The organism is Zhongshania aliphaticivorans (assembly GCF_902705875.1).
In the GTDB taxonomy this organism is placed as follows: domain Bacteria; phylum Pseudomonadota; class Gammaproteobacteria; order Pseudomonadales; family Spongiibacteraceae; genus Spongiibacter; species Spongiibacter aliphaticivorans_A.
Genome location: NZ_CACSIK010000003.1, coordinates 173015 through 366780, shown reverse-complemented (window position 1 = coordinate 366780; position 193766 = coordinate 173015). Strand labels below are relative to the sequence as shown.

Below are 193766 nucleotides of genomic sequence, written 5' to 3'. Positions count from 1 at the left end.
CCACCTGACCCCATCCCGAACTCAGAAGTGAAACGTGTCATCGCCGATGGTAGTTTGGGGTTTCCCCATGCGAGAGTAGGTCATCGCCAGGCTTCTAAATAAAAATGCCCCAGCCGAATTCGGTTGGGGCATTTTACTTTGTGGCGCAGAAAACGCTGGGCAGCTGGCGAAGACCAACGGCAATGATTCGCGCCGCTGGCGATCACCCTTCGGGCAGCGTTAGGCTGTCCAAACCTGCTGCACAGGTTTGTCGCCAGGCTTCTAAATAAAACACCCCGCTCAGCTTTGCTGTGCGGGGTTTTTTATTTGGGATGCGATATTTGCTGTCACTACAAAGGTCCCATGCGACAACCCTTGCACCGACAGGTGCGGGTTGGGGCGCCTCAGGCGTCGCGAATCGATTGGAAGCATTGCTTCCACCCAATGTAGGTCATAACCAAAGCGCTAGCTACGATTGCGGGGCAGGTTTTGATTCGCGCCGGTGGTGCCTTCGGGCAGCCCTAGGCTGTCCAAGCCTGCTGCACAGGTTTATCGCCAGTACCGACGGCGGCCCCTATTAATTTAAAATGGAATGACTGTCGATAGGTCTCTTTTACTTATCTGTCTGCGTTGTGTTATCTGGACCTAGGAATAGCCCACTCTAGGTAGCTAAAGAGCTATGATAGAGGGATGTAGCTTATCGGATATATGCTGTAAGTCTTGTGGGGACGGTGCGGAATTTTACATATTCGTAGTGAGTGCCTTAGCTTGGGGCTATCCTATTGTTGTGTGCCTGAGGCTCTCTATTACTTCTGTAAAAACCCCGTGGAATGTCCGTCGGGGTTTTTGGGTACGCTACAACTCTGTTAATACATGTGGCTAATTGTGTGCTTGTTATGTATCTAATTCGCGTACATCAATCGATTTAACGTCTGAATTTTTTCTAATAATTTCAACGATTCGATAGATCATAGTTACTTCTCCCACGCGACCGGAAATAGAAATATTCCCATTGTGACCGTCAATTTCTACCAAGCCTGACAATTTGCTATCACTTTTAATTTGGGACATGAGGGTGCTAACTAATTGCTTGTCGGTTTCTGAATACTGATTAGAATACAAGCTGGGCCGTACCTGGATGTTGTTGTCATGACTACTACTGGCTATTGCTGCGCTGTTAATGAATATAAAAAAGACTGCACTGACTGCGATTTTTGTTATGTTCATGTGAAATTACCCCATTGAATATATTTATTTTTTAGTACGTTGCTTAAATGCGTAGCGATCAATATCGGTTGCGGCAATAGCAGCGATTTAGATCATCGCAAATATGTCAATAAAGAGGGTAGCTGCAGAACTCAGCTTGTCAATTTTAGAGTTGCGACCGAAAAACAAATATTCTGATATTATGCTATGCATAAACGTATATAGGTGTGTTGCTCTGGTGGAAGTACTTAAAATATTGGCAGATGGTGAATACCATTCAGGCGAAGAAATAGGGCGTGATCTTGGGGTGAGTCGGGCCGCAGTGTGGAAACAGCTACAAAAGCTTGAGGCCTTAGATCTTGTTATCGAATCGGTTAAGGGTCGAGGTTATCGTTTGTCCGGTGGTTTGGATCTTTTAGATGCTGAGCGAATTAGAGCGCTATTATCACCAGAGGCAGGTTTGGCGCTTGGCGAGTTAGAACTTTTGTCGCAGGTGGACTCAACAAATAATGCGGCGGCTACAGCTATTAAGGAAGGGCGGGATAAAGGGTATAGCTGTCTTGCGGAACAGCAGACAGCGGGGCGTGGTCGTCGAGGTCGTGAGTGGAAAAGCCCATTTGGCCGCAATATATACATTTCTCAGGTTTGGCGGTTTCAAGGCGGGGCGTCAGCACTTGAAGGTTTAAGTTTGTCGGTGGGTTTGGCTGTTGTTCGAGCGCTGGGTAAGTTTGGTGTAACCGACCTAGGCTTAAAGTGGCCTAATGATGTGCTCCACAATAATAAAAAGATATCCGGTATATTGCTTGAGATGCAGGGTGATCCTGCGGGTATTTGTCAGGTAGTTGTAGGTGTTGGGGTAAACGTTGATATGTCGCTTAGTGATATGTCTGATGTTTTACAGCCATGGACTGATTTGGTAAGTGCTGTTGGCATTGTGGATAGGAATGCTATTGTTGCCGAGTTAATGTCAGCATTGCATGTAGTTTATAAAGAGTTCTCAGCTTCAGGCTTTCTAGCTCACAAAGAAGAGTGGAGCCAATATGATGTTTTTGCTGGGCGAGCAGTGCGGGTACAGCTTGGGGAGCATTATATCGAAGGCGTGATGAAGTGTGTCGATCAAAGTGGTGGCTTGGTATTGGTAACCGCAGACGGCGAGCAGGTTTTTAATGGCGGTGAAGTCAGCTTGCGGAGTGTATAGTCAGTGCGAGTTGTTGAGCTTGATGTTGGTAATACTGCGATTAAATGGCGTTGCATACAAAACGGGCAGCATGTTGCTAAAGGTAGAGTAGAAGGGGCGGTTGATGGTTTGAAAGCGCTGCCTTTTGCTGGGGTGAGCGCGGTGCGGATTGCTTCTGTTGTTGGTGGTAGTAGAGAAAAAGAAGTAACAGCACTGCTAGATCACTTGGGGTTAGATTATGAAATGGCCACATCCCAAGCGGAGTGTGTCGGTGTTAAAAATGCCTATGCTGATGTTGGTAAGCTGGGTGTCGATCGCTGGTTGGCAATGCTAGCTGCTTATACAAAAAGTCAAAGTGCCTGTATTGTGATAGATGCAGGTACCGCGCTGACTATTGATATTGTCGATAAAGATGGCTGCCATCGCGGCGGTTATATCTTAGCGGGTGCGAGTTTAGTGCTGAAAGTGCTGAGCGAGGCGACAGGAAAGGTGCGCTTTGGTAGTGAGTCAGCTAAAGCTTTGTTGCCTGGTTTGAGTACGGATGAGTGCGTGCATAATGGAAAGTGGATAGGTTTGGTGGGGGCTGTAAGGGCGGCAATTAACGAGGCTGAGTCCATCATAGGTTGTCATTATCAAGTTTTTATAACCGGTGGTGATGGTATGGTGTTAAATGAGTTGGCGGGGGGCGCTGCAAATTCGTGGTGCTATTGTGAAGATTTGGTTTTGGACGGCTTGGAGCCGGCATTAAGCAAAGCGTAAGCAGGGAGAAGTGGGTGCGTTGGTTGTTCTTGTTTTTTCTGATTGCTAATGTCGCTGTGTTTGTTATCCGTGGGCAGGATGATGGTTCGCAAGAGTTTGCCTTTACTGGGGAAGAGCAGCTGGGTGGTCTTGTTTTATTATCAGAGAGTAAAGCCGTTTCTGAATCGGATATGTCTCCAGTAGTTGAAAGTGAGGGTGGCAAGTTGGTGGAGGCGCCTTTAGGGTGTCTAGTGCTGGGACCCTATAGGAATATAAGTGAAGCAAGGGGTGATAGGGAGTCGATATTAGGTAGCAGGTTGTTACTTGAAAGCTACGAGCGTAGCGCTGATTATTGGGTGTATCTTGGGCCGTATGGTTCGGCGTCGGAAGCAGCTAAGATAGGCGCTTCGTTACGCATAAAACGCATAGATAATTTTGTAATTAGAAGTGGTGAGCTGAAAAATGCGATCTCCTTAGGGGTGTTTACTTCAGTGGAGAGGGCAAATATCCATGCTAAGGGGTTGCGGAAGAAAAAATATGAAGTTTCGGTTAGGCGGGTGGGGAAGCTGGCAAAGCGCTACTGGTTGGCGTATCAGGGGGGAGAAAATGCACCGCTCTATCTTGAAGCGAAGAGTAAAATGCAAAAAAACACAGACAATAACAAAAGCTTGGAGAAAAAAAGCTGTAATCTGATTGCGTCTTACAAAGAGTTAGACTAGAATGCCGGCCTCGTTTGGAAGCGACGTGGTAGCTTAGCTGGCGTAGCTCAGTTGGTAGAGCAGCTGACTTGTAATCAGCCGGTCGGGGGTTCGACTCCTCTCGCCAGCTCCACATATTTTCTAATGAGCCAAATTGTAGTTGAAGGTTTAGTCGAATTAAAGCTAATAACTATATGGCTCAAAAGAGAAAATTCCGTTCTCTTGGGGTGGGGTTCCCGAGTGGCTAAAGGGATCAGACTGTAAATCTGACGCGCGAGCTTCGGTGGTTCGAATCCACCCCCCACCACCATTATATTGTAAGACTTGCCAGCAGATTGAAGTTTCAGCGGGTATGGTTCAATGGTAGAACCTCAGCCTTCCAAGCTGATGGTGCGGGTTCGATTCCCGCTACCCGCTCCAATTTGAGCAGGTTTGTAAAAGAGATTTTCGGTGCTCATGTAGCTCAGTCGGTAGAGCACTTCCTTGGTAAGGAAGAGGTCACCGGTTCAAGTCCGGTCATGAGCTCCATTAAAATTTGGCGACAAAAGCTGATTAGGTGGCTTTTGTCTTTTTGTAGTGGCTTGACGAAAATAGTGACTTGACGAAAAAGTCCGCTAGGAGACTGTCGCAATGGCTAAAGAGAAGTTTGAACGTAATAAGCCCCATTTGAATGTGGGCACCATTGGTCACGTTGACCATGGTAAAACCACGCTGACTGCAGCACTGACGCGCGTATGTGCAGAAGTATTTGGTGGTCAAGCAGTCGCGTTTGATGGTATCGATAACGCACCTGAAGAGCGTGAGCGCGGCATCACTATCGCGACCTCGCACGTTGAGTATGATTCATCAGTTCGTCACTATGCTCACGTCGACTGCCCAGGTCACGCTGACTACGTTAAGAACATGATTACTGGTGCTGCACAGATGGACGGCGCTATTTTGGTATGTGGTGCAACTGACGGCCCAATGCCGCAGACGCGCGAGCACATCCTGCTATCTCGTCAGGTTGGCGTACCTTACATCGTTGTCTTCCTGAACAAAGCTGACTTGCTAGCTGAAGATTGCGGCGGCGTAGGCAGCGAAGAATACAACGAAATGTTGGAATTGGTAGAAATGGAGTTGCGTGAGCTACTCGACATGTACGAATTCCCAGGCGACGACACGCCAATCATTGCTGGTTCTGCGCTGATGGCGTTGAATGGCCAAGACGACAACGAGCTAGGAACAACTGCCGTTGCAAAATTGGTTGAAGCATTGGATACCTACATTCCACAGCCTGAGCGTGCGGTTGATCTGCCGTTCTTGATGCCAATTGAAGATGTATTCTCAATCTCTGGTCGCGGTACTGTTGTAACAGGTCGTGTAGAGCGCGGTATTCTGCGCACCGGTGATGAAATTGCCATCATTGGTATCCGCGAGACAACAAAAACTACCTGTACTGGTGTTGAGATGTTCCGCAAGCTGCTTGACGAAGGTCGTGCAGGTGAGAACGTAGGTGTGTTGTTGCGTGGTACAAAGCGTGATGACGTTGAGCGTGGTCAAGTATTGGCTAAGCCTGGTTCAATCACTCCGCATACTCGTTTTGAAGCAGAAGTGTACGTGTTGTCCAAAGAAGAGGGTGGTCGTCACACGCCATTCTTTAAAGGCTACCGTCCGCAGTTCTACTTCCGTACCACAGACGTAACAGGTGCTTGTGAGCTACCTGAAGGTACTGAAATGGTAATGCCTGGTGATAACGTGAAAATGGACGTGACATTGATTGCGCCAATCGCGATGGAAGAAGGTTTGCGTTTTGCAATTCGTGAAGGTGGCCGTACTGTTGGCGCCGGCGTTGTTGCTAAAATCGTAGAATAAGCCCGGTTTTTAATGGGTGTAAGTCCGGGCTCGTCCCGGCACTTGTAGGCCAGTAGTTCAATTGGTAGAGCACCGGTCTCCAAAACCGGCTGTTGGGGGTTCGAGTCCCTCCTGGCCTGCCATTTACGTTAACACCGCTTCGCGTAATGCGTCGTGGTGTTTTGCGCTTAGCAAAAAAGGATATGAGTAAACAATGAGTGCTAAGGCGGAAGACGCTAGTCGCTTTGATGGCCTAAAGTGGAGTGTAGTTGCTCTGCTGGTTGTTATCGGTGTTGGCGGCAATACGTATTATTCTGGCGAGTCCTTGCTTTATCGCGTCATTGCCTTGTTGGTTTTGGCGTCTGTAGCGACTTTTATTGTGTATCGCACAGAAAAAGGTGCGGCATTTTTTGAGTTGTTGAAGGGCGCGCGTACGGAGATCAGAAAGGTAGTCTGGCCGACGCGCCAAGAAAGCACGCAAACAACACTCATTGTAGTGGCGTTTGTTGTAGTGGCGGCATTGATTCTGTGGGGCTTAGATACTCTGCTGGGTTGGCTGGCATCCATGGTTATCGGCTAGAGGTAGGGCATGACAAAGCGTTGGTATGTTGTACACGCCTATTCTGGGTATGAAAAGAAAGTGGCATTGGCGCTCAAAGAGCGTATTGAACTTTCGGGCTTTGCTGAGCGTTTTGGTGAAGTGTTAGTGCCGACAGAAGAAGTTGTAGAGATGCGTGGCGGGCAAAAGCGGAAAAGTGAGCGCAAGTTTTTTCCTGGCTATGTGTTAATCGAAATGGATCTTGGCGACGACACTTGGCATTTAGTGAAAGAAACGCCACGGGTCATGGGGTTTATTGGTGGTAAGGCGGATAAGCCTGCGCCGATTACTGAAAAAGAAGCACAGGCAATATTGCAGCGGGTTGAGAGTGGTGATAAGCCCAAGCCTAAGACGCTGTTTGAGCCTGGAGAAATGGTTCGCGTTATCGATGGTCCGTTTAATGACTTTAACGGTGTTGTCGAAGAAGTGAATTATGAGAAGAACCGCTTGCATGTGGCGGTATTGATTTTCGGGCGGTCAACGCCTGTAGAGTTGGACTTTGGTCAGGTAGAGAAAACCTAAGTTCACTATTTTTAGGTCAGCGTCAGCTGTCGAGGGGAGCTTCGTTAAATCGGAGCGTTATCACCCATTTGGAGAGGTAATATGGCTAAGAAAGTACAAGCTTATATTAAGCTACAAGTTGCTGCTGGTGCAGCAAACCCAAGTCCACCGGTTGGTCCTGCATTGGGTCAGCATGGTGTGAATATCATGGAATTCTGTAAAGCATTCAACGCTCAGACGCAGAGTCTTGAGAGTGGTATGCCAATTCCTGTTGTTATCACAGTGTACTCTGATCGCAGTTTCACTTTTACTACCAAAACACCTCCTGCGTCTTTCTTATTGAAAAAAGCAGCGGGCGTGAAAAGTGGTTCAGGCACGCCTAACTCAAAGAAAGTGGGTAAGGTAACTCGTGCGCAACTAGAAGAAATTGCAACTATTAAAATGGCTGACCTCACTGCATCTGACATGGACGCCGCTGTGCGCACCATCGCCGGTAGTGCTCGTGCCGCTGGTATCGAAGTGGAGGGTGTGTAATGGCTAAGCTAACTAAGCGCCAAAAAGCGATTCGTGAAAAAGTAGTTGCTGGAAAGCAATATAGCTTTGAAGAAGCCGTGGCATTATTGAAAGATGTTTCAGTTGTTAAATTTCCTGAAGCCATCGATGTAGCAATTAACCTTGGTATTGATGCACGTAAATCGGATCAAGCTGTTCGTGGCGCAACTACCTTGCCAAACGGTACGGGTAAAACAGTACGTGTTGCTGTGTTTACTCAAGGTGAAAATGCAGAAAAAGCAAAAGCTGCTGGTGCAGATTTTGTCGGCATGGATGACCTTGCTGAGCAAGTCAAAGGTGGCATGATGGACTTTGACGTTGTCGTTGCATCGCCAGACGCAATGCGAGTTGTTGGTCAGTTAGGTCAAGTTCTTGGTCCTCGTGGACTAATGCCTAACCCTAAGACCGGTACCGTAACTGCTGATGTAGAAACCGCAGTAAAGAATGCTAAAGCGGGGCAAGTACGCTACCGCACAGATAAGAATGGCATTATCCATGGCGCGATTGGAACAATCTCTTTCGAAGCTGGCGTGTTAAAAGAAAACTTAGAAGCCTTGTTGGGGGATTTGCGTAAAGCGAAGCCATCATCAGCTAAAGGCGTCTATATGAAGAAGGTTACGCTTTCTTCGACAATGGGTCCTGGTATTGTTATCGATCAGGCTAGCCTAGCGTCAAAATAATTTTTGAGCGTTATGCGCTCAGAATAAAGCGCCTTTTTCGAAGGGTGCTTTCTGGCTTTGTGGTCTTTGACAGCTGACCTACTGTGTCAAAAGACAGAGACCATCAAAGACCGTAGGTGGGATTGGGTTATTTAAACCTGAACCCTTAATAGGTGTGTTGACTTGTCAACGTTACCGGCACCGGCCTACGCAGATGGTGGATTGGATTTGTTCACCAGCAAACGACTTTGAAGCTAGTATTTAAAGTCTACGGTAATTAACTGACAAATCCAGGAGTTATCCAAGTGGCATTAAGACTCGACGACAAAAAAGCGATTGTAGCTGACGTTAACGAGACTGCCGCTAGTGCATTGTCATTGGTTGTTGCTGACGCCCGCGGGTGTACAGTTGGCCAAATGACAGAGCTTCGCAAATTGGCGCGAGAGTCCCAAGTGAACGTACGAGTAGTGCGTAATACTTTGGCTAAAATCGCGTTGAAAGGAACTGACTTCGAATGCGCAGAAGAGGCCTTTAAAGGTCCTTCTCTGTTAGCTTTTTCGATGGAAGATCCCGGTGCGGCGGCTCGTATCTTCAAAGATTTCGCGAAAGAAAATGCGAAGTTTGAAGTGAAAGCACTTGCGGTTAGTGGCCAATTGATGGGTGCAGATCAGTTGGATGTATTGGCTAAGCTGCCGACCCGCGACCAAGCGCTATCTATGTTGATGAGCGTTATGTTAGCACCGGCAACCAAACTGGTACGTACAATGAACGAAGTCCCAGGAAAATTGGTTCGTACATTAGCTGCTGTTCGCGAGCAGAAAGAAGCTGCGTAAGCGGCGTTAAATTTATTTAGTAATTGACACAGTAGGGAGTTTTACATGGCTCTGTCACAAGAAGACATTTTGAATGCAATCGCTGAAATGAGCGTTATGGACGTAGTTGGTCTAATCGAAGCGATGGAAGAGAAGTTTGGCGTTACTGCAGCCGCTGCAGTTGCTGCAGCACCAGCTGCCGCTGTTGAAGGCGGCGCTGCTGCTGAAGAACAAACTGAGTTTGACGTTGTTCTGACTGGCGCTGGCGAGAAGAAAGTAAACGTGATCAAAGCAGTACGTACGATCACTGGCTTAGGCTTGAAAGAAGCTAAAGAAATGGTTGATGGCGCACCATCTACTATTAAAGAAGCTGCTTCTAAGGCTGATGCAGAAGCTGCTAAAACAGCACTTGAAGAAGCTGGCGCAAGCGTCGAGCTTAAGTAAGTTGCTTGTTGACCTGCTTGCAGGTCAATCTCAAGCGAGGCTGGTGGGTTAAATCCCGCCGGCCTTTTGTTGTTTGAGAAATTACAGTCGGAGCCCAAACGGGTCTGACCAGCGACAGATGAACTGTCGCACTAACGACGTCGTCGCCGGTCGTGGCGAGGTCAAGAGATGATGCTGAGGAGTACTGATGGCTTACTCATACACTGAGAAAAAACGTATCCGCAAGGATTTTGGCAAGATGCCGCACGTCATGGACGTGCCTTATCTCCTTGCGATTCAGCTGGATTCCTACAAGAAGTTTACGCAGCAAGGTATTCCTGCTGCTGAGCGCGGCGAGCACGGTTTGCATGCCGCCTTTAAATCTATATTCCCAATTGTTAGTTACTCTGGGAATGCTGCGCTTGAGTACGTCGATTACGTACTTGGTTTACCGGCATTTGATGTGAATGAGTGCCAATTACGCGGGGTAACCTATTCGGTGCCGTTGCGGGTTAAGGTTCGCTTGATTATTTATGATCGTGAATCGGCTAATAAAAGCATTAAAGATATAAAAGAGCAGGAAGTCTATATGGGGGAAATCCCCCTGATGACGGAAAACGGTACATTTGTTATCAATGGTACTGAGCGAGTAATCGTGTCTCAGTTACACCGGTCACCGGGTGTTTTCTTTGATCATGATCGTGGTAAAACCCACTCTTCGGGTAAGCTCTTATACTCCGCTCGGGTTATTCCATACCGTGGTTCATGGTTGGATTTTGAATTCGATCCTAAAGACCAAGTTTTTGTTCGTATTGACCGTCGTCGTAAATTACCGGCAACGATTTTGTTGCGTGCACTGGGCATGGTTGCTGAAGAGATACTCGACCTTTTTTACGACGTAAACACGTTTAAAGTGGCGGAAAAAGGCGGCTTCACCATTGAATTGATCCCTGAGCGTTTACGGGGTGAGGTGGCTACGTTTGATATTTGCGCTAAAAATGGCGAAATTATCGTAGAGACTGGTCGGCGTATTACTGCACGGCATATTCGTCAGATCGAAAAGGCAAATCTTACCGAGCTTGAAGTACCTGTTGAGTATCTTGTTGGTCGTGCGTTGGCTAAGGATATTATCGATAAGTCAACGGGTGAGGTTTTATTCCCATGTAATACTGAAATTACAGCGGAAATACTCACCACATTGGAAGAGGCTGGTGTCGAAGAAATTGACACACTGTACACCAATGAATTGGATTGCGGTCCTTACATTAGTGATACTTTACGTGCCGACCCAACTAATAGTCAGCTTGAAGCGTTGGTCGAAATTTACCGAATGATGCGCCCGGGTGAGCCGCCGACTAAAGAGTCTGCTGAAAACCTATTCCAAAATCTATTCTTCTCTGCTGAGCGTTATGACTTGTCGACCGTGGGTCGGATGAAGTTTAACCGCCGTATTGGCCGCGAAGAAATTTTGGGCTCAGGCACATTAGATCAAAGTGATATTGTTGCGGTTATGAAGATGCTGGTTGGCATTCGTAACGGTAAAGGTATTGTTGATGATATCGATCACCTAGGTAACCGTCGTATTCGTTCGGTTGGTGAAATGGCTGAAAACCAATTCCGTGTTGGTTTGGTTCGCGTTGAGCGCGCAGTAAAAGAGCGTCTCTCAATGGCCGAGAGCGAAGGCCTGATGCCGCAGGACTTAATCAATGCGAAACCTGTTGCGGCTGCGGTGAAAGAGTTCTTTGGCTCTTCACAGCTTTCTCAGTTTATGGATCAAAATAATCCGCTGTCTGAAATCACGCACAAGCGTCGTGTTTCTGCGCTTGGGCCCGGCGGTTTGACCCGAGAGCGAGCTGGTTTTGAGGTTCGTGACGTTCACCCAACACACTATGGCCGCGTTTGTCCTATTGAAACGCCGGAAGGGCCAAACATTGGTTTGATTAACTCATTGGCGACCTATGCGCGCACCAATGAGTATGGCTTTTTAGAAAGCCCTTACCGCAAGGTATTGGATGGCCAAGTAAGCGATGATATTGAGTACTTATCTGCAATTAATGAAGCAGAAGAGGTTATTGCTCAGGCATCGGCTGCAATGAATGACAAAGGTGAGCTAACCGACGAAATGGTTGCGGTTCGTCACATGAACGAATTCACCGTAATGCCCCCGGAAAAAGTAACCTACATGGACGTTTCGCCCAAGCAGGTTGTTTCGGTGGCGGCATCTTTAATTCCATTCTTAGAGCACGATGACGCTAACCGGGCACTGATGGGCTCGAACATGCAGCGTCAGGCTGTGCCAACGCTAAAAGCCGACAAGCCTTTAGTTGGTACAGGCTTTGAGCGTTACGTAGCTTCTGACTCAGGGGTTTGTGTTGTTGCTCGTCGCGGTGGTGTGATTGATAGTGTGGACTCGTCGCGCATTGTTGTTCGTGTTAATAACGATGAAGTTCAGCCTGGTCAGCCTCCTGTTGATATTTATAACCTCACCAAATACACACGTTCTAACCAGAACACCTGTATCAACCAGCGTCCGATAGTCAGCGAAGGTCATGACGTTGTTCGTGGTGATATTCTGGCTGATGGTCCGTCTGTTGATTTGGGTGAGCTTGCGCTTGGCCAAAACATGCGTATCGCGTTTATGCCTTGGAACGGTTACAACTTCGAAGACTCTATTTTGGTGTCTGAGCGTGTTGTAAAGGAAGATCGTTTTACGACTATTCATATCCAAGAGTTAACGTGTATTGCTCGCGACACTAAATTGGGGCCAGAGGAAATTTCGTCTGACATCCCCAATGTTGGTGAAGGTGCATTAGCTAACTTGGATGAGTCTGGCATAGTTTATATCGGTGCTGAAGTGGGCCCCGGAGATATTCTGGTTGGTAAAGTTACGCCTAAAGGTGAGACTCAATTAACGCCAGAAGAAAAGCTATTGCGAGCTATCTTTGGTGAAAAGGCTTCGGATGTAAAAGATACCTCGCTGCGTGTTCCAACGAGCACTAAAGGCACGGTTATCGACGTTCAGGTCTTTACGCGTGACGGTTTAGAGAAAGATAAGCGCGCGTTGGAAATCGAAAAAATGCAGCTTGATCAATTCCGTAAGGATTTGAATGAAGAGTACCGCATTGTAGAAGAAGCAACGTTTGTGCGTTTGGAAAGTGCTTTAGTTGGTCAGAGCATTCTTAGCGGCCCGGGTATGAAAAAGGGCGATGAGTTGTCTGTTGATGCTCTTCAAGAGCTGAAGAAAGATGACTGGTTTAAGCTTCGTATGGCTGAAGAGCCATTGAATGCTGCGCTTGAAGATGCTGACAAACAATTAGTTGAGCACCGCAAAACCTTAGAAGAACGTTTCGAAGATAAAAAGCGCAAGCTGACAACGGGCGATGATTTAGCGCCGGGCGTTTTGAAGATAGTTAAAGTGTATTTAGCAATAAAACGTCGTATCCAGCCAGGTGATAAAATGGCTGGGCGTCATGGAAACAAAGGGGTTATCTCGGTGATTATGCCGATAGAAGATATGCCTTTTGATGAGACGGGTGAGCCAGTCGATATCGTATTGAACCCGCTTGGTGTTCCCTCGCGGATGAACGTTGGTCAGGTACTTGAAACTCACCTAGGCTTAGCGGCTAAAGGTTTAGGTCGCAAAATTGATGAGATGATCCGCGAGCAGCGCAAGATGGCTGAATTGCGTGCATTCTTGGGTGAAATCTATAACGACGGCGCTGGTCGAAATGAAGATCTCGATAGTTTCAGTGATGAAGCCGTTATGGAACTGGCCAAAAACCTGCGTGGCGGTGTGCCAATGGCCACTCAAGTATTTGACGGTGCTAATGAAGGGGAGATTAAAAACCTCTTAACGTTAGCGGGCTTGCCTGATAGCGGTCAGTTAAAATTATGTGATGGTCGTACCGGTTTAGAGTTTGATCGTCCGGTAACCGTTGGCTATATGTATATGTTGAAACTGAACCATTTGGTTGATGACAAAATGCATGCACGTTCAACGGGTTCGTACAGTTTGGTTACACAGCAGCCACTAGGCGGTAAAGCGCAATTCGGTGGCCAGCGTTTCGGGGAGATGGAAGTTTGGGCCTTAGAAGCTTACGGCGCCGCTTACACCCTGCAAGAAATGTTGACGGTTAAGTCGGATGACGTAAATGGCCGTACCAAAATGTATAAGAACATTGTTGATGGTGATCAGCGTATGGAGCCGGGCATGCCCGAGTCTTTCAACGTGCTGGTTAAAGAGATCCGCTCACTCGGTATTAATATCGAGCTGGACACGGAATAAACATCGACAACGACTATGGCAAGGGGCGCTCGATTAACTTGAGCGCCTGATGAATACCCTTGCGGAGGAACGGCCTTGAAAGATTTATTGAATCTATTGAAACAGGGACAACCGAATGACGAGTTTGACTCGATTCGTATCGGTTTGGCGTCACCGGAGCTGATTCGCTCGTGGTCTTTTGGCGAAGTTAAAAAGCCTGAGACTATTAATTACCGTACGTTTAAGCCTGAGCGAGATGGCTTGTTCTGTGCGAAAATTTTCGGACCCGTAAAAGACTACGAGTGCCTATGTGGTAAGTATAAGCGCCTCAAGCACCGTGGTGTTATTTGTGAAAAATGTGGCGTTGAAGTTGCGCTTGCCAAGGTACGTCGTGAGCGTATGGGTCATATTGAATTGGCTAGCCCAGTTGCCCACATTTGGTTCTTGAAGTCATTGCCAAGCCGCATAGGTCTGTTGCTTGATATGACCTTGCGTGACATCGAGCGTATTCTTTACTTCGAGTCTTATGTTGTTACCGATCCAGGAATGACTACCCTAGAAAAAGGGCAGTTGTTAAGCGACGAACAATTCTTTGAAGCGATGGAAGAGTTTGGTGACGATTTTGTTGCCAAGATGGGTGCTGAGGCAATCATGCATTTGCTGATTGAATTGGACCTTGTTGCTGAAATTGAGCGTTTGCGTGAAGAGATTCCCGCGACGAATTCAGAAACCAAAATTAAGAAACTGTCTAAGCGTTTGAAGTTGATTGAAGCGCTGGCTGACTCAGGTAATAAGCCTGAGTGGATGGTAATGAAAGTATTGCCAGTTTTGCCGCCAGACTTGCGTCCATTGGTGCCATTGGATGGTGGTCGCTTTGCGACCTCTGATCTTAACGACTTATACCGCCGTGTTATTAACCGTAACAACCGTTTGAAGCGTCTATTAGACCTGAATGCGCCTGACATCATTGTTCGCAATGAAAAGCGTATGCTGCAAGAGTCAGTTGATGCTTTGCTCGATAACGGTCGTCGCGGTCGTGCAATCACCGGGTCTAACAAGCGTCCGTTGAAATCACTTGCTGACATGATTAAAGGTAAGCAGGGTCGTTTCCGCCAGAACTTGCTAGGTAAGCGTGTCGACTACTCTGGTCGTTCGGTTATCGTTGTTGGTCCTACACTACGCTTACACCAGTGTGGTTTGCCTAAGAAAATGGCCTTGGAGTTATTCAAGCCCTTCATCTTCGGTAAGTTAGAAGCGCGTGGTTTGGCAACAACCATCAAAGCAGCTAAGAAAATGGTTGAGCGTGAGCCGCCAGAAGTTTGGGATATTCTTGCGGAGGTTATTCGCGAGCATCCAGTTATGCTTAACCGTGCCCCAACACTTCACCGCTTAGGTATTCAGGCTTTTGAGCCCGTGCTTATTGAGGGTAAAGCGATTCAGCTTCACCCCTTGGTTTGTGCGGCATATAACGCTGACTTTGATGGTGACCAAATGGCGGTACACGTACCGCTAACAATCGAAGCTCAGTTAGAAGCACGCGCTTTGATGATGTCGACAAATAACATTTTGTCGCCAGCTAATGGTGAGCCGATTATTGTTCCATCTCAAGACGTTGTATTGGGCTTGTATTGGATGACGCGTGAGCGTGTCAATGGTATGGGTGAAGGTACTGCTTTTGCCAATCCAGAAGAAGTTCATCGTGCCTACGTTGGTGGTAAGGCGCATTTACAGGCGCGTATTAAATGCCGTTTAGTCGAAGTGAGCTTCGATGAGAGCGGTGAGCGCAGTGAAACCCGTAGCATTATCGATACCACCGTTGGCCGTGTCTTGTTGTGGCGGATAGTCCCAGAGGGTTTGCCCTTTGAGATGGTCAACCAAAACATGTCCAAGAAAGCGATTTCACGAATTCTTAATGAGTGCTATCGCCGTGTTGGCCTAAAGGCCACGGTAATTCTTGGCGACCAATTGATGTATACCGGTTTTGAGTATTCAACACGCTCAGGTTCATCTATTGGTGTTAATGATTTTGAAATCCCTGATGCAAAAGCGCGTATTGTTAATGCCGCTGACGCTGAAGTGGTCGAAATTGAAAAGCAGTATGCTTCTGGTCTGGTAACCCAGGGTGAGAAGTACAATAAAGTTATCGATATTTGGTCCCGTGCAAATGACATGGTTTCCAAGGCGATGATGGAAGGTTTGTCTAAAGAGCCTGTTATAAACCGCGAGGGTGAGGAAGAGATGCAAGACTCTTTCAACTCGGTTTATATCTATGCCGACTCTGGTGCGCGGGGTTCTCCAGCTCAGATTCGTCAGCTGGCTGGTATGCGTGGTTTGATGGCAAAACCTGATGGTTCGATCATTGAAACCCCCATCACGGCTAACTTCCGTGAAGGTTTGAGCGTACTTCAGTACTTCATCTCGACTCACGGTGCTCGTAAAGGTTTGGCTGATACGGCATTGAAAACAGCAAACTCGGGTTATCTAACTCGTCGTTTGGTTGATGTTGCGCAAGACTTGGTTATTACTGAGGATGATTGTGGTACAGATCAAGGTCTGACCATGAATCCCGTCATCGAAGGTGGTGACATCATCGAAACATTGGGTGACCGGGTATTGGGTCGTATCGTTGTTCGTGACGTTTTCCGTCCAGGTACAGATGATATAGCCGTTGCTGCTGGTGAGATGCTCGATGAGAAGCGCGTTATTGAATTAGAAGAAATGGGTATTGATGAGATAGAAGTGCGCTCACCAATTACCTGTGAAACACGTCATGGTGTTTGTTCTGCGTGTTACGGTCGTGACCTGGCTCGTGGTCACTTGGTTAACCGCGGTGAGGCAGTGGGTGTTATTGCTGCTCAGTCGATTGGTGAGCCGGGTACTCAGCTTACCATGCGTACCTTCCATATCGGTGGTGCGGCATCGCGGGCAACGGCAGTCGACAATATTCAGGTTAAGCAAGACGGTAAAGCACGTTTGCATAACTTGAAATATGTTGAGCGTGAAGATGGCTTCCTCGTCGCCGTTAGTCGTTCTGGTGAATTGGCGATTACGGATAAAAGTGGTCGTGAGCGTGAGCGCTATAAGCTCCCATACGGCGCCTTGATTAAGGTTGCTGACCGGGCCGAAGTAGCTGCTGGTGATATTGTTGCGACTTGGGATCCACATACTCACCCCATCGTGACGGAAGTTGCGGGTATCGTGAAGATGTCCGGGATGGAAGAAGGTATCACCGTTAAGCGTCAAACGGATGAGCTTACTGGTCTAAGCAGTATTTCTGTTATGGATCAGGGTGAGCGTCCCGCTGCAGGTAAGGATATGCGTCCAGCGGTAACCTTGGTTGATGCGAACGGAGACGAGCTTTGCTTGGCGGGCACCAATGTGCCGGCGCATTACTTCCTCACTGAGAATGCAATCATTTCTCTTGAGAATGGTGCAGAAGTTAAAGTCGGTGATGTTATTGCACGTATTCCGCAAGAAAGCTCTAAAACACGTGATATCACAGGTGGTCTGCCACGCGTTGCTGACTTGTTTGAAGCGCGTAAGCCGAAAGAGCCCGCAATCCTTGCCGAGATATCTGGAACAGTGAGCTTTGGTAAAGAAACCAAAGGTAAGCGTCGCCTGATCATAACGCCTGCCGATGGCAAGCCTATCGCCGATGGTTCGGATTACTACGAAGTGCTAATCCCGAAATGGCGTTTGCTAACCGTGTTTGAAGGTGAGCAAGTAGAGAAGGGTGAGATTGTTTCTGAGGGCCCATTGAGTCCGCATGATATTTTGCGCCTCAAGGGTGTGGAAGAATTGGCGAAATATATTGTCAATGAGATCCAGGACGTTTACCGCCTACAAGGTGTAAAGATTAACGATAAACACATTGAAGTTATCGTTCGTCAAATGCTTCGCAAGGTTAATATCCTTACCTCGGGTGATTCATCGTTTATCAAAGGTGAACAAGCTGAATACGTACGGGTTGTTGAGGAGAATGAAATCCTTGGGAACACGGATAAGATTTCGGCCAGCTATGAGCGTGAGTTGCTTGGTATAACTAAGGCATCTTTGGCAACGGAGTCGTTTATTTCGGCGGCCTCGTTCCAGGAGACAACCCGCGTTCTTACCGAGGCGGCAGTCACTGGTAAGCGTGATCACTTGCGCGGTTTGAAAGAAAATGTGGTAGTTGGCCGTTTGATTCCTGCAGGAACAGGCTTGGCTTATCACAATGATCGTAAGATCAAGAAGGAAGAGGCAATGAAAACCGTCTCGGCACAGGATGTCGAAGCGGCACTGTCAGAGGCGCTTAGCGAAAATAGCTGAGTAAATTTGACTACTTGACGGGAGTGGAGCGCATCTTTAGAATTCGCGCTCCACTTTTTTTATCAGCTATCGGCGGTATCGATAGTCAGTTGGCTAGCACATTGGTGTGCAAGCTTTAGTTTTGGAGTTAATTAATGGCAACGATCAATCAGTTGGTTCGTCAGCCGAGAAAGCGTAAAGCGGCTAAAAGTGACGTACCTGCATTGCAGGCATGTCCACAGCGTCGCGGCGTATGTACTCGTGTTTACACCACTACACCTAAGAAGCCGAACTCGGCACTGCGTAAAGTGTGTCGTGTACGTTTGACTAACGGCTTTGAAGTTTCATCATACATCGGTGGTGAAGGCCACAATCTGCAAGAGCACAGTGTTGTGCTTATTCGCGGTGGTCGTGTTAAGGATTTACCAGGTGTGCGTTACCACACTGTTCGCGGTAGCCTTGATACCTCTGGTGTTAATAATCGTAAGCAAGCCCGTTCTAAATACGGTACTAAGCGTCCTAAGTAGTAATTAAACTTAACGCTTAAAATAACCTTAAGTAAGGCCAAGCCATCGTCTACTCGCTGTAAGGCGACCCGGTGTTTGGATTTACCTGAAGAAATAGGAATAGAGATATGCCAAGAAGACGCGTCGCCGCCAAGCGGGAAATCCTACCGGATCCAAAATTCGGTAACCTGACACTGGCCAAGTTCATGAACCACGTTATGGTAAGTGGTAAAAAATCAGTCGCAGAAACCATCGTATATGGTGCTCTGGATCTGGTTAAAGAACGTTTAAATACTGATCCTCTAGAAGCTTTCGATACCGCCCTAGAAAACATTGCGCCAATGGTCGAGGTTAAGTCTCGTCGTGTTGGTGGTGCTACTTATCAGGTTCCAGTAGAAGTTCGTCCTAGTCGCCGTACTGCGTTGGCAATGCGCTGGTTGGTGGACTATTCACGTGGCCGTGGCGAAAAGTCCATGCGTCAGCGTTTGGCTGGTGAAATCATCGATGCATCTCAGGGCAAGGGCTCTGCTGTTAAGAAACGTGAAGACGTGCATCGTATGGCTGAAGCCAACAAAGCGTTCTCTCATTACCGTTTCTAGGTTGGTGTTATTGATTTCAGGTTCGGGAGAACATTGTGGCGCGTAAGACTCCTATATCCAGATATCGCAATATCGGTATTTGTGCCCACGTTGACGCTGGGAAGACCACGACTACTGAGCGCGTGCTTTTTTACACTGGTCTATCTCACAAGATAGGCGAAGTGCATGATGGCGCGGCGACTATGGACTGGATGGAGCAGGAGCAGGAGCGAGGGATTACCATCACTTCTGCTGCTACAACCTGTTTTTGGGCTGGAATGCAGCAACAGTTTGAACAGCACCGCGTTAATATCATTGATACTCCGGGGCACGTTGACTTCACGATAGAAGTTGAGCGTTCTCTGCGGGTTTTGGATGGCGCGGTTGTTGTGCTTTGTGGTTCATCAGGTGTGCAGCCGCAAACAGAGACGGTTTGGCGTCAAGCGAATAAATATGAAGTTCCGCGCATGGTTTTTGTTAATAAGATGGATCGTGCGGGTGCGGATTTTGAGCGTGTTATAAGTCAGTTGCGAACACGCTTGGGGGCGAACGCTGTCCCTATGCAAATGACCATTGGTAGCGAAGACGAGTTTCGCGGCGTGGTTGATTTGATCAAAATGAAAGCCATTATCTGGAGCGAGGCTGATCAGGGTATGACCTTCGTGTATGAAGACATTCCTGCTGACTTGTTGGATACATGTAAAGATATGCGTGAGTTCATGGTTGAGGCTGCGGCTGAATCCAGTGATGAGCTTATGGAAAAATACCTCGAAGGCGAAGAGTTGAGCGAGGAGGATATCAAAGCGGGGATTCGTAAGCGGACCTTGGCGAACGAGATTATCCCTGTATTTGGCGGTTCTGCTTTTAAAAATAAAGGTGTGCAGGCGGTACTTGATGCCGTCATTGAGTACATGCCATCGCCGGCTGAAGTTAAGGCGATTGAAGGCACGCTAGATGATAAGGATGAAACACCTGCAACACGCGCAGCTGATGATAATGCGCCGTTCTCTGCCTTGGCTTTCAAGATAGCGACAGATCCTTTTGTGGGTACGCTGACATTTTTCCGGGTTTATTCTGGGAAATTGGAAAGTGGGACTGCGGTTGTTAATTCGGTTAAAGGTAAGAAAGAGCGTGTTGGTCGGATGGTGCAAATGCACGCCAATGACAGGCAGGAGATTAAAGAGGTTTTGGCGGGCGACATTGCTGCAGCCATAGGCCTTAAGGATGTTACAACAGGTGATACTTTATGTGATCCGGCAAACGTTATTGTCTTGGAGCGCATGGAGTTTCCAGAGCCGGTAATTTCGGTTGCTGTTGAGCCTAGAACCAAGGCTGATCAAGAAAAGATGGGTATCGCACTGGGTAAGTTGGCCCAAGAGGACCCTTCATTTCGCGTAAAGACCGATGAAGAATCGGGGCAGTGCATTATATCCGGTATGGGTGAGCTTCACTTGGATATTCTTGTTGATCGCATGCGTCGCGAATTCAGTGTTGAGGCTAACATTGGTAAGCCGCAAGTTGCTTATCGTGAGGCAATCAGGAATACATGTGAGATTGAGGGTAAGTTTGTCCGTCAGTCTGGTGGGCGTGGTCAGTTTGGTCATGTGTGGATACGGTTTGAGCCCGGCGAAGATGCAAATGCAGAGGGTTTAGAGTTTGTCAGTGAAATTGTTGGTGGTGTTGTTCCTAAGGAATATATCCCTGCGGTAGAAAAAGGGATTGCCGAGCAGATGCAGAACGGTGTGCTTGCTGGTTATCCGTTACTGGGTTTGAAGGCAACTGCTTATGATGGCTCTTATCATGATGTCGATTCAAATGAGATGGCATTTAAAGTTGCGGCCTCTATGGCGACAAAGCGTTTGGCTGACCTTGGTGGTGCGGTGCTTTTAGAGCCAATAATGAAGGTGGAGATTGTTACCCCAGAAGAGAATATGGGGGATGTGGTCGGGGATTTGAATCGTCGTCGCGGAATTATTCTTGGTATGAATGAAAGCGTGTCAGGAAAGGTAATTGATGCAGAAGTACCGTTAGCGGAGATGTTTGGTTATGCAACCGATCTGCGCAGTGCAACCCAGGGTCGTGCAACATTTACGATGGAGTTCGAAAAGTATTTCGAGGCGCCGCGTAATGTTGCCGAAGAAATCATGGCTAAGAACAGAGCTTAATTTTTAATAACCTTTATGCGAGGAATATCCCGTGGCTAAAGAGAAGTTTGAACGTAATAAGCCCCATTTGAATGTGGGCACCATTGGTCACGTTGACCATGGTAAAACCACGCTGACTGCAGCACTGACGCGCGTATGTGCAGAAGTATTTGGTGGTCAAGCAGTCGCGTTTGATGGTATCGATAACGCACCTGAAGAGCGTGAGCGCGGCATCACTATCGCGACCTCGCACGTTGAGTATGATTCATCAGTTCGTCACTATGCTCACGTCGACTGCCCAGGTCACGCTGACTACGTTAAGAACATGATTACTGGTGCTGCACAGATGGACGGCGCTATTTTGGTATGTGGTGCAACTGACGGCCCAATGCCGCAGACGCGCGAGCACATCCTGCTATCTCGTCAGGTTGGCGTACCTTACATCGTTGTCTTCCTGAACAAAGCTGACTTGCTAGCTGAAGATTGCGGCGGCGTAGGCAGCGAAGAATACAACGAAATGTTGGAATTGGTAGAAATGGAGTTGCGTGAGCTACTCGACATGTACGAATTCCCAGGCGACGACACGCCAATCATTGCTGGTTCTGCGCTGATGGCGTTGAATGGCCAAGACGACAACGAGCTAGGAACAACTGCCGTTGCAAAATTGGTTGAAGCATTGGATACCTACATTCCACAGCCTGAGCGTGCGGTTGATCTGCCGTTCTTGATGCCAATTGAAGATGTATTCTCAATCTCTGGTCGCGGTACTGTTGTAACAGGTCGTGTAGAGCGCGGTATTCTGCGCACCGGTGATGAAATTGCCATCATTGGTATCCGCGAGACAACAAAAACTACCTGTACTGGTGTTGAGATGTTCCGCAAGCTGCTTGACGAAGGTCGTGCAGGTGAGAACGTAGGTGTGTTGTTGCGTGGTACAAAGCGTGATGACGTTGAGCGTGGTCAAGTATTGGCTAAGCCTGGTTCAATCACTCCGCATACTCGTTTTGAAGCAGAAGTGTACGTGTTGTCCAAAGAAGAGGGTGGTCGTCACACGCCATTCTTTAAAGGCTACCGTCCGCAGTTCTACTTCCGTACCACAGACGTAACAGGTGCTTGTGAGCTACCTGAAGGTACTGAAATGGTAATGCCTGGTGATAACGTGAAAATGGACGTGACATTGATTGCGCCAATCGCGATGGAAGAAGGTTTGCGTTTTGCAATTCGTGAAGGTGGCCGTACTGTTGGCGCCGGCGTTGTTGCTAAAATCGTAGAATAAGATCGATACACCGTTCGGTGTAAGAGGTTAGTAAGGGGGAGGCTTGGGCCTCCCCCTTACAGTTTTGATATGCCCTTTGCGGTATTAAGTTGTGGTTGTGGCTTTGTTATGAAATATCCGAAATATTAGGTTGACAATATCTCGGTATATCATTAACATTCCGCTTCCTTTTTTCGGGTTACTTCACGCGAACGTCGCGGTGGGCTCGGATTTATTTGGGATGGGAGTTTGGTCAGGTGCAAAATCAACGGATTCGAATTCGTTTAAAGGCTTTTGATCACCGTCTCATTGATGCGTCTACGCAAGAGATTGTAGACACTGCAAAGCGTACTGGTGCGCAGGTTAGAGGCCCGATTCCTCTGCCTACTCGCAAAGAGCGTTTTACAGTGCTGGTTTCTCCACATGTAAATAAGGATGCGCGTGATCAGTATGAGATCCGCACCCATAAGCGCATGTTGGACATCGTAGAGCCTACAGAAAAAACTGTAGATGCATTGATGAAGTTAGATTTGGCGGCTGGTGTAGAAGTTCAAATTAGCCTCGGCTAGTTAAACATGTAAATACTGAATTATTTTCAGACCCGCTCGGGGGCTGGCCCTGGGTTGTGTAACGCGCTTTACCGCGCGGCCATAGAGGGTGTTAGCCCCGTACACTGAGAGGTTGGAGCAATGACTATTGGTTTGGTCGGTCGTAAAAGCGGCATGACGCGCGTTTTTACAGAAGACGGCATATCTATTCCGGTAACGGTGATTGAGGTAGATCCTAATCGCGTTACTCGTGTCAAGGCGGATGACGTAGATGGTTACAGTGCGATCCAGGTAACAACTGGCGCGCGTAAGGCATCACGCATCTCTAAAGCAGAAACAGGTCACTTTGCTAAAACTGGTGTTGAGGCTGGTCGTGGTTTGTGGGAATTTCGTTTGGAGCAAGGTGAGGTGAGCCCTGAAGTAGGTGCTGAGCTGACTGTTGCTGTTTTCGAAGCTGGTCAAAAAGTTGACGTGACTGGGCAGTCTAAAGGTAAGGGTTTTCAGGGCGGTATAAAGCGCTGGAATTTCCATATGCAAGATGCCACTCACGGTAACTCGTTATCGCATCGTGTACTCGGTTCTATCGGTCAGTGTCAGACGCCAGGTCGCGTTTGGAAAGGCAAGAAGATGGCCGGTCACATGGGTGCTGAGCAAGTAACAGTTCAGACTCTTGAAGTCGTGCGAGTAGACGCGGATCGTAACTTGATTTTAATCAAGGGTGCGGTTCCAGGTGCTCCAGGTGGTGACGTGTTTGTGCGTCCCGCTGTGAAAGCTAAAAAATCCTAGGGGGCCATGCAGTGGAATTAAGTATTGCGAAACCCGGTAACGGGGCTGCGGCGGGAACGGTTCAGGTATCTGACGTTACGTTTGCTCGTGAGTTTAACGAAGATTTGGTGCATCAAGTGGTAGTGGCCTATATGGCTGGTGCGCGCCAAGGTACTCGGGCTCAAAAAACACGTTCTGATGTTAGTGGTGGTGGTAAGAAGCCTTGGCGTCAAAAAGGTACGGGCCGTGCTCGTGCTGGAACGATTCGCTCGCCGATTTGGCGTGGTGGCGGTGTGACGTTTGCTGCTAGTCCGCAGGATCACAGTCAAAAAGTAAACCGCAAAATGTATCGTGCTGCTATTTGCACGATCTTGTCTGAGCTAGCTCGTCAAGAGCGCTTGGTTGTGGTTGAAGAATTTGCTTTAAGTGAGCCGAAAACAAAATTGCTAGTTAAGTCGCTTGGTGAATACGGCCTTAAAGGTGCGTTAGTAGTGACTGAAGAAGTAAATGGTAATTTATATCTTGCAGCGCGCAACCTTCATGATGTCGATGTTCGCGACGTTAATGGTGTTGATCCAGTTAGCTTGATCGGTTACGAGAAAGTGGTTGTTACTGTTGCTGCATTGAAAAAGTTTGAGGAGCTGTTGGGATGAATACAGAGCGCATCTATAAGGTACTGCTCGGCCCGCACGTTTCTGAAAAAAGTGCAGCCAGCGCTGAGCTAGGTAATCAGGTAGTGTTTAAAGTGCTGCCTAGTGCAAGCAAGCTTGAAATCAAAAATGCGGTTGAAAAACTTTTTAAAGTTGATGTGTTGGGTGTTCGCACAGTCAATGTAAAAGGCAAAGTAAAGCGTAACCGTTTTGGTTTGAGCAAGAAGTCAAACTGGAAAAAGGCGTATGTTAGCCTTGCGCAGGGTCAAGATATCGACTTTGCGGTCGCTGAATAAGTCTGGAGTTTAGTCAAATGGCAATAGTTAAAAGTAAACCGACTTCTCCCGGCCGTCGCTTTGTCGTCAGGGTTGTTAACCCCGATTTGCACAAAGGTGCACCGCACAAGGCGTTGCTTGAGAGTCAGTCGCGCAATGGTGGTCGTAATAACAACGGCCGTATCACTACTCGTCACGTTGGTGGTGGTCATAAGCAACATTATCGCTTGATTGACTTTAAGCGTAATAAAGATGGTATTCCTGCGCGTGTTGAGCGTCTTGAATATGATCCTAACCGTACTGCTTTCATTGCCTTAGTAATGTATGCGGACGGCGAGCGTCGCTATGTAATTGCGCCTAAGGGTATAGCTGCAGGTGACGAAATTGTATCCGGTGAGTCATCACCTATTAAGCCGGGCAATACACTGCCTATTCGCAATATCCCAGTGGGTAGTACTATTCACTGTGTTGAAATGAAGCCAGGTAAAGGCGCGCAATTAGCGCGTAGTGCGGGGACTTCTGCTCAGCTTGTTGCGCGTGACGGCCAGTACGCAACGATTCGTTTGCGCAGTGGTGAGACGCGTAAAGTATTGTCGGAATGCAGAGCAACATTGGGTGAAGTGTCCAATAGTGAGCATAGCTTGCGTAAATTGGGTAAAGCGGGTGCATCGCGCTGGCGTGGTGTTCGTCCTACCGTTCGCGGTGTGGCAATGAACCCGGTTGATCACCCACATGGTGGTGGTGAAGGTCGTACTTCTGGTGGTCGTCATCCCGTATCTCCTTGGGGTATGCCGACTAAAGGGTATAAGACCCGTAAAAATAAGCGTACAGACAAACTAATTGTCCGTCGTCGCGGCAAGTAAGTCGCCAGATGCCAATTAGAGTAAAGAGGATAAGCTTGTGCCACGTTCATTAAAGAAAGGTCCGTTTGTCGATCTTCATTTGTTGAAGAAGGTTGAAGTAGCGGTAGAAAAAAACGATCGTCGCCCCATTAAAACGTGGTCGCGTCGCTCCATGATTCTGCCTGAAATGGTGGCGCTGACTATCGCTGTTCATAACGGTCGTCAGCATGTCCCAGTGATTGTTACTGAGGATATGGTAGGCCACAAATTGGGTGAATTTGCCGCGACTAGGACCTATAAGGGTCACGTGGCCGATAAAAAGGCCAAGCGTTAAGCTTGCGCCGGGAGAGGCTTTTAAGATGGAAGTAGCGGCACGTTTAAAAGGCGCAAGAATTTCTGCTCAGAAAGCACGTTTGGTTGCTGACCAAATACGCGGAAAGGGCGTTGAGGAATCGCTGGATCTGTTGACGTTCAGTTCTAAGAAAGCGGCGAGCATTATTAAGAAAGTGCTTAACTCTGCAATCGCCAACGCTGAGCACAATGAAGGCGCTGATGTTGATGAGTTAACGGTTTCCACGATTTTCGTTGATGAGGGTTCTACTATGAAGCGCCTTCGTCCACGTGCAAAGGGTCGTGCGGATCGAATTCTTAAGAGATCTTGTCATATCACGATTAAAGTTGCAGACGGCGAAGGCTAGGTAGGAGAGACCACATGGGTCAGAAAGTACACCCGACCGGCATCCGGCTGGGAATCGTAAAAGAGCATAATTCTGTTTGGTTCGCTAGCGGTAAGAACTACGCGGATAACTTGGTAATGGATCTGGAGATTCGCGAACTGCTTGAGAAGAAGCTAGCGAGTGCATCGGTAAGTCGAATCGTTATTGAGCGTCCGGCACAAACCGCGCGTATCACGATTCACACCGCACGTCCTGGTATCGTTATCGGTAAAAAGGGCGAAGATGTCGACAAGCTCCGTAAAGAGCTTTCGGTAAAAATGGGTGTGCCAGTTCACATCAACATCGAAGAGATTCGCAAGCCGGATCTAGAAGCGAAGTTGGTGGCTATGAATGTCGCTCAGCAACTAGAGCGTCGGGTCATGTTCCGTCGTGCGATGAAGCGTGTTGTTCAAAACGCAATTCGTCAAGGTGCGGAAGGTATCAAGGTACAGGTAAGTGGTCGTGTCGGTGGAGCAGAGATTGCTCGTACTGAATGGTATCGCGAAGGTCGTGTGCCATTGCACACACTGCGCGCAGATATCGATTATGCGACACACGAAGCAGCTACGACTTACGGCATCATTGGTGTCAAGGTCTGGATATTCAAGGGTGAAATCTTGGGAGCCAGAAAAGAAGCGGTCGAAGCTAAGGCTAAGAAAGGTTCAGAGTAAGGGTTACGCAAATGTTACAGCCGAAGCGCACAAAGTTTCGCAAGCAACACAAAGGTCGCAACCGTGGTCTGGCAGAGCGCGGTAGCCGGGTCAGCTTTGGTGATTTTGGCCTGAAGTCTGTTGGTCGCGGACGTATTACAGCTCGTCAGATAGAGGCGGCACGTCGTGCTATGACTCGCCATATCAAACGGGGTGGAAAAATCTGGATTCGTGTTTTCCCAGATAAGCCTATTACTGAAAAACCTCTGGAAGTTCGTCAGGGTAAAGGTAAGGGTAATGTTGAGTACTGGGTCGCACTGATACAACCTGGCAAGGTATTGTATGAAGTAGAAGGCGTCTCTGAAGAATTGGCGCGTGAAGCATTCGCCTTGGCGGCAGCAAAGATTCCTGTGCCAACCACATTTGTTAAGCGGGTGGTAATGTGATGAATGCTTTAGAATTACGCGAAAAGTCAGTTGACGATCTGAATGCCCAACTGGTGCAGCTCCTTGAAGATCAATTCAAGTTGCGCATGCAAAAGAGTACGGGCCAGTTAGCGCAGACACATTTGCTGAAGAAAACCCGTCAGGAAATTGCACGCGTTAAAACTGTGCTCCAGGAAAAGGCAGGTAATTAAAATGTCAGAAGTTGCAAAAAGTGCTCGTACAGCTACCGGTAAAGTCGTCAGCGACAAGATGGATAAAACCGTTACTGTTCTGATCGAGCGTCGGGTAAAACACCCGATTTACGGTAAGTACATTACGCGCTCATCGAAAGTTCACGCTCATGATGAAAAGAATGAGTGCAAAATTGGTGATGTAGTGACAGTTTGCGAAACACGTCCAGTCTCTAAGTTAAAAACTTGGGCTTTGGTTAGTGTTGATGTAACGGCTACCCAGGTTTAATTTCACCGGCGGCCCTTGTGCAATCGCTTGATGCACTGTTGACTGGTTTGGAGTAAGAAATGATTCAAACAGAAAGCTATTTAGAAGTTGCAGATAACAGTGGCGCTCGCCGTGTTATGTGCATCAAGGTGCTTGGCGGCTCTCATCGTCGTTACGCACGAGTCGGTGATCTGATCAAAGTCACTGTCAAAGAGGCAATCCCTCGCGGCAAAGTGAAAAAAGGTCAGGTAATGACAGCTGTTGTAGTTCGTACTAAGAAAGGTGTTCGTCGTGGTGACGGTTCACTGATCAAGTTTGACGATAACGCTGCAGTGTTGCTAAACAATTCAAATGCGCCTATAGGCACTCGTATATTCGGGCCTGTAACGCGAGAATTGCGTGGCGAGAAGTTCATGAAGATTATCTCTTTGGCACCGGAAGTACTATAAATTACTGGGTGTGAAGAGAAGGCTGAGGTCAGGTTATGCGTAAGATTAAGCGTGAAGACGAAATTATCGTCTTAACCGGAAAAGACAAAGGTAAGCGCGGTGTTGTTCAGAAGGTTATGGACAATAACAAGCTACTTGTGTCTGGCATTAATATGATTAAGAAACACCAGCGTCCAAACCCACAGTTGGGTGTTGCTGGCGGTATCGTCGAGAAAGAAGCGCCGATCCAGGTTTCTAATGTAGCGATTTATAATCCGGCAAGTAAAAAAGCGGATCGCGTGGGCTTTAAAGTGGCCGAAGATGGCAGTAAGACCCGTATCTTTAAATCCAGCGGCGAAGCGGTTGACGCGTAGGGGTTAGTGAAAAATGGCACGATTAGGTGAACTATACCAAAACGAGTTACGGGCTAAGCTGATTGAAGAGCTGTCTTTAGCTAACCCTATGGAAGTTCCTCGCATCACTAAAATCACTCTTAATATGGGTGTTGGTGAAGCGGCTGGTGATAAAAAAGTTCTTGAAGCTGCGCTGACTGATCTGCAAAAAATTGCGGGCCAGAAGCCGGTGGTAACAAAAGCGCGTAAATCAATTGCTGGCTTTAAGATCCGTGATGGCTGGCCGATTGGTTGCAAAGTAACTTTGCGTGGCGCTCACATGTATGAATTTTTGGATCGCTTAGTAAGCGTTGCAATTCCACGAGTTCGAGATTTCCGAGGCGTAAGCCCAAAATCATTCGATGGTCGTGGTAATTTTGCAATGGGTGTTACTGAGCAAATTATATTTCCTGAAATTGATTACGATAAAGTTGATACACTGCGCGGTCTGGATATCACTATAACCACAACCGCTCGTAATGACGATGAAGGTCGCGCGCTTTTAAAAGCGTTTAACTTTCCGTTCAAAGGTTAAGGGGTAGGGATTATGGCAAAGCAGTCTATGAAGGCGCGTGAATTAAAGCGTGCCCAAACTGTTGAAAAATTCGCTGCAAAGCGTGCTGAACTGAAAGCTATTATCATCAGTGCAACAGCTAGCGACGAAGAAAAATGGGATGCGCAGGTTAAACTGCAAAAGCTGCCTCGTGATGCGAGTCCTTCTCGCCAGCGTCGTCGCTGCCAGATCACTGGCCGTCCACACGGTGTTTACCGCAAGTTTGGTCTTTGCCGTAACCAGCTCCGTCAAGCCGCAATGCGCGGTGATGTCCCAGGCTTAGTTAAGGCTAGCTGGTAATATTGAGAATTTTGCTGTCGCTGGCATTAGCCGCGGCGTTTAACGGGAGCAAAACATGAGCATGCAAGACCCTTTAGCGGATATGCTAACACGCATCCGCAACGCTCAGATGGCAGGTAAAACTGCTGTTACAATGCCGTCATCTAAATTAAAAGTATCGGTTGCCAAGGTACTTGAAGATGAAGGTTATGTCGCCGGTTCGCGGGTGGATGAACAAGGTGGCAAGGCAGCACTGACGGTAGAGCTTAAATACCATCAGGGTAAGCCAGTTATCGCTGAAATCAGTCGCGTTAGTCGCCCTGGTCTCCGCGCTTACGCAGGTAAAGATGAACTACCATCAGTACGTGCAGGGCTGGGTATCGCTATTGTTTCAACCAGTCATGGTGTAATGACTGATCGTGCAGCACGAGCTGCCGGGGTTGGCGGCGAAGTGCTTTGCACTGTTTTCTAAGGCGACGGTTTAAAGAGTTCTTAACATGTCAAGAGTAGCGAAAAGTCCAGTGACTATCCCTTCAGGGGTTGAAGTCAAGCTCGACGCCAGCAACATCTCTGTGAAAGGTAAAAAAGGCACGTTGGTTATGTCTTTGCACAAATCAGTAGAGATCAAGCAGGAAGACGGGTCTTTAGTATTTTCAGCGCGTGAAGGCGCGAAAGAAGGTTGGGCAATGGCGGGTACAACTCGTTCACTGACTAACAATATGGTTGTCGGGGTAAGCGAAGGCTTTCAGCGTAAGCTGATTCTTAATGGCGTTGGTTACCGTGCAAAAGCAAATGGCAAGTCAATAAACTTGGTGCTGGGTTTTTCGCACCCTATTGATTATGACTTACCAGAAGGTGTAACTGTTGAGACCCCAACGCAAACAGAAGTTGTGTTGAGTGGTACCGACAAGCAGGTACTTGGTAAGGTAGCGGCCGAAATCCGCGCGTTCCGTCCACCAGAGCCTTATAAAGGTAAAGGTGTTCGTTACGCGGAAGAAAACGTCCGTCGTAAAGAAGCGAAGAAAAAGTAAAGGCAAGGTTATGAGCGATAAGAAAGTTTCAAGATTACGTCGTGCCCGCCGTGCTCGCTTTAAGATGCGTGAGCTACGCGCCGTACGTTTGAGCATTCACCGCACACCACGTCATATGTATGCACAGCTTATTGCTGCATCTGGTGACGTCGTGTTGGCGAGTGCATCTACGCTAGACAAAGATTTGCGTGCTGGTGCGACCGGTAATGTCGCTGCAGCAGCTAGTGTGGGCAAGTTGATCGCTGACCGTGCGAAAGCCGCAGGCGTGACAAAGGTCGCTTTTGATCGCAGTGGATTTAAATTCCACGGGCGAGTCAAGGCGCTGGCAGATGCTGCCCGTGAAGGTGGTTTGGAATTCTAAGGTTTTAGGCGATGGCGTATAACGATCAGAAAGACAAAGCAAACACAGAAGGCCTGCAAGAGAAGCTTGTTCAGGTAAACCGTGTTGCCAAAGTGGTCAAAGGTGGCCGTATTTTTAGCTTCACTGCATTAACTGTAGTGGGCGACGGAAGTGGTAAAGTCGGTTTTGGCCGTGGTAAGGCTCGTGAAGTGCCTGTCGCGATCCAAAAAGCGATGGAAGCTGCACGCCGCAATATGGTTCAGGTAGATATTAAAGGTGATACCATTCAGTACGCTGTAAAAGGCCGTCATGGTGCCTCTAAGGTCTACATGCAGCCTGCATCTGAAGGTACTGGTGTCATCGCAGGTGGTGCGATGCGTTCTGTACTGGAGATTGCCGGTATTAATAACGTATTGGCTAAGTGCTACGGTTCTACAAACCCAGTAAACGTGGTTCGTGCAACTATTAAAGCACTTGAAAGTGTTTCCTCTCCAGAAGACGTTGCTAGTAAGCGCGGTAAAACTGTAGAAGAAATCTTGGGCTAAGACACAGGCAGGATTTGCTATGAGCAAGATTAAAGTCACACTAGTTCGTTCTGTTGCAGGACGACTAAAGTCGCACAAGGCCTGCGTTGCCGGTCTTGGCTTGCGTCGTATTCGCCACACTGTAGAAGTAGAAGATACTCCATCGGTGCGCGGTATGATCAATAAGGTCAACTATTTAGTACGTGTTGAGGGGTAAGTGATGAGCGATATGCGTTTAAACACGCTGAGCCCGGCGCCTGGTAGAGTTAAAGAAGGTAAGCGGGTTGGTCGTGGTATCGGTAGTGGCTTGGGTAAAACCGCAGGTCGTGGTCACAAAGGTCTGAAGTCACGTTCAGGTGGTAGTGTGCGTCCAGGTTTTGAAGGCGGTCAAATGCCTTTGCAAAAGCGTTTGCCAAAGTATGGTTTTACTTCGCGTTTGTCACGTGTCACTGCACAAATTCGTACCTCTGAGTTAACCTCAGTGAATGACGATGTAATTGATTTGGATGCGCTTAAGCGTGCCGATTTGATTAGCAGTAACATTGAACGCGCAAAGATCTTTCTGTCTGGTGATTTGAACAAAGCCGTTACTGTAAAAGGTTTAGCAGTAACCAAAGGTGCCCGCGAAGCTATTGAAAAAGCGGGCGGCAAAGTCGAGGAATAAGGCGAACTCAATGGCGAAGCCAAGTCCACAAACTGCTGGAAAAGAATCCGGAATGGGCGAGCTTATGGCTCGCCTCCGTTTTTTATTGTTGGCAATAATTGTTTATCGTATTGGTACTCATATACCTGTGCCAGGGATTAACCCGGATCAGCTCGCTGCGTTGTTCAATCAAAATCAAGGAACGGTTCTTGGTTTGTTCAACATGTTCTCTGGTGGTGCATTGGAGCGCATGAGTATTCTGGCGCTTGGTATCATGCCTTACATCTCTGCATCTATTATTATGCAGTTGATGTCTGCTGTAAGTCCGCAGCTGGAAGCCTTGAAGAAAGAGGGTGAGGCTGGACGACGGCAGATAAGTCAGTACACGCGGTATTTGGCTGTAGTATTAGCCTTGTTGCAGGGTACTGGTATGACAGTTGGCCTTGCCAATCAGGGTCTAGCTTACAGTGCTGATTTTAGTTTTTACTTTGTGTCTGTGGTTTCTCTCGTTACCGGCGCAATATTTATGATGTGGCTTGGTGAGCAGCTTACTGAACGCGGTGTTGGTAATGGTATATCCATGCTGATTTTCGCAGGTATTGTTGCAGGTTTACCCTCTGCTGTGGGTCAATCTTTAGAGCAAGCGCGTCAAGGTGAATTGAACATTCTCGTCTTGCTAGCAATCTTGGTTCTTGCCATTGCGGTTGTGTATTTGGTGGTATTTATTGAGCGTGGACAGCGGCGTATCACGGTTAATTACGCCAAGCAACAGCGCGGTAATAAAATGTACCAAGCGCAATCTAGCCATCTACCGATGAAAGTGAATATGGCTGGTGTTATTCCTGCTATCTTCGCAAGTTCCATTTTGTTATTCCCTGCGTCTATTGCGCAGTGGGTAGGACAAAGTGGCGAGGGGATGGAGTGGTTGCAGGATGTGGCGTTGGCAATCGGTCCCGGTCAGCCTTTGAATATTCTGCTTTTCACAGCATTAATAGTATTTTTCTGCTTCTTCTATACAGCGTTGATGTTTAACCCTGATGAAGTCGCCGATAACCTGAAGCGTTCAGGAGCATTTTTACCTGGGATTCGTCCTGGTAAGCAAACTGCGAACTATATAGACGGTGTATTAACCCGCTTAACCATGTTTGGTTCTTTGTATATTGCCGGTGTGTGTTTGTTGCCGCAGTTTTTGGTCGTGATGTGGAATGTACCATTTTATCTTGGTGGCACCTCATTGCTGATTGTTGTAGTGGTAGTAATGGATTTCATGGCACAAGTTCAGTCTCATCTGATGTCTCATCAATATGACTCTGTCATGAAAAAGGCTAACTTAAAAAATTACGGCGGTGGTGCGCGCTAACGCTCACTAACCAAATGGCTTGTTTGGAGTATCACAATGAAAGTACGTGCATCGGTAAAGACAATTTGCCGGAACTGTAAAATCGTTCGTCGTAAAGGTGTGGTTCGGGTTATTTGTAACGTTGAACCGCGTCATAAGCAGCGACAGGGCTAAGCAATACGGTAACGGGGTTGCTTTGCAACCTTAGTGCGGGTAGACTACTGCGCCTTTCGTGCGGTGGTCATCCGTTTTCCGGTGATTGTTTGGCGTTAAAAAGAATTGGGCTTAATTGGAGTAACCTGAATGGCTCGTATTGCAGGTGTCAACATACCAGATAACAAGCATGCTGTTATTGCGTTGACCTATATATATGGCATTGGCCGCACTAGCGCTAAAGCGTTGTGTGCCAAAACTACAATAGCTGAAGACGCTAAAATCAGCACTTTGTCCGAAGAGCAGCTTGATGCACTTCGTGGCGAAATAGCGAAAATGTCCGTAGAAGGTGACTTGCGTCGCGTAGTTTCTATGAACATCAAACGCTTGCTGGATCTGGGCTGCTATCGCGGTCTGCGTCATCGTAAAGGTCTGCCGCTTCGCGGTCAGCGTACTAAGACTAATGCGCGTACGCGTAAAGGTCCACGTAAGCCGATTCGTAAGTAATCAAAGGCAGTAATCCTTTAGTGTAGCTACACCACTTGTGTAGTGTTGATATTAGAGATGGAAATAGAACATGGCCAAACCAGGCAAACAAGCTCCACGTAAAAAGGTCAAAAAGACCGTCGTGGACGGTGTTGCGCATATACATGCGTCGTTTAACAACACCATTATCACAATTACAGACCGTCAGGGTAACGCACTAAGCTGGGCAACAGCGGGTGGCAGTGGTTTCCGTGGCTCTCGTAAAAGTACACCTTTCGCCGCACAGGTTGCTGCAGAACGCGCCGGTAACGCTGCGAAAGATTACGGTTTGAAAAATCTTGATGTTGAAGTTAAGGGCCCAGGGCCAGGACGTGAGTCTGCTGTGCGTGCTTTGAATAACTGTGGCTACAAGATTACAAACATCACTGACGTGACACCAATTCCACATAATGGTTGCCGTCCTCCCAAGAAACGTCGCGTTTAATTAACAGTTGAGGAATATAGAAAATGGCTAGATATTTGGGCCCAAGCTGTAAATTATCCAGACGGGAAGGTACCGACCTGTTCCTGAAGAGTGGTGTTCGTCCTCTGGATTCAAAATGTAAAGCTGAAACAGCACCTGGTATGCACGGTGCTCGTCGTGGTCGTCTTTCAGACTACGGTGTTCAGTTAAGAGAAAAACAAAAAGTACGTCGTATGTACGGTGTACTAGAAAAACAATTCCGCGCATATTATACAAAAGCTGCACGCCGTAAAGGCGCTACAGGTGAAAACCTGCTTCAGCTTTTGGAAGGGCGTCTAGACAATGTGGTTTACCGTATTGGTTTTGGCTCAACCCGCGCAGAAGCTCGTCAATTAGTGTCACATAAGTCTGTACTGGTAAATGGTAAGACAGTAAATGTCCCCTCTTATCAAGTTCAAGCTGGTGACGTTATTAGTGTTCGTGAGAAATCTAAGACACAGTTACGCATTCAATCTGCAATTGCACTTGCTGCGCAGCGTGGTGATATTTCTTGGATTGATATTAATGCTACTAAAATGGAAGGCGTTTATAAGAGCGCGCCAGATCGTAGCGACTTACCTTCTGAGATTAATGAGCAATTGATCGTAGAGCTTTACTCGAAGTAAGTTAAACTCCGGACAAATCACGATAGGTGAACTATGCAAAGTGCTGTCAATGAATTTCTAACACCACGTGTTATCCAGGTCCAAGAACTTGGTCAAACTCGTGCGAAAGTGACGCTAGAGCCGCTAGAGCGTGGGTTTGGTCACACCTTGGGTAATGCTTTGCGTCGTATTTTGCTTTCTTCTATGCCGGGTTGTGCGGTAACCGAAGTTGAGATTGACGGCGTATTGCATGAATACAGCGCAATGGAAGGTGTACAGGAGGATGTCATTGAGATCCTGCTTAACCTTAAAGAAGTTGCGGTGATCATGCATGGTAAAGACCAGGCGACATTGGTTCTTAACAAGAAAGGACCTGGTTTAGTAACTGCTGGCGATATTCAAACTGATCACGAAATTGAAATCGTGAATACAGATCACGTTATTGCTAATCTCAATAGTGATGGTGAGATCAATATGCGTCTTACCATCGCTCGTGGTCGCGGATATGTCCCGGCTGATTCTCGTGATAATGCTGAAGAAGAATCTCGTTCAATTGGCCGCTTGCAGTTAGATGCGAGTTACAGCCCGATCAGTCGTGTTAGTTACGTGGTTGAAAGTGCCCGTGTTGAGCAGCGTACGGATCTGGATAAGTTGGTTTTGGATTTAGAAACTAACGGAACAATTGATCCTGAAGAAGCTATTCGTCGTGCAGCAACTATCCTCCAGCAACAACTTGCCGTATTCGTTGATCTGGAAAGCGAAGGTGAAAACGAGCCTTCACGTGAAGAGAATGAAGTAGATCCTATTCTGTTGCGTCCTGTAGATGACTTAGAGCTCACCGTCCGCTCGGCTAACTGCCTTAAAGCGGAAAATATCTACTACATCGGTGACCTAGTTCAGCGCACTGAGGTTGAATTGTTGAAAACACCAAACCTTGGTAAGAAGTCGCTAACAGAAATTAAAGATGTATTGGCGTCACGTGGGTTGTCTTTAGGTTTGCGCCTAGATAACTGGCCGCCAGCAAGTCTTAGAAACGACGACCGAGTGCTTGCGTAATTTCGCGAGTACTTTTGAATATTTTTTGCTGAGATAGCAACGTTTATTAAAGGAAAAAGCCATGCGTCATCGTCATAGTGGCCGTCAATTAAACCGTAATAGCTCTCATCGTAAAGCGATGTTCCGCAACATGACGGCGTCGTTGGTTGAGCACGAAATGATTAAAACTACCCTACCTAAAGCAAAGGAACTGCGCGGATATGCAGAACCTTTAATTACGCTTTCTAAGGTAGATTCTGTCGCTAACCGTCGTCTTGCATTTGCACGCCTACGTAGTGATTCTGCTGTTGGCAAGTTGTTTTCTGACTTGGGACCTCGTTATGAGGGCCGTCCAGGCGGCTACATTCGCATTATGAAATGTGGTCTACGTTCTGGAGATAAGGCGCCGATGGCATATGTTGAATTGGTAGATCGCCCTGTCATTGAAGAAGATGACGACGAATAGTCTAGCAATTAAAAAGCCGGCTTATTAGCCGGCTTTTTTTTGACTAAATTTTAATCCCTTCGGATAGCTTTATTTCTCAGCTACCGTTTTCATTGCGGTCTTTACTGGGAGAAGCTTAGCAAGAAAATGACCGGTATGAGATTGTGGCATTTCTGCAATCTGTTCTGGTGTCCCCTCTGCGATAATTTGCCCACCGCCACTGCCGCCCTCTGGCCCAAGGTCAACAACCCAATCTGCTGTTTTAATAACATCGAGATTATGTTCAATAACAACAACGGTATTACCGTGGTCTCGTAAGCGATGAAGGACGGTAAGTAAAAGTTGGATATCTTCGAAATGAAGACCGGTTGTCGGTTCATCTAGAATGTAGAGTGTTTTTCCTGTGTCGCGTTTAGAGAGTTCTCGTGCCAGTTTTACTCGTTGAGCTTCACCGCCTGATAGCGTTGTCGCTGCTTGACCCAAGCGGATATAACTTAAACCGACATCCATCAAAGTTTGTAATTTTTTACTGATGCTAGGGACGTTTTCAAAAAAAACATTGGCATCTTCTATGGTCATATCTAAGACTTCGTGAATATTTTTACCCTTGTAAGTGATTTCAAGAGTTTCACGATTGTATCGTTTGCTCCCGCATACTTCACACGCAACATAGATATCGGGTAAGAAATGCATTTCAACTTTAGTGACACCATCGCCTTGGCATGCCTCACAGCGACCGCCTTTAACATTAAAGCTAAAGCGACCCACCTTGTAACCACGTGAGCGCGCTTCTTGTGTGCCAGAAAATAATTCGCGTATTGGTGTGAAAATGCCTGTGTAGGTAGCAGGGTTTGACCGAGGAGTACGACCTATCGGGCTTTGATCTATATCGATACATTTGTCGACTTGATCTAGACCAGTGATGGCAACGTGCGCGGCAGGGGTTAAGGTCGTCGCGCCATTTAATTCTGTGGCCGCCAGTGGGTATAGTGTGTGGTTAATGAGTGTAGATTTACCTGAACCGGATACACCGGTTACACACGTCATGAGCCCCAAAGGCAGGCTTAAATTTACATTCCTTAAATTATTTCCTGATGCACCAGTTATTGTGATTGTCTTATCTTTAACAAAGGGGTTGCGTTGCGTTGGTATGGCGATGCACTTAGCGCCAGACAAATATTGTCCAGTTGAAGAGTTGGGTGAATTTAGAATATCTTCAAGTTTGCCTTGTGCTATAACGTTGCCGCCGTGAACACCGGCGCCAGGGCCGATGTCTATTATGTGGTCTGCGGTTCTGATGGCATCTTCGTCGTGTTCAACAACGATAACTGTGTTACCAATATCACGTAAATGTCTTAATGTTTTAAGTAGTCGATCATTGTCACGTTGATGTAAGCCTATTGATGGCTCATCAAGAATATACATAACACCTACTAGGCCGGCGCCAATCTGGCTGGCCAGTCTTATTCGTTGCGCTTCACCGCCAGACAGCGTGTCAGCGCTACGGTCAAGTGTTAAGTAATTGAGGCCGACATCGACTAAAAAGCGGAGGCGATCATTAATTTCTTTAAGTATTTTTTCGGCAATTTGAGCACGCCTTCCATGAAGCTTCAGCGAAGTGAAGTATTCTCTTGCGGCGCCTACCGGCATCGCTGCAATTTCAGGCAAAGTTTTGTCTATTATAAATACATTGCGAGCTTCTTTACGGAGGCGAGTGCCATGGCAGTCAGGGCAAGACTGGGTGTTTAAAAATTTACTAAGTTCCTCGCGTACTGTTTGTGATTCAGTATCTTTATAGCGCCTTTCCATATTTGGAATTACCCCTTCGAAGGGGTGCTTTCGTTGGAAATTGTCGCCGCGATCATTGATGTAGGTAAAACTGATTTCTTCGCTGCCGCTTCCGTAGAGGATTTTATTGCGATGATCCTCACTAAGTGATTCGAAAGGTGCATCTACATCAAAGCCATAATGATCTGCGAGTGAGGTGAGCATGTGAAAATAATAAACACTGCGACGATCCCAGCCGCGAATAGCACCAGTAGATAGGCTTGCTTCAGGGTGTTGAACAAGGCGGCTGGCATCAAAAAATTGTTTAACGCCGAGCCCGTCGCAGCTGCTGCAGGCACCAAGAGGGCTGTTGAAAGAGAATAATCTGGGCTCTAGCTCGGCTAAGCTATATCCACAATGGGGGCAGGCGAACTTAGAAGAAAAAACTAATTCAGCAATACTATCGTCTTCCATGTGGGCAACGCGTGCCACGCCATCGGTGAGTTCCAAGGCCGTTTCAAATGACTCTGCTAGGCGTTGTCCCAAGTCTTCGCGAACTTTAAAGCGATCTACAACAACGTCTATTGAGTGCTTTTTGTTTTTGTCCAAACTTGGCAGATCATCAAGGTCGGTAACAATTCCGTCGATTCTTGCACGCACAAAGCCCTGGCTACGTAACTTGTCAAAAGTGTGTAAATGCTCACCTTTTCGGTTGTGAATGACGGGGGCGAGCAGCATCATTTTGCTGCCTTCGGGCAACGCTAAAACGTTATCGACCATTTGGCTGACAGTTTGTGCCGAGAGGGGCGTATTATGGTCTGGGCAGCGGGGCTCACCAGCGCGAGCGTAAAGTAATCGCAAGTAATCGTATATTTCGGTAATGGTGCCAACGGTGGATCGTGGATTGTGAGATGTCGACTTTTGTTCTATTGAGATTGCTGGTGATAAGCCTTCAATATGATCAACGTCGGGTTTTTCCATCATGGAAAGAAATTGACGTGCATAGGTAGAAAGTGATTCTACGTAGCGACGTTGACCTTCTGCATAAAGGGTATCGAAGGCGAGAGAGGATTTTCCCGAACCAGATAAGCCGGTGATAACAACCAGTTTGTCACGGGGAATATCAAGGTCGATGTTCTTTAAATTGTGGGTGCGGGCACCGCGAACGATAATCCGATCCATAGTATTCCCCAGCGTGGTAAACCAACCATTATACGATGCGCATATGCTGAGGCGCAAAAGAAGCTTATGAAATAGAACAGTGGTTTTTAAGGGGCTGTTATGCTGATAGAATCGAGTTAATTAAGTTAATCGTTTTTGGGAATCCACCTTGAGTCTGAACGCAATGAGTGCGGCAGAGCGTCGCTCTGTCGCTTCACTGGCAACTTTGTATGCATTTCGCATGCTTGGGTTGTTTATGCTACTTCCAGTTTTGAGCTTATACGCCAGTGAATATGACCACAGTACACCGGTGCTTGTCGGTTTGGCGTTGGGTATATATGGCTTGGGTCAAGCTGCATTACAAGTGCCGCTTGGCATGTTGTCAGACCGGATAGGCCGTAAACCGGTTATTATTGCTGGTTTGATTTTGTTTGCTGCTGGGGGCGTTGTTGCCGCAAGTGCGGATAATATTGTTACGGTTATTATTGGACGCCTTTTGCAGGGCACAGGAGCAATAGCGAGCACATTAACTGCGTTGCTTGCCGACTTAACGCGGGAGCAGCATCGTACAAAAGCAATGGCGACGATTGGGCTTAGTATCGGTGTGTCTTTCGCTGTAGCGATGGTGCTTGGGCCGTTAGTGGCTTCTGAGGTTGGTGTTTCTGGATTATTTTTGTCGACTTCTATCTTAGCCGTGATTGGTGTATTCATAACATTGTGGTTGGTGCCAACACCAAGCACGGCCAGTGTCAATGGCGATAGTCAATCATTGCGGGGCCTGTTAGTGAGGTGTTTACAAGATCGCAATTTGATGAGATTGAATATTGGTATTTTTTCTTTACATGCCATGCTTATGGCGATATTTGTGATTGTGCCAAGTTTGTTGGAAGAGCAGGGGTTGGTAGCCAATGATCACTGGAAAATGTATCTTCCAGTTATGGTGCTGGCGTTCATTGCCATGGTTCCGTTGATTATATATGCGGAAAAATATAATGGCATGAAGACCACCTTTTTGTCGGCCATCGCAGCATTGGTTTTGACATTATTTGCCTCGGCTTGGCTTGCTCAAGAGTTTTGGTATTTAATTTTGATGATAGCGTTGTTTTTTACTGCGTTTAATTTACTAGAAGCATCTCTACCCTCCTTGGTGAGCAAAACAGTATGCCCTGGTGGTAAGGGTACGGCGATGGGAGTGTATTCTACCTTCCAGTTTTTTGGGGCTTTTTGTGGCGGCGCCATCGGTGGCGGGCTGCTCGGTCGCTGGGGAGTGTCGGTATTGTTTGTGGGTGCGGCAGTACTTGGCGGTATCTGGTTGATTGTTGCCTGGGGAATGGCCGTACCGCCAAAATCAGAGAATATGATTTTACGCTGGAATTTCGGGGATTGGGATGCTGTAAATTTGCGTGATGAAATGTTATCTCTGCCAGGCGCGGTAGATATTACAATATTAGAAAGTGAGCGGCTGGCGTATTTTCGTGCGGGCCCAGATTTTAATCCCGCTACCTTGCCTGATGGTATACAGCTCAGCAGCTAATAAGGTGGGAATCCGGTATAGTTAATCTTTTGCGAGAAATACATTCGCAGTATTAGAAATAATTGGAGGTGGCGCATGGCGCGAGGAGTGAACAAAGTTATTCTGGTGGGAAATTTAGGCCAGGATCCTGAAACCCGTTATATGCCATCTGGTGGTGCTGTAACTAATATCACCGTGGCGACAAGTGAGACTTGGAAAGATAAGCAAACAGGTCAGCCGCAAGAGCGAACTGAATGGCATCGAGTTGTATTTTTTAATCGTCTTGCGGAGATTGCTGGAGAGTATTTGAAAAAAGGCTCAAAGGTTTACCTTGAAGGTTCTCTACGCACTAGAAAGTGGCAAGACCAAAGCGGACAAGATCGCTATACCACCGAGATAGTTGCGGCAGAAATGCAAATGTTAGACGGTCGTGGAGACTCGGGTTCTGGTGGTAATTACAATGATGGTGGCTATTCGGCGCCGTCTCAGCCCCAAGCTCAAGCGGCACCTGCACAGCAACCAGCTCGCCGTGCACCACCACCTCCGCCGCAGAATCAAGCGCCAGCACAAAGTGCGCCACCGGCCGGTGGGTTTGATGACTTTGACGATGATATTCCGTTCTAAAAAACAATTAATAGATTTTAAATTCTTTAAAGGCGCCCTTCTTCTGTAGGGCGTTTTAGTTAGCGCTTAACCATTTGTATTTTAATTCCTTGTGAATATTGGGGGCATTGAGTACTGTTGATGGGGTAAGCCATCTTTGTATGCTGCTACTCAGTTAGTGTAACTTTCTTACAACGTGTGAATGCTTTTGTGAATGTAGTTTTAATTTCTCCATCAAGTTCTTTGAGCGACGCAATCTGCAATCAATTACATTTGCGGTTGCGACCATTTATTGCCATTTCTCCAGATGACCTGCCTTCATTGGATGCGAGCCTGTTAGTAGAGGCAATTGTTGTAGATTGCCAAGCTTTGGTGGAGTTTCAGGGCGCGGATGGCATTGCTGAAAATAAGCATGCCCAGATGTTAGAGCGACGTGAAGTGTTATTGCAGTTTTGTCAGGAGGCGTGTGTACCGTATATTTTGCTCAGTGATGGCCGGGTCTTTGATGGATTTGACGCGCCGCATAATGGTTGCGTGGAGAATGACGGTGTTACAGCGGCGAGTCTGGCGGGCAGGCAACTGGCGGAGTTAGAGGTTTTATTAACTGAATTTTCGGGCCAAGGTATAGTGTTACGCACGGGGCCTTTAATTGCGGTAGAGGAAGGGGGTTTTATCAGTGACTGCCTAGTGACTGTTCGCGGAGGTAAGGTACTGCCGTTAAATGATGCAATATTGAGTTGCCCAACGCCGGTATCTGATCTTGCAAGAGTGGTGTCGGCGATGGTCGATCAGCTTAGTTGTGGTGCGTTGTGTCGAGGTGTTTACCATTACAATAGCAGTGGTTCGACTAGCGCTTATGAGTTTGCTGAAGTTGTCTGTGCGTTTGCTTCGCAGTTTGTTGCACCTGTTGCGGAAATCACGGCAGATGATGACGGCATAGGCTGGGTGCCGAGTGTGCCGGTACTTTCTTGCGATAAAATATTGCAGGATTTTGGTGTTAAGCAGCTGCCGTGGCGGGCCTACCTGCCTAGGATGGTGCGTGCAATTTGTGAAGGGGCAAGTAAATGAGCGGCGATGATAATTTTATACCGCTGGATGTGGCGGTATTAACTGTCTCAGATTCGCGGGATGAAAAAAGTGATAGTTCGGGTAAGTTTTTTGTTGATGCGCTTGAGTTGGCGGGTCATCAGCTTGCGGACAAGAAAATAGTAAAAGACGATATTTATCAAATACGTGCTGTGGTGTCAGATTGGATTTATCGTAGTGATGTCCAAGTGGTATTGATCACGGGAGGAACCGGGTTTTCCGGTCGAGATTCAACACCTGAAGCAGTTTCGGTGTTGTTTGATAAGGAGATTGATGGTTTTGGTGAGGTATTTCGTGCGGTTTCATTACAGGAAATAGGCTCCTCTACCATTCAGTCTCGCGCAATAGCGGGTTTGGCAAACAATACGGTGATCTTCTGCGTGCCTGGATCAACTGGGGCATGTAAGACCGCATGGGAAGGGGTTATTAGTGAGCAGCTTGATAGTCGGCATCGCCCTTGTAACTTTGTTGGCGTGTTAAAAACTCGTCGGAATGCGGGGGGTTAGTGTTGGGTTTGCGCGCTGTTGATGATGTTTTGCACTATATTCTTTCTGACGCTCCAATTGGGTGCGTTAAGAGCGAGGTGTCGGCACTGTATTTGGGCGCAGTGCTTGATGGCGACGTGTTTGCTGAGCGAGATGTTCCGCCGGCTGATAACAGTGCTATGGACGGCTTTGCATTTAGGTATGAAGACTTATTGTCGGGTAAATCCTTGCCTGTTAGTCAGCGTATTCCCGCAGGAATAGTAGGCGAGGAGCTGCAAGAAGGCACCGCAGCGCGAATTTTTACTGGTGCGTTTATTCCGCCTAATGCAGATACGGTTGTCGCTCAGGAAGACTGCGAATTATCAGGCAATCAGGTAACTGTTAGCGCAGGCGTAAAAAGGGGGCAGCATATTCGCCCTCGTGGCCAGGATATCTCGGCGGGCCAATTGTTATTTGAGGCGGGGCACCGATTGCAGGCGGCGGATTTGGGGTTGCTGGCGTCCTTGGGTATATCGCGGCTCTCTGTGTCTGCCCCTATCCGCGTGGCGTTAATGTCTACTGGCGATGAATTGCGAGAGCCGGGAGAGTCCTTGTCTGCAGGGCAAATTTATAATTCTAACAGGCCCATGTTGGCGGCGATGATTCGTTCGCTGGGTTGTGAGGTAGTTGATTTGGGGATCATCCCAGATAACGCCAGCGCTACTAAAGCTGCGCTTCTCGATGCCTCTACACGCGCTGATGTTGTGATTAGCAGTGGCGGAGTATCCGTGGGCGAGGAGGATCACGTAAAAGCCCAAGTTGAGGCGCTGGGGGAGTTACAGTTGTGGAAGTTGGCCATCAAGCCGGGTAAGCCGCTGGCTTATGGTCGTTTGGGTGCTGCGCCATTTTTTGGTTTGCCTGGGAATCCGGTGTCGAGTTTTGTCACATTCTGTCTTTTTGTTCGGCCTTATCTGTTGAAAATGTTGGGTGTGGCAAATCCTGTCGTGGCGCAGTGGCCGGCTAATGCTAATTTCAGTTGGCCCAAGGCGGGCAGTCGTCAGGAATATTTGCGGGCTAGAGTGACGCCTGGCGTATCGGGTATGCAGGTAGATATTCACCCTCAGCAGAGCTCTGGGGCATTAACGTCAGTGTCGTGGTGTAATGCGCTGGCCGTTATCCCTGTGGGTGTTACGTTGCAGCGAGGCGATCACGTTGAGGTAATCTTTTTGCGGGATTTATACTGAAGAGTTAACGCGCCAGCCATCGTGTAAATAAATCGCTGGCGCGTATTGTTTAAGCTGTGTAACGCTTAAACACAAGGCTGGCATTGGTGCCGCCAAAGCCGAAACTATTAGACATAATTGTATTCAAGGTGACATTTTCTTGCTTGCTTGTCACGATAGGTACGCCTGCCGCTTCGTCATCTAGCGTGCTGATATTAGCGGATGCGGCAATGAAATTATGTTTCATCATGAGTAAAGAAAAGATCGCTTCTTGAGCGCCTGTTGCGCCCAATGAGTGGCCCGCCAGTGATTTGGTAGAGCCAATAGCGGGGATCTTTTTGCCTTCATAAGCTTGCTTGACCGCTTTTAATTCTTGCATGTCGCCAGCAGGTGTCGATGTGCCGTGAGAGTTGATGTAGTCAACATCGCTATCAACGCCGGCTAGCGCTTGGTGCATACAGCGAGCCGCACCTTCTCCGCTGGGAGCAACCATGTCATAGCCATCGGAAGTGGCGCCGTAACCAACCAGCTCGCCGTAAATTTTTGCGCCGCGTGCTTTGGCGTGCTCGAGTTCTTCTAGCACTACCATACCGGCACCACCGGCAATTACAAAGCCATCACGCTCTGCGTCATAGGGACGTGAAGCGCACTCAGGGGTGTCGTTGTATTTTGTTGATAGGGCGCCCATTGCATCAAATAAGCAGCTTAGGGACCAGTGCTCTTCTTCGCCGCCACCAGCAAAGACAATGTCTTGTTTGCCAAGTTGGATAAGCTCTGCGGCGTTGCCTATGCAGTGTGCGCTGGTGGCGCAAGCTGAAGAAATTGAATAGTTTACACCTTTGATTTTGAAGGGTGTCGCAAGGCATGCAGATACGGTGCTGCCCATGGTCTGGGTGACACGGTACGGCCCAATGCGCTTCACGCCGCGTTGGCGTAACGTGTCAGCCGAGTCGATTAGGTTCGCAGAAGATGCTCCGCCAGAACCGGCAATAATTCCTGTGCGGACATTGCTAACTTGATCTTCTTGAAGACCTGAGTCTGCGATAGCTTGCTGCATAGAAAGGTAGGCATAAGCGGCGGCGTCGCCCATAAAACGGAATTGTTTGCGATCAATTAGCGCTTTAAGGTCAAGGTTTTTAATGGAGCCTGAAACATGGCTGCGAAAGCCCATTTCTTTGTAGGTCTCGTTGAGCGCAATACCCGATTTGCCTTCCTGTAGCGAACTTAATACTTCAGCTAGATTATTGCCTATGCTGGAAACAATCCCCATGCCGGTCACGACAACACGTCTCATCGAATACCTCTTTTAATGTTTAATGGTAAATGGAGTTAGTAAAAGTTTTAACGCTTACTAGAAGCTGGCGTCGTCTTTAAACAGACCTACGCGCAAATCTTTTGCGGTATAGATAACTTTGCCGTCGACGGCTACTTCGCCGTCGGCGATGCCAAGCACTAACTTGCGCTCTATTAAGCGTTTGTAGTTTAGCGTGTAAGTGACAAGTTTGGCGTCGGGAAGAATTTGGCCTGTGAATTTCACTTCGCCAGCACCGAGTGCGCGTCCCTTGCCGCTATTACCACGCCAGCCCAAATAAAAGCCAACGAGCTGCCACATGGCGTCTAGGCCTAGGCAACCGGGCATCACTGGGTCGCCAATAAAATGACAATCAAAGAACCAAAGGTCGGGATTGATATCCAATTCAGCAACGAGTACGCCTTTGTTATGCGTACCACCCTCGGTGCTGACATGGGTGATGCGGTCTACCATAAGCATATTGTCTACAGGTAGTTTTGGATTGCCGGGGCCAAACAACGTGCCGTTTCCGCAATCAATTAACTCTTGTTTAGTAAAGCTATTTTGATGAATTAAAGACATGAGGCAGAATTATCAGTTTGAGAATGTTGCTTGCCATCTTAGCACGAAGGGTTTGTATGGCACATACAAAATGTAAACATTGGCCTGAACATTGCTGTAACACTCCTGTAACTAAGAGACAGTAAAAGAGCTGTTCTTGCTAAGTGGGCGCGCTAAAGGGAAAATAGCTGCATATTGCCTAGTTTTTTAATGGAGCTGGATTTTGGTCCAGATTAATAAAAGGAAACATCATGATTAGAAAATGTTTATTCCCTGTCGCCGGTTACGGCACACGTTTTTTGCCTGCAACAAAATCTATGCCTAAAGAGATGCTGCCCATCGTGAATAAGCCGTTGGTGCAGTATGGTGTTGAAGAGGCGATTAACGCTGACTTAAATGAAATTGCCTTGGTTACTGGGCGTGGTAAGCGTGCTATTGCAGACCATTTTGATATTAGTTATGAGTTGGAAAATCAGATTGCAGGTTCTAGCAAAGAGCGTTATTTAGACTGTATTCGTAATGTGCTTGAGAAAGGTACCTTCATGATGACGCGTCAGCGTGAGATGAAGGGCTTGGGGCACGCTATTTTGACTGGTGAGTGCCTCGTTGGCGATGAGGCGTTTGGGGTTATTTTGTCGGATGATTTGTGCCTCAATAATGAAGATGATGAAGGCGTTATGGCGCAGATGGTTAAGCTCTATAACCAGTTTCGTTGCAGCATCGTCGCTATCCAAGAGGTGCCATTGGAAGAAATTGAAAAATATGGCGTTATTGCCGGCGAAGAAATGGGTGATGGTTTATTCCGTGTTAGCTCCATGGTTGAAAAACCGAAGCCAGAAGATGCGCCAACCAATATGGCTGTTATTGGTCGTTATATTTTAACGCCAGATATTTTTGACATTTTACGTGAAACGCCTCCTGGCAAAAACGGTGAAGTACAGCTAACTGATGCATTGATGACGCAGGCGCAAAATGGTTGCGTTCTCGCGTATAAATTCCGAGGCAAGCGTTTTGACTGTGGTAGCGTACCTGGTTTTATCGAAGCCACTAATTACGTCTACGAAAACATTTATGCCGAGGGTTCATCGTGAGCAGCAGTGAAATAACATGTTTTAAAGCATACGACGTTCGCGGTCGTATTCCTGATCAATTGAATGAGGATATTGCTTATCGAATTGGCCGTGCTTTTGCTGCTGTTATTAAGCCTAAAAAAGTGGTTGTTGGCCATGATATACGTTTGAGTAGCGAAGCGATTAAAGCGGCATTGACGAATGGCCTGTTAGACTCTGGTGTGGATGTTTATGACATCGGCTTATGCGGCACGGAAGAAATTTATTTTGCCACGGCGCATGCGGAGATGGATGGTGGAATCGCGGTAACCGCCAGCCACAACCCGAAAGACTACAACGGCATGAAATTCGTGCGGGAGGAGTCTAAACCTATCAGTGGTGACACAGGGCTTTTTGATATTAAAAAGTTGGCTGAGCAAAATGAATTTGCTGAGTCTGCCGAGCGTGGCAAATTGCAGTCATTAGATACAGCGTCTGCTTACGTCGAGCATCTGTTGAGTTACGTGGATGTTGCTTCATTAAAGCCATTAAAGATTGTGGTTAATGCCGGTAACGGTGGTGCGGGCAGGGTCATCGATTTATTAGAGCAGCATTTGCCCTATGAATTTATTCGAGTCCATCATGAAGCGGACGGTAATTTTCCTAATGGGGTGCCCAATCCATTGCTGGTAGAAAACCGCCAGCCCAGCATTGATGCGATTAAGGCGCATGGTGCTGATTTAGGGGTTGCTTGGGATGGTGATTTTGATCGCTGTTTCTTCTTTGATGAAACGGGTGACTTCATTGAAGGCTATTACGTTGTTGGTTTGTTAGCCGAAGCGTTTCTATTGAAAAACCCTGGCGCCAATATTGTTCATGATCCGCGTTTAACTTGGAATACCGTTGCGATTGTGGAAGAGGCTGGCGGTAAGGCTGTGCAGTGCAAAACGGGTCACGCCTTCATTAAGGAGCGTATGCGCATTGAAAATGCAGTGTACGGTGGCGAGATGAGTGCACATCATTATTTCCGAGACTTTGCTTATTGTGATAGCGGAATGATTCCTTGGCTGCTGGTTACTCAGCTTATGTCAGTTAAATCCGCGAGTCTGTCTTCGTTGGTAGAAGAGCGAGTGGCGCTGTTCCCCTGTAGTGGGGAAATTAACCGTGAGGTAGCTGACGCGAAAACCGTAATCGCCCAAATTGAGGCTAAATATAAGCCGTTGGCGGCGGCAGTCGATTTTACTGATGGTTTAAGTATGAGCTTTGAGGGTTGGCGTTTTAATGTGAGAATGTCAAACACTGAGCCCGTTGTTAGGCTGAATGTTGAAAGTGATGGTAATGCCGCGCTAATGGAAGAGAAGACCGCTGAATTACTGGCGATGTTATAAATTTTTCTGTCGGTGAAAGCGCCTGCGGGCGCTTTTTTTATGGCTGGGTGTTTTTGTTGTTGGCTTGCGTTTGGTGCCTTGCCCCAAGTAATGCTGCCCTTAATGAATTTTGATGGCAGCTTGGGTGGCGGGTTAGCTTAGCTGCGTCTTGATAGTGCGATAGTGGTTAGTTTTTCCAGCGCGCGACGACAGGGGGAGTCCTCGATAGGCTTAAGCGCCTCAAGAGCGGAGTCGGTATACTGTTTGGCTGCATTTCTACAGTAGGTGAGCGCGCCGCTACTGGTCACTGCGGCGACAATAGCGTCAAGCTGCTCGGCAGATTTGTTGCTAATGGCATCGCGTACTAACTGTTTCTGAGTTTCGTTGCCATGTTGTAAAACATAAATTAGCGGCAGTGTTGGTTTGCCTTCTGCGAGATCGTCGCCAACGTTTTTACCGGTTTCTTCTGGCTTGCCTTCATAATCAAGGATGTCGTCAATTAATTGGAAGGCAATACCAAGGTTGAGTCCGTAGTTGTAAAAAGCGGTTTGGTGCTCACTTGCATGGCTGATAATGGCTGCGCCTTCGCAAGCGGCGCCAAATAAGACGGCGGTTTTACTGCGAATAACGTCGTAATAAGTAGACTCACTGGTATCTGCATTACCTGCGCGGCTCAATTGCAGTACTTCACCTTCTGCCACGGTATTGGTGGTACTGGAGAGTAGGCCCATCAGTGGAAGGCTGCCAATTTCTACCAATATTTGAAATGCGCGCGAGTAAAGGAAATCGCCTACTAGAACGCTTGGAGCGTTGCCCCAGTTAGCGTTGGCGGTGGGGCGTCCGCGTCGAAGTGCTGAAATATCGACCACGTCATCATGCAGCAGTGTGGCGGTATGTATGAACTCAATAACGGCGGCTAACTGAACATGCTGAGAGTCAGTTTTGCCGATGGCACCGGCACACAAAAGTGTTAGTAAGGGGCGGAGGCGCTTGCCACCTGCATCGACAATATAGTGGCCAATGTTTTCGACAAGGGGCACATTCGAGTGAAGTTGTTCTATGATGAAGTCGTTGACCGCAGCAAATTCGCTGTCAACGATCTGGCGGATCTGTTGCATGATTACGGCAATACGTCTGGCAGAGTCGGTTGGCATCGTATGAGTGAAGCCGCGGACTGTCAAGCGTTCTGCGGTAACAGGTTTTAGGGTGTTGTTTATTTTTCTAAAACTGCGTACAATTCGCGCCCCTGAAAGCAAAACCGTGCGGCCTCTTAATGGTTAAGTGGTGGTGACGGTGCCTGGACTTGTCCCGGCGTAGACTGTGATAGCAGAAAGCGCTCGGCCGAAATACATTATTGCAAGCAGGCTCTTGGAGATTATGCCCATGTACGCAGTTATTGAAAGCGGTGGTAAGCAACACCGTGTTATTGAGGGTGAGACCCTTAAGCTAGAAAAAATCGAAGTTGCCACTGGCGAAAGTGTAACCTTTGACAAAGTGTTGATGGTTAAAGCTGGTGAAGAGCTAAAAATTGGCGCACCTTATGTAGATGGTAGCAAAGTGACTGCGGAAGTTGTTTCGCAAGGTCGTCACGCCAAGGTTAAAATTGTTAAGTTTCGCCGTCGGAAGCACAGCATGAAACAAGCTGGTCACCGTCAGTGGTTCACCGAAGTGAAAATCACTGGAATCAGTGCTTAAGAAATTTAGGAGAGACTCATGGCTCACAAGAAAGCTGGTGGTAGTACTCGTAACGGACGCGACTCACAGAGTAAGCGTCTGGGTGTAAAACGTTTTGGTGGTCAAGTTGTTAGCGCGGGCAGCATTATTGTTCGTCAGCGTGGCACACGCTTTCACGCAGGTGAAAACGTAGGATGCGGCACCGACCATACATTGTTTGCAAAGGCAGATGGTGTGGTGAAGTTTGAAGTTAAAGGTCCAAAGAGTCGCAAATACATTAGTATTGTTGCGGCCTAAGCCTTCTTCGTGACGTTTAAAGCCTCGTCTGTTGACGGGGCTTTTTTGTTTCTGTAGATAGGTTTTATCCACACTCCTTTTTAGGTTGGCACGGTAATGAAGTTTGTTGATGAAGCGGTAATCAGGGTAGAGGCGGGGCGCGGCGGAAATGGCTGTCTGAGTTTCCGTCGTGAAAAGTTTATACCCTGGGGTGGTCCTGACGGTGGCGACGGTGGCGACGGTGGGAGTGTTATTTTGCGCGCCGAGGCCTCAATGAATACCTTGGTTGATTTTCGCTTTGTTAAAGCTTACAACGCGCGTGTTGGTGAGCCGGGTCGAGGTGCGAACTGTCGTGGCAAAAGTGCGGATGACTTGATCTTGAATGTGCCAGTTGGGACAACGGTGATCGATGAGGATACTCAGGAGGTGCTGGGTGATCTTGTGGCGGCCGATGATACCCTTAAGGTGGTGCAGGGTGGTTTTCATGGCTTGGGTAATACTCGCTTTAAATCGAGCACGAATCGTTCGCCGCGTCAGTTTACTCGGGGCAGTGATGGCGAGGTCCGTAACCTGCGTTTAGAGTTGAAGGTCTTGGCTGATGTAGGTTTGCTGGGAATGCCTAATGCGGGTAAGTCGACGTTTATTCGTGCAGTTTCCGCAGCTAAGCCAAAGGTGGCTAACTACCCTTTTACAACCTTGGTGCCCAACTTGGGGGTGGTGCGAGTACAGCAGCACCGCAGCTTTGTTGTTGCTGATATTCCGGGGTTGGTTGAGGGGGCCTCGGATGGTGCTGGCTTGGGGATCCGCTTCCTTAAGCATTTGACTCGCACGCGTTTGTTGCTGCATTTGGTTGATATGGCGCCGTACGATGGTGTTACTCCGCAAGAGTCTGTGTCGATTATTGCTAAAGAATTGTCGCGTTTTAGTCCAACCTTGGCAGGGCGTGAGCGTTGGTTGGTGCTTAATAAGTTGGATATGTTGCCTGAAGATGAACGTGAAGCGCGCTGTCAGGAGGTGGTTGATGCTTTGGCGTGGACGGGACCGGTTTATAAAGTGTCGGCGTTAACTGGCGAAAACACCAAGGCTCTGTGTAATGATGTGCTGCAGTTTGTTGAAGAGCAGTCGGAATTATTGGCGGTGGATGCTGATGCTGCGGAGCGTGAGCGCGACATTCAGGACGCGATGCAGGCGGAGGCAAGGGAGCGAATACAGGCCCTAGCGGATCAGCGGCGCTCGGCGCGTCGCGCTGAGGGTGGTGCGGATGATTACGACGATGAAGATGATGATGACCATGATGTTGAAGTGGTCTATCGGCCTTGAGGTGAGATGATCTTGTCTGAGAGTAGGCGGAGATTAACCGCGTGTAAGCGTGTTGTGGTAAAGATCGGTTCAGCGCTGCTGACAAATGATGGTCGCGGTCTTAATGCTGAGGGCTTGGATGCCTGGGTTGCGCAGTTGGCTGCGCTAAGGGCGGCTGGGCGAGAGGTGGTGTTGGTTTCGTCTGGGGCTGTTGCAGAGGGAATGACTCGTCTGGGTTGGCGTGAGCGGCCAGATGATTTGCATAAGCTACAGGCTGCGGCTGCCGTTGGTCAAATGGGTCTGGTTCAGGCTTATGAGGCGCGGTTTCGGCTTCATGGTTTGCAGACCGCGCAGATTTTGCTTGGTCATGATGATATTTCGGCGCGAGATCGTTATTTGAATGCGCGTAGCACCTTGTTGACGCTGCTTGACTTGGGTGTGGTGCCGATTGTTAATGAAAATGACACGGTTGTTACTGATGAAATACGTTTTGGTGACAATGACACGTTAGCGGCGTTGGTCGCCAATTTGATTGATGCTGACGCGCTGGTGATTTTGACTGATCAGCGCGGCTTGTTTGAAGAGGATCCGCGTGCTAACCCCGCTGCAAAATTAATTTCTGAGGCCTCTGTAGAAGATCGCGCCTTGGATGTAATGGTGGGTGGCGCTGCTGGATCGCTGGGGCGTGGAGGTATGTTGACCAAATTGCGCGCAGCGCGTTTGGCTTCCCGTTCTGGGGCGAATACAGTGATTGTAGGTGGGCGCGAAGATCGAGTATTGGATAGGGTATTTGCTGCTGAGGATGTTGGTACATTGCTGCTTTCTAAGGAGCCGCCGATTACAGCTCGGAAAAAATGGTTGGCCGGGCAGTTGCGCTTGCGTGGCAGTGTGGTGATTGATGAGGGTGCGGTACGTGTATTGACGCAGCAGGGCCGCAGTCTGTTACCTGTTGGGGTAGTGGCGGTTGAGGGGCAGTTTTCCCGTGGCGACCTTGTTAGGTGTGTTGATGCCCATGGTTGTGAGGTGGCTCGGGGTTTGATTAATTATTGCGCGGATGATGCAAGGCGTTTGCAGGGTGTGCCAAGCCATAAAATAACGGAATTGCTGGGCTTTGCCGGTGAGCATGAGTTGATTCACCGAGATAATTTAGTCGTGGTTGCTTGATGTAGGCGACATAAAAAAACCCGCAGAAGCGGGTTTTTTTATGTCGCAAAATAAAGCGAATTACTACGCAGCGGTAGCCATTGCTTTAATTTTGCTGTTTAGCCGGCTCTTATGGCGAGCGGCCTTGTTCTTTGTCACGATGCCTTTGTCGGCCATGCGGTCAAGAACGGGTACTGCAGCAACGTAAGCAGTTTGAGCTTCTGCTTGATCGCCTGATTCGATAGCTGACACAACTTTTTTCAAGTATGTGCGAACCATGGAGCGCAGACTGGCGTTGTGCGTACGACGTTTTTCCGCCTGGCGTGCGCGTTTTTTAGCTTGTGGAGAATTCGCCACCCTTATAACTCCTTGAAACCTAGCACTGAAAATTTAGGCCGGGAATTATTCATGTTTAGCGAGTTATTGTCAAGACCATTACCCGCCTAAAGTGGTTTTTATTTGAGGGGGCGTTAATTTAGTAGGAAGCGTTCAACTGCGATCATGCCCCAGCAGCTTAGGCAGAGTAACAGGCTAAGCATGACGGCGGCTGAACCGATGTCTTTTGCTTGTCCTGATAGGGGGTGGTGATCGGTGCTGATGCGGTCGACGACGGCTTCAATGGCAGAGTTAATAAGTTCTACAATGACGACTAACACGACCGTAGCAATTAATATTGATCGCTGGCCGGCGTTGCTGCCTAACCAGAGCGCAGCAGGTAGCATGATGAGTGCTAGAGTGCTTTCTTGACGAAAGGCCTCTTCGTGTTGCCATGCGGCCCGCAACCCTTTGAGGGAATATTTTGATGCGTCAAGAATACGAGCGGGGCCGGTGCGGCCGGGTTTGTTCATCATGGCGGGGTTGTCATTCTCCGAGTTAACAAAAAAGGTTAACGCCTTTTACTAAGATATAAGGGGTGTGCAAATGCTGATCTCGGCTAACCGTATGTGTTAAACAGTGTACAATGCGGCACTTCGCACCGAGCTATTTTGGCTGCGGTTCCAGCATCGAAAATGTAGCAATAGTGTAATGCAATCAGATGACAATTGAGAGACAACTACTTAACCCGACTCACTGGCCTTCATGGTGTGCCGTGGCTTTACTTTGGTTACTCGCCCATTTGCCGAGGCGGCTGAGTTATGCCTTGGGTGCGGGGGTGGGCAATTTATTTTATTTTTTTGCCAAAGATCGTCGCCATATCTGTGAGACCAACTTGCGCTTGTGTTTTCCTGAATTAACAGAGGCCGATCACCGAGTGTTGGTGAAGAAGACCATGCGCAATCAAGGCGTGGGTTTGATGGAAACCTTGAGGGTATGGTTTATTGCGCCCGAAAAGCTGGGTGTAGAGTTTGAGCTTTTGGGAAAGGAGCATCTTGAGGTGGAGGAAGGGGGCCCGGGTATCATTGTGATTGGCACCCATTTCACCACATTGGATTTCTGCGGTACGCTTATTGGTCTGCAATACCCATCGGATTCTTTTTACCGTAAGCATAGAAACCCAGTATTTGAGTTTATTCTCAGTCGTTCACGGGCGCGCTATGGCGAGCCTATCCACCGTCGAAATATTAAGCGCGCACTCAAGTGTCTTCGTGACGGTCGGCGGTTATTTTATTTGCCTGATCAAGACTATGGTCGAAAGTCAGCTGAGTTTGTGCCGTTTTTTGGCATACCTGCGGCGACCACAATTGGTACGAGTACCTTGGCGCGGGGAGGCCGGGCAAGGGTAGTTTATGCAAATCAGCGGCGTTTAGATGGCGGTCGTCGATATCGGGTTGAAATAATACCTATGGATAATTTTCCGAGCGGTGACCCTGCTGTGGATGCTCGCGCTATTAATGCGATCCTTGAGGAAAATATACGCAGTGTGCCAGATCAGTATATGTGGGTGCACCGTCGCTTTAAAACTAGGCCTGTTGGAGAGGCCGGGTTTTACGAATGAGTATTCGTCGAGTCTGGGTGATTACTGATGGGCGTTTAGGGCACCTTAATCAGTTACGAGGCTTGGCGGCTCGCTTGCAAAGCAAAACGGGGGTTGAGCTGCATTGGTTTGACTTGGCGGCAACGAAGTTTGCCTTCACTGGTCGCGAGGGGTTAAAGCGTCAGTTTGGTAGTGAGCAGGCACCGGATTGGATATTGGCTGCAGGAAACAAAACACACATCCCATTGTTGTGGTGTAAGTGGGTAATGGGCGGCAAAGCCATGGTCCTTATGCGGCCGTCGTTGCCACTGCGTTTATTTGATGCCGTTTGCATGCCTTTTCATGATTCCCCCCCCAAGCGTCGCACGGTGCTTGGTACTTACGGCGTGATAAATCATATTGTGCCGCAGGATGGGCAGCGTCATCAGGGGCGTGGCCTTATTTTGATAGGTGGTGTGAATACTCATTTTCGCTGGAATAATGAGACTATTCTTGGGCAAGTAAAACGTATTGCTTCTGCGATGCCAGAGTGTGAGTGGGTGGTGTCGGACTCTCCGCGAACGCCCGTTGGGTTGCTTAATGAAGTTGCTGGGCTGGGGCTGGAGAATCTGTCCGTGCTACCTTATAGCGATACTGGCAAGGGCTGGCTCCCCAAAATATTGGCCGAAGTTAGTCAGGTTTGGGTAAGTTGTGACAGTGTGTCTATGGTTTATGAGAGCGTGAGTTCGGGGGCGCCGACGGGGCTACTAGAGCTAGAGCCCAGTCGCGAGTCACGAGTGACAAAGAGTATGGCCCAGCTGACCGAGAGCGGTTTGGCAACACGATTTACCGATGCAGATTTATCCTCACCGTTGTCACCCGCTGCGCGTGCCCTTTGGGAGGCGGATAGAGCGGCGGATTGGTGGCTGCAAATAGACAGCGAAATGCAGTAATGGCGATGAAATTTTGGGCTCCCTATGCTTAATACGAAAAATGTAGCTACTGACGCCGGCGGCCCGCTTAAAGTGGTGCAGGTTCTGCCCGCCTTAAACTCCGGTGGTGTTGAGCGTGGTACGGTTGAGTTGGCGAGAGAATTGGTGCGCGAAGGGCATACGTCGGTAGTGATTTCATTTGGGGGGCGCTTGGTTGATGGTTTGGTGGCCGACGGAAGTGAGCATATTACTTTTCCTGTGCATCGAAAATCGCTTTGGTCGCTCTTACAGGTTCGACCAATGAGGCGGCTGTTAGAAGGGCTGGCTGCGGATATTGTGCATGTGCGTTCCCGAGCACCGGCGTGGATTGTTTGGCTGGCCTGGCGACGGATGAATCCAACAACGCGTCCACGGCTGGTAAGCACCTTCCACGGCATGTATTCGGTTAATTTTTATAGCGCGGTAATGGCGCGTGCAGAGCATCTTATTGCCATATCAGATTGTGTAAAAAATTATATTGTCAGTAATTATAAGGCGAGTGAAAGTCGTATTACCTTAATACCTCGAGGGCTCGACCCTGCGGTATTTAATCCTCGCGCGTGTACTGACCAATGGAAAAAAACGCTTTTTGAGCAATATCCACAGTTAAAAGATAAGCACCTCATTTTAATGCCGGGCCGGTTAACACGCTGGAAAGGGCAGGAGGCATTTTTGGACATGATGTCGCGTTTGCTAAAGCTTCGTCAGGATTGTCACGGTGTTGTTGTTGGTGACGCCGAGCCAGGTAAGCAGCATTATGAGGAGGAATTGCTTGCCAAGCGTTCTGCGCTTGGTCTTGATGAGGCTGTCACCTTTGTGGGGCATCGTAGTGATATTGCTCAGTTCTATGGGATAGCTGCCATTACCTGCCATATGTCCAATAAAGAAGAGCCCTTTGGCCGCACTGTGCCAGAATCTTTGGCCAGTGGTACCCCCGTGGTTGCCTATGATCGAGGTGGCGCTAGTGAATCGCTAAATGTCGGTTTTCCACAGGGCTTGGTGGCAGCCGATGACGTTGTCAGCTTTGCGGTAAGGGTGGATGACTTAATTGACGCTGATGCAGAGATTACCCTGCCGCAAAGTTACTATTTAAGTAGTCAGTTAGCGAGTACGCTTGCTGTGTATAGGCGATTGCTAGCAGAATAATTTAAACATGTAGTCCTGTATGGGTATCGCTAAGAAAATAGCGTTATTTGTAAAAAAACAGATATTAAATCCGTTGAGACAATGATGAGAATACTTCAAGTAGATACCCAGCAGTTGCGACGTTATGGCCGAACGAGAGTGAGCTGGGCGCAAAAATTAGGTTTTGGCTTGATCAAAAATGATCACTATTTGCAAAGCTTTAGTGATCGCGACGTGGCCGCATTTGAAGCGCCGTTTGGTATCCGTGATCTCGGTGTTGGCAAGGCAAATAAGCGTTTACTTGAAATGGCTGATGCGATGGAGCCTGATCTCGTTATTGCGGGGCATTGCGATACGATAAGTAATGAGACCCTAAGTGAAATAAAACGTCGCCGTCCTGCATGTGTCATTGCGCATTGTAATAATGATCCTTTATTTGTACCGAGTAATGTAGAGCGGATTCGATCCCGGGCGGGGGTGGTTGATGCTGTGTTTGTTTCAACAGGGTTAAGGGAGTTAAGGCAGTTTGAGGGGCTTGGTGCTCGTATTTATCATATGCCAAACCCTGTTGAGCCGTCAGTTGAGTGCTTAGATAATTCAAGGCGTACAGATTTAGACATTGATTTATTGTTTTGTAGTAACAGCACCGATTTTACCAAGCGTTTAGAAATGGTCGGCAATATTAAAGAAGCTGTAAAGCAGGAAATGAATTTTAAAACCTATGGCAGCTTTGGTGAGGCGCCGGTTTGGGGGCGAGATTACGATCGCGCCTTGGCGAAGACCAAAATGGGACTAAATTTGAATCGCCAAGAGGGCGATTATTGGTATTCGTCGGCGCGTATGGCGCAGCTCGCGGGTAACGGGATATTGCTCCTTACCAGCAGTGCTCCTCGCTTTGATGAGCTTTTACCGCCCGAATCAGCGGTGTATTTTGATGACGAGTCTAGCTTAATAGCAAAAATTCGAGAGTTTCAGGCAGATGATGCCAAGCGGCAGCATTGGGCGTCTCGTGCCCGTGAATTTTTTCATAAAGAGATAAACTCAAAGCTCTATGCGCAATTTATTGTCGAGGCGAGTTTAGAGATGGGCTTTAGTCATGATTATGTCTGGGCTCAAGATGTGATGGCTGGCGAGGTTGGTCAGTGAGCATAAAGTTAACGGCAGAGCGGCCTTTTTCTCGGGGAGGCAACCGCCTTTGCTTTATTCACCCCGATCATCCTGATCGCTGTATTAAAGTGCGGCGGCCTGAATTTACACTGGAAGATTGTCGTCGCAAAAAGGGCTTCCCCAAGACGTTGTTGCCATTGTCGGCCTTTGATGACAATGCCGAGGAGTTTCGAGTTCTTCGTGATTTTCAAGAAAATTACGCAGATTCTATTTTCGATCATATTAGTCGCAGCTACGGAATGGTTGAAACAGACCTTGGTTTAGGAATGTGCTCCGAGCTTATTCTGGATCACACCGGTGATATATCCATGTCGCTAATGTTATACCTGTGGCACTTTGGCTACACGGATGAATGTAAGGCTGCGCTTGAAAAATTAAAGACGCACTGGCTGAAACACGCGGTGCCTTCGAGATCAATCCTGCTTCACAACATAGTGGTTGAAAAACGATTGCAAGGTGATGATGAGTTCATTAACCGTCTTGTTGTAATAGATGGTTTAGGAGCTACGGGTATTGCATCACTCCCATTTTTGCCTCAGCGGCTTCGTCGCTATTTGGTGGGGCGCAAAGTTAAAAATCTAGATCAGCGTTTGACGGATTTTTTTGAGAGTATTAAAAACGGCAAATACCCTGGCCCCAATGGGCTCCCAATGAAAGATGGCAAACCCGACATTCCCAAGCCACGCTAGTGGCAAACGTGTTTTTCTCTTAACGTGAATGGTAAAAATGTGGCATTAGCTATTGGTGCTGAGCGCCAGCAGTCTATTGGCTATTTGCTCCCATTGTAGTTCTGTTTGCGCGCGGTGCTGTGCGTTTTGCCCCATCACTTTAAGTGCTTGTTTGTCATTAAGCATTTTGGTGATGCTTTGATAAATGTCATTTTCATTGTCTCCATCACACAGCAAGCCCGTGTGACCGTCTATAACAGCATCGCCTGCGCCACCGATTCGTCCTGCAAGGCTCGGTAGGGCAAGCATGGCCGCCTCAATGTAGACAATCCCAAAGCCTTCAACAGAGTCGCCAACAGCACGACAAGGCATCGCAAATAGGTCGGCTTTTTGGAGTAGGGCAGTTCGTTGACCATCACTTACCCTACCGCAAAAGATAACATGGTCAACTATGCCTAATTCTTCAGTGCGGTTTATTAATGTACCTTGCAGGGGGCCGTTGCCGGCAATGACATACAATAGTTGCGGGTGGTCTTGTAATAATTTTGGCAAGATCTCAATGATTTTATCTTGGCCTTTGCGCTCCTCTAGGCGACCAACGGTGAGGAGTACGGGGGAGCGGTTGGCGATTAATTGTGTGATTTTAGTGACATCGTCCTCTGACGGTGGGTGTGCTTGGCCTACTCCGGGGTGGAGTATTTGGATGTTAGAGGTATTTTCTACATAGGGGTGGATGCGGCTTGCCGTGAATTTTGAGTTTGCCAGAATGTGTGTGGCTGTTAACAAGGTATTACTAATACGTTTTTGTTTTTTTGCTGTTGTTTGTTTGGGGAATTCCATGCCGTGGGCTATGCAAACGCATGCAAGGAGATGGCGTTTTTCAAGCTGTAATAATTCAAGGCTCTTCCAACTGTCGCAAATAAGTAATGTAGGATTCGTACCACGAAGATATCGTGTAATCCGTTGCGCTTTACGGAAGCGACGAATGAGCTTTGGCCCATTGATGCGTTCAATAGAAAAGGGCTGGCTGGCATCAAATTCTTGCTGTCCTGCTGTTGCGTGGGTATCGCAAATAACACGCACATTATGGCCAAGGTGATGTAATGCATTGGCTAGTTCATACATATAATTTTGTATGCCGCCTGCTTCTGGCGGGAAATTTTGGGTGTTAATTAATATGTTAACTGCTTGCATTGCTGGGTAGTCCAAAAAACTAGTGGTTTACAGCCCTTGCTGCCACGAGGCGAGGGGCGACAGTTCTATGAGTAGTATATTGAATGTTACACTAAGCAAAGGTATTACGCTGCGAAAGGCGTTTAGCCCAAGCCTTAGTGCTAAGGCTGAGTCGTTGCAATGTATATTGAGGTATATGAGTGGTGGAGATAGCACGATTAATTTCGGTCACTAAACGTTTTGGCTGCAGAATCGGGCTTGTTACGGCATTTACTTCACGCAGGACTTGGTTGAGGGTGTATGGATAAAAACTATCTGTGTCGCGTTATTAGTCTTGATAAAGAGGCTGAGAACACTCGTAAGCTATTGGCTGACTTAGAGGCTCAAGGTGTTGCGGCAGATGTATATGCCGCTGTGGATGGCCGTAAAGATAGGCCAGCTCTGCAGCAGGGGGAGTACTTTCGCGATACTTTAGCGATGATTCGGCACGGTAAGCGACTGACCAATAGTGAGCTCGGTTGTTACTTGTCACATTATAGAGCGGTAAAGGACGCCTATAATCGAGGTTATGAATATCTGTGTTTATTTGAAGATGATGTGGTTGTAGAGCCGCAGTTTGGTGATGTATTCAGAGTGTTGCTCGATAAAAACTTAGACATGGTGCGGTTGATGTCGCTTAAATTACGCCGACGGAAAGTGCTTGAACCTTTGGCTGAGCCTCATTGCTTGGTGCGTCAAGAACGTGGGGGTCTCGGAGCACAATCATACCTGTTAAGCCGAATAGGGATGAAAAAGTTCATAGACTATGGCTGTGCGATCTATGAACCAGTAGATAAAGTGTTTGATCATTTCTTTTTGTTTGATTTGAACGTGTTTGCTGTAGAGCCGCATGTGGCTTATGAATTGATGCATGAGACCAGTGTTGCCAAACGCGCGGATATATTAGTTGCTGGTCCAAGCCTCCTGCATAAGTTGGCTTTTCATCCCGTAAAACTGTGGTTTAGTCTGTGTCGTCATATTTATTTATTTCGTCATCGGCATGCATTTAGCGGCGCAGAAATGGCGGATGCGTCAGTAGGAAAAACAACACGGAAGCACTAACTTTCGTGTTTAGTCGGCACTTAGTTACCTATTAATACTATTGTTACGTGCAGAAATTAATTGCGAACTGTCATTTGTAATCAACTTGGCTGCACATAGTTAGTATTTGGTTTTTTTGAATTCATTTTTGTTAATTTTACAGAGTTGTTTATGTTCTTACTTTCAAAGAAAGAAGATTGGCTAGGAAATATCCGTGGCGATATCCTAGCGGGTTTAGTTGTTGCTTTGGCATTAATTCCCGAGGCAATAGCTTTTTCTATTATTGCCGGCGTTGATCCAAAAATAGGTTTGTATGCCTCTTTTTGTATTGCGGTGGTGACGGCGATTGTTGGTGGTCGTCCGGGAATGATTTCTGCAGCTACCGGTGCAATGGCATTGCTGATGGTGACCTTGGTAAGGGATCACGGCCTGCAATATTTATTGGCGGCAACCTTGCTTACGGGCGCACTCCAAATAGTTGCGGGGTATTTCAAGTTAGGGCAGTTGATGAGTTTTGTATCACGGTCAGTGGTCACTGGCTTTGTGAATGCCCTCGCTATATTGATATTTATGGCGCAGTTACCTGAGCTAACTAACGTGACATGGCATGTGTATGCTATGACGGCGGCTGGGCTCGGTATTATCTATTTATTCCCTTTATTACCGGTTGTGGGCAAGGTTATTCCTTCACCTCTAGTGTGTATTCTAACTTTGACGGTGATCAGTTTGATCATTGGCCTTGATATTCGCACGGTTGGGGATATGGGGGAGTTGCCAGATACATTACCCATTTTTCTTTGGCCTGATGTCCCATTAAATTTTGAGACACTTGGTATTATCTTCCCGTATGCAGCGGCGATGGCAGTGGTTGGTTTATTAGAGTCGTTAATGACGGCGACTATAGTTGACGATCTAACCGATACTGGCAGTGATAAGAATCGTGAGTGTAAAGGGCAGGGGATTGCTAATATTTTTTCTGGCTTATTAGGCGGCATGGCCGGTTGTGCGATGATTGGTCAATCGGTTATCAATGTTAAATCTGGCGGTCGAGGTCGTTTGTCGACCTTTTTTGCCGGAGCAATGCTGCTGACCATGGTTGTCTTTCTGAGTGACTGGGTGTCACTTATCCCCATGGCGGCACTGGTTGCGGTCATGATTATGGTGTCTATCGGTACCTTTAATTGGGCCTCGGTTACTGGCTTAAAATCTAACCCTTTGTCAGCAAATATCATTATGTTGGCAACGGTAGCGGTCGTCGTTTGGACGCATAACCTTGCTTACGGTGTTTTTGTTGGGGTGTTACTTGCTGCACTATTCTTTGCGAATAAAGTCAGTCACTTTATGTATATCAGCAAAGAGTTAAGCGAAGACGGAAGTGTACGAAGTTATCGCGTTATTGGTCAGGTGTTTTTTAATTCCGCTGAACGATTTAATGCAGGGTTTGATTTCAAAGAAGTGGTCGATAAGGTGGTGATAGATTTAAGTCGAGCGCACTTTTGGGATATTTCAGCGGTTGGCGCTTTAGATAAAGTTGTCATAAAGTTTAGGCGTGAGGGCGCAGAAGTTGAGCTAATAGGCTTAAATGAAGCGAGCGAAACAATTGTGGACCGTTTTGGTATTCACGATAAGCCAGAAGAGATTGAAAAAGTAATGGGAGGCCATTAATGAATAATAATTATGTATTGGCGTGCATTGATGGCGCAAGTCTAAGCTCAGCTGTGTGTGATTACGCTGCGTGGGTCGCTGGCAAGGCAGGGGTAGGGGTTAAATTATTACATAATATTGAACACCGCCCTCAAGCTGCGGTGGCAGATCTTAGTGGTAGTATCGGTCTGGGAAGCCAGGAAGAGTTGCTGGAGGAACTAACGCGCGTTGAGCAGCAGCGTAATCGTCTGTTGATGCAAAAGGGAAAACTGATGCTAGACGCCGCGAGCGAGCGTGTAGTAAAGCATGGCGTTGCAGATACAGAGTCGTGGCAACAGCACGGTAGCTTGCAAGAATCTTTGGTTGAGCTGGAATGCGATATTCGTGTTCTTGTCATGGGGGTTCGCGGCGAAGAACATCGAGAAGGGCAGCTGGGAACACATTTAGAAACCGTGATCAGGTCATTACATAAGCCTGTATTAGTGGTGAACACTGAATTTACGGCACCTAAAAAAATCATGCTGGCTTATGATGGCCACGACGCTTCTCGAAAAGCCTTAGACATGGTGGCGTCTAGCCCAGTATTTAAGGATATTCCCTGCCACTTGGTCTATGTAGGTGATGAGGCGACGGCCGCTGATGTTCTGGGTGAAGCGGCGGCGGTATTGAAAACCGCAGGTGTAAATCATGAATTGGTTAATTTACCGAAAGGTAAAAGTGACGAGCAATTGTGTCAGTACCAGGCAGACAATAATATTGATTTAACGGTTATGGGTGCTTACAGCCATCATCCCTTGCGAGATATGTTGCTGGGTAGTTTTACCGCTAAGATGTTGCAGAAAACCAAGCGACCATTGTTATTGCTACGTTGATCGCGATGGTAAGGGTTGTGTTGATGGGGCCGGCCGTTTGCTTGATGAATAATCATCAAGGGCAGGCTTTAACAGGGTTGTTGTCCGTCTCGGCAGGTATGCTGGCCGCAATTAACGATTCGTAAAGTGTGAGTGTTTTGTCAGATAAGAAGCTGGCGTATTTATCACTGATACTGTCCGCTGCTTTGCTGGCGTCAAACGTTTTACCACCATAGCGTGTATTGCGTTCTGGCGCTTCAAGCATTTGAGGGTGGTACTCTAAGCCGATCTCCAAACAAAGTTTTTTAAGAGTGGCCTCGGGTGATGCCACCAGTTTTTCGAAATTAATAATAATGGGTTTTTTGAGATTTTCTTGTTTGGGGTGTTCATCTAACAGTTGCTGAAAGAAATTAACACAGCGGGACCAGCGATAAGCGGCCACCTTGGTTTTACGTCGCTCGCGTTTAACGATTGAGGAAATAACCGAGTCTGGATTTCTGAGAATACAAATAGGCTGTACTGGGCTGCGTTTTAAGTAGTCGGTCATGCTCAGGCTTCCGCAGGGCATGAGGTTGTAAAGCATACTTTTTCGCAGATAGCCGCTGAAGGCAAATAACTCATGCCACCATTGATGGTGCTTGTCCCATTCGAGTTGATTGGGTACACAGAGCTTATTGCCACGGAATTTACCGCCGGTAACGTGAAAAACGGCATCGCCAAATTCTTCATCTAACATAGCAACAGCGGGGTGGGCGCCTAGCGCGGCGGTAATAAGCGTGGTGCCGCCTCGAGAGGTACCAAGGACTAAAAGGGTGGTGTTTGGATCTAAAGTATTGCTCACGAAGCCTGATTCCATACAAGTAGCATATTACGGTAAATTCAGTGCTGATAGGTTGGGAGCAAGTATACCTGAACCTCTCACGAGTTAAAGTCAGCTAGGTTTAGTCACTTCCTGTCAGGAATACCTTGGTGGTCGTTATTTAACCCAAGACGGTTTTCGTTTCTCTAGAAAAGCGGAAAGCCCTTCTTTGCCCTCTTCAGAGCCGCGAGTTTCAGCAATTCGTCGGCTAGTGTCGGCGATCAGTTCGGCGTTGATTTCTTTATCAGCAATATCCAGTACTAAGCGCTTGGCCTCCGCGATGCCGTTAGGGCTATTGCGCAGCAGCTGTTTTGTTATGTTTGCAATCGTGTTGTCTAGCAGGTTGTCATCAACAAGTTCTGATATTAGTCCGAGAGACAGTGCTTGGTCAGCACTGATTTGCTCCGCCGTGGTGAAATAACGGCGCGACGCCCGCTGGCCAATGGCGTGAACGACATAGGGGCCGATGGTAGCGGGAATGAGGCCAACCTTGACCTCGCTTAGGCAAAAAGTGGCATTGGGCGATGCTACCGCAATATCACAGCAGGCGACCAAGCCGACACCGCCGCCGTAAGCTGGGCCTTGCACTCGGGCTATGGTTGGTTTGGGAAGGTAGTTTAAGGTGCGCAACATTTCGGCAAGTAAATTTGAATCGCGTAAGTTTTCTTCAAAATTATAGCCCGCCATACGGCGCATCCAGTTTAAATCACCGCCAGCGCAAAAACTTTTACCAGTAGACGCTAGAATCACAAGCCGTACTGCTGGGTCATTACCGGCTTGTTGAAATGTATTGGTTAATTCAGCGATAACAGCGTCATCAAAGGCATTGTGAAAATCAGGGCGATTAAGGGTGATAGTGGCAATGCCTTGCTCGTTTAATTGATACTGAATATGCTGATTGTTCATCCTCTGCCCTTATACATTACGACTTATTGTTGATGGCTATAATAGGATTCTCTATCGCGAATTAACAGCAGATGGTGCAACATTTTGATTGTTAAATAAGTTGCGTTGAATAGCCTTGGTTTTGTTGGAGGCTATATAAGAACGATTAGAGTTAAATAAAGTTTGCAGAGGCTGTCACTGGGAGTAGTAATTTAGGTCGTGTGAGATAATCAGTATTTAATGATAATAGGGTCAGACGAGGTTCGAAACTCGGCGGTGAAGTTGGATTACGTTATATTCTGGCTTTTGTAATGACGGGGACGGTATCCATCATATTTCACCGCGTGATGTGGTCTATATTCTCCGTGGGCAAGATCAACAAATTTGGAAGCTTCGTATTTTAAATTATTACAATGAGGCGGGTGAGGCCGCACACTATCAAATTGAATTCTACCCATTAAGCGCTAACTAAGCGTTTAATGGGTACGGTCTTGGCTAGATTGATTTTCGCTGTAAAAATTATTTATCTGACTTTGGTGGGCGGCCATTCTCAGGTACACACAGTAATTTGTCTTCGCCACGAGGTGGCTTTAGACAGCTGCCACTAATGTTGTCATCGCCAATGCTGACACTGCATGCCTGATTTTCACTCAAGTCTGCGCAGGCAGTGAAGGCTTCTTCTGGTGGCCGGCCGCGCTCACCGCCTTGTTGACCTCCGGGCTGAGCCTGGACGCTGCTGGCACCGATTGCCGCGCTGATGATGAATGCGTTAATGCTACGTTGCAAAAAAGGTGTCATGATTTTCTCCTCAGTATTGTCTTTGTATGACTTTATATTGCTCGCCATTTGCGTATTGAGCGGGGAGAAAATGTGAAGGAAATAAGAAGAAATTTGACGAGCAACGGTAGGAGTAAATCGGCTTCTGATACTAATCTATTTTATAGCCAACGCCATAAATCGCACGAATATTAACATCGCTCTGATCAACTTTTGCGAGCTTGTTTCGCAGGTTTTTTATATGGGTGTCAACGGTTCTGTCATTCACAATACGCCGATCTTTATAACAGCTGTCCATTAGTTGCTCGCGAGAAAATACCCGTCCAGGCTGAGCAATCAGAGTATAAAGTAATTGGAATTCAACGGGAGTAAGGTCAATAAGTACATCGTTGGCGGCGCATTCAAATCGCGCTAAATTTAAGCGGATATTATGATGGATTAGGGTGTCGTCATTACCACCTTGTGGTGTCTTAGGCGTATTCTGACAGCGACGTAATATCGCCCGGACTCTGGTGACAACCTCTCTAGGGCTAAAGGGCTTGCAGACATAATCATCGGCCCCTAACTCAAGGCCCAGCAAGCGATCAATTTCGTCTATCTTTGCGGTGAGCATCATAATGGGAACGTCTGAAAATTGACGCACACCGCGACAGATACTAATACCATCACGACCGGGTAGCATTAAATCGAGAATAACAAAATCGGGTTGTTGATTGCGAATAAAGGTTTCGGCGACGTTGCCATCATGCAGCATGCTCACCGTAAATTGATCGCGCTCAAAATACTCTGCCAACAGTTGTGCAATCTTGACTTCGTCTTCCACAATTAAGATGTGTAGTTTACTCACGAGTGAATCTCACGATTAATAGGTAGTGTTATTTCTATATCTATGCCGCCGGTATTAGACGGGCAGGCGGAGATGTGGCCGCCGTGGGCTTTCACAATATTTCGGCATATGGCCAAGCCAAGGCCTGCGCCACCACTGCGACGGCTACGGGAGCTGTCTGTGCGAAACAAGGGGTCAAACAAGCGTTGGCATTGATCATTCGTGACGCTGGGTGCGCTGTCAACAATATTAATTTTAGCGTTACCGCCCGTCTCTACCAAGTTGACCAAAATGCTGCCTGGTGCATCGGTGTAAGCAATGGCGTTAGTAAGTAAATTTGAGAATAACTGCTGCAAGCGTTGTGGGTCAGACAAAAGTTCGACATGGCTCAACTGCTCGCTAAGCTGTATTCCTTTTTCCGTGGCTTGATGCTGAAAGCTGCCACAGCAGCGTGAAATAACATCATTAAGATTGGTGTTCGTAAATTCGTATTTTAAACCGCCTAGGTCAGACACCGAGAGTTGGTAGAGGTCGTTGACTAAATGGTGTAAACGCTGAACCTCTTGATCGAGTGAGAGTAGTTGCTCGGTATTAAAGTCTCGTACACCGTCTTTCAATGCTTCAATTTCGCCGCTAAGGATGGTCAGCGGGGTGCGTAACTCATGGGAGATATCGGCAAAAAGCCGCTGCCGAGTGTGCTGGCTTTCGCTTAAAGTTTGGCCGAGATGATTGATGTTGCGACCTAGTTGAGCCAGCTCGTCAGTGCCACTGTTAACGGTTCGCATTGAATAGTCGCCGTTAGATAGTTTTTGCACATTTTCAAACATGCGTTTGATGGGGGTGAGAAAATGGCGTGATAAAAACAGCGAAATACCAATAGCGACAAGTAAACATAGTACGCCGATAAGCCAGCTGGTGATTAATTGTTGTTGTGAAAACGCTGTTTCTGAGGGGGATTGAAACTCAGTGCGGGGTTCGCTGCGTAATTCGCCAACGCGTTTGCCTTCTACCATGATGGGGAAGCGCATTAGTCGTGTCGAATCATCACTGAGCTTTAAACCGGCGATGAGCTTGTTGTCATTGTCATAAAGTGCGGTTGGTGCGCCAGATGGCATTAAGGACCGAACAGGGCTGGCCTCTTCGAATTCATGTCTTGGCGGTGGTGGCCGCGAGCTAAAGCCTGTGGGCGGTGGTGCGGCACTATTGCCAAGTGCTTCTGGGTGGCCATTCATAGCTGATTGAAGTATGAGCATACCAAGCTGGCGGTTGTTTATGCCGCTCCAGCTGTTGCCGCTGGATTGGTATGTCGCTGCTAATGCCGTCTGTGCCTGGCGAAGGCGAGCTTGTTCTTGGGCGTTCACATAGTTGAGAAAGCCTTGGTTAAAGCTCCAGCGCGCCAAACCCAATGTCGCCACTAATGTTGCGAGAGCAAGGCCAACAAAAGCAATGTTGAGTTTTTTGGAGATAGTTAACATGAGCGGCATTACTGGAATATAGCGGGGCAGCAAGGATTGGGGAAGTACCTAGCTGCGGTAATTTTTAAGTGGGATGCAAGATCGCTTGATATCGGGTATTTCTTGATCATTTTAATAAGCCAGTGTGTTAGTGGGGACTGCTTACCGGGAAGCTTTCAAACCTATGTTTGATTAACTGGGTGTCCGCAGGCGTGATGAACAAGGTGGCGATAATGGGTTTGTCTTGGTAGGTCCAATATCGGTGACAGTGATTGTTAATGCTAACGCTAATTTGGTTTATTCCAGGCTGTAAGGCGCTGTCGGGTATATGTGCAACGGATGCATATAAACGCTGGATTTTAACGCTATTAACGTAAAGGTGGGCGTGTCCTGTTAGTTGGCTGCCTTGAGCATCGTCAGTGCAAGCACCGCTGGCCATCATGTTTTTCATGGCGCTTTCGTCATTTTTGCCTTGCGCATAATCGGGCGGCGGTATGAGAGTAAAGCTATCACTAAGAAGAGTGAGGTTATAACCTGATATCGCATCCTTCACGATCTTCAGGCTTAAGGCCGGTGGCAAGGCCGTATCAGGGACCGCAATCGGCGTATGGGAGTGATCCATATCTTGAGCAGCGACGGGCAAGGCCAGCAATAACAGAGGGGTTATGAGCAAGTTGCGTCTTATTGCTTGGCAAGCACGTATCATATGCTTGCCTTGTCGCTTGAGGCGCTGGGTAAATGTCTTGTGCATCATTCTCTCTTGCTTGTCTTCTTGGAGCGCAGTCATCGCGGTGTTACCACGTAGGGTGAGCGGTAATTAAAATAGAAATAACGGTGGGCCTCCGTCTCCAGGGCCGCCCGGTGTGGTGGATTCACAGCTGCGAACCGCATTATCTGGCAGCTCGCCGTAAAATGTCGGGCCAATGGTATAGGGAAAAGCGGGTGACAGTTTTCCTGAGTCTGAGGTCAGTGTGATGTGGTAGTGATAGCCGCGACCGTCATTGTTGTCGTGGCCATTATGTTCATCGAGTTGCGCGCCATTGGCTGTCGCTTGGGCGTAGTAGTAATCCTCAAGATAGTAACCGTCCACTGCAGCTAGGGTATTGCCGGAAAGAGTTGATACGTTTTCGCCGATGTCTGGGCCAGCGGTAATATTGTAATTCACCCCTTGGGAAACGTCATAAACATCATTGAGTATGCAGCTGCGTTCACCGGGGGTGTTGCAGCCGCCCTCGCTCTCACTGGCGCTGTAATCGCGTATTTTCCAAGCACTTATGGCAAGTTCATTGTTGTTTTCCCATGGGCCGTATACGGGATAACCATCGGCGGCAAACCCATAAATTGGGGAGTGCTCGTCGCCGTTGTCACTGACTAGGTCGGCTAAACAGCTGGTGTAAAAGTGGTGGTGGTATTCGCCATTTGCCGCGTGGCCTCCACAGATATCCACGTCATATTGCTCGGCAATCGGGGCAAGGTTATACCAAATGTTTTGCCCCCAGCTCATGCCGTCGCCCCAGTCAAAAATGGCGCTGCCATTGACCATTAATCCGATGGTGCCCAGCCCCGTTGAACAATTAGAATCATTGCTGGCTGGGGCGGGTTCAGCGGTAAAATATTCACCTCGTTCAAGGCTGGTTGGGCATCCCGGTCCTGGCGGCCAATACCCTGAGCCTCCAGTGTCGCTACAATTTTCAGTGCTGCTGTTGTAGCCAATATGTTCGCCAAAAGTGACGAGGTCGCCAACCGTTGCCGTGGTTGTGCCGGCGTCGAAATCACTGTTTGCAAGGGGGCGGTTGTTCAGGGCGTCAATCATATCTTGCGTCATAACGGTATCGTATTTTGGAATGCCATTGGTTTCGATATAGGTGTATTCGACACCGTCAATGGTTTGCGCTTCTGCCAGCTGAACATCTTCTAGTACGCCCACGCTGCTACCGCTAGATTCAAAAATCTGTGCTGAGCGGGAGCTCGTATTTATCATCCACGTAGCCAGTGACTCGTTAGTGTCATCGTTATCGCTATTACTCGGTATGCTGCTGTCATCATTGTCGGAATCTGTTGATGTGCTGGAGCTACCGCCTCCACAGGCAATTAATATGCAAGACATGGCCAGTAGGGTGAGGGCTAAAAGAGAAAACTGTGGGTTGAACATGGCAGGTCACCGGTTTGTTACCTATTTTTAGAAAGTATGGTGATTAATGTTGAAGTAAATAAGGAGGAATTGGGGAGATGGAAGTGTAGGCGTCTTAATTGACGTAACGGAGGATGCTAAACCTGGCTCCCCACATTCTGATTAGGGTAGTCAATTGGAGTTTGATAGTGGATTAGTCATACAGGGGTGACGATAAGCTGATATTATCCTCACAATAGAAAAACTGATATTGAGTGCAGCCTCCATAACGTTGTTGCTGGCGGTGAGTGTGCGGGTAGACACGGGGAAGGATAATAATGAAAAGAGTATTTTTTGCTTTTATTACAGCACTGCTACTGACTAACTGTGCTCAGGTAAATGAATTCTCGGGGCTTTCTCAATCTTATTCCGGCCCTGTTGCCCACATAAATGATAGCAGCAGCAAAGTATCACTGATCAAGCAGCATTTTTATGAATTAGCTGCCGTTAATGATAAGCATGTTTACGCTAGCTCCACCTGTACTCAAGATGGCGGCAATGCAAATCAGCAAGGCCTAAGCCTATGTTCTCAGCGTCATGAGGTGCCTGCCGGAAAGCAGCGTTTGAATATTCGAGCGGTGAATTATGTTACGGTGCCATTCTTCTCCTTTTTTAATAATATCTATAAGGCCGAAGGCAGTGTCCTGGTCAATTTGGAGGTGGGCGAGGAGTATTTTGTTAAAGGCAATATTGACGGAGACAAGGCTGCTGTGTGGGTGGAAGATGCGCGGGGTGACATGGTTTCGGCAAAGATTGAATCGCGATAGTTTGTTCAGCGCGACGTATCCAAAGCCACTCACGGTGGTGAATTCATTGGTATAAGCAGAGCGGCAATGAAAGATAATAATACACATTCTGTTTTTGGCCGCTTTCTTAAATTTTGGCGCGGCGTGCATGGCCTGAGCCAAGAAGAGTTGGCAGATCGTTTGGATAGTTCACCGCGCCATATAAGTCGTTTGGAAAACGGCAATAGTCGGCCTAGCGAAACCATGGTCTTGGATATTGCAAACGTGATGGCGTTGGGTCGGCGTGATTTGACTCATTTGCTGATTGCAGCCGGCTATGCGCCGCGTGAAGAAAAAATTGATTTTAACTCGCCGGAATTAAAGTGGCTTCGCAAGGCGCTGCAGATGAATTTGCGCGCATTAGATCCTTTCCCAGCCTCGGTCGTAGATAGCTCGACAAATATTCTCATGGTTAATCGAGGGTGGGTAAGTTTTTACTCGCGCATTGTCAGTGAGCAAGCGCTGGCATCGGTGACGAATTTTTATGACTTTATTTTCAGCCATTCTGGCGCGGGAAATATCGTCAGTGATTGGCCTGATACCTTGTCTGCTATTTTAATGTCCATTCAACAGACCGCCCTGTTTACCGGCGATGAAACGGCAAACCAGACCGTTGAGCGTTTAAAGGCGTATCCGAGTGTACCTTCAGACTGGCGGCAGCGCGCGGCGCGCACCGAACCCATGGCAAGCTTCCGAGTTCAGTTGGATATTGATGGTGAATTAAAACGGTTTTTTAGTGTGGGAAGCATGGTTGGTGCTTTGGGGCCTAGTGCGTTTGTCTCTGAGCCCAAGCTAAGTATTGTGACCCTCTATCCAGAAAATGAGCAGGACACCTTCGGCGACGTGTCAAATCAGCAGCTTTCTCACCCCTTGCTATTTTATTAGCGTCAAAAACGTGTGTGATTGCAGCTAGACATTCGGTGTCGTGGTGGCCAAAACCGCATTTCGACAGAATGCACCCCTACTTTGCATTGAGGTTAGGTGATTATGACGGCAGCAATACTCTCTGAACGCGATATCCAATTCATGCTTTATGAGCTATTTGATGCTGAGAGCTTGATCGAGCGCTCGCGTTATGAAGACCATTCTAAGGAAACCTTTAATGCGGCCATCAATACCGCCCAGCAAATTGCTGCCAAGTATTTTGTGCCTATTCGTAAAAAAGTTGATGAGCAGCAGCCGACCTTTGACGGCAAGAAAGTCACCATGATTCCGGAAATCAAAGTGGCGGTTGACGCTGCCATTGAGGCCGGTTTCGTGTCGTCAACGGCAGATTATGACTATGGCGGCATGCAGCTGCCCCTGATGATCTCCACTGCCGCCAATGCGTATTTGTCGGCTGCTGGCAGTACAACGATGGGTTATATCGCGCTGACCTCAGCCAATGCCAGCCTGATTGAAAATCATGGTTCACCGGAGCAGATAGAAAAATGGGTAAAGCCCATGCGCAGTGGTCGCTTTGCCGGCACCATGGCCATGACCGAGCCAAGCGCGGGTTCTGGGCTTGCGGATTTGCTGACGACGGCGGTTCCAGCAGAAGACGGCACTTACCGTATTAGCGGGAGTAAAATTTTTATTTCTGGCGGTGATCACGATCTCAATGACAATATTGTTCATTTGGTCTTGGCCAGAATTAAGGGGGCTCCAGCCGGCGTCAAAGGGATATCCCTTTTTATTGTTCCTAAAGTACTTGTCAACGATGACGGTAGCTTGGGTGAGCGCAACGACGTCGCCTTAGCCGGCTTGTTCCATAAAATGGGTGGCCGCGGCCATACCTCAACGGCATTGAGTTTTGGTGAGAAAGACGGCGCCGTTGGCTACTTGCTGGGTGAAGCGAATCGTGGGCTCAGCTATATGTTTCATATGATGAACGAAGCACGCATCATGGTGGGCACTAATGCAGCGTGTACTGCCTTGGTGGGTTACCAATATTCCTTGGATTACGCACGTGAGCGTTTTCAAGGGCGCTTACCGTCGTGCAAAGACCCGTTGTCACCTCCCGTTAGTATTATTGAGCATGCCGATGTAAGGCGTATGCTGCTCACCCAAAAAGCGTATTCCGAAGGTGCTTTCGCGCTGTGCTTATTTGGCGCAAAACTGGCTGATGACCGTCACACCGCAAACAGTGACGAAGAGCGACAAAAAGCTAATACGCTGCTGGATTTCTTAACGCCCATTATTAAGAGCTGGCCTTCTGAATACGGCCCTAAGTCGAATGATTTAGCCATCCAAATACTGGGTGGTCACGGTTATATAAATGAGCATCCAGTGGAAATGTTCTACCGGGATAACCGCCTTAACCCGATTCACGAAGGGACCACAGGTATTCAGTCCATGGATTTATTGGCGCGGAAACTGCCCATGAATCAAATGGCGGGTTATCGCGCATGTCTAGCAGAAATTCAACACGATATTGAAGCCGCCAAGCTAGCTGGTCTGTCTAAAGCGGCAGAGCAGTTGAGTGTCGCGGTGGCAATACTCACTAAAACCACAGATCATTTACTAGGCTCGATGATGGAAAAGCCCATTGATCTGGTGTTGGCAAATTCCGTGAAATACTTAGATATGTTTGGTCATGTGGTGATCGCATGGTTGTGGCTGCGTCAGGGTGTAGTGGCACAAGCGGCATTGAACGCTGAACCTCACCAGACAGAGCAGGATTTTTATCGCGGTAAGTTGCAAGCAATGACATATTTTTTAAATTTTGAACTGCCTCTGCTAGAAGCGTGGTCTACAAACTTGATTAACCTCGATGCAACTTTTTACGACATGGAAAACAGCTGGTTTTAACAATAATTACGGAGAGTATTTATGACGACATTAATCGAAAAAGATCAAATTCAAAACTATATTGGTTTTGAATCAGAAGCGACAGATTGGCTGACAATAGATCAAGATAGGATTAATCAATTTGCTGATTGCACCTTGGATCATCAATTTATTCATGTAGATCCTGAGCGTGCAAAAGAGACCCCGTTTGGTACTACTATTGCCCACGGATTTCTGAGTTTATCTATGCTGTCGTATTTTTCTGAACAGTATAGCGTGGTCATAAACGGCGTTTATATGGGCATTAATTATGGCTTTGATAAAGTTCGTTTTCTTGCACCGGTAAAAGTGGGTAGTCGTATTCGTGCTAAGGCAAAAATTTTAGCCATTGATGAAATTAAGCCCGGGAATTTTCGGGTAAATACAGAAGTCACTATAGAGATAGACGGTGAGACAAAACCCGCTCTTGTGGCTGAGTGGATCGGCGTACAAATGGTTGCATAAACATTCCGGTCGGGAAATTGCCTTTACTAACATAGAAGGAGATAAAAATGAGTATACGTTTTGATGGTCAGGTAGCGATAGTGACAGGTGCCGGAAATGGTTTGGGGCGCAGTCATGCCTTAGCGCTGGCAGCGCGGGGCGCCAAGGTTGTGGTCAACGATTTAGGCGGTGCAAGAGATGGCGCTGGGGCATCTTCTGAAGCGGCGAAAGCCGTGGTTGCCGAGATCGTAGCCAGTGGTGGAGAAGCGATCGCACATGGCGCTAATGTGGCGGTCATGAGCGAAGTTGAAGACATGGTTAAGCAGGCGGTAGACGCTTGGGGCCGAGTTGATATTCTGGTTAATAACGCCGGTATTTTACGTGATAAATCCTTTACTAAAATGTCCTTAGACGATTTTAAATTAGTGATGGATGTTCATCTTATGGGGTCGGTAAATTGCACCAAAGCAGTTTGGGACTTAATGAAGGAGCAGCAGTATGGCCGTATTGTGATGACAACCTCATCCAGCGGTATGTATGGCAACTTTGGCCAAGCAAATTACGGCGCTGCCAAAATGGCGGTTGTGGGTTTGATGAATACCCTAGGGCTGGAAGGTGCCAAGTACAATGTTAGAGTGAATTCTTTAGCGCCTACCGCAGCAACACGGATGACAGAAGATTTGATGCCAGAAGAAATTTTGGCCATGTTGGTGCCAGAAGCCGTTACAGCTGGGGCACTATTACTTTGTCATGACGGTGCGCCTAGTCGTCACATTTTATGTGCCGGTGGCGGTGGCTACGCAAGCTCCAGAATTTTTGAAACGGAAGGGGTGTATTTAGATCCTAGCCAGCAAACACCCGAAGCTGTTGCCGAGCACTGGGACGAAATTTGTAACACCGACAGGCAGGCACCCCTAGAGAATGGCGCTAAACAGTCAGAAAAATTCTTGTTAAAAGCGCAGGCATTTTTACAGCAAAATAATGCGTAATTTAATCTGCAAAACGAGCATCAATACAGGACATTTATTATGAAAGACGCAGTGATTGTATCAGCGGCGCGCACCCCAATTGGCAAGGCTTATCGTGGTGCCTTTAATAATTTAGAGGCACCTTCGTTGTCAGCCGTAGCGATTAAAGCAGCGGTAGCGCGTTCGGGAGTTGATCCTCAAGAATTAGACGACTGCATTATGGGCGCGGCTCTTCAGCAGGGCAGTCAGTCAATGAACTTTGGTCGCAATGCGGCAATGGCCGCTGGCTTGCCAGTAACTGTTGCTGGTATGACGATTGACCGACAGTGCTCTTCTGGCCTAATTACGATTGCAACCGGTGCCAAGCAGATAATGACAGACGGTGTACCAATGTTGCTGGCGGGCGGTTGCGAATCTATTTCTTTAGTACAAAACGAGCATATGAATGTGCATCGCGCTGTAGATCCTAAAGCGGCAGCTCATGCTCCAGCTTTGTATATGGGAATGCTAGACACCGCTGAGGTTGTTGCCAACCGCTATAATGTATCTCGCGAAGCTCAGGATGAATACGCATTGCAATCGCAGCAGAGAACCGCTGCGGCTCAAGCTGCGGGTAAATTTGATGATGAGATCGTACCCGTCACCGCCACTAAGCTTGTGATGAACAAGGAGACCGGCGAGGCTTCAGAAGAGCAAGTAACCTTAAGTAAAGATGAGGGTAATCGTCCATCAACCACCTTAGAAAGTTTGTCGAGCCTTAAATCGGTTCGCGAGGGTGGCAGCATAACCGCAGGTAATGCTTCACAGCTTTCAGATGGCGCGGCGGCGGTGGTGCTCATGGATGGTAAATTAGCCGAGCAGCGTGGTTTGGCGCCGCTGGGTATTTACCGTGGACTTGCTGTTGCCGGTTGTGAACCTGATGAAATGGGTATTGGTCCGGTGTATGCCATTCCTAAGCTGCTTAAACGCGCAGGCTTAAAAATGGATGACATTGGGCTGTGGGAATTAAACGAAGCGTTCGCTGTGCAGGTGATTTACTGCCGTGACAAGCTGGGCATTCCTAATGATCGTCTAAACGTAAATGGCGGTGCTATTTCCATTGGTCATCCTTATGGAATGAGCGGCAGCCGTATGGTTATGCATGCATTGTTAGAAGGTAAGCGTCGAGGGGTTAAATACGTGGTTGTCACCATGTGTGTTGGTGGCGGCATGGGTGCGGCGGGCTTATTTGAAGTTTGCTAGCTTTAAGCTGATAGCGCGATATGTAGTGTGACAGTAGCACCTTGTTTTTTTAACTTAAAATTTCAAGGTGCTATATTCTTATATATATAAAATAAACAGACTATACCTGTTGGTGATTTTTAGAATACTTCCAAGCGGCCAGTAAGATCCCGATAGCAAATACAAAACTCAGTGTTACGCCGGGGTAAAAAAGGAAGAACGCAAGGGCATTCATTAAATTGGAATTCTCGTCAAATATTAGGCCCCGTGCATTTTCAAATAGAGGGTCGATCGCAGATGCAATAATGATGGTCCAAGAAATAATCAGCGGTGTTATTGTTAGCCATCGTATACTTTTAACAAAAGTTAAAAATACCGGAAGCAGTGCTGCAATTAGCCAGAGCATTAAGCCATTAACAATACATTCCATATGAGCCATGCGCCAAGCATCATAGGTTCCGGGTACTTGGTATTCGATCTTGCCGGGAATAGGGAATAGACTTATTTCACCGGTAATAAAGAATAAAAATCCAAAACCAATAATAAAGCCGATGAGTAATATTAGGGTGCCGTTAATCACTAATATGCGTTGATACTTTAGTATTTCTTCGTTCATTTCTTCTGTCCTTATACTATTGGATTTATTAAATTGTTGGTGTCTAGGTAAGCTAAATTTTCGCTGTTATTTTTGTGAGCATGAATCCAGTCAACACTCCATTGGGGATCTTTTATATCGCTAGGGTGATGCCAGGGTAATAATGAGTGAAGCAGCTTAGGAGCTGTGCCAAATAAAAAGCAGAGATTGTATTTTATGATGTTTAGGCGTTGTCCTATTTTCCGCCAACCGCCGTCTTTTTTCATCATAATGATATATCCACGTCGGCTAAATTTCATCACGTGTAGTGCGGCGAAAAAAGTACCGTAAACGCGATGCCAGTAACTTCCATAGGCGGCTTGATATGCATCGTAGGCTGCGCATTTGTGTTCTATTTCTTCAACAAAATGCCAGAGGATCAAGGAGGCAACGTGTGGGTCGGAGCCGCCAAAAAGAGACTCACGATGTTTTATTAGCCAGTGACCCACCGCTAACGCCATTGATTCAAAACCCGCTGCATAGGCAAGGTTGAAGCGCAGGCTTTGGTGTTTTTCTAGCGCGCTATATTCTTTGAGCATTTGCTCCTCTAGGGCATTAAGTTCTTGGTAGCCTTTCGATTTTATTAAATCGTTGAATTTTCTGTGCTGCTGATAGTGCTGCGCCTCTTGGCCAATATAGTCTTTTACTTCTTGAATAAGTGCTGGGTCCTTGAGCTTAGGAAGCGCTTTCTTCATGGTGCGTATAAGGTAGGGTTCTAAATAAGGCATGGCCAGTGACGCACCGTTGACCATATAGCTCCACTCTGGCTTGGCGCGATTCCATTGCGCATCAATGTCGTCGTTAAAAACAAAGGGCATTCGTCTTACTACTAAAGTGCGTTCACTAGTGTGATGCTCTGGCATATTGGCCTCGGAGATTAATCGCTGATTTTGATTGCACTCTACGTAGAAAGGCAGCGCTTGATACCACCCGTTTTGAGAATTCTAATACGCCACCTATTTTGGTGGTGGTTCTCTACCACCGCAATGAAGCTAGGGCGTACTGGAAGAAGGGGGTGGCGTCGACTTTGCCGACAACATCCGTCTGGCAAATGCCAACACCATGGGTCACGACAATCACTTCGTCAGTGGGGAGTGGCGCAAAGTCATTGTTCTGCAGTTGAGCGCTTTCTATATCGCTTTGGGCAACCCCGCGCTTGCGGTTAATGGTTGAGACATGGGCTGCTCGCTATTTTTAAAATTCTAGGCGAACAATAAAATCGTGTAAGGGTTAGTGCACCACCAAAATTGATGCGATGTGTTACCACAAGAAATTGATGCGTTTAAAAATCGGCGTGAAATTGTGCACAAATTGGATGGCAGTGCGGTCAGTATATCGAATGAATTGAGAGGCGTTTATTGGCGGCAAAGACTAGGTGATGTTGGTGACGATTTACTGCTCATTTATGTTCAATCCACAAACATCGCTGTTGCTGTTAGTTTGATTTAACGTATCTGAAGGTTTAGTAGCGCCTCAGCTTAATAAGGCATCCACTATTTCTGGTATGTATACCCACCACCATAAATAGTGGTTGTTTAGTGGCTGCACTCGGGTTAGCTTCCACCTAAAGCTTTCAATGGTACGCTGCTGATGGGTTTGTATACTCGGTGTTTCTGGTGGCTAGCCATGGGTGCATATGGTGGCAATAATAATTCTAACAGGTATTTTTCATGCAGTTTTCAGTAGCGCGGCTTTCGCATTTCAAGCCATTGTTGGACGTGTCTCAGCTAGTTACGCGAGAGTGCGGGCAAGACGTGCTCAATGCCATACTGGAGTCGGGTAAAAAACTGACTTATTTGGAGTCCGCGCCTGGTTACGGAAAATCCTGTGTGATGACGCAGGCATATGAACTGGTCTCCCAGCAGCGGAAGTCAGCTTGGTGTGCATTTTCTCCAGAGCATCGTGAGCCTCTGGTGCTGCTGCGGCTTATTTCGCAAGCGTTGCAGCGAACCGTGAGTGGTGTCGGCTCTGTAACGGAAGCGTTGATACAGTCCATTGATGGTGTTGACGTTAACATCGTGACGGCGATGCTCATTAATGAATTACATACTGCGGATAGTGATGTGGTGTTGTTCTTTGATAATGTCCATCAGTTATCCACTACAGATGGTTTAGAGCTTATTGCCGATATTATTGAGAGTAGCCATCAGCGAATTAAATTTGTTGTTGCTAGCCGGGCTAGTTTGCCTGCACGATTTGAATTTTTACTCCCACTGGGTCAGCTTTGCCATATTCCCCAAGAGGCATTTCGTTTAAGTGTTTTGGAGGCATCGGCGATATTAAGTCAGCGCTTTGGCGTTGAGCTAGCTGGCGATCAAGTTAATGCCTTGCTGTCACAAATTGATGCGTGGCCAATCGCGTTAAATCTAATTGGTGAGTATTTCGATGGCGATAGTTCTTTTGCGCCAGAAATTTTTATGCAGGAAAAATACCTGACTCCGTGTTATCGATATTTCGACGAGCAAGTAATGGCAGGCTTGAATGCAGCGCAGCGTAAAAGTTTATTCGAGCTGGCACAGTTAAATACGATTACTGAACCGTTGGGTGATTTCTTTGACCCAGCTTGCCAAGAGACACTGACATTATTACGCAATGACAATTTGTTTTTATTTACGATGGAGGTTGATCACAGCTACCGACTTCACAACCTCTTTCATCAGTATCTTTTAACTCGTTCTCAGGAATTACCGCAAAGCCGCATAGTAAGTATTCATCAGCAGGTATTTGAGTGGTGCTTTAATGTGGGTAATTATCAGGAGGCGGTATTTCATGCTCTGGCGATTAAAGATTGGCATCGAGTTGTTAGTGTTGTAGAGCGCTTCCGCATAGAAATTATGACCCATAATCAATTGCGCGCAGCGGCGGGGTGGATAGAGTCGCTGCCGAGTGACTTGGTGAAAACGCGGCCTAAATTGCTTTTGATCTTGAGCTGGTGTTACGCCTTGCAGGGTGCTAGAGAGAAAGCGGTACATTATCTTTCTGAGATTGATGAGGCGGGGTTGGCGTCACTACATGAAACGGAAGCGCATGATGTTGCCCTGGAATTAGATGCGCTTAATTGTGTGATTATGATGTGTCGTGGCCGTTATGATGAGTTAGAAGTGCTTTGCGAGCGTTACAACCATTTAGAAATAGACGCTTCAAATATTTTTAAAAATGTACAGGCAGCTGGCTTAGTGTATGCGTTATTTAACACCGGACATCACGATCAGGCGCATCGTCTTGCGGTAAAGCTAGAGTCTGGTGGCGATCAAACAAATTTGCTGGCACTGGTATATCGACACATATTTCGCGGCATGGCTTATCGTCTAGACGGCCGCTTACAGCAAGCGAAGGCAGAATATGAAAAATCAATTATTATTGCCGCCGATATCATTGGCGACCCCTTGTTACGGTTTTCTGTATCTGATGCCTTGCTGTCTGAAATATATTACGAGTGGGGCGATGTTAGTAACGCTAAGCGATACTTGCCGCTGCAAGAGGTATTAGGAAAAGACTCAGTAACAGTAGAGCCAATTATTGCGGCCTATCTGACGTCAGCGCGGATCGCCGCCGACGAGGGCCAAAATGAAACTGCCCTCGATATTTTAGCGCAAGGTGAATCTTACGGTTGCCGGGAGGGCTACGACCGAGTTGTGGCGAATATGTTGGGAGAGCGAGTGGTGGTTTTGCTCAAGCAAAATAAAACTGATGAGGCCAAGTCTTTGGTCGCAGAGTTAGACAGCTTGGCTGAGCGGAGAGCTTTGCGAGGGAATGCGGCGGCGGTGTGGTCTGACATTGAATATTGTCGCGGGGTGAGTGCAACCTTGCTAGAGCAGAGTGTGGGTAGTATTGATGTCAGTGCGTCATTGCATGTTTTGTCTGTGTTGGCGGAGCAGGCGACACGGGCAAATCGAAAATCAGAGCTTATCAAAATTACTCTGCTAGAGGCGGTGACGTATGATCAATGTGGAAAACACAAAACCGCCCTCCGAAAAGCAACACAGGCTATTGCCTTGGCATCAAGCGGCTTGCTACTAAGTAGTTTGTGCGGCTTAAGCAACAAGGTAGTGGTGTTGCTCAGAAAAGCTCTTAAGAACTGGGATTCAGAAAAGGCGTCAGTTCCTTGGTCTGGCGATCAGAGCTATATATCGCGTTTAAAACAACATTTTGATGTGCCAGAGCGCGATGTTTTGGAGCAAGTGGGGGGTAAAGGCGCAATTGAAGCGCTGAGTGGTAAAGATACCACCTTGCTTCAGTATTTGGGTGAGGGCCTAAAGAATCGGGAAATCGCTGAGGCGATGTCACTCAGCGAGAATACCATTGCTTGGCATTTGAAAAATCTCTATGGAAAGTTGCACGCCAGCAATCGCACGTCAGCGGTTAATATTGCTCGACAGCTTCGCTTAATTTAATGTCGGTTTAGCTAGGTATACAAACTTTAGGCTAACAAACGCTGATTAAAGAGCTTGGTATTGTAGTTAAAGAGAATTGTCAGAATCTGTGTATTGGGTTCGATAGGCGTTTGGGGTGCAATTATTAAGTTGCCTATAAGCGCGCCTAAAGTTTGCCGCATCTTGGTAACCCAGTTGCGCCGCTATTGCGTCAATACTGTATTTGGTTTCGCTCAGATAGTGGTTGGCCCACTCGTTGGTAACGGTATTGAGTAACTTGCGGAAAGTGGTGTCTTCTTCTGCGAGGCGGCGACTTAATGTTCGCTCAGATAGCGTTAGGGTTTGGGCAACACTGCTAAAAGTGGGCATGGGTAATGTGTGCGAACGAAGTATGGTAAGAACGTGGTGGCTATAAAGTTTCTGGTCGGCAGCATTGAATTCTTGGGTAAGTTTAATGAATTGATTACGTCCCGTTTCCCATTGGTTTAGATCATAAAAGGGAGACGGTGAATCGCCAAGATGGTGAGGCACGTTAACCCCACTAAGGGCTTGGTTAAAAAAACAGGGTGAGTTGAAGTGCTCGGCATATTGATCAAAATAGTCAGGCTTGTCGTATGCAAAAAGATAGCTTCCTTCAACAAAAGGGCGCCCAATAATAAGCTCGACGGTATTTTGAATAATAAGGACAAAAACTTCGTGTTGGATGCGTCTGATCGCGGGCTCGAGGTAAATCTGCTCGCGGCATCTGATTTTCAAGGCGTCACCAACTACTGTTTCATACAGCATGTAGTCACTTGTCAGGCGGCTGAATGCCATGAGTGAGCGCAGGCATTGGTGTAGATTCGGAGCCGAAAGTGAGATGGCGCCAGCTTCGCCTACCGCTAGCGCATCCGCGTGGCGACCAAATTTTAAACCAAGCGCTAAGTCGCCACTAATGTCCAGTGCATTGTTAAGCAGGGTATTAAATTGACTCAGCGGCATGTAATTCTGCTGGTGAATACTGTTGCTAGTTTGGCGGGTGTTTTTTGTAAGTTGCGGCCAGCTCTCCGCGGTTAAATTTAACTCGCGAACAATAAGTCGGGCGATAACATTCGAAACAATTTGCATGCAAAAAGCGCCTATGTGGCGGAAAATGACACTCTGTTGGCGAATAGTACCCTGCGCTTAAGGGAAAATGCAATGTAGGATGTGTCAACATGTTAGTCTAATCAAGATAATAAAAATGTTGATCAGCACAAATACGCCACTTAAAAATCCGCCAAAGGATTATTCGCCCACGGGCTGTGAGCATTGGTATGTGCTCAAGGATGGCTATGATGCGGGTAAAACGATGTTTTACTACGATTTTACTATTGGTGATGGCGAGCCAGCTGCGACCCTTTTGATGGTGCATGGTAACCCGGAAAGCTCATATACCTATCGCCATATACGAGACTATCTGACGGGTGCGGATATAAACCTGCGGATTATTGCAATGGATCATATTGGTTTTGGGCTTTCAGACCAAGCTGATTTTGAAATGATTGATATGCACCATGCTGCGAACCTGATTCAACTAGTGAGAGAGCTGCAGTTAGAAGATGTGACATTACTTGTGCACGATTGGGGTGGTCCAATCGGAATAGGGGCGTTGCTCCAAGATCATTGGCGGGTGAAAAACTTAGTGGTGCTTAACACTACAGTTTTTCCTATGCCGGAAGAGGGGCTGACCTATAAAAACTTCCCTATAACGTGGCTGCCGTGGTGCAGAGTGCCAAAGTTGGTGCCAAATAGATTGTGGGGCGGTGTTGCGGGTTATGTCGTTTCTCATGCTAAGCCGCAAAGTAATTTTAAATTTGTGGCTGGTGTACTCACAAAAACAGCGCAGTTTGGTCTTGGCGCTATTCCTAAAGGCAGCCCTGATTACGTTTGGTCAGAAAGTTTACGCAGCGTAGCGAATGCGAAAAGCTCCAAGCGGAATGTACAGAATGCCGAAGTGTGGGGGCACGGCTATAGCTACCAAGATAAAAAACATGGTCGCCAGGATAACCATGATTTTTGTCAATTTATCCAAACCGAAATAGTGAAGCACTGGGGTGTGGATGGTCGTAATATTTCAGCCTGCGGTGTGTTTGGGCAGTGGGATGCCTGCGGTAAAGATGAAGTGATTATGCAATGGCAGCAGGCGCTACCAAGTATGAAAGAGCGGACCCTAAAATTTCCAGAGTCCGGCCATTTTGTTGAAGAAAGTAATGGTGACGATATCGCAGAGGCGGTCTTGTCATTGCTGGCAGAGGCATAGCTTGTCTTGCTGGTGTGAGCTAATTTCCATCAGATATGATGGGCGAGCTATAAACAAAATTGGGTAATAACCAGTAGTTTAAGTGGCGGTAATGTATTGCAAATACAACGTTAAGTTTAGCGTTTGTGATGACAATAACGAATACCGTATGACCAGAATTAATAAGGCGCTTGCTATGCCGTTTCTTGAGCTGTATTTGATTCGCAAAATGTGAAAGATAAAGTAAAAAAATTGACGATTAAATTTTGACTCAGAAAATAAAAATATATTGGCCAAGAAGCACAGAATTATCGACAGACTTTTCAAAGTTTGAACTAGAGCGCAGTGAGGAGTTTAATTTAGCGTATGCTGCTGGTTTTTGATCGATGATATTTGGTGTTGGAAAAAAGCTTTATCACACATTAACACCTTATCATAAACTCTTGGGTGTTGCTGGCCCAGAATTGAGTGGAAAATAGGTAAAAGAATATGAATCTAATAAAGATAAATTTGTGTATTTGGATACAAATAATCTTGTGAAACCAGTTGGAGATTTATAGTAGGAGGTTGCCAACGCATACATACTGATAATTTTAATCATATAAAAATTATCTATAATTTTAATCATATAAAAACGGGCCCGGGCTTATGGTAGTTAAAAAGAAAAAGTTGTCGGTGATGCTGCGTGCATTACCCTTTCTGGCAGTCTCCGTCGCTGCTAATTCACAACAATTGGAAGAGGTGATTGTTACTGCGCAAAAAGTGTCAGCGAGTACGCAGGACACGCCTATTGCGATAACCGGGATGTCAGAAGGCGCCTTAGAAAAATTCGGCTTTTCTAATGCTAATGATATTGTCGCCCAAGTACCTAATATGCAGGTAAGCGGTCCCTACGGTGAAGTGCAGCCCATCTTTGCTATCCGTGGTGTGAGCATGTCTGATTACAGTTCGAATCAGGCTAGCCCCATTGGTGTGTATGCAGATGAAGCTTATATGGGTGCGGTTTACACCCACGGTATGAGCTTTTTTGATGTTGAGCGGCTTGAGGTTTTGCGTGGACCGCAAGGCACTCTATACGGTAAAAATACCACCGGTGGTGCCATTAATATTGTAACTAAAACCCCGATGATTGGTGATGATTTTACTTTTAGTTTGAAGCAGGGGTTAAGAAATTATAATGGTCACACAGGTGATTACGGTGTACAGGGCACGGTAATTGAAGATGTTATGGCGGCGCGTTTGTTCTATTCGTATTCTCGTCGTGACGGCTTTTATGAAAATCAGCTAGGCGGCCCAGATCTGTCTCAGCAAGATTTTCAGGCAGCGCGCTTGGTGTTGAATTTTAACTTAAGTGACAAAACCAATATGGTGTTGAAGTACACCACGGGTCGCAATGATTCACTCGCTAGCCCAGCTCGTAGTGAACCACGCGGCGATTTGTCCAAAAACCCAGGGTTAGTGACGGCTCTAAGTGCAACAGGTGTAGGTACAAGCAGTCACCCTAATAATGGGTTTATTGATAACACCGGCTATTCACGCCCTGCGCAAAACTTAGGCCGCTTTGAAGTACAGGATAACGGTACCGGTGAGCTGATTGTAGAATCAGATATGTTAGTGAACAAAATTGAGTATATTGATGATGCGTATACCTTAACGGCAATCACGTCATTTGCCGATTCGTCTTACAGCCAGCTTCAAGATGTTGACGGTGGTCCAGACAGCTTACTGCATATTAATTGGGGTGTTGATACCCAAGCCTTTAGTCAAGACTTCCGTTTTTCTACAACCTTTGCGGATGATTTCGACCTTATTGCTGGTGCGTATTACGCAACGGAAGATATGCAGCTGCACAATGTGTATAGCATATACGAAACTCCGCCAGACACTCGTGTAGCGGCCACCTATCCTCAATTGACCGGCTATTATCCGTATTTGCTGGACTTCGGTTCTGTAGATCATAAGATGGATACTGAGAAAACCAGTTACGCAGCTTACTCCCAGCTTAGATGGAACATCTCTGCCCGCTTGGGAATGGATATAGGTATTCGCTACACCCATGACCGCGTGAAACTCACTTACTTAAACGCGTCGAGAGTGGGATATGACGGTAGCCCAAGAGGAACCTATACACCTGGCAATACCACGGGTGTAGATAATATCTTTGTTCCCGTCAACGTTGCCGGACAAAGTCCATTAGAGCTTGGCGAATTGCTTAATGGTTTATTGAGTGGCCGCATTGGTTTGGATGATATTCTGTTAACGACTCAAACGGGTTACACCCATGGGGCATATACTCAAGATTCAGTCGAGCCGCAGGAAGCGAATGAGCGCGAGTGGACGGGTAAGATTGGCTTAGATTACCGCTTCAGTGATGACCTGATGGTATACGGTGCATTTAGCCGTGGCTTCCGTGCAGGTAGCTTTAATGCGGGTGTTTATTATGAGGAGCGTGAATTTGATGATGCCTATGCCGCACCAGAGTATATTGATGCTTATGAAGTCGGTATGAAGTCAGATTTGTTTGACCAGCGTGTGCGAATCAACGCTGCTGCGTTCTATTATGATTACACCAATCAGCAATTCATCAACGTTGTTGGGGTCTCGAATTTCCTTGAAAATGCGGGCGGCTCGACAATTTATGGTCTTGAATCAGAAATGGCATTTGCTGTGACTGAAGCGCTGACTATTCAGGTTGGCATAGGGCTGCTGAAATCTGAGTACACCGAACTCGTGTTAGCCAATGTGGAAACTATTAATAACGATGACGACTTTGTCGATCTAGCGGGCAATGAGCTTATCTCTGCGCCTCAGATCAGCATGAACATGTCTATCGACTACGAGTTGTTTGCCACTGATACCGGTTACATGAGTATGAACCTCAATGGTAACTACCAAAGTGAGCAGTGGTTCAGCGCCTATAACGATAAAAATGGTTACGAAAACATCCGCCAAGATGCCTACGCACTTGTGAACGGGCGTCTGTCTTGGTACAGCAATGATGGTAGCTATACGGTAGCGTTATGGGGTAAAAACTTAATGGAAACAGAGTACGACGGTTACGCGATTAACCTTCAGGGGACTTTTGGTTTCGATTACTACCAACAGGGTTCGCCACGTACTTATGGTTTAGAGATGAGCTATCGTTACTAAATAATTTGTTTAAAACGTGTGGAATAGGATGATATTTAAAAGGTCTTGACGATTTCCTTTCCCGGCACCCTGCCACTACTTGGGGTGTCGGTTTTTTATCATCGAAGCGATTGTTTATTTGTTTTTCATTTTAAGATAATAAAATTTGGAGTAATTTATGAAACTTAAAAGCATTAAAAAACTTGCCATGATTGGTTTGATTTCTTGTTCTGCAAGTGCCGTCAATTCCGCTGAACTCCCTATCATTGGAGTGCTTAACCTAGGTGGTGAAGAGAGCGGTCTTTTGGGTGGTCTAGGTAGTGCCTTGGGCGAAATCCCTGTAGTAGGTGGCTTATTAGGTGGCGATTTATTAAACCTAGGTTCAGAGGGTCTGCCATTACTTGGTGACTTGTCAATACTGGGTAGTTTGCCGCTAGTAGATGGTCGTGGATTGCCTGTTGTGGGCGGATTGGATGGCGCCTTGACGATTGTGACCGCTGCTGTCCCCGTTGTTTTGGGTAACCCTAATTTGAATGGTCGCTCACCTGTAGATGGAATACTGTTGCCAGTCGTAGATATGTTGGTTAATGGTGGGCCAACTTTAGACTTCCTAGCTTTAGATTTAATATTGCCACTGTAAGGGAATATGAAAAAGTAATGCATGGCCTTGATTGTTAAGGGGTGTGCCGCTGCTTTGAATTATAGAATTGATGCATTACTTGGTTGCGAGGGATGCGCGAAGTAAGATTTAGGGCGCTCTCTGTTACATTCCCGCCGGCCTGGTGCGTTGCCGGTGAGAATGACTTAAATCAACTGAATAAGTTAGAAAATCTTTAACGAGCTGCTGATCTGAACGTTAAGCCTAATCTGCTTATTACCACTTTTGCATTCAAGCTGCGGCCTTTGTTGTTACCCTGTTCTTTGTCGCTTTGCTAAATGTCAAAGCACTGTTGTTGATAGGTTCATCTAGCAGCATTTTCTTATCGCGGCCATAATGCATTAATACCTGCCAAGGAAGTTTGCTACCTTGACGTGGAAGGCTGTATTTTCCTCTTTGCACATAACCGGCTTGTAATGAATCCATGATGCCGTCGTCTAGTGCGCAATTGTCTCGGTCTTGAGGAACAACCACGTTAACGTCATTCTGTTCCATATATTTGAAAAGACGGCAGAGATACTTGCCGGAGATTTCTGATTTCAGAGTCCAGGGTGCATTTACATAACCAAAAATCCAAGCCATATTGGGTATGTTTTCGACAAGTATGCTCTTGTATGTCAGCTGCCCTTCTAGTGGTCGTGGCTGTTGATCTACCGACATCTTTAAGCCGCCGAGCATCTGCAAATTTAAACCTGTTGCGGTAATGATGATATCAGCTTCAAGCTCTTTGCCCGACTTTAGCAGAATGCCTTTTTCGGTAAATGTTTCAATGTGGTCGGTCTCGATACTTGCCTTACCTTCACGTAACACCTTGAATAAATTGGCGTCGGGAACTGCGCACAGGCGTTCGTCCCAGGGCATATAATTTGGTGTGAAATGGCGCATATCAATATCTGGGCCAAGGTGTTTTCTTACTTGTGACAGTAATACTTTTTTCATCGCTTTTGGCCAGCGACGACAGGCGAGGTATAGGGCGCGTTGAAAGAAAATATTGCGTTTGCGTGCTATGCCATAAGCCCAATTTTTAGGCATTAATTTACTGAGCACCTCCGTCATTTTGTCGTAACCCGGTAGGGAAAAAATATAAGATGGCGAGCGCTGTAACATAGTGATGTGGGCAGTCTCATCAGCCATGGCTGGGATAAGGGTTACGGCTGTTGCACCGCTGCCAATGACGACAACGCGTTTGTTGCTGTAGTCGAGATTTTCAGGCCATTGTTGTGGGTGTATGGTTATACCTTTAAATCGTTCTTCACCGGGGAAGTCGGGGCGAAATGCCGTGTCGTGATTGTAGTAGCCGGTACAGCTAATAAGATAAGAACAGGTGTATTCACGAGTCTCGCCACTGGCCTCGTGTTGTGTGGTTAATAACCATTGGCCGTCATTCGTTGACCAGTCTGCGGCGATCACTTTGAGTCCAAAATGGATTTTATCCCGAACGCGATACTCCTCTGCGGTATCGGAGATGTAATTGCGAATGGCGCTGCCGTCGGCGAGGGTATTTAGCTCGTTCCAAGGACGGAATTTATAGCCAAAGCTGAGCATGTCGGAGTCTGAACGTATGCCGGGGTAACGAAATAAATCCCAAGTGCCACCCAATGTTTCGCGACGCTCTATAATAGCCAAGCTTTTGTTTGGGCATTCATCGGCAATGTGGCAGGCTGTGCCAATGCCTGATAGGCCCGCGCCAATAATTAAAACATCAAAGTGATTGCTCTTATTCATATTGCTGGTCCCTGCTGTGTATATTGAATCATTTTTGTTATTTAGTGAGCTTAATTTACGTATTTACCTAGCCAATATATTGTCGAATTGCGACAGTTTGTTATCATTAACCGACAGTGGTGAAACACAATAATAAGTGAATATAGTTTGGTATTCGCATTATAGAAAGCCAAGTGTGGTGGGTTTATGGGAAGTTTAATCAGGGCCAGTAACCTTCGGGGCTACCATGAGTTAGTCGAAATGCTGGGTGGTGATCCCGCTAAGTTATTGACGCGGTTCAAAATACCCGTTGATGTAACGGAAGATGATCATGCCTTTTTAGCTTATAGAAATGCTGGGCTTCTGTTAGAAGCAAGTGCGCGTGAGCTTAACTGCCCAGACTTTGGGCTGCGATTAGCAAAATGGCAGGGCTTGGATATTCTTGGCCCGGTTGCCGTCATTGCCAGAAGTGCCAGTACGGTATTAGAGGCGCTAGGGGCGATTTCACAATTTCTTTACCTTCATAGCCCAGCGTTGAAATTAAAAGCTGCAGCCGCTGAAACTAAGGGTGTGCTTCGGTTTCAGTACGAAATCCTAGAAGCTATTCGCCCCCAGCAGTGTCAGTCTTACGAGCTGAGCTTGGCAAATGGTTTAGGCATACTTCGTTTATTGGCCGGCCATCAATCGACATTTACGTCTGTTCGATTCACGCATAAGCAACAAGCTGCGTCGTCGGTATATCGTGAAATTTTTTCTTGCCCCGTCTACTTTGAGCAGTCCTGGTGTGGGTTTGAGTTGACCGAAGAGCTTGCGCTTCAGAGTATTGATTCTGCGGATGCCGAAACCCGTCATCTGGTAGCTGAGTATTTAGAGCCGCAATATATGCTCGGAGCGGCAAGGTTATCCGAGCGTGTCGCAGAATTAATACGTCGCTTACTGCCAACGGGACAGTGTAATGCCAATGCTATCTCCGAACATTTAGCGATGCACCCCCGTACCTTGCAGCGACGATTAGCCGAAGAGTCAACACGCTATGATCTATTATTAGATAAGGAACGCCGCAGCCAAGCGGAGCGCTATTTGGCCCAAGTCGATTTACGCTTGAACCAAATAACAGGCTTACTGGGTTACGCTGAACAAAGTACGTTTAATCGTTCTTGTAAGCGCTGGTTTGGGCTTACCCCAATGCAATTCCGCCAAAAAATGGCAGAATGAGCTTAGTGGGATGTGATGGGTTCAGCCGTTACTACTGCTAGCGTGATAGTACTTAGTGTTGGCTAGTTTCGTGTTAATACGCAGCTTAAAAGATAAAGCCTATTGTGCCACCTTAATCGTTTTACCGGCGAAGGCCTCGTCAATTTGTATTTGGCAGCCTAGGCGTTGTGTACCTGAGTCATCACCGGCAAATTCAATAATATCGAGTTCATCTTGTTCTGGGCTAGAAATGTGTGTCAGCGTTGAATCTAGATGAATCCGGCAAGTACCACAGGCACAGCAGCCGCCACAATCCCCGTCGATCCCTCTGATATTGTTATTCGTTGCAATACTCATTAAGGTTTCGCCAGAGGTGGCACTGACAGTGTGCGGATCTCCATTGCTATCGATAAATGTAAATTCAATGCTATTACTCATTCTTGCTTTTTCCTAATTAATTTTCGAGTTCTGATTACTTGTTAAATACTGAGTCTATGTTGATCAAGCAGGTTTAGTGTGAAGGTTTTGCTATACCCATAATTCTGGCCATTTTGTCATGGTCGATAGAGAGCACATCGCCGCCTTCATGTTCAAACCGGCGCCAGGCAATTTGAATCGCATTCTTTTTACCGGTTACTAGTTTATGATTACGCGGGTGGTAGTCTTTTTTGAATACGGGTAAGGCGTTGTATAAAAAGCGGCATAACATATACACGCAAAAGCCCATTTTTTTAATGCCACGAAACGGATTTCGCCAATAGCCTTCTACAACGGTCATGGTTGTGTAGCACTTTAGTGTTTCGCCTGCGATATGAACCAGCGCGGCCAGTACCATCCACTTTCGATACCACTCGTCATCACCGTATAAATCTTTATAAACTTCAAAGGCGACTGCCCCGTGTTCAATTTCTTCAACTTGGTGCCAAACCCAAAGTGCTTTCATGACGGGGTCGCTGCGTTTCATCCAGCGATCATAGTTTTCTAAAACAATAAGCCCGGCGAGAAAGGTAAAAGTTTCATAGCCAGCGGTATAACCTACTTTCCGCTTAAGTGAATCCTGCTTCCCGTGCGAAACAAAAAAGTCTCGCGCCTTGTTTTCTAAAGTGGCAATTTTGGGATAACGTTTCGCCAACCATTTGTTGTAGTGAAGGAAGTTTTTTGCGTGATGCGCTTCCTGTCCGGTAATGGCAGACATATCTTTTTTTAATTTTTCATCGCTCACTTTTGACTTGGCTTCTATCATGGTTTTAACCAGATAGCGTTCAAAGTGAGGTACGTGAACGCCTAGTGCATTAATGACCATAGAGAAGTCACGATTGGATTGACTCCACAAAGGATCTTTTAGTTGGATGTCGTCAAAATTGAATTCAAGTTTTCTAACCGGAAACTTGTCCATGGGATGTGCATCACTTTGAAATTCGCCTTTGTCTTTCATAAAAATCACCTGCATTAGTGAGTGTTGCGATGGTTGGTCGGCGCGCGTCAACGGCGTTGTTTGATGATGTCGACTTCGGCAGTTTCGACATCATCGTTTCCGAGCTATAAACATTTCAACCTACGCTATGTTGATTATTGATAGCGGTAGGTAAATTCTAGCCCGTAGGTTCTTGGTGGTCCTTGTTGAAAATAATCAAAGCCAAAACCCGCCTGAAGATTAATGGCGTAGCCATCGTATTCTTCGTCCATTAAGTTCTTGGCCCATAGCGACAGTGAATAACTGTCGTCACTGACGTGCCAGCTTAGGCGGGTATTAATAAGGGCGTAGGGGTCTTGCTTGATGTGTTCGTAACTCGCGTCGTCATTATAGGCGCTATACCACTGTTTGCTTTGATAGTTAGCGTTGACATTTAAGATGAGGTCGCCACTTTCTAATCTTAATACATCGTAGTCTAAGGAGATGTTGCCGCTGATTTGTGGTGCAGAAATCAGTTCATTACCAGAAAGGTCAACGGTGTCATCGGGGTTGTTTAAGGTGCGGGTGTCCGAAAGCTCAAGCTCTGTGTACTCTGTTTTTAGCAAGCCTATACCAAGGTTGAGCATGAGCCGATCAGAGAGCGCCATAGTAAATTCTGCCTCAGCGCCCAGTATGGTCGAGCCACCTGCATTTTCTAGAAAATTAGAAACACCGACGACATTGATAAACTGCTGATTGGTGTAGTCATAATAAAACAGGGCGGCATTAAGGCGTGCCGAGCCGTCGAGCAGGTCAGATTTAAAACCTAGCTCATAGGCGTCGATGAATTCTGGTTCTGCATAAGCATTTTCGAAATCACGCTCTTCGTAGTATACGCCGCCATTAAAATTGCCTGCGCGGTAGCCTTTACTGAAGCTGGCGTAAACCATCAGGTCACTGTTCACGGCGTAATCTACGCCTAACTTCCCGGTTATCTCTTGTTCTTTGGCCGCCTGCTGGGTTGCTGAATCTGTGGTGTAAGGGCCGTGGGTATAGCCGACAAGCTGTCCAGATGGGACGAGGTCGCTTACTCCTACGCTGCCATTCAAAATGTTACCTAATAACTGGGCGAGTTCCAGTGGGCCGCTGCCACCAATACTCGGTGCGATAAAGGGCTCATCCGAACCACTGGTATTGCCGGGCACCCAAGTGCCAATGGGGTCGCCGTCATAATTTAGTCGGGATACGTTTAAATATTCAAGATCGACTTCATCAACGGTGTAGCGCAAGCCAAAATCAAAACCGAGCTGATCCGTGGCGTCAAAGCGAAATTGTGAATAGGCGGCATAGCTCGTTTTGTCAGTAATCATTTTTTGGTCGACGCCACCAAAGTCTAATAAGAAGGGATAAAACGCGGCAGCGCCAGGAAAGGTGACGGCAACGCGAAGGTCGGGAGCCGTCTCATAAATTTCATAGATATTATGCATATCTTGGAATTCAGTCGCGTAGTAAAGCCCGGCAATAAAACTGACGGGACCACCAAAATCGCCGGCAACCCTAAAGTCTTGACTGAAGGCGTCGGTTTCTACTGCCCAGCGAATGTGTAGTAAACCATCGGGGCCACCGTCGGTATTTTGTTTCTGGCTATAATCGGCTTCGCTATAACTGGTGGTGCTGGTGAAAGTGTAATTATCGGTAATATGGTCTATGCGTAAAATACCCTGTTCATTATCGACAATTAAGGCGCCGGTGTAGTCGTCTTGGACTTCGTGCCGGTCAAGATTGTTGGCCGGGCGGGAGTAGCCGGTGTTATCGATATAGCCATTATCAGGATTGTTGTAAACGCCCACCCCAGCTGTTTCTAATGCGGCTACTGTAATGGGGTCATTGTCGAGGTTGCCGCGAGGTTCGTTGCGTGAAGCATTGGCGCGTGAATCATTGCCGCTGTTGGTGTATTTAAATGTAACGGTGGTTGCGTCACTAGGTAGCCATTCAAGTGAAAGGCGTGCACCTTGAAAGTCTAGCTGGGAAAGGTTTGGGCCACCCAGTGCATTTTCAACATAGCCATCATTGCGGGACGATGAATAACCCAGTCTTAGCGCTAATACATCGTCTATGATGGTGTCTTCAACGCCAAATTCGCCAGTGGTGGCACCGTAATTTCCGACCCCTGTCTTTAAATTAAAACCAAATTCATCACCAACATTGGCCGTGTTAGTAATAATGTTCACTGCACCGCCAGTGGTGTTTTTACCGTATAAGGTACCCTGCGGGCCACGTAGAACTTCTAGGCGTTCTACGTCAAAAAAGTTCATGCCGTGGGTATAGGTGGCACCCATATACATTTCGTCGGTGTAAACGCCAATCGGGCTGGCTTGATTTGAGCTGTAGTCAGACATGCTGACGCCGCGAATAGCAAAAATGGGTTGAACATCGCCGTAGGGGCCGCTGACCTGCATATTAGGAACTTGGGCTGAAATGTCATTGGCATTTTGAAAGCCAAATTTTTCAAGTGAATCAGCGGTCATGCCGGTTATGGCAATGGGGGTGTCTTGCGTACTTGCCGAGGTTTTTTGGGCAGTAACAATCACTTCTTCTAATTGCTTTGAATGCGCGATATTAGCTGCGCTTAGTAAAGCGGCAATGACTGAAATTAAAGGGATAGTGGGTCTTTTTTTTATGAACATTATTATTTTCGCCTTAAAATAGTATTTATTAAAATTAATTATTTTTATGTAGTGCTTACCGCATTAATGACTTAACCCGGTAAGTTTTTTCAGTAAGCAAGTTGCTTATTATTTCTTCGGTTTAGCTTGTTGTTTATCCTCCCATCATAGTAATTAACCGCCGGGCTAAGGGGCCATAGGGCGGGTAGAGTAGTTTTAAGCCGGTAAATCCGCCTATGCCTTTCTGGGTGAATACTGGTTTCATGTGGGAGAAGGAGCGAAACCCCTCCCAGCCGTGGCAGCTGCCAAAGCCACTGCTGCCAGTGCCACCAAAGGGTTGCGAAGGTTGTAAAAACTGCAGCAATACATCGTTAACGGTTACACCGCCGGAGTGAGTTTGGCGCAATAATTTTTCTTGTTCTGCGGGAGCGTGGCCGAAGTAATACAGTGCAAGGGGGCGGCCACCCGCGTTGATACGGGCAATTGCGTCATCAAGGCCGTCAGTTTCAATAACCGGCAGCAGCGGGCCAAAAATTTCTTCCTGCATAATTCTGCAGTCGCTACTTGGGTTGATAACAAGAGTGAGGGGGAATTTACGTTTCTCTTGGCTGGATGTGCTGTTTTGTTCTAAAGGAATAACCGTGGCACCTTTGCTGATGGCGTCATCCAAAATGGCGATGAGACGATTGTAATTACGCTGATCAATAATGGATGTGTAATCTTGTGAACAAGCGCCTTCAGGGAGTCTGTCTGCGTATTTTCGGCTCATCCACATGGCAAAATCTTCAGCTTTACCTTTGGGTAGTAATATATAGTCTGGGGCGACACAGGTTTGCCCAGCATTGACTATTTTACCGAAGGTGATTCTGCTGGCAGCCTCTTCCATGGGGTAGTCTTTATTGATAATAACTGGACTCTTGCCACCTAGTTCAAGCGTTAGTGGGGTGAGGTTTGGCGCGGCTGCAGCCATGACTTTTTTGCCAACCGCGATTGATCCGGTAAACATTAGGTGATCGAAGGGGAGTTTAGAAAACTGAGCAGAGGATTCAGCTTCGCCGCCAAATACCGCGATTTCGGATTCATCAAACTCTTTAGCCAGAATGGTTTTGAGTACCTTTGTTGACGCTGGGGTGTACTCCGACATTTTAATCATTGCCCGATTACCCGCGGCCAGTGCCGAGGTTAAGGGCGCAACAGCCAGGTTAATTGGGTAATTCCATGGCGCCATAATGCCGATCACGCCGGCTGGCTGGGCTTGAATATGGTTGCTGCCGGGTAAAAACCAGATAGAGGTAGCGCGCCGTTGGGGGCGCATCCATTTGGCAAGATTTTTTCGTGCGTAGCGAATATGCGCCACCGTGCTGCTAATTTCGGCAATACGTGTTTCGTCGGCGCTGCGGTGGCCAAAGTCTTCGTGTAGGGCGGCAATAATGGCGTCACGATTGTCGAGCAGTAGGTTTTCTAAGGCTTTAAGTTTGTTGTGGCGACTCGCGTAATCGGGGTATTTGCTGGCGTTAAATGCGGATTTTTGCGCATTAAAAACCGCTGAAAATGCCGTGTCATCAGGGGCTATATCGACGTATTGTTGTGCACTCGTCATAATAATCTCACGTATAGATAAGTTAGTATTGTTGGCGTTGAGCTAGTTGTTTGCGGATTCGTAGGTGGGTTCAGCAAACAACATGACAAACACGGCCCAAATAGACACTACGGCTGCGAGGATGGCGGGAATATAGGCCAATGCACCGGCGATACTGGCTTCGCCAAGTCGGTTGGCTTCAATACTCAAGCCGTGATTGGGGGCAAACATGCCGAATAGATAAAAGCTAAAGTTTCCCCAAATAGCGAGTGCAAAGCAGATGAATATTGAGCGTGAGCGACCGTCGGTTAAGTAAACCGTACGCATAACAAGGCCAATAGCCAGTGCCATGATGCCGTTCATGAGTGTGCCTACGTGCAGAATTCGCCAACCGGCATTGGAGCCGGGGAGTTCGAACTGGAAAAATACGGGTACTGGGCTTAGTGACATACCACCTACCATCGAAAAGCCTAGCAGAAAGCCGCCAAAGAGCCCGACTAGCATCGCTGCTAGGCCATGTTTAATTAATCTATTGGAGTAGTACGCTCGCATTGCCTTGTCCTCTGTTATTATTACTTGCCTATAATGTTGTGCTGCCGAAAATGGCTTGGCAGCATATCTAATAAAAAGGGAAGCCCCTCAGCCATCTAGAATAAAATACCAAGTGGGTGGGCGAACCGATCTTTAGTACGGTTCTTTCAGGGTGGCCAGGATTGGCTTGGTATTCCGCTAAGCGCGCGTTACTTGAAACGTGGTGAGATGAGGTCTAATTGACAGATATTATCGAAACAAAGTTGAGCCCGCCCTATATTCGTCATAAGCGAATGAGTCGAGCCACGATAGTTTCAAGGGTTAACCAAGTGCTCGATGATGCGGTGCGTTTGGTTACCGTTGTTGCGCCGGCGGGGTCGGGTAAATCGACACTGTTAGTTGAGCTCTATGAGCGATACCGGCTAGAGGGCTATGCCTGTAGTTGGTTGAGCCTTGAACCGGGTGATGATGATCCTCGGCGTTTTGCACGTTATATTGTGGCGGCCATTGCCGCTATTGATAAAGGGTTTGCAGAGCAACGTCTTGCTGTTTTACGGTCTAGCTCGGCGACTGATTTAAGCCCATTTTTTGATTCTATTATTCAGTATCTCGCTGCGACAGACCGGCGTTTTGCCCTCTTCGTCGATGATTTTCATGCCATAGAAAATCCAGTTATTTTGCAATTTTGGACACGCTATATTAGCTATATGTCGGCGAGCTGCCGAGCGGTGATTGCCTCAAGGTTTAAAGTTTCTCTGGATTTAAGTCGATTAAAATTAGCCGGCGGGCTCGTTGAGCTCGGTCAGGTAGATCTAAATCTGAGTATGCAAGAAACCGGGCAGTTTATGAAAGAGCTGCATAATGTTGAGTTGCCCGCGGCTGTTTTGCAATTACTCCATGACCGAACAGAAGGTTGGATGGTGGGGCTGCAACTTGCTGGCATGACGATGAGTAATTCCAGTCAAAATAAAGAAGACATTGTTCGCAGTTTTTCTGCCCGAGACCGAAATTTAAAAGAATATTTATTTGAATCCGTGTACGGCTTGCAAGACGAAGCTACTCGCCATTTTTTATTGCACACCGCACCGCTTAATCGTTTTTGCGCGGAATTGTGCGATGTTGTGACCGCGACGGTTGATGGTGAAGATAGGCTTGCCCAGCTAGAGGCGGCAAATTTATTCATAATTCCTTTAGATAGAGAAGGGCGCTGGTATCGCTATCACCACCTGTTTTCTGAGTATCTTGAAAACCAATTGCAAAGATTAGAGCCTGGCGTTAATAAAACGGTTTGTGCTCTCGCCGCCGACTGGTGTATTGCCGAAGGCTATGTCCTTGAGGCAATACAATATTGCTTAGATGCAGCTGATTACGAAAAAGCCACAGACTTAATTGCCGATCATGCTCAAACAGTGGCGATTGGTGAGGGCAATCATTCAATTGTTTTTGAGTGGATGAGAAAGCTCCCCAAGGAGTACCAGTATCGTCGTCCAGAAATCATGTTACACCATGCTTGGTCGCGGGTTTTTACTCGGGATGGTGTTGGTGTTGCGGTAGCGATATGCGATGAGTTTACAGCCTTACTCGACAAATCTGAGGCGAATTACTGGGTACTAACGGAACAAGAGGTTCAGTCGTTAGCGGGTTTGTGCAGTGTCATTCGCTGCATAGCGTCGGCCTGCATTGAGGAACTAGATATTTGCATTGGCCGCTCTAAGGCCTTACTCACAGAGCTGCCGAAAACAGAGACGGCTTTGATTGCCTCGGCGGCGGTTGCCAATGCTTATGCGCATTATTTGAATAAGGATCTGGCCTCGGCGCTTAGCTCGGCAACCGATGCCTTTGTATACGGGCGTCGAGGAGGAAGTGCCTACGCGGCTATTTGGGGGGATTTTGTTGCCAGTATGGCAAATGCCGAGCTAGGCCATATTCAAGCCGCAGAGGACAGTGCGGCACGTGCTGCACTCTCGGTTGCCGATGCGATGGATGGTGGGCAAATGGCCGCATTGGCGGCGTTGGCTAAGGTTGAAGTGGATTGCCAGCGCTGTGATTTTACGCGTATTGAGCGCAGCTTGAATGATAATAGAGTGATTTCTAGGATTTCCAGCTCTCCAGAACCTTTACTGGTTGCGCGCTGTGCTGAGGCGCGTTACTTGGTTTGGGCCGGTGAGCTAGATGCTGCGCTAGCGCTGCTGCGACAGAGCCAAGATATGGCGGTCACCATGGATATGCCGCGATTGTATTTTGCCTTTATTGCCGAGGAAATTGAGCTGCTATTACATAAGGGTGATATTCAGGCTGCGCGAGAAACTGTCAGGCGAACAGATATGTTAAATCGTCAGCATCGTTTTATTGATAAGCAAAATCGATCCGCGGTTTTGTTGTGTATTGATCTAAGTGAGGCAAGGCTCTCCCTTGCGGAGAATAAAGCCAGCGAAACTTTGCGGCAATTAAGCCCGTTGATAAAAGTGGCGCAACAACAGCAACGCATCGCTCTAACGCAACAGTTATGTGCAATGAAATCTCTTGCCTTATGGCGTGTGGGTAAAGAGGCCGAAGCAGTACGAGAATTGGCCAAGGTTGTTAATCATGCCGCGCCAGAATCACATATATACCCTATCTATCGTGTGGGTTCGGGCTTGTTGGCGATATTACAACGGCTCCATGCCTCATCGATATCAACGAGCTCTGATCAAGCCCAGGCTGTGCAATATCAATGTGAGATACAATTAATCGCCTTATTTAATGGCGGCCTAGCACCAGAAAGTGAGGTCTCTTTTGGTGAAGAACAAGTACAGAATGCAGTACTGGCCGAACCTCTGACCGACCGCCAATTGGAAATTTTAAGGCTGATTGGCGGCGGCCTAGGGAATAAAGAATTGGCTGAAGCGCTGCATATAAGTTTGTCGACCGCCAAATGGCATGTTCATAATATTTTTGAAAAATTAGGTGTGCGCAACAGAACCTCTGCTGTTGCTTACGCGCGAAAAAATAATCTACTTTAGTGTGAGCTGGCGCGCTTTGCGTGTGGGCCTTAAGTCACAAATTATTGTTTGATGGCGGTCGCCATTTTAAACACATGAGTCTTCTGATTTTTGATCTTTATCCTGCGACACTAAATCAGTACTTAGTGGGGCCGCCTGACAGAATATTAAGTGTGTGAACTTCTGCAGTGAATGGATAAGCAAAGACTGAGGGTCTCTCAGTCTTTGCTTGTTTGATTGTGCCCCTGTGTTTACTCCTGTGCTTGCGTTTGTGGGCCAAGTAATTCCTCTAAAGCTGCGCGATACGCTTCGGGTTCTAAGTCTTCCGGCGGATAGGCAGCATAGGCGGCGATGGCCGCTTTTACTCGTGCATTGAACTCGCTGATGGTGTCGTTATCACTGCCAATAGCGGGAACGATGTTTGGCGGTTGACGGTGTTTAGTGGCTTGCTCGTAATCGTAAGCAATACCAATGCCGGTGCCTTCGTCAAACTGGCGAACAAAGATTTCCATGCCGCGGGGAACGCCAACGGAATCGTCAAATCCAACGGGTACCACAATGGAGCCCATTTGGGTTGTAGAGCCAAAATCACAGGTTCTGCCGCCGGTGGGGCCGGGCGAAAAGAGAAGGGCATCAACGCTTACTGTTCCGCCATTTGGCGCAATAAGGGGCTCACCGTTTAGGTCTTTAACAACGTCCATTTCTCCTGTTACATATGCACGCATGTCGACAATCGCTTGTAGCTGGGCGTCGGTTGGTGCTTGGTTGGCATCACCCAGTGCCGTGAGTGCGAACAACCCAGCTGTTCTTGGACCAACACGTGCAGTCTCAACAATACCTTCAATGCCGTAGCACTGATTGTCGCGGTCGTGGGCGGATTCTACGCCGTCAAGTGCAATAGCTGTGCTACTTACACAACGGCGGGCACTGGTGCCACCTTCTGACTCAAAGACGGCAAAGTATTCGTTCATATCGTAATGACTTGAACCTGCGCTAAGTGAAGCGTAGTTAGGAAGGTAGACGTCGTAGACCGTTGCACCTAATTCTTCCATTTTTGCTACAGCGGCAGCAATGAGTTCACCCTGAGCTCCGGTACCCATGGCATCAGTGTTGCCGCCAAGATCACGCACCACACCAATAGCGCGTCCAGCTAAGCCGTATTGCTCGCGATCGAGGAATTGGGCGTAACTGTCTGGGCGCTGCTCAGCAGGGTAGGCGGCGGCCTTGGGGTCGCGCTCGTCATACTTACCCATGGCGGTGAGCATTAAGGCTGAGTCGGTTACTGAGCGAGTCATTGGCCCGCCGGTATCTCGGCTGTGCGCCAGTGGATAAATACCGTGTTGTGATACCACACCAAGACTGGGTCTAATGCCGACTAGGCCACCAACTGATGACGGGTGCCTAATTGACTGACAGGTGTCTGAACCAGTGCCACCTAGGGCAAAGTTGGCCGCTAAAGAGGCGCCGGTACCAGACGATGAACCTGCTGGGCTTTCTGAGGTGTTGTACGGATTGCTAACCTGAATCGCGCGGGCGGAAAAGCCCGTTGTAAAGAAAGCAAATTCATCTTGGTTGGCTTTACCTAGGATCAGGGCGCCGGCTTCACGCAGTCCATCTACTGAATTGGCATCAACACCAGCTTGATGTCCCAGCATTGAGTAGGAACCTTGTGTTGATGGGTAATCAAAGGTGTCATAGTTGTCCTTTAATAATACCGGCATGCAGTGTAGGTAGCGTTCTCCAACGCCGCCATCGTTTGCGTATAGTTCATCTAAAGCTGCTGCTTGCTCTAGGGCATTTGGCATAATGGCCAGTACACCAAAGATAGGCAGGCCGCCGTTTGGCTGAGGGTTGTCGTTATAGGCAAGGATACGATCAATATACTGCTGAGTGATCGCCACACAGCTTAATGTGTTGCCATCTTCGTCGACCAGCTCCCCAGCCAAGGCAGAGTGCACGTCTGCCATGGTGGCTTCTACAAGTACAAACAGATCATCACGTACGCCATCGTTATCGTCGTCAATATCGGCATTGTCGCCAATACCGTCGCCATCAGCGTCAGCAGTTTCGGAGCTGTCGTTAGGGAAGGCATCGGCGTTATCGCCCACACCGTCGCCATCTGAATCGGCAGTTTCAGTGCTGTCATTGGGGAAGGCGTCGGCGTTATCGCCCACACCGTCGCCGTCTGAATCGGCAGACTCAGAGCTATCACTGGGGAATGCATCGCCGTTATCACCGACTCCGTCGCCATCTGAATCCGTAGTTTCAGTGCTGTCGTCAGGGAATGCATCACTGTTGTCGCCAACACCATCACCATCGGTGTCTGCTGATTCGGAAGCGTTGTTGGGGAAGGCGTCTTGGTTGTCAGAAACACCGTCATTATCCGAGTCGGTATTTAGTGGGTCGGTACCATTAGATTGCTCATCGGTATCACTTAGGCCGTCGCCATCGTCGTCTTCATCGCTGTTGTTACCCACTCCATCACCGTCAGTGTCGGTTGTTTCGCCGCTGTCGTTCGGGAATGCATCTGCATTGTCGCCAACGCCGTCAGCGTCGGTATCTTTAGATTCAGAAGGGTCTTCAGGAAATGTATCGCTATTATCGCCAGTACCGTCGGAATCGGTATCAGAGGATTCAGTAGGGTCGGTGGGGAAGGCATCTTGGCTGTCAGAAACACCATCATTATCGGAGTCAGTATTCAGTGGGTCGGTGCCTGCAGTCTGCTCATCGGCATCACTTAGACCGTCGCCGTCGTCATCTTGATCGGCATTGTTGCCAGTTCCGTCGCCATCAGTGTCAACAGTTTCAGTGCTGTCGTTAGGAAATGCATCGGCGTTATCGCCAACACCATCACTGTCACTATCTTTTATTTCTGAGGGGTCTTGGGGGAACGCGTCGCTATTATCGCCGACACCATCGCTATCGGTATCAGCGGATTCAGTCGGGTCTGTGGGGAAGGCGTCTTGGCTATCTGAAACGCCGTCACTGTCGCTGTCGGCGCGTTGTGGATCTGTGCCTAGGGCTTGTTCGTCGGTGTCGCTCAAACCATCATTGTCGTCATCCTGGTCGGCGTTGTTGCCAATGCTGTCGCCATCGCTGTCTTGGGTTTCGGTGTTATCAGTGGGAAAGGCATCATTACCATCGTCAACGCCATCCGCATCGGAGTCAGCAAGGAGAGGGTTTGAGCCGTTATCTATCTCATCGCTGTCGAGGAGGCCATCGTTGTCGTCGTCGAGATCACAGGCGTCACCGCGAGTATCATTGTCGGTGTCTAGCTGGTCCTCATTGGCATCAGCAGGGCAGTTGTCATTGCCATTTTTGATGCCGTCGGCGTCACTATCTTGCTCTGCTTCTTCGAGGGCGCAGCCGTCTGCGTCAACACTTAAACCGGCCTCAGTAGAAGGGCAGGCATCGACGGCGTCGTTCACGCCATCGTTATCTGTGTCAGCTCCGCCATCAAAATCAAAGCTACCATCGGACAGATCTTTTCGGGTTTTTTCTAAGTGAGCATCAGCTTCGGCGGCGGTGACTAAGGGGCGGTTATCTTCATTGGCCGCTTGGGCAAATGCGCTGGCATCGCTTTCTTCAAAATTAGCGGGGTCGACCTCTAAGTCAGTCAAGGTCATGTTGAGCGTAAGGGTTTTGTCGATGACTGCAGGGGAAAGGCTAATGCCATTATCCGGGTTACTGTCTTCATCTAGGGTGAGTAGAACCCGCGCTAAATTTGTTATGGCGTTGCCGCTGCCAAGTAAGTCATCTAGGGTAATCGCTGGCTGAGCAATAGCAGAGCCAATCTTTAGTGAGCCCAAAAAGAACGAAATTGTTTGCCCTTCTAGGTATTCGAAGTTGCCTAGGGCGTCAGTCAGAGGCAGGTTTGCACTGGCTGTTTGACTTGGGTCTACGGAGTAAAATATACCCTTTACTGGTGAGTCGATAAGTTGACCGGTGGCCTCGGGGCCATAATTTGAATTATCATCTTGAGGCGTGGTGTTTGAAGATCCACCGCTACCACCACAGGCTGATAATAAAGCACTTAAGCAGCCAACAACTAAAATATGGCGCATTTAATTTCTCCGTAATACATAACATCGAAATGCAAGATAAAGATACTTGCCATGATTTGTTGGGCATTGAAGAAAGCAATCTTTACGCCATGTAGGTGGTGGATGATTCTGTCGGGATGTTTTTAACGGGATAACAGGGCTTCTAACGGTTTACTTATAGCGCAAAGTGAAATTTACAATAATGTAATGATGCGGTGGGAATACTAGTAAATTTTTATGAATGAATATGATTCTTATTACGTGCGATACCGAGGCGCACCCTCTAAGTGCGACCGTTAGGTTCTTGCACCACGGTGCATCAAAGGGAGTTGAGGTACTGTGCTGCTTAAAATATCAGGTTGAGATTGAATGAGCTTGTCGCAGTAGCCCAATGATCTAAGGGGTGGAAGAAGGGAGTGATAGCTAAAATAACAAGCTTGTTGTCTTGAAATGAATGGTTTTAGTCCAAAAATGATAACGCCAACCCCGTTACGCTAATCACAGTAAGCATTGAGACAAAATAATGATAAGGAGAAGAAGCTGTGATTAATCTAACGTTTGTTGAGTTTAACGGTGAAGAGCACCGGGTAAGCGTTCAGCAGGGTTCTAGCCTAATGCAGGCTGCCATAGAGAATTTCGTACCGGGTATCGATGCGGATTGTGGTGGTTCCTGTGCCTGTGGCACGTGTCATGTAAAGCTTGATCAGGCGTGGCTGAGCAAGGTCGAAACGCCAAGCGAGAGTGAATCGCTGATGCTAGAGATGACGCCAGAACATGATGAGTGCTCTCGCCTAGCATGCCAAATCACGGTTCAGGCCGATATGGATGGCATGATCGTGAAACTACCTGAGTTTCAAATGTAAAACACAATAATAATTGGAGTAAAGCGATGATAGACCCAGTATTGACAGATGAACCTAGCTTAGCTGATGCGTATAGCTTGCCGTTAGAAGATATCAATCTAAGCGATCCCTATTTGTTTTCACAAAATCGATGGGAAGAATATTTTCAGCGCGTACGAGACGAGGATCCTGTTCATTATCTAAAAGACAGTCCCTTTGGTCCGTTTTGGTCAATAACTCGTTTCGAGGATATTGTTGCAGTAGATACCAATCACGAGGTGTTTTCGTCTGAGCCATTTATAATGATTGGTGATCCAGACAAAACAATACCCATTACGAATTTTATTTCCATGGATCCACCCAAGCACGACGAACAGCGCGCGGCGGTGCAGTCTGTGGTCGCGCCGCGAAACCTTGCTGCAATGGAGGACCTGATTCGTGAACGCATTAGTGCGATTCTAGATCAGCTCCCGGTAGGAAAAAGCTTTGATTGGGTGTCGAGTGTGTCTATGGAGCTTACATCACAAATGTTGGCAACCATTTTTGATTTTCCCTATGAAGAACGTCACAAACTGGTTTACTGGTCAGATATGGCCACGGGTGCACCAGAGCTTTCAGGGGGGACCGCTGAGCCAGAAGAGCGTTTTGCTGCATTGAACGATATGGTCAATAGCTTTACCACGTTGTGGAAACAAAAGGCGGCGTCGCGCAAAGCCGGAAGTCCAGTCAACTTTGATTTAATTAGTTTAATGGAATCCAATGAAGACACGCGGGATATGATAACGCGCCCCGAAGAGTTTATGGGTAACCTCGGATTGTTGATTGTGGGTGGTAATGATACGACCCGAAATTCAATTACTGGTAGCGTGTTGGCAATGAATAAATTTCCTGATCAATTTGCCAAATTACGTGCTAATCCAAAACTTATTCCCAATATGGTATCGGAAATAATTCGCTGGCAAACGCCATTGTCGCATATGCGCCGCATTGCCAAGCGTGATATTGAGCTAGGCGGAAAACTGATCAAGAAAGGCGATAAAGTGGTGATGTGGTATGCCTCAGGAAACCGCGATGAACGTGTTATTGATAATCCTAATCAAGTTATTATCGATAGAGCCAATGCGCGTCATCACCTCTCCTTCGGTTTTGGTATTCATCGCTGTATGGGTAACCGTTTAGGCGAGATGCAGCTACGGATTACCTGGGAAGAAATATTGAAGCGTTTTGACGATGTTAAGGTTATGGAGGAGCCAGAGCGGGTACACTCTAATTTTGTAAACGGTTATTCGTCAATGCAAGTTAAGCTCACCCCTAAAGCGGCGTAATTATAATTTATATGTTACGACAAAGGCTCCTGGGTAGGCCTTGTATTGCTCAAGAATTGGATGGGTATATATGAGGTTTACCGAGGGGGTGTTTATCGCTATTGATTGCTTCTGAATTGTTTTGGGGTTTGCCCGCTGGCGCTTTTAAAAGCGCGTGAAAAATTAGAATCATTATTATAGCCGCAAATTTTTGCAATCTTACAGATTGGATATTCGGTGTTTTCTAAAAGTAATTTGGCATAATTAAAAGAAACCTGTTGTTTGATTTCTGCAAACGAACTGTCTTCTTGATGTAAGCGCCGAGCCAGGGTGCGCTCGGAAATGTTCATTTGTTCTGCAATCTGGCAAATGCTGGTCGATAGACCATCTGCTAGGCGTAGTTGTAGACTCTTCCGTACTTTACAGCTTGTTGTTAACTCTGAGGGTGAAGTAGCCGCGCCTTTTAGGTTGCAATAGACCTCGTTGAATGTGGCTTGATTGCGTGTGTGGAGCAGTTGTGTCAGGTGATGCTTTTCAAAAATAATGCGAATCGACTTTTTAGAAAATAAATATTTTGCCTGAAAATGATTTTCGTATGCGCTGGTATCGCCAAGCGGTTCGTGGGTAAGGTGAACTTGAATAGCGGGATCACTAAAATGGGTGAAATGCCTAAGATTTAATATGTAGCCGGACACCGCTTCGTCAAGTAAATATTGGGTGTCGCCAAAGTCTATGGCGGGCTTTAGAATCACATGGTACTGATTGCCGACATTTAACCCTTCAAAGTGATAGGCGGGCATGACGGTGTGGGCAAAATCAATGACAACTTCTAATGCGTGATTTATATCTTTCGCAGTAAATAACGCTAAGCCAAACATGCCACCGGGGAGTGTGATGGGGATGAATTCAGCAAGCTGTACTGATAGTGGTAAGCCAGGATGAGCAATGTCTTGACAGCAACGCAGAATCTCTCGAAATTGCCATTCGGAAATATGTAGCTCAGCGCGGGAAATTTGATCAGCGTTGATTTTGCAGCGCTGGTAAAGTGCCGATTTATTTAGCTTTCGACTGGCGTAATAATTTTCGGCCAAATCCAGTAAGGCTATCGGAAATATGGGTGCTTGTAAGGAGCGTCTCTCTTCGGGTCCGCTTGTCATTGATATCAATCTGCGTAACGTAAAGTTTTGATTTTTATTTTCGCAACCACCGCTAGTTAAGATGGTGAAAAGCTCTGGTATTTATTGTTTTGGTGGTCAGTATCTAAGCTATACCTTTGAATATACCGAGTGGATAAAGCTTCGTCTATAGCCCACGGTCATAACTCACAGGCATTAATCTTATTAACAGGCAATATTGTTAGTTTGAGGCTGATACGTGGTTATTTGGGGTAATTGACTAGGGTGTTAGCTGTCGCGGTTGGATAGTCGGTAATCACTTGGTGAGCCACCATTCCAGCGCCGAAACGCTCGGGTAAAGCTGCTGGTGTCGGTATAGCCCAAATGTGCAGCGAGTTCTTCAAGTTTCATGTCACTATCGGTCAACAGCTGATAGGCCATTTGCTTGCGTTCTTCTTCGACAATAGCGCGAAAGCTTGTCTGTTCAGCGTCCAATTTGCGACGAAGCGTACGGCTAGACATGATGAGAGCCGCTGCGGCATCGTCAAGGGAGGCGCTTAAACCTAAATTGCCTAAAATCTGTTGTCTAACACGTTCGGCGGTGCCGCCTGATTGGCGTTGGCGTAGTTGGCGGGCGCACTGATCAGTGAGCATTCTTGCAAGGTTGCTATCGTAGGTGGGGAGCGGCTTATCTGCGTATTTGCTGGGCAACTTAAGGGCATTCATTGTGCTTTGAAATCGCGGTGTGGTGTTGCACGTTGCCGCTATAAATTCAGTCTCCTCAATTGGTGCACCAGTAAATTCAATATTAATAGATTGCACTTCATTCAGGCTAAGCTCTTTTACGATGGCGATGCTAGCAGCCATATCTCGTTCCAATAGAAATTGTCGGAGATGAGAGGGAATCGATTGCGGGTCCATTTGCAGGTAGAAATAACCGTCTTGTTTAAAAGAGCTTAATTCGCAATAGGCAGTGCTCAAGGGTAAAAAACGCAGCGCGGTGTGAAGGGCATCTTGCAGTGTTCTACAGGTGCGAAGAGTAAAGCCCCATATGCCAAATGTTGCGATTGAGTAGCTGAGGCCCATTCTAAATCCCAATGTTGGAATATGAGGTAGGGCTAGCATGAGGTTTTCTATAAGCCGCATTTCCTGCTCGGTTTCGATTAGTGCGCTGCCATCATTCAGCATGTCTTCTGTGATGCCGGAGCCGAGCAAGCAGGTATCTAGGTCTACCCCCTCATTGGTAGCAAAGTTAATCATCACTTTACTGATAGCGACGGGTCTAAGCAGATTTCTGGTATTGCCCATCATATTGCCTAATTTGTTATTTGTTGTGCGGTGAAGAACCTTATGGCCATATTTGCCGAGCTAAAGGACAAAGCGGCCCTGATGTGCTTTGCAGCGATGCCGTACAGTATTGCTAAATAATTCATTCGGTCAATAGTGATAAGGTAAAAACGATGAATGCAGAACTGAATCGAGAAGCCCTCGGCATTGCGAGGAATTATATCGGAAAAATGGCGTGGTTGACGATAATACTTACCCTACTTGTTTGCGGCCTGTTTATCGCGGTTTTGGCGCTTTTTGTTAATGGTGTGATGTCTGCGTGGGTAGCAACACCAATCATTGCTATTCTGACTTATATGTCTTACACGCCGCTTCACGAGGCGGTTCACGGTAATATTCATGGTAGTAATCCAAAGCTACAGTGGATAAATAACGCCTGTGGTTATCTTGTTGCGCCTATTATTGGCGTGCCGTACAACTCACATAAGCATGAGCACTTTACTCATCATCGTTTTACTAATATCGAGGGGCAGGACCCTGATTTCATTATCAGCGGTATGCGAACCGGTTTATGGGGTGTCATAGCCACAACCTTTAAGTTCTTTTATGTACAGAATGCGTTTTTTCTAATAAATAATTGGCAGTCTGCGCAAATTAAAGAGCGAATTACTTATATTGTGGAGGTGGCGATATCGATTTCTTGGCGGGTGTTAATCATTTCATTGATTGATCAGCCAGGTATTGCGACGGTGGTTCTTCTTGGTTATCTCGGTGGTGGTATGTTTACCGCGTACTGGTTTGCCTACCGCCCCCATTTTCCTTACGACAATACCAAGCGTTATCAAAACACCAGTAGCTTGATTATGCCTATTTGGATGCGGCCTTTTGAGTGGGTCTGGTTGGGGCAGAACCTTCACTCCATTCACCACCTTTTTCCTCGGGTGCCGTTTTATCGCTACCATACTTTACACAGAGAAATTGAACCCATTCTTCGTGCTCAAGATACCCCAATAATTGGTATTTGGAGTCGACGCCCCATTGAAGCGATAAATGGATGAGCATTTTCAATGCGCTGCGGTTAGCAGCGCATCATTATCTGTCTACCATCAATTTCTTCGTAATTGTAAGGTGGACAGGCGTACAAAATGTTACATTGTGAGCTTATAAAATATTAATAATACATAATTCAAGCGGGGATCAACGTGTCATTAACATCTACAGTAGAAAGTGAAATTAATATTGCTGAGAAGGCGGTGATAAAAAATCGTTTGTTTAAGTCGGCGATGAGTGAGCAGCTTGCAGATAAGCACAATGCACCCACAGAAGAACTGATTAAGCTTTACGAGGCTTGGGCAAAAGGTGGTACCGGCTTACTTGTTACTGGTAATGTCATGTTAGGCCGAGACGCTTTGGGTGAGCCACGAAATGTGGTGTTAGACCAAAGCTCAGACTTGTCTTTGTTTAAGCGTTGGGCTGTAGCCGGAACGCAAAACAATACACACCTTTGGATGCAGTTGAATCACCCAGGTAAGCAAGTGCCGAGCTTTTTAAGTAAAGAGCCTGTTGCTCCCTCTGCGGTGCCACTTGGTAATGGTTTAGAGAGCGGTTTTAAATGTCCTCGTGCTTTAACAGAAGCAGAAATCCTCAATATTATTTCTCAGTTTGCCTGGGCTAGTGGCAAAGCGAAAGAATGTGGGTTTACTGGTGTTCAAATTCATAGTGCGCACGGCTATTTAGTGAATCAATTTTTATCGCCGCATCATAATCGTCGCGACGACCAGTGGGGTGGTAGTCTAGAAAATCGTATGCGATTTTTATTGGAAATTTACCGTGCAATACGTGCTACCGTCGGTGACGATTTTGCCGTTGCAGTGAAGTTAAATTCTGCCGATTTTCAAAAGGGTGGATTTGATGAAGGCGACTCGATAGAGGTTATTAAAGCGCTGCAAAGTGAAGGCATAGATTTAATCGAGATATCTGGCGGCAACTATGAAAATCCCAGTATGGTTGGGGAAGGGGCGTCGGAAAGCACATTAAAACGTGAGGCTTACTTCTTAGATTACGCCGAAAAAGCTCAACAGCTTATGAGTGTACCGCTTGTGGTAACTGGTGGTTTTAGATCTGCCGCCGCCATGAATAGTGCTATTGCGTCTGGCGCAGCAGATATGATTGGTATCGCAAGACCCTTGGCCTTAGACCCTGATCTTGGGAATAAACTGACTGCCAGCGATAAGCATGCGATAAAACTCCCAACCCTGAGTACTGGGATTAAAGCCTTAGATGCGATGGTTATGCTGGATATTACCTGGTATGAGCATCAGTTAGAACGCATCGGTAAAGGTAAATCCCCGAAACCGAATCTTTCTGAATGGATATCGGTACTGAAAACCTTTGGTTCATTGGGGTCGCTCGCGTTTCAAAAGCGACGGGTATAAGCCTACACTGGCGCGGTGTCTCTAGCTACTCACAGTGTTTATTGCTGCGGTAGCTAGTTACTGAAAGATGGTCACAGACGAAAATGTCGCGCGACTGTTACTGCTGCGGTTCGATTGTCAACATGGAGCTTCGCATATAGATTTTTTAAGTGCCAAGCAATTGTGTGTTGGCTAACACTCATTTCTAACGCCAACTCTTTATTCTTTAGCCCTTTAGCTAGTAACTTTAATAGGTCAAGCTCTCTTGGTGTTAGCGGCTCAATATTATTGATATCAGTGCTAATTTCTTCTGCCCCAGTTGGGTTTACTCCGAACTTATCCATTAAGGTTGCTAAGTACTGTTCGCCTTCAGGGGTGTTGCTAAGCGTGTCATCATTGGGCCACCGCGCTAGGGTTTTCTGGAAGAGCTCGTGGAGATTTGGGTCTGCTTCTAAAAAAGTCTGTAGAAATGATCCGTTACCACCAAGTTGAATTGATTCTGATAGGCGATTAATTGCGCTACGCTCTTTGCCGAGTTTGTGGAGAGCGCTGGCTTCGGCAAGTAAAATCTTTATTAGGTGGCGGTGTTGGTTGTGTTTTCTGGCCATTGAGGCCTGTTTGGTGAGGTGCGGTAGTGCTTCCTCAGGTTTGTTGGAGCCAAGAAGGTAAAGACTGGCGCCCATATCGATATAGTACAGAAGTGCCGACCAGTGCTCCGGTGATGTGCCAACCTGTGTTTTGTTAATTGGCTTAAGCTTCTTAAGATCGAGATAGGCGGTTGCAGCGGCTTCAAATTTGCTACTTTTTGTTAATAACCTTACTCGTTCGCAGAGCATTGCGGCAACAAGCCGGTCGTACTGACCTTGTTTTCCTAGCGCCTCACCCTCTGCCAGAGATTGCAGGGCTCCCTCAATATTGCCATTTAACATGGCAAGCCTAGCAGCTACTTGAAAATAGCAAATTAGAGGTTCTATAACGGAGGCCTCTTGTTTAACAACGGCGCAGTTTTGAATACACGCCGTCGCTCGATCAAAATCACCCCATTCGTAGTAAATTTCCGCAGATAGAGCGCTAGGAACTGCAAATGGCATCCATTGATCTATAAATCCTTTGCCGGCGACTAACTGTGCTTTTTCATATTGTTCATTGGCTTGCTTTAGATGACCGGATAAACGATAGCCAAGGCCCCTAAAAATGAGAATATAAACAGTTGCCCGAAAATTATCGATACCCCCAGCAACTTCATTAGCTACAGCTAGTCGATGCCCTTCGTCAAATCGGCCTTGATGCATAAAGGCGTAAACTAATGCGGCAATATAAGTGTTATAAAAGAAGATGTGTTCTTTTTGAATATCGATATCACCTGAATTAGCGAATTTGGAAATCTCTATTTCATTATCGCTAACAACGGTAATAACGCCGGTCTGAGCATTTATATTGCTTTGGATTTTGTTAAGAGTTTTGGGATTAGAGGTGAACTCATTACAGGTTTTTTTTAATAACGATTTAGCTTTAGCGTGATGAGAAATCGCATTAGGGAAGTCACGTTGAAGAATTTCAACCCACGCTAAGCCAAGTTGAAAGCCTGGGCTTTCTTGGATATATTCTTTAGGTAAGCTGTTAATCCAGCTGCCAAGCGTTGCAAGCCGGTTTCTAGATAGCAACATTTCTAGACCGCTTTCGATTGCTGCTGCCGCCGAATCCCAGTCCTCTACTATTAGCATATGATTGATAGCTTCATGTAGAAGGTTGTTGCTTAGGCACCATTTATAAGCTCTACGATGAATTTGATGTAGATCACTTTTAGTTCTTGATGACATTTTCGCTTGTAAGAAAGTGCGAAAAATATGGTGATAGCGATAGCAGGCGAGCTGTTCATCTAGTGTGACAATAAATAGGTTCATGCGACGTAATTGTGTCAGTATCGATTCACTGTCTTGTTGTTGGGTAATGGCGTCACAAAGTTCAGGCGTTAATATTTCTAATATGGAAGTTTCAACCAAGAAGTTTTTAATGGAATCTGGGAGTTGTGAGAAAATATCGTGTTCAATATAGTCTGAAAAATCAGATTCTCGGCCGGTAAATCGACGAATGTACTCGTCAATATCACTGTCTTTTTTTAGGGAAAGTGCAGCAATATGTAAGCCATTTATCCAACCATCTACTCGTTCTAATAAAGTGCCAATATTCTCATTGCTAAGGCTGGGAAGAGATTTGTCGGAAAGGATTTTTACCGCTTCGGAATAACTAACTTTCAAGTCATCAGCAGTAATGTCAATCAGGTTTTTTTGTGCGCGTAGTTTTCCAAATTTTGAAAAGGACGTACGACTAGCAATAATTATTCTAAGGTTGTGTGGGCCGGCCCCGAGTAACTCGACCATAATATTCTCAACATCGGGAGAATTTGCACGATGTAGGTCGTCCAGAATCAGCGTGATGGGATCGGAAAAGGAAAGTAATTCATTCATCAGCGTTGTTAGAATAACACGATAAGATAATACCATGCCTGAGCCGATGAGTGCTTGTGAGGCAACGCCAATATTTTTTCCTAATGATTGAAGTGCATAAGAAATACCTGCTAGAAAATGGATGGGGTCAGCATCACTTTCCGACACAGAAAGCCAAGCGGCGTGTTTTTTATCATCTTGTAATAAATTGAAATATTGAACTAGTAGGCTGGTCTTGCCGAACCCTGCAGGCGCAGAAATTAAGTAATTTCCTTCGCCGTTGTGAGCTTCTTGTAATAGGGCAAGACATTGCCGTTCAATAAGCTCTATAGAACTTTTTGGGGGGCGAGTTTTGGCAAGATTGACGATACTGCGGTGGTTTAATTCAGTCACGTTAGAGGCTTCGTAGTAGGCTTATAATTAATATTATCAGTGCAATTAACAATACACTTTAGATTTTATTTTCTCAAGCATAGGTTTTAATGTATTGAGTCGCAGTTAGAGAATTGCCAATGCTAGGTGTCTTAAACTCAGCTTGGGTAGCTCTTATTGAGTGGCAACTAAGTGATTGGAAAAGCCTAATGGGAAGCAAGAGAAGTGAATTTTATGCTTCGCCTATCCCGTTCTTAAATGCTCTAAACTGCGTGTGTTGGGCACCCTCACTGATATTAGTGCCGAAATATGGGTTTTCTTATTCCAGCCCCCCCCCCCTTGGATTAGTGGCATAAATTTTACCTGCATTAGTGGTTCGTATTGCTAGTTTGATGAATAGGATAGCTACATCGAGTGATGGCGGGTGAATATCTAGGTATTTACTTGCTCAATAATTATACAGGCGAATAACAATGATAAAAGGAAAGGTAGTCATTATTACGGGTGCTGGGTCAGGAATTGGCAAGGGTACAGCCCTAGTTATGGCAAAAGAAGGCGCAAAACTTGTATTGGCAGATATTGACCGCGAGGCAGTTGAGGCGGTGTGTAAAGAGGTAAATGGAATAGATGGGGATGCGACCTTTATACAAACTGACGTTACCGATGTTGAGCAAGTTGAAGCCATGGTTGACCACGCTTTAAAAACATATGGTCGCCTAGATTGTGCCTTTAATAATGCCGGTATTGAGGGGCAATTGGTGCCATTGGACGAGATTGATGTTGCAGACTTTGATCGCACCATGTCTGTGAATCTGAAAGGTGTATTTTTATGCATGAAATATCAGATTAAAGTGATGGAAAAAAGTGGTGGCGGTTCAATTGTTAATAATTCATCCGTTATGGGTATGGTGGCTTCACCACTTATATCTACCTATTGCGCAAGTAAGCACGCAGTTATTGGTTTAACTAAAAGTGCGGCGCTTGACTACGTAAATAAAAATATTCGTATCAATGCGGTTTGTCCCGGTGGTGTAGAAACACCTATGGTGACACAAGTGCTAAAGGAAACACCAGATGCGCTAGAAGATGTTCTCGCTGCGGTTCCTGCCAAACGTCTGGCAAGTCCAGAAGAGCTTGCTGAAGCTGTGATTTGGCTCTGCTCTGATCGTTCGAGTTTCCTTACTGGAGCAGCGGTTCCAGTGGATGGCGGTTATACCGCTCAATAAGTTTGCCAAATTGTTCAGGGTTGGAAAAAAGATTATGGCGTTTGATAAGCGTGAGCTACGAAACACACTAGGGCTGTTTGCAACGGGCGTCACTATTATGACAACCGTCAGCAAAGCGGGAGAGGTGGCTGCAATGACGGTGAATTCATTCACATCTCTGTCGCTGAGCCCGCCGTTAGTGATTTGGTCTGTTGATCTGGGTTCTAGTTTATTTGATGAGTTCAATGTGGCAGAGGGATTTGCAGTCAATATTTTGGCTGAGTATCAGCAAGAGATATCAGATCTGTTTGCGCGGTCAGAAAATGACCAAAAAGATATGTTGGCATCGTTTGAAATTAGCGAGTTAGGGAATCCCATATTAAGGGGGTCTCGGGCAGTTATTGAGTGTGAGATTAAAGATAGGATTACCCAAGGCGACCACCAGATTATTATAGGTAGCGTGATGGGTTTTAGTGGAGATGCATCAAAACAACCTTTGGTGTTTTCTTGTGGTAGGTATTATGAATTAGGCGCTCAGCTTGGTTAAGTGAGGTATATATCGTGGTGAAAGTAACATTTGTATCTGTTGATGGTCGCGTCATTGAAGCTGAGTGCGAAGCTGGCCGTACATTAATGGAATGCGCGACCGATAACATGATAGCTGAAATTGAAGCGCAGTGTGGCGGTGGATGTGCGTGTGGAACTTGTCATTGCTATCCGCGTGAAGAGTGGTTGAAAAAAATACCCGCAATGGACGATCTCGAGGAGTGCACATTGGAGGGCGGTATGGCTGAGGTCAAGCCCACGAGTCGCCTTGCCTGTCAAATAATACTAACTGAAGAAATGTCTGGATTAGTGGTTGATTTGCCCGAGTTGATGTAATTAAAAAATCTAAAAAAAATATTTAAATTTAGGAGATGAAAATGGAAAAGATTGGCTTACAAATTATGTTTCAAAACTACGGCAGTCAAATATCTGATGTAGAGCATGTCAAAGACGAAATAGCGATAGCGGAAATGGCTGAACCAATGGGGTTTAATGAAATATGGCCGGTTGAGCATCACTTTACTGATTATTCGGCATGTCCAGATAATACGCAGTTTTTATCTTATTTAGCGGGTAGGACATCAACAATAAAATTAGCCACCGGTGCCGTTATATTGCCTTGGAATGATCCGCTTAGAGTCGCGGAGAAGATTACCTTTTTAGATCACTTAAGCAATGGTCGTGCAGTTTTCGGTGTGGGTCGTGGGCTTGCTCGTTGTGAATATGAAGGCTTTGGTGTTGACATGGAAGAGTCTCGTGGCAGGTTTGACGAGTCAGCGGCTATGATTATCGCTGGTTTAGAAAGTGGTTACGTCGAGGGTGATGGTGAGTACTACAAGCAGTCTCGGGTGGAAATTCGTCCACGAACAATATCTGGCTGGAGAGACCGCTTTTATTCTGTTGCCATGTCTCCTGATTCTGTTCTTCAGGTGGCTAAACTTGGCGCGCAAATGATTCTGTTCTCAAATAAAACAGATGAGAAGTTGAAAGAGTCTATCGATATTTACAACGCCGAATATCGTAAGCATCACGACGATGAACCTAAACCTCCACGCTTGTGTGACTTTGTCGTCTGTCACGAAGATGCTGCAGAGGCGAGAAAGCTTGCTAAGGCACATATCGGTGGTTACTTCGCATCGGTTATGGATCACTACGAGTTAGCGGGAGATCATTTTAAAAATAGTAAAGTCTACCAGTCATACGGTGATGACATAGATGTTTATGAGAAGACCGATTTCGAAGTGTTGATGGATGCGTATATTGATTGCAATTTGTATGGAACCCCCGAGCAAATTATTGAACGCGTAGAGCGTCGTCGCAGCATTATTGGTGATTACGAACAGAATATATGCGTTAAATTTGGTGGTAATACACAGGCGTCGGCAATCAATACAATGGAGCTTTTCATGGGCAAAGTCTTGCCAGCATTGAGAGCGAAATAGCGAAGTCGTTTAACTAAATCGTAGAGGTGTATCTATGAATTTTTGTCAAGTGTGTGGCTCTTCGGTGGTTTTAAAAGTACCTCCAAATGATAGTTTACCTCGTCATACTTGCACCTCTTGCGATCAAGTGTATTACAGCAATCCTATCGTTGTGGCGGGCTGTATACCATTCTGGAGGGGAAAGGTATTGCTTTGCAGGCGAGCAATCATGCCTAGCTACGGAAACTGGACTGCGCCAGGCGGTTATGTGGAGTCAGGGGAAACGATTGAGCAATGCGCCAAAAGAGAGGCGTGGGAAGAGGCCAATATTAAAGTTAAGCTTGGCCCAATTATCTCGGTCACGAATGTACCTGCGGCTAATCAAGTACACATTTTTTTTCGGGCAGATATGCTCAGCGGTGATTATGGTGTAGCTAGTGAATCGTTAGATGTGAAGCTCTTTCATCCACGTGAAATACCTTGGGATCGAATAGCATTTTATAGTGTAGAAGAAACATTGCGGAGAATGGTTGGTGATGGCTGGGCAATGTCTACTAGCAAAAATATACCGTTGAATTTTACCTCGCAACGGCCACCTCGACGAAACGCGTTTGAGCTATCGATACAGGCAACGGGTGTTGTATAAATAGGGAGTATATGAGTAGCGAACACTTTTAGTAATTTTATTTATAGTGCGTTTGAATGGTTGACCTTTAATAAGAATAACCGAAATGGTGGTAATTAGGTGAAATATGAATAATGGAATGTTCTCTGTTGACGGGAAAATAGTACTTGTGACCGGAGCATCTTCCGGAATTGGGTACGCCCTTTCTAAAGGATTGGCTGAGCATGGCGCTTACGTTATCGCTGCAGCACGGCGTGTGGATAAGCTAAAAAGCCTTTGTGATGAAGTTGAATCAAATGGCGGTAAAATTTTCACCATTAAGATGGATGTCAGTGATCGCGCTAGTGTTGTAACCGGTTTTGATCATGTTAATAAACATGTCGGTGTCATAGATACAGTGGTGAATAATGCTGGAATTGCTGCGCCTAGTAGCTTTGTAAAGATTGATGAAAAAACTAGAGATGCCGTTATGGGCACTAACTTTAACGGTGTATGGAATGTGGCGCAGGAGGCTGCACAGAGATTGATAAAGTCTGAAAGGCCCGGTTCAATCATTAATATAGCATCAGTTCTAGCTCTAGGCGTTAAGCCTGGGCAGTCAGTGTATTGCGCATCAAAAGGTGCTGTTGCTCAATTAACAAGAGGAATGGCGCTAGACTTAATTAAATACGGTATTCGATCTAATGCTATTGCGCCAGGTTGGTTTAAAACTGAAATGAGTGATGACTTTTTCGAGTCTGATGAAGGCTTAGCATATATTAGCCAAATGCCAGCGAAGCGTTTAGGTACTTTAGATGAATTAATTGGCCCTGTTATTATGCTTGCTAGTGATGCTGCTTCGTTTGTTAATGGTGTTGTGATACCGGTTGATGGTGCTTTAAATGTCGTCACAATATAAATGAAAAAGTTATATTATTTTCAGACGGGTTGTCGAAGAAAATTATAATAAGGATGCGCGAAGGAAGCTTGATATCGCAGCATGTGTATGAAAATAATCACAATAAGGAGTTATGAAATATGAAAAAAAGAATGAAAATTGCCTTTGCCATTACAATACTAGGTGTGTCTTCATTAACTGTGGCAGGCCCATTGTCTCCAATAGTTGAGCTGCTAGGTCAACTGAATGGTCAACTTGCAAATATTGGTGGTGGGGGTGCTGGATTAGACACTCCTCTAGAGTTGTTGGGAGGGTTAACTGGTTTAAATAACGATTTATTATCTGGTGTTGAATCTTTGCTTGGACAAGACTTCTCTCAAGGTAATAAAAATGTTAATGGTCCTAGTGTTGAGCTACCTTACAATCCACTTCCATTAGCGCTTGATCTGATCGGTAGCTTGCCTCATATAGATTCGTTACCTGGTACACAAGTCATTGTGCTTACGCTTGATTCACTTGATACCGTGCCCATTTGAATACTTGTAAATAGTATGTTGAGTGTTGTGTTCTGACTATATAATAAACGATGTGTTCCAAACTTAGGATTTGATAGTCGTGATTTTCCGCTACTCATTATATGAGTAGCGGAAATCTTCTAAGGTTTTAGTATTAATTTACCGAAGTTACCACCGTTGAAAAGAAGATTGAAGTAATCGCCAAAGTTTTCTATACCGTGGCGAATGTCCTCTTTGGATTTAATCTGACCTTCATTCATCCATTTGACTATTTCCTTGACGCCTTCGGAATAGCGGTGGTAGTAGTCAAGTACAACAAAGCCTTCTAATCGTGCACTATTGAAGAGTATCGGTATATAGTCAATCTCGGCGTGAATGCTAAGTCCTGCTGCATTGTATTGCGATATAGCGCCACATACAGTGATTCTGGCTTTGTGGTTTATGTGTTTGATGGCTGCATCAAGAGTGGGACCACCAACATTGTCAAAGAAAACATCTATACCCTTTGGACAGCTTTTCGCAATTGCTTCGTTTAAATCAATATTACTTTTGTAATCAATAGCGTCATCAAACCCAGCTTCTTCAATTAAATAGCGGCATTTATCTTCTCCTCCTGCAATGCCGATAACCGTACAGCCCTTTATTTTTGCAATTTGACCGGCGATACTTCCTACTGCGCCTGCGGCGCCAGAGATCAGAACGGTATCATTGGCCTTAATCCTTGCGACATCGGTCAATCCGAAGTAGGCGGTCATTCCCGGCATGCCTAATGCGCTTAAAAATATTGAGGTGTTAATGTTTTCAGCGGTGTTGTCAATTTTCTCAATGGCATAGTCGCTATTTAATTTGCAATATTCCTGGACGCCAAACATGCCAGATAGTAGATCACCCTTGTTAAATTTTTCATGTTTAGAATCTACTACCACGGCCAAGCCTAGAGCTCGCATTGTTTCATTTATTTGTACAGGGGGGATGTATGATTCAACATTATTGATCCAACCGCGCATGGCTGGATCAATTGATATTGAATCAATTTTAACGATAAATTCACCAGGGTCAATATCACCATTGATCTCCTCATGAACTAATTTCCAGCATTCGGTTTTAACTTCACCGTTAGGGCGTGAGGTTAAGACAATTTTTTTGTTTTTTATCGATGTCATGGGAATTTCTCCAAATAATTATTCACCTTTACTATATCTCATTTTTTGTATTCTCCACCTATTACTTTTGATGGGGGGGGAGGCTACTTAATGTGATGGTTTGCTGTTGGCTTTGTGACGCTATTATGAGTCAAATAAAGATTTAGCGTTGTGATGGATGATCTTGCCGTTAAAGATTTTTCGATAATGATTTGTTTAATAATTCTGTTTAATGCTTTTTTAATCTTTAATTTATATAAGAAATATAAATATTAATGATCGATATTTTTATGTGTTTGAAATTTAACCGTTTAATAAAAAGGATAAGATGTATGAGAGTAGCGCATAGCAATTTTTCAAAAAACGTATCCTGTGTTTTAACAATTGGTGTGTCAAGCTTGCTTAGTTTTCCGTCATTTGCCGAAACAAATACAAGAAATAGGATGTTAGAAGAAGTTGTCGTGACAGCACAAAAACGAGAGGAAAACTCACAGGAAGTGCCTATAACTATGGCGGCCTTGGGAGGTGAGAAGCTCGAAGCATTTGGTATTGAAGCTACAGCGGACTTAGAGAAAATCGTTCCAGGGCTAACTTTTACCCAGCAGTACGGCTACACCGTAATCTACCTCCGTGGCGTTGGTAGTGAATCATTTCTACCTAATTCGGAGCCAAGTATAGCGTCTTATGTCGATGGTATTAATATTGCTTCGGCGCATGGTAAATCAGATGCCGTCGGACCTGTAGAGCGGATCGAAGTATTAAAAGGCCCTCAGGGGACTTTGTATGGCCGTAGTGCAACAGGGGGGGCAATAAACATCATCTCCAAACCAGTACCGACCGAAGGTTATGAGGGGTTTCTAACCTATGGTGCTGGAAATTATGATGATCGTCATATACAGGGTTATTTCGCGGCTGCATTAACCGATCGCACGGGGATGAGTTTTTCATACTATAAGGATCAGCGGGATAATCTTAACGTGCGAACGATTAGGGGTGAGGTTCAGCATGATGATAAGCAGGATTTTTCAGAAAGCTTTCGTTTAAAAGTTACTCAGACCATTGGAGATAACATTAGCATCACTGGTATTGCCCAAAAAACGGATGTACAACTCGCAGACGCAGACAAGAAAGCCAATATTCACCCTTCAGGGCTTTCTATTGGGGCCGACCCACAGGAGCCTGGTCGAATTGTTGAGAATGACAAGCAGGGCCTTATGCGGACAGATGCTGAGCTATATGGTTTGATATTTGAGTGGGATTTGGATGCTGTTGCTTTTAAGTTTGTTTACTCGGATCAAGAATCGTTGACGTTTGACAGAACGACTACTGATTACGATGGTACGAGCTTAAATAAAGTGAGCTTCTTCACTTATGATGAGCCAGTATTTCAGGAGACATACGAGTTTCAGCTTAGCTCTACTGATAATAGCTGGATGTCCGATAAATTGACATGGGTGGCGGGCTATTACCATCTTGAAGGTGGTGGGGGGTTTGAGCGTATATTCTTTGAACTTTCTCCGGAACTTGCTACAGGCCTTGTTACAGGTTTGGCTGGTTCAATTGGTGATTTATTAACTGGTATTTTATCGCCGGTAACCAGTACGCCTGTATTTTTAGAGGCAGGTGGTAAAATAACTATTGATTCTGACTCTGTATTTGCCGAGGCTACATATTCGATTACCCCTGATTTAAATTTAACCTTGGGAGCGCGATATCAAGAAGAGACTCGTGGATTAATAAATAGTTATTTTGATGTGATAAATCCACTATTTGGAACGCCTTCAGAGGAATATTTAAGCGGTAGTGACCAGAGCAATAATATTCGAGTTGCTACTTATGAAAATCCAGATTTAGAAGATACATCTGTTGCACCTCGTTTAGCGATTCAGTGGTTTCCCTCTGAAAGTGTTCAGATTTATTCTTCTATTGCGAAGGGATTTAAGAGTCAGACCTATAATGTGCTTAATTTCTTTTCTGCCCCCGATGAGGTCGACAAGTCTGAAACTACCTCTGTTGAGTTGGGTTTTAAATCTGACTTGCTTGATAGTGCTCTACGTCTAAACGGGGCTGTGTTTAATACTGTAACAAAAAATCCTATTTCGGCTTTTGTGGGTTTGACCTCTGGTGGTGTTGTTAACTATTTTAATGCAAAAGAATCTACTACCAAGGGCGCTGAAATAGACTTTTTGTTTCAACCAATGCCTAGTATGAATCCAGGCTTAGTATTGTCAGGTGGTGCTTCTTATATCGAAGCAGAGTTCACGGATTTTGAAGATGGTCGTGGTTATGACGAAGAGACCGGTTTAGCATATGGTCCTGGTGCAATCACCTTATTGGGTGCACGTGACTTTACTGGTAACGATGTGCCTAGAACCCCAAAATTTAGTTCTAATATTGCACTTAATCAGGCAATAGAGTTGGGTGATTTTGGTTATCTTGAATTGGCCGTGGACTATGCCTTTAAAGACAGCTTCTTTTATACGGCATCGAATACTCCGCATGCTAAGCAACCCCAATATGAACTGTTTGGTGCTCGTATTAGTTGGATGTATGATCCCAAGGGCATAACCCTAACCGCTTATGTTAACAATATTAAAGACGAAGATTATTTTGTGCAAATGGCAGAAAATGATTTTGGTGTTTCTGCAGCATTGGCACCACCGCGTTTATATGGTGCAAAAATCAAGGTTGAATTCTGATTCTGAGGTTATAATACCTTACCAGTTAGTAATAATTGATCTGAGTTAACTGGATTTTTTTACCTACCCTTGGTACTTGGTGCACTATTCGTGCACCTTTTTTTATCTATTTTTTTTGCATTTTTATGTGGGTGGAAAATTGTTATTTATTTTCCACTTTTTTTCCTTATATCGGTTAATAATAGATTGACGCTAGGTGAATGATTTATGCATTTTAAATGCATAGGATGGGAATGATTTTGTGGTTTGAAGTTGGCGGTGTGATTAAAAATACTGATACGGATGGTGTTCGGTGTGGAGGTGGAAAATTGAAAATGAGTTTGGCTGGGAGTTATATTAAGCTCCCAGCCACTGCGTCGGTTTTGAAGATGTTTAAGATGAGGATGAGGTAAATTTTTCAAATTGGATCCGTAGATCCTTCTTGCTAACTTTGCCTGTTGCAGTGTGAGGAAGCTTGTCGACAAAAGCGACCTCTTCCGGAATCCACCATTTGGCGACCTTACCTTCTAAATATGCAATCAATTCTGTCGCGCTAATATTTTTGTCTGGCGCTTTAACTGCAATCAATAATGGCCGCTCACTCCATTTTGGATGTGGTATGCCTATGACGGCTGTTTCATGTATGGCGGGGTGCCCTATGGCGGCGTTTTCCAGCTCGATAGAGCTGATCCATTCCCCCCCAGATTTAATGACGTCTTTTGTACGATCTGTAATATGCATGTAGCCTCGTTGATCGATACAGGCAACGTCACCGGTTCGCAGGTAACCTTTGTTGTCATGGCTATCGCTTCCTTCTAATTTGTAATAGCTTTTACAAATCCAGTTACCTTTTACTCGAACTTCGCCAATTGACTCACCATCCCATGGCTGTTCGCTCCCATCGTCGGCGACAATGCGTAGGTCTACGCCAAATACAGGGCGTCCTTGTTTTAGACGAATTTTATTGAGTTCGTCCTGTGATAGATTTTCCATTCCAGCTTTGGGGCTATTGAATACCCCAAGAGGACTGGTTTCTGTCATCCCCCATGAGTGGTGGGTATAGATATTATGCTCACGTTCGAACTCTTCCATTATGGATAATGGACAGGCGGCACCACCAACAATGACGCGGTTTAATGAAGGAACTTTTTTACCACTGTCGCGTAAATAGTTGAGCAATGCTAGCCAGACGGTGGGGACACCTGCTGAGAGTGTTACTTGTTCACTGTTTATTAGGGTCTCAAGTGTTTCACCGTCCCCCATTTTTGAACCCGGAAACACGATCTTTGCACCAACCATGGCGGCGCAATAAGGTATGCTCCATGCATTTACATGAAACATGGGTACAATGGGTAAGATTACATCTTTCGAAGAGAGGTTCATCGTGTCAGGTAGCGCCGCTGCATAAGAATGTAATACGCAGGAACGATGACTATAGAGAACGCCTTTTGGATTTCCAGTTGTTCCTGAGGTGTAGCACAGTCCACTTGCTGTATTCTCATCAATCTCAGGCCAGTCAAATTTATCAACGTAATTCGAGATGAAGTCTTCGTAGTTGTCAATATTTTGAAGCGTAGTTTGCGGCATGCTGGCAGCATCGCTCAGCACGATAATTTTTTGTACTGTCGGTAATTTGTGTTGTAGATTTTCGAGCAGCGGTAAGAAAGTGGGGTCGGTGAAAATTATTTTATCATCAGCATGATTGATTATGTACTCTAGCTGTTCAGGAAATAAGCGCGGATTTATCGTATGACACACGGCGCCAGAGCAAGGTACGGCGTAGTATAATTCAAAGTGTCGATAATCATTCCACGCTAACGTGGCCACTCTGTCTCCGGTTTGTATGCCGAAGGCTGCAAGGGCATTTGCTAACTGACGTGCTCGTTTGAATGCGTCTTTAAGTGTGTATCGGTGTCGTGGATTATCTGCAGTAAACGACACGACCTCTACTTCTGGAAACACGCGATCGGCGAATTGCATTATAGATGTGATAGTGAGCGGTTGAGTCATCATCTGACCGGCTAGCATGAGATTTTACTCCTAACATTGTTATTTATTAATACGAAAAAAATACCTGTGCCGAAGGAGGTCAACACAGGTATCTGATTACGTATAATGTTTAAGAAAAGGTAACGGGGTAGTTACCCATAACGCGGAAGAACGAGGGAGACCAAACTATTTCGCCCGGATTGATTTTTAGATTTTTTGTGCGTTCCGCTAGCTGAGTAAATGAGTGTCGGGCTTCCATTCTTGCCAACTGATTACCAAGGCAGAAATGAGCGCCACCGCCGAAAGATACATTGGTATTTCGCTCCCTTTGAATGTTGAATTTTTCAGGATCGTCAAAGCGCAGTGGGTCGTGATTTCCTGATGCCATATGGAGCCACAATACCGCATCTTTAGGTAGTAATTTTTCACCGAGCTGAAGTGGTTCGGTGAGAACACGCCAGATAAAATGGATGGGCGCGTCATAGCGTAGGCCTTCATCGATAACCGCATTGACACGGCTGGTATCTTCACGAAACAGGGCTAATTGATCTGGGTGTTCAATCAAGGCGCGGCAACCATTACCGATTAAGCCAATGGTTGTTTCAAAGCCGGCAACAATCACACCGATGGCTTGAACGGCGAGTTGTTCGTCGGGAATAATGCCATCTTGATCGGCTGAAATAATCAGCTGGCTTACTAGGTCATCACCGAGGCTTTTGCGGCGTTTTGCCACTAATTTTTCAAAATAGTCGGCGATATCTATTCCTGCTTGTCGCAGTTGTTGTTGTACTTCTAGGGGTAAAAAGCGACCAAAGAATCCATTGGTTCGCAGGGCGGTGAGTCTGTCGAACATTTCACGATCTTCTTCTGGTATACCCATTATGGCGCAGACCATGCGTGATGGAACTACCATGGCGAGGTCTTTGATAATGTCCAGGCCGCCGTCAGCTAGCGCTTTTTTCATCACTTCGTCGACGGTTTCGATTACGGAGCCTTCCATGGCTCGTACAGTCTTCATATTTAGGGAGCGAACGATCATTTGTCTCAGTCGAGCATGTTCTTCGCCATCTTTATTAAGAACAAACTCCAAAAAACTACCGCGTTTATCAAGTGGGTCAAAGCCGGGAGATAAACCGTTTGCTAAGGTTTGGCTGGTTTTTGCACTGCGCAAAACTGTTTGTATATCATCGAATCGATTGATTCTCCAAGTGTTAACAGGTGTTAAATTTACAGGATCTGCTTCTCGAAGAGCGTTAATTCCGGGATAGGGGTTGACGCGATAATTAGGGTCGAAAGGATTAACGCCTAGCCAATCACCTGGGCCGCCGTTGGCTGCAATATTTTCGTCAAACATGGTGTAGTCAAGTTTTACGCCGTCCATATTAATTCCTTGTGCATGTTTTGGTCTGTGGACGTCACAACCGTTTTTGTTCATTGTTAGTGACGCCGTAAAGTTGTTGTTATGGCCTAAGATTGATAACGCTTAATGAAGTCGCACAATTCAGTGATGGCTGAGTTTGCTTCAGGCAGGTAAGGCGCAAATGCGTGCCAAACATGTACCATGTCTTGGTAAGCACTCAATTTTCCTTGGCCACCGCTCGCTAAGTGTTTTTCCATAAAAATGCGTGAGTCATCAAAAAGCACTTCGGTGCTGCTGGCTTGCATGAGCAAAGGAGGCAGGTGTTCAATTTGCGCCAATAATGGTGAGATCTCAGAGCTACTTGGAGCAAGACCGTCGGCGTAAAGTGCTCCGGCAGCCAATATGGCCGGAGCAGATAGCAGCGCATCGGTGCTTTGGTTTTCAGACATGGAGTCAGACTGAGCAGTGAAATCAGTCAGCGCCGAGAGGGTGACCACCGCACTTGCCTGTATCTTTAGGCTGCTGCGACGATGTAGTAATGTTGCTAAAACAAGCCCTCCACCGGCAGAGTCTCCAACCATAAAGAGCTGTTCTGCTGCACTAGTGCCATTTGGTGAGTTTTGAGCAAGCCAATTTAAGGCTGTGACACAATCGTCAATGGCTGCAGGGTAAGGCTGTTCAGGAGCCAGTCGATAATTAATCGATAGTACCGAGCATCCGGTTAAGGCAGCAATTCTTGACGCTAAGGCTCTGTGGGTGGCAGCTGATCCCGCGAGACCACCGCCGCCATGAATATAAAGTAGTCGCTTATTGGGCATTGCGTTGCTATGACTAAGCCACTCACATGACATGTCGCCAATTTTTATCTGGCTGACTTGTACGTCAGGGTATACCTCGAGCATAGGCAGCATGGCAAGAGGCTTGTCCTCGCTGCTAGTAAATATGCGTTCCACCGTATTTCTTAGGCCAGCAACAAAATCTTCAGGTTTACCTTTGGCGAGCTTTGCCGCTTCACTGCGCATATACGCTTCTACAATATTGGCTTCTGGGGATCTCACGAGCGTTTCTCCAGTCAATTTACATTAAAGGACTTTGAAAATGTCGTATACGACCTTGCCACCGCCAAATGTACGCAGTTTGCCTATAAAGACATATTCGTTTAGCCACGCGTATTTTTCTGAGTTGGTTTCGATGTAAGGTGCTGAGCGGAAATATATTTCGTCGCCGGTAATGGTTTCGCCTGCGGCGATTCTGCTTTGGAAATTTTCATCCATATGCACAACACCACTGTAGTTAACATACGCTGGGTAGCCATCGTCTAGCTTGATGGTGAATCGCACGTCTAGACGCCAGTAACCATTGGGCATGATCTGTATCCAATCGCCCGCTGGCTGCTGCATTTCACCCGAAATTCCTGGTCCGTCGAAGGTGCCGCGTAGTACATTGAAGATTAAGCGGTTGTTGATGGGGGTTGGTTCGCCGATCTCGCCTTCAAGTGTCATTGCGTATTCGGTTTTTACATTATCGACCATAGACTTATCCTCGTTTTGTTATCATTGAGTTAGCATGCTCGGTTAATTTATGTCTATGCGCCCCCCCTCTATTAGTGGCTACCATCACCCCTAGTATTTTTTTGTGGCGCTGTAGTTAATTTTAAAATTTTTGTGATCCATGATAATGACGGAGTTTGTTGTGTGCGGGGTGACGGCTTAAGCGGTAAAAAGGTCGCTTGATCAGGTAATTGTTAGGATGATGTCACTGGGCGAGGCGATAAAGAGTAGGAAGCTGGCTTGCCTAATTACATCAATATTCCTTTCTGTCTTTTAGGCTAAAGATATGATTATCTAGGTAATTAATTTAGCGTATTAGAAGGCGGTTTTAATAAGTATGGCAGTGGCTAATTCTTGGGAGTACAGATGAAGACAATCGTTGGCGGTGGCCCCAAAAAGCTTTTATATACCCTGAAGACGGCCAGTGGTATGGGTTTGCTGAATTCTGCCAAGGCCTTAAATGCAAAGAATGCATGCAAGGCCTGCGGCTTGGGTATGGGTGGCCAGCGCGGCGGCATGATCAATGAGCTCGATGAGTTTCCCTCGGTCTGCAATAAAAGCGTGCAAGCGCAGTCTACGGATATCCAAAAGCCTATCCCTGCTGAGGTGTTTGCTCATGATTTGGCTGCGTTTCAAGCATTGTCGGCGTATGAACTAGAACATCTTGGTCGCTTGGGTATGCCGGTATTCAAAGCTGCCGGCGAAGATCACTATCGAGACGTCGAGTGGGATTGGGCGCTTGAGCGAGCCGCCGCAGGGCTGGCCAAAGTTGAGCCCGGCCGTAGTTTTTTTTATAGCTCTGGCCGTTCATCGAATGAGGCCGGGTTTCTTTTACAGTTGATGGCGCGTTTATATGGCACCAACAATATCAGCAACTGCTCTTATTATTGCCACCAGGCAACGGGTGAAGCCCTGGGCAATACTGTTGGCACAGGAACGGCAACGGTTGAGCTAGATGATATTGCCCACAGCGATTTGTTTTTCTTAATTGGCGCTAATCCCGCCTCCAATCACCCGCGGTTACTGCATAAGCTGATTGGTCTGCGTCGGCGGGGCGGCACGGTGGTGGTTATTAATCCATTGCGTGAAGCCGGCCTAGTGCAATTCGCGGCGCCAAAAATGATTAGCTCCATGATTAAAGGCGGTGACGAGGTAGCAAGTATTTACTTGCAGCCCAAAACCGGTAGCGATATTGCGCTATTTACTGCAATTGCTAAAGCAGTGCTTGAGAAGGGCGGCAGCGCGCAAGACTTTATCCAACAATATTGCAGCGGTTTTGATGAATTTGTTACTCATATACAGGATCAGTCTTGGTCGTCCCTGCTGGATGAGTGCGGTATAGCCAAAGCGGATGTCGAGCGGGTTGCCGATATTTATATTCAATCTAAGCACGCTATTTTTGCCTGGGGCATGGGCATGACCCACCACCAGCACGGTGTTGATAATATTGAATGGATTAGCAATCTTGCCCTGCTGCGCGGCATGGTCGGCAGACCCTACGCAGGCTTGTTGCCGCTCAGGGGGCATAGCAATGTGCAGGGCATTGGCACCATAGGCGTAAAGCCCGTCTTGCCCGCCGAAGTATTTGACCGCATAGAGTCCAGCTACCAAGTTGCGTTGCCAAAAGAGAAAGGCATGCATACCTTGGCGTCGCTAGAGGCAGCCTATAACGGTGATATTGATGCGGCATTGATGTTGGGAGGTAATCTGTATGAGGCCTCGCCAGACAGTCAGTGGGCAGCAAAGGCCTTAGATAATATTGGTTTAAAGATTTTTTTGACCACCACTTTAAATCGTGGCCACGTTGTGGGTGTGGAGCAGGGAGAGTCACTGATATTTCCGGTCTGCGCCCGTGACGAAGAGCCTGAACCAACCACCCAAGAATCGATGTTTAACTACGTGCGCCTAAGCGATGGCGGCATAGAACGTATCGCCTCTGTGCGCTCAGAGGTGGCCATTCTGGCGGATATTTCCGCAAAGTTGCTGCCGAATAGCACAATTCCCTTTGAGGAGTTTAAGCGCCATCAAAAAGTCAGAGAAGCGATTGCCAGGCTGGTGCCGGGCATGGAAGATCTCGCCGATATTGATGTCGCAAAGCAGGAGTTTTTTGTCCGTGGCCGTTTAAAGCACAGCCCCGAGTTTAAGACCCCGGACGGTAAAGCGCACTTTGTGCTGCCCCATACTATCGCCGCAACACCAGAGTCCGCTCGACCTTTTACCATGATGACCATTCGTAGCGAGGGGCAGTTTAACTCTATAATCTACGAGGAAAATGACAGCTACCGCGGCGTTGATAAGCGCTGGACGGTCTTGCTCAATCAGCAAGACGCGCTAGAGCTGGGAGTGTTAGAAGGTGAAACAGTGGATATTTGTTCTGATTATGGCGAGATGAAAAACGTCGCTGTTAAGTTGTTTAATTTACCGAAAGGCTGTGTTGCTGCGTATTACCCCGAGGCTAATATATTAAGCTCTCGTCTCACCGATCCGCGCTCCCATACACCTCAGTTTAAGTCTATTGCGGTGTCAGTTACGGCGAAACGTTTGGCTTAAGGCGGTTAAGGGACAACTTGAGTTCAGCTGATATTGGGTTTTGGTGGCGGTCTGTTTACACTTGCCAACTGTGTTTTTAAATGTAATTTAGTGAGTTGTTATGAGTATTGATGATCAAAAAGCCGGTGAGGTAATTCGCCGTGAAGTTATGGGTACAGCCCATGTTGATGCCTCATTGGGGAATGCCTCAGACTTTGATATGCCACTGCAAGAGGCGGCCATGGAGCATGCCTGGGGTGGTGTATGGACGAGAGATGGTTTGGAAAGAAAAACACGCAGCATCGTCACCGTATCTATGCTGATTGCCTTGCAGGCTCACGGAGAGCTGAAGGGCCATGTGCGCGGTGCGCTAAATAATGGTGTTAGTCCAGAAGAAATTCGAGAAATTGTTATGCATGCCGCTGCATATTGCGGCTACCCAGCCGCTTTGTCTGCGATGCGGGTAGTTAGAGAGGTTGTCGATACTTATGCCGACTAGCTTAGTAACAGGATCGTGGGCCTGTAGGCGGTCAAGCTCGGAGCGGCGAGCGCCTAGGCGATTTTGCTAGGCAACTAGTTTAAGAACCACTTGTGATGTTACAAAGCAGATCAGGAAAAAGACGATCATTGCCGATACGCCGGAGAATACCACTGGCATGGGGTTGGTTTCGGCTAAGTCCATCAGTCTTTTGCGGCCAGACTTATTCTGAAGCGCAAATAGTAAGGAAATACCCTGTTTGAAGGTTTCAAAAGCACTAAGTGGTTTTTGCTCGGTATTTGTCATTTCTTGTCTCGTCATCGCTAATTCGCGGCTGTAGTCTATCACATCAACGGCAATTTATAGCTATAAGGGAAAGTCGGGATGAGTTTGAAGAGCGGCGTTGCAAATTACCCGTGAAGGGTTAGCCTTTAATTAATTTCTACGTGTATCTGAGGGGTATCATAACGCTATGAATATTAGTAAGTTTTTAATAAATATTACGGCCAGTATTTTTACACTTTATGGCGTGGGATTTATCTTTTTCCCAGTAGAAATTTCATTGTTAATTACTGATTTTGCGCCAACAAATGCTACCGCTTTAACTGATATGAGGGCGACCTATGGCGGCATGTCTGCGGCGATAGGTCTTGTGTTATTTGTGCTCGCCTCTAAGCCGCAATGGGAAAAACTTGGGGTTTTTGCTGTTTTAGTGTTTATGCTTGGAATGGCAATTGGCCGCATAGTTGGCTTGTTCGTTGACGGTTCTACAAGCGCTGTGATGTACGTTTACCTAGCGTTAGAAATTGTAGCGTTTATCCTTAGTTCCTATTTGCTAAGTAAAGATCAGCCTCAGTAAATTTTGATTAATCATTAAAGGTGAGCGGGTAATCCTTTACCCGCTGGTTGTGTCACTTGCTAGGGTTGATAAGGAATTTTCTGCCGGTAGCTTGTTGGCTATAAGCGGCAACAATATCTTTATCTAATGCCTCGGTGAGCGAGATCTCATCGCTGTAGTGGCTTGCAAAGGTTGTTTGCAGTTCATTGGCCACTCGTTGACGCAATTCCAGCATTTTTTCCATTCCCACTTTTTGGGTGAATGGCGTAAGCAGCCAGGCGTTAACACCCCAGCTAAAGCCGAAGTTGCGGTTGATAATAGTCGGCGACATATCTAGCCCACCGTAAATGTATAACTGTTTATAGGTATTGGAGCCATAAGGACCAGGTAGCTCAGTGTCTTTTAAAGCAGCACGCTCCATGCAGCTTAAGATGCGACTGCCAAGGTCTCCACCGCCGGTGGCGTCAAAGGCGACATAGGCGCCGGTTGCCTCTATTGCAGCGGTTAGGTCGTCCATAAAGCTATCATCGCTTGAGTTGCAGATATACTTAGCACCTAAGGCCTTCAATATATCGACTTGTTCTTGTTTACGTACAATATTGATTAAGTCGATGCCATCGCTGATACAAATTCGGTTGAGCATTTGCCCCAAGTTTGAGGCTGCGGCAGTGTGAATAATGGCCTTAAACCCTTCGGAACGCATTGTTTCCACAAAGCCAAGCGCCGTTAGTGGATTGACAAAACAAGACGCCGCGTCTCTGGCAGAGGTGCCTTCATTTAATGTCATACACTGCATGACATTAACTTTGCGGTATTGGCAATAAAGCGCGCCATCCATAACGGCTACGGTCTTGCCTAGCAGGGCTTGTGCGGCGGCACTACTACCCGCTTTTACTACCGTGCCTGCACCTTCATTACCAATGGCGAGTGGCTTGCCAATTCGGGGTTTTACACGGGCTTCCATGCCAGCACGTAATGAGGCAGTGTAAGTGGTGTCAGCGCCGCTGCCGGTAGTTTCGCCGGTAGTAACGTCAGCAGGCATAATTAATGTTGCTTGGTCTGAAGGGTTAATGGGTGTGGCTTCAATGCGAACCACTACGTCATTTTCACCGGGCTCTGGGACTGGCGCAGATTTAAGTAGTAATTTTAATTGCCCTTCTTCGGTAACAAGTGATCGTAACTGTAGACCGGTACTTGGTGTTTGTTCTGACATCTGTTTCTCCCCGTCAAAAATCTAGATTTATTATAGTAGTCGCTAATTGATGAATTGCTTGGTTTTGCCGTTAGCGGTAATCATATAAATCATCGCTAGTTTTAATGGCCCTCGCTGCTTTAGGCTGCTCCACCATTAACGTGGTGGGCAACCCTGAAAGCCTAAGGGCTAGTTACTATAGTTGGCTTATATTTTCTTGCGTGAAGGGTTTTAGCTCATCAAGTTGCCCTGCTTTTACTTTGTTTACCCAGTCTGGGTTTGCAAGTAAGGAGCGGCCAATGGCAATGAGGTCAAACTCATTGCTGTTCATTTTTTCAAGTAAATTATCAATATTGGCAACACTGGCACCCTCGCCTTGAAAGGACGTAAGAAACTCCTGGTCAAGCCCAACACTACCTACACTGATAGTCGGTTTGCCGGTGATTTTTTTGGTCCAGCCTGCCAAATTCATGTCTGAGCCTTCAAATTCAGGCTCCCAGAAGCGGCGTTGGCTGCAGTGAAAAATATCGACACCGGCATCACTTAAAGGTGTTAAAAATTCAGCTAATTCTTCTGGCGTTGTGGTTAAGCGGGCGGTGTAGTCTTGCTGCTTCCATTGTGACCAGCGGAATATAATAGTGAAATCGCTGCCGCAGCGTTCTCTGATAGCTTTGATGATGTCGATGGCGAATTGGCTGCGGGCCTGTAAACTGCCACCGTATTGATCGGTGCGTACATTGGTGTCAGCCCAAAAGAACTGATCTATCAAATAACCGTGAGCGCCGTGAATTTCTACCCCATCAAAGCCAATTTCTTTGGCGTCATAGGCGGCCTGTGCGTAGGCGGCTATCAAAACGTTTATTTCATCGAGACTTAGCGCCTCAAAAACTTTTTTATCTTTGCTAACTAGGCCTGAGGGTGAGACGCTGGGTGCGTCGGGAACAGGCCCAGTGCCGGGGCGACGAGTGGCGCCAACATGCCAGATTTGCGGTATGATTTTACCGCCTGCAGCGTGCACGGCGTCGACCACTTTTTTCCAGCCGGCAAGGGCTTCTTCACCGTAAAACGACGGGTAGCTGGGGTCGCCAGATGCAGCGGGATGATTGATGAGGGTGCCCTCGGTAATAATAAGGCCGACACCACCTTCGGCGCGTTTGCGGTAGTACTCTGCCACAGCGTCAGTGGGAACGCCGTTTGGCGAAAAGCCACGGGTCATTGGTGCCATTACCGTGCGGTTCGCGAGTTTAAGATTACCCAGTTCGAACGGGGTGAAGAGTGCACTGGTGTTCATGTGTTTACCTCAAAATATGAGTTTTACGGTATTTGGTTTCCAGCCTAACAGTATACTTTTACAAAAACAGAAGATAATCGGCTAGTATTACGAAATACTTTTGCTGGAATTGCAATAATGGATAAGCTTAAAGCCATGTATCACCTCTGTTGTATTGCTGAGGTGGGAAGCTTTAGCGCGGCAGCTAAGTTGGCCGGCGTGCCGGTTTCCACGGTGTCGCGGAGTATTCAGTCTTTAGAGTCCGAGTTGGGCGCGGCGCTGTTAAAGCGCAGTACTCGGCATGTTGCGCTAACAGAGATAGGTAAAATATACCTTAATGAATGCAAGGATATATTAGCGGCGATAGATAGGGTTGAGGGCAGGGTGGGTAGTTATCAGAATGCCCCGTCTGGTGTTTTGCGGATTAGCGCCCTGCCACATTACGGCGAATTCAGGTTGCTGCCATTACTAGAAGAGTTTCAGCAACGTTACCCAAAAATTGTGATTGATCTTGAACTGTCCAGTTATGCAGCAGATCTTCAGCGCGATGGAATCGACATAGCTATTCGCGGTGGTCGCGAGCCCGATGGACGGGTGATTGCCCAGCGCTTAGAAGACAATACACATCGTTTATGTGCTTCGCAGTCGTATATTAATAAGTTTGGCATGCCGCACAACTTGAGCGAGCTTGTCCGTCACCGTGCCATTCTCTACCGAAGCCCCGCTCAGGTATTACATTGGCATGTTGAGTCGCAAGGTGGGTGGCGACGAATTGATATCGACACCGCTCAAATAAGTAATAGTTTGCGGGTAATTCGTCAGGGCTTATTAACTGATCAAGGTGTCGCGATGTTGCCGAGTTGGAGTATTGAGGACGATATTGCCGACGGCCGCTTGTGCTGGATTCCAATCCAAGAGACTTTATCTGTTATCGCTGATCAACCTGTTGGTAGTGTGTATATGTTGTATCAACAGCCGCAATACACCATTCCGAAAATTAAAGTGGCTGTCGATTTTTTTAAAAACGCTTTTAGTGGGCGTTAGCTTGGTTTGGTTGATGAGTGCTCGTTAACCCAATTAATGATTAGCTCATTAGTCAGTTCAGCGTGTTCTAAATGAGGAAAGTGACCGGCATGGTCTATACGTTCAAAACGCAGACCTTGGGGAAAGTCCTCTGTGTGCATCATTTTTTCAAAGGTCTGTGAATCTATGCACCCATCTTGGCCGCCAGAAATAGCCAAGGTGGGTACGGCCACTTTAAATAAGGCTTCTTTTCTTGTCGACGGTGTGAATGCTTTTAACGTTAGTACTTGCTGATAGTATTGTAAGGCTGAACTGAGCACGCCAGGCTGCTGGAACGTTTCTAAAACTTTTTCAATATGCGCGTTAGGTGCCGTCCAGTTTGGACTCCAGTTTTTCCATAGCGAACGAATAAATTGGAAGTTATTGCGTTTTATCTTGGCCTTAGCAACAAAGCCTAATTGGAAGAAGAAAATATACCAAGACAGCTTTATTTGCTTGGGGTAAAGAATCATTTCATTAATAAAACGCCCGGGGTGGGGTAGAGCCAGCGTTGTTAAACTGTGTAATTTTTGTGGCGCTAAGCTGGCAGCGCGATAAGCGATTGCTGCCCCCCAGTCATGCCCAACTAAATGTACTTTGTCTTCGTTCAGTTCGTTAATGACGGAAACAACATCTTCAGCCATGCTCAGCAACTCGTAATTTCCATTCGCGGGTTGAGAGCTTGCTTCATAGCCTCGAGTTTTTAGCGACATGCCGCGGTAACCGGCCTTGGCAACGGCTTTGAGTTGCTTGTCGAAGGTGAGCTCATTGTCGGGAAAACCATGTAGGAAAAGTATCGTCGGGCCATCGCCTAATGACCTAGCAGAGAGGGTTAGGCCTGTACTGGGGCTGGTAAATTGATGGGTCTTCATCCGACGTTTTCCTAATTATTTTTGATGAGCCAAGTGGCATTTAATAGCGGGTGTGTGGGTGACACTAAGTACGTATTCGGTATTCTAACATTGAGCGATGAAGTGTCTTATTTATTTTTACTCGGCTAGTGTTGGTGTTGCGGATTAAGTATCTGAGTAAGGGGTCAGGGTTGCCGATTGGTCTTGCGAGGCATACCAATCTAACCACGTTTTTGCTGTGGCCGTTGGCTCTGCGTGCCAATGCATTTCTAGGGGAATAGTTAGTTCAATATTTAGATTTATAAAGCTGCAATGATGAGTTTGTAAGTTGCGGACACAGCTTGGTACTAAAGCTACGCTATTGCTGCTTGCTATCTGGGTAAGCAGTGCCTGCATAGACGTGGGCTCGCTTTGGATTTTTGGTTGAATATCGGCGCGATGGAAAGCGGTTATTAGCGTATCAAATAAGCTTGGTGCATGAGTGCGAGAAAATAGGATTAATGGGAAAGGTGCTAGCTCCTCTAGGGCTACTTGAGATTTTTGTGATAAAAGGTGTTCGTTGTTGACTGCTAAGCAGATGGTGTCATTAACAAGATGCTGCCGTTGAATTAAGTTTTCATGCCCGCTGTCTACGGGGCGAGAGAACCCGATATCAATGGCGTTACTGGCAAATGCGATAACCTGCTCGCCCGCCGTCATGTCAAATATTTGCACATCAACTTTCGGTGCATATTGAGTAAAGCGGCTGAGTAGGGTTGGTAAAAAGTGGGCGCAAGCAGAGCTCATATAGCCAATACGTAAAACGCCTTGCTTGCCCTGTGCAACTAATTGGGCCTCGTGTTTTGCCTGTTCACACTTGCTCAAAATAGCTTTTGCATGAATTAAAAAAGCTTGTCCGGGTGCGGTGAGTTCAACGCGGCGAGTACTTCGTTCAAATAGTATTACACCTAACTCTTCTTCAAGCGCGTTGATGTGTCGACTGACAGCACTCTGTACCGTATGTAAGCGATCAGCGGCTAGGGAGAAGCTGCTGCATTCGGCAACTTCTGAGAAGGTGTTGAGGTGTTTGAAGTTCATATTATGCCAATATGAGATTAATGTGGGTTAATTATATCATTTAAAGTATTAGTCGGCGCCTTGTAAGATAGGCTCAGAAATCACTTTTAAGAGGCGACTATGAAGCTATCCAATATTGGCGAATTGACATTGTTGTTGGTGGCAATGCTGACCATTATGGTGGGTGCGGCGCTTGCGCCGGGCTTGGGTTCTATAGCCCATGAGTTGGGTGTGGGTGATTACGCAACGCTTTTGCTTACACTGCCGGCGTTTGGTGCGATTATGTTTGCGCCACTATTTGGAATGCTCATTGATCGTATTGGCGCGCGCACTATCTTATTGGCTAGCTTGTGGGGCTACTTTATTTTTGGCGTGGGTGGCATGTTTTTGCATGGCCCTTGGTTGGTCGTTATAGATCGTATTGTGCTTGGTGGCTTTGCCGCCGGGGTGATGGCTTCTGGCACTGCAGTGATATCACAGTGGTATCAAGGTACGGCTAGGCTCAATATGATAGCCAAGCAAGGTATGGCAATTGAGCTAGGCGGGGTAGTGTTTTTGTTTGCCGGCGGCATATTAAGCGAATGGCATTGGCAGGCGCCGTTTCTGCTGTATGTGATGGGCTTTGTGTGTTTTTTGATGACCAAATTTTGGGTGCCGCCCGTTAAGGCTGCAGAGGTGCTTGAGCCAGTTGATGTTAGTGTCAGCACCTTTGGCGCTAACTCGCTTCGTCCTATTGTTATTTTTGCTGTATTGGCTATGGGTGTCTTTTTTAGTCTTGTTGTTACCTTGCCACAATTCCTTGCTGAGCTTTCTTACAGTGAGGCAGAGACTGGCTATGTTTTGTCATTCATCTCGTTTATGGCGGTGATGTCAGCAATGGTCATGCCCAAAATGGTGAAACAGGTAAAAGCCCAAAATACCTTGGTGATAGCGTTTATTTCTTATGCCATTGCCCACTGTGTATTTGCTTTTAATAATGGTACGGCTACCATTGTTCTTGCGTCTATTTTTGCCGGTATTGGTTTTGGGTTTTCGATCCCCCTTTTAAATCACCTTACAGTGGAAGTGAGCACGGATAAAAATCGCGGACGAAATTTATCCAAGTTTGCTATGGCGGTATTTGCTGGGCAATTTGTTACTTCTATTTTTGATTTTCTAGATTATTCACACCATAACGTTTTGTTGTTATGTGCTGTTATAGCAGCGGTTTGCAGTATTTTGATTGGTGTTAATAAATCGGCAAAGCTATCTGCTTTAGCATCTTAGCTCAAGGAATTCTTGATTGCGAAATCGGTTTGAGTTTCTCGCAATCGACACAAATTGTAAGAGGGCAGTTGGCCACGTTAAAAAACCTAATAGGTGTGGACGGCAATAGTGCTATTGGCGATATCAAGATATTGTAAATCTGTTATTCACCCATCCACTCACGTCGATATAAGCGCGGTAGAAAATACGGCATCATTTGAAACTCTCTCATGACGTGGCGACCGAGATCATCTCCGAAAGTTGGCTGTATTGCTAATACCGCGGCTGATAGAGTGAATGTTGAGTGAAGAGTAACGCCTTCTCCAGATTCACTTGGCTTCCATTGGTGGACTAACTGGTTTTGTGACGTTGGAATAATACTTACTACTGAGGGAAGTGGGTTAACAATACCATTAAACTCCTGAATGCCTTCAATGCCGTTTAAGGAGTAAAAATAGTATGGTCTAGGTTCGGTCAACGCTGTTGGTGGTACTATTACGTCGGGATCTGCACCGGCTATTGAAAGAGTCATTAGTGATGCGCCAATATACTCTCTAATAATTTGCGTGGCGCCAATGTCGTATTGTAAGTCAGGGTTACTCGGTACCACTTCGTAATGAAAAGCATCGTGATCAATTGGTTGCCAAAACCGGTACCTTTCTAGATTGTTTATGTGGTCCCACCACCAAGCGAGCATATCTGGTGAGATATATTTAATATCTTGAACAGCAATTACCTTAAAAACACCTGTGCTGAGGTCAACCGGTGTGACTTCATACTCACCGCGTGGGAGTAATTCTTTCATTAAATAATCATCATCAAACTGTGCGCTTAGAAAAGAGCTAGTACCTCTTAGCGTGTCGCTTAAGAAGTTTGCGTAGCTCTCTACAACTTCTGCTGATCCCTCGGATGTAAGTTCTATTTCGAAGTTGCTGTTTAAATAGCGTTCCCCTGCAGCAGTATATTGTATGAGTACATCTATCGCTGGTTCTTGATCGATATATACCGACATAGCTAGAAAGCTAAAGGGGCGATGTCCAAGAAAATTTATCGAATCTACACGCTCGCTGACTGATGCGGGGGGGTTATACCGCACTGATATGTCGTGGAGAGTACCGTCAATCTTGGCTGTTATCTTGTACTCAGTGTTAGCTTCATAACCAAGGTCATGGGGGTTATCAGGTTCAAATACCCATTGAAATGATTCTATTGCAGGGTTTGCATGTTGAAGGATGGCTAAGGTCTGGTTGTTCCATAACCAGCTAAAAGCTTCGGGTCGGACATCTGCTACACTGAGGGCCAATTTTTTTGACTGTTGCAGTGTTTCGCTCGTCGACGCTGTAGCGCTGTCCGTTTTTCCACCACAAGCGGCTAATTGGAATAGTGTGATAACTATTAAGCACTTTATTATTGCGCTGTAAGCAACTGGCTCAGTTGGACGGAGGCGGGCTGTTAGCATGGTTTATGTGCCTAAAACGTGTTCTAGAATGCGTTTTAGATTTACACTTCTATTTCCCTTTGTCAATAAAGGTTTGATATGACTGTATCCTCAAATCCTGAAGATGTTCGTGCCGCGGTCCGGTCTGCAGCGCAAAACCTGCTGCTAGCCAAGGGGTATGAGGCCACGACGATTCGGGACATCTCTCATCAAGCTAAAGTTTCCACTGGAAGCATTTACCATTTTTTTGGTAGCAAGGATGGTGTTCTTGCATCACTCATAAAGGAGATATTTGAAGGCTCAGGTCGTGACGCCGATAATTTACGTCGGCCTGGAGATTCGGCTTATTTAGTGCTGGCCTACGAGCTCGTAGGCCAGCTTAAGTTGATCTCAGAAAACCAGCATTTAGCTGAGCTTTACGCTGCAGCCTATCGTTCATGGAAAATAACGGAAGTTGTTCTTGATGCCGGGACGGCGCGGAATCAAAGCCTTTTTACAGAAGTATTGCCGAGCTGGGGCCGCCAAGATTTCTATATAGCAACGTCAGTTATAAAGGGCACACTTGCGGTACTTGTGGACGAACGAATTCATGTGAATGCGCTCGATTTATCGCGTCGAATACAGGTTCTCTTGAAAGCTACGTTACCGACGTTTGAATTGCCTGAACAAGATTTCCCCAAAATATTATCTATCGCGCTTGAACGAATAGCGGTGTAAAGCACTTGTGATTTAGGCTGAATACCTCCGCCAGTTACTTTATGCCGCTTTGTCGAAGTTACTTATTCATGGTCTATTCGGGGTTATCCTCGGCCTCGTAATCCATTAAATCAATCGACTCCTCTTCGTCCAGAAAACTGAGTGGTTGGCGGCCATATCGTGCGAGGTTTAGGCGCTGAGCCCAGCGAGCCAATAAGCGCTTCCAAGCTGACTCATGTTGCTGGCCAATAAATCCCGCTATACGCAGCATTAGCCGCGCTTTCACTTGATCTAAGCGGTTTTTCATTGCAAGCCCTCTATGCCAACAAATTGTCGAGGAGGCGCCGAAGGGGAAATACAACAAGGCACACCTTTCAAGTGTGGAATACCCTGCTCTCGATCTAGGTATTCCTTGCTGTCTGGGATGAGCAAACCATCATTGTGATCAAATTCTCCCAGGTCATCTTCTTCCGGAAGCCACCAGCCGTGGGGGATTCGAATCAGGCCGACGGGAACATCGTCACGCAGTTTTACTAGCATGAAAACACTGCCGGCGGTGGTTTCTACTTTGGCCCATTTACCTTCTTCTAGGCCGTAGGTTTCGGCATCTTGCGGGTGGACGAAGGTTCTGGGAAAGCGATTACTTTTCCTCAGGCGTCGATTGTGTCGCTGCCCTGATTGAAAAAATTGCGGTTCACGTAAGCCCACAAACAGTTTAAGCGGGTAGTCGTCGGAGGTTTCTAAATTGCGATAGTAGGGCAGTGGGTCGCAGCCCATTTTTTCTAATACTGTGGAATATAGCTCTACCTTTCCGCTGGGTGTCGCAAATCCGGTTTTACGATATTGGTAGTGCTTGTATTCCCCAATACGGATTTTGTAGCGATCTTTAAATTGCTCAAAACTCATATTGCTACGCGATACGCGGTGGTCAAAGAGTTCGTTGATATTCTGCCATGGGAACCACTCTGAGAGCCCCATTCTGTGCGCCAAACCATGCCAGAAGTCATAGACATTGCGGCAGTCTTCCGGCGGTGAATAAAGCGCATTAGATGTCATGGTCAGCGTTGCCCAATGATAGAAGTCCATCAGATTGGGCCTTTACATCCAGCTGTCGCCGGGCAATACGTAGTCACAGAGGTTGGCGGTTGGTGTCATAAACTGCTCAAAGCAGACGCTTAACTCCTGATTCAAAATGGCTTTACGAATTAAGGACTGGTTGCCGTAACCCATGAGGGCATTGTTGGCAATGGCGAAGAAGGCTTTAACTGGATACGGGTCGCCATATGCCATTGCCCTTAATGTGGACGATGGCACTGCCATATGCGTGCCTTTGACGATATTGGGGTAGCGCTCGCCGAACACGCGGTCGCTGTGTTCCGCCAAGAGGTCGGCGGCTCTGAAGGTAAATGCCGGATGGTCGTCATAGCCGAGCTGCTTGCGCTTTTGTTCAGCGCTGAGTTTGTCTGTTAGTTCCAGTTCGGATTCGGAGATAATCTCGTTGTCAGTCCCCATCATCATTTCGCCACCGGGTGCGTCTAGGTTGCCGGTGATTGCCCTGAGTATTGAAATGGCGCGAATTGCTGAGGTGCTGCTGACCTGCTGGTCGGTGATCGGCGACCACGGAATAATCGCGCCGCGGGCGTTAGCATACATCCGCGCGGACTCGCGAATTTCTTCTTCATTAAGGCCGGTGATTTCACAAACTCGGCTTATGGGGAAGTCGCGTTGCACTCGCTCTTTTAGCGCGTCAAAGCCGAGAGTCCACTCCGCCACAAAAGCCTTGTCGAAAAGTTCCTCTTCAATAATGACCTGAATCCAGCCCATGCACAGCGCCATGTCGGTTCCGGGCTTTAGCGCCAAATGAATGGTCGCTCGCTCCGACTGCGGGCTGCGGCGTGGGTCGATAACGATAAGCTTTGCGCCGCGCTGCTCTGCCAAACGCAGGCGGATATTCTCCCACACCCAGGATTGGCTATTGGTGTTGTGTCCCATTAATACAATGCAGCGGGTATTCTCAAAATCAGGTAGCGGTAGCCATCCGTAGGTCAGCCGGTTAACCGCCGCCGTATTGCCGAGGCACAAGGCAACGGGGGAAATATAATTAGGCGTGCCCAGCAAATTCATAAAGCGGCGGGTCATGCCTGACTCGGTGGAGCAATTCCATGGGCCGCTGGTCACCGCGAGTGCCTCGGGGCCGTGACGGTCGATAACGCCACGGAGTTTCTGGGCAATCTCGTCCAGTGCCTGCTCCCATGAAATTTCTTCCCATTGCCCCGCACCTCGATCGCCAACGCGCTTAAGTGGTTTTAGTAAGCGATTTGGATGATCGAATGTGGTCTGGGCGAGCTTACCTTTTGCGCAAATGGCGCCAGGCCCCATGGGGTTTTCGTAGTCACCCGAGAGTGTGTAATCTTTCTCACCGGGGCGGCGGGTAGCGACCAGCTGACAGGATATATCGCAGGTCGCGCAGAGCACGTGTTTGGTTTCCATGTTCGCTCCTGATGAGAGCACGCTAGGGCGTGTCATTGTCATTATTAGGAGCTGTATCTTAAATAAAAGAATTTACCCCTGTTTACCTAATCTGGCCAATAATTTATCTTATAAGGCCAATATATGGTTGTGGGTCCTTTTTACTTACTGCGAATACATCATGGCGATACTGCATAACAGTCCTTGTTTGCTAAACAGCTTTCTCGACCAGTTTCCGCAATTGGTAATGTCGCGTGGCGCAGACCTAGCGAAGCTGAGTCAGCTTGCGGGGCTTTCGGTTGTTGACGTTACCGGCCCCACTCAGCTCATTGCCTTTGACCGCTTTATTGATTTGCTTGAGATTAGTGCTGCAGAACTGAAAATAGACGACCTTGCTTTGCAATTGGCATCACGACAGGATCTGCGCGCACTTGGGCCGGTATCAATAATGATTGGTCGTTGCAAGGATAGCGACGAGGCCATGCTGACGGTTTTTAAATACCTACGTTTAATTGTGTCTGGCGTAACGATGGAGGCTAAGCTAGATGAAGATTCTATAATAATCGAAATAGACACTCACTTACCGGCGCTGCAGGTTAGACCCCAATTTCAAGACTACCTTGTGGCCTCAACGGTGATGGTTTTGCGTTGTCTGCATGGGGCTTGGTTTCCGATTCAGCGCTGCCAATTGTATCAGCAGGAACCAGGGTATTCGAAACGCCGAGCACTGTCTGACTACCTAGGCTGTCAGCCGCAGTTTGGGCGTCGGCCAACACGGCTCGTTGTTAATCAAGATTTTCTTAGCAAACCCTTAAATGTAAGGTCGCTGCAGACACCGAATATATCCAGTGACATCCAAGCGGCCCGGGTAAACCTTGAGCAATCTGTGACTGATGCCTTGTTATACATCATGCTAACCGGCAAGCCGAGCATTGAACAAATTGCGCCATTACTCGGTTATTCACCTCGAACACTACGACGCCGACTCGCTGAATTAGGGCTTTCCTTTAGTGATATATTGGATGCCACCCGCATCACTCAAGCCAATAAATATTTGCAAAGTACTCATTACCGGCTTGCAGATATCGCAAGCCTGTTGGGATTTACAAATCAAAGCGCCTTTACACGAAGCTATTTACGCTGCAGTGGTATTACACCTAGCCAATATAGGAAGTCGCTCATAATTCATGAGAGCTAACGTGTCTGGGGCAGGGGAACTTGTCATAAATAATCATTTTATTTCATTGGCTTATGACTCACCGCCCGCTTTTTGACAGTATTTAGCTTAAAAGACAGTTTCTGGGATTTATTGCTGGTAAACGGTTGCAATCATAGAAATCCGTCCCTATAATGCGCGCCCTGTCTTAGAGAAAAAGACAAAAGATCAGTTGCGGGGTGGAGCAGTCTGGTAGCTCGTCGGGCTCATAACCCGAAGGTCGTAGGTTCGAATCCTGCCCCCGCTACCACATTAAAGAACGGCAAATCAGTTACTTACTGACTTGCCGTTTTTTTTCGCCTGTTGCTTTTAGACCCCCGTGACACTCCGTGACGTTTTCCGTGACACTTTTGAATTCAGACCCGCCCCGAGCAAACGACTCTATGACCTTCGGTCACCACGCCACGATTACAGCAGTGATAAAAATAGCCCGAAGCAGTAAAGCCTGACGAGCCAACAAGATCAAACCAAGGTTCGCGCAACTCTCCAGCCCACCGATCAACTTGCACCAAAACACACAGAATAGGAAACTGGCGGTCGCATGCCAATAACATCATTCAAGACACCCGCGCCAAAGGCCCATATAAATGCAGAATATATCAATCGTTGTAACCTCCCCTCCATCCCAAGAACTCTCTGATGGTGCCTTGAGGTAGTTGACGAATACAATAACTCGACAGTTTGGGACGATACATTTGAAACCGACTATGACGCATCAAATGAAGCTCAACGCATCATTCGAGACGACGGTATTTGCGCACTAATTGGCCCAGAGGGAGACGAAGAATGGGACTAGCAAGCTCAAAACCACGAAAGACCGTAACGCAAAAGATAGCACGCCAACTTATCTCATTGAAATTTATGGAAAGCGCGATATGATCAGGAGCACGGAATATATGGCAGGCATAACGGACCCTAAGCTATGCTTTGTCGCCCACACAAACAACGGCGGATATAAATCCATACTTGCTACCGAATGCTGAAGCCCCTCGAGCAACTTTTTCGCTAACCTAGATAGCATCGCACAGGCAACCAAGGCATTGCGACGCAAATGAGCCGCAACGACTACAAAGCCACGATTGATGGCGGCCTTATACTTATTAGATTCAAGGAATGATATGTTAGATATTTGTATACGCTGCCCCTCTAAAGATTGCGAAAAATCCAAGATCGAGACTTTTGATTTTTGCCAATACGGCGTCGCATTTTACAACACAGGTAGTATCATCAAAAAGAAAGAGGAGTCCGTCACTTTAAGACATATATCGCACAATTTAAGGCATGAACTAAACAAGGTCCTCCAAACAATTGTTGCTGAAGCCTCCCTTATTGACCCAAATGTAAGCACTAAGAGAATAGATTTAGATAATCCCGCAAGCAAAATTGTTGGCGCAACCGTAATAATTGATCAGTTTATAGAAATGATTGCAGGGGTAAATGAGTTTCATCCAAGCTCTCATTATTCTGCAAATTTAGATAAAAAGACTAATCTTATAAAGATTCTAGATAAATATTCAAAAGTTTTTTCTTTGATCGTAAATACACGAAGATCCAAAAATATAAATTTTAACTTTGAAGTAGACAAGAAAACGGACATCACCTTCGCCTCACATATTATCGAGTACATAATCTCAATCATGATAGATAATATTTGGAAGTACAGTATTGATGGAAGCACCGCCACTGTTTCTAGCATCAAAATTAATACAAGCGACATTAACCTTAAGTTTATTAATATTTCAAGACCTATTCTTGACTCGGAAATGATATTTGAAAAAGGCTTCCAGTCTAGAAATGATTCCGAGGGTTTTGGGTATGGCCTATATTGGGCACAAGTACTTGTACAATATTATAATGAGCTAAGCAAAAGGGATTCTGATTTATTAGAGTTAACTCATGAGCAAAATTTATTAGAAAACGAACAAGCTAAGCAAACCTTTATAATCAGGAACCTTAGATCATGAAGCATAAGCCACTAAACGGACTTGGCAAGCTCCTAATGAAAATCGACAATGTAAGCATATGCATCATAGACGACGAGGATGTTTACTTTAATAAGGCCATGTTAAATACGGCTAAAAATTCAGGTTTCAATGAAATTGATAGATATTCAAAAATAGATTACGCACTGCTCGACAGATTGCAAAAAAATCCATATGACATTGTCGTATTGGATGTACAAGGTATAACGGAGCCCTCTATCGCGAAGGATGGGATGCAGATAGCGTCACTGTTAAGTCGAACTACTTGTAGCTATATTGTAATTACATCAGCGCATCAATTTCACTTGATAAATGATATGACTAAAGTAGATTACATAATGGAGAACAAGATACAAACCACAGCTGATTTTATAGATGAACTGATAGAAATAGTAGATGACTTTATTAGTAAAAAAACATCTTTCTACAAGAAAATTATTTTTAAAATTGGCTTTTCAATGTTCAAGAAAAGCATTTCACAATAAAATCAGATAGCACGCCCGATTCGGGATATGTGACCGTACGTATTTCGCCCAAATCCGGACTCGATGAGCTCAATATCGTGCCGGATTTCCGTTCATTACCTACAGCTTAGGCAGATATTAAATCTTAATCTCCCTCTATATATCGGAGCAAGTCCTTCGGCTCACACTCAAAATAAACGCATAGTGCATTTATTGTATCGGTGTTGGTGTTATAGCCAGGAACATTAGCAACACGAGTTAGTGTAGCTCGACTAATACCAGTGACCTCAGATACCTCTCCCACCGTTATCCGCCTTTTCTCGCGAAACGATTTTTCGTCTAGAAGCTGTTTAAACAATATCCGAATCACGTTGAAGCCAACCCTTGCCACACCCAATAATGCGCCCAGTGTACCAAATTAATCACAAATGAGCATTTTAGCGCTTGACTGATTCTTTATAGCGCAATATGATTCACTTAAGCACCCAATGAATCATATGTGAGCCAAGGAGAAGCACATGACTACGACATACCTTACAACCGAAGAACTATCTGAGCGTATCAAATATGACGTACGCACCATTCGGCAACAACTCAATGACAGTGTATTGCTAGAGGGTAAACACTACATAAAGCCATTTGGTCGGCGAAAAATTCTCTACATCTGGGAAGCTGTTGAAGAGGAGATGTTGGCGCGGAAGTCTCCCAATGACATTGAAATCCCTATGGCGAACGGAGGTGTGTGCTATGGGTAAGGTTCGGGTACGGCCTGATACAGGCAGGCTGCTTCTAGATTTTTCGTATCAAGGAGCACGCTTTCGGGAACACACAGCGCTGCATGACAACGCCCAGAACCGGAAAAAGGTACAAGTACTTCTCGACAAAGTAGAAGCCCGAATAAAGCTTGGGGAGTTCAACTATTCTGAGTTTTTTCCTGGCAGCAAAAACATTCAGAAATTTCTGGAGGTAGATCCTAACCACACCAATACGAGCCAAACGCAGCTTGTACGGGTACAAAACAGGAGCGTCCCCGCGAAGCATTCAACAAGGGCACCGCTTTTTGAAACTTTCGCACGCCAATGGCAAACCGAAAAGAAAATAGAGTGGCGGGCATCTCATGCCCGCAATATTGAATCGGTGCTTTCAAATTCGCTCATCAAGTTTTTCGGCAAGCGCGCGTTATCCGATATCACTAAAGCCGAGATTCTCGAATTCCGCTCAAAACTGGCATCGAAGCCCGGCCGTGGCGGTAAAGAGCAGATTGCAGCCAAGACCATCAATACCCATATGGCGCTATTGAAGGCCATTTTGGAAGAGGCCTCAGATCGCTATTCCTTTGAGAACCCTTATAAGAACATCAAGCCCCTCAAGCTTCAGCGCAGCCATGTTGAGCCATTTTCCCTAATAGAGGTTAACCGCATCATCGAATCGGTACGCGAAGATTACCGCAATTATTATGCAGTGCGCTTTTACTCGGGCATGCGTACCGGCGAAATCGATGGGCTTCGCTGGGAGTTCGTCGATTTTAAGCGCGGACTGATCGCTATCAGAGAAACACTGGTTCAAGGCAAGACCGAATACACCAAAACTGACGGCAGCCAGCGGGATATTCCCATGCTAGGGCCAGTTAAAGCGGCATTAGAGGCTCAATATCAAGCAGCTGGCAAGCTCAGCCCTTATGTATTCTGCAACACCGAAGGCAAGCCCCTAGACCACAACAATATTACCAAGCGTGTCTGGTATCCCCTACTCCGCTATCTAGGCCTGAAGATGCGGCGGCCTTATCAAACCCGTCATACCGCAGCGACGCTGTTGTTGGCTTCCGGTGAAAACCCCGAGTGGGTCGCAAGGTTTCTCGGCCACGCCAGCACCGAAATGCTCTTCAAAGTGTACTCACGGTATATACCCAACCTGACAAGACAGGACGGTTCCGCATTTGAGCAAATGCTTGGCGTGCAGGATGAACGGCACGCAGCCCAATAACACAGTAGGGATAAGAGGAAATATTCATGACCAATGAAACGAACGATACAAACTTTATCGCTTTGCTCACCCTAGGCGATATGCGGTTACTAAACATCAAGGTACCGGAACATCTTGCAGATGATCCCGATGACGCTGTACTAGGGCTTCCACGCAATGCCGCACTTATCCTCGCGGAACGCGTACTGAACGCCTGGGAAGTGCCTCCGGGCGACATAGGGGCATTTCTGACTAACATCACTGACGAAACATTAAGCAACGTCCTCGTAATCTATCAGTTACTGCAGGTGCTATTTCCCAGGAATGAGCCAAGTAAGTATGTACATACAAACAATAAGAATTACGACGGCCGAACAACGTGGCAAGCAATTCAGGACGGCGAATCGCTGAAGGTCCGCAAATACCTAGAACATAAATCGCTTGGCGGCGGCTGGTAGTCCAGATTGGCTATGCCCTGCTCCAAATTGAATATCCATCAACGACAACGCAAATTTATACGGAACCAAGATGATGGCGCTAAACGCCAACAGGAGACACTATGAACACATTGACCAAAGAGACTGCCCGCTCACTGGCAAAAGTAATCAACAGCCGCCTTTCGACCTGCTACAACGATGATTTAGTTGCAATTCTTGGTACTGGCCGCGAATCGAATAATGAACAAGCCGTACAATCATGGCTATTGTCTCGCTTCGCCCACATCGAAGTCGGGCGCACAGACATGCTAATGGAGTACGCCTTAGAAGTGTTGATTCAGCACCTCGATGACCTACGATTGGATGTGGCCATTGGCGGCAAATCAGAGCAAAAAACACCGCAAAGCTTCATCCCAGCAAAAGCCCTTACTGAAAGAGAGCTACGCTGTATCGCTCGCGCAATTTATTTGCTGATTTCGAATGAACAATCAAAGCCCTACCTAGATGCACTGATCGAAGTAGTGCTGAAAGGCGACGGCAATACTATTGAAAAGATTACGGCATGGGTTTTCACCCATACGCAGATTTATAGCTATTTCCCCAGCGAACTGACATTGCCCTTAGCGCAGCGCTTGATGCACAAGCTGAAGCAGGCTGGCGAATCATATTAGATTAAAGCGACAACAAGTGTGGGCTTACACAATCGAATTGCCAGGCAGTGGCGCGGCGGTGAACCCAAGCATAAACAACATTATGTAGGCGTGCAGGTGTAACTTAGGTTCACCTATTATTTGGCCTGTAGATTCACTCATAAGATACCCCTGGCGGGTTTATGGTATGGCCACTTTAGAACTCAGCCGAGGGCTGGTATTGGTGCTAGAGCCAGACGCCTTAGCGTTCAGGCGGCATTGCATTAACTGGCAAAAAGCGGACAAAATAAAACTTCAATAGGTTTACTCGATCCAGCGCTAAATTTCCGTCGTTAATTGAAGCGAAGGTTTTTACTATGCGCTGAGTTGAGTAAAGAAACGTGCCGCCTGAAGTTTGGCTTCATCAAAATATTCGCCTTGTTGGTTGCCAGACTTTAACGCCACGGCTTCCATTTCCACCCACATATAACTGTAAAGAATAAGCCCAATTATTTGCAAGTACTCATGGGCCGAGGCACCAATAATATTTGCATCCTAACCTGCCCTATCCATAACACGCTGCATATCTTCCGCTAATATTTTCGTTGGCTGTTTTAATTGCGCACTTAGCGATGTTGATGTCACTTTTTGCGATCTACTTTAGTATAATAGCAAGCATATAATGTGTTAAATATTTCATCGGGGTAAGTAATGGCGTTGGATTTCGAAGAACTGAACTGTTTCATTGAGACTATTCTAGCAGCCAATGACGGAGATCATTTTACGACGCTGGGGATTCGTCCTGAGTATGTAGAGCGTCACCGGGCTGGCCTGTCGATGCCTTATGGTGAAGCCTTGGTGGGGAATCCGGATACCGGCGTTATTCACGGTGGTGCAATCACGGCCTTATTGGATACCTGTTGTGGCTTTGCTGCTGCGACTACATTAGATGATTTGGGGCTAACCCCAACAATTGATTTGCGCATTGATTATATGCGCCCAGCGACGCCAGGCCTTACCGTGTACGCTGATGCTGAAGTGTACCGTGTTACTGAAAGTGTGATTTTCACCCGTGCTATCGCACATCACGGAGATACTAATCTGACGATTGCGGCGGGGGTAGGTAATTTTTTCCGTATGGAGCCGGACTTATTTGCCGACATGCGCCGGGGGTTTCGTGCTTCCCAGGCAGTGAAAAATGGAAAACTAAAATCTGGTGATAGTGCTAATGGATGACTCAGAAATACGCACGCTGATAAGTCTGGTTCCCTACGCTAGGACCATTGGTATAAAAATGAGCGAGGAAACGGGCTGTTATTTATTGCCGGTAAAAATGAGTAATGTTGGAAATCCGACGCTTCCAGCTCTGCACGGTGGGGCCGTTGCTGGTTTTATGGAGCTATCGGCTATGCTCTACGTCTTGCAACAGAGTGAAAGCGAAAAAATTCCCAAGGTCATCGATTTCGCGGTGGACTATGTGCGAGCGGGAAAATACTTGGCCACACATTCGCGTTGCAAGCTGGTGTATCTCGGTAGGCGGATGATCAATGTAAGTGTCAGTGCTTGGCAGGAAGATGAAGCCGCACCGATTGCGATGGCAAGGGCGCAGTTTTTAATAAAGGGTTAACTTGCCGAAGTAAACATAGTGCTTATTTTTCTAGCCCTTTCCAAAGCAATAAATTTAAAATCGATCACACAGGTAAGCGAGATAATGCATATGAGGCGTCACCAACAATACATAACGCGCGTAAGATATCGAAGCGAAGATCAGTATAAAATTAATGAGTGTTGCTAGTTTTTTGGTGCTCTTCACCGCGCAAACCCCGTGTGCTTGAGCTGCAAGTGTCAGGAGCTTCAGATATGCGTTTATTCAGGAGGTGGATTTAATGAAGGCCCTAAAGGTGCTTTTAATTGTCTCGACGGTTGCGATATACGCAATTACTGGTCTAGCGTCACTAACTCAAGGGCTGAACTGGCCTGCCGTAGCTATGGCTGACTTGCTCGCGCTCGGGTGGCGAAGCCAGTTCGATATCGACTTCCTTATTCACCTGTTCTTGCTTGCTACTTGGGTTACTTGGCGAGAAGGGGCGGGCCCAAGAGCCTATTTTTTTGCGTTCCTCAGCATCGTTATGGGTGGAATGTTCAGCTTCCCGTATATCCTGTTCGCTGCGTACAAAAGTGGAGGAGAACCGAAAGCACTACTTCTCGGTGTTCACGCGCGGCCGTAAGCCTAACATGGCGCTAATGCCAGCCCCTCGGGGTGACCGTTGAAACACAAGAAAGGCCCGCCGACGTTCATCTGATTTAGAATTTATGGCCGCTCGCTTATAAGCAGAAGGCGACGGCCACCTCATTTCTCTTATCCGATCTCCCCGGATTTCTGGGGGCGATGGAAAAGCCCTGCAATGCTTTCAGGCTCGCTTTGCAACACGATTCTCAAGGCTTGAAATCAGTTCCCCGCCTTTGGTTAATCCCTTGGTTTACTCTGTAGGTATTTTTTGGGGGTCATTTCAAACCAGCGTTTAAACGCTCTATTAAATGAGCTTTGTTCGTTGTACCCCAATAAACCCGCTATTTGTGACATGGGTATGGCGTCGTGCGCAAGAAGTTTTTTAGCTTCGGTAATTCTAACTTCGTCAACAAGTGCTTCAAAGGTGTATCCCTCTGATTGCAATTTCCGGTGCAGCGCACGTTCATGAAGCTTCATGTTTTCTGCAATTACCGGGCGTGACAGTTGGCCGGTCGGTAGCAGTTTTTGAATTAAATGACGAGCTTGCTTGCTGGTCGATAAATTCGGTTTACTTGTGGAATTGGAATCTATTTCTACCATAGAGAGATAGCTGGATACCAAACCGTGAAGCTGAGGGTTGTGGGAGCTCAATTCGATATCTAAAAAGTCGGTGTCGAGCTCTATTGAATCATATTTTTGATTAAATACCGTTGGGCAATTGAACGCGCTTTGATAATGCCTTTCTGGACCGATTTTTGAATGACGGAAATGAACGGCCCGCGCCTTAAATTTTCCTTCGGTAAGCAAGTGAATAATGTGAAGCGTGCAAGCGACAGCGTGCTCAACTGCCTGTCGACTGTGATTGGCGTTGACATTAATGAGATCTAAGCAGACATGGCTTGGTTGGTCCTCACTCTCTCTCAATGTGAGTGAAATGGCGGGGGTGAAATGGTACAGAAATTTTCCTACACTTGTTAATGCTGACCTGACATCGTGCGCAGATAGTGCTAAAAAAGCAACTGGACCAAGAATAGAGTGATCCTGTCGCATAGCAAGTTGTAGGCCAATATTAGGTAGGTTTAGGTTTGTGGCGCTTAGCTCAAGTAGATCGATAAAACTTTGATAAGGGAAAAAATAATCTTCTTGATCTAGCTGATGGTAATTAATACCAGCTTTGAGGCATAAATCATTAGCATTACCTTGCAGTTCCTCGATTAAGGATACGAAATTATTTAGGCAGCTGGCTCGCACACGTGCAGTCATTAAATCTCACTGGTCTGTAGGTGTTATTTTTGTTCTTGGTAAGACATTTAGTTGCCCAATGCATTTCAAGAACTATTAGAAGCCTTCACTATGGGTATTGGAAGGAGGATTGCTTATTATTTACACAGCTGATCTAGTGAATTCTTTAGTAAGCTACTTTTATGGGTAAGTTTGAATAAAACTCTATTTTATGCCGACTTTAATTGTTTGTAAATATAGGGTGGGATGCACTCGCCCGAATTTAAGGGCGAGTGTCATAAGGCATTTACAATTGTGAGTCAAGTAGCCCGTCGACTAAGGGAATGGGTGGCATAGAGGGCTTTATGTTTTCCGTGTAAACCGTTCGTATTGCATCGCCACCAGGTAGGCCTGAGAGCACTCCTTTAGGAATTAAGTCGCCTTGCAGTAGGTCGCCGGTAATGATCGCTTCTTCAGGCCCCTTCAAAAGAAGATCATAGGTGAGCAGCAAGGGGTTTCCTGGCAGTATATTAAAAAGGGGTGATGAGTTTAAACCAAGGGATGCCGTGGTTGCCTGGAGTGGACCAACTAGCTCCCCTGTAAGGCTTGCTAAGGTGTTACTAACACCTTGGATCGGCCCTATATTTTGAGCACACAAAAGTGTTGGTGTAGTGAAAAATATAGCGGTTAAAGCTGAATACGAAAAGAATTTACGTGACATTACTTTCTCCTGAATCTAATGGAAATATTGTAAGAGCATCCATGCTTTTTTGAGTAAGCTAATACATCTGTATTAGGCTGTTTAATTTTCCTTTATTAGCAGACTGCTTGAACTATTTTAGTCATCGCTGCAGGGGAAATGCTGTAAAACATTGCTGCGGGATCAGATGCGATTGCATGGTAAATAGCATCTTGCTTATCTTGGTTGACTTCCCAGCGCTTGAAGTTGGTGGTGCAAGCTATGCGTTGCTGGAAGTCTTTTAGGAACTTAATGCAGTTATCCAATAGCTCTTGATCACTACCTGTCTGTGAAAGATTAAGTGCTTTGGCTAGCCGTTGTCCTTTGCCTGCATAAAATTCGGGGCAGGCTTCCATTACGATGGGGAGGAGTGCAGCATTGGCGTCGCCATGTGGGATGTGGAACATACCGCCGAATGCGTGGGCGCAGTTGTGTATGGGAATCGCGTTTAGACTACCGCCGAAAGCGTCTATAGCTAGGCTACTCGCCTGCAACATGCTTGAGCGTGCTACGACGTCCTTACCATTATCGATTACCTTGGGTAGGTTTTCGACAATCATGTGTGCGGCATGAAAGGCGTGTGCATCAGTCATGGCATTCGCCGCTGGCGAAGCGACAGCCTCCAGCGCGTGTGTTAACGCATCCATTCCTGTTGCTGCAGTAAGGAACCCTGGGAGCCCTAAGCACAGATTCCCGTCTAGCACTGCCATGTCGGGTTCAAGAAATGGGGCGACAAGGTTGGTTTTAATGCCTAACATTTCATTGTAGAACACCGCTACTGGTGACACCTCTGCTCCTGTGCCAGCAGTGGTAGGTACGCCGATATGAGGGATCCCCGAGTGCTGGCAGCTTGGCCAGGCATCAATTTTAATCCCACTCTGAAGTAAGTCGGCGATATCTGTTGCCCCGTGTTGAAGGGAGTATTTGACACCTTTTGAGGCATCTAGAACACTGCCGCCACCCACTGCCAGAATGGCATCGGCCGCCACGGACCTAGCATAAGCAGTTGCAGCGTTTACGGATTGGCAGGCTGCGTCTTGGCTTATGCCGGTATAAACGCCTACTAGCACGGCTTTATTGCTAGAGCAGCTGGCGAATACTGCCTTTATTTGGTCTACGATGCCGGCCTGTTCGAGACCAATATCGCTAAATAGCACCACTCTTTTGGCACCCATGCCTTCAAATAGCGCGGGTATGCGAATAACTGAGCCTGCGGCGCAATGAATCGTGCTGCGCATATTGTACTGATAGTAATGTGAGCTAGACATGCTGGTATCCTATTAATAATTAGCGTTCAATTAGCTGGGTCGCGAACCTTAAAACGTATGGACCAAGTGGTAAGTTGATTTTTTACTTGGGTCGCGTTCAAACGCTGTCGAAATCGATTTCAATTCTGTATACGAGTTTAGGCTGTTATGACTCATCTCCCGACCATAGCCGCTTTGCTTCATTCCGCCAAAGGGTGCGTCGGTACGCATCATGTGCCAGTCATTTATCCAAACTGAGCCAGCTTCGAGTTGGCGAGCAACCGCTTGAGCGCCAATGACGTCCTCGGTCCAGATACCTGCAGATAGTCCGTATATTGAATCGTTTGCAATGCCTATGGCTTCGTCTAGCTCGGTAAATTTAATAATAGAAACAACTGGGCCGAAGATTTCTTCACAAGCATGTTCCATATCATTCTTGCAATTGCTGATAATGGTTGGTTCAAGAAAATAACCATTTTCGAAACCGGCAATGATTTTTCGTTTTCCTCCTGTAACGATGTGGGCGCCTTGTTCTTGTGCTGATTTAAGGTAGGTCTCAATTCGACTAAACTGCTGTTCTGAAACAATAGGGCCCATGCCTGTTGCAGGGTCGAGAGGATTGCCGACAACTATTTTCTCGGCTAGGGTTTTCATTTTAGCGATGAGCTCATCGTGGATGTTGGCATGAACAATTAATCGGCTACCTGATTCACAAGCTTGTCCCGAATTCATCATAATGCCAAAAAGCGCACCGTGTGCGACTAAGTCAATATTAGCGTCTGGCATTACAATGGCAGCGCCTTTTCCGCCTAGCTCTAGGGTGACTCGCTTTAGTGTGGCGGCTGCCGCTATTTGAATATTACGACCGGTTTGAGTAGATCCTGTAAAAGATATTTTGTTGACTTTGGGGTGTTTGACAAGAGGGTCACCCACGTTTATGCCTGTGCCGCTCACCAGATTTAACACGCCAGCGGGTAGAAATTGATTAACTAGCTCAATTAAACGAAAGGTCGATGTTGGCGTTAATTCTGATGCTTTCACTACAACAGTGTTACCGGCAGCAATTGCTGGGGCTATTTTCCATGAAAGTAAGAGTAGTGGAAAATTCCACGCCGTTATAATGCCGCATACGCCAACGGGTTCTTTTACTACCATGGTGTGAACTTGCTCTGGTAGAATTTTAGGCGAAAGGTTTTCGATAAATGGATAGCTTTTAATTGATTCGGCGAGCGTAAAAAATAAATCAGCAATAGCCAAGATATCTAAACCCATTACTCGTTTGATTGTACCCCCAGATGCCTGAACTTCTAAAATAGCAAGTTCTTGGGCATTTGCTAACACTGTGTTGCCTATTTGATACAACAACTTAGAGCGAGCGGTTACGCTAATATTTTTCCAATCAGTATTTTTTAATGCCTGTCTGGCTGCGCTTACTGCTAGGTCGACGTCGGTTGCATTGCCATCAGCAGTTTTCGCTATCAGGTTGCCTGTGGCGGGGCAATGCACATCAATATAGTTGCCAGAGCTAGGCTTTACAATTTCACCATTAATGATGTGATGATAATGCGGTAATACTTGGGCGTTATTCATTTAAAGTCCTTGATGTTGATCTGTAAGTATATAAATGGTTATTAGTATTTTTGACGAAACTTAGATGGCGCTGTGCGTCGAGTATGGGCTTAAGGTTTTTATTGATTTGTTTACTTGATTATTGGTGTTTTGTCCTAAATGGTATTGGCCTATTAGGACGTTTTTTTGTCATTTGAGTGCGTTTACCAATAATGTCCTAATTTGTTAAAAAGATGTCCGTATCGGAAAAGACGCCAAATTTTATTTTGTGGAGTATATGCATCGACAATAATGCGAGTGAGGATAATAAATAGATGCGAAAATTCCACAGAAATAAAATTTATTTCCCTTTTGGTATACCATTAGTTGGTTTAATGTCTTTGCCTGTTGTTTCTGTTGCAGCTCCAATGCTAGAAGAGGTTGTTGTTACTGGGCAGAAGCGCGCTGAAAGTACACAAGACACGCCTGTTGCGATTACAGGTATGACTTCAGATTCTTTAGAAAAATTTGGTTTTGCGAGTGCAAATGATATATCTGCGCAAGTACCCAATATGCAGGTCAGTGGTCCCTTTGGTGATGTTCAGCCGATCTTTGCGATTCGCGGTGTCAGCATGTCGGATTACAGCTCTAACCAGGCAAGTCCTATTGGCGTTTACTCCGACGAGTCATATATGGGGCCGGTATATACTCATGGTATGAACTTTTTTGATGTCGAGCGACTAGAGGTTTTGCGCGGCCCTCAAGGCACATTGTATGGTAAAAATACTACTGGTGGTGCAATCAATATCATTACTAAAACCCCCATAATTGACGACGGCTTTCATGTGAATGCCAAGTTGGGTGCGGGGAATTATGATTCACGAGTCGGTGATTTAGGGGTTGAGGGTACGTTAATAGACGAGACGCTAGCAGTGCGTGCCGCATATTCATTTTCTCGGAATAGTGGTTATACCGAAAACCGTTCCGGTGGTCCAAATTTATCCTCCATCGATTTCCAAGGTTTACGTTTAACACTGAATTGGCAGATATCTGAAAATTTAAATAATGTACTTAAGTTAACTCATGGCCAAAATGATTCAATGGCAAATGCGTCTAGGAATGAACCGCGTGGTGATCTTAATAATGGCGGAGCTGGACTTTTTGGCGCAGTAGGTGGTGTTGTTAGTGGTGCTTTGCTTCAAGGAGATGCTAGCAGCGGGTATATGGATAACACTGGATACTCGGCGTCGTCGCAAAATCTAGGAAGTCATGAGGTTGAAGATAATTTCACCGGTCCTTTAATTGTTAATTCTGACATGCTGGTTAATAAACTGGAGTATCTTGGTGAATACCACACCTTTACAAGTATCACCTCAGTGAGTATTTCCGACTATGCTCAGCAGCAGAATACTGACGGGTCGCCAGAAGAATTGCTTGAGATTCGTTGGGCTGTAGATACTGAGGCGTTTAGTCAGGACTTTAGAGTTTCTAGTAATTACGATGGCATGCTTAATTTCATCGGCGGTATTTATTATGCAGAAGAAGAAATGGATATGCATAATGAGTATGCGATTTATGGAACTCCACCAGACGTGCGAGTGGCGATTACATACCCTGGGGCTACTGGTTACTACCCGTATTTACTAGATTTTGGTCAACTTGATCAAAAGATGGTTACTGATAAGACGAGTTATGCGGCGTATACGCAGTTTCGCTTTGATATAAGCGCAGATTTTGGTATTGATTTTGGTATTCGCTACACGGTGGATGAAATAGATCTTACCTACCTAAATATTTCTAGAGAGGGGTACGATGGTAGTCCGCGAGGAACATATGTTCCCGGCAATACTACTCGACATGATGAGCCCTTTATACCGCTTAATCTCGGTGGTGACGCAGGTATTGTTGAGATCGATCTGTTTCTTCAGAATTTGCTCACTGGGGAAACTACACTCGAAGATCTCTTTGAGACGGTAGAGATTGGGTATACCCATGGTGCATATACGACAGATTCTTCGGAGCCTATGTCGGCAAAAGAACAGGAGCTTACCGGTAAGATTGGTATAGATTACCGTTTCAATGACGATTTTATGATGTATGCAAGCTATAGCAAGGGCTTCCGATCAGGTAACTTCAATGGTGGTGTTTATTATAGAGAGCGTGATTTCGACGAAGCCTATGCAAGGCCTGAGTATATTGATGCTTACGAAATAGGGTTTAAATCAGACTTTTACGATCAGCGTGCTCGTGTTAATGCAGCGGCATTTTTATATGACTATAAAGACCAGCAGTTTATTAATGTAGTCGGTGTGTCGAACTTTCTGGAAAATGCTGGTGGCTCACAAATCGCCGGTTTAGAAGCTGAAATTATGTTTGCCGCAACTGAAAAATTAATATTTATGATGGGGCTTGGCTATCTTGATACTGAATATACCGAGCTTTCATTGTCAAACACGGAAACGCTTAATAATCCGAATGATGAAATTGATCTTTCTGGAAATGAGTTAATATCAGCGCCAAAAATAAGTGGAAACATTTCTATAGATTATGAAATCTACAGTGGAGACAGTGGGTATATAAACTGGAATGTTAACGCTAATTATCAGGATAAGCAGTGGTATAGCGCTTATAATGATAAAGGTGGATATGAAAATATTAAGCAGGACGCCTATACGCTAGTGAATACACGTTTGACATGGCGTGGGATTGATGAGGACTACTCGGTGTCTATCTGGGCCAAAAATCTTGCATATGAAGAATATGATGGATATGCAATTAATCTTCAGGCTGGTTTCGGATTTGATTATTTTCAAGAAGGTCCGCCGAGAACATTTGGTGTAGATGCAACGTATAAGTTTTAATAATTAATTAGGTTATAAATAAAGATATTAAATATATCGAGTAATTTAATAATATTGTTATCGTGAAACTGTGATAACGCATTTGCTATGTATAAAGTGCATTAATTAAGCAGTAAGTGGGTAAAGCAGTTTCACGAAGGAGAGCGTTATGGGAAGTGTTACTTTTATTGAACACAATGGTACGGAACATGTGGTAGATATTGAGGCAGGGAAATCCTTGATGCAAATTGCTTTGGATAATGGGATTCCTGGTATTGACGCTGATTGTGGTGGTGTGTGTGCATGCGGTACCTGTCACGTCATTGTTGACGGTGCAACTTTTAATGTGACAGGCAATGCAACCGAAGATGAATTACAAATGCTAGATCTTACGCCTGAGCGTAGTGATACTTCTAGGCTTGCTTGCCAAATTATCACCACGGATGCGATGGATGGCATGATTGCGCGTCTGCCTGAGTTTCAAATGTAAAAAAAGAATAATACTTAACGAAATATGCGAAAAGGGGATGGTTTATGAAAATTGTTGATTTGGTAGCTGAAAAAGGTGCTGCTAGTGTTCCAATGCACTTGCAAATTAAGGCCGGTCATATTCTGTACAAGGCTAAAAATAAACTAGGCATGTACACCAAATTTCCGGAATTTACAGAAACGCCTGTTCCAGAAGTATCTGATTTGGCGATCGACGATATTGATGTTAGCAACCCATTTCTTTTTAAGCAAAATCGTTGGGAATCCTATTTTAAGCGGCTGCGAGATGAATGCCCGGTTCATTATCAGAAAAAAAGCCCATTCGGACCATTCTGGTCGATTACGCGTTATGAAGATATTGTTTTTGTGGATAAGCATCACGACCTCTTTTCTGCCGAACCATTTATCATTATTGGTGCGACACCGAAAGAACTCGCCCTTGAGATGTTTATCGCAATGGATCCACCTAAGCATGATGTGCAGCGTCAAGCAGTGCAGGGTGTTGTGGCACCTAAGAATCTCAAAGAAATGGAAAGCCTGATTCGTAGCCGTACTCAAGAAGTTCTCGATCAGTTGCCACTAGATACACCGTTTGACTGGGTAGAGGATGTCTCTATCGAACTGACTGCCAGAATGCTAGCAACACTGCTGGACTTCCCTTACGAGGAGCGTCGAAAACTTGTTTATTGGTCAGATTTGGCGGGCGGCGGTGCCGAGATGACTGGCGGCTCGACCAATACCGACGAGCTGTTCGAGGGGATGAGGGATATGGCCAAACATTTTTCCCAACTTTGGCGCGTCAAAGAGGAAAAAATTGCTGCTGGTGGCGAAGTAGGTTTTGATCTGATCGGTATGTTACAGAATAATCCAGATACTAAGGATCTGATTAATAAGCCGATGGAGTTCCTTGGTAATTTAGTTCTCTTAATTGTTGGTGGTAATGACACCACCCGTAACTCGATGTCAGGTGGTGTTCTTGCCTTGAATCGCTTCCCTGACGAGTTTACTAAGCTGAAGAACGATCCTAGCTTGATTCCGAACATGGTGTCAGAAATTATCCGCTGGCAAACGCCGCTGGCGTATATGCGCCGTATCGCGAAGCAGGATGTAGAGCTAAATGGCAAAACCATCAAAAAGGGTGACAAGGTCGTAATGTGGTATGCCTCTGGCAACAGAGACGAGCGCGCGATTGAGCGGCCTGATGAGTTTATCGTGGATCGTAAAGGCGCACGTAACCACCTTTCCTTTGGCTTTGGCGTGCATCGCTGTATGGGTAATCGTCTTGCTGAGTTGCAGTTACGTATACTGTGGGAAGAATTGTTAGCGAGATTCGATAAAATCGAAGTGGTTGGCGAGCCCGAGTATGTGCAGTCTAACTTTGTAAAAGGCTATTCGAAGATGATGGTTAAACTTACATCGAAGTAGTTTAGAGTAGTGTTAGTCATACGGGGGAGCTTTCTGCCAATGTGTGTTAGCTTTCCCTTGTACTGTATTTAAATTAAATTTATTAGAGTTAATATTCTGGTTTTCTCGGCGTTTATAGCTGAGTAATTGACGATGCCTTTGCCCCTTCGGGGGCCTTTTTATGAAATAATTTTACGTTTATAGTACATATATAGTTAAATAATCGTCTATTTTGTAGTGCTTACCCTCGTTTATTCATGTTCTTAATTATAGCGAGCGCCGACTTTCTAGGTTGCCGTCAATTGCGATAAACTTCTGCGCCAGTATTTCCTTGAAGGCGATACTTTATTCATTAACCGACAATGAGGCATTCTGGATGATCGCGATATTTTTCCTTTATAACGCTGAATGCTACTTTTCCAATGCTTGTCGTTCCATCTTCATGCTAATAGAGGCGGTATAATTTATGCGGCGCGGAAAATCAGAAGAAAAATATGTTGATGTTCCGGGTGGAAGTATTTATGTCCGGATTTGGCATCCAGTAGAACCGCCAACGTCACCTCCAATCGTCCTGTTGCATGATTCGTTAGGCTGTGTAGCTCTGTGGCGAGAGTTTCCGGCTCAGCTTTCCCTTAGCCTTGGTCGCACAGTTGTCGCCTATGACCGGCTGGGGTTTGGTAGGTCCAGCGAACGCGTAGAACGACCATCGCGCAGATTCATTGACGAAGAAGCGGAAATTGTTTTCCCATCACTTTGTGCGTCTCTAGGCCTGGAAGCGGTGGTTCCATTTGGTCATAGTGTCGGCGGTGGTATGGCGATAGCAATTGCTGCTATTCACTCCCGAGTTAAGCTCTGCTCTAGTCTTATTGCCGAGTCTGCGCAGCCATTTATCGAAGAACAAACAATAAACGGGATCGAAGCTGCGAAGCAGTACTTCAGTAATCCGATCAATATGGGAAAACTTACCAAATACCATGGTAATAAAGCTCGCTGGGTCTTGGCTGCGTGGACTGAAACTTGGCTTGATCCTGAGTTCAGAGGTTGGAATCTGGGTTGCCATCTAAAGGAGGTGCAGTGTCCGGTGTTGGCAATTCATGGTGACAATGATGAATACGGATCAGTCGCGTTTCCCAATTTCATTGCGGGCTCTGCTTCAGGTCACTCCCTGGCCGTTATTATGGACAGAGTAGGTCATGTCCCGCACCATGAAGACCCAGTAAAGGTTATGGAAATAGTTAAAAGCTTCCTAGCAAAGGTCGATGGGGGTAGCTTTGTTACAGTCAGCTCCTAGTCTTCGTTTTTTGGTATTTTCCTGGCGTTATGAGACAGTCGGTAATCCCTTGGTGAGCAGTCACTCCAGCGTCGAAAGGCACGAGTAAAACTACTTGTGTCGGTGTAGCCTAAATGTGCAGCCAATTCATCTATTTTCATGTCGCTACTGATTAGAAGTTGGAATGCCATTTGTTTTCGCTCCTCCTCTACTAGGGCTCGAAAGCTGGTGCTTTCATTATCCAATTTGCGCCGGAGTGTGCGGCTAGATAGGTTTATTGCCGACGCAACATCGTCTAGCGACGCCATTAGCCCTAAGTCGCCTAAAATCTGATTCCTAACGCTATCGCGAATTCCGCCAGTTTGTCGCTGGCGCAATTGTCTTGCGCATTGATCGCTTAATAGTCTCGCTAGGTTGGCATCGTAAGTAGGCTGTGGTTTATCAATATATTTAATAGGAACGCGGATGGCGTTGCGCCTGCTTTGATAAAGTGGTTTAACTCCGCAGACCGACTCTATGTAGACTGAGTTTGTTGTATCCAAGGTAGTAAACTCGGTCTGCATAGTCTGAATTTCATTTAGGCTAAGTTCTTTGATGATTATGATGCTGGCGGCCATATCTCGTTCTAACAAGAACTCGCGGAGATGGCTGGGTATGGACTGCGGGTTCATGAGCAAACCAAAATAGCCGCCTTCCTCAAAGGCGTTAATCTCGCAATAAGCGGTGCTTAAAGGTAGAAAACGCAGTGCGGTGTTGAGGGCGTCCCTGAGGGTTCGACAGGTTCGCAATGAGAAACCCCAAATCCCGAAAGTGGCGATGTTGTAGCAAAGGCCAATTTTAAAGCCTAGTGCGGGTATATTGGGTAGTGCGAGCATGATGTTTTCAATGAGCCGCATTTCCTGTTCACGCTCTATGAGTACCGCGCCGTCGTTAAGGCTGTGCTCTGAAATGTCGGTCCCAAATAAGCAGGTTTCCGTATCTACACCGTGATTTTTCGCAAAATTTATCATCACTTTGCTTATAGCGACGGGACGACGGGTGCTCTGGGTATTTCCCATGTGAAAAGCCTGAGTTGGGTGGCGCTAATTTGTGGCCATAAGTACCGCGCGAAAGGACATAAGTGTCATGTTACTTTTAAAGGCGCCGCTGTACATTGAGTACTGTTAAATAATTCAATTTTCAATTATTACATGGTAATGACAATGCAGGAAGAGCTAAAGGACTTAAATAAGAAGGCTTTAGGTGCCGCGATAAGTTATATGGGTAAAGTTGCTTGGCCGACGATAGCGCTTACATTTCTTGTATGTAGTCTATTCGTACTATGTATAGTGCTTTTTGCAAATGATGTGATAACCGTTTGGTTGGCTACACCGCTTGTTAGTGTCCTAACCTATATGGCGTATACGCCCTTGCACGAAGCTGTCCACGGAAATATTCATGGTAGTAGGTCGAGGATGCGGTGGGTGAACGATGTTTGTGGCTATCTGGCTGCGCCCATTATCGGTGTTCCGTTTGCCTCCCATCGTCACGAGCATTTTACTCATCACCGTTATACCAACATTAAAGGAAAGGACCCGGATTATTTGATTAGCGAGATGGGTAAGGGGCCTTTTAGTGTGTTGCTGACGACCCTAAAGTTCTTCTATGCTCAGAATAGTTTCTTCGCGGAAAATAATTGGCACTCTGCCGATTTAAAAGAGCGTGTTGTTTACAGTGCTGAACTGTGTTTCTCGCTGGGGTGGCGTCTACTTGCTATCTTGCTTATTGATCAGCCTGGCATCTCTATTGTTGTTTTGGTGGGGTATTTCTTTGGCGGTCTCTTTACGGCTTATTGGTTTGCGTATCGGCCGCATTATCCGTATGACAATACTGAGCGCTACCAGAATACGAGTAGCCTCATTATGCCCCCGTGGATGCGTCCGATGGAATGGTTTTGGTTAGGCCAAAATATTCACTCAGTTCACCACCTATTTCCTCGGGTTCCCTTCTATCGCTATCACGCGCTGCATCGGGATATTGAGCCGATACTGCGTGCGCATGGTACGCCAATTCTTGGTATCTGGAGTCGGGCGCCGGTGACGAGGGGTTAGGACTGATTTTTATCGAGGCTTTCTTGCGTTGTTATTGCGGGTGAGCTTTCGAAGCATAAAAAACTCCTCTTAATGGCAAGTAGAGAAGAATTGTGAGGTGCGTTCATGTTTGGCCATCAAGGAAATCGAGGCCGCATCAAGCAAAATCCAGGCCGACGAACCGCGAAATAAGGAAGCCTCAGAAACTGATAATGACACTAGCGAAAACCTGCACTCAAAAACACACGAAATACAATAATTATGGACGCCAATATAGAGAGTACAAAAACCTCTACTCTCGCCACACACCTGACAGAACTACGCGATCGACTGATCCGTGTTCTAGCTGCGCTGCTAATATTCACCCTGTGCTTAATGCCATTTTCACAAGATATTTATAGCTTGGTCGCGGGCCCACTTCTGCAGTATTTACCTGAAGGTGGAAGCATGATCGCAACGGAGCTGACATCTACTTTCATGGCGCCTCTAAAACTTGTACTTTTCGCAGCACTCACGTTATCAATGCCCGTATTTTTATTCCAGCTTTGGAGGTTTATTGCACCCGGACTGTATCGGAATGAACAAAGTTTTGGGATGCCACTGCTAATATCGAGTGTTTTACTGTTCTACCTCGGGATCGCCTTTGCATTTTATGTCGTCTTTCCATTGGTATTTAGTTTTTTCAGCGGCGCGACACCTGAAGGTGTTTCTTATACACCCGATATTTCTTTATACCTTAACTGTTGATGGCCATCTTCGAAGAATTACTTTATCAAGTAATTCTTCGAATACGTCATTGAAATTCTCCCGAGCTTTAATAATTGCATCCTTTTAAATGTCGCTCACTTTGCCCTGTCCTGCGCTAACATCAAATATAGTCCTCCCTAAATGCGTTAAATTCGAGACTGCACTTTCATGCTTCCTGATAGCATTCTTGAGTGCTCTCTCACCATAGGTGTGGTGTATAGCTTCCAGAATAGCTGACGACCTCATTGTTATGTTTTTGTCGGGTGCGCTATAACGGCTGGGCAAGTATGGGCGCCTTTCCCCTTAGCACCTTCAGCTGTTCAAATACTTCCACTACCACACTTGATAGCCTATAGAGCTAGGGGCAGCTATCTGCGAGGTAAATGTGTAGGTTAATGCGGATTGGATATTGCAAAATAATAATGCAGGCTAAATGATTAGGAAAAAATTCCGTGTTCAATTCTGCCAATCAACGTCAAGACATCATCTACGCCCGCCTTGGTTTTTGCATGCAATGCTGGAGTGGCTTCATTAAACAGAGACACGGCAGTAGTTAACCATATTTGAGTAGCGCCTATGTCTTCATCCATCAGCTGATAGGCCGCATTTATAACACGAGTGTAACTGATTTCACACAAGTCCAGCCCGCAAAACTCCGCTACACTAATTAACTCTTGTTCTGTCATACCGCACTCCACCCCCCGAAATATAGAGGGGAATTATTGGCGATAACAGCGGTCGCCAAAACTTCAAATCCCATACTTTCTCAATAGCGTTGCAATACTTTCAGCTTTCCAATAGAAAACCAGCGGGATAGATATCGCCGCCATCACTAAGCCGATGACCAAAAATGCATTCAACATAACAACCCCCTCAACTAATTCAAGAAATGTCAGGCTTACGGTAGCGGAGAAAAATGTCCTGCCGCACTTCATCCGCCGTAACCTCACCATTAATGATTCGAGTCATCTGGGCGCGTAATTCATCTGAAACACGATGCCCGCTAATTGCCATTGAGCCAACTATTTGAGCGACACGAAATTCAGTTGTAAGTTTTAATTTTACTCATGACTAAATCCTAGCACGGCGAAAACATGCTCTCCAGCGAATCTCATAGACCCACTACACGCTCAACTAAGGTCCGACACACGGCCATACCGCATATCGGAATACTACACCAAAGAAAGATAATTAAGGCAGAAGAAAATTATTTATTTGACATTAATCAGTGACGACACAAAAATACGATTGTTATTACCTTAAATAAATATTTCGAGAACCCTTAGAATTAGCACTTCTTTAAGAGATTTCATCTTTAAAAATACCCGGCGCGGGTATAAATTTTGAGAATTTCACATAAAATACAAATTTAAATTGACANAATATTGGAATATTGGAATATTGGAATATTGGAATATTGGAATATTGGAATATTGGAATATTGGAATATTGATTTTATCATCACGAGGCCGCAAACCTCTTAAAACAAATTGCATTTAATCGACTAACTGTAGTCATCCTAAGTAGGCGCTCGTAGTGACGCCGCAGGCAATGCCATCGAAATGTGTACGTATTGCATTCAGGGCACTACCTACCCGAAAACTCCTATTTCTTAGTCAATTGGGAGTGGCATTTCTTGATTTCATTAGCCGACGCCTGCATTCCTAGGCCTGTTCTACTAGATTGCCGTATCGACTCTGCCTACTTCGCGAGCCATCTAGCTAACCAAGATGATTCGCCGGCTCTCGAGCCGTAATCATCAAAAACTATTTGGTCAGCTTAATAGATAGCCTAGCCTGCCAAGCATTAAACCAATAGTTAACATCGCTTCCAGACCTACTTTGGAAAGTTGCTCCTATAATTTAATTTCATATCGACTGTCATTTTGTTGAGGGCAATCGACTGAGCGAATGAGTTGACCTCGATCCAGCTAATTAACGAATCTTTCTAGCTAAGATTCTGAAAATTATCTTATTCAATCCCTTTTATGGATCAAGTCAACGCGCCTCCTCCGCGCCAACTATTGCATCGATTAGCTATTAAACAACTATTTTTGTGACCGGTAAAATGCTCACAAGACGTCCTATGGCCCTCTTTTCCCCGCCGCCTGCCATGGAATAATTAGCACCACTATATAAATTGAGCGGGGTATTAGATGAGGATTTGAAATGAAAGCAAATGAATACGCTTCTGGCGAAGTATATGATTATGAGTCAGTGAATTTTATTGAGCTCGAGAAAACAGACCTTGGAATTCCTTTCGCATACCTTTTTCCGCAAAGTTCCTTGGTCATCCATCTCAATGAGGACTGGATTTCAACCGATGATGAAGATGTAGGCTCTCGGGTACGGAAAAAATTCGCAGATGAATTGAAGTGCATATGTAACGTTGCTATAGAAAAATTCTATCCGGGAATCGATGCGAGCGTGTCTATTCGAAACTTGACTGCCAAGAATTCTAAGATAAGTCGAAACCAGAGAACGACTTTATTTTTAGTTGGTCCTGATAAGACTCGAGAGATATCGGAGAAGCTATCTCATGTCACTGGATTTGTCTGCGCCAGAGCTCAACAAAGCCAACCGGACTTGTTTATCAAAGATGATTTTCCAGAACTTTTGGCGCCGGTAACAGAATTTCTTGAAGGCCAAATTAACGGGCTACGTAAAAATTTGTCCGGTGTAAAAATTAACCATCCTTTTGGTGTGGAAATTTTCGGCTCCACCCCAGTAATTACTGGATTTTCTGGTGAGTTTGACTCGTTCGAATTTGAGATTCCGCCGGCGGAAGAAGTTTGCGGTATAGCGTCTATCGACGGATTTCGCGAATTTCATAACACGGTATACTTAACAATTATCGATTGCGATGAAATTTCAGAGGCGTCCAAGAACTTTGCGGTTCAAGACACTACTCTTCTTAAAAAGATCATGGAGGCTAAGTATTATGACAAGAAAATTCGCTATATCGCCGATAAAGTTTTCGATAACCGCCCCGACAAGCCGACCTTCATCCTCAAAGGCATAGAGATTCTTGGCTAAATCTAGGTCCTAAGGGAAATTATGATAGTGGCCGTCAACTGACTGCCACTATTTCACTATCACCACCAGAACCCCAGACCAGCATTATCGAAACTGCAAGAAAACCCACCGTCATTTCAAAAGAGTTTCTTACAACCCCATCACCGGTGGGCCCAAGGATTATCGCTCCATAGTCATAAATACCACCTCGTCTTTCTTCAACAGGACGTTTGAATACATCGAGTTGCACACTTTTTCCAGACTCAAAAACGCTTTCAATCGTTTTTACTTGGAACCCCTGTTCAACAAGAAAACTGGTCACTACCGGGTCATCTTTAGTTGCATACACATCATAGCGATTGCTTTCTATGCCAAGTATATCAAATGTGTGCTTTACGATTTTACAGTGACGATCATGACTCATTTTTAACTGTCTGTTCATTCCAAGCAGGAGTGGTAACTCGTCCACGGCAGGGCAGCCTGAGACCCTAAAGGTCTCAAATTTTTCAGCTAGCTCTATAAAGCGAATCCATGCAGAATCATTAATATAGTGCACAATAGCATTCGGCGAATCTTCACCTTTGAACCAAGAATTCTCCCCACGCTTTTTAAATCGCATGACCTCGTTGGCTTTGTCAAAATTCGCTTGGACTGAACATACAAAGTCAGGATGCAGTGCGACTAGCTTCCCTGCACTTTGGTAAGACCTCCCTTGGGCAACCAGCCGCAGCAACTTGAATATCAATAATAGTGTTGGCTTTTGAAATGAAATATCAGGAACCTGCGGAAGCTTCTCTATGTGAATTCGATCAAATTCCGCCGTATTAACAATGCCATTGATAACTAGGGCTCGCTCAGTTCTGACGGGCGTAAGTGAATCGGCCCACTCGGTCATGAGGTGATTGTAATTTTTAAGGCCAGACGATGCGCCACTGTGTCCCATCAATCGTGCCAAGCCTATCGATGACCGAATTGATCTGCTTTGATGTCGTCCCAGCACCATTCCCAGCAATGTATTCGTATCGATGGTTTTGCAAAGCTTACTCCCTGTGGAAGTTTCAAAGCCAAGTAGTATTGGTGCAATGTGATTATAGAATGCATGGCGACAATGATGGGGGGTTAAGGTCTTGCTTCCAGTAACCGCACGTAAAATAAAGATAAGCGTTTCCTGAATTTCACGGCATGCTGCCCATTGATCTACCCGGCCGCCACGTACCTCACAAAGAATAGGGGCATTCTTTTCTGTCCCTGCAATACTGTCGTAGTTCGCCAGCACTTTTTCGATGAGCTCTATTTCATGCGGCGTCAGATTGAATAGCAGCGGTACAGCGCGTCGACTGCTTTTTCGCTTCAGCTGGCGAATTCGATTATCTCGAATAAGCACCCAAGTAAAACCCTGCCATTGACACCAATCCTGGCGGCGCAATCCCAAAGCTTCATTTCCTCGCAGCCCAAACCTGAATATGAGCAGAAGTACAAAACCAAGGTATAATGCGAGTTGGCTGTCTTCGCCATAAGCCGTGCGGATGTATTCCTGGCAAGCTAAATACTCTTTCTCCGATATACACCCAGGACTTACAGTACGGTGGTTATCCTCAGTATCTATTTCAGACCAATCTGCATTTTTTACCCCAAGTTTCACAGCCCAGCGATGGAACGCCTTTAAGCGCTTTCCAAAATACCCGACTTCCTTATCCCTATCTCGACGGAACTCGACCATGTCATGATAGCGATCGGTAATCTCATCGGAATCCATAGATAGCAGATCGCAGGAATAGGCTATACCCTGAAATGCTAACCTTAGAGTACTGAAATAACTTTGTACGGTTTTTTTGGCATAGGGCCGGTAATGCTTGCCGCGACCTTTGCCTACTTCAATGACATGGCTTATCCAACAGGCCACCATTAAAATCGACGAACTTACCTTGCCGCTATATGCCTGGTAAGAATTATGGATTTCTTTCGCGATTTTCTTTGCGCTTTTCTTCTCATAGCGACCAAGAATGTTTGTCACTTCATTGTATAGCTCCTTTGCATTGTCTTGGAGAACACGCGCGTCGCTCTCAATCGCAACTCTCTGATTAAACCTAAAGTCTTGAAATACGTCCGAGTTTGGCTCCAGATTTGGCAGCGTGATGCATATCCCGTGCTGAAGCCTGAATACATCTTGCCAGTTAAGGCTAGTCGGCGGCATCCTTTCACTGAGCGCGCCAGCCACCACGCCAGGAAGCTCTATAAGGTTAGCTTGCCCGATGATTTTGGTAAGCCGCGTCAAAATTTCCTTCACGGAAATCCCATCTTTCTCTACGTCTGGCGAAATGTACGTTGCTAGCGCATATAGTTCCGGCGGAATTGGCAGAGAGCTTAGGTCTGCTAGCCGAGAATTTGTACAACCGAAATGAAACAGGGATGCTGTTTTATAACTAATTTCATGCCGCTGGACCGGCGCATTAAAATCATTTGTATCCCATTCTTCACTGTATTCAATAAAGTATTTCTTCTTATGTTGGATGAGGCGGAAGTTCCGTCCGCTAAGTACATCCAACAACATACTGCGGTAGCTTAATCTTTTGTCGATGCATAGCAGCATCGTCCCGACAATCAACGCGGTAGTTTTATTTACCGCGCCCTTCTGAATGGTGTTCGTCGTGTGTTCTGCCCACTGTTTTGCGTTCCCGTAACGATCCAAATCTGCAGGCAAACTTCCCGCGATCAGATTTCGCTCTTCTTCCCGCTTAAGGATTTTTTTCCTTATAGAGCGAGTATGCTTACTGTCTCTTGATTTCAGGAATTGCTCAAGCACGCGAAATCGAATACCGGCATCAGGATGAGGCAGTCCATTTTCTCGCTTCAGCATGCGATTCCCGAGCTTTTCGATCTCCGTAGGATTTAGATCCTCAAGCTCTTGCTCGCGAATAAACAGCTTAATTTCCTGCTGTGCAATTTTCCGGGCTTTTCTATACCTCTGGCGTCGGTACAGAGCTCTTTCTTTTAAGCCATAAATACTCGGCTCAATATAGCTTCTTTCTTTTGCCCGTGAACCTAGGTAGCTAGGTAACACTGCCGGCGCACCTATAACATCAAAACCAAGCGAGTCATAAATGGCGTTATACGCAAGGCGATACTGATCCGCATCATTGATCCAACACCTAGGCGAATAGTCCCCATAAGCCGCACCGCCCCTTTCTGAGTGCCCCATCCAACCATCGATAACATCGCAGGGCACGTCAGCGCGGGAGAGTCGCTGCGAGTACCGGTGCCGAAACAGGTTTGGCGGAAGTGACCAACCAACAATGGGCAAGCCGAGCAGGTCGCCGTCAGATGTTTGATGCCAACTAAGTTGCTCGTCCAAGAAGAAAAACAGCGGAAGCTCACCGCCCTTACGCTCCAGCAAAGCTAGTAATTTCCCAGCCAGCTCAGGGCGCAGGGCTTCTAGATCTTTTTGAAGTCGCGCAAGATAATCAAGGTATGCGGCCAGTAGCTTGGCCAATTGTTCGGGAAGCGGCACTATCCGCCCATTGTGACGAGCACCATCCGATTTATCATTAATGTATGCACAAAGAAGTTTAAAATTGAAGTGGTCGAGTAGTTCAAAAGGTGATTTCAAGTACCTGCTACCAGTACCCGCATACAGCGCCAGCAAGCAATACTGCGTATACCGATTATGAAAGCTAACGAGATCCCGAGCATCAACTAACATGGATTTTGCTTCAGCAATACCTTGAGATAATACTGATTCGATCGGGGCTAGCAAACTACCAAGCATTAAGGTCGCTAAGTCGACATTGTCTGTGACCACGGGCAAATCGAGCCCTTTAGCAATGGTGCTTACATCCCAGTTAGCATAACCACATGCCGCAGGTAGTCCACTTTGAGGCAATGCGGTGACGATTCGAGCAAGATTATGGTCGCCAGTATTTTCAAAAACTCGCTGCGCTGCTACTTGGGCCAGTTTCCCGCTAGTCACCCTTGGAAACTGCTCTTTCGCTACACCATCAAACCATGTAGTAATTTTGGTAGCAGGGTTAAGCTCACTCCATAGACTACCTAAAGTAGCTTTGCTTGGGGGTTGCTCTCTGGTGACCCTTCCCAAGGCAGATGTGATGTCTTGCGGGAGCGCTAAGCGGATGATTTCCGAATATGGGTGCACCTCCGCTTGTTCCTGCGGAGTTTGCGGGCGCCAAGCACTATGTCGACGCGGCGGTCGCCGTTGAACATGACGATAATCAGGCGTAATTCGCCAGTCGTCCCCAACAGTCGCATCGATTTCAATCCTTTGAGCATGGTAAAGCGAGCGCCCGACAAGAGCCCCAATTTTTGCTATTGCGGCGCCAAGGGACTGGACTAGTTCCTTGGCGCTGACTGTGTTTTCCAGCCATGCCTCAAACTGAAGCAATTCCGGCGGCAAGAGCTTATCCCAACTCCAGGGCAAATATTGAGATTCCTCGGCGGAATAGAGAAAGACAGACCGAGAAGTAAGTGCTTGCTCCTCATCAGTGTCCGATGAATCAACTTCCACGAGCGTGTCGTCAGATTCATCCTCGTCATTGTCTGCCACGCTTGGGAGGTTTTGTATTGCCGGCAGTTCCGGGTCCAGGAGACCTAACGGCAGGCCTTCAGTCCTGGCTGAACCTAACTGCGGATAGATGCCTGGGGAATCGACGTCCACCGAAATTGGTAATGGGCTGCAATAACCCCTGGCGATAGGAGAGATCGCGCCAAGGAATCGCTTGTCAGAATCATCGGCGTGCGCGGCAAGCCCAGATGCAGCCTTTTCTATCGCATAATTGAACCACTGAAACGTGTTTGGAAAGCCTTGAGTTTCATGCCGAGCGCGGGTGAGCAATTCATCGATCTTCTCCCACTTTGGATCAATCCTGTCTAGGGTAATATGGCGTGCCGCCCAGCTGATATTGCTATCAGAGATACAGCCTTCCTCGGCAACGCGAATAGCTGCCTGAAGAATTAACCAAAGTCGAAACCTTTGGCGGCTCTCGGCGATTTTGTCCTGATCGCTATGGGAGCGGGGGTTCACGATCATAGCAAGGAGGTAATATCTGGAAGTCAGTGGGGAAAACTCAGACTTCGTGCCTTTTGCAGATTTACCTTTATGAGAAATGGGCGAGTCAGCTTTGGGGATATGCTCGCTAGTATTACTCAGTGTCTCGGAAAATTCCCGCAGGCGAGATACTATCGGTTTGTCTGCCCACTCTGATAGTATAGGCTCGGAGATCGGCTGGGCGAACTCACTAGCAAAATTGTGTATTACTCGAGGATCTTCAGGCCTACCAAGGCAAAAATAAGCGACCTCCAGCTCATCGTGAAAGCCGGTCTTGATTGCCCAATCAGATATGCCTTCATAGCGTGATGGCAGCCTGAAGGTCACGGGCTTCTCGTCGATCTTGTGCCAATCCTGAGTGTCTTCTTTCAACTTTGAACGCTCTTATTTCCATTGAGCAAAACTCCCAAAAACACTTATAGCACAGCTTAGAACGTCAAAAAAGATCATTTTAATACATTTTTTATGTACTATAATAATCATTCTCATAACCTCCGGCCCCCGCTACCACTTTTAAAGCGGCAAATCAGTAACTTACTGGCTTGCCGTTTTTTTTCGTCTGATGGTTTTGCTCACCGTGACACTCCGTGACGTTTTCCGTGACACTTTTGGGTTGGCGTGATTTTATCAAGGCGAAGCTAATGACCTTCGGGCACCTCTAATCCCACTCTCTCTTCCAGTTCCTCGTAATGTAGATAAAGTACAATTTTCACTGTGAAATGTATCCGTTACGATGCGAATGAGCTAATCGCAATGCCCGCACTCAATAGCCAGTAAAGAAATGGGCAAAGACCAAAATACTCTTAGGACAGGAAATTGGCTGGAATGTGCCAATTGCAGACATAGTGATTGACGTCCTATCCGGCAGGAGTGTCACAAAAGCCGACACTCAAGCTCAACATGCAGGGCGCGTGACCTTTAAGTATTGTTGATATTTTCGGGGTTTGCTGACAGCTGTATCTCTTTACTATAAATTTGATGTGGGTATTCAGCGCCATAAGCAGTCTATCAGCACCGAAGATGACTCCAGTGGTCAGTGACCAAAGCGAATACTCACAAGTCTTAAGCAACAATTTACCCTCAGTTCGAGTGAGGCAATCGAAGAGCTGAGTAATACTTTATGTATAGGCCAAATATTCAGTATTTTTTTACGGAGTCAAATTGAAAAATGGTTTAAGGATTGGCTGGAGATGCAAATCTATTGGCAGCTAGAGTGCGGAAGCTCAGATTGAAGTATTCGCTCTGACATTTACGACTTATACAGCCGAAGTCTATATTTTCATGACGCAAATTTGTTAGTTGTGCTGCCAGAAAAAAATAACCCTAGTGTCTTTAATATTAATGGTCGGCTATCGTAGTCAGGGTTCTCCGCTAGCATTAATACGGCTTCAGTAAAGCATCCTATTAGCATTCTTTGCATAAGCTCAATGTCATTTTCCGATAACGGAGTTGATAAACCGCTACTCTTAACGAACAAAGTTAGTTGCTCTCTGAAGATTCTGGAAACAGCCTGAACTACACTAGTATCTTTCCAGCGCTCTCGCCCTAAAACAATAGGGGCATCACTTAACACTATGCGTACAAAATCCTGACGATGAGTCATTTCAATCAGCATGTCCCAAACATTTATAGGATTAATTTTCTCTACATTAGATGAGAACGCCTCAAGCCTAGCGGTGAATTCTTGCTCCATCGATTCAGTTACTGCTAAAAATAGTGATTTTTTGTTACCGAAGTAATGATAGATCGGTGTAATCGTAAGCCCTAAATCATCAGCAATATCTGTTAACGAAGTATCTGCATAGCCTTTCTCACCAAAAATTCGGCATGCGCTTTCCAACACCTTTATCTGGGTCGCTTCTCGACGCTCAGCTTGAGTTTGCCGAAGGGGCTTAGTGTTATTCGTCAGGCGAGGGCCTGCCTTTTTTGAACCTGAAACATCTCNAGCCAAAATATTTTTCTCTTTAAGTGACGAAAGCAAAGTATACAGTCAGACATTCAATTGCTCCATATAATTGACTTATATAACTATGATATATAACATTAGTTTAAATGTATCTGTCGGCCCAGCTTGCACTGCCTTACTTAATACCAGCAGATCTTAATAAAAATAATTATAGAGGCCGTATGTTAGTTACCAGCAACCTCGCGCTTACTAGCGCCAACTTAAATGGCCTTACGCTAAAGAATAGGCTCATAAAGGCAGGGACGTTTGAGAATCTAAGTCCCAATGGCACTCCAAGCCAAGGCCTGCTTGATTTTCATAAGCAATTTGCCGTTGGCGGCGTAGCTATGACCACCATCGGATACTGCGCGGTAGAGAATGCAGGGCGATTAAACGCCAACATGCTCACTATGCATGAGGATTTCCGCAAGGAAATAAGTCAACTGGTGAAAGGGATTCAAAGTCAAGGGTGTAAGGTGTCGGGGCAAATGGGCCATTGCGGCGCCTTCTCAAAAAACCATACTTTGAAAACTCGCCCGAAGGGCCCTAGTGGCGGCTTGAATATTCTCGGCATTGCAGAGGGAATGTGGTTTTGCGACGCGATGACACTAAGTGATATCGACCACTTAGTAGATGCGTATAGAAATGCTGCAATATTTATGAAGTCAGTGGGATTCGATGCTCTCGAAATCCATTTTGGCCATGGTTACGGGCTTTGCCAGTTTTTGAGTCCCCTTACCAATAAGCGCAAAGATATCTACGGCGGCAGTCTAGAAAATCGCCTACGACTCCCACTTCGCGTGCTGGCAGCAGTTAGAGCAGCTGTCGGCAATGACTTCCCTATTTTGGGGAAAATTAGTATGTCAGAAGGGCCTCGTACCGGTATTTCATATGAGGATTCGATCTCCATATGTAAAGCGCTGGATGAGGCAGGTATAGACGCCATTATCGCCAGCAACGGCACCAGCACAATGAATCCAATGCTGATGTTTCGCGGCGACAGCATTCTACCGTCCTTACTTAAATACGAAAAAAATCGCCTTATGCGATTCATATTACGACTGATGGGCAAAAAAATGTTCCCATCCCTGCCTTTCTACGAAATGTACCTTCTTGAGCAAGCGAAACGTATTCGTGAAGTCGTAAAGTGCAAAATGGTCTACATTGGCGGCGCCAGCAATGGCGACAACTTTACGCAAATATTAGATTCAGGTTTTGACTTTATTCAATTAGGTCGCACGCTTTTAGCTGACCCCGACTTGCCACAAAAGCTGGCGGCCAAGCCACATTATAAGAGCCGCTGCACTCACTGTAATCAATGCGTTGGCACCATAGAAAGCCCACAAGGTATTCACTGCCCGCCATTTTTTGATGGTTCAAGGACATGAAAATCCTTATCACTGGGGCGTTTGGCAATCTTGGCCAAATGTGTATAGAAGAAGCGCTGAAGCAAGGGTATCAGCTGCGCTGCTTTGACTTGGATGGTACTCAAAACCAAAAACTAAAGCGTCGCTATCAGAATCGCTGCGAGGTGATACTGGGGGATATTCGCGACACAGAACACCATCGCAAACTGTTAACGGGTGTCGATGCTGTCATCCATAACGCGTCGCTATTGCCGCCGCTCTCTGAAAACCAAGCCGAATTGGCAAAGGCTATTAACGTCGATGCGACCCAAGCACTGATACAAAGTATGACGGCATGCACACCATCGCCAAGATTAATATTTCCATCATCTGTAACGGTATTCGGAAAATCCTTACCAGGCGAGGCCGTTAAAACATCATCTGATAAGGTGTCTTCTAGCGATAACTACACACGCCACAAAATAAAAATTGAAGAAACACTAAAAAAATCAACCTTGCCTTGGGTCATTCTGCGGGTAGGAGTTTCGGTGGACGCTCGTACCTTAAAGGCCGATCGCAACACTCTACGCCAGCTTCTCAGTGTGCACCCAGAGTCACCGTTAGAATTTGTTCACCCCAAAGACGTTGCCTTAGCAATGTGTAATGCCGCTAAATCTGACGAAGCAATTCATAAGACCTTGCTCATTGGCGGAGGACAATACTGTCAAATTAGCCATTATCGTTTTATTAAAACGGCATTCGCCGCGCTTGGATTAACACTCCCTTATAACTCAGAAATCAGTGGCAGCTACTACACCCACTGGATGGACTCAAGCGAAGCGCAAAAGCTGCTTACCTTTCAGCATCATTCTTTTGAGGACTACGAACGGGAAATGAAAAATAAAATGTGTCTAGTTCGAATGGGAACTTGGCCATTACGACCACTTTTAAATCGAATTCTGCCGTACGCATTATCAAAAATATAATAAATTGTAAAATCTGGATGCTAAAAATGAACAATTATAAAAAGCTGTTACTGGCAATATCACTTTTTGCAAATACTATTCTTTGCTTTGCGCAAGAAGATAGTGCAGCAAAAAAAGAAACCTCAAAAAGTATGTTAGAAGAGGTGATAGTTACTGCGCGTAAACGAGCCGAAAGCATCCAAGAAACTCCGGTTGCGGTTACCGTTATTAGTGGTGATTCACTTCGGGATCAAGGTATTCTAAGCGCACAGGAATTAAGTAAATCAGTGCCCAGCTTACAAATTAATAACAGTACATCACCACAAATTTTTATTCGTGGAATCGGTCAGCGCGCTCCCTTTGCACGCTTTGATCCGTCGGTAAGTGTATATCTAGACGGCATATTCATTCCGCGACCTGATGGGCAGTTACTAGATACTATTGACGTAGACAGCGTACAAGTTTTACGTGGACCTCAAGGAACATTATTTGGTAAAAATAATACCGGTGGTGCATTGGTATTTACGTTAACGAAACCGGGTGAAGAGTTTGGTGGTTATCTGGAAGGTAACGTTGGCAATTACAATGAGCAGCGCGTTCAAGCTGCCGTTGACTTGCCTGTAAGCGACGAATTGCTTACTCGAATTTCTGTAAATACTCGCCGTCGCGATGGATTTTTGAAAGACGTCACTGGCCGAGAAAATCAATCCATCGACCGACTGTCGGCTATTTTCCAAAGTCGCTGGTTGGCCAGCGACGACCTAACCGTCGACGGCTTTGCATTTCTTGGCCGAACCCGTGAAAACTTCCCATCTTTTCACTGTCGTATGGTTAGCAACGATGCCTTGTTTGTGAACGGCTTAGGGATTCTTTGGCCAGGTGACACCGACCCAAGTAATCCAAGAGCTTACCGTGACAATTGCGAAGCTAACTCGCGGGAATCACAAAGCGACCTGCATACCAATCAAGGCGACAGCCAACGTCAGCAAAAAGATCAAGATGAGCTAATGTTTGGTCTAACCTTCGATTATCAATTTAACGAAAACCACAGCATGAAGTCGATCATCGGTTATCGAGACGCAACAAAATTTAATCCTCAAACAACGGCAGACGATGGTGGCCCAGCAGAGTTTTTGCGCGCAGATCTTCTTGGCGACAGCATACAAGAATCACTCACGTTTGAGCTTCAATTTAATGGGGTATTTTTCGACGATATTGATTATGCCACCGGAATCTTTTGGCAAGACGAATATAAGTCTGAACGATTTAATACCAGTAACCCGCTAGTAGGTGCCGAGCCGATTGCATTCTTAGGTTTGGCTGCGGGCCAAGAAGGCGTTGATCTAGAAGGTCTTACGGATTTGCTTGGCAGTATTACTAGCCTGATACCCGGAGGAACCGTACCGCTGGTGGCAGGTGCTGCACCACTAGCCACTGTTCAAGATTTTGACATTGATGGCCAAACATTTGCCGCATTCGCACAAGCTACTTGGCATCTCACTGATCATTTTGAATTAACATTGGGGGGGCGTTATACCGAGGAGACCCGCGAATCTTATCTAGAAACACGCGGAGCTGATCTAGCGGAGGTTACCTCAATCATTAGCAGTGCTGACCCACGCTTTGTGCCAATATTACCTGATATGGCGGCTATGGCCTTTCTAGGTACATGGTCACAAGACCCTCTAACGATTGCTAATAACATTTTGAGAGAACGGTTCCCTGGTGATATTCGCGCGCCACTTCTTGATGCAAAAATTGACAGCCGAAGCGATACCTTCCGACAGTTCACACCAATGGCTTCTGCCGCATATATTTTTCCTGAATCTCTGCTGGATGGCGGCATCATTTCATCTGCTATGGTTTACGCAACGTGGAGCAATGGCTTCAAATCAGGGTTCCAGGAACCCTTTGGACTAGATGGTCTTACCGTTGTAGAACCCGAAGAGCTAGAAAACCGAGAAATCGGAATAAAAATTGACGCGCTGGAGCGCTCACTACGGGTAAACATTGCCGCCTATTCGATGGTATTTAAGAATATGCATTTAATCACCGTAAACGTCGATTCAAATAATGCATTGGTCGTGGGTTCACAAAACGCGGGCGCCTCTACAATCGACGGCATAGAGCTTGAGGTAATGTGGTTCCCATCAATGAATGCCATGATAAACCTAACCTACAGTAACAATAACTATCGCTACGAAGAGTTTATGGACAACGACCTGAAGTCATTAGCGCTACGCGGAGAATTCGTGCCTATTGACCGTTCAGATGAAGAGTTTGCTGTTTCACCGGAAGAAACAGCTGCCTTAGGAATTCAATACACCATAGAAACTGATATTGGGAGATTTGTGCCCCGTTTAGACGCCAGCTATAAAAGCGATATTTATCTTGGCCTTGATCGCGGCGCATGGGCGGCATCTAAACAGGACAAATCCCTAGCGTATGCAGATGCTTATTTCTTATATGATGCACGAGTGAGCTGGACTGGCGATGATGAGGATCTCACTATCTCGGCCTATGTTAAAAACCTTACTGATGAACGTTACGATATAGGTGCAGTTTCTGCTGGTGATAGTATCGGTACTTTCACCAGCGTACTTGGCGATCCACGAACCTATGGCTTGGAGCTTCGCAAAACTATTTAAAACGTAAGCGCAAACCTTAAACCGCTTGTCTCGCCCTGTACAGGCGGCTGCTTTATCTTAGACGGACATTCCGATGAAAAATTTACAAGGAAAAACGGCAGTTATTACTGGCGCAGCAGGCGGTTTGGGTAGCGCCCTAGCGAGCAGCATGGCAGATAAAGGATGTCATCTTGCTTTAATAGATAGCAATCAAGCTGCTTTAAGTGAGCTGATCAAAAGACTGGAATATCCACATTTACGTATTAGCTCTCACATTATAAATTTATGTGAGCAAACTGATATTGATTCACTACCTGCAGCGATAGCTAGTGTTCATAATTCAATCGATATACTGATCAACAATGCAGGAATGACTATCCAAAAAAGTGTAGAGAATCACAGTATTGATGACTGGCAACGGGTTTTTAACCTTAACTTCTGGGCTCCGGTTTCTTTGTGTAAAACCTTGCTGCCATTGTTGCGTCAGCAACGCAGTGCACATATCGTAAACCTTTCAAGCATGGCCGCTTTTTACGGGCTTCCGAGCCAATCTTCTTATAGTAGCAGCAAAGCCGCACTCCAAGCCTATAGCGAGTCATTAGCTGCCGAGCTCAACAGAGACGGCATTGTTATAAGTTGCATACACCCCGGCGCCATTAAAACCGATATGATGATGGCTACATTGAACGAATCTGATGATCTTAAACAAGCGCAAAAAACATGGCTCTGCAACAACGCTTTGGCATCTCAGCAGAGGTTGTCGCCAAGCGGATTATCCGCGCAATTCAAAGTAACACACCCAGTGTAACGATAGGCTTGGACGCTAAAGCGCTTAAATTTATTAGCAGGATATTTCCTAAGCTTGCAGGAAGATTACTAGCACGTAGTTTTTCTCATCTTCGAAAAAATAGCACACACTTAGAAAGCTAAGGAAGCCATTGTAAGCTCACAGTCTTTCATACACTAAAGAAATAGAACGTTGTCTGCGTGGAGATTTTCACCTCGAGCGTGGCACGAATTGGATCTGTTTAGAGTGAATATCAAGGAGACTGCATCCGTCTATTTGGTTATCATCAGCCTGTTATGGCCGTTAGGGTTTAATCAGTGACGAGTTTGTTGATGCCTTGAGGCTATAGAAATACTTGTAATTGAACGTCCGCTCTCATTTCTAGTGACCGATGCTCTTGCTTAGTCGAATGCCCGCTTTAGGGTGATAATTGACTTTGGGAGCAGTATTCGACCGGCTGATATCTGCATGGTGCCAAAAGCAAACTTCTAGCATTTCTGGTTAGTTATTTAAGCTAATCAGCAAGCAGCCATTCGATTTGGATATGTCAATTAGAACAAATAAAGTTTTAATGATTAGTGGGCTTGGATGAGCACGAAGCTGACGTACTATAAGCGATATTTACTTGGTGAAACCCCCGTAAATTTTGTAAATGCTCTAATAAAATTATTTGGTTCAGTGTATGACAGAATATAGGCAATATGTTTAATCGGAAAACTGGTGGATTTTAAGTATTCTTGAGCTAATTGCATTCTTACATTCAATGAAATTTCCCTGAAATTTGCTCGCTCGGATTCGAGGTGGCTGCGCAAGCTTCTACCGTTTATCTCTAGATATTTAGCCGTTTCAATAAATGAAAATTTACAAATATGCGGGGCCTCAATCAATGCGCGCTCAACCATTTTATGAAATCTTCCCCGACTTCTGGTGTTGTTTAGAATTTGGTTGCACTGCAAGGAACAGGAAACAATCTCCGACAACGTACCGACAGCAAGTTGTGCGTTAAAAGCCTCCGCCGGCAAGATTATTGCGTTTAGCTCAGATTGGTACTCTATGTCAGATCTATAAAAGACACTCGCTTTGCTTTTTTGTTTTATGTTTTTTGAAAATGAAAAGCATACCTTGGTCGGTGAAAATTTTTTGTCTGGCGGTAATATAACTTCAATATAATGCCATGATAGTGCCATACTGAATTCTAAGAAGCTGTCGAAATAATTTTTATCGTAAAGGTGCTCCGAGAATACTAGCGCGACTAAGCCCTCTCCCACGGTTTGAACTGTCACTTCCACTGGAAAGCCAAACTGATCTAACGAATAGCCTGCGACTAGAACAAAATCTCTAACGGTTGCTGCGGTCATCATCGCATAACCCATCATACCTAAATCAGTGAGCTGGGCCTGTCTGGTAAGGAAGTAGCCAATTTCAGGGGCTTTATCCTCGGTTAAATAGCGGAATAAATCGATGAAATCCTGCAGGGGGTGCGGCGATCCGCCTGTCCACCAAGACACGCGCGGCAGATTGCATGCCAAGGCTAATTCGCCCGGAACGATCTTTGGGTATTCATTAATTAACGTTTGGTGCAAATGCGTAAGCATTTTTTCACCTACGTGATTATCTAGCAGTAGTTCCATAATGTACCTCATTTTCTCGTCAAAAATGATAGATCATAATTGTCAAAAATGATAGCTTAAGATTGATGGTGCCAGTGCGGCGGTTTAAATTGTTGTGACAGATTAGCTCGGTGATGAATACGTTTTCGATTAAGTCCGATAACGATGACCGCATAATTAATACTAATTACAACATTATAAAGGCCGTCCATGTCGCGCAATATTATAAATATTGACACTCTAAACGATGAGAACAAAGCGCGTTTAAAAGTGCTTACCAGTCCACCAGCATTGTCCAAACCAACTGCCATCATGTGTGTGGTTTTGGTTTCGGTTTACCTAACCGTCTACGTTACGGGGTTTGCCGGAATCTTGCCCTTATGGTTAGGCATGCTGATTAACGCGGTTGTTGGTTATTTGGCATTTAGCGTAGCTCACGATTCCATACATAGGTCGATATCTTCAGATTCAATTTTAAATGACCGAATCGGCCAATTAGGTGTGGCTATTGTTCTACCCTATGTCAATTTAAAACTCTTTCGTTGGGCTCACATTCTTCATCACCGCTTCGCCAATGGCGAAAGAGACCCTGATCTATTTTTTAATGGGGCGTGGTGGACATTGCCATTCCGGTGGATGTTGATTGAGTTTGCGTACATGCGCTATGCAATTAAACACGGCGATAAAATATCTGCACCCGCCTTAAGCTCAAGCCTGAGACGTGCAGCGGTATTTTTTACTTTCCTTGGGATATTGATCTACGCCGGTTATGGCTACGAAGTGTTGATGTTGTGGTTTATACCGACAAGACTCCAACAGTTGATGCTGGGATTCACTTTCTTTTGGCTTCCACATGTTCCTCATGATGTAACTCAAGCTGAACATTACACAAAGGCGACAACCATCAGAAGGGGCTATGAAACAGTACTTAGCCCTTTGATGCAGTATCAAAATTATCATTTGATACATCACTTGTTTCCAATGACCCCTTTTTATAACAACAAAAAAGTTTACGACTTGATCGAAACTGAGCTAGAGAAATATGAACTGGCTGTTCAGCATGGTTTGTCTATTAAGCCGGTAATTAAGCCTGGCCTTGTGGCCACAAATATAAAATAAATAAAATTTGAGGAAATAATAATGCGAAGGTATCAATGTCGGTTTTGTTCACATGTATACGATGAAAATTTGGGTGATCCTGATAGTGGAATAGCCCCAGGCACTAGGTGGGATGACATACCCGATGGCTGGATGTGTCCAGAGTGTGGCGCTGAAAAATCTGACTATGACTTGATCGAAGATTGAGATATTACATTTTAATTATGAGATTGTAATTTTTTATATACCTCTGCAAAGGTGGTACTGGTAATGAGTATAAAAATAAACGGAAAAATGATTTTCCTTGGTTTTGTTGTGGCTTGCATTTCCACCCAATCAAATGCACAAAGTAATAGTGATATTTCCACGGCAAGACCAGTTGTAAAAAAGCAAAATAGACTGCTCGAAGAGGTAGTGGTTACGGCACGTAAACGTGAGGAAGACTCACAAGATGTGCCTATAGCCATTGCGGCATTCTCTGGTGAGAAGCTAGATGCTTTTGGCGTGGAGAGTGCGACGGGTTTAGCTAAAATTACGCCTGGTTTAGTTTTCGGTAGCGTTATTGGCTTCAATACTGTATTTCTTCGTGGTGTTGGCTCAGATGCTTACCTACCTTCAGCTGACCCCAGTGTACCTATATATGTTGATGATATAAGTTCGCTACCCTCGCAAGGCTCAGTGGATGCCTTGGTAAATGTAGAGCGTGTAGAGGTGCTCAAAGGTCCACAGGGTACGCTGTTTGGTCGTAACGCTTTAGGTGGTGCGATTAGAATTGTAACACCGGAACCGAGGACGGATGCATTTGGCGCTCAACTTAAATTAGAAGGCGGCCGTTACGGCGAAATGGGGTCGGATAACTATAGCGGATCCTTTTTTCTTAATTTACCTATAACGGATTCATTAGCTGCTACTGTATCTGGGATCTACCGAGATCAAGAAGCTTTATACAAAAACACACTTGGAAAAACGGTGGCAGATGACACCTTAAGTGGTGGTCGTGTAAAAATAAAATGGTATGCAACAGACCGTTTAGATTTTACGTTAAGTGGTTCTTATGAGGAAAGCTCAACGTCGGGAGGCCTGGCCTCTGAAGGCACAAACCCCGCTCCGATCTTATGCGCTATCTGTGATGAAGATCCGGCTTATGATTATCAAGTCGAAAATAATGTCCCTGCAGAATTGAGAACGCGTAGGCATGTCATTGCCGGTTATATGAACTGGGACTTGCCTTATTTTTCAGCAAAAGCAATTGTTTCAGATCAAACGCTAACCGTACCTTATGGCTTTGGAGACCTTGATTATACAAGCGCACCGATGCTCGAAGGAGAGGTTGGAAAGCAATTTGCAGAGCAAAAAACCGCTGAGGTGCGTTTTGAGTCGAATGAAGAAACACCTTGGAGTGACACCTTTACCTGGGTTGTAGGTGCATATTATTTGGAATCATTGGGTGGTTACGATCCGTTGTATTTGAATATAGCGGATAATGCACTTGCATTGCCATCGTTAAGTGGCTTGGGTGGTCTTTTGGATTCGTTACTGCCTGGAGTGGGAGATTTATTAAATGGGGCAGGGGTAACACTCGCATCGTATGGTCTGTTAGAAACTGAGTCAGCGTCAGCGTTTGCTGAAGGGACATATACACTCTTCGATCGACTGGACTTGTCATTGGGGTTGCGGTACGACGAAGAGACACGGGGTGTAAATGGATCTCGGGTGGACATTTCCGTCGCAAATACGATTACATTGCCGTTCTCCTCCTTTGAAGTAGAAGACGCAACGACTGAGAGATTAAGCCCGAGAGTGTCTGCTAAATGGAGTTTTGATACTTGGCAAATATACACGTCTTATTCAATCGGTTATCTGAGTCCAACCTACAACACGGTCAACTTTTTTGAAGCTCCAGATTTTGTTGAGCAAGAAGAAGATCATGCCTTTGAGATAGGGTTCAAGGGAGAGTGGCTGGATGGGCAGTTACAATTGGAGGGGGCAGTTTTCTATATCGAGCGTTAAAATATCATTACTGCCTACACAGCTCTAACTTCTGGTGGCGCGGTTAACTTTTTTAACGCTGGGGATGGTGAGGTGAAAGGCGCAGAACTTAGTATGCAGCTTCAACCAATGCCAGACTTAAATCCTGGGTTAGCTGTAATTTTCTCAGGATCGTATCTTGATGCGATTTATACATCTTTTGAAGATGGGAGAGGTTTTGATGAAGACACGGGACTTGCTTTTGGTCCGGGAAGTACATTTGGTTTACCTCCTCGAAACTTTACAGGCAATAGCATAGTTCAATCTCCTGAATTTACAGCTTCAGCAACAATATTGCAGAGTTTTTACTTGAGCGCTGATAGCGATATTGAATTTGCTATCGACTCCTATTACAACTCTGGGTACTTCTTTACACCTCAAAACACATCATTAATGGAACAAGAGTCATACCAAACTTATGCTGCACGGATTAGTTATTTTTATAATCCTTGGGGTTTGCAGATTACAGCTTATGGCGAAAACATTACTGATGAACGTTATTTTGCAAGCGCGGTTCATTTAGATTTTGGGCCCGGTTTGTCACTATCCTCACCTAGTCACTACGGCGTTCGCGCGAAATGGATATTTGAGTAAGTATCAGAGATAAAGGGTCTACGGATTCTTTATCTCACTTTGATTTCATTTTTCATTTGGTAGGCGGCAAACTCCAAACCAGTTCTTGGTGGACACCGAGAACTTTTAGTACGGAGTCGGTTGATACCCTTTTTTGAGTGTGATTTTGTTATGTTTGAAAATATTACCAGCTATATTCTATTTCAAGCTCAGCATCGGCCAGATGCCCTGTTTGCGAAAGACAATGACGTAGTAATCAGTTTCAGTGAAGCCATTGTTAAAATAAACCAAATAGCGGCAACCTTCGTTAGAAATGGGTATGTCAAAGGTGATCGCATTGGCATACTGGGAAAAAATGGTAACGAATTATTACTTCTAATTTTAGCTGCTTCGAGTTTGGGTATTGTAAGTGTGCCAATGAATTATAGACTAACAGAATCAGAGTTAACCTATATTATTGACGATGCTGGATGTAAGGCCATATTTTTTGATGCTGAATTTGAATGTTTGCTCAACGCTTTTGAAAGCACACAATTTGCAAATGTCTGTTTAGACAATAATTCAATAGCTAATGTAGGTTTTACTGATTGGATATATGCATCAGAGTCCAGATCTCTTCCGATACTTAATCTAGAAAACGACGTTTTTATTCAGCTGTATACCAGTGGCACTACCGGAAAACCCAAGGGCGTTCTGCTGACTCATGGCGGATTTATTGCCAACTGTTTGCAAACAAACCTAGCTCATGGTGTGACAACGCAAGCAAATAGTCGTCTATTAATGGTTGCACCCAATTTTCATGCCGTAGGTTTATCTGGCGCATTATGGGCGCTTATGTTTGGTGCGGGTCTAATTATCCATAAAGATTTTGACCCTAAAGTCGTCGCTCATTCCATCGCTGTAGACAAGGTGAACAGCCTAGCAGTTGTGCCGGTGATGTTGCAGTTGATTCTCTCGCTACCGAATATAGAAGAAACCGATTTTTCTAGTCTTGCACTTATTCTATATGGTGGCTCGCCGATGGCGGCATCACTGCTACAAAAAAGCATGGCTGTATTTAATTGCAAATTTGCGCAGGGCTATGGCCAAACCGAAGCTACCACGGCCTTAACCATCCTCTCGCCAGAAGCACATGAATTAGCTGCTGCAGGACAGTCGAAATTACTTCGCTCTGGAGGCAAGGCCGTTATCTCGACAGCATTGAAAATTATTGATAGTTATGGAAATGACTGCCCGATTGGTAAAGCTGGAGAGGTCGTCGCTAAAGGGCCGCAGATCATGAAGGGCTATTGGCAGCGCGAAGATGCAACGAAGGAAACAATTGTTGATGGCTGGCTGAGAACGGGCGACATCGGCGAACTTGATGAACATGGTTATCTTTATATTAAGGATCGCTTAAAAGACATGATTATATCCGGAGGAGAAAATATTTACCCAGCAGAAGTTGAATCGGTATTGCTGGCACACACTGATATTTTTGACTGCGCGGTTGTTGGTGTTGAGGATAAAAAGTGGGGAGAGGTTCCGGTGGCGTTTGTCGTGACAAAGCCAGGTCTAAATGAGCTAAAAATTAATGAGTACGTTCGTGAGAAATTAGCAGGATATAAAGTTCCTAAAAAATATCGTTTTGTTTCGCAACTGCCGCGCAACCCCTCAGGGAAAATACTAAAGCGTGAATTGCGATTAACGCTCCATGGCGAGAATAGTTGATTAGCCGGTTTGTGTGGCAATCAATCGACATAAAGTTTAAGGGTATAAAATAATGAAAATGTTGGCAGCGATAGTGAGGGAGGCGGGTGCCCCGCTCAGCATAGAAAAGTGTGAAATAGCCGAACCTAACGCTGGCGAGGCATTGATAGAAGTTGAAGCCTGTGGAGTTTGTCATACCGATGTCGCTGCTCGCGACCAGTATCTGCCGGTCCCGCTCCCCGCCGTTTTAGGACACGAAGGTGTAGGCCGCATTCTTAAGCTAGGTGCTGGTGTTGATAAGGTGGCGGTTGGTGATCGAGTAGTTGTTAGCTTTGGATCCTGCGGCCATTGCGCTAATTGCCATGACGATGCACCGAGCTATTGCGATCATGGCGCCGTGTATATGATTAACGCCTCCCGTGCGGACGGTAGTTCTCCAATTAGCCAAAATGGCAAGCCGATAAGTGGTCATTTTTTCGCCCAATCCACTATGGCAAGTCATGCAGTGGTTTCTTGTCAAAATATAGTGAAACTTGACGAGGACTTTCCGGCTCATATTGCTGCGCCGTTAGCCTGCGGTGTACAAACCGGTGCTGGCAGCGTGTTACTGGTGATGAAACCAAAACCGGGTAAGGCTATTGTTATATTAGGCTGCGGTACGGTTGGTCTCTCTGCCATTATGGCAGCGAAGATTGCTGGTTGCTCCACCATTATTGCCGTTGATATTTTGGCGTCCCGGTTGGAATTGGCGCAAGAGTTGGGTGCTCATCACATTATTCAGAACAGCGAATCCATAGCTGAACAATTACTAACGTTGGGCGGTGTGGATTACGTCTTTGACACCACCGGTATTCCCGCTTTGGCTTCTGCAGCCTTCAGCGCATTAAAAGCCCGCGGTATGCTGGTATGCGTTGGCGTAGCTAAGCCAGAGTCACATTTGAAAATTGATATGAATATGCTGATGGCAACCGGCCGTCAGGTTCGCGGAGTTATCGAAGGTGATGCTGTACCCGCAGATTTTATTCCAAAATTGATTGCGTATTATCAGCAAGGCTTACTACCTCTAGACAAGCTAGTGAGTTGCTACGATTTTAACGACATCAATCAAGCCATAGATGACACACTGGGTGGAAAGGTAGTTAAGCCGGTATTGATGATGAAGGCAACGACCATTGAGGCGGAGTAAAATGGCATTCACTCATATGCAAGACATTCTCGACGCGCAGCGTGCTGCCTACCTGTTAGATTCGCACACGACCATAGCCCCTCTGGATATAAGATGATGACCGACACCTTACTGGTGAAAACCCATTACGACTCATTGACCCGCGTTGCTGAGATAGTTTTTCACCGTGAATCTGTTTTGAATGCGATTAATGTTCAGTTGGCGTCGGAGTTCGCTGCTGTTGTTGATGAGCTGTATAACCGCAGCGATGTTAGGTGTTTGGTGATTCGGGGTGCGGGCCGCGCATTTATGGCAGGTGGTGATGTCGCTGAATTTGTTGCGGCCGGAGAGTCAACTCCTGCCGTTGTCGACAAGCTTTTGGATGCTCTCAACCCCACAATTCTTAAATTGCGAGCAATGCCCTGTCCTGTGCTGGCGGTATGTCAAGGCGCAGTAGCGGGCGCAGGCTTAAGTCTACTCGCCGCTTGCGATCTGGTCATTGCTGCTGATAGCAGTCGCTTTATGATGGCCTATGACAAAATTGGCGGGCCGCCGGATTGCGGCGGTAGTTATCTTCTTTCTCAGTTATTGGGAGAGCGATTGGTCAATGAGTTGATGTTTACCGGCGCAGTGTGGACGGCGGCGGAGGCGAAACAAAATGGCTTAGTAAGCCGGATTGTAAATAGTGAAGAAATACTTGCATGCACGGAAGAGTGGGTGGAGCAATTGGCTGCGGGGCCCACCAAAGCCTATGCCGCATATAAAAATTTACGCAATTCACGATATGACCATTCCTTGGAAACTCATTTAGAGATTGAGCGTAAAGCCTTTAAGGTGTGCAGTCTGAGTGCTGATTTCCGTGAGGGAACTGCCGCATTTAGTGAGCGTAGACCAGCTAAATTTATCGGGCGATAGCTTTTTTTTAACGATATTTTGCATTGTATCGCTCAACTTGTTTACTGAGGACAAATAGAAATGGCTTATCAAATTGAAAATCCGACACGCTATGCGGACAAAATGTTTAGCGATGTATTCCTACCTGATGAAACTCTCTTAATTAAGCGAGAGGCCCGTGAATTTGCAGAAACCGTTCTTCGGCCTATCGCCCATGAGGTGAACACCACACCGGAGAGCCGAGGCGCATTTCGTCATGACCTAGTAGAGAAAATGGCTGCCGCTGGCTTGTACGCGGTTCCCTTTGCCGCCGATGTAGGAGGTCGTGATCTTCAATTCCCCACTCTGGCCACCTTAGTTGTTATGGAGGAACTCGGCTATTACACACCTGGCGCTGCATCGGCATTGTTTGACGGGCAGGCCATTCTCTGCGGTCAAACCTTGAACGGTGCCGCGCCACATTTGAGAGAAAGATATCTCCCCAAATTAATTAAAGGCGAAATTGTTTGTTGCTTTGCAACTAGTGAGCCGGAGGCCAGCACCGATCTTTCAGTGAAAACAATGAGCACCATAGCGGCACCGGTTGATGGTGGATTTCTCGTGAATGGCAGAAAGCGATGGATAACGAATTCTGTTGCTGGCGATGTAATTTGCCTATTGTGCAATAGCGGCGGTCAGCATGTGATGCTGTTGGTTGATATGCACGACAAGGGAATTCGTGTTTCAGATCCCGACTTGAAAATGGGTAATCACGCTCAGTTAACGGCAGATGTGTTTTTTGAGGATGTTTTCGTTCCTGAGGAGAATATTATTGGAAGTTTTGGGAAGGGCTTGAATGCGGCGCTTGCGGCTCTAACTCTAGGTCGTGCTGGAATAGCCGCGCTGGGTGTTGGCATGGCGCAAAGAGCTTTTGACTACTCCTGTAGCTATATCAGTGAACGAAAAGCTTTTGGCAAACGTATTGCCGAGTTTCAATATTGGCAGTTCCGCTTTGCGGATCATGCAACCGCTATCGAGAACGCACGCAATCTCTACCAAAAAGCGGCATATGCCTTCGATAAAACCGGCAAGCCGTCGGCGATGATGCCTATGGCAAAAGTGACTGGAAGCGAGCTAGCGGTTAACGTTTCCCGAGATGCTATTCAAGCCTGTGGCGGATATGGTTTTGCCCGAGAGATGGTCGCAGATGGTATCGAATGGCCATTAGAATCAATTTACCGTGATGCCAAAATTGGTGAAATCTACGAAGGAGCAAATGAAGTACAGCGCTGGGCGATAGCGCGGGAAATATTTGGTCGGGATATTGCGGGATAGTGGTTCTAATATTTCAATAATTTTATAAGACGGAAAACTTAGGAGATCAATATGAATAAAATAATAAATGTAGCTTTTTTTGTAACTTTAGTGGCCTTTTTACCAGTGCGAGCCTCAGCATTGGAACTCCCGATATTAAGCGGTTTGTTGAGTTCTGGAGGTGTACTTGGTGGTGGTTTGGCAAGTGCGCTTCCTGGCGATCCATTAGCAACCGTATCGGCAGTGCCGGCATTGCTAGGAGGCGTACTTGACCCAGCAGTGGTGACTGGGTTTTTATCTAGTGAAGGTATACCCATATTGCCTGGTTTTGTTCCAGTTCTTGCCGTTCTCGTCGATGATCCTATCTCCTTGCCTTTTTATATATTGGATGGTGGGAGTCTTTTATCCCCGACGCTTAGTCTGCTTCCTGAGATTCCGCTGATATCTGCTCCATTAATAGAACTTGGATTTTAATTGGTGCGGTAGAATTTCCTAACTGATAATTTAAAATAAGTGTAGTCGTGGAAAAATGTATTAAGAACAGATTATTTTAACGAATAACAAAACATTAAAGATGCTTCGTTTGCACTTCTAAATGCACCAACACATAGTTGGTTTATTCTAAGGTTATTAGGAGCACGATATGGGCCCATTAGCTGGTTTGCGCGTTATTGAAATTGAAGGCTTTGGGCCAGCACCTTATGTAATACGCGCAGTACTCTGATGGTATGCCCGCTCTCCTGATACAGAAACAATACGCCGCCTCTATGAGAGTGGCGTATCATTGGGTTTGGTGTATATCTATTTTCGATTTAACAAATGTAAGGGTAGATCATCAGTTTTTTCGCATCCAACTTGCTCCATGACCTGTTGAAGCTGACGCTTTAGTATACTTAGCACCTGGTCACCACCTTGCTTGCCCATCGCGCAAGCTCCATACATAGGGGCGCGCCCTAGGAAAGTAAACTTAGCGCCAGAGGCGAGAGATGAGGCAATATCAACGCCTGAGCGCATGCCGCCGTCCATCATTAACGTTGTTTCACTACCATATTTTTTCACTAGATCGCCAAGTGCGTTAATTGTAGATTCCCCTGAATCTAGTTGGCGGCCGCCATGATTCGAAACGATAAGCCCGTCTACACCCAATTTGATTGCTCGCTCAGCATCGGCGGGGTTAACGATACCTTTGATGACAAGATTTCCTGACCATTTATCACGAATAGCTTTAATTTTATCTTCTGTTAACCGCCCGGAGAATGTTTTGTTCATAAACAATCCAAGGTGCTTCATATTAAGCCCCTTAGGAATATATGGTTTCATTGTTTTGAATTCGGGCGAACCAGTTATTAGTTGTTCTATCGCCCATCGTGGGTGGGTGATTATTTGAAGTATATTACGTAGAGTCATTTGAGGTGGGATGGATAAGCCGTTACGAATTTCTTTAGGACGATAAGCAAATGTAGGGGTATCGGCCAATAGAACCAGTGTCTTGCAGCCAGCTTGATATGCGCGCTCTATAAGTTTGTCACGTAAATCATTGTCTGCTGGATGATAGAGCTGAAACCAGAAATCACCTTTAGTGATGTCAGCAATTGTTTCGATGCTGGCTGTGCCAACCGTACTAAGACAAAAAGGAATATTATGATGCTTTGCTGCCTTAGCAAGAATTTCGCAAGAATTCGGCCACATCAATCCTTGAAGTCCAACTGGTGCGATGCCGAAAGGGGCATCATAGGTTTTACCAAATAGTGTTGTTTTTTGAGATGCCTCTTTAAAATCACGAAGGTAATGAGGTTGGAGCTGGATTTCTCTGATTTCTTGGGTATTACGTGCAAGGTTGACGTCAGAAAAACAACCGCCGGAAAGGTAGTCGAAGGCAAAGCCTGGCATACGTTGACGGGCTTTTTCAGTAAGTGCTTCAACAGAAGGGTAGCGTGAGTCCATTTAATTATTCCCTCTTTCTATAATTGTTTGTCGTTACACAAGCGTGTAGAAGAAAAATTGAGCGCGATATGGCTAGTGGAGTTATTGTAAGTTCCCCGGGATTGGTAGGGTATGGTTAATTTGCTAATATACTGTTTCCTAGAGTTTCGCAATGGGTGTTTTTTAGTGCTCTTGAATAGGTGTAATAATTATGACCAGCGCTAATGATATTGCTTTGTTCGGTCTGCTAGTGGAGGCGGGTTCTTTCACTAAAGCCGCCGAAATGGCGCAAATGTCACCGCCCGGCCTCAGTAAGCGTATTGCTAAGCTCGAAGAGGACATTAACGCGCAATTGGTATATCGCAGTACGCGGCGTCTATCTCTTACTGATGCTGGTCAAAGATTATGGATTCACGCCCAGAGGATAAATCAGCAGCTAGATGACGCACTTGCCGAAGTCTCGGAGTACAATTCTGAGCCCAAGGGTTTGGTGCGTGTCAGTGTTCCAACAATATCTGGTGATATTTTATTGGCTGATGTTATTTCAGAATTTTGTCAATTATATCCAGGTATTCAAGTAGATCTGCGGCTTGAAAATCGGTTTGTGGATTTGATCGCTGAAGGTGTTGATATTGCTGTCCGTACTGGCGAGCTAAAAGATTCAAATCTTAAAGCGAAATTATTGGTCTATTCAGATTGGGTTGTGTGTGCTTCTCCTGCTTATTTAGATAAGCACAATAATATTGAATCGCCATT

The 193766-nt window shown here is 46.2% G+C and carries 183 protein-coding genes, 6 tRNA genes and 1 rRNA gene (1 of these 190 cut by a window edge); 133 read left to right on the top strand and 57 right to left on the bottom strand.

The genetic code is table 11. The features are described 5' to 3' along the window. Positions 1-92 (top strand): 5S ribosomal RNA (gene rrf / locus AELLOGFF_RS16850); the annotation flags it as partial. 12 nt (positions 93-104) lie between these two features. Continuing rightward, positions 105-269: a hypothetical protein gene (locus AELLOGFF_RS16845; RefSeq protein WP_159270141.1), complete on the top strand. Its 165-nt coding sequence runs from the start codon at positions 105-107 to the stop codon at positions 267-269. A 604-nt stretch (positions 270-873) separates the two neighbouring features. Here AELLOGFF_RS16845 and AELLOGFF_RS16840 read toward each other — a convergent pair. Continuing rightward, positions 874-1206 carry a hypothetical protein gene (locus AELLOGFF_RS16840; protein ID WP_159270140.1) on the bottom strand — a complete coding sequence of 111 codons (333 nt, stop codon included), beginning with the start codon at positions 1204-1206 and terminating at the stop codon, positions 874-876. Positions 1207-1423: 217 nt separating this feature from the next. Here AELLOGFF_RS16840 and birA point away from each other — a divergent pair, with 217 nt between their 5' ends. The 49 genes from birA to rplQ all read left to right on the top strand — a co-directional run bounded on the left by birA (position 1424) and on the right by rplQ (position 36316). Then, positions 1424-2383 carry a bifunctional biotin--[acetyl-CoA-carboxylase] ligase/biotin operon repressor BirA gene (birA, locus tag AELLOGFF_RS16835; protein WP_235035764.1) on the top strand — a complete coding sequence of 320 codons (960 nt, stop codon included), beginning with the start codon at positions 1424-1426 and terminating at the stop codon, positions 2381-2383. A 3-nt stretch (positions 2384-2386) separates the two neighbouring features. Continuing rightward, the gene (locus AELLOGFF_RS16830) at positions 2387-3121 is read left to right on the top strand and encodes a type III pantothenate kinase (RefSeq protein ID WP_159270139.1); all 735 of its coding nucleotides are present in this window, start codon (positions 2387-2389) and stop codon (positions 3119-3121) included. A gap of 14 nt (positions 3122-3135) precedes the next feature. Then, a complete protein-coding gene (locus AELLOGFF_RS16825; protein ID WP_159270138.1) occupies positions 3136-3819 on the top strand; it encodes an SPOR domain-containing protein in 684 nt (227 codons plus the stop codon). 36 nt (positions 3820-3855) lie between these two features. Next, positions 3856-3931: transfer RNA gene (locus tag AELLOGFF_RS16820), tRNA-Thr, on the top strand. A 93-nt stretch (positions 3932-4024) separates the two neighbouring features. Beyond that, positions 4025-4108 (top strand) — tRNA-Tyr (locus tag AELLOGFF_RS16815). A gap of 36 nt (positions 4109-4144) precedes the next feature. Then, positions 4145-4218: transfer RNA gene (locus tag AELLOGFF_RS16810), tRNA-Gly, on the top strand. Between the two features lie 32 nt (positions 4219-4250). Next, positions 4251-4326: transfer RNA gene (locus tag AELLOGFF_RS16805), tRNA-Thr, on the top strand. A 102-nt stretch (positions 4327-4428) separates the two neighbouring features. Then, complete coding sequence (gene tuf, locus AELLOGFF_RS16800) at positions 4429-5652, top strand: elongation factor Tu (RefSeq protein WP_159270127.1); 1224 nt, start codon at positions 4429-4431, stop codon at positions 5650-5652. A gap of 46 nt (positions 5653-5698) precedes the next feature. After that, positions 5699-5774: transfer RNA gene (locus AELLOGFF_RS16795), tRNA-Trp, on the top strand. Between the two features lie 71 nt (positions 5775-5845). Continuing rightward, positions 5846-6211, top strand: coding sequence for a preprotein translocase subunit SecE (secE, locus tag AELLOGFF_RS16790; RefSeq protein ID WP_159270137.1), 366 nt, complete (start codon positions 5846-5848; stop codon positions 6209-6211). A gap of 9 nt (positions 6212-6220) precedes the next feature. Beyond that, positions 6221-6751, top strand: a complete 531-nt coding sequence (gene nusG, locus AELLOGFF_RS16785) for a transcription termination/antitermination protein NusG (protein ID WP_159270136.1) — start codon at positions 6221-6223, stop codon at positions 6749-6751. Positions 6752-6832: 81 nt separating this feature from the next. Then, positions 6833-7264, top strand: a complete 432-nt coding sequence (gene rplK / locus AELLOGFF_RS16780) for a 50S ribosomal protein L11 (RefSeq protein WP_159270135.1) — start codon at positions 6833-6835, stop codon at positions 7262-7264. After that, positions 7264-7962: a 50S ribosomal protein L1 gene (gene rplA, locus AELLOGFF_RS16775; RefSeq protein WP_159270134.1), complete on the top strand. Its 699-nt coding sequence runs from the start codon at positions 7264-7266 to the stop codon at positions 7960-7962. Before rplK ends, rplA begins: the two co-directional genes overlap by 1 nt. Before the next feature lie 284 nt (positions 7963-8246). Continuing rightward, a complete protein-coding gene (gene rplJ, locus AELLOGFF_RS16770; RefSeq protein WP_159270133.1) occupies positions 8247-8774 on the top strand; it encodes a 50S ribosomal protein L10 in 528 nt (175 codons plus the stop codon). A gap of 45 nt (positions 8775-8819) precedes the next feature. After that, positions 8820-9197 carry a 50S ribosomal protein L7/L12 gene (rplL, locus tag AELLOGFF_RS16765; protein WP_159270132.1) on the top strand — a complete coding sequence of 126 codons (378 nt, stop codon included), beginning with the start codon at positions 8820-8822 and terminating at the stop codon, positions 9195-9197. A gap of 187 nt (positions 9198-9384) precedes the next feature. Further along, positions 9385-13461, top strand: coding sequence for a DNA-directed RNA polymerase subunit beta (rpoB, locus tag AELLOGFF_RS16760; RefSeq protein WP_159270131.1), 4077 nt, complete (start codon positions 9385-9387; stop codon positions 13459-13461). Between the two features lie 75 nt (positions 13462-13536). Then, on the top strand, positions 13537-17748 hold the full coding sequence (rpoC, locus tag AELLOGFF_RS16755; RefSeq protein WP_159270130.1) for a DNA-directed RNA polymerase subunit beta': 4212 nt from the start codon (positions 13537-13539) through the stop codon (positions 17746-17748). Between the two features lie 134 nt (positions 17749-17882). Beyond that, positions 17883-18254, top strand: coding sequence for a 30S ribosomal protein S12 (gene rpsL / locus AELLOGFF_RS16750; protein WP_159270129.1), 372 nt, complete (start codon positions 17883-17885; stop codon positions 18252-18254). 107 nt (positions 18255-18361) lie between these two features. Continuing rightward, positions 18362-18832, top strand: a complete 471-nt coding sequence (rpsG, locus tag AELLOGFF_RS16745) for a 30S ribosomal protein S7 (RefSeq protein WP_123183187.1) — start codon at positions 18362-18364, stop codon at positions 18830-18832. 35 nt (positions 18833-18867) lie between these two features. Next, positions 18868-20976, top strand: a complete 2109-nt coding sequence (gene fusA / locus AELLOGFF_RS16740) for an elongation factor G (RefSeq protein ID WP_159270128.1) — start codon at positions 18868-18870, stop codon at positions 20974-20976. A gap of 31 nt (positions 20977-21007) precedes the next feature. After that, positions 21008-22231, top strand: coding sequence for an elongation factor Tu (tuf, locus tag AELLOGFF_RS16735; protein WP_159270127.1), 1224 nt, complete (start codon positions 21008-21010; stop codon positions 22229-22231). Between the two features lie 236 nt (positions 22232-22467). Next, positions 22468-22779: a 30S ribosomal protein S10 gene (rpsJ, locus tag AELLOGFF_RS16730; protein WP_103684259.1), complete on the top strand. Its 312-nt coding sequence runs from the start codon at positions 22468-22470 to the stop codon at positions 22777-22779. 120 nt (positions 22780-22899) lie between these two features. After that, positions 22900-23544: a 50S ribosomal protein L3 gene (gene rplC / locus AELLOGFF_RS16725; protein ID WP_159270126.1), complete on the top strand. Its 645-nt coding sequence runs from the start codon at positions 22900-22902 to the stop codon at positions 23542-23544. A gap of 11 nt (positions 23545-23555) precedes the next feature. Next, a complete protein-coding gene (rplD, locus tag AELLOGFF_RS16720; RefSeq protein WP_159270125.1) occupies positions 23556-24176 on the top strand; it encodes a 50S ribosomal protein L4 in 621 nt (206 codons plus the stop codon). Next, positions 24173-24469, top strand: a complete 297-nt coding sequence (rplW, locus tag AELLOGFF_RS16715) for a 50S ribosomal protein L23 (RefSeq protein WP_159270124.1) — start codon at positions 24173-24175, stop codon at positions 24467-24469. The genes rplD and rplW overlap by 4 nt, the downstream gene beginning before the upstream one ends. Positions 24470-24486: 17 nt before the next feature. Beyond that, positions 24487-25311: a 50S ribosomal protein L2 gene (gene rplB, locus AELLOGFF_RS16710; RefSeq protein WP_159270123.1), complete on the top strand. Its 825-nt coding sequence runs from the start codon at positions 24487-24489 to the stop codon at positions 25309-25311. Positions 25312-25348: 37 nt separating this feature from the next. Continuing rightward, positions 25349-25624 carry a 30S ribosomal protein S19 gene (gene rpsS, locus AELLOGFF_RS16705; RefSeq protein ID WP_103684254.1) on the top strand — a complete coding sequence of 92 codons (276 nt, stop codon included), beginning with the start codon at positions 25349-25351 and terminating at the stop codon, positions 25622-25624. Positions 25625-25649: 25 nt separating this feature from the next. After that, positions 25650-25988 carry a 50S ribosomal protein L22 gene (rplV, locus tag AELLOGFF_RS16700; RefSeq protein ID WP_159270122.1) on the top strand — a complete coding sequence of 113 codons (339 nt, stop codon included), beginning with the start codon at positions 25650-25652 and terminating at the stop codon, positions 25986-25988. Positions 25989-26002: 14 nt separating this feature from the next. After that, positions 26003-26677, top strand: a complete 675-nt coding sequence (gene rpsC, locus AELLOGFF_RS16695; protein WP_159270121.1) for a 30S ribosomal protein S3 — start codon at positions 26003-26005, stop codon at positions 26675-26677. Between the two features lie 11 nt (positions 26678-26688). Next, positions 26689-27102 (top strand): 50S ribosomal protein L16, encoded by a 414-nt coding sequence (gene rplP, locus AELLOGFF_RS16690; RefSeq protein ID WP_159270120.1) that lies wholly within the window; start codon positions 26689-26691, stop codon positions 27100-27102. Beyond that, complete coding sequence (gene rpmC, locus AELLOGFF_RS16685; protein ID WP_159270119.1) at positions 27102-27293, top strand: 50S ribosomal protein L29; 192 nt, start codon at positions 27102-27104, stop codon at positions 27291-27293. The genes rplP and rpmC overlap by 1 nt, the downstream gene beginning before the upstream one ends. A gap of 1 nt (position 27294) precedes the next feature. Next, on the top strand, positions 27295-27561 hold the full coding sequence (gene rpsQ / locus AELLOGFF_RS16680; protein ID WP_159270118.1) for a 30S ribosomal protein S17: 267 nt from the start codon (positions 27295-27297) through the stop codon (positions 27559-27561). A 59-nt stretch (positions 27562-27620) separates the two neighbouring features. Then, positions 27621-27989 carry a 50S ribosomal protein L14 gene (gene rplN / locus AELLOGFF_RS16675; protein WP_159270117.1) on the top strand — a complete coding sequence of 123 codons (369 nt, stop codon included), beginning with the start codon at positions 27621-27623 and terminating at the stop codon, positions 27987-27989. Between the two features lie 35 nt (positions 27990-28024). Then, positions 28025-28342, top strand: coding sequence for a 50S ribosomal protein L24 (gene rplX / locus AELLOGFF_RS16670; protein ID WP_159240996.1), 318 nt, complete (start codon positions 28025-28027; stop codon positions 28340-28342). Between the two features lie 13 nt (positions 28343-28355). Continuing rightward, positions 28356-28895, top strand: a complete 540-nt coding sequence (rplE, locus tag AELLOGFF_RS16665; protein ID WP_159270116.1) for a 50S ribosomal protein L5 — start codon at positions 28356-28358, stop codon at positions 28893-28895. A 12-nt stretch (positions 28896-28907) separates the two neighbouring features. Beyond that, complete coding sequence (rpsN, locus tag AELLOGFF_RS16660; RefSeq protein WP_159270115.1) at positions 28908-29213, top strand: 30S ribosomal protein S14; 306 nt, start codon at positions 28908-28910, stop codon at positions 29211-29213. A 55-nt stretch (positions 29214-29268) separates the two neighbouring features. Continuing rightward, the gene (gene rpsH, locus AELLOGFF_RS16655) at positions 29269-29664 is read left to right on the top strand and encodes a 30S ribosomal protein S8 (RefSeq protein ID WP_159270114.1); all 396 of its coding nucleotides are present in this window, start codon (positions 29269-29271) and stop codon (positions 29662-29664) included. Between the two features lie 25 nt (positions 29665-29689). Continuing rightward, positions 29690-30223 (top strand): 50S ribosomal protein L6, encoded by a 534-nt coding sequence (gene rplF / locus AELLOGFF_RS16650; RefSeq protein ID WP_159270113.1) that lies wholly within the window; start codon positions 29690-29692, stop codon positions 30221-30223. Positions 30224-30233: 10 nt separating this feature from the next. Beyond that, on the top strand, positions 30234-30584 hold the full coding sequence (gene rplR, locus AELLOGFF_RS16645; protein ID WP_103684242.1) for a 50S ribosomal protein L18: 351 nt from the start codon (positions 30234-30236) through the stop codon (positions 30582-30584). 11 nt (positions 30585-30595) lie between these two features. After that, positions 30596-31108 carry a 30S ribosomal protein S5 gene (gene rpsE, locus AELLOGFF_RS16640; protein ID WP_159270112.1) on the top strand — a complete coding sequence of 171 codons (513 nt, stop codon included), beginning with the start codon at positions 30596-30598 and terminating at the stop codon, positions 31106-31108. Positions 31109-31127: 19 nt separating this feature from the next. After that, on the top strand, positions 31128-31304 hold the full coding sequence (rpmD, locus tag AELLOGFF_RS16635; protein ID WP_159270111.1) for a 50S ribosomal protein L30: 177 nt from the start codon (positions 31128-31130) through the stop codon (positions 31302-31304). Positions 31305-31316: 12 nt separating this feature from the next. Beyond that, the gene (gene rplO, locus AELLOGFF_RS16630; RefSeq protein WP_159270171.1) at positions 31317-31751 is read left to right on the top strand and encodes a 50S ribosomal protein L15; all 435 of its coding nucleotides are present in this window, start codon (positions 31317-31319) and stop codon (positions 31749-31751) included. 10 nt (positions 31752-31761) lie between these two features. Further along, positions 31762-33090 (top strand): preprotein translocase subunit SecY, encoded by a 1329-nt coding sequence (gene secY, locus AELLOGFF_RS16625; protein WP_159270110.1) that lies wholly within the window; start codon positions 31762-31764, stop codon positions 33088-33090. 36 nt (positions 33091-33126) lie between these two features. Further along, complete coding sequence (gene rpmJ, locus AELLOGFF_RS16620) at positions 33127-33243, top strand: 50S ribosomal protein L36 (protein WP_103684238.1); 117 nt, start codon at positions 33127-33129, stop codon at positions 33241-33243. 129 nt (positions 33244-33372) lie between these two features. Next, positions 33373-33729: a 30S ribosomal protein S13 gene (gene rpsM / locus AELLOGFF_RS16615; protein WP_159270109.1), complete on the top strand. Its 357-nt coding sequence runs from the start codon at positions 33373-33375 to the stop codon at positions 33727-33729. 70 nt (positions 33730-33799) lie between these two features. After that, positions 33800-34192 (top strand): 30S ribosomal protein S11, encoded by a 393-nt coding sequence (gene rpsK, locus AELLOGFF_RS16610; RefSeq protein WP_159270108.1) that lies wholly within the window; start codon positions 33800-33802, stop codon positions 34190-34192. Positions 34193-34215: 23 nt separating this feature from the next. After that, positions 34216-34836 (top strand): 30S ribosomal protein S4, encoded by a 621-nt coding sequence (gene rpsD, locus AELLOGFF_RS16605; protein WP_159270107.1) that lies wholly within the window; start codon positions 34216-34218, stop codon positions 34834-34836. A 33-nt stretch (positions 34837-34869) separates the two neighbouring features. Continuing rightward, positions 34870-35871: a DNA-directed RNA polymerase subunit alpha gene (locus AELLOGFF_RS16600; protein ID WP_159270106.1), complete on the top strand. Its 1002-nt coding sequence runs from the start codon at positions 34870-34872 to the stop codon at positions 35869-35871. Positions 35872-35932: 61 nt separating this feature from the next. Continuing rightward, the gene (rplQ, locus tag AELLOGFF_RS16595; RefSeq protein ID WP_159270105.1) at positions 35933-36316 is read left to right on the top strand and encodes a 50S ribosomal protein L17; all 384 of its coding nucleotides are present in this window, start codon (positions 35933-35935) and stop codon (positions 36314-36316) included. 69 nt (positions 36317-36385) lie between these two features. On the opposite strand, the gene uvrA is transcribed toward rplQ, so the two are convergent. Further along, positions 36386-39244, bottom strand: a complete 2859-nt coding sequence (uvrA, locus tag AELLOGFF_RS16590) for an excinuclease ABC subunit UvrA (RefSeq protein WP_159270104.1) — start codon at positions 39242-39244, stop codon at positions 36386-36388. A 148-nt stretch (positions 39245-39392) separates the two neighbouring features. Here uvrA and AELLOGFF_RS16585 point away from each other — a divergent pair, with 148 nt between their 5' ends. From AELLOGFF_RS16585 to glp, 5 genes are all read left to right on the top strand, one after another. Continuing rightward, entirely contained in the window at positions 39393-40757 is a 1365-nt protein-coding gene (locus tag AELLOGFF_RS16585; RefSeq protein WP_235035763.1) for an MFS transporter, read from the top strand. A gap of 75 nt (positions 40758-40832) precedes the next feature. Further along, a complete protein-coding gene (ssb, locus tag AELLOGFF_RS16580) occupies positions 40833-41360 on the top strand; it encodes a single-stranded DNA-binding protein (protein WP_159270103.1) in 528 nt (175 codons plus the stop codon). A gap of 189 nt (positions 41361-41549) precedes the next feature. Further along, positions 41550-42407 carry a sugar nucleotide-binding protein gene (locus AELLOGFF_RS16575; protein ID WP_159270102.1) on the top strand — a complete coding sequence of 286 codons (858 nt, stop codon included), beginning with the start codon at positions 41550-41552 and terminating at the stop codon, positions 42405-42407. Next, the gene (moaB, locus tag AELLOGFF_RS16570; protein WP_159270101.1) at positions 42404-42931 is read left to right on the top strand and encodes a molybdenum cofactor biosynthesis protein B; all 528 of its coding nucleotides are present in this window, start codon (positions 42404-42406) and stop codon (positions 42929-42931) included. Before AELLOGFF_RS16575 ends, moaB begins: the two co-directional genes overlap by 4 nt. Further along, the gene (gene glp, locus AELLOGFF_RS16565) at positions 42931-44133 is read left to right on the top strand and encodes a gephyrin-like molybdotransferase Glp (protein ID WP_235035762.1); all 1203 of its coding nucleotides are present in this window, start codon (positions 42931-42933) and stop codon (positions 44131-44133) included. The genes moaB and glp overlap by 1 nt, the downstream gene beginning before the upstream one ends. Positions 44134-44182: 49 nt before the next feature. Here the strand turns inward: glp and fabB are convergent, their stop codons facing one another. Both fabB and fabA read right to left on the bottom strand, forming a co-directional pair. Then, complete coding sequence (gene fabB, locus AELLOGFF_RS16560) at positions 44183-45406, bottom strand: beta-ketoacyl-ACP synthase I (protein ID WP_159270100.1); 1224 nt, start codon at positions 45404-45406, stop codon at positions 44183-44185. Between the two features lie 57 nt (positions 45407-45463). Next, the gene (fabA, locus tag AELLOGFF_RS16555) at positions 45464-45985 is read right to left on the bottom strand and encodes a bifunctional 3-hydroxydecanoyl-ACP dehydratase/trans-2-decenoyl-ACP isomerase (RefSeq protein ID WP_200842764.1); all 522 of its coding nucleotides are present in this window, start codon (positions 45983-45985) and stop codon (positions 45464-45466) included. Between the two features lie 230 nt (positions 45986-46215). On the opposite strand from fabA, the gene galU reads away from it, so the two are divergent. Beyond that, on the top strand, positions 46216-47055 hold the full coding sequence (galU, locus tag AELLOGFF_RS16550) for a UTP--glucose-1-phosphate uridylyltransferase GalU (protein WP_159270099.1): 840 nt from the start codon (positions 46216-46218) through the stop codon (positions 47053-47055). Further along, a complete protein-coding gene (locus AELLOGFF_RS16545; RefSeq protein ID WP_159270098.1) occupies positions 47052-48401 on the top strand; it encodes a phosphomannomutase in 1350 nt (449 codons plus the stop codon). Before galU ends, AELLOGFF_RS16545 begins: the two co-directional genes overlap by 4 nt. 137 nt (positions 48402-48538) lie before the next feature. Here AELLOGFF_RS16545 and AELLOGFF_RS16540 read toward each other — a convergent pair whose 3' ends face one another. Then, positions 48539-49498 (bottom strand): polyprenyl synthetase family protein, encoded by a 960-nt coding sequence (locus tag AELLOGFF_RS16540; protein WP_159270167.1) that lies wholly within the window; start codon positions 49496-49498, stop codon positions 48539-48541. A gap of 265 nt (positions 49499-49763) precedes the next feature. Between AELLOGFF_RS16540 and rplU the strand changes: the two genes are divergently transcribed. The 4 genes from rplU to proB all read left to right on the top strand — a co-directional run bounded on the left by rplU (position 49764) and on the right by proB (position 52793). Continuing rightward, positions 49764-50075, top strand: coding sequence for a 50S ribosomal protein L21 (gene rplU, locus AELLOGFF_RS16535; protein WP_159270097.1), 312 nt, complete (start codon positions 49764-49766; stop codon positions 50073-50075). Positions 50076-50093: 18 nt separating this feature from the next. After that, entirely contained in the window at positions 50094-50351 is a 258-nt protein-coding gene (gene rpmA / locus AELLOGFF_RS16530) for a 50S ribosomal protein L27 (RefSeq protein WP_159270096.1), read from the top strand. Between the two features lie 96 nt (positions 50352-50447). Beyond that, positions 50448-51650, top strand: a complete 1203-nt coding sequence (cgtA, locus tag AELLOGFF_RS16525; protein WP_159270095.1) for an Obg family GTPase CgtA — start codon at positions 50448-50450, stop codon at positions 51648-51650. Positions 51651-51662: 12 nt separating this feature from the next. Then, on the top strand, positions 51663-52793 hold the full coding sequence (gene proB, locus AELLOGFF_RS16520) for a glutamate 5-kinase (protein WP_235035761.1): 1131 nt from the start codon (positions 51663-51665) through the stop codon (positions 52791-52793). 63 nt (positions 52794-52856) lie between these two features. On the opposite strand, the gene rpsT is transcribed toward proB, so the two are convergent. Continuing rightward, on the bottom strand, positions 52857-53129 hold the full coding sequence (gene rpsT, locus AELLOGFF_RS16515) for a 30S ribosomal protein S20 (RefSeq protein ID WP_159270093.1): 273 nt from the start codon (positions 53127-53129) through the stop codon (positions 52857-52859). 113 nt (positions 53130-53242) lie between these two features. After that, positions 53243-53623, bottom strand: a complete 381-nt coding sequence (locus AELLOGFF_RS16510) for a diacylglycerol kinase (protein ID WP_235035760.1) — start codon at positions 53621-53623, stop codon at positions 53243-53245. Between the two features lie 185 nt (positions 53624-53808). Between AELLOGFF_RS16510 and lpxL the strand changes: the two genes are divergently transcribed. The 5 genes from lpxL (at position 53809) to AELLOGFF_RS16485 (ending at position 58618) form a co-directional block, all read left to right on the top strand. Beyond that, positions 53809-54708, top strand: a complete 900-nt coding sequence (gene lpxL / locus AELLOGFF_RS16505; RefSeq protein WP_159270092.1) for an LpxL/LpxP family Kdo(2)-lipid IV(A) lauroyl/palmitoleoyl acyltransferase — start codon at positions 53809-53811, stop codon at positions 54706-54708. Further along, a complete protein-coding gene (locus tag AELLOGFF_RS16500; protein ID WP_159270091.1) occupies positions 54705-55619 on the top strand; it encodes a mitochondrial fission ELM1 family protein in 915 nt (304 codons plus the stop codon). Before lpxL ends, AELLOGFF_RS16500 begins: the two co-directional genes overlap by 4 nt. Positions 55620-55643: 24 nt before the next feature. Beyond that, a complete protein-coding gene (locus tag AELLOGFF_RS16495) occupies positions 55644-56783 on the top strand; it encodes a glycosyltransferase family 4 protein (RefSeq protein WP_159270090.1) in 1140 nt (379 codons plus the stop codon). Between the two features lie 81 nt (positions 56784-56864). Then, positions 56865-57908, top strand: coding sequence for a glycosyltransferase (locus tag AELLOGFF_RS16490; RefSeq protein ID WP_235035758.1), 1044 nt, complete (start codon positions 56865-56867; stop codon positions 57906-57908). Beyond that, positions 57905-58618: a YrbL family protein gene (locus AELLOGFF_RS16485; protein WP_159270089.1), complete on the top strand. Its 714-nt coding sequence runs from the start codon at positions 57905-57907 to the stop codon at positions 58616-58618. The genes AELLOGFF_RS16490 and AELLOGFF_RS16485 overlap by 4 nt, the downstream gene beginning before the upstream one ends. 45 nt (positions 58619-58663) lie before the next feature. Here the strand turns inward: AELLOGFF_RS16485 and AELLOGFF_RS16480 are convergent, their stop codons facing one another. After that, positions 58664-59791, bottom strand: a complete 1128-nt coding sequence (locus tag AELLOGFF_RS16480; RefSeq protein WP_159270088.1) for a glycosyltransferase family 4 protein — start codon at positions 59789-59791, stop codon at positions 58664-58666. Between the two features lie 279 nt (positions 59792-60070). Between AELLOGFF_RS16480 and AELLOGFF_RS16475 the strand changes: the two genes are divergently transcribed. From AELLOGFF_RS16475 to AELLOGFF_RS16465, 3 genes are all read left to right on the top strand, one after another. Further along, on the top strand, positions 60071-60871 hold the full coding sequence (locus AELLOGFF_RS16475; RefSeq protein ID WP_159270087.1) for a glycosyltransferase family 25 protein: 801 nt from the start codon (positions 60071-60073) through the stop codon (positions 60869-60871). A 150-nt stretch (positions 60872-61021) separates the two neighbouring features. Then, positions 61022-62515 carry a SulP family inorganic anion transporter gene (locus AELLOGFF_RS16470; RefSeq protein WP_159270086.1) on the top strand — a complete coding sequence of 498 codons (1494 nt, stop codon included), beginning with the start codon at positions 61022-61024 and terminating at the stop codon, positions 62513-62515. Further along, positions 62515-63366, top strand: a complete 852-nt coding sequence (locus AELLOGFF_RS16465; protein WP_159270085.1) for a universal stress protein — start codon at positions 62515-62517, stop codon at positions 63364-63366. Before AELLOGFF_RS16470 ends, AELLOGFF_RS16465 begins: the two co-directional genes overlap by 1 nt. A gap of 55 nt (positions 63367-63421) precedes the next feature. On the opposite strand, the gene AELLOGFF_RS16460 is transcribed toward AELLOGFF_RS16465, so the two are convergent. The 7 genes from AELLOGFF_RS16460 to AELLOGFF_RS16430 all read right to left on the bottom strand — a co-directional run bounded on the left by AELLOGFF_RS16460 (position 63422) and on the right by AELLOGFF_RS16430 (position 70298). Further along, positions 63422-64186, bottom strand: a complete 765-nt coding sequence (locus AELLOGFF_RS16460; RefSeq protein WP_159270084.1) for a sulfotransferase family protein — start codon at positions 64184-64186, stop codon at positions 63422-63424. A gap of 135 nt (positions 64187-64321) precedes the next feature. Further along, positions 64322-65110 (bottom strand): enoyl-CoA hydratase/isomerase family protein, encoded by a 789-nt coding sequence (locus AELLOGFF_RS16455; protein ID WP_159270083.1) that lies wholly within the window; start codon positions 65108-65110, stop codon positions 64322-64324. 498 nt (positions 65111-65608) lie between these two features. Then, positions 65609-65887 carry a hypothetical protein gene (locus AELLOGFF_RS16450; protein WP_159270082.1) on the bottom strand — a complete coding sequence of 93 codons (279 nt, stop codon included), beginning with the start codon at positions 65885-65887 and terminating at the stop codon, positions 65609-65611. 130 nt (positions 65888-66017) lie between these two features. Then, positions 66018-66713 (bottom strand): response regulator, encoded by a 696-nt coding sequence (locus AELLOGFF_RS16445; RefSeq protein WP_159270081.1) that lies wholly within the window; start codon positions 66711-66713, stop codon positions 66018-66020. After that, the gene (locus AELLOGFF_RS16440) at positions 66710-68167 is read right to left on the bottom strand and encodes an ATP-binding protein (protein WP_159270080.1); all 1458 of its coding nucleotides are present in this window, start codon (positions 68165-68167) and stop codon (positions 66710-66712) included. The genes AELLOGFF_RS16445 and AELLOGFF_RS16440 overlap by 4 nt, the downstream gene beginning before the upstream one ends. A gap of 127 nt (positions 68168-68294) precedes the next feature. Next, entirely contained in the window at positions 68295-68933 is a 639-nt protein-coding gene (locus tag AELLOGFF_RS16435; RefSeq protein ID WP_200842763.1) for a hypothetical protein, read from the bottom strand. 30 nt (positions 68934-68963) lie between these two features. Then, on the bottom strand, positions 68964-70298 hold the full coding sequence (locus tag AELLOGFF_RS16430) for a YHYH protein (RefSeq protein WP_159270079.1): 1335 nt from the start codon (positions 70296-70298) through the stop codon (positions 68964-68966). A 296-nt stretch (positions 70299-70594) separates the two neighbouring features. On the opposite strand from AELLOGFF_RS16430, the gene AELLOGFF_RS16425 reads away from it, so the two are divergent. The 6 genes from AELLOGFF_RS16425 (at position 70595) to AELLOGFF_RS16400 (ending at position 76563) form a co-directional block, all read left to right on the top strand. Then, on the top strand, positions 70595-71083 hold the full coding sequence (locus AELLOGFF_RS16425) for a hypothetical protein (RefSeq protein WP_159270078.1): 489 nt from the start codon (positions 70595-70597) through the stop codon (positions 71081-71083). Between the two features lie 66 nt (positions 71084-71149). Next, positions 71150-71986, top strand: coding sequence for a helix-turn-helix domain-containing protein (locus AELLOGFF_RS16420; protein ID WP_159270077.1), 837 nt, complete (start codon positions 71150-71152; stop codon positions 71984-71986). A 102-nt stretch (positions 71987-72088) separates the two neighbouring features. Next, the gene (locus AELLOGFF_RS16415) at positions 72089-73891 is read left to right on the top strand and encodes an acyl-CoA dehydrogenase (protein WP_159270076.1); all 1803 of its coding nucleotides are present in this window, start codon (positions 72089-72091) and stop codon (positions 73889-73891) included. A gap of 21 nt (positions 73892-73912) precedes the next feature. Continuing rightward, positions 73913-74374 (top strand): MaoC family dehydratase, encoded by a 462-nt coding sequence (locus AELLOGFF_RS16410; protein ID WP_159270075.1) that lies wholly within the window; start codon positions 73913-73915, stop codon positions 74372-74374. A gap of 47 nt (positions 74375-74421) precedes the next feature. After that, positions 74422-75342, top strand: coding sequence for an SDR family NAD(P)-dependent oxidoreductase (locus AELLOGFF_RS16405; RefSeq protein WP_159270074.1), 921 nt, complete (start codon positions 74422-74424; stop codon positions 75340-75342). Between the two features lie 39 nt (positions 75343-75381). Beyond that, positions 75382-76563: an acetyl-CoA C-acyltransferase gene (locus AELLOGFF_RS16400; protein ID WP_159270073.1), complete on the top strand. Its 1182-nt coding sequence runs from the start codon at positions 75382-75384 to the stop codon at positions 76561-76563. 100 nt (positions 76564-76663) lie between these two features. Here the strand turns inward: AELLOGFF_RS16400 and AELLOGFF_RS16395 are convergent, their stop codons facing one another. After that, positions 76664-77158: a hypothetical protein gene (locus AELLOGFF_RS16395; RefSeq protein WP_159270072.1), complete on the bottom strand. Its 495-nt coding sequence runs from the start codon at positions 77156-77158 to the stop codon at positions 76664-76666. 11 nt (positions 77159-77169) lie between these two features. Further along, on the bottom strand, positions 77170-78039 hold the full coding sequence (locus AELLOGFF_RS16390) for a metal-dependent hydrolase (RefSeq protein WP_159287840.1): 870 nt from the start codon (positions 78037-78039) through the stop codon (positions 77170-77172). Positions 78040-78433: 394 nt separating this feature from the next. Here AELLOGFF_RS16390 and AELLOGFF_RS16385 point away from each other — a divergent pair, with 394 nt between their 5' ends. Together AELLOGFF_RS16385 and AELLOGFF_RS16380 are read left to right on the top strand one after the other, a co-directional pair. After that, positions 78434-78625: a hypothetical protein gene (locus AELLOGFF_RS16385; protein WP_159270070.1), complete on the top strand. Its 192-nt coding sequence runs from the start codon at positions 78434-78436 to the stop codon at positions 78623-78625. A 221-nt stretch (positions 78626-78846) separates the two neighbouring features. After that, complete coding sequence (locus AELLOGFF_RS16380) at positions 78847-81570, top strand: LuxR C-terminal-related transcriptional regulator (RefSeq protein ID WP_159270069.1); 2724 nt, start codon at positions 78847-78849, stop codon at positions 81568-81570. Positions 81571-81636: 66 nt separating this feature from the next. Here the strand turns inward: AELLOGFF_RS16380 and AELLOGFF_RS16375 are convergent, their stop codons facing one another. Continuing rightward, on the bottom strand, positions 81637-82656 hold the full coding sequence (locus tag AELLOGFF_RS16375; RefSeq protein ID WP_159270068.1) for a helix-turn-helix domain-containing protein: 1020 nt from the start codon (positions 82654-82656) through the stop codon (positions 81637-81639). A 115-nt stretch (positions 82657-82771) separates the two neighbouring features. Here AELLOGFF_RS16375 and AELLOGFF_RS16370 point away from each other — a divergent pair, with 115 nt between their 5' ends. The 3 genes from AELLOGFF_RS16370 to AELLOGFF_RS16360 all read left to right on the top strand — a co-directional run bounded on the left by AELLOGFF_RS16370 (position 82772) and on the right by AELLOGFF_RS16360 (position 87578). Next, a complete protein-coding gene (locus AELLOGFF_RS16370; RefSeq protein WP_159270067.1) occupies positions 82772-83830 on the top strand; it encodes an alpha/beta fold hydrolase in 1059 nt (352 codons plus the stop codon). Between the two features lie 627 nt (positions 83831-84457). After that, positions 84458-86959 carry a TonB-dependent receptor gene (locus AELLOGFF_RS16365; protein ID WP_235035757.1) on the top strand — a complete coding sequence of 834 codons (2502 nt, stop codon included), beginning with the start codon at positions 84458-84460 and terminating at the stop codon, positions 86957-86959. Between the two features lie 157 nt (positions 86960-87116). Then, a complete protein-coding gene (locus tag AELLOGFF_RS16360; RefSeq protein WP_159270066.1) occupies positions 87117-87578 on the top strand; it encodes a hypothetical protein in 462 nt (153 codons plus the stop codon). Positions 87579-87827: 249 nt separating this feature from the next. Here the strand turns inward: AELLOGFF_RS16360 and AELLOGFF_RS16355 are convergent, their stop codons facing one another. Next, on the bottom strand, positions 87828-89321 hold the full coding sequence (locus AELLOGFF_RS16355) for a flavin-containing monooxygenase (protein ID WP_159270065.1): 1494 nt from the start codon (positions 89319-89321) through the stop codon (positions 87828-87830). Between the two features lie 186 nt (positions 89322-89507). Here AELLOGFF_RS16355 and AELLOGFF_RS16350 point away from each other — a divergent pair, with 186 nt between their 5' ends. After that, on the top strand, positions 89508-90515 hold the full coding sequence (locus AELLOGFF_RS16350; protein ID WP_159270064.1) for an AraC family transcriptional regulator: 1008 nt from the start codon (positions 89508-89510) through the stop codon (positions 90513-90515). Between the two features lie 99 nt (positions 90516-90614). Here the strand turns inward: AELLOGFF_RS16350 and AELLOGFF_RS16345 are convergent, their stop codons facing one another. The 5 genes from AELLOGFF_RS16345 to AELLOGFF_RS16325 form a co-directional block, all read right to left on the bottom strand. Further along, the gene (locus tag AELLOGFF_RS16345) at positions 90615-90932 is read right to left on the bottom strand and encodes a 2Fe-2S iron-sulfur cluster-binding protein (RefSeq protein ID WP_159270063.1); all 318 of its coding nucleotides are present in this window, start codon (positions 90930-90932) and stop codon (positions 90615-90617) included. Between the two features lie 73 nt (positions 90933-91005). Next, entirely contained in the window at positions 91006-91929 is a 924-nt protein-coding gene (locus AELLOGFF_RS16340; protein WP_159270062.1) for a metal-dependent hydrolase, read from the bottom strand. Positions 91930-92063: 134 nt separating this feature from the next. Further along, the gene (locus AELLOGFF_RS16335; protein WP_159270061.1) at positions 92064-94574 is read right to left on the bottom strand and encodes a TonB-dependent receptor; all 2511 of its coding nucleotides are present in this window, start codon (positions 94572-94574) and stop codon (positions 92064-92066) included. Between the two features lie 133 nt (positions 94575-94707). After that, a complete protein-coding gene (locus tag AELLOGFF_RS16330) occupies positions 94708-96153 on the bottom strand; it encodes a coniferyl aldehyde dehydrogenase (protein ID WP_159270060.1) in 1446 nt (481 codons plus the stop codon). Positions 96154-96195: 42 nt separating this feature from the next. Beyond that, positions 96196-96684, bottom strand: a complete 489-nt coding sequence (locus AELLOGFF_RS16325; protein ID WP_159270059.1) for a hypothetical protein — start codon at positions 96682-96684, stop codon at positions 96196-96198. A gap of 218 nt (positions 96685-96902) precedes the next feature. Between AELLOGFF_RS16325 and AELLOGFF_RS16320 the strand changes: the two genes are divergently transcribed. Further along, positions 96903-99665 carry a LuxR C-terminal-related transcriptional regulator gene (locus AELLOGFF_RS16320; protein WP_159270058.1) on the top strand — a complete coding sequence of 921 codons (2763 nt, stop codon included), beginning with the start codon at positions 96903-96905 and terminating at the stop codon, positions 99663-99665. 230 nt (positions 99666-99895) lie between these two features. On the opposite strand, the gene AELLOGFF_RS16315 is transcribed toward AELLOGFF_RS16320, so the two are convergent. Next, the gene (locus AELLOGFF_RS16315; RefSeq protein WP_159270057.1) at positions 99896-103708 is read right to left on the bottom strand and encodes an amidase family protein; all 3813 of its coding nucleotides are present in this window, start codon (positions 103706-103708) and stop codon (positions 99896-99898) included. A 521-nt stretch (positions 103709-104229) separates the two neighbouring features. Here AELLOGFF_RS16315 and AELLOGFF_RS16310 point away from each other — a divergent pair. Both AELLOGFF_RS16310 and AELLOGFF_RS16305 read left to right on the top strand, forming a co-directional pair. Continuing rightward, positions 104230-104550, top strand: coding sequence for a 2Fe-2S iron-sulfur cluster-binding protein (locus tag AELLOGFF_RS16310; RefSeq protein ID WP_159270056.1), 321 nt, complete (start codon positions 104230-104232; stop codon positions 104548-104550). 26 nt (positions 104551-104576) lie between these two features. After that, positions 104577-105854 carry a cytochrome P450 gene (locus tag AELLOGFF_RS16305; protein WP_159270055.1) on the top strand — a complete coding sequence of 426 codons (1278 nt, stop codon included), beginning with the start codon at positions 104577-104579 and terminating at the stop codon, positions 105852-105854. A gap of 98 nt (positions 105855-105952) precedes the next feature. Here AELLOGFF_RS16305 and AELLOGFF_RS16300 read toward each other — a convergent pair whose 3' ends face one another. Next, positions 105953-106990 carry a helix-turn-helix domain-containing protein gene (locus AELLOGFF_RS16300; protein ID WP_159270054.1) on the bottom strand — a complete coding sequence of 346 codons (1038 nt, stop codon included), beginning with the start codon at positions 106988-106990 and terminating at the stop codon, positions 105953-105955. A 246-nt stretch (positions 106991-107236) separates the two neighbouring features. Continuing rightward, positions 107237-108259, bottom strand: a complete 1023-nt coding sequence (locus tag AELLOGFF_RS16295; RefSeq protein WP_235035756.1) for an AraC family transcriptional regulator — start codon at positions 108257-108259, stop codon at positions 107237-107239. Positions 108260-108408: 149 nt separating this feature from the next. Here AELLOGFF_RS16295 and AELLOGFF_RS16290 point away from each other — a divergent pair, with 149 nt between their 5' ends. Continuing rightward, a complete protein-coding gene (locus AELLOGFF_RS16290; RefSeq protein WP_159270053.1) occupies positions 108409-109293 on the top strand; it encodes a fatty acid desaturase family protein in 885 nt (294 codons plus the stop codon). Between the two features lie 144 nt (positions 109294-109437). Beyond that, on the top strand, positions 109438-110670 hold the full coding sequence (locus AELLOGFF_RS16285) for an NADH:flavin oxidoreductase/NADH oxidase family protein (protein WP_235035755.1): 1233 nt from the start codon (positions 109438-109440) through the stop codon (positions 110668-110670). A gap of 71 nt (positions 110671-110741) precedes the next feature. Here AELLOGFF_RS16285 and AELLOGFF_RS16280 read toward each other — a convergent pair whose 3' ends face one another. Continuing rightward, positions 110742-113489 (bottom strand): LuxR C-terminal-related transcriptional regulator, encoded by a 2748-nt coding sequence (locus AELLOGFF_RS16280; protein ID WP_159270052.1) that lies wholly within the window; start codon positions 113487-113489, stop codon positions 110742-110744. Between the two features lie 452 nt (positions 113490-113941). Here AELLOGFF_RS16280 and AELLOGFF_RS16275 point away from each other — a divergent pair, with 452 nt between their 5' ends. The 7 genes from AELLOGFF_RS16275 to AELLOGFF_RS16240 all read left to right on the top strand — a co-directional run bounded on the left by AELLOGFF_RS16275 (position 113942) and on the right by AELLOGFF_RS16240 (position 118678). Next, the gene (locus AELLOGFF_RS16275) at positions 113942-114694 is read left to right on the top strand and encodes a glucose 1-dehydrogenase (protein WP_159270051.1); all 753 of its coding nucleotides are present in this window, start codon (positions 113942-113944) and stop codon (positions 114692-114694) included. Positions 114695-114728: 34 nt separating this feature from the next. After that, positions 114729-115220: a flavin reductase family protein gene (locus tag AELLOGFF_RS16270; protein ID WP_159270050.1), complete on the top strand. Its 492-nt coding sequence runs from the start codon at positions 114729-114731 to the stop codon at positions 115218-115220. A gap of 14 nt (positions 115221-115234) precedes the next feature. After that, the gene (locus AELLOGFF_RS16265) at positions 115235-115555 is read left to right on the top strand and encodes a 2Fe-2S iron-sulfur cluster-binding protein (protein WP_159270049.1); all 321 of its coding nucleotides are present in this window, start codon (positions 115235-115237) and stop codon (positions 115553-115555) included. 41 nt (positions 115556-115596) lie between these two features. Then, positions 115597-116661, top strand: coding sequence for an LLM class flavin-dependent oxidoreductase (locus AELLOGFF_RS16260; RefSeq protein ID WP_159270048.1), 1065 nt, complete (start codon positions 115597-115599; stop codon positions 116659-116661). 34 nt (positions 116662-116695) lie between these two features. Beyond that, positions 116696-117286 (top strand): NUDIX hydrolase, encoded by a 591-nt coding sequence (locus tag AELLOGFF_RS16250; protein ID WP_159270160.1) that lies wholly within the window; start codon positions 116696-116698, stop codon positions 117284-117286. A 106-nt stretch (positions 117287-117392) separates the two neighbouring features. Next, the gene (locus AELLOGFF_RS16245; RefSeq protein WP_159270047.1) at positions 117393-118163 is read left to right on the top strand and encodes an SDR family NAD(P)-dependent oxidoreductase; all 771 of its coding nucleotides are present in this window, start codon (positions 117393-117395) and stop codon (positions 118161-118163) included. Between the two features lie 119 nt (positions 118164-118282). Further along, on the top strand, positions 118283-118678 hold the full coding sequence (locus tag AELLOGFF_RS16240) for a hypothetical protein (protein ID WP_159270046.1): 396 nt from the start codon (positions 118283-118285) through the stop codon (positions 118676-118678). 119 nt (positions 118679-118797) lie between these two features. On the opposite strand, the gene AELLOGFF_RS16235 is transcribed toward AELLOGFF_RS16240, so the two are convergent. Next, complete coding sequence (locus AELLOGFF_RS16235) at positions 118798-119820, bottom strand: NADP-dependent oxidoreductase (RefSeq protein ID WP_159270045.1); 1023 nt, start codon at positions 119818-119820, stop codon at positions 118798-118800. A gap of 311 nt (positions 119821-120131) precedes the next feature. On the opposite strand from AELLOGFF_RS16235, the gene AELLOGFF_RS16230 reads away from it, so the two are divergent. Continuing rightward, positions 120132-122498 (top strand): TonB-dependent receptor, encoded by a 2367-nt coding sequence (locus AELLOGFF_RS16230; RefSeq protein ID WP_159270044.1) that lies wholly within the window; start codon positions 120132-120134, stop codon positions 122496-122498. A 372-nt stretch (positions 122499-122870) separates the two neighbouring features. Here AELLOGFF_RS16230 and AELLOGFF_RS16225 read toward each other — a convergent pair whose 3' ends face one another. From AELLOGFF_RS16225 to AELLOGFF_RS16210, 4 genes are all read right to left on the bottom strand, one after another. Next, positions 122871-124487, bottom strand: coding sequence for a long-chain fatty acid--CoA ligase (locus AELLOGFF_RS16225; protein ID WP_200842768.1), 1617 nt, complete (start codon positions 124485-124487; stop codon positions 122871-122873). Positions 124488-124596: 109 nt separating this feature from the next. After that, a complete protein-coding gene (locus tag AELLOGFF_RS16220; protein ID WP_159270042.1) occupies positions 124597-125847 on the bottom strand; it encodes a cytochrome P450 in 1251 nt (416 codons plus the stop codon). Positions 125848-125933: 86 nt separating this feature from the next. After that, positions 125934-126884, bottom strand: a complete 951-nt coding sequence (locus AELLOGFF_RS16215; protein ID WP_159270039.1) for an alpha/beta hydrolase fold domain-containing protein — start codon at positions 126882-126884, stop codon at positions 125934-125936. A gap of 24 nt (positions 126885-126908) precedes the next feature. Further along, a complete protein-coding gene (locus AELLOGFF_RS16210) occupies positions 126909-127358 on the bottom strand; it encodes a DUF3237 domain-containing protein (protein WP_159270037.1) in 450 nt (149 codons plus the stop codon). Positions 127359-127742: 384 nt separating this feature from the next. Between AELLOGFF_RS16210 and AELLOGFF_RS16205 the strand changes: the two genes are divergently transcribed. Then, positions 127743-129926 carry an FdhF/YdeP family oxidoreductase gene (locus AELLOGFF_RS16205; RefSeq protein ID WP_159270035.1) on the top strand — a complete coding sequence of 728 codons (2184 nt, stop codon included), beginning with the start codon at positions 127743-127745 and terminating at the stop codon, positions 129924-129926. 100 nt (positions 129927-130026) lie between these two features. Continuing rightward, positions 130027-130404 (top strand): carboxymuconolactone decarboxylase family protein, encoded by a 378-nt coding sequence (locus tag AELLOGFF_RS16200; RefSeq protein WP_159270027.1) that lies wholly within the window; start codon positions 130027-130029, stop codon positions 130402-130404. A 66-nt stretch (positions 130405-130470) separates the two neighbouring features. Here the strand turns inward: AELLOGFF_RS16200 and AELLOGFF_RS16195 are convergent, their stop codons facing one another. Next, positions 130471-130689 (bottom strand): hypothetical protein, encoded by a 219-nt coding sequence (locus tag AELLOGFF_RS16195; protein WP_159270026.1) that lies wholly within the window; start codon positions 130687-130689, stop codon positions 130471-130473. A gap of 166 nt (positions 130690-130855) precedes the next feature. Between AELLOGFF_RS16195 and AELLOGFF_RS16190 the strand changes: the two genes are divergently transcribed. After that, positions 130856-131242, top strand: a complete 387-nt coding sequence (locus AELLOGFF_RS16190) for a DUF4345 domain-containing protein (protein ID WP_159270024.1) — start codon at positions 130856-130858, stop codon at positions 131240-131242. Positions 131243-131294: 52 nt separating this feature from the next. Here AELLOGFF_RS16190 and AELLOGFF_RS16185 read toward each other — a convergent pair whose 3' ends face one another. After that, the gene (locus tag AELLOGFF_RS16185) at positions 131295-132434 is read right to left on the bottom strand and encodes a zinc-binding dehydrogenase (RefSeq protein ID WP_159270022.1); all 1140 of its coding nucleotides are present in this window, start codon (positions 132432-132434) and stop codon (positions 131295-131297) included. A 175-nt stretch (positions 132435-132609) separates the two neighbouring features. Continuing rightward, positions 132610-133704: an NADH:flavin oxidoreductase gene (locus AELLOGFF_RS16180; protein ID WP_159270020.1), complete on the bottom strand. Its 1095-nt coding sequence runs from the start codon at positions 133702-133704 to the stop codon at positions 132610-132612. Between the two features lie 117 nt (positions 133705-133821). Between AELLOGFF_RS16180 and AELLOGFF_RS16175 the strand changes: the two genes are divergently transcribed. Further along, entirely contained in the window at positions 133822-134727 is a 906-nt protein-coding gene (locus AELLOGFF_RS16175) for a LysR family transcriptional regulator (RefSeq protein WP_159270018.1), read from the top strand. On the opposite strand, the gene AELLOGFF_RS16170 is transcribed toward AELLOGFF_RS16175, so the two are convergent. Together AELLOGFF_RS16170 and AELLOGFF_RS16165 are read right to left on the bottom strand one after the other, a co-directional pair. Then, on the bottom strand, positions 134724-135617 hold the full coding sequence (locus AELLOGFF_RS16170; protein ID WP_159270015.1) for an alpha/beta fold hydrolase: 894 nt from the start codon (positions 135615-135617) through the stop codon (positions 134724-134726). The genes AELLOGFF_RS16175 and AELLOGFF_RS16170 overlap by 4 nt on opposite strands. Positions 135618-135761: 144 nt before the next feature. Further along, complete coding sequence (locus AELLOGFF_RS16165; RefSeq protein WP_159270014.1) at positions 135762-136673, bottom strand: LysR family transcriptional regulator; 912 nt, start codon at positions 136671-136673, stop codon at positions 135762-135764. Between the two features lie 99 nt (positions 136674-136772). Here AELLOGFF_RS16165 and AELLOGFF_RS16160 point away from each other — a divergent pair, with 99 nt between their 5' ends. Then, positions 136773-137918, top strand: coding sequence for an MFS transporter (locus AELLOGFF_RS16160; protein WP_159270012.1), 1146 nt, complete (start codon positions 136773-136775; stop codon positions 137916-137918). A 142-nt stretch (positions 137919-138060) separates the two neighbouring features. On the opposite strand, the gene AELLOGFF_RS16155 is transcribed toward AELLOGFF_RS16160, so the two are convergent. Beyond that, positions 138061-139356: a DAPG hydrolase family protein gene (locus tag AELLOGFF_RS16155; RefSeq protein ID WP_159270010.1), complete on the bottom strand. Its 1296-nt coding sequence runs from the start codon at positions 139354-139356 to the stop codon at positions 138061-138063. Between the two features lie 78 nt (positions 139357-139434). On the opposite strand from AELLOGFF_RS16155, the gene AELLOGFF_RS16150 reads away from it, so the two are divergent. Continuing rightward, positions 139435-140052 (top strand): TetR/AcrR family transcriptional regulator, encoded by a 618-nt coding sequence (locus tag AELLOGFF_RS16150; RefSeq protein WP_159270008.1) that lies wholly within the window; start codon positions 139435-139437, stop codon positions 140050-140052. 73 nt (positions 140053-140125) lie between these two features. Here the strand turns inward: AELLOGFF_RS16150 and AELLOGFF_RS16145 are convergent, their stop codons facing one another. The 3 genes from AELLOGFF_RS16145 to AELLOGFF_RS16135 are packed head-to-tail and all read right to left on the bottom strand — an operon-like array spanning position 140126 to position 142521. Beyond that, on the bottom strand, positions 140126-140338 hold the full coding sequence (locus AELLOGFF_RS16145) for a hypothetical protein (RefSeq protein WP_159270006.1): 213 nt from the start codon (positions 140336-140338) through the stop codon (positions 140126-140128). Then, positions 140335-141117: a molybdopterin dinucleotide binding domain-containing protein gene (locus AELLOGFF_RS16140; RefSeq protein ID WP_159270004.1), complete on the bottom strand. Its 783-nt coding sequence runs from the start codon at positions 141115-141117 to the stop codon at positions 140335-140337. Before AELLOGFF_RS16140 ends, AELLOGFF_RS16145 begins: the two co-directional genes overlap by 4 nt. Before the next feature lie 12 nt (positions 141118-141129). Next, on the bottom strand, positions 141130-142521 hold the full coding sequence (locus tag AELLOGFF_RS16135) for a molybdopterin-dependent oxidoreductase (RefSeq protein ID WP_159270002.1): 1392 nt from the start codon (positions 142519-142521) through the stop codon (positions 141130-141132). A gap of 160 nt (positions 142522-142681) precedes the next feature. Between AELLOGFF_RS16135 and AELLOGFF_RS16130 the strand changes: the two genes are divergently transcribed. Both AELLOGFF_RS16130 and AELLOGFF_RS16125 read left to right on the top strand, forming a co-directional pair. Then, positions 142682-143698: an AraC family transcriptional regulator gene (locus tag AELLOGFF_RS16130; RefSeq protein ID WP_159270000.1), complete on the top strand. Its 1017-nt coding sequence runs from the start codon at positions 142682-142684 to the stop codon at positions 143696-143698. Between the two features lie 191 nt (positions 143699-143889). Next, positions 143890-143966, top strand: a tRNA-Met gene (locus AELLOGFF_RS16125). 106 nt (positions 143967-144072) lie between these two features. Here the strand turns inward: AELLOGFF_RS16125 and AELLOGFF_RS16120 are convergent. After that, on the bottom strand, positions 144073-144273 hold the full coding sequence (locus AELLOGFF_RS16120) for a hypothetical protein (RefSeq protein ID WP_159269998.1): 201 nt from the start codon (positions 144271-144273) through the stop codon (positions 144073-144075). A 561-nt stretch (positions 144274-144834) separates the two neighbouring features. Here AELLOGFF_RS16120 and AELLOGFF_RS16115 point away from each other — a divergent pair. Together AELLOGFF_RS16115 and AELLOGFF_RS16110 are read left to right on the top strand one after the other, a co-directional pair. Further along, positions 144835-145680 (top strand): hypothetical protein, encoded by an 846-nt coding sequence (locus AELLOGFF_RS16115; protein ID WP_159269996.1) that lies wholly within the window; start codon positions 144835-144837, stop codon positions 145678-145680. Further along, positions 145677-146183, top strand: coding sequence for a hypothetical protein (locus AELLOGFF_RS16110; protein ID WP_159269994.1), 507 nt, complete (start codon positions 145677-145679; stop codon positions 146181-146183). The genes AELLOGFF_RS16115 and AELLOGFF_RS16110 overlap by 4 nt, the downstream gene beginning before the upstream one ends. Before the next feature lie 124 nt (positions 146184-146307). On the opposite strand, the gene AELLOGFF_RS18245 is transcribed toward AELLOGFF_RS16110, so the two are convergent. Continuing rightward, entirely contained in the window at positions 146308-146532 is a 225-nt protein-coding gene (locus AELLOGFF_RS18245) for a helix-turn-helix domain-containing protein (RefSeq protein ID WP_159270159.1), read from the bottom strand. 148 nt (positions 146533-146680) lie between these two features. Here AELLOGFF_RS18245 and AELLOGFF_RS16100 point away from each other — a divergent pair, with 148 nt between their 5' ends. The 4 genes from AELLOGFF_RS16100 (at position 146681) to AELLOGFF_RS16085 (ending at position 149232) form a co-directional block, all read left to right on the top strand. After that, the gene (locus AELLOGFF_RS16100) at positions 146681-146917 is read left to right on the top strand and encodes a hypothetical protein (RefSeq protein ID WP_008248011.1); all 237 of its coding nucleotides are present in this window, start codon (positions 146681-146683) and stop codon (positions 146915-146917) included. Next, positions 146910-148145 carry an Arm DNA-binding domain-containing protein gene (locus AELLOGFF_RS16095; RefSeq protein ID WP_159269992.1) on the top strand — a complete coding sequence of 412 codons (1236 nt, stop codon included), beginning with the start codon at positions 146910-146912 and terminating at the stop codon, positions 148143-148145. Before AELLOGFF_RS16100 ends, AELLOGFF_RS16095 begins: the two co-directional genes overlap by 8 nt. Before the next feature lie 26 nt (positions 148146-148171). Further along, the gene (locus AELLOGFF_RS16090) at positions 148172-148582 is read left to right on the top strand and encodes a hypothetical protein (RefSeq protein ID WP_159269990.1); all 411 of its coding nucleotides are present in this window, start codon (positions 148172-148174) and stop codon (positions 148580-148582) included. 101 nt (positions 148583-148683) lie between these two features. Beyond that, positions 148684-149232, top strand: a complete 549-nt coding sequence (locus AELLOGFF_RS16085; protein WP_159269989.1) for a hypothetical protein — start codon at positions 148684-148686, stop codon at positions 149230-149232. Between the two features lie 333 nt (positions 149233-149565). Here AELLOGFF_RS16085 and AELLOGFF_RS16080 read toward each other — a convergent pair whose 3' ends face one another. Beyond that, the gene (locus tag AELLOGFF_RS16080; protein ID WP_268818573.1) at positions 149566-149733 is read right to left on the bottom strand and encodes an acyl-CoA dehydrogenase C-terminal domain-containing protein; all 168 of its coding nucleotides are present in this window, start codon (positions 149731-149733) and stop codon (positions 149566-149568) included. A 168-nt stretch (positions 149734-149901) separates the two neighbouring features. Here AELLOGFF_RS16080 and AELLOGFF_RS16075 point away from each other — a divergent pair, with 168 nt between their 5' ends. The 3 genes from AELLOGFF_RS16075 (at position 149902) to AELLOGFF_RS16065 (ending at position 151418) form a co-directional block, all read left to right on the top strand. After that, positions 149902-150426, top strand: coding sequence for a PaaI family thioesterase (locus tag AELLOGFF_RS16075; protein ID WP_159269985.1), 525 nt, complete (start codon positions 149902-149904; stop codon positions 150424-150426). After that, a complete protein-coding gene (locus AELLOGFF_RS16070) occupies positions 150419-150817 on the top strand; it encodes a PaaI family thioesterase (protein ID WP_159269983.1) in 399 nt (132 codons plus the stop codon). The genes AELLOGFF_RS16075 and AELLOGFF_RS16070 overlap by 8 nt, the downstream gene beginning before the upstream one ends. 259 nt (positions 150818-151076) lie before the next feature. Further along, positions 151077-151418: a hypothetical protein gene (locus tag AELLOGFF_RS16065; protein ID WP_200842761.1), complete on the top strand. Its 342-nt coding sequence runs from the start codon at positions 151077-151079 to the stop codon at positions 151416-151418. A 239-nt stretch (positions 151419-151657) separates the two neighbouring features. On the opposite strand, the gene AELLOGFF_RS16060 is transcribed toward AELLOGFF_RS16065, so the two are convergent. The 4 genes from AELLOGFF_RS16060 to AELLOGFF_RS16045 form a co-directional block, all read right to left on the bottom strand. After that, a complete protein-coding gene (locus AELLOGFF_RS16060; RefSeq protein ID WP_159269982.1) occupies positions 151658-152683 on the bottom strand; it encodes an AraC family transcriptional regulator in 1026 nt (341 codons plus the stop codon). 265 nt (positions 152684-152948) lie between these two features. Next, positions 152949-153362 carry a hypothetical protein gene (locus AELLOGFF_RS16055; RefSeq protein ID WP_159269980.1) on the bottom strand — a complete coding sequence of 138 codons (414 nt, stop codon included), beginning with the start codon at positions 153360-153362 and terminating at the stop codon, positions 152949-152951. Positions 153363-153457: 95 nt separating this feature from the next. Continuing rightward, positions 153458-154648: an iron-containing alcohol dehydrogenase gene (locus tag AELLOGFF_RS16050; protein WP_159269978.1), complete on the bottom strand. Its 1191-nt coding sequence runs from the start codon at positions 154646-154648 to the stop codon at positions 153458-153460. 48 nt (positions 154649-154696) lie between these two features. Next, complete coding sequence (locus AELLOGFF_RS16045) at positions 154697-156217, bottom strand: aldehyde dehydrogenase family protein (protein WP_159269977.1); 1521 nt, start codon at positions 156215-156217, stop codon at positions 154697-154699. Between the two features lie 293 nt (positions 156218-156510). On the opposite strand from AELLOGFF_RS16045, the gene AELLOGFF_RS16040 reads away from it, so the two are divergent. From AELLOGFF_RS16040 to AELLOGFF_RS16025, 4 genes are all read left to right on the top strand, one after another. Beyond that, positions 156511-159036 carry a TonB-dependent receptor gene (locus AELLOGFF_RS16040; protein ID WP_235035754.1) on the top strand — a complete coding sequence of 842 codons (2526 nt, stop codon included), beginning with the start codon at positions 156511-156513 and terminating at the stop codon, positions 159034-159036. Positions 159037-159184: 148 nt separating this feature from the next. Beyond that, complete coding sequence (locus AELLOGFF_RS16035) at positions 159185-159505, top strand: 2Fe-2S iron-sulfur cluster-binding protein (RefSeq protein ID WP_159269975.1); 321 nt, start codon at positions 159185-159187, stop codon at positions 159503-159505. 44 nt (positions 159506-159549) lie between these two features. Then, positions 159550-160929, top strand: a complete 1380-nt coding sequence (locus AELLOGFF_RS16030; RefSeq protein ID WP_159269973.1) for a cytochrome P450 — start codon at positions 159550-159552, stop codon at positions 160927-160929. Between the two features lie 445 nt (positions 160930-161374). Beyond that, positions 161375-162199, top strand: coding sequence for an alpha/beta fold hydrolase (locus AELLOGFF_RS16025; protein WP_103683262.1), 825 nt, complete (start codon positions 161375-161377; stop codon positions 162197-162199). Here the strand turns inward: AELLOGFF_RS16025 and AELLOGFF_RS16020 are convergent. Next, positions 162196-163236: an AraC family transcriptional regulator gene (locus AELLOGFF_RS16020; protein ID WP_103683261.1), complete on the bottom strand. Its 1041-nt coding sequence runs from the start codon at positions 163234-163236 to the stop codon at positions 162196-162198. The genes AELLOGFF_RS16025 and AELLOGFF_RS16020 overlap by 4 nt on opposite strands. A gap of 132 nt (positions 163237-163368) precedes the next feature. Here AELLOGFF_RS16020 and AELLOGFF_RS16015 point away from each other — a divergent pair, with 132 nt between their 5' ends. Beyond that, positions 163369-164268: a fatty acid desaturase gene (locus tag AELLOGFF_RS16015; RefSeq protein WP_327785492.1), complete on the top strand. Its 900-nt coding sequence runs from the start codon at positions 163369-163371 to the stop codon at positions 164266-164268. A gap of 240 nt (positions 164269-164508) precedes the next feature. Further along, a complete protein-coding gene (gene tatC, locus AELLOGFF_RS16010; RefSeq protein ID WP_235035753.1) occupies positions 164509-164994 on the top strand; it encodes a twin-arginine translocase subunit TatC in 486 nt (161 codons plus the stop codon). A gap of 437 nt (positions 164995-165431) precedes the next feature. Here tatC and AELLOGFF_RS16005 read toward each other — a convergent pair whose 3' ends face one another. The 3 genes from AELLOGFF_RS16005 to AELLOGFF_RS18240 form a co-directional block, all read right to left on the bottom strand. Beyond that, positions 165432-165680, bottom strand: coding sequence for an antitoxin Xre/MbcA/ParS toxin-binding domain-containing protein (locus AELLOGFF_RS16005; RefSeq protein WP_159269963.1), 249 nt, complete (start codon positions 165678-165680; stop codon positions 165432-165434). 63 nt (positions 165681-165743) lie between these two features. Continuing rightward, the gene (locus AELLOGFF_RS16000) at positions 165744-165929 is read right to left on the bottom strand and encodes a hypothetical protein (protein WP_200842769.1); all 186 of its coding nucleotides are present in this window, start codon (positions 165927-165929) and stop codon (positions 165744-165746) included. Next, entirely contained in the window at positions 165877-166008 is a 132-nt protein-coding gene (locus tag AELLOGFF_RS18240) for an antitoxin VbhA family protein (RefSeq protein ID WP_159269961.1), read from the bottom strand. The genes AELLOGFF_RS16000 and AELLOGFF_RS18240 overlap by 53 nt, the downstream gene beginning before the upstream one ends. 1154 nt (positions 166009-167162) lie before the next feature. On the opposite strand from AELLOGFF_RS18240, the gene AELLOGFF_RS15990 reads away from it, so the two are divergent. Beyond that, positions 167163-168029, top strand: coding sequence for a hypothetical protein (locus AELLOGFF_RS15990; RefSeq protein WP_159269959.1), 867 nt, complete (start codon positions 167163-167165; stop codon positions 168027-168029). Between the two features lie 34 nt (positions 168030-168063). Here the strand turns inward: AELLOGFF_RS15990 and AELLOGFF_RS15985 are convergent, their stop codons facing one another. Together AELLOGFF_RS15985 and AELLOGFF_RS15980 are read right to left on the bottom strand one after the other, a co-directional pair. Next, complete coding sequence (locus AELLOGFF_RS15985; RefSeq protein WP_159269957.1) at positions 168064-173439, bottom strand: hypothetical protein; 5376 nt, start codon at positions 173437-173439, stop codon at positions 168064-168066. Between the two features lie 907 nt (positions 173440-174346). Next, entirely contained in the window at positions 174347-175018 is a 672-nt protein-coding gene (locus AELLOGFF_RS15980) for a TetR/AcrR family transcriptional regulator (RefSeq protein WP_159269955.1), read from the bottom strand. Between the two features lie 176 nt (positions 175019-175194). Between AELLOGFF_RS15980 and AELLOGFF_RS15975 the strand changes: the two genes are divergently transcribed. From AELLOGFF_RS15975 to AELLOGFF_RS15960, 4 genes are all read left to right on the top strand, one after another. Further along, positions 175195-176400, top strand: a complete 1206-nt coding sequence (locus AELLOGFF_RS15975; protein ID WP_159269953.1) for an NADH:flavin oxidoreductase — start codon at positions 175195-175197, stop codon at positions 176398-176400. Beyond that, positions 176397-177344, top strand: a complete 948-nt coding sequence (locus AELLOGFF_RS15970) for an NAD-dependent epimerase/dehydratase family protein (RefSeq protein ID WP_159269951.1) — start codon at positions 176397-176399, stop codon at positions 177342-177344. The genes AELLOGFF_RS15975 and AELLOGFF_RS15970 overlap by 4 nt, the downstream gene beginning before the upstream one ends. A gap of 26 nt (positions 177345-177370) precedes the next feature. Next, positions 177371-179971: a TonB-dependent receptor gene (locus tag AELLOGFF_RS15965; protein WP_159269948.1), complete on the top strand. Its 2601-nt coding sequence runs from the start codon at positions 177371-177373 to the stop codon at positions 179969-179971. Between the two features lie 73 nt (positions 179972-180044). After that, positions 180045-180758, top strand: coding sequence for an SDR family NAD(P)-dependent oxidoreductase (locus AELLOGFF_RS15960; RefSeq protein WP_159269934.1), 714 nt, complete (start codon positions 180045-180047; stop codon positions 180756-180758). Positions 180759-181345: 587 nt separating this feature from the next. Here the strand turns inward: AELLOGFF_RS15960 and AELLOGFF_RS15955 are convergent. Next, a complete protein-coding gene (locus AELLOGFF_RS15955) occupies positions 181346-182368 on the bottom strand; it encodes an AraC family transcriptional regulator (RefSeq protein WP_159269932.1) in 1023 nt (340 codons plus the stop codon). A gap of 189 nt (positions 182369-182557) precedes the next feature. Here AELLOGFF_RS15955 and AELLOGFF_RS15950 point away from each other — a divergent pair, with 189 nt between their 5' ends. The 9 genes from AELLOGFF_RS15950 (at position 182558) to AELLOGFF_RS15910 (ending at position 191561) form a co-directional block, all read left to right on the top strand. Then, the gene (locus tag AELLOGFF_RS15950; protein WP_159269930.1) at positions 182558-183466 is read left to right on the top strand and encodes a fatty acid desaturase; all 909 of its coding nucleotides are present in this window, start codon (positions 182558-182560) and stop codon (positions 183464-183466) included. Between the two features lie 21 nt (positions 183467-183487). Then, complete coding sequence (locus tag AELLOGFF_RS15945; protein WP_159269928.1) at positions 183488-183652, top strand: rubredoxin; 165 nt, start codon at positions 183488-183490, stop codon at positions 183650-183652. A gap of 63 nt (positions 183653-183715) precedes the next feature. Continuing rightward, a complete protein-coding gene (locus AELLOGFF_RS15940; RefSeq protein WP_159269926.1) occupies positions 183716-185455 on the top strand; it encodes a TonB-dependent receptor in 1740 nt (579 codons plus the stop codon). 72 nt (positions 185456-185527) lie between these two features. Beyond that, a complete protein-coding gene (locus AELLOGFF_RS18175) occupies positions 185528-186067 on the top strand; it encodes a hypothetical protein (protein ID WP_327785491.1) in 540 nt (179 codons plus the stop codon). Between the two features lie 150 nt (positions 186068-186217). Further along, a complete protein-coding gene (locus AELLOGFF_RS15930; RefSeq protein ID WP_159269924.1) occupies positions 186218-187756 on the top strand; it encodes a class I adenylate-forming enzyme family protein in 1539 nt (512 codons plus the stop codon). 52 nt (positions 187757-187808) lie between these two features. Then, positions 187809-188921, top strand: a complete 1113-nt coding sequence (locus tag AELLOGFF_RS15925; protein WP_159269922.1) for an NAD(P)-dependent alcohol dehydrogenase — start codon at positions 187809-187811, stop codon at positions 188919-188921. A gap of 93 nt (positions 188922-189014) precedes the next feature. Next, complete coding sequence (locus AELLOGFF_RS15920) at positions 189015-189815, top strand: enoyl-CoA hydratase/isomerase family protein (RefSeq protein ID WP_159269920.1); 801 nt, start codon at positions 189015-189017, stop codon at positions 189813-189815. A 60-nt stretch (positions 189816-189875) separates the two neighbouring features. Continuing rightward, complete coding sequence (locus AELLOGFF_RS15915) at positions 189876-191108, top strand: acyl-CoA dehydrogenase family protein (protein ID WP_159269918.1); 1233 nt, start codon at positions 189876-189878, stop codon at positions 191106-191108. A gap of 51 nt (positions 191109-191159) precedes the next feature. Beyond that, entirely contained in the window at positions 191160-191561 is a 402-nt protein-coding gene (locus AELLOGFF_RS15910; protein WP_159269916.1) for a hypothetical protein, read from the top strand. 327 nt (positions 191562-191888) lie between these two features. Here AELLOGFF_RS15910 and AELLOGFF_RS15905 read toward each other — a convergent pair whose 3' ends face one another. Then, positions 191889-193031, bottom strand: coding sequence for an alpha-hydroxy acid oxidase (locus AELLOGFF_RS15905; RefSeq protein ID WP_159269914.1), 1143 nt, complete (start codon positions 193029-193031; stop codon positions 191889-191891). A 190-nt stretch (positions 193032-193221) separates the two neighbouring features. Between AELLOGFF_RS15905 and AELLOGFF_RS15900 the strand changes: the two genes are divergently transcribed. Beyond that, positions 193222-193766, top strand: partial view of a LysR family transcriptional regulator gene (locus tag AELLOGFF_RS15900; RefSeq protein ID WP_159269912.1) — the 5' portion only. 373 nt of this gene lie beyond the right edge of the window; only the first 545 of its 918 coding nucleotides appear in the window; its start codon is at positions 193222-193224; the stop codon falls past the right edge of the window.

Coding starts and splice junctions, on each gene's coding strand:
- AELLOGFF_RS16845 (WP_159270141.1), top strand. CDS start 105: ATGCCCCAGCCGAATTCGGTTGGGGCATTTTACTTTGTGGCGCAGAAA.
- AELLOGFF_RS16840 (WP_159270140.1), bottom strand. CDS start 1,206: ATGAACATAACAAAAATCGCAGTCAGTGCAGTCTTTTTTATATTCATT.
- tuf (WP_159270127.1), top strand. CDS start 4,429: ATGGCTAAAGAGAAGTTTGAACGTAATAAGCCCCATTTGAATGTGGGC.
- secE (WP_159270137.1), top strand. CDS start 5,846: ATGAGTGCTAAGGCGGAAGACGCTAGTCGCTTTGATGGCCTAAAGTGG.
- nusG (WP_159270136.1), top strand. CDS start 6,221: ATGACAAAGCGTTGGTATGTTGTACACGCCTATTCTGGGTATGAAAAG.
- rplK (WP_159270135.1), top strand. CDS start 6,833: ATGGCTAAGAAAGTACAAGCTTATATTAAGCTACAAGTTGCTGCTGGT.
- rplA (WP_159270134.1), top strand. CDS start 7,264: ATGGCTAAGCTAACTAAGCGCCAAAAAGCGATTCGTGAAAAAGTAGTT.
- rplL (WP_159270132.1), top strand. CDS start 8,820: ATGGCTCTGTCACAAGAAGACATTTTGAATGCAATCGCTGAAATGAGC.
- rpoB (WP_159270131.1), top strand. CDS start 9,385: ATGGCTTACTCATACACTGAGAAAAAACGTATCCGCAAGGATTTTGGC.
- rpsL (WP_159270129.1), top strand. CDS start 17,883: ATGGCAACGATCAATCAGTTGGTTCGTCAGCCGAGAAAGCGTAAAGCG.
- rpsG (WP_123183187.1), top strand. CDS start 18,362: ATGCCAAGAAGACGCGTCGCCGCCAAGCGGGAAATCCTACCGGATCCA.
- rplC (WP_159270126.1), top strand. CDS start 22,900: ATGACTATTGGTTTGGTCGGTCGTAAAAGCGGCATGACGCGCGTTTTT.
- rplW (WP_159270124.1), top strand. CDS start 24,173: ATGAATACAGAGCGCATCTATAAGGTACTGCTCGGCCCGCACGTTTCT.
- rplB (WP_159270123.1), top strand. CDS start 24,487: ATGGCAATAGTTAAAAGTAAACCGACTTCTCCCGGCCGTCGCTTTGTC.
- rplV (WP_159270122.1), top strand. CDS start 25,650: ATGGAAGTAGCGGCACGTTTAAAAGGCGCAAGAATTTCTGCTCAGAAA.
- rpsC (WP_159270121.1), top strand. CDS start 26,003: ATGGGTCAGAAAGTACACCCGACCGGCATCCGGCTGGGAATCGTAAAA.
- rplP (WP_159270120.1), top strand. CDS start 26,689: ATGTTACAGCCGAAGCGCACAAAGTTTCGCAAGCAACACAAAGGTCGC.
- rpmC (WP_159270119.1), top strand. CDS start 27,102: ATGAATGCTTTAGAATTACGCGAAAAGTCAGTTGACGATCTGAATGCC.
- rpsQ (WP_159270118.1), top strand. CDS start 27,295: ATGTCAGAAGTTGCAAAAAGTGCTCGTACAGCTACCGGTAAAGTCGTC.
- rplN (WP_159270117.1), top strand. CDS start 27,621: ATGATTCAAACAGAAAGCTATTTAGAAGTTGCAGATAACAGTGGCGCT.
- rplX (WP_159240996.1), top strand. CDS start 28,025: ATGCGTAAGATTAAGCGTGAAGACGAAATTATCGTCTTAACCGGAAAA.
- rplE (WP_159270116.1), top strand. CDS start 28,356: ATGGCACGATTAGGTGAACTATACCAAAACGAGTTACGGGCTAAGCTG.
- rpsN (WP_159270115.1), top strand. CDS start 28,908: ATGGCAAAGCAGTCTATGAAGGCGCGTGAATTAAAGCGTGCCCAAACT.
- rpsH (WP_159270114.1), top strand. CDS start 29,269: ATGAGCATGCAAGACCCTTTAGCGGATATGCTAACACGCATCCGCAAC.
- rplF (WP_159270113.1), top strand. CDS start 29,690: ATGTCAAGAGTAGCGAAAAGTCCAGTGACTATCCCTTCAGGGGTTGAA.
- rplR (WP_103684242.1), top strand. CDS start 30,234: ATGAGCGATAAGAAAGTTTCAAGATTACGTCGTGCCCGCCGTGCTCGC.
- rpsE (WP_159270112.1), top strand. CDS start 30,596: ATGGCGTATAACGATCAGAAAGACAAAGCAAACACAGAAGGCCTGCAA.
- rpmD (WP_159270111.1), top strand. CDS start 31,128: ATGAGCAAGATTAAAGTCACACTAGTTCGTTCTGTTGCAGGACGACTA.
- rplO (WP_159270171.1), top strand. CDS start 31,317: ATGCGTTTAAACACGCTGAGCCCGGCGCCTGGTAGAGTTAAAGAAGGT.
- secY (WP_159270110.1), top strand. CDS start 31,762: ATGGCGAAGCCAAGTCCACAAACTGCTGGAAAAGAATCCGGAATGGGC.
- rpmJ (WP_103684238.1), top strand. CDS start 33,127: ATGAAAGTACGTGCATCGGTAAAGACAATTTGCCGGAACTGTAAAATC.
- rpsM (WP_159270109.1), top strand. CDS start 33,373: ATGGCTCGTATTGCAGGTGTCAACATACCAGATAACAAGCATGCTGTT.
- rpsK (WP_159270108.1), top strand. CDS start 33,800: ATGGCCAAACCAGGCAAACAAGCTCCACGTAAAAAGGTCAAAAAGACC.
- rpsD (WP_159270107.1), top strand. CDS start 34,216: ATGGCTAGATATTTGGGCCCAAGCTGTAAATTATCCAGACGGGAAGGT.
- AELLOGFF_RS16600 (WP_159270106.1), top strand. CDS start 34,870: ATGCAAAGTGCTGTCAATGAATTTCTAACACCACGTGTTATCCAGGTC.
- rplQ (WP_159270105.1), top strand. CDS start 35,933: ATGCGTCATCGTCATAGTGGCCGTCAATTAAACCGTAATAGCTCTCAT.
- uvrA (WP_159270104.1), bottom strand. CDS start 39,244: ATGGATCGGATTATCGTTCGCGGTGCCCGCACCCACAATTTAAAGAAC.
- ssb (WP_159270103.1), top strand. CDS start 40,833: ATGGCGCGAGGAGTGAACAAAGTTATTCTGGTGGGAAATTTAGGCCAG.
- moaB (WP_159270101.1), top strand. CDS start 42,404: ATGAGCGGCGATGATAATTTTATACCGCTGGATGTGGCGGTATTAACT.
- fabB (WP_159270100.1), bottom strand. CDS start 45,406: ATGAGACGTGTTGTCGTGACCGGCATGGGGATTGTTTCCAGCATAGGC.
- fabA (WP_200842764.1), bottom strand. CDS start 45,985: ATGTCTTTAATTCATCAAAATAGCTTTACTAAACAAGAGTTAATTGAT.
- galU (WP_159270099.1), top strand. CDS start 46,216: ATGATTAGAAAATGTTTATTCCCTGTCGCCGGTTACGGCACACGTTTT.
- AELLOGFF_RS16540 (WP_159270167.1), bottom strand. CDS start 49,498: ATGCAACAGATCCGCCAGATCGTTGACAGCGAATTTGCTGCGGTCAAC.
- rplU (WP_159270097.1), top strand. CDS start 49,764: ATGTACGCAGTTATTGAAAGCGGTGGTAAGCAACACCGTGTTATTGAG.
- rpmA (WP_159270096.1), top strand. CDS start 50,094: ATGGCTCACAAGAAAGCTGGTGGTAGTACTCGTAACGGACGCGACTCA.
- cgtA (WP_159270095.1), top strand. CDS start 50,448: ATGAAGTTTGTTGATGAAGCGGTAATCAGGGTAGAGGCGGGGCGCGGC.
- AELLOGFF_RS16510 (WP_235035760.1), bottom strand. CDS start 53,623: ATGATGAACAAACCCGGCCGCACCGGCCCCGCTCGTATTCTTGACGCA.
- lpxL (WP_159270092.1), top strand. CDS start 53,809: ATGACAATTGAGAGACAACTACTTAACCCGACTCACTGGCCTTCATGG.
- AELLOGFF_RS16500 (WP_159270091.1), top strand. CDS start 54,705: ATGAGTATTCGTCGAGTCTGGGTGATTACTGATGGGCGTTTAGGGCAC.
- AELLOGFF_RS16495 (WP_159270090.1), top strand. CDS start 55,644: ATGCTTAATACGAAAAATGTAGCTACTGACGCCGGCGGCCCGCTTAAA.
- AELLOGFF_RS16490 (WP_235035758.1), top strand. CDS start 56,865: ATGATGAGAATACTTCAAGTAGATACCCAGCAGTTGCGACGTTATGGC.
- AELLOGFF_RS16480 (WP_159270088.1), bottom strand. CDS start 59,791: ATGCAAGCAGTTAACATATTAATTAACACCCAAAATTTCCCGCCAGAA.
- AELLOGFF_RS16475 (WP_159270087.1), top strand. CDS start 60,071: ATGGATAAAAACTATCTGTGTCGCGTTATTAGTCTTGATAAAGAGGCT.
- AELLOGFF_RS16470 (WP_159270086.1), top strand. CDS start 61,022: ATGTTCTTACTTTCAAAGAAAGAAGATTGGCTAGGAAATATCCGTGGC.
- AELLOGFF_RS16465 (WP_159270085.1), top strand. CDS start 62,515: ATGAATAATAATTATGTATTGGCGTGCATTGATGGCGCAAGTCTAAGC.
- AELLOGFF_RS16455 (WP_159270083.1), bottom strand. CDS start 65,110: ATGAACAATCAGCATATTCAGTATCAATTAAACGAGCAAGGCATTGCC.
- AELLOGFF_RS16450 (WP_159270082.1), bottom strand. CDS start 65,887: ATGACACCTTTTTTGCAACGTAGCATTAACGCATTCATCATCAGCGCG.
- AELLOGFF_RS16440 (WP_159270080.1), bottom strand. CDS start 68,167: ATGTTAACTATCTCCAAAAAACTCAACATTGCTTTTGTTGGCCTTGCT.
- AELLOGFF_RS16435 (WP_200842763.1), bottom strand. CDS start 68,933: ATGACTGCGCTCCAAGAAGACAAGCAAGAGAGAATGATGCACAAGACA.
- AELLOGFF_RS16430 (WP_159270079.1), bottom strand. CDS start 70,298: ATGTTCAACCCACAGTTTTCTCTTTTAGCCCTCACCCTACTGGCCATG.
- AELLOGFF_RS16425 (WP_159270078.1), top strand. CDS start 70,595: ATGAAAAGAGTATTTTTTGCTTTTATTACAGCACTGCTACTGACTAAC.
- AELLOGFF_RS16420 (WP_159270077.1), top strand. CDS start 71,150: ATGAAAGATAATAATACACATTCTGTTTTTGGCCGCTTTCTTAAATTT.
- AELLOGFF_RS16415 (WP_159270076.1), top strand. CDS start 72,089: ATGACGGCAGCAATACTCTCTGAACGCGATATCCAATTCATGCTTTAT.
- AELLOGFF_RS16410 (WP_159270075.1), top strand. CDS start 73,913: ATGACGACATTAATCGAAAAAGATCAAATTCAAAACTATATTGGTTTT.
- AELLOGFF_RS16405 (WP_159270074.1), top strand. CDS start 74,422: ATGAGTATACGTTTTGATGGTCAGGTAGCGATAGTGACAGGTGCCGGA.
- AELLOGFF_RS16400 (WP_159270073.1), top strand. CDS start 75,382: ATGAAAGACGCAGTGATTGTATCAGCGGCGCGCACCCCAATTGGCAAG.
- AELLOGFF_RS16395 (WP_159270072.1), bottom strand. CDS start 77,158: ATGAACGAAGAAATACTAAAGTATCAACGCATATTAGTGATTAACGGC.
- AELLOGFF_RS16390 (WP_159287840.1), bottom strand. CDS start 78,039: ATGCCAGAGCATCACACTAGTGAACGCACTTTAGTAGTAAGACGAATG.
- AELLOGFF_RS16380 (WP_159270069.1), top strand. CDS start 78,847: ATGCAGTTTTCAGTAGCGCGGCTTTCGCATTTCAAGCCATTGTTGGAC.
- AELLOGFF_RS16375 (WP_159270068.1), bottom strand. CDS start 82,656: ATGCAAATTGTTTCGAATGTTATCGCCCGACTTATTGTTCGCGAGTTA.
- AELLOGFF_RS16370 (WP_159270067.1), top strand. CDS start 82,772: ATGTTGATCAGCACAAATACGCCACTTAAAAATCCGCCAAAGGATTAT.
- AELLOGFF_RS16365 (WP_235035757.1), top strand. CDS start 84,458: ATGGTAGTTAAAAAGAAAAAGTTGTCGGTGATGCTGCGTGCATTACCC.
- AELLOGFF_RS16360 (WP_159270066.1), top strand. CDS start 87,117: ATGAAACTTAAAAGCATTAAAAAACTTGCCATGATTGGTTTGATTTCT.
- AELLOGFF_RS16355 (WP_159270065.1), bottom strand. CDS start 89,321: ATGAATAAGAGCAATCACTTTGATGTTTTAATTATTGGCGCGGGCCTA.
- AELLOGFF_RS16350 (WP_159270064.1), top strand. CDS start 89,508: ATGGGAAGTTTAATCAGGGCCAGTAACCTTCGGGGCTACCATGAGTTA.
- AELLOGFF_RS16345 (WP_159270063.1), bottom strand. CDS start 90,932: ATGAGTAATAGCATTGAATTTACATTTATCGATAGCAATGGAGATCCG.
- AELLOGFF_RS16340 (WP_159270062.1), bottom strand. CDS start 91,929: ATGAAAGACAAAGGCGAATTTCAAAGTGATGCACATCCCATGGACAAG.
- AELLOGFF_RS16335 (WP_159270061.1), bottom strand. CDS start 94,574: ATGTTCATAAAAAAAAGACCCACTATCCCTTTAATTTCAGTCATTGCC.
- AELLOGFF_RS16330 (WP_159270060.1), bottom strand. CDS start 96,153: ATGACGAGTGCACAACAATACGTCGATATAGCCCCTGATGACACGGCA.
- AELLOGFF_RS16325 (WP_159270059.1), bottom strand. CDS start 96,684: ATGCGAGCGTACTACTCCAATAGATTAATTAAACATGGCCTAGCAGCG.
- AELLOGFF_RS16315 (WP_159270057.1), bottom strand. CDS start 103,708: ATGCGCCATATTTTAGTTGTTGGCTGCTTAAGTGCTTTATTATCAGCC.
- AELLOGFF_RS16305 (WP_159270055.1), top strand. CDS start 104,577: ATGATAGACCCAGTATTGACAGATGAACCTAGCTTAGCTGATGCGTAT.
- AELLOGFF_RS16300 (WP_159270054.1), bottom strand. CDS start 106,990: ATGACAAGCGGACCCGAAGAGAGACGCTCCTTACAAGCACCCATATTT.
- AELLOGFF_RS16295 (WP_235035756.1), bottom strand. CDS start 108,259: ATGATGGGCAATACCAGAAATCTGCTTAGACCCGTCGCTATCAGTAAA.
- AELLOGFF_RS16290 (WP_159270053.1), top strand. CDS start 108,409: ATGAATGCAGAACTGAATCGAGAAGCCCTCGGCATTGCGAGGAATTAT.
- AELLOGFF_RS16275 (WP_159270051.1), top strand. CDS start 113,942: ATGATAAAAGGAAAGGTAGTCATTATTACGGGTGCTGGGTCAGGAATT.
- AELLOGFF_RS16270 (WP_159270050.1), top strand. CDS start 114,729: ATGGCGTTTGATAAGCGTGAGCTACGAAACACACTAGGGCTGTTTGCA.
- AELLOGFF_RS16260 (WP_159270048.1), top strand. CDS start 115,597: ATGGAAAAGATTGGCTTACAAATTATGTTTCAAAACTACGGCAGTCAA.
- AELLOGFF_RS16250 (WP_159270160.1), top strand. CDS start 116,696: ATGAATTTTTGTCAAGTGTGTGGCTCTTCGGTGGTTTTAAAAGTACCT.
- AELLOGFF_RS16245 (WP_159270047.1), top strand. CDS start 117,393: ATGAATAATGGAATGTTCTCTGTTGACGGGAAAATAGTACTTGTGACC.
- AELLOGFF_RS16240 (WP_159270046.1), top strand. CDS start 118,283: ATGAAAAAAAGAATGAAAATTGCCTTTGCCATTACAATACTAGGTGTG.
- AELLOGFF_RS16235 (WP_159270045.1), bottom strand. CDS start 119,820: ATGACATCGATAAAAAACAAAAAAATTGTCTTAACCTCACGCCCTAAC.
- AELLOGFF_RS16230 (WP_159270044.1), top strand. CDS start 120,132: ATGAGAGTAGCGCATAGCAATTTTTCAAAAAACGTATCCTGTGTTTTA.
- AELLOGFF_RS16225 (WP_200842768.1), bottom strand. CDS start 124,487: ATGACTCAACCGCTCACTATCACATCTATAATGCAATTCGCCGATCGC.
- AELLOGFF_RS16220 (WP_159270042.1), bottom strand. CDS start 125,847: ATGGACGGCGTAAAACTTGACTACACCATGTTTGACGAAAATATTGCA.
- AELLOGFF_RS16210 (WP_159270037.1), bottom strand. CDS start 127,358: ATGGTCGATAATGTAAAAACCGAATACGCAATGACACTTGAAGGCGAG.
- AELLOGFF_RS16205 (WP_159270035.1), top strand. CDS start 127,743: ATGAAGACAATCGTTGGCGGTGGCCCCAAAAAGCTTTTATATACCCTG.
- AELLOGFF_RS16200 (WP_159270027.1), top strand. CDS start 130,027: ATGAGTATTGATGATCAAAAAGCCGGTGAGGTAATTCGCCGTGAAGTT.
- AELLOGFF_RS16195 (WP_159270026.1), bottom strand. CDS start 130,689: ATGACAAATACCGAGCAAAAACCACTTAGTGCTTTTGAAACCTTCAAA.
- AELLOGFF_RS16190 (WP_159270024.1), top strand. CDS start 130,856: ATGAATATTAGTAAGTTTTTAATAAATATTACGGCCAGTATTTTTACA.
- AELLOGFF_RS16185 (WP_159270022.1), bottom strand. CDS start 132,434: ATGTCAGAACAAACACCAAGTACCGGTCTACAGTTACGATCACTTGTT.
- AELLOGFF_RS16180 (WP_159270020.1), bottom strand. CDS start 133,704: ATGAACACCAGTGCACTCTTCACCCCGTTCGAACTGGGTAATCTTAAA.
- AELLOGFF_RS16175 (WP_159270018.1), top strand. CDS start 133,822: ATGGATAAGCTTAAAGCCATGTATCACCTCTGTTGTATTGCTGAGGTG.
- AELLOGFF_RS16170 (WP_159270015.1), bottom strand. CDS start 135,617: ATGAAGACCCATCAATTTACCAGCCCCAGTACAGGCCTAACCCTCTCT.
- AELLOGFF_RS16165 (WP_159270014.1), bottom strand. CDS start 136,673: ATGAACTTCAAACACCTCAACACCTTCTCAGAAGTTGCCGAATGCAGC.
- AELLOGFF_RS16160 (WP_159270012.1), top strand. CDS start 136,773: ATGAAGCTATCCAATATTGGCGAATTGACATTGTTGTTGGTGGCAATG.
- AELLOGFF_RS16155 (WP_159270010.1), bottom strand. CDS start 139,356: ATGCTAACAGCCCGCCTCCGTCCAACTGAGCCAGTTGCTTACAGCGCA.
- AELLOGFF_RS16150 (WP_159270008.1), top strand. CDS start 139,435: ATGACTGTATCCTCAAATCCTGAAGATGTTCGTGCCGCGGTCCGGTCT.
- AELLOGFF_RS16145 (WP_159270006.1), bottom strand. CDS start 140,338: ATGAAAAACCGCTTAGATCAAGTGAAAGCGCGGCTAATGCTGCGTATA.
- AELLOGFF_RS16140 (WP_159270004.1), bottom strand. CDS start 141,117: ATGGACTTCTATCATTGGGCAACGCTGACCATGACATCTAATGCGCTT.
- AELLOGFF_RS16135 (WP_159270002.1), bottom strand. CDS start 142,521: ATGGAAACCAAACACGTGCTCTGCGCGACCTGCGATATATCCTGTCAG.
- AELLOGFF_RS16130 (WP_159270000.1), top strand. CDS start 142,682: ATGGCGATACTGCATAACAGTCCTTGTTTGCTAAACAGCTTTCTCGAC.
- AELLOGFF_RS16120 (WP_159269998.1), bottom strand. CDS start 144,273: ATGATGTTATTGGCATGCGACCGCCAGTTTCCTATTCTGTGTGTTTTG.
- AELLOGFF_RS16115 (WP_159269996.1), top strand. CDS start 144,835: ATGTTAGATATTTGTATACGCTGCCCCTCTAAAGATTGCGAAAAATCC.
- AELLOGFF_RS16110 (WP_159269994.1), top strand. CDS start 145,677: ATGAAGCATAAGCCACTAAACGGACTTGGCAAGCTCCTAATGAAAATC.
- AELLOGFF_RS16100 (WP_008248011.1), top strand. CDS start 146,681: ATGACTACGACATACCTTACAACCGAAGAACTATCTGAGCGTATCAAA.
- AELLOGFF_RS16095 (WP_159269992.1), top strand. CDS start 146,910: ATGGGTAAGGTTCGGGTACGGCCTGATACAGGCAGGCTGCTTCTAGAT.
- AELLOGFF_RS16090 (WP_159269990.1), top strand. CDS start 148,172: ATGACCAATGAAACGAACGATACAAACTTTATCGCTTTGCTCACCCTA.
- AELLOGFF_RS16085 (WP_159269989.1), top strand. CDS start 148,684: ATGAACACATTGACCAAAGAGACTGCCCGCTCACTGGCAAAAGTAATC.
- AELLOGFF_RS16075 (WP_159269985.1), top strand. CDS start 149,902: ATGGCGTTGGATTTCGAAGAACTGAACTGTTTCATTGAGACTATTCTA.
- AELLOGFF_RS16070 (WP_159269983.1), top strand. CDS start 150,419: ATGGATGACTCAGAAATACGCACGCTGATAAGTCTGGTTCCCTACGCT.
- AELLOGFF_RS16065 (WP_200842761.1), top strand. CDS start 151,077: ATGAAGGCCCTAAAGGTGCTTTTAATTGTCTCGACGGTTGCGATATAC.
- AELLOGFF_RS16060 (WP_159269982.1), bottom strand. CDS start 152,683: ATGACTGCACGTGTGCGAGCCAGCTGCCTAAATAATTTCGTATCCTTA.
- AELLOGFF_RS16055 (WP_159269980.1), bottom strand. CDS start 153,362: ATGTCACGTAAATTCTTTTCGTATTCAGCTTTAACCGCTATATTTTTC.
- AELLOGFF_RS16050 (WP_159269978.1), bottom strand. CDS start 154,648: ATGTCTAGCTCACATTACTATCAGTACAATATGCGCAGCACGATTCAT.
- AELLOGFF_RS16045 (WP_159269977.1), bottom strand. CDS start 156,217: ATGAATAACGCCCAAGTATTACCGCATTATCATCACATCATTAATGGT.
- AELLOGFF_RS16040 (WP_235035754.1), top strand. CDS start 156,511: ATGCGAAAATTCCACAGAAATAAAATTTATTTCCCTTTTGGTATACCA.
- AELLOGFF_RS16035 (WP_159269975.1), top strand. CDS start 159,185: ATGGGAAGTGTTACTTTTATTGAACACAATGGTACGGAACATGTGGTA.
- AELLOGFF_RS16030 (WP_159269973.1), top strand. CDS start 159,550: ATGAAAATTGTTGATTTGGTAGCTGAAAAAGGTGCTGCTAGTGTTCCA.
- AELLOGFF_RS16025 (WP_103683262.1), top strand. CDS start 161,375: ATGCGGCGCGGAAAATCAGAAGAAAAATATGTTGATGTTCCGGGTGGA.
- AELLOGFF_RS16020 (WP_103683261.1), bottom strand. CDS start 163,236: ATGGGAAATACCCAGAGCACCCGTCGTCCCGTCGCTATAAGCAAAGTG.
- AELLOGFF_RS16015 (WP_327785492.1), top strand. CDS start 163,369: ATGGTAATGACAATGCAGGAAGAGCTAAAGGACTTAAATAAGAAGGCT.
- tatC (WP_235035753.1), top strand. CDS start 164,509: ATGGACGCCAATATAGAGAGTACAAAAACCTCTACTCTCGCCACACAC.
- AELLOGFF_RS16005 (WP_159269963.1), bottom strand. CDS start 165,680: ATGACAGAACAAGAGTTAATTAGTGTAGCGGAGTTTTGCGGGCTGGAC.
- AELLOGFF_RS16000 (WP_200842769.1), bottom strand. CDS start 165,929: ATGAAGTGCGGCAGGACATTTTTCTCCGCTACCGTAAGCCTGACATTT.
- AELLOGFF_RS18240 (WP_159269961.1), bottom strand. CDS start 166,008: ATGGCAATTAGCGGGCATCGTGTTTCAGATGAATTACGCGCCCAGATG.
- AELLOGFF_RS15990 (WP_159269959.1), top strand. CDS start 167,163: ATGAAAGCAAATGAATACGCTTCTGGCGAAGTATATGATTATGAGTCA.
- AELLOGFF_RS15975 (WP_159269953.1), top strand. CDS start 175,195: ATGTTAGTTACCAGCAACCTCGCGCTTACTAGCGCCAACTTAAATGGC.
- AELLOGFF_RS15970 (WP_159269951.1), top strand. CDS start 176,397: ATGAAAATCCTTATCACTGGGGCGTTTGGCAATCTTGGCCAAATGTGT.
- AELLOGFF_RS15965 (WP_159269948.1), top strand. CDS start 177,371: ATGAACAATTATAAAAAGCTGTTACTGGCAATATCACTTTTTGCAAAT.
- AELLOGFF_RS15960 (WP_159269934.1), top strand. CDS start 180,045: ATGAAAAATTTACAAGGAAAAACGGCAGTTATTACTGGCGCAGCAGGC.
- AELLOGFF_RS15955 (WP_159269932.1), bottom strand. CDS start 182,368: ATGGAACTACTGCTAGATAATCACGTAGGTGAAAAAATGCTTACGCAT.
- AELLOGFF_RS15950 (WP_159269930.1), top strand. CDS start 182,558: ATGTCGCGCAATATTATAAATATTGACACTCTAAACGATGAGAACAAA.
- AELLOGFF_RS15945 (WP_159269928.1), top strand. CDS start 183,488: ATGCGAAGGTATCAATGTCGGTTTTGTTCACATGTATACGATGAAAAT.
- AELLOGFF_RS15940 (WP_159269926.1), top strand. CDS start 183,716: ATGAGTATAAAAATAAACGGAAAAATGATTTTCCTTGGTTTTGTTGTG.
- AELLOGFF_RS15930 (WP_159269924.1), top strand. CDS start 186,218: ATGTTTGAAAATATTACCAGCTATATTCTATTTCAAGCTCAGCATCGG.
- AELLOGFF_RS15925 (WP_159269922.1), top strand. CDS start 187,809: ATGAAAATGTTGGCAGCGATAGTGAGGGAGGCGGGTGCCCCGCTCAGC.
- AELLOGFF_RS15920 (WP_159269920.1), top strand. CDS start 189,015: ATGATGACCGACACCTTACTGGTGAAAACCCATTACGACTCATTGACC.
- AELLOGFF_RS15915 (WP_159269918.1), top strand. CDS start 189,876: ATGGCTTATCAAATTGAAAATCCGACACGCTATGCGGACAAAATGTTT.
- AELLOGFF_RS15910 (WP_159269916.1), top strand. CDS start 191,160: ATGAATAAAATAATAAATGTAGCTTTTTTTGTAACTTTAGTGGCCTTT.
- AELLOGFF_RS15905 (WP_159269914.1), bottom strand. CDS start 193,031: ATGGACTCACGCTACCCTTCTGTTGAAGCACTTACTGAAAAAGCCCGT.